The sequence below is a fragment of the Streptomyces sp. NBC_00872 genome (assembly GCF_045161915.1).
In the GTDB taxonomy this organism is placed as follows: Bacteria; Actinomycetota; Actinomycetes; order Streptomycetales; family Streptomycetaceae; genus Streptomyces.
The window spans coordinates 7,361,865-7,592,550 of the sequence record NZ_CP108806.1 but is presented as its reverse complement, the minus strand read 5'-3'; the positions used below and the strand labels follow the sequence as shown (position 1 = coordinate 7,592,550).

194 protein-coding genes, 7 tRNA genes, 3 rRNA genes, 1 pseudogene and 2 riboswitches (2 of these 207 only partly in view) are annotated in these 230,686 nt (G+C 70.8%); of the genes and pseudogenes, 59 read left to right on the top strand and 146 right to left on the bottom strand.

Features of this window, described 5'->3' with window-relative positions:
- Positions 1-1,025: the 5' portion of a glutamate--cysteine ligase gene (locus OG214_RS32495; RefSeq protein WP_382855159.1), read on the bottom strand. It extends 499 nt beyond the left edge of the window; 1,025 of the gene's 1,524 nt are visible here — the first part of the coding sequence; it begins with the start codon at positions 1,023-1,025; its stop codon lies off the left edge, out of view.
- 502 nt (positions 1,026-1,527) lie between these two features.
- Here OG214_RS32495 and OG214_RS32490 point away from each other — a divergent pair.
- Entirely contained in the window at positions 1,528-2,136 is a 609-nt protein-coding gene (locus OG214_RS32490; RefSeq protein ID WP_363081651.1) for a hypothetical protein, read from the top strand.
- A gap of 316 nt (positions 2,137-2,452) precedes the next feature.
- Positions 2,453-2,659, top strand: a complete 207-nt coding sequence (locus tag OG214_RS32485) for a DUF5999 family protein (protein ID WP_363081660.1) — start codon at positions 2,453-2,455, stop codon at positions 2,657-2,659.
- A 133-nt stretch (positions 2,660-2,792) separates the two neighbouring features.
- On the opposite strand, the gene gcvP is transcribed toward OG214_RS32485, so the two are convergent.
- Positions 2,793-5,684 (bottom strand): aminomethyl-transferring glycine dehydrogenase, encoded by a 2,892-nt coding sequence (gene gcvP / locus OG214_RS32480; protein WP_405986719.1) that lies wholly within the window; start codon positions 5,682-5,684, stop codon positions 2,793-2,795.
- 177 nt (positions 5,685-5,861) lie between these two features.
- Positions 5,862-5,959, bottom strand: a riboswitch (glycine riboswitch).
- A gap of 111 nt (positions 5,960-6,070) precedes the next feature.
- On the opposite strand from gcvP, the gene OG214_RS32475 reads away from it, so the two are divergent.
- Positions 6,071-6,475, top strand: coding sequence for a PRC-barrel domain-containing protein (locus OG214_RS32475; protein ID WP_363081653.1), 405 nt, complete (start codon positions 6,071-6,073; stop codon positions 6,473-6,475).
- Here the strand turns inward: OG214_RS32475 and OG214_RS32470 are convergent.
- From OG214_RS32470 to OG214_RS32410, 13 genes are all read right to left on the bottom strand, one after another.
- Positions 6,364-7,920: a DNA polymerase IV gene (locus OG214_RS32470; protein ID WP_405986718.1), complete on the bottom strand. Its 1,557-nt coding sequence runs from the start codon at positions 7,918-7,920 to the stop codon at positions 6,364-6,366. The two genes, OG214_RS32475 and OG214_RS32470, sit on opposite strands and share 112 nt — an antisense overlap.
- A 92-nt stretch (positions 7,921-8,012) precedes the next feature.
- Positions 8,013-8,582 carry a MerR family transcriptional regulator gene (locus tag OG214_RS32465; protein ID WP_363081655.1) on the bottom strand — a complete coding sequence of 190 codons (570 nt, stop codon included), beginning with the start codon at positions 8,580-8,582 and terminating at the stop codon, positions 8,013-8,015.
- A gap of 182 nt (positions 8,583-8,764) precedes the next feature.
- A complete protein-coding gene (locus OG214_RS32460; RefSeq protein ID WP_006123076.1) occupies positions 8,765-9,238 on the bottom strand; it encodes a bifunctional nuclease family protein in 474 nt (157 codons plus the stop codon).
- 53 nt (positions 9,239-9,291) lie between these two features.
- The gene (locus OG214_RS32455) at positions 9,292-10,032 is read right to left on the bottom strand and encodes a MerR family transcriptional regulator (protein ID WP_405986717.1); all 741 of its coding nucleotides are present in this window, start codon (positions 10,030-10,032) and stop codon (positions 9,292-9,294) included.
- Between the two features lie 16 nt (positions 10,033-10,048).
- The gene (locus OG214_RS32450; RefSeq protein ID WP_363081661.1) at positions 10,049-10,870 is read right to left on the bottom strand and encodes an FHA domain-containing protein; all 822 of its coding nucleotides are present in this window, start codon (positions 10,868-10,870) and stop codon (positions 10,049-10,051) included.
- Between the two features lie 148 nt (positions 10,871-11,018).
- The gene (locus OG214_RS32445) at positions 11,019-11,825 is read right to left on the bottom strand and encodes a DUF881 domain-containing protein (RefSeq protein ID WP_363081657.1); all 807 of its coding nucleotides are present in this window, start codon (positions 11,823-11,825) and stop codon (positions 11,019-11,021) included.
- A 5-nt stretch (positions 11,826-11,830) separates the two neighbouring features.
- Positions 11,831-12,163 (bottom strand): small basic family protein, encoded by a 333-nt coding sequence (locus tag OG214_RS32440; protein WP_023543062.1) that lies wholly within the window; start codon positions 12,161-12,163, stop codon positions 11,831-11,833.
- A complete protein-coding gene (locus OG214_RS32435) occupies positions 12,160-13,089 on the bottom strand; it encodes a DUF881 domain-containing protein (protein WP_363081658.1) in 930 nt (309 codons plus the stop codon). Before OG214_RS32435 ends, OG214_RS32440 begins: the two co-directional genes overlap by 4 nt.
- Positions 13,090-13,229: 140 nt before the next feature.
- On the bottom strand, positions 13,230-15,725 hold the full coding sequence (locus OG214_RS32430; protein ID WP_363085955.1) for a mannose-1-phosphate guanyltransferase: 2,496 nt from the start codon (positions 15,723-15,725) through the stop codon (positions 13,230-13,232).
- A gap of 110 nt (positions 15,726-15,835) precedes the next feature.
- Entirely contained in the window at positions 15,836-16,444 is a 609-nt protein-coding gene (locus tag OG214_RS32425; protein WP_066949929.1) for a CDP-alcohol phosphatidyltransferase family protein, read from the bottom strand.
- A 206-nt stretch (positions 16,445-16,650) separates the two neighbouring features.
- Positions 16,651-16,767: ribosomal RNA gene (rrf, locus tag OG214_RS32420) — 5S ribosomal RNA — on the bottom strand.
- 78 nt (positions 16,768-16,845) lie between these two features.
- A 23S ribosomal RNA gene (locus OG214_RS32415) occupies positions 16,846-19,970 on the bottom strand.
- A 300-nt stretch (positions 19,971-20,270) separates the two neighbouring features.
- A 16S ribosomal RNA gene (locus OG214_RS32410) occupies positions 20,271-21,798 on the bottom strand.
- The 16S, 23S and 5S rRNA genes sit together here, the layout of an rRNA operon.
- Positions 21,799-22,385: 587 nt before the next feature.
- Here OG214_RS32410 and OG214_RS32405 point away from each other — a divergent pair.
- Together OG214_RS32405 and ptsP are read left to right on the top strand one after the other, a co-directional pair.
- Positions 22,386-22,835: a PTS glucose transporter subunit IIA gene (locus OG214_RS32405; RefSeq protein WP_363085446.1), complete on the top strand. Its 450-nt coding sequence runs from the start codon at positions 22,386-22,388 to the stop codon at positions 22,833-22,835.
- A 90-nt stretch (positions 22,836-22,925) separates the two neighbouring features.
- On the top strand, positions 22,926-24,596 hold the full coding sequence (ptsP, locus tag OG214_RS32400) for a phosphoenolpyruvate--protein phosphotransferase (RefSeq protein ID WP_363085445.1): 1,671 nt from the start codon (positions 22,926-22,928) through the stop codon (positions 24,594-24,596).
- A 55-nt stretch (positions 24,597-24,651) separates the two neighbouring features.
- Here ptsP and OG214_RS32395 read toward each other — a convergent pair whose 3' ends face one another.
- The gene (locus tag OG214_RS32395) at positions 24,652-25,629 is read right to left on the bottom strand and encodes a hypothetical protein (protein WP_405986716.1); all 978 of its coding nucleotides are present in this window, start codon (positions 25,627-25,629) and stop codon (positions 24,652-24,654) included.
- Positions 25,630-25,714: 85 nt separating this feature from the next.
- Positions 25,715-27,748 carry an acetoacetate--CoA ligase gene (locus tag OG214_RS32390; protein ID WP_405986715.1) on the bottom strand — a complete coding sequence of 678 codons (2,034 nt, stop codon included), beginning with the start codon at positions 27,746-27,748 and terminating at the stop codon, positions 25,715-25,717.
- Positions 27,749-28,005: 257 nt separating this feature from the next.
- Here OG214_RS32390 and OG214_RS32385 point away from each other — a divergent pair, with 257 nt between their 5' ends.
- A complete protein-coding gene (locus tag OG214_RS32385; protein WP_382864057.1) occupies positions 28,006-30,354 on the top strand; it encodes a TIM-barrel domain-containing protein in 2,349 nt (782 codons plus the stop codon).
- Positions 30,355-30,482: 128 nt separating this feature from the next.
- On the opposite strand, the gene OG214_RS32380 is transcribed toward OG214_RS32385, so the two are convergent.
- On the bottom strand, positions 30,483-30,998 hold the full coding sequence (locus OG214_RS32380) for an NUDIX domain-containing protein (RefSeq protein ID WP_405986714.1): 516 nt from the start codon (positions 30,996-30,998) through the stop codon (positions 30,483-30,485).
- Between the two features lie 148 nt (positions 30,999-31,146).
- Between OG214_RS32380 and OG214_RS32375 the strand changes: the two genes are divergently transcribed.
- The 4 genes from OG214_RS32375 to glpK all read left to right on the top strand — a co-directional run bounded on the left by OG214_RS32375 (position 31,147) and on the right by glpK (position 35,117).
- Complete coding sequence (locus OG214_RS32375) at positions 31,147-31,956, top strand: M15 family metallopeptidase (RefSeq protein ID WP_363085906.1); 810 nt, start codon at positions 31,147-31,149, stop codon at positions 31,954-31,956.
- Between the two features lie 135 nt (positions 31,957-32,091).
- A complete protein-coding gene (locus OG214_RS32370; protein ID WP_363084904.1) occupies positions 32,092-32,439 on the top strand; it encodes a DUF962 domain-containing protein in 348 nt (115 codons plus the stop codon).
- Between the two features lie 289 nt (positions 32,440-32,728).
- A complete protein-coding gene (locus OG214_RS32365; protein WP_363084905.1) occupies positions 32,729-33,487 on the top strand; it encodes an MIP/aquaporin family protein in 759 nt (252 codons plus the stop codon).
- Positions 33,488-33,605: 118 nt separating this feature from the next.
- Entirely contained in the window at positions 33,606-35,117 is a 1,512-nt protein-coding gene (gene glpK / locus OG214_RS32360; protein WP_363084906.1) for a glycerol kinase GlpK, read from the top strand.
- 105 nt (positions 35,118-35,222) lie between these two features.
- Here glpK and OG214_RS32355 read toward each other — a convergent pair whose 3' ends face one another.
- From OG214_RS32355 to OG214_RS32340, 4 genes are read right to left on the bottom strand one after another with little or no spacing between them, the layout of a single operon-like run.
- A complete protein-coding gene (locus tag OG214_RS32355; RefSeq protein WP_405986713.1) occupies positions 35,223-35,831 on the bottom strand; it encodes a GTP-binding protein in 609 nt (202 codons plus the stop codon).
- Complete coding sequence (locus OG214_RS32350) at positions 35,812-36,207, bottom strand: DUF742 domain-containing protein (RefSeq protein ID WP_066955975.1); 396 nt, start codon at positions 36,205-36,207, stop codon at positions 35,812-35,814. Before OG214_RS32350 ends, OG214_RS32355 begins: the two co-directional genes overlap by 20 nt.
- Before the next feature lie 10 nt (positions 36,208-36,217).
- On the bottom strand, positions 36,218-36,661 hold the full coding sequence (locus OG214_RS32345) for a roadblock/LC7 domain-containing protein (RefSeq protein WP_363084908.1): 444 nt from the start codon (positions 36,659-36,661) through the stop codon (positions 36,218-36,220).
- Positions 36,658-39,507: a nitrate- and nitrite sensing domain-containing protein gene (locus OG214_RS32340; protein ID WP_405987679.1), complete on the bottom strand. Its 2,850-nt coding sequence runs from the start codon at positions 39,505-39,507 to the stop codon at positions 36,658-36,660. Before OG214_RS32340 ends, OG214_RS32345 begins: the two co-directional genes overlap by 4 nt.
- Before the next feature lie 418 nt (positions 39,508-39,925).
- Here OG214_RS32340 and OG214_RS32335 point away from each other — a divergent pair, with 418 nt between their 5' ends.
- A complete protein-coding gene (locus OG214_RS32335; protein ID WP_405986712.1) occupies positions 39,926-40,375 on the top strand; it encodes a hypothetical protein in 450 nt (149 codons plus the stop codon).
- A gap of 74 nt (positions 40,376-40,449) precedes the next feature.
- Here the strand turns inward: OG214_RS32335 and OG214_RS32330 are convergent, their stop codons facing one another.
- The 4 genes from OG214_RS32330 to OG214_RS32315 all read right to left on the bottom strand — a co-directional run bounded on the left by OG214_RS32330 (position 40,450) and on the right by OG214_RS32315 (position 48,792).
- Positions 40,450-45,162, bottom strand: coding sequence for a hypothetical protein (locus OG214_RS32330; protein ID WP_405986711.1), 4,713 nt, complete (start codon positions 45,160-45,162; stop codon positions 40,450-40,452).
- A 114-nt stretch (positions 45,163-45,276) separates the two neighbouring features.
- Positions 45,277-46,158, bottom strand: a complete 882-nt coding sequence (locus OG214_RS32325) for a hypothetical protein (protein WP_363085099.1) — start codon at positions 46,156-46,158, stop codon at positions 45,277-45,279.
- 294 nt (positions 46,159-46,452) lie between these two features.
- Positions 46,453-47,973, bottom strand: a complete 1,521-nt coding sequence (locus tag OG214_RS32320; protein WP_405986710.1) for a hypothetical protein — start codon at positions 47,971-47,973, stop codon at positions 46,453-46,455.
- Between the two features lie 102 nt (positions 47,974-48,075).
- Positions 48,076-48,792, bottom strand: coding sequence for a GntR family transcriptional regulator (locus OG214_RS32315; RefSeq protein ID WP_383033464.1), 717 nt, complete (start codon positions 48,790-48,792; stop codon positions 48,076-48,078).
- 148 nt (positions 48,793-48,940) lie between these two features.
- On the opposite strand from OG214_RS32315, the gene OG214_RS32310 reads away from it, so the two are divergent.
- From OG214_RS32310 to OG214_RS32285, 6 genes are all read left to right on the top strand, one after another.
- Complete coding sequence (locus OG214_RS32310; protein ID WP_363085096.1) at positions 48,941-50,218, top strand: MFS transporter; 1,278 nt, start codon at positions 48,941-48,943, stop codon at positions 50,216-50,218.
- A gap of 25 nt (positions 50,219-50,243) precedes the next feature.
- Complete coding sequence (locus OG214_RS32305) at positions 50,244-51,008, top strand: LamB/YcsF family protein (protein ID WP_405986709.1); 765 nt, start codon at positions 50,244-50,246, stop codon at positions 51,006-51,008.
- The gene (locus OG214_RS32300; RefSeq protein WP_405986708.1) at positions 51,005-51,667 is read left to right on the top strand and encodes an allophanate hydrolase subunit 1; all 663 of its coding nucleotides are present in this window, start codon (positions 51,005-51,007) and stop codon (positions 51,665-51,667) included. The genes OG214_RS32305 and OG214_RS32300 overlap by 4 nt, the downstream gene beginning before the upstream one ends.
- Entirely contained in the window at positions 51,667-52,602 is a 936-nt protein-coding gene (locus tag OG214_RS32295) for a biotin-dependent carboxyltransferase family protein (RefSeq protein ID WP_405986707.1), read from the top strand. Before OG214_RS32300 ends, OG214_RS32295 begins: the two co-directional genes overlap by 1 nt.
- Before the next feature lie 87 nt (positions 52,603-52,689).
- Positions 52,690-54,657, top strand: a complete 1,968-nt coding sequence (locus OG214_RS32290) for a hypothetical protein (protein ID WP_405986706.1) — start codon at positions 52,690-52,692, stop codon at positions 54,655-54,657.
- Between the two features lie 5 nt (positions 54,658-54,662).
- Positions 54,663-56,144, top strand: coding sequence for a branched-chain amino acid ABC transporter substrate-binding protein (locus OG214_RS32285; protein ID WP_363084496.1), 1,482 nt, complete (start codon positions 54,663-54,665; stop codon positions 56,142-56,144).
- Between the two features lies 1 nt (position 56,145).
- On the opposite strand, the gene OG214_RS32280 is transcribed toward OG214_RS32285, so the two are convergent.
- From OG214_RS32280 to OG214_RS32255, 6 genes are all read right to left on the bottom strand, one after another.
- Positions 56,146-59,859: a hydantoinase B/oxoprolinase family protein gene (locus OG214_RS32280; protein WP_405986705.1), complete on the bottom strand. Its 3,714-nt coding sequence runs from the start codon at positions 59,857-59,859 to the stop codon at positions 56,146-56,148.
- Entirely contained in the window at positions 59,856-60,737 is an 882-nt protein-coding gene (locus tag OG214_RS32275; protein WP_363084498.1) for an SGNH/GDSL hydrolase family protein, read from the bottom strand. Before OG214_RS32275 ends, OG214_RS32280 begins: the two co-directional genes overlap by 4 nt.
- A gap of 530 nt (positions 60,738-61,267) precedes the next feature.
- Entirely contained in the window at positions 61,268-62,440 is a 1,173-nt protein-coding gene (locus OG214_RS32270) for a glycosyltransferase (protein ID WP_363085487.1), read from the bottom strand.
- Entirely contained in the window at positions 62,437-63,555 is a 1,119-nt protein-coding gene (locus OG214_RS32265; RefSeq protein ID WP_405986704.1) for a glycosyltransferase family 4 protein, read from the bottom strand. The genes OG214_RS32270 and OG214_RS32265 overlap by 4 nt, the downstream gene beginning before the upstream one ends.
- A gap of 419 nt (positions 63,556-63,974) precedes the next feature.
- Positions 63,975-65,384: a HEAT repeat domain-containing protein gene (locus OG214_RS32260; RefSeq protein WP_405986703.1), complete on the bottom strand. Its 1,410-nt coding sequence runs from the start codon at positions 65,382-65,384 to the stop codon at positions 63,975-63,977.
- Positions 65,385-65,784: 400 nt separating this feature from the next.
- The gene (locus tag OG214_RS32255; RefSeq protein WP_363085484.1) at positions 65,785-66,177 is read right to left on the bottom strand and encodes an ankyrin repeat domain-containing protein; all 393 of its coding nucleotides are present in this window, start codon (positions 66,175-66,177) and stop codon (positions 65,785-65,787) included.
- 252 nt (positions 66,178-66,429) lie between these two features.
- Here OG214_RS32255 and OG214_RS32250 point away from each other — a divergent pair, with 252 nt between their 5' ends.
- Together OG214_RS32250 and OG214_RS32245 are read left to right on the top strand one after the other, a co-directional pair.
- On the top strand, positions 66,430-66,624 hold the full coding sequence (locus OG214_RS32250; RefSeq protein WP_066952367.1) for a hypothetical protein: 195 nt from the start codon (positions 66,430-66,432) through the stop codon (positions 66,622-66,624).
- Positions 66,625-66,664: 40 nt separating this feature from the next.
- Entirely contained in the window at positions 66,665-68,272 is a 1,608-nt protein-coding gene (locus OG214_RS32245; protein ID WP_405986702.1) for a hypothetical protein, read from the top strand.
- 40 nt (positions 68,273-68,312) lie between these two features.
- On the opposite strand, the gene OG214_RS32240 is transcribed toward OG214_RS32245, so the two are convergent.
- On the bottom strand, positions 68,313-69,812 hold the full coding sequence (locus OG214_RS32240; RefSeq protein ID WP_363084949.1) for a PLP-dependent aminotransferase family protein: 1,500 nt from the start codon (positions 69,810-69,812) through the stop codon (positions 68,313-68,315).
- Positions 69,813-69,846: 34 nt separating this feature from the next.
- Between OG214_RS32240 and OG214_RS32235 the strand changes: the two genes are divergently transcribed.
- The 4 genes from OG214_RS32235 (at position 69,847) to OG214_RS32220 (ending at position 73,387) form a co-directional block, all read left to right on the top strand.
- On the top strand, positions 69,847-70,590 hold the full coding sequence (locus OG214_RS32235) for a YitT family protein (RefSeq protein ID WP_405986701.1): 744 nt from the start codon (positions 69,847-69,849) through the stop codon (positions 70,588-70,590).
- A complete protein-coding gene (locus OG214_RS32230) occupies positions 70,587-71,351 on the top strand; it encodes a glycerophosphodiester phosphodiesterase family protein (RefSeq protein WP_405986700.1) in 765 nt (254 codons plus the stop codon). The genes OG214_RS32235 and OG214_RS32230 overlap by 4 nt, the downstream gene beginning before the upstream one ends.
- A 41-nt stretch (positions 71,352-71,392) precedes the next feature.
- Positions 71,393-72,757 (top strand): MFS transporter, encoded by a 1,365-nt coding sequence (locus OG214_RS32225; protein WP_363084952.1) that lies wholly within the window; start codon positions 71,393-71,395, stop codon positions 72,755-72,757.
- Positions 72,758-73,012: 255 nt separating this feature from the next.
- A complete protein-coding gene (locus tag OG214_RS32220) occupies positions 73,013-73,387 on the top strand; it encodes an RNA polymerase-binding protein RbpA (protein ID WP_003959706.1) in 375 nt (124 codons plus the stop codon).
- Positions 73,388-73,522: 135 nt separating this feature from the next.
- On the opposite strand, the gene fxsA is transcribed toward OG214_RS32220, so the two are convergent.
- The 4 genes from fxsA to OG214_RS32200 form a co-directional block, all read right to left on the bottom strand.
- On the bottom strand, positions 73,523-74,131 hold the full coding sequence (fxsA, locus tag OG214_RS32215; protein WP_363084953.1) for an FxsA family membrane protein: 609 nt from the start codon (positions 74,129-74,131) through the stop codon (positions 73,523-73,525).
- A 47-nt stretch (positions 74,132-74,178) separates the two neighbouring features.
- Positions 74,179-74,964, bottom strand: a complete 786-nt coding sequence (locus tag OG214_RS32210; RefSeq protein ID WP_383033496.1) for a polyprenol monophosphomannose synthase — start codon at positions 74,962-74,964, stop codon at positions 74,179-74,181.
- 874 nt (positions 74,965-75,838) lie between these two features.
- Positions 75,839-77,470: an amidohydrolase gene (locus OG214_RS32205; RefSeq protein ID WP_405986699.1), complete on the bottom strand. Its 1,632-nt coding sequence runs from the start codon at positions 77,468-77,470 to the stop codon at positions 75,839-75,841.
- Between the two features lie 491 nt (positions 77,471-77,961).
- A complete protein-coding gene (locus OG214_RS32200; RefSeq protein WP_066956527.1) occupies positions 77,962-78,402 on the bottom strand; it encodes an Lrp/AsnC family transcriptional regulator in 441 nt (146 codons plus the stop codon).
- A gap of 205 nt (positions 78,403-78,607) precedes the next feature.
- Between OG214_RS32200 and OG214_RS32195 the strand changes: the two genes are divergently transcribed.
- Positions 78,608-79,006, top strand: coding sequence for a hypothetical protein (locus tag OG214_RS32195; RefSeq protein WP_363085880.1), 399 nt, complete (start codon positions 78,608-78,610; stop codon positions 79,004-79,006).
- A 56-nt stretch (positions 79,007-79,062) separates the two neighbouring features.
- On the opposite strand, the gene OG214_RS32190 is transcribed toward OG214_RS32195, so the two are convergent.
- A complete protein-coding gene (locus OG214_RS32190) occupies positions 79,063-80,235 on the bottom strand; it encodes an acyl-CoA dehydrogenase family protein (protein ID WP_405986698.1) in 1,173 nt (390 codons plus the stop codon).
- A gap of 331 nt (positions 80,236-80,566) precedes the next feature.
- Here OG214_RS32190 and OG214_RS32185 point away from each other — a divergent pair, with 331 nt between their 5' ends.
- Positions 80,567-81,805 (top strand): glycoside hydrolase family 18 protein, encoded by a 1,239-nt coding sequence (locus OG214_RS32185; RefSeq protein WP_405986697.1) that lies wholly within the window; start codon positions 80,567-80,569, stop codon positions 81,803-81,805.
- Between the two features lie 228 nt (positions 81,806-82,033).
- On the opposite strand, the gene OG214_RS32180 is transcribed toward OG214_RS32185, so the two are convergent.
- Both OG214_RS32180 and OG214_RS32175 read right to left on the bottom strand, forming a co-directional pair.
- Positions 82,034-82,717 (bottom strand): TetR/AcrR family transcriptional regulator, encoded by a 684-nt coding sequence (locus OG214_RS32180; RefSeq protein ID WP_363085328.1) that lies wholly within the window; start codon positions 82,715-82,717, stop codon positions 82,034-82,036.
- A gap of 164 nt (positions 82,718-82,881) precedes the next feature.
- Positions 82,882-84,246 (bottom strand): peptidase C39 family protein, encoded by a 1,365-nt coding sequence (locus tag OG214_RS32175; RefSeq protein ID WP_405986696.1) that lies wholly within the window; start codon positions 84,244-84,246, stop codon positions 82,882-82,884.
- A 201-nt stretch (positions 84,247-84,447) separates the two neighbouring features.
- Here OG214_RS32175 and OG214_RS32170 point away from each other — a divergent pair, with 201 nt between their 5' ends.
- Both OG214_RS32170 and OG214_RS32165 read left to right on the top strand, forming a co-directional pair.
- On the top strand, positions 84,448-85,077 hold the full coding sequence (locus OG214_RS32170; RefSeq protein ID WP_405986695.1) for a uridine kinase: 630 nt from the start codon (positions 84,448-84,450) through the stop codon (positions 85,075-85,077).
- A 364-nt stretch (positions 85,078-85,441) separates the two neighbouring features.
- On the top strand, positions 85,442-87,325 hold the full coding sequence (locus OG214_RS32165; protein ID WP_383033511.1) for an AAA family ATPase: 1,884 nt from the start codon (positions 85,442-85,444) through the stop codon (positions 87,323-87,325).
- 261 nt (positions 87,326-87,586) lie between these two features.
- Here OG214_RS32165 and OG214_RS32160 read toward each other — a convergent pair whose 3' ends face one another.
- The 11 genes from OG214_RS32160 to OG214_RS32110 all read right to left on the bottom strand — a co-directional run bounded on the left by OG214_RS32160 (position 87,587) and on the right by OG214_RS32110 (position 98,448).
- On the bottom strand, positions 87,587-88,687 hold the full coding sequence (locus OG214_RS32160; protein WP_363085324.1) for a hemolysin family protein: 1,101 nt from the start codon (positions 88,685-88,687) through the stop codon (positions 87,587-87,589).
- Positions 88,684-90,138: a hemolysin family protein gene (locus OG214_RS32155; RefSeq protein WP_405986694.1), complete on the bottom strand. Its 1,455-nt coding sequence runs from the start codon at positions 90,136-90,138 to the stop codon at positions 88,684-88,686. Before OG214_RS32155 ends, OG214_RS32160 begins: the two co-directional genes overlap by 4 nt.
- A gap of 231 nt (positions 90,139-90,369) precedes the next feature.
- Positions 90,370-90,801: a PH domain-containing protein gene (locus tag OG214_RS32150; RefSeq protein ID WP_405986693.1), complete on the bottom strand. Its 432-nt coding sequence runs from the start codon at positions 90,799-90,801 to the stop codon at positions 90,370-90,372.
- Positions 90,802-90,964: 163 nt separating this feature from the next.
- Positions 90,965-91,813, bottom strand: coding sequence for an ATP phosphoribosyltransferase (hisG, locus tag OG214_RS32145; RefSeq protein WP_365900601.1), 849 nt, complete (start codon positions 91,811-91,813; stop codon positions 90,965-90,967).
- 96 nt (positions 91,814-91,909) lie between these two features.
- On the bottom strand, positions 91,910-92,182 hold the full coding sequence (locus OG214_RS32140; RefSeq protein WP_018850137.1) for a phosphoribosyl-ATP diphosphatase: 273 nt from the start codon (positions 92,180-92,182) through the stop codon (positions 91,910-91,912).
- 34 nt (positions 92,183-92,216) lie between these two features.
- Positions 92,217-92,702: a 6,7-dimethyl-8-ribityllumazine synthase gene (gene ribH / locus OG214_RS32135; protein ID WP_363083479.1), complete on the bottom strand. Its 486-nt coding sequence runs from the start codon at positions 92,700-92,702 to the stop codon at positions 92,217-92,219.
- A 114-nt stretch (positions 92,703-92,816) separates the two neighbouring features.
- Positions 92,817-94,178: a bifunctional 3,4-dihydroxy-2-butanone-4-phosphate synthase/GTP cyclohydrolase II gene (locus OG214_RS32130; protein WP_405986692.1), complete on the bottom strand. Its 1,362-nt coding sequence runs from the start codon at positions 94,176-94,178 to the stop codon at positions 92,817-92,819.
- The gene (locus OG214_RS32125) at positions 94,175-94,825 is read right to left on the bottom strand and encodes a nicotinamide riboside transporter PnuC (protein WP_405986691.1); all 651 of its coding nucleotides are present in this window, start codon (positions 94,823-94,825) and stop codon (positions 94,175-94,177) included. The genes OG214_RS32130 and OG214_RS32125 overlap by 4 nt, the downstream gene beginning before the upstream one ends.
- Complete coding sequence (locus OG214_RS32120) at positions 94,822-95,472, bottom strand: riboflavin synthase (RefSeq protein ID WP_363083476.1); 651 nt, start codon at positions 95,470-95,472, stop codon at positions 94,822-94,824. The genes OG214_RS32125 and OG214_RS32120 overlap by 4 nt, the downstream gene beginning before the upstream one ends.
- Complete coding sequence (ribD, locus tag OG214_RS32115) at positions 95,473-96,630, bottom strand: bifunctional diaminohydroxyphosphoribosylaminopyrimidine deaminase/5-amino-6-(5-phosphoribosylamino)uracil reductase RibD (RefSeq protein ID WP_405987678.1); 1,158 nt, start codon at positions 96,628-96,630, stop codon at positions 95,473-95,475.
- 182 nt (positions 96,631-96,812) lie between these two features.
- Positions 96,813-96,943, bottom strand: a riboswitch (FMN riboswitch).
- A 248-nt stretch (positions 96,944-97,191) separates the two neighbouring features.
- A complete protein-coding gene (locus tag OG214_RS32110) occupies positions 97,192-98,448 on the bottom strand; it encodes an ROK family transcriptional regulator (protein WP_405986690.1) in 1,257 nt (418 codons plus the stop codon).
- A 139-nt stretch (positions 98,449-98,587) separates the two neighbouring features.
- Here OG214_RS32110 and OG214_RS32105 point away from each other — a divergent pair, with 139 nt between their 5' ends.
- Positions 98,588-99,793, top strand: coding sequence for an MFS transporter (locus tag OG214_RS32105; protein ID WP_363083474.1), 1,206 nt, complete (start codon positions 98,588-98,590; stop codon positions 99,791-99,793).
- Positions 99,794-99,875: 82 nt separating this feature from the next.
- Here OG214_RS32105 and OG214_RS32100 read toward each other — a convergent pair whose 3' ends face one another.
- Positions 99,876-101,168 (bottom strand): alginate lyase family protein, encoded by a 1,293-nt coding sequence (locus tag OG214_RS32100; protein ID WP_405986689.1) that lies wholly within the window; start codon positions 101,166-101,168, stop codon positions 99,876-99,878.
- A 321-nt stretch (positions 101,169-101,489) separates the two neighbouring features.
- On the opposite strand from OG214_RS32100, the gene OG214_RS32095 reads away from it, so the two are divergent.
- The gene (locus tag OG214_RS32095; protein WP_405986688.1) at positions 101,490-102,419 is read left to right on the top strand and encodes an LLM class F420-dependent oxidoreductase; all 930 of its coding nucleotides are present in this window, start codon (positions 101,490-101,492) and stop codon (positions 102,417-102,419) included.
- 99 nt (positions 102,420-102,518) lie between these two features.
- Here the strand turns inward: OG214_RS32095 and OG214_RS32090 are convergent, their stop codons facing one another.
- The 9 genes from OG214_RS32090 to fmt all read right to left on the bottom strand — a co-directional run bounded on the left by OG214_RS32090 (position 102,519) and on the right by fmt (position 113,827).
- Positions 102,519-104,210, bottom strand: a complete 1,692-nt coding sequence (locus tag OG214_RS32090) for an NAD(P)/FAD-dependent oxidoreductase (protein ID WP_363083471.1) — start codon at positions 104,208-104,210, stop codon at positions 102,519-102,521.
- Positions 104,211-104,308: 98 nt separating this feature from the next.
- Positions 104,309-105,166, bottom strand: coding sequence for a carbon-nitrogen hydrolase family protein (locus OG214_RS32085; protein ID WP_405986687.1), 858 nt, complete (start codon positions 105,164-105,166; stop codon positions 104,309-104,311).
- A 244-nt stretch (positions 105,167-105,410) separates the two neighbouring features.
- Complete coding sequence (locus OG214_RS32080; protein ID WP_363083469.1) at positions 105,411-105,908, bottom strand: Lrp/AsnC family transcriptional regulator; 498 nt, start codon at positions 105,906-105,908, stop codon at positions 105,411-105,413.
- A 294-nt stretch (positions 105,909-106,202) separates the two neighbouring features.
- A complete protein-coding gene (locus OG214_RS32075; protein ID WP_383033531.1) occupies positions 106,203-107,078 on the bottom strand; it encodes an RNA polymerase sigma factor SigF in 876 nt (291 codons plus the stop codon).
- Positions 107,079-107,283: 205 nt separating this feature from the next.
- Positions 107,284-108,750, bottom strand: coding sequence for a GuaB1 family IMP dehydrogenase-related protein (locus OG214_RS32070; protein WP_363084854.1), 1,467 nt, complete (start codon positions 108,748-108,750; stop codon positions 107,284-107,286).
- Positions 108,751-109,071: 321 nt separating this feature from the next.
- The gene (locus OG214_RS32065; RefSeq protein ID WP_363084859.1) at positions 109,072-110,085 is read right to left on the bottom strand and encodes a sugar-binding domain-containing protein; all 1,014 of its coding nucleotides are present in this window, start codon (positions 110,083-110,085) and stop codon (positions 109,072-109,074) included.
- Positions 110,086-110,246: 161 nt separating this feature from the next.
- Entirely contained in the window at positions 110,247-110,930 is a 684-nt protein-coding gene (rpe, locus tag OG214_RS32060) for a ribulose-phosphate 3-epimerase (RefSeq protein ID WP_382864190.1), read from the bottom strand.
- Between the two features lie 177 nt (positions 110,931-111,107).
- Positions 111,108-112,541, bottom strand: a complete 1,434-nt coding sequence (locus tag OG214_RS32055; protein ID WP_363084856.1) for a transcription antitermination factor NusB — start codon at positions 112,539-112,541, stop codon at positions 111,108-111,110.
- Positions 112,542-112,888: 347 nt separating this feature from the next.
- A complete protein-coding gene (gene fmt, locus OG214_RS32050) occupies positions 112,889-113,827 on the bottom strand; it encodes a methionyl-tRNA formyltransferase (protein ID WP_405986686.1) in 939 nt (312 codons plus the stop codon).
- Between the two features lie 239 nt (positions 113,828-114,066).
- On the opposite strand from fmt, the gene OG214_RS32045 reads away from it, so the two are divergent.
- The gene (locus tag OG214_RS32045) at positions 114,067-114,588 is read left to right on the top strand and encodes a hypothetical protein (RefSeq protein ID WP_363084858.1); all 522 of its coding nucleotides are present in this window, start codon (positions 114,067-114,069) and stop codon (positions 114,586-114,588) included.
- A 167-nt stretch (positions 114,589-114,755) separates the two neighbouring features.
- On the opposite strand, the gene OG214_RS32040 is transcribed toward OG214_RS32045, so the two are convergent.
- The 14 genes from OG214_RS32040 to pyrR all read right to left on the bottom strand — a co-directional run bounded on the left by OG214_RS32040 (position 114,756) and on the right by pyrR (position 131,893).
- Positions 114,756-116,900, bottom strand: coding sequence for a primosomal protein N' (locus OG214_RS32040; RefSeq protein WP_405986685.1), 2,145 nt, complete (start codon positions 116,898-116,900; stop codon positions 114,756-114,758).
- A 169-nt stretch (positions 116,901-117,069) separates the two neighbouring features.
- Positions 117,070-118,278, bottom strand: a complete 1,209-nt coding sequence (gene metK, locus OG214_RS32035; protein ID WP_363082792.1) for a methionine adenosyltransferase — start codon at positions 118,276-118,278, stop codon at positions 117,070-117,072.
- 382 nt (positions 118,279-118,660) lie between these two features.
- Positions 118,661-119,914: a bifunctional phosphopantothenoylcysteine decarboxylase/phosphopantothenate--cysteine ligase CoaBC gene (gene coaBC / locus OG214_RS32030; protein WP_405986684.1), complete on the bottom strand. Its 1,254-nt coding sequence runs from the start codon at positions 119,912-119,914 to the stop codon at positions 118,661-118,663.
- A gap of 100 nt (positions 119,915-120,014) precedes the next feature.
- Positions 120,015-120,287, bottom strand: coding sequence for a DNA-directed RNA polymerase subunit omega (rpoZ, locus tag OG214_RS32025; protein ID WP_003970369.1), 273 nt, complete (start codon positions 120,285-120,287; stop codon positions 120,015-120,017).
- Positions 120,288-120,383: 96 nt separating this feature from the next.
- Entirely contained in the window at positions 120,384-120,947 is a 564-nt protein-coding gene (gene gmk / locus OG214_RS32020; protein ID WP_365900583.1) for a guanylate kinase, read from the bottom strand.
- A 38-nt stretch (positions 120,948-120,985) separates the two neighbouring features.
- Entirely contained in the window at positions 120,986-121,309 is a 324-nt protein-coding gene (locus OG214_RS32015) for an integration host factor (protein ID WP_066954827.1), read from the bottom strand.
- Positions 121,310-121,721: 412 nt separating this feature from the next.
- Entirely contained in the window at positions 121,722-122,666 is a 945-nt protein-coding gene (pyrF, locus tag OG214_RS32010) for an orotidine-5'-phosphate decarboxylase (protein ID WP_405986683.1), read from the bottom strand.
- Positions 122,663-123,772, bottom strand: coding sequence for a quinone-dependent dihydroorotate dehydrogenase (locus tag OG214_RS32005; protein ID WP_405986682.1), 1,110 nt, complete (start codon positions 123,770-123,772; stop codon positions 122,663-122,665). The genes pyrF and OG214_RS32005 overlap by 4 nt, the downstream gene beginning before the upstream one ends.
- A gap of 21 nt (positions 123,773-123,793) precedes the next feature.
- Complete coding sequence (gene carB, locus OG214_RS32000; protein WP_363082787.1) at positions 123,794-127,120, bottom strand: carbamoyl-phosphate synthase large subunit; 3,327 nt, start codon at positions 127,118-127,120, stop codon at positions 123,794-123,796.
- Positions 127,113-128,258, bottom strand: a complete 1,146-nt coding sequence (gene carA / locus OG214_RS31995) for a glutamine-hydrolyzing carbamoyl-phosphate synthase small subunit (protein ID WP_405986681.1) — start codon at positions 128,256-128,258, stop codon at positions 127,113-127,115. Before carA ends, carB begins: the two co-directional genes overlap by 8 nt.
- On the bottom strand, positions 128,255-128,896 hold the full coding sequence (locus OG214_RS31990; protein WP_363082794.1) for a hypothetical protein: 642 nt from the start codon (positions 128,894-128,896) through the stop codon (positions 128,255-128,257). The genes carA and OG214_RS31990 overlap by 4 nt, the downstream gene beginning before the upstream one ends.
- Positions 128,897-128,904: 8 nt before the next feature.
- Positions 128,905-130,191 (bottom strand): dihydroorotase, encoded by a 1,287-nt coding sequence (locus OG214_RS31985; protein ID WP_363082785.1) that lies wholly within the window; start codon positions 130,189-130,191, stop codon positions 128,905-128,907.
- Positions 130,192-130,209: 18 nt separating this feature from the next.
- Entirely contained in the window at positions 130,210-131,208 is a 999-nt protein-coding gene (locus OG214_RS31980) for an aspartate carbamoyltransferase catalytic subunit (RefSeq protein ID WP_405986680.1), read from the bottom strand.
- Between the two features lie 85 nt (positions 131,209-131,293).
- On the bottom strand, positions 131,294-131,893 hold the full coding sequence (gene pyrR / locus OG214_RS31975) for a bifunctional pyr operon transcriptional regulator/uracil phosphoribosyltransferase PyrR (protein WP_405986679.1): 600 nt from the start codon (positions 131,891-131,893) through the stop codon (positions 131,294-131,296).
- A gap of 231 nt (positions 131,894-132,124) precedes the next feature.
- Here pyrR and bldD point away from each other — a divergent pair, with 231 nt between their 5' ends.
- The gene (gene bldD, locus OG214_RS31970) at positions 132,125-132,625 is read left to right on the top strand and encodes a transcriptional regulator BldD (protein ID WP_030355502.1); all 501 of its coding nucleotides are present in this window, start codon (positions 132,125-132,127) and stop codon (positions 132,623-132,625) included.
- Between the two features lie 204 nt (positions 132,626-132,829).
- Here bldD and nusB read toward each other — a convergent pair whose 3' ends face one another.
- The 14 genes from nusB to OG214_RS31900 form a co-directional block, all read right to left on the bottom strand.
- A complete protein-coding gene (gene nusB, locus OG214_RS31965) occupies positions 132,830-133,258 on the bottom strand; it encodes a transcription antitermination factor NusB (protein WP_363086035.1) in 429 nt (142 codons plus the stop codon).
- A gap of 2 nt (positions 133,259-133,260) precedes the next feature.
- Positions 133,261-133,827, bottom strand: a complete 567-nt coding sequence (efp, locus tag OG214_RS31960; RefSeq protein WP_363086034.1) for an elongation factor P — start codon at positions 133,825-133,827, stop codon at positions 133,261-133,263.
- A 62-nt stretch (positions 133,828-133,889) separates the two neighbouring features.
- A complete protein-coding gene (locus OG214_RS31955; RefSeq protein WP_363086033.1) occupies positions 133,890-134,993 on the bottom strand; it encodes an aminopeptidase P family protein in 1,104 nt (367 codons plus the stop codon).
- Positions 134,994-135,133: 140 nt separating this feature from the next.
- Positions 135,134-136,105: an AAA family ATPase gene (locus OG214_RS31950; protein ID WP_405986678.1), complete on the bottom strand. Its 972-nt coding sequence runs from the start codon at positions 136,103-136,105 to the stop codon at positions 135,134-135,136.
- Positions 136,106-136,290: 185 nt separating this feature from the next.
- Positions 136,291-136,731, bottom strand: coding sequence for a type II 3-dehydroquinate dehydratase (locus OG214_RS31945; RefSeq protein ID WP_363085592.1), 441 nt, complete (start codon positions 136,729-136,731; stop codon positions 136,291-136,293).
- A complete protein-coding gene (gene aroB, locus OG214_RS31940) occupies positions 136,728-137,822 on the bottom strand; it encodes a 3-dehydroquinate synthase (RefSeq protein ID WP_363085591.1) in 1,095 nt (364 codons plus the stop codon). Before aroB ends, OG214_RS31945 begins: the two co-directional genes overlap by 4 nt.
- A complete protein-coding gene (locus OG214_RS31935; protein WP_382849596.1) occupies positions 137,819-138,400 on the bottom strand; it encodes a shikimate kinase in 582 nt (193 codons plus the stop codon). Before OG214_RS31935 ends, aroB begins: the two co-directional genes overlap by 4 nt.
- On the bottom strand, positions 138,397-139,581 hold the full coding sequence (gene aroC / locus OG214_RS31930) for a chorismate synthase (RefSeq protein WP_363085589.1): 1,185 nt from the start codon (positions 139,579-139,581) through the stop codon (positions 138,397-138,399). Before aroC ends, OG214_RS31935 begins: the two co-directional genes overlap by 4 nt.
- 175 nt (positions 139,582-139,756) lie before the next feature.
- Positions 139,757-140,590: a shikimate dehydrogenase gene (locus OG214_RS31925; RefSeq protein WP_405986677.1), complete on the bottom strand. Its 834-nt coding sequence runs from the start codon at positions 140,588-140,590 to the stop codon at positions 139,757-139,759.
- A complete protein-coding gene (gene mltG / locus OG214_RS31920; protein WP_405986676.1) occupies positions 140,587-142,533 on the bottom strand; it encodes an endolytic transglycosylase MltG in 1,947 nt (648 codons plus the stop codon). Before mltG ends, OG214_RS31925 begins: the two co-directional genes overlap by 4 nt.
- Before the next feature lie 121 nt (positions 142,534-142,654).
- Positions 142,655-143,119: a Holliday junction resolvase RuvX gene (gene ruvX, locus OG214_RS31915; protein ID WP_363084515.1), complete on the bottom strand. Its 465-nt coding sequence runs from the start codon at positions 143,117-143,119 to the stop codon at positions 142,655-142,657.
- 44 nt (positions 143,120-143,163) lie between these two features.
- Entirely contained in the window at positions 143,164-145,848 is a 2,685-nt protein-coding gene (gene alaS / locus OG214_RS31910) for an alanine--tRNA ligase (RefSeq protein WP_405986675.1), read from the bottom strand.
- Positions 145,848-146,183 (bottom strand): DUF6167 family protein, encoded by a 336-nt coding sequence (locus OG214_RS31905; RefSeq protein WP_405986674.1) that lies wholly within the window; start codon positions 146,181-146,183, stop codon positions 145,848-145,850. The genes alaS and OG214_RS31905 overlap by 1 nt, the downstream gene beginning before the upstream one ends.
- Positions 146,184-146,190: 7 nt before the next feature.
- Positions 146,191-146,637, bottom strand: coding sequence for a DUF948 domain-containing protein (locus tag OG214_RS31900; protein WP_405986673.1), 447 nt, complete (start codon positions 146,635-146,637; stop codon positions 146,191-146,193).
- 162 nt (positions 146,638-146,799) lie between these two features.
- Between OG214_RS31900 and OG214_RS31895 the strand changes: the two genes are divergently transcribed.
- Positions 146,800-148,020 (top strand): tetratricopeptide repeat protein, encoded by a 1,221-nt coding sequence (locus tag OG214_RS31895; RefSeq protein ID WP_405986672.1) that lies wholly within the window; start codon positions 146,800-146,802, stop codon positions 148,018-148,020.
- Between the two features lie 73 nt (positions 148,021-148,093).
- On the opposite strand, the gene rpsD is transcribed toward OG214_RS31895, so the two are convergent.
- Complete coding sequence (rpsD, locus tag OG214_RS31890) at positions 148,094-148,708, bottom strand: 30S ribosomal protein S4 (protein ID WP_161311511.1); 615 nt, start codon at positions 148,706-148,708, stop codon at positions 148,094-148,096.
- Between the two features lie 176 nt (positions 148,709-148,884).
- On the opposite strand from rpsD, the gene OG214_RS31885 reads away from it, so the two are divergent.
- Positions 148,885-149,574 carry a DUF2470 domain-containing protein gene (locus OG214_RS31885; protein WP_405986671.1) on the top strand — a complete coding sequence of 230 codons (690 nt, stop codon included), beginning with the start codon at positions 148,885-148,887 and terminating at the stop codon, positions 149,572-149,574.
- 48 nt (positions 149,575-149,622) lie between these two features.
- Here OG214_RS31885 and OG214_RS31880 read toward each other — a convergent pair whose 3' ends face one another.
- From OG214_RS31880 to OG214_RS31865, 4 genes are all read right to left on the bottom strand, one after another.
- On the bottom strand, positions 149,623-150,978 hold the full coding sequence (locus tag OG214_RS31880; protein ID WP_363084509.1) for a replication-associated recombination protein A: 1,356 nt from the start codon (positions 150,976-150,978) through the stop codon (positions 149,623-149,625).
- 78 nt (positions 150,979-151,056) lie between these two features.
- Positions 151,057-151,692, bottom strand: a complete 636-nt coding sequence (locus OG214_RS31875; protein ID WP_405986670.1) for a vitamin K epoxide reductase family protein — start codon at positions 151,690-151,692, stop codon at positions 151,057-151,059.
- 82 nt (positions 151,693-151,774) lie between these two features.
- On the bottom strand, positions 151,775-153,037 hold the full coding sequence (gene hisS, locus OG214_RS31870) for a histidine--tRNA ligase (protein WP_405986669.1): 1,263 nt from the start codon (positions 153,035-153,037) through the stop codon (positions 151,775-151,777).
- Positions 153,038-153,051: 14 nt separating this feature from the next.
- On the bottom strand, positions 153,052-153,774 hold the full coding sequence (locus OG214_RS31865) for an MBL fold metallo-hydrolase (RefSeq protein WP_363083443.1): 723 nt from the start codon (positions 153,772-153,774) through the stop codon (positions 153,052-153,054).
- A 148-nt stretch (positions 153,775-153,922) separates the two neighbouring features.
- On the opposite strand from OG214_RS31865, the gene OG214_RS31860 reads away from it, so the two are divergent.
- Positions 153,923-154,732, top strand: a complete 810-nt coding sequence (locus tag OG214_RS31860) for a peptidylprolyl isomerase (RefSeq protein WP_363083442.1) — start codon at positions 153,923-153,925, stop codon at positions 154,730-154,732.
- A gap of 147 nt (positions 154,733-154,879) precedes the next feature.
- On the top strand, positions 154,880-156,109 hold the full coding sequence (locus tag OG214_RS31855) for a DUF349 domain-containing protein (RefSeq protein ID WP_363083441.1): 1,230 nt from the start codon (positions 154,880-154,882) through the stop codon (positions 156,107-156,109).
- 231 nt (positions 156,110-156,340) lie between these two features.
- Here OG214_RS31855 and OG214_RS31850 read toward each other — a convergent pair whose 3' ends face one another.
- The 15 genes and pseudogenes from OG214_RS31850 to pgsA all read right to left on the bottom strand — a co-directional run bounded on the left by OG214_RS31850 (position 156,341) and on the right by pgsA (position 172,021).
- Positions 156,341-158,899, bottom strand: a complete 2,559-nt coding sequence (locus OG214_RS31850; protein ID WP_405986668.1) for a RelA/SpoT family protein — start codon at positions 158,897-158,899, stop codon at positions 156,341-156,343.
- 166 nt (positions 158,900-159,065) lie between these two features.
- Positions 159,066-159,611: an adenine phosphoribosyltransferase gene (locus OG214_RS31845; protein ID WP_363083440.1), complete on the bottom strand. Its 546-nt coding sequence runs from the start codon at positions 159,609-159,611 to the stop codon at positions 159,066-159,068.
- The gene (gene secF / locus OG214_RS31840; RefSeq protein WP_363083439.1) at positions 159,608-160,735 is read right to left on the bottom strand and encodes a protein translocase subunit SecF; all 1,128 of its coding nucleotides are present in this window, start codon (positions 160,733-160,735) and stop codon (positions 159,608-159,610) included. The genes OG214_RS31845 and secF overlap by 4 nt, the downstream gene beginning before the upstream one ends.
- Before the next feature lies 1 nt (position 160,736).
- Entirely contained in the window at positions 160,737-162,521 is a 1,785-nt protein-coding gene (secD, locus tag OG214_RS31835; RefSeq protein ID WP_363083438.1) for a protein translocase subunit SecD, read from the bottom strand.
- A gap of 143 nt (positions 162,522-162,664) precedes the next feature.
- Positions 162,665-163,129, bottom strand: coding sequence for a preprotein translocase subunit YajC (gene yajC, locus OG214_RS31830; RefSeq protein ID WP_363083437.1), 465 nt, complete (start codon positions 163,127-163,129; stop codon positions 162,665-162,667).
- A 187-nt stretch (positions 163,130-163,316) separates the two neighbouring features.
- Positions 163,317-164,396 (bottom strand): Holliday junction branch migration DNA helicase RuvB, encoded by a 1,080-nt coding sequence (gene ruvB / locus OG214_RS31825; protein ID WP_365900556.1) that lies wholly within the window; start codon positions 164,394-164,396, stop codon positions 163,317-163,319.
- A gap of 109 nt (positions 164,397-164,505) precedes the next feature.
- Positions 164,506-165,129: a Holliday junction branch migration protein RuvA gene (gene ruvA / locus OG214_RS31820; protein ID WP_405986667.1), complete on the bottom strand. Its 624-nt coding sequence runs from the start codon at positions 165,127-165,129 to the stop codon at positions 164,506-164,508.
- A complete protein-coding gene (gene ruvC, locus OG214_RS31815; protein ID WP_363083446.1) occupies positions 165,126-165,701 on the bottom strand; it encodes a crossover junction endodeoxyribonuclease RuvC in 576 nt (191 codons plus the stop codon). Before ruvC ends, ruvA begins: the two co-directional genes overlap by 4 nt.
- A gap of 146 nt (positions 165,702-165,847) precedes the next feature.
- Positions 165,848-166,600, bottom strand: a complete 753-nt coding sequence (locus OG214_RS31810; protein WP_363084237.1) for a YebC/PmpR family DNA-binding transcriptional regulator — start codon at positions 166,598-166,600, stop codon at positions 165,848-165,850.
- A gap of 120 nt (positions 166,601-166,720) precedes the next feature.
- A complete protein-coding gene (pdxT, locus tag OG214_RS31805) occupies positions 166,721-167,353 on the bottom strand; it encodes a pyridoxal 5'-phosphate synthase glutaminase subunit PdxT (protein ID WP_405986666.1) in 633 nt (210 codons plus the stop codon).
- A 6-nt stretch (positions 167,354-167,359) separates the two neighbouring features.
- On the bottom strand, positions 167,360-168,274 hold the full coding sequence (gene pdxS / locus OG214_RS31800; protein ID WP_363084239.1) for a pyridoxal 5'-phosphate synthase lyase subunit PdxS: 915 nt from the start codon (positions 168,272-168,274) through the stop codon (positions 167,360-167,362).
- Between the two features lie 170 nt (positions 168,275-168,444).
- A complete protein-coding gene (locus OG214_RS31795; RefSeq protein WP_363084240.1) occupies positions 168,445-168,996 on the bottom strand; it encodes a hypothetical protein in 552 nt (183 codons plus the stop codon).
- A 255-nt stretch (positions 168,997-169,251) separates the two neighbouring features.
- Positions 169,252-170,391: pseudogene (locus OG214_RS31790) on the bottom strand (glycosyltransferase family 4 protein); the annotation flags it as partial.
- Complete coding sequence (locus OG214_RS31785) at positions 170,388-171,329, bottom strand: phosphatidylinositol mannoside acyltransferase (protein WP_363084241.1); 942 nt, start codon at positions 171,327-171,329, stop codon at positions 170,388-170,390. The pseudogene OG214_RS31790 and the gene OG214_RS31785, both read right to left, overlap by 4 nt.
- Positions 171,326-172,021, bottom strand: a complete 696-nt coding sequence (gene pgsA / locus OG214_RS31780; protein WP_363084242.1) for a phosphatidylinositol phosphate synthase — start codon at positions 172,019-172,021, stop codon at positions 171,326-171,328. Before pgsA ends, OG214_RS31785 begins: the two co-directional genes overlap by 4 nt.
- Positions 172,022-172,494: 473 nt before the next feature.
- Between pgsA and OG214_RS31775 the strand changes: the two genes are divergently transcribed.
- Entirely contained in the window at positions 172,495-174,702 is a 2,208-nt protein-coding gene (locus tag OG214_RS31775; protein WP_405987677.1) for an elongation factor G-like protein EF-G2, read from the top strand.
- A 252-nt stretch (positions 174,703-174,954) separates the two neighbouring features.
- Positions 174,955-176,610 carry a hypothetical protein gene (locus OG214_RS31770; protein WP_405986665.1) on the top strand — a complete coding sequence of 552 codons (1,656 nt, stop codon included), beginning with the start codon at positions 174,955-174,957 and terminating at the stop codon, positions 176,608-176,610.
- A gap of 41 nt (positions 176,611-176,651) precedes the next feature.
- On the opposite strand, the gene OG214_RS31765 is transcribed toward OG214_RS31770, so the two are convergent.
- The 4 genes from OG214_RS31765 to OG214_RS31750 form a co-directional block, all read right to left on the bottom strand.
- A complete protein-coding gene (locus tag OG214_RS31765; RefSeq protein WP_365900548.1) occupies positions 176,652-177,230 on the bottom strand; it encodes an HIT domain-containing protein in 579 nt (192 codons plus the stop codon).
- A gap of 117 nt (positions 177,231-177,347) precedes the next feature.
- Entirely contained in the window at positions 177,348-179,324 is a 1,977-nt protein-coding gene (thrS, locus tag OG214_RS31760) for a threonine--tRNA ligase (protein ID WP_405986664.1), read from the bottom strand.
- Positions 179,325-179,542: 218 nt separating this feature from the next.
- Positions 179,543-180,799: a hypothetical protein gene (locus tag OG214_RS31755; RefSeq protein ID WP_405986663.1), complete on the bottom strand. Its 1,257-nt coding sequence runs from the start codon at positions 180,797-180,799 to the stop codon at positions 179,543-179,545.
- Positions 180,799-181,365 (bottom strand): DUF4365 domain-containing protein, encoded by a 567-nt coding sequence (locus tag OG214_RS31750; protein ID WP_365900545.1) that lies wholly within the window; start codon positions 181,363-181,365, stop codon positions 180,799-180,801. Before OG214_RS31750 ends, OG214_RS31755 begins: the two co-directional genes overlap by 1 nt.
- Before the next feature lie 188 nt (positions 181,366-181,553).
- Between OG214_RS31750 and OG214_RS31745 the strand changes: the two genes are divergently transcribed.
- Positions 181,554-182,279, top strand: a complete 726-nt coding sequence (locus OG214_RS31745; RefSeq protein ID WP_363085665.1) for a 3'-5' exonuclease — start codon at positions 181,554-181,556, stop codon at positions 182,277-182,279.
- Positions 182,280-182,375: 96 nt separating this feature from the next.
- On the opposite strand, the gene OG214_RS31740 is transcribed toward OG214_RS31745, so the two are convergent.
- Positions 182,376-182,447: transfer RNA gene (locus OG214_RS31740), tRNA-Val, on the bottom strand.
- 123 nt (positions 182,448-182,570) lie between these two features.
- On the opposite strand from OG214_RS31740, the gene OG214_RS31735 reads away from it, so the two are divergent.
- Positions 182,571-185,048 (top strand): SCO7613 C-terminal domain-containing membrane protein, encoded by a 2,478-nt coding sequence (locus tag OG214_RS31735; protein ID WP_405986662.1) that lies wholly within the window; start codon positions 182,571-182,573, stop codon positions 185,046-185,048.
- A 104-nt stretch (positions 185,049-185,152) separates the two neighbouring features.
- Here the strand turns inward: OG214_RS31735 and OG214_RS31730 are convergent.
- A tRNA-Val gene (locus OG214_RS31730) sits at positions 185,153-185,224 on the bottom strand.
- A 54-nt stretch (positions 185,225-185,278) separates the two neighbouring features.
- A complete protein-coding gene (locus tag OG214_RS31725) occupies positions 185,279-185,749 on the bottom strand; it encodes a TIGR02611 family protein (RefSeq protein WP_363086415.1) in 471 nt (156 codons plus the stop codon).
- Between the two features lie 189 nt (positions 185,750-185,938).
- Here OG214_RS31725 and OG214_RS31720 point away from each other — a divergent pair, with 189 nt between their 5' ends.
- Together OG214_RS31720 and OG214_RS31715 are read left to right on the top strand one after the other, a co-directional pair.
- Positions 185,939-186,352, top strand: a complete 414-nt coding sequence (locus OG214_RS31720; RefSeq protein WP_003959770.1) for an SsgA family sporulation/cell division regulator — start codon at positions 185,939-185,941, stop codon at positions 186,350-186,352.
- A 291-nt stretch (positions 186,353-186,643) separates the two neighbouring features.
- Positions 186,644-187,222 (top strand): CGNR zinc finger domain-containing protein, encoded by a 579-nt coding sequence (locus OG214_RS31715; protein ID WP_405986661.1) that lies wholly within the window; start codon positions 186,644-186,646, stop codon positions 187,220-187,222.
- A gap of 3 nt (positions 187,223-187,225) precedes the next feature.
- On the opposite strand, the gene OG214_RS31710 is transcribed toward OG214_RS31715, so the two are convergent.
- On the bottom strand, positions 187,226-187,378 hold the full coding sequence (locus tag OG214_RS31710; protein WP_363085343.1) for a hypothetical protein: 153 nt from the start codon (positions 187,376-187,378) through the stop codon (positions 187,226-187,228).
- A gap of 215 nt (positions 187,379-187,593) precedes the next feature.
- Positions 187,594-188,040: a hypothetical protein gene (locus OG214_RS31705; protein WP_363085349.1), complete on the bottom strand. Its 447-nt coding sequence runs from the start codon at positions 188,038-188,040 to the stop codon at positions 187,594-187,596.
- Positions 188,041-188,244: 204 nt separating this feature from the next.
- Here OG214_RS31705 and OG214_RS31700 point away from each other — a divergent pair, with 204 nt between their 5' ends.
- Positions 188,245-188,772 carry a DsbA family protein gene (locus OG214_RS31700; protein ID WP_405986660.1) on the top strand — a complete coding sequence of 176 codons (528 nt, stop codon included), beginning with the start codon at positions 188,245-188,247 and terminating at the stop codon, positions 188,770-188,772.
- 54 nt (positions 188,773-188,826) lie between these two features.
- Here the strand turns inward: OG214_RS31700 and OG214_RS31695 are convergent, their stop codons facing one another.
- The 3 genes from OG214_RS31695 to OG214_RS31685 all read right to left on the bottom strand — a co-directional run bounded on the left by OG214_RS31695 (position 188,827) and on the right by OG214_RS31685 (position 191,658).
- Complete coding sequence (locus OG214_RS31695; RefSeq protein ID WP_405986659.1) at positions 188,827-189,666, bottom strand: GNAT family N-acetyltransferase; 840 nt, start codon at positions 189,664-189,666, stop codon at positions 188,827-188,829.
- A gap of 115 nt (positions 189,667-189,781) precedes the next feature.
- Positions 189,782-190,603, bottom strand: a complete 822-nt coding sequence (locus OG214_RS31690; RefSeq protein WP_405986658.1) for an aminotransferase class IV — start codon at positions 190,601-190,603, stop codon at positions 189,782-189,784.
- Positions 190,600-191,658: a chorismate-binding protein gene (locus tag OG214_RS31685; protein ID WP_405986657.1), complete on the bottom strand. Its 1,059-nt coding sequence runs from the start codon at positions 191,656-191,658 to the stop codon at positions 190,600-190,602. The genes OG214_RS31690 and OG214_RS31685 overlap by 4 nt, the downstream gene beginning before the upstream one ends.
- A 158-nt stretch (positions 191,659-191,816) precedes the next feature.
- Here OG214_RS31685 and OG214_RS31680 point away from each other — a divergent pair.
- From OG214_RS31680 to OG214_RS31660, 5 genes are all read left to right on the top strand, one after another.
- Positions 191,817-191,889: transfer RNA gene (locus OG214_RS31680), tRNA-Gly, on the top strand.
- Positions 191,890-191,925: 36 nt separating this feature from the next.
- Positions 191,926-191,999: transfer RNA gene (locus tag OG214_RS31675), tRNA-Cys, on the top strand.
- Between the two features lies 1 nt (position 192,000).
- A tRNA-Val gene (locus OG214_RS31670) sits at positions 192,001-192,072 on the top strand.
- A 20-nt stretch (positions 192,073-192,092) separates the two neighbouring features.
- Positions 192,093-192,164: transfer RNA gene (locus tag OG214_RS31665), tRNA-Val, on the top strand.
- A 71-nt stretch (positions 192,165-192,235) separates the two neighbouring features.
- A tRNA-Val gene (locus tag OG214_RS31660) sits at positions 192,236-192,310 on the top strand.
- 56 nt (positions 192,311-192,366) lie between these two features.
- Here OG214_RS31660 and OG214_RS31655 read toward each other — a convergent pair.
- The 4 genes from OG214_RS31655 to OG214_RS31640 form a co-directional block, all read right to left on the bottom strand.
- Positions 192,367-192,648 (bottom strand): zf-TFIIB domain-containing protein, encoded by a 282-nt coding sequence (locus OG214_RS31655; protein WP_363085348.1) that lies wholly within the window; start codon positions 192,646-192,648, stop codon positions 192,367-192,369.
- Positions 192,649-192,716: 68 nt separating this feature from the next.
- On the bottom strand, positions 192,717-193,841 hold the full coding sequence (locus OG214_RS31650; RefSeq protein WP_405986656.1) for a phosphotransferase family protein: 1,125 nt from the start codon (positions 193,839-193,841) through the stop codon (positions 192,717-192,719).
- A gap of 314 nt (positions 193,842-194,155) precedes the next feature.
- Positions 194,156-194,362 (bottom strand): hypothetical protein, encoded by a 207-nt coding sequence (locus OG214_RS31645; protein ID WP_363085304.1) that lies wholly within the window; start codon positions 194,360-194,362, stop codon positions 194,156-194,158.
- Positions 194,363-194,549: 187 nt separating this feature from the next.
- Positions 194,550-194,807 (bottom strand): hypothetical protein, encoded by a 258-nt coding sequence (locus tag OG214_RS31640; protein WP_363085305.1) that lies wholly within the window; start codon positions 194,805-194,807, stop codon positions 194,550-194,552.
- A gap of 199 nt (positions 194,808-195,006) precedes the next feature.
- Between OG214_RS31640 and OG214_RS31635 the strand changes: the two genes are divergently transcribed.
- On the top strand, positions 195,007-196,344 hold the full coding sequence (locus OG214_RS31635) for a serine/threonine-protein kinase (protein ID WP_405987676.1): 1,338 nt from the start codon (positions 195,007-195,009) through the stop codon (positions 196,342-196,344).
- A gap of 41 nt (positions 196,345-196,385) precedes the next feature.
- On the opposite strand, the gene OG214_RS31630 is transcribed toward OG214_RS31635, so the two are convergent.
- The 8 genes from OG214_RS31630 to OG214_RS31595 all read right to left on the bottom strand — a co-directional run bounded on the left by OG214_RS31630 (position 196,386) and on the right by OG214_RS31595 (position 208,156).
- The gene (locus OG214_RS31630) at positions 196,386-197,204 is read right to left on the bottom strand and encodes an RNA methyltransferase (RefSeq protein ID WP_363085306.1); all 819 of its coding nucleotides are present in this window, start codon (positions 197,202-197,204) and stop codon (positions 196,386-196,388) included.
- Positions 197,205-197,312: 108 nt separating this feature from the next.
- The gene (gene cobA, locus OG214_RS31625) at positions 197,313-198,545 is read right to left on the bottom strand and encodes a uroporphyrinogen-III C-methyltransferase (protein WP_405986655.1); all 1,233 of its coding nucleotides are present in this window, start codon (positions 198,543-198,545) and stop codon (positions 197,313-197,315) included.
- Positions 198,546-199,021: 476 nt separating this feature from the next.
- Entirely contained in the window at positions 199,022-202,606 is a 3,585-nt protein-coding gene (gene cobT / locus OG214_RS31620) for a nicotinate-nucleotide--dimethylbenzimidazole phosphoribosyltransferase (protein WP_405986654.1), read from the bottom strand.
- A 345-nt stretch (positions 202,607-202,951) separates the two neighbouring features.
- The gene (gene cbiE, locus OG214_RS31615; protein WP_363085682.1) at positions 202,952-204,172 is read right to left on the bottom strand and encodes a precorrin-6y C5,15-methyltransferase (decarboxylating) subunit CbiE; all 1,221 of its coding nucleotides are present in this window, start codon (positions 204,170-204,172) and stop codon (positions 202,952-202,954) included.
- 257 nt (positions 204,173-204,429) lie between these two features.
- Complete coding sequence (locus OG214_RS31610) at positions 204,430-205,068, bottom strand: GNAT family N-acetyltransferase (RefSeq protein ID WP_363085683.1); 639 nt, start codon at positions 205,066-205,068, stop codon at positions 204,430-204,432.
- Positions 205,069-205,267: 199 nt separating this feature from the next.
- Positions 205,268-206,134, bottom strand: a complete 867-nt coding sequence (locus tag OG214_RS31605) for a MetQ/NlpA family ABC transporter substrate-binding protein (protein WP_405986653.1) — start codon at positions 206,132-206,134, stop codon at positions 205,268-205,270.
- A 190-nt stretch (positions 206,135-206,324) separates the two neighbouring features.
- A complete protein-coding gene (locus tag OG214_RS31600; RefSeq protein ID WP_363085536.1) occupies positions 206,325-206,996 on the bottom strand; it encodes a methionine ABC transporter permease in 672 nt (223 codons plus the stop codon).
- Positions 206,993-208,156, bottom strand: coding sequence for an ATP-binding cassette domain-containing protein (locus tag OG214_RS31595; protein ID WP_405986652.1), 1,164 nt, complete (start codon positions 208,154-208,156; stop codon positions 206,993-206,995). Before OG214_RS31595 ends, OG214_RS31600 begins: the two co-directional genes overlap by 4 nt.
- A 604-nt stretch (positions 208,157-208,760) precedes the next feature.
- Between OG214_RS31595 and OG214_RS31590 the strand changes: the two genes are divergently transcribed.
- Together OG214_RS31590 and OG214_RS31585 are read left to right on the top strand one after the other, a co-directional pair.
- Positions 208,761-209,120 carry a hypothetical protein gene (locus OG214_RS31590; protein WP_405986651.1) on the top strand — a complete coding sequence of 120 codons (360 nt, stop codon included), beginning with the start codon at positions 208,761-208,763 and terminating at the stop codon, positions 209,118-209,120.
- A gap of 134 nt (positions 209,121-209,254) precedes the next feature.
- A complete protein-coding gene (locus OG214_RS31585) occupies positions 209,255-209,656 on the top strand; it encodes a hypothetical protein (RefSeq protein ID WP_363085540.1) in 402 nt (133 codons plus the stop codon).
- Positions 209,657-209,677: 21 nt separating this feature from the next.
- On the opposite strand, the gene OG214_RS31580 is transcribed toward OG214_RS31585, so the two are convergent.
- From OG214_RS31580 to OG214_RS31570, 3 genes are all read right to left on the bottom strand, one after another.
- Positions 209,678-210,181 carry a GNAT family N-acetyltransferase gene (locus tag OG214_RS31580; protein ID WP_363085539.1) on the bottom strand — a complete coding sequence of 168 codons (504 nt, stop codon included), beginning with the start codon at positions 210,179-210,181 and terminating at the stop codon, positions 209,678-209,680.
- Positions 210,182-210,218: 37 nt separating this feature from the next.
- Complete coding sequence (locus tag OG214_RS31575; RefSeq protein WP_405986650.1) at positions 210,219-210,815, bottom strand: sigma-70 family RNA polymerase sigma factor; 597 nt, start codon at positions 210,813-210,815, stop codon at positions 210,219-210,221.
- A gap of 74 nt (positions 210,816-210,889) precedes the next feature.
- Positions 210,890-212,047, bottom strand: coding sequence for a glycerophosphodiester phosphodiesterase (locus OG214_RS31570; protein WP_405986649.1), 1,158 nt, complete (start codon positions 212,045-212,047; stop codon positions 210,890-210,892).
- A gap of 179 nt (positions 212,048-212,226) precedes the next feature.
- Here OG214_RS31570 and OG214_RS31565 point away from each other — a divergent pair, with 179 nt between their 5' ends.
- Together OG214_RS31565 and OG214_RS31560 are read left to right on the top strand one after the other, a co-directional pair.
- Complete coding sequence (locus OG214_RS31565) at positions 212,227-212,943, top strand: lysophospholipid acyltransferase family protein (RefSeq protein WP_363083669.1); 717 nt, start codon at positions 212,227-212,229, stop codon at positions 212,941-212,943.
- 350 nt (positions 212,944-213,293) lie between these two features.
- Entirely contained in the window at positions 213,294-214,517 is a 1,224-nt protein-coding gene (locus tag OG214_RS31560) for a GDSL-type esterase/lipase family protein (protein WP_405986648.1), read from the top strand.
- 76 nt (positions 214,518-214,593) lie between these two features.
- Here OG214_RS31560 and OG214_RS31555 read toward each other — a convergent pair whose 3' ends face one another.
- Positions 214,594-216,135 (bottom strand): MFS transporter, encoded by a 1,542-nt coding sequence (locus OG214_RS31555; RefSeq protein WP_405986647.1) that lies wholly within the window; start codon positions 216,133-216,135, stop codon positions 214,594-214,596.
- Positions 216,132-216,680, bottom strand: coding sequence for a TetR/AcrR family transcriptional regulator (locus tag OG214_RS31550; RefSeq protein ID WP_363083665.1), 549 nt, complete (start codon positions 216,678-216,680; stop codon positions 216,132-216,134). The genes OG214_RS31555 and OG214_RS31550 overlap by 4 nt, the downstream gene beginning before the upstream one ends.
- Positions 216,681-216,772: 92 nt before the next feature.
- Here OG214_RS31550 and OG214_RS31545 point away from each other — a divergent pair, with 92 nt between their 5' ends.
- Positions 216,773-217,300 carry a hypothetical protein gene (locus OG214_RS31545; protein WP_363083664.1) on the top strand — a complete coding sequence of 176 codons (528 nt, stop codon included), beginning with the start codon at positions 216,773-216,775 and terminating at the stop codon, positions 217,298-217,300.
- Between the two features lie 93 nt (positions 217,301-217,393).
- On the opposite strand, the gene argH is transcribed toward OG214_RS31545, so the two are convergent.
- The 3 genes from argH to OG214_RS31530 all read right to left on the bottom strand — a co-directional run bounded on the left by argH (position 217,394) and on the right by OG214_RS31530 (position 220,704).
- Positions 217,394-218,821 carry an argininosuccinate lyase gene (gene argH / locus OG214_RS31540; RefSeq protein ID WP_405986646.1) on the bottom strand — a complete coding sequence of 476 codons (1,428 nt, stop codon included), beginning with the start codon at positions 218,819-218,821 and terminating at the stop codon, positions 217,394-217,396.
- Positions 218,822-218,908: 87 nt separating this feature from the next.
- Positions 218,909-220,105: an argininosuccinate synthase gene (locus OG214_RS31535; RefSeq protein ID WP_363083661.1), complete on the bottom strand. Its 1,197-nt coding sequence runs from the start codon at positions 220,103-220,105 to the stop codon at positions 218,909-218,911.
- A 188-nt stretch (positions 220,106-220,293) separates the two neighbouring features.
- Positions 220,294-220,704, bottom strand: a complete 411-nt coding sequence (locus OG214_RS31530; protein ID WP_405986645.1) for a DUF488 domain-containing protein — start codon at positions 220,702-220,704, stop codon at positions 220,294-220,296.
- Between the two features lie 82 nt (positions 220,705-220,786).
- Here OG214_RS31530 and OG214_RS31525 point away from each other — a divergent pair, with 82 nt between their 5' ends.
- The 5 genes from OG214_RS31525 (at position 220,787) to OG214_RS31505 (ending at position 225,212) form a co-directional block, all read left to right on the top strand.
- Complete coding sequence (locus tag OG214_RS31525) at positions 220,787-221,368, top strand: pyridoxamine 5'-phosphate oxidase family protein (protein WP_405986644.1); 582 nt, start codon at positions 220,787-220,789, stop codon at positions 221,366-221,368.
- Between the two features lie 154 nt (positions 221,369-221,522).
- Complete coding sequence (locus OG214_RS31520) at positions 221,523-222,272, top strand: L,D-transpeptidase (RefSeq protein WP_405986643.1); 750 nt, start codon at positions 221,523-221,525, stop codon at positions 222,270-222,272.
- A gap of 219 nt (positions 222,273-222,491) precedes the next feature.
- A complete protein-coding gene (locus OG214_RS31515; protein ID WP_405987675.1) occupies positions 222,492-223,859 on the top strand; it encodes a ferric reductase-like transmembrane domain-containing protein in 1,368 nt (455 codons plus the stop codon).
- Positions 223,860-223,872: 13 nt separating this feature from the next.
- Entirely contained in the window at positions 223,873-224,424 is a 552-nt protein-coding gene (locus OG214_RS31510) for an FMN-binding protein (RefSeq protein WP_405986642.1), read from the top strand.
- The gene (locus OG214_RS31505) at positions 224,424-225,212 is read left to right on the top strand and encodes an FAD:protein FMN transferase (RefSeq protein ID WP_405986641.1); all 789 of its coding nucleotides are present in this window, start codon (positions 224,424-224,426) and stop codon (positions 225,210-225,212) included. Before OG214_RS31510 ends, OG214_RS31505 begins: the two co-directional genes overlap by 1 nt.
- Before the next feature lie 51 nt (positions 225,213-225,263).
- Here OG214_RS31505 and OG214_RS31500 read toward each other — a convergent pair whose 3' ends face one another.
- From OG214_RS31500 to argC, 5 genes are read right to left on the bottom strand one after another with little or no spacing between them, the layout of a single operon-like run.
- Positions 225,264-225,800, bottom strand: coding sequence for an arginine repressor (locus OG214_RS31500; protein ID WP_363085169.1), 537 nt, complete (start codon positions 225,798-225,800; stop codon positions 225,264-225,266).
- A 7-nt stretch (positions 225,801-225,807) separates the two neighbouring features.
- Complete coding sequence (locus OG214_RS31495; protein ID WP_363085170.1) at positions 225,808-227,007, bottom strand: acetylornithine transaminase; 1,200 nt, start codon at positions 227,005-227,007, stop codon at positions 225,808-225,810.
- The gene (gene argB / locus OG214_RS31490) at positions 227,004-227,933 is read right to left on the bottom strand and encodes an acetylglutamate kinase (protein WP_363085171.1); all 930 of its coding nucleotides are present in this window, start codon (positions 227,931-227,933) and stop codon (positions 227,004-227,006) included. The genes OG214_RS31495 and argB overlap by 4 nt, the downstream gene beginning before the upstream one ends.
- Positions 227,930-229,153 carry a bifunctional glutamate N-acetyltransferase/amino-acid acetyltransferase ArgJ gene (gene argJ, locus OG214_RS31485; RefSeq protein ID WP_405986640.1) on the bottom strand — a complete coding sequence of 408 codons (1,224 nt, stop codon included), beginning with the start codon at positions 229,151-229,153 and terminating at the stop codon, positions 227,930-227,932. The genes argB and argJ overlap by 4 nt, the downstream gene beginning before the upstream one ends.
- Positions 229,150-230,178 carry an N-acetyl-gamma-glutamyl-phosphate reductase gene (argC, locus tag OG214_RS31480; protein ID WP_405986639.1) on the bottom strand — a complete coding sequence of 343 codons (1,029 nt, stop codon included), beginning with the start codon at positions 230,176-230,178 and terminating at the stop codon, positions 229,150-229,152. Before argC ends, argJ begins: the two co-directional genes overlap by 4 nt.
- Before the next feature lie 267 nt (positions 230,179-230,445).
- On the opposite strand from argC, the gene OG214_RS31475 reads away from it, so the two are divergent.
- Positions 230,446-230,686: the 5' portion of a hypothetical protein gene (locus tag OG214_RS31475; RefSeq protein ID WP_405986638.1), read on the top strand. The gene runs 140 nt beyond the window's last position; the window shows 241 of its 381 coding nt (coding positions 1-241); its start codon is at positions 230,446-230,448; the stop codon falls past the right edge of the window.

Here is a 230,686-nt window from a genome sequence, read left to right as displayed (position 1 = left end):
GGACCGGCCGGCAGCACCCGGTTCTCCACCCGCAGATGCGGTGCGCCGTCGGCGACCTCGTACACCGGACGGTTCCAGCGGTAGACCGTGCCGTTGTGCAGTGTCAGTTCCTGAAGCTCCGGCATGCCTCCTTCGTCGAGCACCCGCAGCGGATCCACGTCGTCGCAGATCGGCAGCAGGGGCGGGAAGTAGCGCAGATTCTCCTCGAACAGGTCGTACGCGGACTCGATCCAGCGCTCCCCGAACCAGGTCCTGGGGCGCACCCCCTGCGCCTTCAGCTCCGGCGGCCGGGTGTCGGTGGCCTGCTCGAACAGCGGCGGCCTGGACTCCCGCCACAGCTCACGGCCGAACAGGAACGGCGCGTTGGCACCCAGTGCCACCTGCACGGATGCCATCGCCTGCGCCGCGTTCCACACATCGGCGAACCGGTCGGGCGTGACCTGGAGGTGCAACTGCACGGAGGTGCAGGCGGCTTCGGGAGCGATGGAGGACGAGGTGCATGTGAGCCGCTCGACGCCCTCGATGTCCAGGGTGAAATCCTCGCCCCTGGCCGCCACCATCTGATCGTTGAGCAGGGTGTAGCGGTGGACGTCCGACAGATTCGCGGAGACCACGTCATGCCGGCCTAGCGTCGGAAGAATTCCGATCATCACGATGCCCGCATCGACTTCGCTCGCTTTCCGGTGGGCATATCCAAGACCGGCGCGCAGTTCTTCCGCAAGCTGATCGAAAACTCTTCCTGAGAGCCGGTGCGGCGCTACGTTTACTTCCATGTTGAACATTCCGAGTTCGGTCTGGAAATCACCGCTGGCAATACGTGCGAGCACCTCCCCATTCATCATCCGGGGCATCCCGTCGGAGCCCGCCAGATTCAGCTCGATCTCAAGACCCATGAGATTCTTGGGCCGGTCGAACCTCTCCTCCGCCAGGAGCCGCCCCAGCACCGCCAGGCACTGCTGGAGCTTCCTGCGGTATTTCCGCCGATCGGACAGGTCGGAACCGTCCGGGTCGACCTTCTCCCCCATCGAAGCGTCCCTCCTCGAGTGGGCAGCCGCGGCGTCCGCCGCTCGCGTCACGATCGATAATGCCCAGACTGGGTGATCCGTAACGCCCCACGCGCACCCGGCGACCGGTAGAGTGCCTACAGGAGTCGCGCGGCACATTCCTATGGCATGGCGGTCAGGTTCCGTTTGCGCCGCCCGATGGGCCGCGGAAAACGGCGGCGAGTTTCGGCCGACCCCACCGGGTGAATAATCCCAGGCCAGGCGCCTGCCTTCACTGTTTATCAACAGGAAGTCCGCAGGAAGATGGACCGGAATATGTCTTGCCCGCAATATCTGTGAGAGCTAGCAGAAACATGCCGTGAACACGTGTCGTATAAACTTCGCTCACGAGGCAGAGAGCCGGTGTCCGGTCACGTCCCGACCTTGAGCCGACCTCTGACCTTGGTTGCTGACAGTGACGTCCGCACCGCCCACGCTCCACCTCACGCATCACCCTGTCTCCAGAAGTGAGAGGCAACCCACCATGCCGCTGCATGTCCCCCCGGCTCCCGCGCCCGCGCTGCGCAGCGTTCTCGCGGCACTCGGTTCCCCTACCGCCGTGCGCGATGCCCGCACCCCCGCTCTCCAGTCCGTCCAGGGACCGTTGAGCGCCGAACTGCCGCTTCCCGTCCATGTGCTCAGTCATGTCACCCCGGCAAGCCACAAGGGCACCGCCGAGGGCCGCACACCGCAGACCAGACTGGCGGGCTGGCGGTTCCTGATCCACAGCGGCGACCGCGCCGTGGCCGCCGCCGACACCATGCTCACCGCGGACGGCTGGGCCTTCTCGCGCTTCTTCGAAGGCCCGTACATCGCCGCCACGGAGCGTGCGCTCCGCCAGGCGGAGACCCTGGGGACCGCCTACCAGCCGAGGCTGCTGTCGGTCCCCGAGCTGTACATGCTCACGCTCTGGCTGCACGGCGACACGGAGGCGGACGCCTCCACCGGCGCACCCGCGCCGACCGACATCCTGGTTCCCCTCGCCCCGGCCCCGCCGGGCTTCGCCGCCCACCGTCCGCACCGGGTGACGGAGTTGCTGCCGATGATCGGACTGAGACTCGCTCCGGCTCCATTGCTGCGTACTCCGGCCTGAAGCGCTTCGGCGTTTCTTCCGTACGTTCTCGGCGTCCTGCTTATGTGCCCCGCGGCCCCTTCGGTCGCGGGGCACTCTTTTGCCCATGCGGAGTAGTCATCTCAGGTCACCCTGAACCACCCGAAAGGACAGTCCAGTTGAACTGAACCGTCCGGCTGGGTGACACGTCCTTAAGCAGAAGGAAGAGCTGCCGCGAAATCCCTGCGGATTGCCATCTGTAGGGCAACACTAGGACTGGACCAAACAGATACGGGGGGCGGCCATGACCACATCGAGCCGCAGGACACTCACCACGACACAGCGAAAGAACTCGCCCATGTGCCAGCATCAACCAGCCTGCCCGACAGCCGACTCCGCCGCCCGCGACGCCGCACGACTGATGGCACACCACCCGGAGCAGGGCTGGAGTCTGCTGTGCAACGGCGTCCTGCTCTTCGAGGACACCGGTGAACTGCTGCCGGACGGGAAGATCATCGCCCCGCACCGGCCGCTGCGGACCGAACAGGTCGTGACGGCGGCCTGATGCCGCCGGGCGGCCTCCGGGCCGCCAAGAGATGAGTGGGGCCGGCCCGGAGATCCTCCTCCGCACCGGCCCCGACGTGTGACACGGACGTACGACGCACCCGCGCCGTCCTCATCCGCCCGCGCCGCAGGCGTCAGTGTGCGTGGTCGTAGGCGTCCACCGGCGGGCAGGAGCAGACCAGATTACGGTCGCCGTACGCACCGTCGATCCGGCGGACCGGCGGCCAGTACTTGTCCGCCGCGGAGACCCCGGCCGGGAAAACCGCCTCGTCACGGCCGTACGGGTGCTCCCACGCACCACCCAGCGCCGCCGCCGTGTGCGGGGCGTTGCGCAGCGGGTTGTCGTCCCCGGGCCACTCGCCCGACGCGACCTTCTCGATCTCCCGGCGAATGGCGATCATCGCCTCGCAGAAGCGGTCGATCTCGGTCAGGTCCTCGCTCTCGGTGGGCTCGATCATCAGCGTGCCCGCCACTGGGAAGGACATCGTCGGCGCGTGGAAGCCGTAGTCGATCAGCCGCTTCGCGATGTCGTCGACGCTGACACCGGTGGCCTTGGAGAGCGGACGCAGATCGATGATGCACTCATGGGCCACCAGCCCGTTGGGACCGGTGTAGAGCACCGGGTAGTGGGGCTCCAGCCGCTTGGCGATGTAGTTGGCGGCCAGCACGGCGACCTGGGTCGCGCGCTTGAGTCCCTCGCCGCCCATCAGCCGTACGTACGCCCAGGAGATCGGCAGAATGCCGGCCGAGCCCCAGGGGGCCGCGGAGATGGGGCCGACACCCGTCGCGGGGCCCGCCGCGGGCTGGAGCGGGTGGTTGGGCAGATACGGCGCGAGATGCGCCCGTACCCCCACGGGACCGACCCCGGGGCCGCCGCCGCCGTGCGGGATGCAGAACGTCTTGTGCAGATTGAGATGCGAGACGTCGGAGCCGAACCTGCCGGGCTTGGCGAGACCCACCAGCGCGTTGAGGTTCGCGCCGTCCACGTACACCTGGCCGCCCGCGTCGTGCACGGCCGCGCAGATGTCACGGATGTGCTCCTCGAACACCCCGTGCGTGGACGGGTAGGTGACCATCAGAACGGCCAGTTCGGGTCCGTGCTGGGCGATCTTGGCGTGCAGATCCTCCACATCGACGTCGCCATCCTCACGGGTCTTGACGACGACGACCTTCATCCCGGCCATCACCGCGCTCGCGGCGTTGGTGCCGTGCGCGGAGGACGGGATGAGACAGACGGTGCGCTGTGTGTCGCCGTTGGCCCGGTGGTAGGCCCGTACGGCCAGCAGCCCCGCCAGCTCGCCCTGCGAACCGGCGTTGGGCTGGAGGGACACCGCGTCATAGCCGGTGACCTCGGCGAGCCGCTCCTCCAGCTCCCTGATCAGCGTCAGATACCCCTGGGCCTGCTCGGCCGGCGCGAAGGGGTGCAGCGCCCCGAACTCGGGCCAGGTGACCGGCTCCATCTCGGTGGTCGCGTTCAGCTTCATCGTGCAGGAGCCGAGCGGGATCATGCCGCGGTCCAGCGCGTAGTCGCGGTCGGCGAGCTTGCGCAGATAGCGCAGCATCGCCGTCTCCGAGCGGTACTGGTGGAAGACGGGGTGCGTCAGATAGTCGTCGGTGCGCAGCAGCGCCGCGGGCAGGGCGTCGTCCGTCGTCGCGTCCAGCGCGTCGAGATCACCGTCGACACCGAAGGCGGTCCACACGGCGGTCAGTTGGGCGCGGCCGGTGGTCTCGTCACAGGCGAGGGAGATGTGGTCGGCGTCGACGAGATGGAGATTGACACCGTCCTCGCGGGCGGCGGCGACCACCTCGGCGGCCCGGCCGGGGACCCGGGCGGTGAGGGTGTCGAAGTACGCGTCGTGCACGATCTCGACCCCGCCCGCGCGCAGGCCCTCGGCGAGGAGCGTCGCGTACCGGTGGGTGCGCCGGGCGATGCCCCGCAGCCCCTCCGGGCCGTGGTAGACCGCGTACATGCCCGCCATGACGGCGAGCAGCACCTGCGCGGTGCAGATATTGCTGGTGGCCTTCTCGCGGCGGATGTGCTGCTCGCGGGTCTGGAGCGCCAGCCGGTACGCCTTGTTCCCGTCGGCGTCCACCGAGACCCCGACGAGCCGGCCCGGCAGGCTGCGCGCGAACTTCTCCCGGACGGCCATGAATCCGGCGTGCGGTCCGCCGAAGCCCATCGGCACACCGAAGCGCTGGGTGGTGCCGACCGCGATGTCCGCGCCCAGTTCGCCGGGCGAGGTGAGCAGGGTCAGCGCGAGCAGATCGGCGGCGACGGTGACGATCGCGCCGAGGCCGTGCGCCTCCTCCACGACGGACCTGATGTCCCGTACGGCACCGGAGGCGCCCGGGTACTGGATCAGCACACCGAAGACACCCCGCTCGGCGGCCTCGGCCGGGATGCCCTCGCTCAGATCGGCGACCACGACCTCGACACCGGTCGGCTCGGCGCGGGTCCTGATCACGGCGACGGTCTGCGGCAGGGCGTCGGCGTCCACCAGGAAGACACCGCCCTTGACCTTGCCGACGCGGCGGGCGAGCGCCATCGCCTCGGCCGCCGCCGTGCCCTCGTCCAGCAGGGAGGCGCCCGAGGTCGGCAGACCGGTCAGCTCGGCGACGACGGTCTGGAAGTTCAGCAGCGCCTCCAGGCGCCCCTGCGAGATCTCCGGCTGATACGGCGTGTACGCGGTGTACCAGGCCGGGTTCTCCATCACATTGCGCAGGATCACCGGCGGCGTGAACGTGCCGTAGTAGCCGAGCCCGATCATCGGCGCCACCACGGCGTTGCGCGAGGCGAGCGTGCGCAGTTCGGCGAGGACCCCGGCCTCGGTGCGCGCGCCGGGGAGATTCAGCGCCTCCGCGCTCTTGATCGCGTCGGGCACCGCGGCGGTGGTCAGCTCGTCGAGCGAGCCGTAGCCGACCTGCGCCAGCATCTTCGCCTGCGCCCCGGCGTCGGGCCCTATGTGGCGCTGTTCGAAGGGGATTCCTCGCTCAAGCTGCGCGAGCGGAATGCGGTGGGCGGTCATCGGGAGGCCTCCTGGTCCGACACGACCTACGAGGGGCACCAGGACGCGGGTGCCCGGACGGCCTCCCCCTCTGTCATCTCAACCTGAGAGCTTCACCGGTCCGCCCCGCGGCGGGCCGGCTTTCACCGTCGGTGAGAGCGGATGCCGTCCGACGCCCGCCCTGCTTTCCAGAGTGACCTCGTCCGCGCGGTACGGGGGCCTGAGAGATTCCGGGGAGGATTTGCTCCTTCGGCGCCTCCGGTCGGTTCACCGGAGGACTCTCCCGCACGGGGTCAGCAGCCATCGCCAGACTACCAGCGAGGACTTCCGTACGACTGTCGAGTGGCCGACGCCCCGGTTGTGCACTTTTGTAGTGTTACGAGCATGTGCGACCAGTTGGAGGGACCGTGGAGACCGATATCGATCCGCGCAGTCTGATAGGCCGCAAGGCGTTCGACCGCGATGGCCACAGGCTCGGCACGGTGGACGAGGTGTATCTGGACGACGCCACCGGGGTACCGGAGTGGGCGGCGGTCCGTACCGGGCTCTTCAGCCGTGACGCCTTCGTCCCCCTCGCACCCAGCACGCTGGTGAACGACGCGCTCCAGGTGCCCTTCGAGCGCGCGCTGATCAAGGACGCCCCCGACTTCGGCGTCGGCCGCCATCTCTCCCCGGAGCAGGAGCTCCAGCTCTACCACCACTACGGTCTCGCGCTGCCCGAGCCGGAGCCGGAACCACCGGAGCGGCCCGCGTCGCTGTCCGAACGGGACTCCGAACGCGACTTCGGACGGCTGGCCGGCCAGGACGACTGAGACAGGGACGACCGGGGCGAGGACGACCGTCCGGACTCCGGCTGTCCGGGCCGGACCGATCCCGGCGGCTCCGGCACCAGGGGCAGCGGCTCGGAGAGCGCGAGCTCGGGATCGTCGACCCAGAACGTCTTCACCCGCCCTGGCGCGGATCCCGGCTCCTCGAACCGTACGGTCACGCGCCGCAGCCCACTGCCCTGCACCCAGCCCGCGCCGTACACGGCGTGCAGCACATCGTGTCCGGCCGGGAAGCGCCGCTCGGCCGGTGCCTCCGGCTCCTGGGCCGGGGCGCTCCCGTCCCCCTCCGGCGGTGATCCCACGGGCTCCACCGGCTCGTCCTGGGCGGCGGGAGTGGAGACGGCGGGCCGCTCGGCCGCGGCGGCCTGGGCGAAGAGATCCTCCTGCGTGAAGTCCGCGAGGCCCGTCACGCCCACCCCCAGCAGCCGTACCCCGCCGGTCGTGTCCACCGACTCCAGCAGCCGCCCCGCGGCCTCACGCACCACCCCGGGGTCGTCCGTGGGCCCGCGCAGCGTCTCCGAACGGGTCAGCGTCGAGAAGTCGTACCGCCGGACCTTGAGCACGACCGTCCGTCCCGAGTGCCCGGCCGCCCGCAGCCGCTGCACACACCGGTCCGCGAGCCGCTCCACCTCCACGCGCACCCGCACCCGGTCGTGCAGATCGACGTCGAAGGTGTCCTCGACCGACACGGACTTGGTCTCGCGCTCCGACACCACCGGCCGGTCGTCGTGCCCGAGCGCCATCCGGTACAGCGAGGCGCCGTGCGCCTTGCCCAGCAGCCGTACGAGTTCGTCCTCGCCCGCCTCGGCGAGCTCGGCGACCGTGGTCATCCCGGCCCGGCGCAGATGCTCACCCGTCGCGGGCCCCACCCCGGGCAGCGTCCGCACCGGCATCGGCCCCAGCAACTCGCGCTCCGTACCGGGCTCGATGAGAACGAGTCCATCGGGCTTGGCCTGCTCCGAGCCGATCTTCGCCAGCATCTTGGACCCGGCGAGCCCCACCGAGCCGGTCAGCCCGGTGACCGCCCTGATGTCCCCCCGCAGCCGCTCACCGGCCGCCAGCGCCGAGGCCGTGTCATGGGCCGATCCGCCGGCCTCCAGATCCACGAAGGCCTCGTCCAGACTCAGCGGCTCCACCAGCGGCGAGAGTCTCCCGAGCAGTTCCATGACCTGCTCGCTGATCGTGCGGTAGAGCGAGAACCGCGGCACCAGATACGCCGCGTTCGGCGCGAGCCGTCTCGCCTGGGCCATCGGCATCGCCGAATGCACCCCGAACCGCCGTGCCTCGTACGAGGCGGTCGAGACCACCCCGCGCGGGCCCAGACCGCCCACCACCACCGGTTTTCCGCGCAGACTCGGCTTCGCCGCCTGCTCGGCGGCGGCGAAGAAGGCATCCATGTCCAGATGCAGGATCGTCGGCGTGGATCTCACACCACCGATGCTGCCTCACACCACTGACAATCGGCCGGGAATTCCGGCCCCGGACAGTCTCCCGGCGGAAGTCGAAGCCCGGCGTCCCGCGCTCAGACGGCCCTGTCCCGGCGCCGCCGCGCCAGCTCGTCCGCGGGATTGTGACCGATCAGCGTCTCGCCGGTGTCGACGCGCTCCCCGTGGAGCTGCGACAGCGCGGCCTGGACATCCCGCCACACCACGCCCACGGCGATCCCGAAGACGCCCTGGCCGCCCTGGAGCAGCCTCACGACCTCGTCGGGCGAGGAGCACTCATGGACGGTCGCACCGTCGCTCATGAGCGTCATACGGTCCAGATCCTGGAAACCCCGGTCCCGCAGATGCTGGACGGCCGCCCTGATGTTCTGGAGCGCGACCCCGGTGTCCAGGAACCGCTTCACGATCTTGAGGACGACCACATCGCGGAAGCTGTACAGCCGCTGCGTACCCGATCCGTATGCCGGACGCACGCTGGGCTCGACCAGTCCCGTACGGGCCCAGTAGTCCAACTGGCGGTAGGTGATGCCGGCCGCCGCGCACGCGGTCGGGCCGCGGTATCCGACCGTCTCCGCACCGGGGTCGGCCGCACTGCCGTGAAGCGGATACGGACCGCCCGCCGCCGTACTGTCGCCGCTGCTTCTCACGCCGACCCCTCCGTCCTAGACCTGCCTTGTCGAAGGTAGGCAGTCACCCGGGGTGCGTCAACGATCGCCACACTCGCCACGCCGAGTGATAATCACCCTGAGAGTGGTTTCCCGTGCCCCTTTTCGGGGAAGGGCTGACCGAATGTGCTGACGGAGCCCGGCTCGGGACTCACCGGCGGCCACTACTGACTGTTGGTTCCGAAGTCCTCCGGCGAGATCTGGTCGAGGAACTCGCGGAACTTCTCCACCTCGTCCTCCTGCTCGTCCGGGATGGCGATACCGGCGTCGTCCAGCACCCCGTCACTGCCGTAGATCGGCGTACCCGTGCGCAGTGCCAGCGCTATGGCGTCGGACGGCCTGGCGCTCACCTCGACACCGCTGGCGAAGACCAGCTCCGCGTAGAAGACCCCTTCACGCAGGTCTGTGATCCTGACCTCGGTCAGCTCCTGACCCACCGCCTCAAGGACATCCTTGAAGAGATCGTGGGTCAGCGGCCGCGCCGGGGCCATGCCCTGCTGGGCGAAGGCAATGGCGGTCGCCTCCCCAGGTCCGATCCAAATGGGGAGGTACCGGTCGCCTCCCACTTCACGCAGGAGCACGATCGGTTGGTTGGAGGGCATTTCCACCCGGACACCCACAACGTCGAGCTCGTTCACACAGTAACCCTAGGACGTGCCCGGCAGGTTTGGGTAGTCGGGCTCCCCCGTGATCAGTGCTGCCGGACCCCGAGAGCCGTCCGGACAAGGGCCGCGTGGAGCCGTACCGAGAGCGCCGCCAGCTCCTTCGTGGTGGCCTCGGCATGGGCTCTGGTCTGCGGATTACGGTGCAGACGCAGCGGCGCCACCACCTGTTCGACCAGTCCCGCCTCACGCTCCGCGGCCGCCTTCATGGCCCGAAGATGCCTCGGTTCCAGGCCGAATCTCCCCAGATCCGAGACAAGTCTCGCGACCGTGACCGACTCGGCGTCGTACGCGCCGTCCGGCATCGGAGTGATGAGGCCGTAGGCCTCCCACTCGTCGAGTCTGCTCTCGCCCACCTCCACGGCGGCCAGCAGCTCCTCACGCCCGATCCTGGCCGCCGTCGGCCACTCGGGCTCCGGCTCGCCGAAGGTGTCCGCCGACGGCTGCCGCTGCGGCCCCGGAGGGCACGGCCGCGCGCCGCGGCCACGGGCGTCCAGATGCTCCCGGATGACCTTCAGCGGAAGATAGTGGTCCCGCTGCATCCGCAGGACCTGAGCCAGCCGCTCGACGTCCTCAGAACTGAACTTCCGGTAGCCGGAGGGAGTTCTGCGCGGCTCGACCAGTCCCTCCGCCTCCAGGAAACGGATCTTGGAGATGGAGACCTCGGGGAATTCCTCCCGGAGACGGCTGAGCACCACGCCGATACTCACCAGCGGGTGCCCCGTGGGGGCGGTGCCGTGTCCGGCACCGCCCGTCGGTGTTCGCAGCATGGACCTTCCCTGAGGGTCACACGCCCCGCTGGCTCGCGTAGAAGACCAGTCGGTACTTGCCGATCTGGACTTCGTCGCCGTTCGCCAGCAGGACCGAATCGATCCGCTCACGATTGACGTACGTACCGTTCAGGCTGCCCACGTCCGAGACGGTGAAGTGGCCGTCAGCACCCCTGCGGAACTCCACATGGCGGCGCGACACGGTCACGTCGTCAAGGAAGATGTCGCTCTGCGGATGACGGCCGGCCGTCGTCAGCTCACTGTCCAGCAGGAAGCGGCTGCCCGAATTCGGACCGCGACGCACCACCAGGAGCGCCGAACCCAGCGGCAGCGCGTCGACGGCCGCCTGCGCCTCCGGCGTGAGCGACGGCAGCGAGGTCTGGCCGGTGACTTCCGAGTCGTACGCCTCAAGACCCGAGATGGAGATCGTGGACGTCGTCTCCGAGGCGCGCTCGGCGGGCACCCCGCCCCGCAGCGGCGCACCGCAGTTGGAGCAGAACCGGCTCGATTCCGCGTTCTGGTGTCCGCACCTCGTACAGACCGGCAAGCCCGCCATCGTGGGATCCTCCTGCCGCGACCGCCCCGCCGGGGCAGATGATTGCCCGAAACCTATGCGGCCGGGACCTGCGGGGTCAACAGACGACGCGCCGGTGGACTCACCGCCCACCTGGTCGCGGAAGAGCGGGCGCTCACCGCTCTGCTCCTCGCTCTGACCCTGGCGCGACGCGCGATGGCGGGCCGAACCGCCGCCGTCCTCGCGTGCGCTCTTGCCGAACAACTTCCCAAACAACTTCACGGGCGATTCCCCTTGACCGAAACAGACCCGCCCGTGGGGCAGGACGAACCCTGAATGAACACACCTGCCGACCCGGACATCTTGACAACGTCCGTATCCACCGGACAGTTTCCACCACACACCACGCTGATCGTGCGCCGACCCCCCGCAAGCTCATGCCCGCGTCCGACAGCCGCCATGCACCACCGGGTCACCCCGACGACGACCGAGCGTAGTCAGGCCGCTTCGCCGGTCGCAAGGCGTCCACAACGATCTTCTCAGCCCGCGTCACCGTGGCCGTGGCCTGCTCCTTCTCCAGGGTCTGGACCACCCCGCCGGGAATGTTGAGGGCGGGCTCCAGATCCTGCGGCTTGCCGATGACCTCGAACTCGTACGGGGCCGTCACCGGCCTGCCGTCCACCTGGACGTCACCACCCGTACCCGAGAAGTATGTATCCGCGACCACGCGCACCCCGTCGACCTGGATGGCCTCCGCGCCCGCCGCCCGCAGCTCCTGGATCGCGTCGAGCAGCATGTCCGGCGCGACCGTGCCGCTCGGATCGCTGATCGTCAGCGTGATCCCGGGCCCCTGGGCCGCGGCCGTGCCGGCCAGGATGCCGAGCTGCTGCTCCTTCTCCAGCGTCTGCTTACGGGCCTCCTCGGCCTGGTCCGAGCTGTTCTCCAGCTCGGTGCGCTGGTCGTCCAGCCGCTGCTTCTCGTCCTCCAGCCGCTGGGTACGGTCGTCCAGCTCGTCCAGGATGCGCACCAGGTCCTCCTGGCGGGCGCCCCGCAGCGCGCTGTCGTCGTTGTTCGACCTGACCTGGATGGCGAGTCCGAGTCCGAGGACGAACAGCAGTACGGCGACGATGAGTTGGGCCCGGGTGACCCGCGGCGGCCACAGTCCCGCCGCCAACCGCTGCCGGCCGGTGAGCTGTTGGGGCCCGCCCTCCGGCGGGAGCCCCGTACCGGCCGTACCGGCGGCGCCGTCTTCGTTCCTGGGTGTCTCCACGCTGCTCATCGGCCTCACGCCCGGAAGACATGCCGGCGGATCGCGGCAGCGTTGGAGAAGATCCGGATACCGAACACGACCACCACGCCCGTGGACAACTGCGCACCCACGCCCAGCTTGTCGCCGAGGAAGACGATGAGCGCGGCCACCACCACGTTCGACAGGAAGGAGACCACGAACACCTTGTCCACGAAGATCCCGTCGAGCATGGCCCGCAGACCGCCGAAGACGGCGTCCAGGGCCGCGACGACGGCGATCGGCAGATAGGGCTCGACCACCGCCGGTACCTCGGGCCGGACCAACAGTCCGACCACGACTCCCACGACGAGGCCCAGTACGGCGATCACGATGTGCCCTTCCCGGTATCTGCCGTGCCCTGCCCGTCGCCCTTCCCGGCGTCGGTGGTCCCCGGCTCTGCTGTACGTACGATCAGGCTCGGCGCGGCAGGAAGACGCACCTCCTCCTGATCGGAGATGCTGGTGCGGATGTCGAAGTTCTGCTGCAACGAACGCAGATACCGCCCATCGGCACTGTCCTGGAACGCGGTGCTCAGCTTCTTCCCGTCCCCCACCGCGAGCACCGTGTACGGCGGGACCAGCGGCCTGTTGTCGACCAGTACGGCGTCACCGGCGGCCCGGATCGCGGACAGCGCCGTGAGCCGCTGGTCGTTGATGGCGATCGCTTCCGCGCCCGATTCCCACAGGCCGTTGACGACTCGCTGCATGTCCCGGTCGCGCACCCGGCCCGTGTCGGAGAAGCCGCTGCTCCCGCGCGGTCCGCCGCCGTCCGAACCCGACTCCTCGGCGTCGTCGACCACGAGCTTCACCCCGGGACCGCGCACCGGCGTCGCACCCGCCAGCAGGCCGGCCGTCCCTCCGGTGTCGCCTCCGTGCGCGCGCAGGGCGGCTCGCTGGCGCGCCCCCACCTCGGTACGGAGCTTCTCGACCGACTTCTCCAGCTCGTCGGCCGCCGCGGTCTCCGCGTCGATACGGTCGATCAGCTCTTCGCGCTCCTTGGCCACCACCGGCGCCGAGATCCGCGCCTGGGCCGCGCCCACCGTGACCACCAAAGCCGCCAGCACCAGACCCGCGGCGAGCCAGAGCTTCGCCCGGACCGTGCTCCGCGGACCGCCCTCCTCGGCGGCCCGGCGCGCCGTCGCCTCCGCGTACCCCTCGTCGAGGCTGTGGTCCATCACATTGTTCAGCAGCGACATCGACGCATCGGGGCGGGGTGGCGGAGAAGTGGTGCTCCGAATGGGGGGCGGCTGCGGCATGCCGCACATCGTCGCACGTCGCAGCCGCTACCGCCGAATGGCCCCACCGGTGTGCCGGACCGTCCCGTGGGAAAGGTCCGGCACACCGGTCTCATCCGGCAATTCGTCCCCGGAGAGATACCGAACTCCCGCGATACGCCCTAGTGACCGGCTCCGTCGACCACGGCCGACCACTCGTCGAGCAGCGCCTGGGCCGAGGCGTCGTCAGGACCCTCCGCCCACAGATGGGTGATGGCCTCGGCGGGGTCGGGCAGGACCATCACCCAGCGGCCGTCGGCCTCCACCACCCGTACACCGTCGGTCGTGTCCACCTGCCGGTCCCCGGCCGCCTCCACGACACTGCGCATCACCAGTCCCTTGACCGCCCACGGTGTGGCCAGATCACGGCGCAGCACATGGGCACGGGGGATACGGGCGTCGATCTGGCTGAGGGTGAGCTGGGTACGCGCCACCAGACCGATCAGCCGCACAAAGGCCGCCGTACCGTCGAGGACACTGCTGAACTCCGGCACGATGAAGGCACCACGTCCGTCACCGCCGAAGATCGTCGACTCCTCGCGGCCCACCCGGGTCAGATCGTCCGGCGAGGTGGTCGTCCACGCCACCTGGGTGCCGTGGTACGCGGCGACCTGCTCGGCGATGCGTGTCGTCGTCACCGGTAGCGCCACCCGCCCGCTGCGCCGCTCGGCGGCGACCAGATCGAGCAGCACCAGCAGGGCGCGGTCGTCCTCGATGATCCGCCCCCGCTCGTCGACCAGCGACAGCCGCTCGCCCACGGGGTCGAACCGCACCCCGAACGCGGCGCGCGCCGAAGCGACGATCTCACCGAGTCTGACCAGTCCGGACCGTCGGGATTCGGCCGTCTCCGTCGGCCTGGACTCGTCGAGACCCGGGTTGATGGTCAGCGCGTCGACACCGAGCCGGCCCAGCAGGCTGGGCAGAACGAGCCCCGCGCTGCCGTTGGACGCGTCGACGACGACCTTGAGGGCCGCCTCGGAGATCCCCGTCGTATCGACATTGCGCAGCAGCGAGCCCGTGTACGAGTCGAAGACGCTGGCCGGGAAGTGCAGATCGCCGATCTCACCGGGGAACGCGCGGCGGTACTCCTGGCGCGCGTACACCCGGTCCAGCTTGCGCTGGCCCGCCTGGGAGAGATCCGCGCCCCGCTCGTCGAAGAACATGATGTCCACGGAGTCCGGCACACCCGGTGAGGTACGGATCATGATGCCGCCGGCGCTGCCGCGGGCCGTCTGCTGACGGGCGACGGGCAGCGGTACGTTCTCCAGGTCCCGTACGTCGATGGCGCTGGACTGGAGCGAGGAGATCACGGCCCGCTTCAGCGCACGGGCACCACGCGAGTGGTCACGCGCCGTGGTGACGGTGGAGCCCTTCTTGAGGGTGGTGGCGTACGCGCCCGCCAGCCGCACCACGACTTCCGGTGTGATCTCGACGTTCAGGATGCCGGAGACACCGCGGGCGCCGAAGAGATGCGCCTGTCCCCGGGACTCCCAGATCACCGAGGTGTTGACAAAGGCACCGGCCTCGATGGTCTTGAACGGATAGACCCGCACATTGCCCTGGATGATCGATTCCTCGCCGACCAGGCACTCGTCACCGATGACCGCCCCGTCCTCGACCCGGGCCGCCCGCATGATGTCGGTGTTCCTGCCGACCACACAGCCGCGCAGATTGCTGTGCTGACCGATGTAGACGTTGTCGTGGACGACGGCTCTGTGCAGGAACGCACCGGTCTTGACCACCACGTTGGATCCGACGACGGTGTGCTCACGGATCTCCGCGTCGGCCTCGACCTTGGCGTAGTCACCGATGTAGAGCGGCCCTCGCAGAACGGCGTCGGGGTGGACCTCGGCGCCCTCGGCGACCCAGACGCCGGGCGAGATCTCGAAACCGTCGATGTCGACGTCGACCTTGCCTTCCAGTACATCGGCCTGGGCCTTCACATAGCTCTCATGTGTGCCGACGTCCTCCCAGTAGCCCTCGGCGATATAGCCGTAGACCTTCTTGCCCTCCTTCATGAGCTGAGGGAAGACATCTCCGGACCAGTCGACGGAGACATCGGCCTCGACGTAGTCGAAGACCTCGGGCTCCATCACATAGATACCGGTATTGACGGTGTCCGAGAAGACCTGGCCCCAGGTGGGCTTCTCCAGGAAGCGCTCGACCTTTCCTTCTTCGTCCACGATCGTGATGCCGAATTCCAGAGGATTCGGCACCCGGGTCAGACACACCGTCACCAGTGCGCCCTTCTCCTTGTGGAAGGCGATGAGGTCGGTCAGATCGAAGTCGGTGAGCGCGTCGCCGGAAATGACGAGGAAGGCATCGTCCTTCAGCGCTTCCTCGGCGTTCTTGACGCTCCCCGCGGTGCCGAGCGGCTTCTCCTCGTTGGCGTAGGTGAGCTCCATGCCGAGCTCTTCACCGTCGCCGAAATAATTCTTGACGAGGGAGGCAAGGAATTGCACGGTTACGACGGTCTCGCTGAGCCCATGGCGCTTGAGCAACCGCAGTACGTGCTCCATGATCGGCCGATTCACCACCGGCAGGAGCGGTTTGGGCATACTCGAGGTCATAGGGCGAAGGCGAGTTCCTTCGCCACCAGCCATCACGACGGCCTTCATGTCGGAAGCGTCCTCCTTGAAGAGACGGTCTCGCCGACTTCACCCGTCCGGACAGCGGCCCCAAAACGTCAGGCGTGGGCCGGCGACACTGCACGGCTCACATCGACGAGCTAATCGGCCGCGGTGTCCGCCTTGACGAGCCGGCGGACCTGGACCACATACAGGATGCCTGCCCACCAATAGAGGGTCGTACCCCATCCGGCGAACGCCCATCCGAAAACTTCGGCGAGTGACGCAAGCCAACCACTTCCGTCACTGAGGAGCAGGAGCGGGAAGGCGTACATCAAGTTGAAGGTAGCCGCCTTCCCCAGGAAGTTCACCTGGGGCGGCGGATAGCCGTGCCTGCGAAGGATGCCCACCATCACCAGCAGCATCAGCTCGCGGGCCACAAGAGCCGCGGTGAGCCACAGTGGGAGGATCTCCCGCCAGGTGAGACCGACCAGGGTGGAAAGGATGTATAGCCGGTCCGCGGCGGGGTCCAGAAGCCGGCCGAGACTGCTGATCTGGTTCCAGCGACGGGCGAGCTTGCCGTCGAGATAGTCGCTGACACCGCTCAGCATCAGCACCAGCAACGCCCAGCCGTCGCTGTTCGGTCCCCCGAACTCGGGGCGGAGAATCAGCCACAGGAAGAGGGGGACGCCGACGAGACGGGCCATGCTGAGGATGTTGGGGATGGTGAGCACCCGGTCCGTCTGAACGCGAGTCTCCTGGACCTCCACCCGGGGGCCTCCTGTGTGGAACGTGCCAATGATGCCTCCTGACCCTACCCTCAGCGCCGGCGGCCCAGCGCAAGGGGGTAGCAACCGGACATCGGAGGCACGGACACAACGGGTGCGACGGGCACGCGAACACGGTCCCGGAAAGTCCTGGAACGCAGAAGTGCCCCGTACCGGATAACCGGCACAGGGCACTTCACACAATAATTGTTCGGCGGCGTCCTACTCTCCCACAGGGTCCCCCCTGCAGTACCATCGGCGCTGTGAGGCTTAGCTTCCGGGTTCGGAATGTAACCGGGCGTTTCCCTCACGCCATGACCACCGAAACACTGTAAAACAACAACCAACCGGATAACACACAGCTGTTCATTGTCTCAGAACTAACACAGTGGACGCGAGCAACTGAGGACAAGCCCTCGGCCTATTAGTACCGGTCAACTCCACCAGTCACCTGGCTTCCATATCCGGCCTATCAACCCAGTCGTCTACTGGGAGCCTTAACCCCTCAAAGGGGGTGGGAGTCCTCATCTCGAAGCAGGCTTCCCGCTTAGATGCTTTCAGCGGTTATCCCTCCCGAACGTAGCCAACCAGCCATGCCCTTGGCAGAACAACTGGCACACCAGAGGTTCGTCCGTCCCGGTCCTCTCGTACTAGGGACAGCCCTTCTCAAGACTCCTACGCGCACAGCGGATAGGGACCGAACTGTCTCACGACGTTCTAAACCCAGCTCGCGTACCGCTTTAATGGGCGAACAGCCCAACCCTTGGGACCGACTCCAGCCCCAGGATGCGACGAGCCGACATCGAGGTGCCAAACCATCCCGTCGATATGGACTCTTGGGGAAGATCAGCCTGTTATCCCCGGGGTACCTTTTATCCGTTGAGCGACGGCGCTTCCACAAGCCACCGCCGGATCACTAGTCCCGACTTTCGTCCCTGCTCGACCCGTCGGTCTCACAGTCAAGCTCCCTTGTGCACTTACACTCAACACCTGATTACCAACCAGGCTGAGGGAACCTTTGGGCGCCTCCGTTACCCTTTAGGAGGCAACCGCCCCAGTTAAACTACCCATCAGACACTGTCCCTGATCCGGATCACGGACCCAGGTTAGACATCCAGCACGACCAGAGTGGTATTTCAACGACGACTCCACCCATACTGGCGTATGAGCTTCAAAGTCTCCCACCTATCCTACACAAGCCGAACCGAACACCAATATCAAACTGTAGTAAAGGTCCCGGGGTCTTTCCGTCCTGCTGCGCGAAACGAGCATCTTTACTCGTAATGCAATTTCACCGGGCCTATGGTTGAGACAGTCGAGAAGTCGTTACGCCATTCGTGCAGGTCGGAACTTACCCGACAAGGAATTTCGCTACCTTAGGATGGTTATAGTTACCACCGCCGTTTACTGGCGCTTAAGTTCTCAGCCTCGCCAACCCGAAGATTGACTAACCGGTCCCCTTAACGTTCCAGCACCGGGCAGGCGTCAGTCCGTATACATCGCCTTACGGCTTCGCACGGACCTGTGTTTTTAGTAAACAGTCGCTTCTCGCTGGTCTCTGCGGCCACCCCAAGCTCAAGGAGTAAATCCCATCACCCAGTGTGGCCCCCCTTCTCCCGAAGTTACGGGGGCATTTTGCCGAGTTCCTTAACCATAGTTCACCCGAACGCCTCGGTATTCTCTACCAGACCACCTGAGTCGGTTTAGGGTACGGGCCGCCATGAAACTCGCTAGAGGCTTTTCTCGACAGCATAGGATCATCCACTTCACCACAATCGGCTCGGCATCAGGTCTCAGACACATGTTGCACGGATTTACCTGCACAACGCCCTACACCCTTACCCCGGGACAACCACCGCCCGGGATGGACTACCTTCCTGCGTCACCCCATCGCTTACCTACTACCACCTCGGTTCAGCGGCTCCACCACTCCCCTCAACTCCGAAGAGATCAGGGCGGCTTCACGGCCTTAGCATTAATGGATTCGATACTGGGCGTTTCAAAGCGGGTACCGGAATATCAACCGGTTGTCCATCGACTACGCCTGTCGGCCTCGCCTTAGGTCCCGACTTACCCTGGGCAGATCAGCTTGACCCAGGAACCCTTAGTCAATCGGCGCACACGTTTCCCACGTGTGTATCGCTACTCATGCCTGCATTCTCACTCGTGAACCGTCCACCACTCGCTTACGCGGCGGCTTCACCCGGCACACGACGCTCCCCTACCCATCACAACAGGCGTTAGCCCTATATGCTGCAATGACACGACTTCGGCGGTACGCTTGAGCCCCGCTACATTGTCGGCGCGGAATCACTTGACCAGTGAGCTATTACGCACTCTTTCAAGGATGGCTGCTTCTAAGCCAACCTCCTGGTTGTCTCTGCGACTCCACATCCTTTCCCACTTAGCGTACGCTTAGGGGCCTTAGTCGATGCTCTGGGCTGTTTCCCTCTCGACCATGGAGCTTATCCCCCACAGTCTCACTGCCGCGCTCTCACTTACCGGCATTCGGAGTTTGGCTAAGGTCAGTAACCCGGTAGGGCCCATCGCCTATCCAGTGCTCTACCTCCGGCAAGAAACACACGACGCTGCACCTAAATGCATTTCGGGGAGAACCAGCTATCACGGAGTTTGATTGGCCTTTCACCCCTAACCACAGGTCATCCCCCAGGTTTTCAACCCTGGTGGGTTCGGTCCTCCACGACCTCTTACAGCCGCTTCAACCTGCCCATGGCTAGATCACTCCGCTTCGGGTCTTGAGCGCGCTACTATATCGCCCTATTCGGACTCGCTTTCGCTACGGCTACCCCACACGGGTTAACCTCGCAACACACCGCAAACTCGCAGGCTCATTCTTCAAAAGGCACGCAGTCACGACCGTATGTGCAAGCACACACGGCGACGCTCCCACGGCTTGTAGGCACACGGTTTCAGGTACTATTTCACTCCGCTCCCGCGGTACTTTTCACCATTCCCTCACGGTACTATCCGCTATCGGTCACCAGGGAATATTTAGGCTTAGCGGGTGGTCCCGCCAGATTCACACGGGATTTCTCGGGCCCCGTGCTACTTGGGTGTCGCACAAACGAGCCGTACAGATTTCAGCTACGGGGGTCTTACCCTCTACGCCGGACCTTTCGCATGTCCTTCGCCTACCCATACGGTTTCTGACTCGCCCAACAGCCGGCAGACTGCTGAAGTACGATCCCACAACCCCTGAAACGCAACCCCTGCCGGGTATCACACGTCACAGGTTTGGCCTCATCCGGTTTCGCTCGCCACTACTCCCGGAATCACGGTTGTTTTCTCTTCCTGAGGGTACTGAGATGTTTCACTTCCCCTCGTTCCCTCCACACTGCCTATGTGTTCAGCAGCGGGTGACAGCCCATGACGACTGCCGGGTTTCCCCATTCGGACACCCCCGGATCAAAGCTCGGTTGACAGCTCCCCGGGGCCTATCGCGGCCTCCCACGTCCTTCATCGGTTCCTGGTACCAAGGCATCCACCGTGCGCCCTTAAAAACTTGGCCACAGATGCTCGCGTCCACTGTGCAGTTCTCAAACAACGACCAGCCACCCGCCACCCCACTCTCACGAGCGAGTACACCGGGACCGGCACATGAAGGGCGAGCAACGCTCGCACCCTCAGACACCCAACAGCGCGCCCCACACAGTCCACCAGCAAGAATCACGTTCCACGCCGAAGCAGTACTAGCAACCCTCACCAACAGACTGTGCCGAATAGTCAACGTTCCACCCATGAGCTGACCACCGTCGGACATGCGCCGACGAAGTGGCTCTCGACCCCGAAGGGTCTAGATGCTCCTTAGAAAGGAGGTGATCCAGCCGCACCTTCCGGTACGGCTACCTTGTTACGACTTCGTCCCAATCGCCAGTCCCACCTTCGACAGCTCCCTCCCCACAAGGGGGTTGGGCCACCGGCTTCGGGTGTTACCGACTTTCGTGACGTGACGGGCGGTGTGTACAAGGCCCGGGAACGTATTCACCGCAGCAATGCTGATCTGCGATTACTAGCAACTCCGACTTCATGGGGTCGAGTTGCAGACCCCAATCCGAACTGAGACCGGCTTTTTGAGATTCGCTCCGCCTCACGGCATCGCAGCTCATTGTACCGGCCATTGTAGCACGTGTGCAGCCCAAGACATAAGGGGCATGATGACTTGACGTCGTCCCCACCTTCCTCCGAGTTGACCCTGGCAGTCTCCTGTGAGTCCCCATCACCCCGAAAGGCATGCTGGCAACACAGAACAAGGGTTGCGCTCGTTGCGGGACTTAACCCAACATCTCACGACACGAGCTGACGACAGCCATGCACCACCTGTACACCGACCACAAGGGGGCGACCATCTCTGGCCGTTTCCGGTGTATGTCAAGCCTTGGTAAGGTTCTTCGCGTTGCGTCGAATTAAGCCACATGCTCCGCTGCTTGTGCGGGCCCCCGTCAATTCCTTTGAGTTTTAGCCTTGCGGCCGTACTCCCCAGGCGGGGAACTTAATGCGTTAGCTGCGGCACCGACGACGTGGAATGTCGCCAACACCTAGTTCCCAACGTTTACGGCGTGGACTACCAGGGTATCTAATCCTGTTCGCTCCCCACGCTTTCGCTCCTCAGCGTCAGTAATGGCCCAGAGATCCGCCTTCGCCACCGGTGTTCCTCCTGATATCTGCGCATTTCACCGCTACACCAGGAATTCCGATCTCCCCTACCACACTCTAGCCTGCCCGTATCGAATGCAGACCCGGGGTTAAGCCCCGGGCTTTCACATCCGACGCGACAAGCCGCCTACGAGCTCTTTACGCCCAATAATTCCGGACAACGCTTGCGCCCTACGTATTACCGCGGCTGCTGGCACGTAGTTAGCCGGCGCTTCTTCTGCAGGTACCGTCACTCACGCTTCTTCCCTGCTGAAAGAGGTTTACAACCCGAAGGCCGTCATCCCTCACGCGGCGTCGCTGCATCAGGCTTCCGCCCATTGTGCAATATTCCCCACTGCTGCCTCCCGTAGGAGTCTGGGCCGTGTCTCAGTCCCAGTGTGGCCGGTCGCCCTCTCAGGCCGGCTACCCGTCGTCGCCTTGGTAGGCCATCACCCCACCAACAAGCTGATAGGCCGCGGGCTCATCCTTCACCGCCGGAGCTTTCAACCCTCTCCCATGCAGGAGAAAGTATTATCCGGTATTAGACCCCGTTTCCAGGGCTTGTCCCAGAGTGAAGGGCAGATTGCCCACGTGTTACTCACCCGTTCGCCACTAATCCACCCCGAAAGGCTTCATCGTTCGACTTGCATGTGTTAAGCACGCCGCCAGCGTTCGTCCTGAGCCAGGATCAAACTCTCCGTGAATGATTACCCGTAATCGGGTCAGCACCACGAGAGCGGAACCACCAGCCGGAATAAGACCAGTGATTCACAGCGTCCTCGCTGTGTTACTTCAAAGGAACCCGAACCCACCGGAACACAAGTCCCGGAAGGACGGGGTATCAACATATCTGGCGTTGACTTTTGGCACGCTGTTGAGTTCTCAAGGAACGGACGCTTCCTTTGTACTCACCCTCACGGGCTTTCCTCCGGGCTTTCCCTTCGGTCCTGCTGTCTTGCGTCTCCGACTCTATCAGTCCTTTTCCCTCTCCCTGACCACCGATTCACAGGCATACGATTCGTAGGCATGCAAATGCGATGTTCGGAGAACGATCGAGAATTGATAGCTGCCACCGGCCCCCGACTCAAAGTCTCACTGGGGCCAGGCAGGAGTACGACCCTACATGCCGTCCACCGGCACAAGCAAATCGTTTCCGGTCTCCTCCGAGGTCCGCCAACCGGCTGGTCTCCCACGGAACCGGCACTTCCTATGACTTACCCTTTCTGAACAGCACGTCGTCCCATCACAGGCGGTGACGGCGGCCCGATCCCCCACCCCCTGGGAGGCCCCCATGACCATCGTGACCGCCCCGCTGCCCGGCCGCGCCATCGGACTCGGCGCCGTACCCGATCCGGTCTTCGCCGGCGCGATGGTGGGACCCGGGATGGCCATCGATCCGGTCCGGGAACCCGGTGAGGCCGTCTCTCCCGTCGACGGTGTCGTGGTCTCGCTGCATCCGCACGCCTTTGTCGTCGTGGACTCGGACGGGCGTGGAGTACTGACGCATCTCGGGATCGACACCGTCCAGCTCAACGGTGAGGGATTCGAGCTGCTCGTCAACAAGGGGGACAACGTCACACGCGGTCAGGGGGTCGTGCGCTGGAACCCCGTCGCCGTCGAAGAGGCCGGCAAGTCGCCGGTCTGCCCCGTCGTCGCGCTCGAAGCCACGGCCGACTCGCTCTCCGACGTCCGGGAGGACGGCGAGGTGAAGACCGGCGACACACTCTTCGGCTGGCAGTGACGCCGGTGCCGTATGTCAGGGATGAGCGCGGCGCGCTTGTCGTACTTCCCTCGCGGCGACCGGCTCGCCGCATAACCGGAGACGGGTGAGATGGAGACAAGGCTGCGAGGCGTCGGGGTCAGCCACGGAGTGGCGATCGGCGAGGTCAGGCACATGGGGACCGCGGTGCTGGAGCCGCCGGCCAAGCGGATTCCGGCGGAGGAGGCGGAGCGTGAGCAGGGGCGGGCCCGCCAGGCCGTCGACGCGGTGGCGGCCGATCTGATCGCCCGCGGGAATCTGGCCGGCGGAGAGGCCCAGGGGGTCCTCGAAGCTCAGGCGATGATGGCGCAGGACCCTGAGCTGATGGCCGATGTGGACCGGCGGATCGCGGTCGGGAGCACCGCCGAGCGGGGTGTGTACGACGCGTTCGCCTCGTACCGCGCGCTGCTCGCCAATGCCGGGGAGTATCTGGCCGGGCGGGTCGCGGACCTGGACGATGTGCGGAATCGTATCGTCGCCCGGCTGCTGGGCGTTCCGATGCCGGGGGTGCCGGACAGTGACGAGCCCTATGTACTGATCGCCCGCGATCTGGCCCCCGCGGACACCGCGTTGCTCGACCCCGCTCTGGTGCTGGGTTTTGTGACCGAGGAGGGCGGGCCGACGAGTCACAGCGCGATTCTGGCGCGCGCGCTCGGGGTGCCCGCGGTGGTCGCGCTGCCGGGTGCGCAGGAGCTGGCCGAGGGCACGGTGATCGCGGTCGACGGCAGCACCGGTGACATCTTCGTCGAGCCGGGTCCGAAGAAGCGGGCCGAGCTCGAACAGGCCGCCCTCGCACGGAAGGCCACGCTGTCCTCGTCCATCGGGCCCGGTGCGACATCGGACGGTCATACGGTGCCCCTGCTGGCGAACATCGGCGGTCCCGCGGATGTGCCGGCCGCCGTCGCGGCGGGTGCCGAGGGTGTCGGGCTCTTCCGTACCGAGTTCCTGTTCCTGGACGACAGCGGGCGAGCGCCGTCGGAGGAGAAGCAGATCGAGGCGTACCGCACGGTGCTCGAAGCCTTTCCCGAGGGGCGGGTGGTCGTACGGGTGCTGGACGCCGGCGCGGACAAGCCACTGGCCTTCCTCACCCCGGCCGACGAGCCGAACCCGGCGCTGGGGGTACGCGGTCTGCGGAGTCTGCTGGACCATCCCGATGTGCTGCGGACGCAGTTGACCGCGCTGGCGAAGGCCGCCCAGGGGCTTCCCGTGCATCTGGAGGTCATGGCGCCGATGGTGGCGGACCGCACGGACGCGAAGGCGTTCGCGGACGCCTGCCGTGAGGCCGGGCTGAGCGCGAAGTTCGGTGCCATGGTGGAGATTCCGTCCGCGGCTCTGCGGTCGCGCTCCATTCTCCAGGAGGTGGAGTTCCTTTCTCTGGGGACCAATGATCTGGCGCAGTACACCTTCGCCGCCGACCGGCAGGTGGGTGCCGTGTCGCGGTTGCAGGATCCCTGGCAGCCCGCGCTGCTGGATCTGGTGGCGCTGTCGGCCGAGGGTGCCAGGGCCGAGGGCAAGAGCTGCGGGGTGTGTGGTGAGGCGGCCTCCGATCCGCTGCTCGCCTGCGTACTCACCGGACTCGGTGTGACCTCGCTGTCGATGGGCGCGGCCTCGATTCCGTACGTACGGTCGGCGCTCGCGCAGCACACGCTGGCCCAGTGTGAGCGTGCCGCCGCCGCCGCGCGGGCCGCGGACACCGCCGACGAGGCCAGGACGGCCGCGCGGGCGGTGCTGTCCGGCGAGTGATCCGGAAGGAGGGGCTTTCCCGCCGTGGTGTGCGGTGGGGAAGCCCCTTCCGTGTTCAGTGGTGGGTGCCGGTGTCGTCGAGGCGGAGGCCGAATCCCGCGCGGTACTCCACGCCGGGCTCCGGGGAGAGCGGCTCTCCGGTGTCCGCGTCCATGCAGTATGCGTTGAAGACCTCGGCCTCGGTGAGCGGGACGGGTTCGCCGCGGTCCAGTCGCCAGCCGTGCAGCCGGTCGGGGGTGCCGGTGCCCGGCCCTGTCGTACGCAGGACGATCCCGCCCGGACTCTCCAGGGCGATACCCAGGGCCAGCACGCTGACGAACTCGGCTCCTTCTGAGGAGCCGAGCAGGGCGGGCGCCCCTTCGGGACTGTCGATGTGGAGGACGGCGAGAAGCTGTTCGCCGGCGGCGGGGACGCTGGAGACGAGATGGTGTGTGCCGGGGCCCGCCGCTTCGAGAAGCCTCTCCAGGATGTGGGAGGCGCGGTCGAAGGCCGCGCGTCCGATGTCCTGGCCGCAGTCGGCGCACTCCCCGAGGCCGGCGAGGACCGTTGTCGCGTACTCCCATGTCGCTCTGCGGACAGCGGTGCTGACCAGTAGGGGCACAAGACGGTCGATGGGCCGGCCCTCATAGGCGACGGCCGCTCCGCTCCCGGGGAGCGTGGCCGTGAAGCGGCTGCGGCTGACGGCGGAGTCCGGATCGAGTCCCCTCTCCGCGCAGTACTCCGCGAACTCCTCGGGGTCGAAGAGTCCCACGGTGATGTGCACACCCCGGGACGCCAGGGATGTGAGCAGTCCGTCGATCTGCCGCAGATAGGCGGCGTGGTCTTCGAAGGTGAAGGTGCGGTAGCGGCGCATCGCCGTGAAGTCCTGTTCGTCGGCGAGCAGGCCGACGGTGCTGGGGACTTCGCGGCGCAGTGCGCGCCGTGTGCTCCTGGCCGTCCGCCGGTGTCCCGGCCGGGCGGGTCCGGGCCTCTCCGTGTCGCCGGTGCGCCGCCGCTGTCCGGTCCGGTGCTGGTCCCGCTCGGTGTGCGCCATGTCTCCCCCTGAGTGCTGTCGGTCACTGCTCACTCACCGTAACCGGAGGGTCGGACAATGGTGCTCTTCCGTGGTCCCGCGGCCGTCAGTGGCGGGTGCGGGCGAGGTCCTCGTAGAAGCGCAGCAGATCGAGATTGTCGACGGAGCCCGCGTTGACGGCCTTGTCCAGCGCCGTGCCCTGGAGGAGTCGTTTGACGGGGACCTCGATGCGCTTGCCGGTCAAGGTGTGCGGAATGCCGGGGACTTCGATGATCTCGTCAGGGACATGGCGGGGGGAGAGCCGCTCGCGGATCGTCTCCTTGACCCGTGCGCGCAGTGTGTCGTCGAGGACGGCGTCCGGCGCGAGATGGACGAAGAGCGGCATCCAGTACCCGCCGTCCGGTTCCTCCAGGCCGATGACCAGGGATTCACGGATCTCGGGGAGGCGTTCGACGGCTTCATAGATGTCGGCGGAGCCCATCCGGACCCCCTGGCGGTTCAGGGTGGAGTCGGAGCGGCCGTGGATGACGACCGAACCGCGGTCGGTAAGGGTGATCCAGTCGCCGTGCCGCCAGACGCCGGGGAACATCTCGAAGTAGCTGTCGTGGTAGCGGCTGCCGTCGGGGTCGTTCCAGAAGCGCACCGGCATGGACGGCAGCGGGTTGGTGACGACCAGTTCGCCGACCTCGTCGACGACCGGTCTGCCCTGGGGGTCCCAGGCCTGGAGGTCCGTGCCCAGGCAGGGCGCCTGGAGTTCACCGATCTGGACGGGGAGGGTGGGTACGGCTCCGGCGAAACAGCTGCATACGTCGGTGCCGCCGCTGACGGAGGCGATCCACAGGTCCTCGGCCACATCGTCGTGGAGCCAGCGGAAGCCGTCGGGAGGCAGCGGTGAGCCGGTGGTGGCGACGCATTTCAGTCGGGAGAGGTCATGGTCGCGGCCGGGGTGCGCCTCCGCCTTGCGGCAGGCCATGACATACGCGGCGGAGGTGCCGAAGACCGTGGTGCCGGTCCGCTCGGCCACGCCCCACTGGGCGTCGACGGCGGGAAAGCCGGGGCTGCCGTCGTACAGCACGATCGTGGTGCCGGTGAGCAGACCGGAGACGAGGAAGTTCCACATCATCCAGCCCGTCGAGGTGTACCAGAAGAAGCGGTCCTCGGGGCCGAGGTCGAAGTGGAGGCCGATCTGTTTGAAGTGCTCCAGCAGAATGCCGCCCTGGGACTGGACGATCGCCTTGGGCAGGCCGGTGGTGCCGGAGGAGTACAGGACCCACAGCGGGTGGTCGAAGGGGACCTGTTCGAAGACGTCTCCCTCTTCTCCCTCTTCTGACTCTTCTGCCCCGTCGGACGGCCCTGCCTCGTCGGACGGGGCGGTGCCCGCGGTGAGGGCCGCCCATTCGAGGGCGCCCTCGGGGGCCGGCGTGCCCAGGAGCGGGACATGGATGACGGCGCGCAGGGTGGGCAGCTCCCGGCGGAGTTCGGCGACCGTACCGGTACGGTCGTGTTCCTTGCCGCCGTAGCGGTAGCCGTCGACGGTGATCAGCACGACGGGCTCGACCTGCTGGAAGCGGTCCAGGACACTGCGGGCGCCGAAGTCGGGGGCGCAGGAGGTCCAGACTCCGCCGACGGCGGCGGTGGCGAGCAGCGCCACGGCCGCCTGCGGAATGTTGGGGAGATAGCCGCTCACCCGGTCGCCGGGGCGCACACCGAGGGCGCGGAGCCGCCGGGCGAGGGAGACGACCTGGCGCCGTAGCTCGAACCAGCTCAGCGAGATCTGTTCATGTGTCTCGTCCATATACAGGATGGCCGGGTCATGGGCGCGGGCCGGGTCCTCGGCCGTACGCAGGGCGTGCTCGGCGTAGTTGAGGGTGGAGCCGGGGAACCACCGGGCGCCCGGCATGGTGCGATCCCCCAGGACCTGGGTGTACGGGGTGGAGAAGCGCACCTCGAACCAGTCGGCGACGGCTTTCCAGAAAGTGTCGAGCTCCTCGACGGACCACCGGTGCAGCGCCGCGTAACCGCCCTCGGCCGGGGCTCCGTAGCGCTCGGCCGCCCAGGCCTGGAAGCGGGTGACACGCGCCGCGGCGATACGGCCGGAATCCGGCCGCCAGAGGGGGGCAGGGCTTGCTGCTGCGGTCATGGGGCGGCTCCCGGCGGGCTCGGCACCGTGTACGGCGCTGGTGTACTCGTCGCTTCGTGCTCGACGCTGGTGTGCGTCGGTCGCGCGCACGGGCGGGGTGTGCGCGTGACACGACTGACACGGACGATGCCATGTGATCGTCCTCCGCACCAGGTCTCATCACCCATGGTCGACAGCGCGGATATGTGCTCTGACCACGGGTGAACGGGAGTTGAACGATGCCCCACGCACCTGTACCGGATGGCAGGCTGAGCGGCATGGACGGTCGTGAACTGGTGCGTTCGATGAAAGTGGTCGGTTCGGTGCAGGGGCTGCGCGCCATACGCTCGGCGTGGCGCGGGCGGCGTACGGATGCCAGGGAGCTGGCACCGCGCGGCGCGGAGCGGGCCCGGGTGCCGGGGCCGGTCAGCGGCGCGGAGCCGCTGCCGGGCGGCGGGATCGTACGGTTCGCGCGTGCGCGACTGCATGTGTGTGTCTCGGTGGGCGGCGCCGTGTTCTGGGGCTGGGACGGCGCCGAGGCGCTGCCCTCGTACGCGCTCGCCGACACCCCGCCGGAGCCGGACACCCGGGCCGGACTGGAGCCGGACACGGAGGGCGGCTGGCGGGTGGTGTCGGAGCGGGTGACGGTGGCGGTCTCGCGCCACGGCGGTGTGGAGGTCCGTACACCGGGGGGTGTGGTGCTGCGCCGGGAGCTGCCGCCGCGCTGGTGGGAGCCGGTCGGGGGCGGTCCCGCACGCTGGGTGCAGCGCAGCGAGGTGGCGGCGGACGCGCGGTTCTTCGGGCTGGGCGGGCGGGCGTCGGGGCCGCGGCTGCGGGACGGTACGTACCGGCTGTGGAACACCGATCCCGGCGGTGGCTTCGGTCCCGAGGACGACCCGCTGTATGTGACGATGCCGGTTCAGCTCGTGGTGGCCGACGGCGGGACGCATCTCGCCTTCCACGACAATTCCTGGGACGGCCGGGTCACTCTCCGGGAGGGCGAGGAGGGCGCGGGCTCGGGGCACGACCGGCCCGGCACGAGCGAGCTGCGGATGGACGGCGGGCCGCTGCGCTGCTGGGTGGTGACCGGTACGCCCGCGCGGGTGCTGCACGGCTGGACGGCGCTGACCGGGGCGCCCACTCCCCCGCCGTCCTGGGCGCTCGGTCCGCAGCACGCGCGCTGGGGTTTCGGCAGCGAGCGGGAGGTACGGCGGATCGTCGCCGGCTACCGGAAGCACGAGCTGCCGCTCTCCGCGCTCCATCTCGACATCGATCACTACGACGCACATCAGGTCTTCACCGTCGACCGGGAGCGCTTCCCGGATCTGCCGGGGCTGGCGGAGGAGCTGCGCGCGGACGGGGTGCGGCTGGTGTCGATCGTCGATCCCGCCGTGAAGGCGGAGCGCGGCAACGCGGTGTACGACAGCGGTTCCGCGGCCGGGGCGTTCGTACGGGACGCGCGGGGGCGTGATGTCCAGGGGGTCGTATGGCCGGGCGAGTGCGTCTATCCGGACTTCACGGATCCGGCGGTGCGCGACTGGTGGGGCGGTCTCTACGAGGAGCGGCTGGCGCAGGGCTTCGCCGGGGTCTGGCACGACATGAACGAGCCGGTGTCCTTCGCTCCGTTCGGTGACACGACGCTGCCGCGTTCGGCCAGGCACCGGCTGGAGGGCAGGGGCGGGGACCACCGTGAGGCCCACAACGTCTACGGACTCGCCATGGCGCGGGCCGGCTTCGAGGGGCTGCGGCGGCTCCGGCCCGATGAGCGTCCCTTCCTCTTCTCGCGTTCCGGCTGGGCGGGTATGCAGCGGTACGGGGGCACCTGGTCCGGCGATGTGTCGACGGGCTGGCCGGGGCTGCGGGCCTCGCTCTCGCTGGTGCTGGGGCTGGGGCTCTGCGGGGTGCCGTACTCGGGCCCCGACGTGGGCGGTTTCGACGGCAGTCCGTCGCCCGAGCTGTATCTGCGCTGGTTCCAGCTCGGGGCGTATCTGCCGCTGTTCCGTACGCACGCGGCGATCGACGCGGGGCGCAGGGAGCCGTGGGAGTTCGGGCCGGAGGTGCTGGAACACGCGCGTGCCGCGCTCGTCGGGCGGGAACGGCTGCGGCCGTACTTCGTGACGCTCGCCCAGCTCGCCCGGCTCACCGGGGCGCCGTACGCGCGTCCGCTGTGGTGGGGCGCTCCGGAGGACCGGGCGCTGCGTGACTGCGAGGACGCGTTCCTGCTCGGGGACGCGCTGCTGGTCGCGCCGGTGCTGGAGCGCGGTACGGACCGGCGGGCGGTACGTCTGCCGCGCGGGCGGTGGTACGACACGGCGACGGAGCGGGCGTACGAAGGGCCCGGCCAGGTGCTGCTGGACGCGCCCCGTTCCCGTATCCCGGTACTGGCGCGGGCGGGTGCGGTGATTCCCGTACGGGGCGCGGACGGCGGCACGGAGCTGGAGGCATGGGCTCCGGCGGCGGGGCGCGCGGGCGGCGGTCTGGTGGTGCGGGACCCGGGCGACGGCTGGCGGAAGGCGGAGGTGGAGCGGTACGCCTCGCGCATGGTGAACGGCGAGGTCCGGGTGTCACGGGTGACGGAGAACGGACCGGTGGAGCCTGAGTGGCCGGTACGGGTCAGGGGGCGGTGAGGGGTGTGAGGGTCCGTGAGGGGGCGGGCGTGGCGCTGAGGCGCGAAGGAGGGTGAGAGGCGGGGCGGGGTGAGACGGCGGGGCCTGCCGGTGAGAGGGTGCCGGTGAGAGCGGCGGCCTGGCGCCGGTCAGACGCCTCGCCCGGTGCCGTAGCGGCCGGCGAACCAGGACCGTACGGCCTCGGTGTGCAGCGGGAACGCCAGCCGTGCAGGGGCGCGCAGGACATGCCAGCCCGATGTCTCCTCCGTGGGCGCCGAAGGCGGCAGCTCACCGGCCCGCCGCTCCGGGAGCAGACCGAACAGCAGCAGATGTCCACCGGGTGAGCTGAGCGCGTCGGCCAGCCGTACGTCCGCGCTGTCCGCCTCGATCCCGGTCTCCTCGCGCAGCTCCCGTACGACCGCGTGCCGCCAGTCCTCGGCGTGGTCGATGAAGCCGCCGGGAAGGGCGATACCGCCGTACTCGGGCTCGATGGTGCGGGGGATGACGACCAGTCCGCCGCCCTGATCGTCCGTCACCGGCACCAGGGCGATGGCGACGGGCAGCGGATTGCGGTAGGCGGTGGCTCCGCAGGCGGCGCAGGTACGGGGCCAGCCGGCCGTCGCCGGATACGCCGTACCGCAGCTTCCGCAGTGCGAGTTCGGCACGGGCCTCTTCTTCGGTGCTGACACGTTCGGTTCTGACGCGCTCGGTTCTGACGCGCTCGGTTCTGACACGTTCTCGGGCTCGGACACGCGCGGACTGTATCCGATCACCCTTTCCCTCCGTCCCTGGAACTGATAGACGAAGATGCCCATGACAAGACTTCAGTCCGTGCTCCGTGTTCTGGCCGCCTCGGCCACCGCCGCGCTGTTCGCCGTCACCGCCCCCGCGCCCGCCGCCCAGGCCGCACCGGAGCCGTCCGCACCCGAGGAGTTCGTGGCCCTGCGCTCGGTCGCGCCGACGATCATCGAGGAGATGCGCTACCTCACGCCGCACAACTTCCTGGGCGAGCCGGTGGACGGCTACCGGCAGCCGGTCTGTATCGTCACCCGCTCCACCGCCGAGGCGCTGCGACAGGCGCAGTCCCTGCTGCGGAGGCAGGGCTACTCCCTGAAGGTGTACGACTGTTACCGGCCGCAGCGGGCCGTCGATCACTTCGTACGGTGGGCGAAGGATCTCCAGGACGAGCGGATGAAGGCGGAGTTCTATCCGCGTGTCGACAAGTCGCGGCTGTTCGAGGACGGTTACATCGCGGAGAAGTCGGGACACAGCCGGGGCAGCACGGTGGATCTCACGCTGGTGAAGCTGCCGGCCCTGCCGACGCGGCCGTACGTACCGGGCGAGAAGCCGGCTCCCTGCTACGGCCCGAAGGCCGAGCGCTTCCCCGACAACTCGGTGGACATGGGGACCGGCTTCGACTGTTTCGACACGCTCAGCCACACCGACGATCCCCGGGTCCAGGGTGAGCAGCGGGCGAACCGCCAGCTTCTGAAGGCGACGCTGACCGGGGTCGGATTCACCAATCTGGCCGAGGAGTGGTGGCACTTCACGCACAAGCCGGAGACCTTCCCGGACACCTACTTCGACTTCCCGGTGGCCTGGCGCTCGGTCGTACGGAACTGACGGCAGTACGGAAAGGCGGCGGAGAGCAGGGCGACGGACGGCCGGGACCACCCCCGTGAGCCCCGGTCGCCCGTCTCCGGGACAGACGCGGGAGAACCCGTATCCGGTTCTCCCGGGAGCGGTTACGGTGCCTCCATGGCGCAGCAGGAATTTGATTCGTACGAGGAATTCTGGCCCTACTACGTCGCCATGCACTCCAAGGCGGCGACCCGCTGGGTCCATCTCACCGGCACGCTCACCGGACTCGCGATCAGTGCCTATGGCCTGGCGCGCGGGCGGAAGCGGTATGCGGCGGCCCTGCCGCTGATCGGTTACGGGACGGCCTGGCCCGCGCACTTCCTCATCGAGAAGAACAATCCCGCCACCTTCGGGCATCCGGCCTGGTCGCTCCGCGGCGATGCGCAGATGATCCGGATGATGCTGGCGGGACGTGACCACGAGCTGGCCGAGATCGCGGAGAAGTGGCTCGCCGAGCACCGCTGACCCGCCCGCCCGACCCACGGCCGGGCAGCACGCCGGGCAGCACGCCGGGCACCCCGCCGAGTACCCCGTCGGGCATCGCTCCGGTCGTCGCTCCGGTCGTCGGAACTGCGCGTTCCGTACGTCCGTGTCAAGACCGTCCCTGAACTGCGCGTGCTGTCAATGACCTTGACGCTCCCTGACGAGCCGGTGAACACTTCCTCTTCGCCGTCAGCGCCGCGGGTAGGCGCGCTCAGCACGCTCGTCATGGAGATCCGGGGCGGACGACCCCGGGCCAGGTCTAGGAGCCGCCTTGAGCAATGGGGACATATTCGTCGGTGAGTTCATCGGAACGGCCATACTCATCCTCTTCGGCGCGGGAGTCTGTGCCGCGGTCACGCTGCATCACTCCAAGGCGAAGGCCGCCGGCTGGGTGGTGATCGCCTTCGGCTGGGGCTTCGGCGTACTGGCGGGCGCGTACACCTCCGCGCCGCTGTCGGGAGGCCATCTCAACCCCGCCGTGACCGTCGGTATCGCGGTCGACACGGGCGAGTGGGACAAGGTCCCGCTCTATCTGCTCGGGCAGATGACGGGCGCGATCCTGGGCGCGGTGCTGTGCTGGCTGACGTACTACGCGCAGTTCCGGGCCAACGCCGACGCCGCGCTGGCGCAGCCGACGCTCGGTATCTTCGCGACCGCGCCGGAGCTCCGCAGCCCGGTGGCAAACGTTGTCACCGAGGTGATCGCCACGACCGCGCTGGTCCTGCCGGTCCTGGCCTTCGGGAAGAACGCGGGCATCGGTATCGGCGAACTCCCCGGCGACGCCGGGGTGTACGGGTCCGGGATCTCCGTCCTGCTGGTATCGCTGCTGGTCGTCGGGATCGGACTGTCGCTCGGCGGGCCCACGGGCTACGCCATCAATCCGGCCCGCGATCTGGGCCCCCGTATCGCGCACTCCCTGCTGCCGATACCCAACAAGGGCAGTTCCGACTGGGGTTACGCGTGGGTCCCGGTGGCCGGGCCGCTCATCGGCGGGCTGCTCGCCGGAGTCGTCTTCAACACGGCGTTCTGAGCGCGGCCCACGGAGCCGCTCCAGGAACGCAGCTCCACGGACGACGCCGCACGCACGCCACACGCACGCCGCCGCACGCACGCCGCTTTCCGACCGACCGACCGATCAAGGGGACGTCATGACGGAGAAGTTCGTCGCCGCCATCGATCAGGGCACCACATCGAGCCGCTGCATCATCTTCGACCACGACGGCGCGATCGTCGCCGTCGACCAGCGTGAGCACCGGCAGATCTTTCCCAAACCCGGCTGGGTGGAGCACGACGCCACCGAGATCTGGTCCAAGGTCCAGGCCGTGGTGGCGGGGGCGCTGGACAGGGCGGGGCTGCGAGCCGATCAGCTCAGCGCGCTGGGGATCACCAATCAGCGCGAGACCACCGTGCTGTGGGACCGCGCGACCGGCGAACCCGTGCACAACGCGATCGTCTGGCAGGACACCCGTACCTCCGCGCTCTGCCGTGAACTCGGCGGCGAGGACGGTCAGGACCGGTTCCGTGACACCACCGGGCTCCCGCTGGCCAGCTACTTCTCCGGTCCCAAGGCGGCCTGGCTGCTGGACGAGGTGCCGGGGCTGCGGCGGCGCGCGGAGCGCGGCGAGATCGCCTTCGGGACGATCGACTCCTGGCTGATCTGGAATCTGACGGGCGGCACGGACGGCGGGGTGCATGTCACGGATGTGACGAACGCGTCCCGCACGATGCTGATGGATCTGGAGACCCTCCAGTGGGATCCGTCGATCCTCTCGGCGCTGCGTGTACCCGAGGCCGTCCTGCCGGAGATCAGGTCCTCTGCCGAGGTGTACGGGACGGCCGTCGGACGGCTGGCGGGGGTGCCGGTGGCGTCCGCGCTCGGCGACCAGCAGGCGGCGGTCTTCGGCCAGGCCTGTTACGACACGGGCACCGCGAAGAACACCTATGGGACGGGCAGCTTTCTGCTGCTCAACACCGGTCGGCGGCCCGTACCGTCGAAGAGCGGGCTCATCACGACGCTCGGCTACAAGATCGGTTCGGAGGCGCCCGTCTACTGTCTGGAGGGGTCGATCGCGATCACCGGGGCCCTGGTGCAGTGGTTCCGTGACCAGCTCGGTCTCATCCGCAGTGCCGACGAGATCGAGTCGCTCGCCGCGAGTGTGGACGACAACGGCGGGGCGTATGTCGTACCGGCCTTCTCGGGGCTGTTCGCGCCGTACTGGCGCTCCGACGCGCGCGGGGTGATCACCGGTCTGACGGGCTATGTCACCAAGGCGCATCTGGCCCGAGCGGTGCTGGAGGCGACGAGCTGGCAGACACGTGAGGTGGTCGACGCGATGTACCAGGACTCGGGCGTACCGATCACCACGCTGAAGGTGGACGGCGGGATGACCGCCAACCATCTGCTGATGCAGCATCAGGCGGATGTGCTGGGGGTACCGGTGATCCGGCCGAAGGTCTCGGAGACGACCTGTCTGGGCGCGGCGTACGCGGCGGGCCTCGCGACGGGTGTCTGGTCGGATCTGGACGAGCTGAAGGCGCACTGGAAGCGTGATGCCGAGTGGTCGCCGCGGATGGAGGCGGAGGTGCGCGAGCGCGAGTACGGCAACTGGCGCAAGGCGGTGGAGCGCAGCTTCGGCTGGCACGAGGAGGAGACCCGGTAGGGGAACCGCGGCGGAGGAGCCGCGCGCCGGTGGACCGTCCGGGCCCGTACGGAGGCGTTCCGTACGGACCCGGGCGTCGGCCGGCGGGCGCGGGGCCCGGCCCGCTCAGGTGGTGGCGGCGTGTTCGCGTTGGAGCGCCGCGCGGGTCATGGCGTGCTCGACGACCGTCACCAGTACTTCCTTGACGGACTCGCGCTCGCGCGCGTCGCACATCACCAGCGGGACCTCGGGGTCCAGATCGAGTGCGGCCCGTACGGTCTCGGCCGGGAACCGGCCCGCGCCCTCGAAGCAGTTGACGGCGACGGTGAACGGGATGGCGCGCCGCTCGAAGTAGTCGACCGCCGCGAACGAGTCCGCCAGACGCCGGGTGTCGGCCAGTACGACCGCGCCCAGGGCGCCTTGGGCCAGTTCGTCCCAGAGGAACCAGAAGCGGTCCTGGCCCGGGGTGCCGAAGACGTACAGCACCAGATCCTCGCGGAGGGTGATCCGGCCGAAGTCCATGGCGACCGTGGTGGTCGTCTTGCCCTCGACGCCGTCGACATCGTCGACGGGCCGGCCCGCCTCGCTCAGCATCTCCTCGGTACGGAGCGGTCTGATCTCGCTGACCGCGCCCACCAGGGTGGTCTTGCCCACGCCGAAGCCGCCCGCGACCAGAATCTTCAGCGTCACGGGCTCGACCGGACGCTGCCGCTGGCTAGAGCGCCCGTAGACCATTGATCACCTCGCGGAGAATGTTCACGTCCGGCAGCTCGGCCGGCGGAACGGGACGGGTTACGTGCACGATCTCGCTCTCGACGAGATCGCCGACCAGTACCCTGACCACCCCGACGGGGAGGTCGAGGCTCGCCGCCAGCTCGGCGATCGACTGGGGGCTGGCGAGACAGCGTTCCACGATCTCCACATGTTCCGGGGAGAGCGTCTGGTCCCGGGCGGGATCGTCGGCCGCGGGTTCGGGGACGACGATCGCGATCAGGTCGAGCCGGTGGCGCGTCGCGCTGCTGGTGCGGCCACGCGTCATCGCGTACGGGCGTACTACCGGTCCGGCCTCGCCGTCGAACCAGTGCTGCGGATCCTGACCTGCGTCACTCATCCCAGCCCACTCACCCTCCGGCGGGCAGACCGGTCCGGGGTGATGTGCCGAGATGGACACCGACCCGCTTGACCATCAGTGTCATCTCGTAGGCGACCTGACCCACGTCGGAGTCCGCGTCGGAGAGGACGGCCAGACAGCTCCCGTCGCCCGCGGCGGTGACGAAGAGGAACGCGTCGTCCAGTTCCACGACGGTCTGCCGGACACTGCCCGCCTCGAAGTGTCTGCCCACGCCCTTGGCGAGACTGTGGAATCCGGAGGCGACGGCCGCGAGATGCTCGCCGTCCTCGCGGGTGAGGTCCTTGGACGTGCCGGTGGCGAGGCCGTCGCCGGAGAGGACCACGGCTTTGCGGATGCTGGCGACCCGCTCGACGAGTTCGTCGAGGAGCCAGTTCAGCTCTCCCGAGCCGTTGGGGTCGGTGGAGTTGCGTACTGCTGCGTTCGGTGCGGTCATCGACCGTCCCCCTCCGATGTGGTTCCTTGTGTATCGCCGGGGCCGGTGGAGTCCTCGGCATCGTTCTGCCGACGACCGCGCTGCCAGCCCCGTTGGAGCGAAGCCATACGGCTGCGTACTTCGTCCGCGTCCCGTTCGGTGTCGTGGAGCGCGGCCGACGCCCGGTCCGAGGAGCGGTCCGGGGTGATGTCCCGCAACTGGGGGGCGAGGCTGGCCTGCCGGACCCGGCGGGGCAGTCCGTCGAGCAGGGACGGGTCCTCTTCGGCGGGTCGCGGGGCACCGGAAGCGGACGGCTGTGCCGGTACGCCGGACCAACCGCGGCCCGTTCCGCCGACGGTCTGTTCCCGCTGGTCCCGCTGCTCCCGCGCGGAGGACGGGGCACGGCCCGGCTCGTCCAGGCGCCTGCCGCGGTCCACGACCAGCGTCGGGGGCTTGCGGCGGGGCAGGCTCACCGGCTCGGCGGAGCGCTGGGGCCCGGAGTCGGCGGCCTGCTGGTGCTGTTCGCGGAGTCCGCGCGGCTCCTGGGCGGCGCGGCCGTCACGCCGGTCGCGGAAGTCACGGCCGCCGTCACGTACATCGCGCATGTCCCGTGCCTCACGTCCGTCGCGCATGTCCCGGGCGTCACGCGGGTCGCGCGGGTCGCCGCCGGAGTCACGGAGATGCTCACGGGCGCGGAACAGCCCTCCGCGCTCGCTCCCGGTCTCGTCGAGTTCGCCGATACCGTCGCCTCCGCCGAGCATGCCGTCGCCGCCGAGCACCGGTCCGTTCCCGATGCCCAGGGAGCCGACCGGCGCTTCCAGTTCGACAGGACCGTCGAGGACGGACGGGCCGCCGCCGCGCCCGGTGGGGACCTGCGCCAGCGCGGTGAGCCGGCCGCCCCCGCCGTCGGCGCGGTGGCGTCCGCCGCCCGCGGCCCTCTTACGGTCGAGGCGGAAGCCGGTGCCCTCGGTCTCGGGCGCGTCGGTCAGCAACGCGACGGGCAGGAAGACGATCGCGGTGGTGCCGCCGTACGGGGAGGGCTGGAGCGAGACGCGCACGTTCTGCCGCTGGGCGAGCCGGCTGACCACGAAGAGGCCGAGCCGGTCGGTGTCGGACAGTTCGAACTCGGGGGTCTCCGCGAGCCGCAGATTCGCGTCGAGCAGCACTTCGGGCGCCATACCGAGACCGCGGTCGTGGATCTCCAGGGTGAAGCCGTTGGCGACCCGCTCGCCGTGCACCTGGACCGCGGTGTGCGGCGGCGAGAACACCGTGGCGTTCTCCAGGAGTTCGGCGATGAGATGGGTGAGGTCGGCGACCGCGGGGCCGCCGACACCGATCCGGGGGAGCCTGCGGACCTCGATGCGCTCGTAGTCCTCGACCTCGGCCACGGCGGCCCGTACCACGTCCATGAGCTGGACGGGCTTGCGCCACTGCCGTGAGGGCGCGGCTCCGGAGAGGATCACCAGGCCTTCGGCGTGCCGGCGCATACGGGTGGTGAGGTGGTCGAGCCGGAAGAGGTCGGCGAGTTCCTCGGTGTCCTCCGTACGGCGCTCCATGGTGTCCAGGAGCGTGAGCTGACGGTGGAGCAGGACCTGGTTGCGACGGGCGAGGTTGACGAACACCTCGGAGACACCGCGCCGCAGGTCGGCCTGTTTGACGGCGGCCTCGACCGCGGCGCGCTGGAGGGTGTTGAGCGCCTGGCCGACCTGGCCGACCTCGTCCCGCTCGTAGTCGAGCCGCGGCGCCTCGGTCTCCACGTCGACCTGTTCGCCTGCGGCGAGCCTGCGCATGACGCTGGGGAGCCTGACACCGGAGACCTCGTGGGCCTCCTTGCGGAGCTGGGTCAGGTCACGGATCAGATCGCGGCCGACGCGTACGGATACGAACACGGAGACGAGGAGCGCGACGAAGCCCACGGTGCCGGCCAGGATGAGCCGGATGAAGACCTCCTGGCGCACGGGGTCGATATGAGCGCGGTAGAGGGCGTCGGCCTGGGCGCTCTCGCTGGTCAGGTCCTCCAGCACGGGGGCGGTCATCTTCTGCCAGAGCGCGATGTCGACGCCCTTCGGGTCACTGGTGGGCCCGGCTTCGATGAGGTCGTCCTCGGTCTGGCGCAGCGCGAGCGTGGCGGGGGTGCGCCAGTACTGTTCGAGCGTCACCCGGTCCGTGAGCGGCAGGTCGGAGAGATTGGTCTGGTAGAGGACGGTGCGGCCGGCGACCAGATCGGAGACCGAGCGGATGTCCGCGGCGGTGAGCCGGCGCGCGATCAGCGCGGAGGCGACCACCGCGTCCTCACGGGAGAGCATCTCCTTGGCGCGGCCGAGACCGACCAGCGCGCGGCCCCAGTTGTCCCCGTCCACGTCCTCGTGGCCGTACAGGGACGCGAGGAAGGTGTGGCCGGGGTCCACGAGCTGGTTGTAGAAGTCGAGCGCCCGTTCACGGGTGACGGTGCTCTCGTCCACGGAGCGGCGCATCAGGTCGAGGCCGTCCAGGGCGCCCATGAGCACGTCGAACCGCTCGTGCGTGGTGGTGTCCATCCGGTCGCGGACCCCGAGGGTGGCGTTCTTCCTGACGAGGGCCACGGCCGTGTCGGTGTCGGCCCGGCGGGTGCGGAGTTCGTTCGTCGCGTTCGCGCCGCGCGGGTCGGAGAGATAGATGAGTGTCTGCCGGCGCTCGCTCTGGAGGACGAGGATCGCGTCCTCGACGGGGTGGCCGATCTTCTTGATGACATGACCGATGTCGAGGAGCTGATTGGCCTGGCCGCCGGTGAGGACGGAGATGAAGGCCCACATGACGCTGAGCGCGACGAGCGGCACGAGCAGCAGCGCCACGATCTTCCGGCGGATGGATTTCCCGCGAAAGCGCATGGCCTCCCCCAGCTCGATCCCCGCCCGGTGCGGGAGATACTCCGTCAGCAAACGGCGCGAGCCTACTACTGTCACACCGGCAACTCGAAGACACATCCGGATGATTTTCGGCCGCTCCATGGCACCTTGATCACGAGTTGTCCCGTTTTTCGGCGAGTTGCCTTGCACCTCGGGGAGACCGGGGGCGGAGCCGGACGGCGCGTACAGGTCTGGTCAGTTGGCCTGAATCATTCGGTCGGTCCTTCGCCGGGAATCTTCACGCGCCGCCATTCGTCCTTGTGTACGGGGATCAGGGGGAAGCGGAAAGCGCTGCGGGCGGTTCGCGTATCACATTCGGTTCCATGGCCGGCGTGAATCGCGACGAGACGGGCAGTCACCCTTGAGTCGGACAGTGGACAGCGGTTGGGGAGTGACGTCCATGGAGACGGATGAGCGGCGTGGCGCGGCGCCGGCGGGTGGGATCGCGGAGGTGTCCCGGGGGCTCTGGATCGAGGAGCCCGCGGCGCGGTATCGCATGCCGGATCCGGTGAGAACGGCGGCGGTCCGGGCGGTGATCATAGCGGCGGTGACACTGATTCAGGCCATGGTGGCCTTCCTCAGTACGCTCGCGGGCTCCTGGCTGGCGTTCCCGATGGTGCTGAGCAGTGTGGCCTCCACGGTGGTGGCGACCTGGGGCGTACTGGACGTATGGGTCACGCGCCAGGTGTGGAACCAGCGCCATGGTGTGATCTCCGCGCCCAGCAGCACGGCCCGGCGGCTCCGCAGGGAGCGGCGCAGGGCCAGGCGCGCGGCGAAGAGCGCGGCGCGCGAGGCCGCGCGAATACGGCGGCGGAGCCGGCGGCATCGGAACAGCCTGAGCGAAGCCTGAACGCGCCGTCGTGTCACCGGTTGACGCGCCTCGGTACCGGTTGACGCGCTCCGGTCACCCCACGGCGGCCCCGGTCACTCGGTCACGGGCTCCGGGGTCCGGCGGAACATCCGGGTCGCGGTGATCTCGCCGTGCACGGGCTCACCGTCCGGGTCGGGCTGGGGCAGTCCTGGGCGCAAGTGTTCCTCGACGCTGATGTATTTGAGTCCCGCGCGCAGATCGGCGTCATTGCGCAGCCGGATGACCAGGGGGAACTCCGCGAGCGCCGTCGTGTCGAAGAGACCCGTGGTGTAGAGGAGCTGTACGCCCAGGGCGTCCGAGACCGCGCGCTGGAGCTCCAGCAGATAGGTGGCGTTGGCGCGGCCGATCGGATTGTCGAGGAAGAGCGTGCCCGCGTGACGGTGTTTGTCGCGGCCCCGGTCGTTGCTGCGCAGGGCGGCCATCGTGCAGTACAGCGCGATCGCGGCGGTCAGAAGCTGACCGCCGGAGAAGACATCGCCCATCTGTCCGACCGGGACCCGCTCCGCGCGCAGTACGGCGTCGGGCTTGAGGATCTCGACGACGACCCCCTTGGGCTGGAGCGCCGCCTGAACACCGCGCAGCAGCAGGGACATTCCGTCCCTGCGGAGGTCTGAGTTCTTCTTGAGCGCGGCGCGGGTCGCCTCGTCGACGACCTCGCCGAGCCGCTCGATGAGCGCCGCCCTGTCCGGCTCCTCGAAGCGGATCCGCAGGAACTCCTGGCCCGACCACTCCCCGAGGCCCTCGGGGAGCCGGGAGAGCCGCTGTGCCGAGCGGAGCGTCGTCAGCGCGGACTCGACCAGCCCGCGCAGCCGGTCGACGATGGAGTCACGGTTGCGTTCGAGCTGTGCCAGTTCGTCCGTCAGCACACGCAGCCGGGGGGCGAATGCCTGGGCCCAGGACGCGGCGTGCTCGGGCAGCGCGGACGCGGGCAGTTCGCGGATCTGCTGGCGCGCGGGTGTGCGCACCTGTTCGTAGCGGGTCGCGTTGGCGTGCCGTACGAGCACATCACACGCTTCCCGTACGCCGGTGTCGGCGGCGGAGAGGTCGGCGGCACAGGCGCGCAGGGAGCGACGGGCCTCCGCCATGGCGAGCCGTGCCTCCGACGGGCCGCCGGGATAGGGCTCGGGCGGCTGGGACGTCTCCTCGTCCCTGTCGTCCTCGGCCACGGCGCCCCGGAGCAGATCGCGCAGAAGAGCGGCGGTCTCGTCGAAGCCGCCCGCCGCGTCCTCGGCGGCGCGATGGGCGTGGAGCAGTTCGGCGTGGGCGTCGCGCGCGGTCTCCAGCGCGTCGGTCCTGACGGCCAGTTCGGTGGTGGCGGTGCGCAGGAGGCTCTGCGCCTTCTCCGCGTCGGCGGGCACCAGTTCCTCGGGCAGCTCGGTGTGCGCTTCGCCGTCGGCCGGGGCGAGCCGCTCGGCCTCGCCCCGGAACCGGCCGAGTTGCTCGCTGGCGGCCGAGGCGCGCGACTCCAGCATCTGTACGAGCGATTCGGCGCGGGCCGCCGCCGCCTGCCGGGACGGGCCGTCGGCGCCGTCCGTCGATTCGAGCAGCTGGGCGGCCCGGTTGCGCACCTTGTTGGTGAGCCGGTCCAGCTCGGCGAGCGCGGCGCTCTCGTCGCTCTCGGCGCGGGCCTGTTCGGCCCGCAGATCGGCGCCGACGCCCACCTTCTCGTAGAGCTGGGAGGCGGCGCGATAGGCCTCGCGCAGGGCGGGCAGCGCGGTGCGGGGTGCGTCCGGCCCCCGCTCGGGTACGGTCTCGGGCGCGCCCGCGATCTCGGCGCGCTCGGCGCGCAGGGCGCGGGCGGTACGGCGGGCGTCGTCCGCGGCGCGCTGGGCGGCCCTGCGGTCCTCGTCGGCGGCGCGGGCCCGCTCCAGACACACGGCCGCCCGTGCCTCGGACTCGGCTGCCTCGTCGGCCAGTTCGCGTAGTTTCGCCTGCCAGCCGGACCGCTCACGGAGCCGGAACGCGAGCCCGGCCAGGGCGTCCGCGGCGCGGCGGGCGCGCTGGGCGGCCTCCTGCCGCTCGTCACGGACCCGCGCGGTGTCGGCGGCGGACTCGTCCGCCTCTGCCCGTACCGTACGGGCCTCGGTGAGGGCTGCCGCAGCCGTCTCCGCCGCGGCCCTGGCCACCCCGGCTGCCCCGGCCAGCTCCGTGAGCATGCCGGGCGGGCAGTCCGCGCGCCAGGAGCCGAGCCGTGCGGCGAGGGCGCGGTCACCGGCGAGCCGGGCCGTGAGCGTCCTGATCTCCTCGTCACGGGCGGACGCGCGGGTGCGCAGCGCCTGCCGCTCCTCGTCGGCGGCGTGCTCGTCGTGCATGGCGGGGTTCGGCGGTACGAGGAAGACCCCGCTGTCGCCCGTACCTTCCGCGCCGGGGCCCGGGACGGGCGCCAGCAGCGCGGCGGCGGTGCCCACGGCGACGGCGGACCTCGGCAGCAGCGCGGCGCCCGCGAGGGTTTCCCGGGCGCGGGCGTGCGAGGCCGGGTCGGTGATCACGACACCGTCGACCAGCTCGGGCCGTGCGGCGAGCACGGCGGCGTGGTCGGCCGGGTCGACGGCCTGGGCGAGATAGCGCCACCCGGGGAGGGCGGGGATGCCGTGCTCGCCCAGATACTCGACGGTGGCGAGGACATCGGGGCCGGGTGGCAGCAGCCCGCCGTCACCCAGCGCGCCCAGGATGCGGGAGTCGTCGGCGGCGGCCGTGCGCAGCTCGAAGAGCTGCCGCTCGGCGGCGGTGACGCCCTGGTCGAGCAGTTCACGCAGCTCGTCGGCGTACCGGTCCAGCTCCTCGGCGCTCAGCGGCCCGTCCGTGGAGTCCGGCCGGGCGGGCGCCGGGCGCCGGCTCCCCGACGGACCGCGCCGGCCGGTGTCATCGGCCGGCGCCGAGCCGTCACGCGGGCCGGGCACTCCGGCCCGGGTGCCGGCCGCCGGGGGCAGGCTCAGCAGCGCGGCGAGACGCTCGTCCGCGGCGATCGATTCCGCGGCACGGTGCTCCGCGTCGTACGCGTGCTCGGCGGCCAGGGCCGCGTCGGCGGCGCGTGCGGCGGCCAGTTCGGCGCGGGACTCCGTGCCGGCCGCCTCCCTGGCCAGGTCGGCGGCCGTACGCGCGGCCTCGCGCGCCATGTCCCAGCTCGCGACGGCGGACTTCTCCGCGTCGCTCGCGGCGAGCGCGGCACGGGCCGGGTCGGCGTCGGGCGCGGTGTCGTCGAGCCAGCCCGCCCGTACCGCCTCGGCCGTCTCCTGCTCGACCTCGGCGAGACGCTGGCGCAGATGCCCGGCCTCGCTGCGGGCGCGCTGCGCCTCGGTGGCGGCGGAGGTCGCGTCACGGTGGGCGGCCTCGCCCGTCTCCTGGAGGACGGCGGAGCGTTCCTCCTCCTCGTTCGCCAGCCGCTCGCCGTCCTCGGCCGCCGCGTGCAGGGCCCGTACGAGATCGGCCGCGGCGGTCGCCCGCGCGGCCAGCGCGGGCGCGGCGTCACGCTCGGCCTCACGGATCGCGACGGCGACCCGCGCGGAGCGGTCGGCGGCGGCGCGATGGCGCAGCACCGCCTCGGCGGCCTGCCAGGCGGAGTGCAGCGTACGGGCGTCGCTCAGCTCGCGGCGCTGAGCGGCGGCGCGCTTCTCGGCGGCGGTGAGGGCCAGCGACGCGTGCCGGTAGGCGAGTTCGGCGGCGATCAGCGACCCGCGCCCGCGGGACTGCTCGGCCGTGGTCACGGTGTGCGCGGCGGCGGTGACCCGGTGGGCGAGATCGGCGGCGCGTCCGCGCTCCTCGGCGGCGCGCGCCTGGAGCCGCCGTACGAGCGTACGGGCCCGGCGCTCGGCGCCCGCGTGGATGTCACGGGCCCGTGCCCGGGTCTCGGCGGCCTCGACGATCCGGCCGAGCAGATCGGCCGAACCGGCGGTGAAGTCCCGCTCGGCGGTCAGTTCGGCGCGGCGGCCCAGCTTGTTCCCGAACCCGCCGACGAGGTCGGCCAGTCCGTCCGTGTCCCGGGTGTCGGTGACGGCGCGCAGCAGCAGATCGGTGAAGTCGGAGTCCTTCTTGACCGCGAAGAGGCCCGCGGCCTCGCCCTCGTCGGCGTTCATCTCGCGCTGGTAGCGGAAGAGTTCGGGGTCGAGACCCAGTTCGCCGAGGTGTTCGTTCCAGCGGTCGTGGATCTCCTCCCAGTGGATGTCGAGATGCGGATAGAACTTGCCGGCCTCGGTGAGGGCGTCCCGGAAGCCCTTCATGGTGCGGCGTCTGCCCCGCGCGCCCGAGGCGCCCTCGACGGGCGGCCGTACGGCGGTGGACTCGGCGACCGGCAGGGAGTCCAGGCTCAGCCCGGGGCCCGGCCGGAAGGAGTACCAGCCCTCGGCGAACTTCCTGGGGTCGTTGGAGACCTGCCGGCCGCGCCACTCACTGGCCTTGCCGACCACGACGAGTTCACCGGTGAGCGTGTGCTGCCACTCCAGGGCGACATGGCCGCAGTCGTCGGCCAGCAGGAACTTGCGCAGCACTCCTGAGCTGGCGCCGCCGAGTGTGTTGCGGTGTCCCGGCAGCATCACCGAGAAGATCAGCTTGAGCAGTACGGACTTGCCGCCGCCGTTCTCCAGGAAGAGCACGCCCGCCGGGGCCGGGCGGCGCGGCGGTCCCACCGGCTCCTCCTCGAAGAACTCCGCCTGGGCGGGCGCGGGATGCGGTACGGGGGCGCCCACTCCGCGCAGATCGAGCACGGTGTCGGCGTAGCGCGCACCGGCGGGGCCGATGGAGTAGAGGCGGACCCGGGACAGCTCGTACATGGCGGCGGACTCTCGTTGTGGTGAACAGCGGTGGGGGGTGCGGTCGGGAGATGCGGTCGGTCGGGAGATGCGGTCAGGGGTTGTGGTCAGGGGCGGGGCGGTCAGGGGGTGCGGTCAGGCGTGGAAGGGCAGGCCCGCGTCGGCGGCCAGCTCCAGATCGTCGCCCTCGGGCGGCGGCAGCAGGGTCGCGGAGCCGTCGCTGACGGGCACGACGCCCAGTTCGAGCAGTTCGGCCATGGCCGCGTGGCCCGCCATGTCACGCACCTGGAGCTGATAGCGGGCCGTGGTGCGGTACGCGCCTCCCGCGTCGTCACCGGTGCGCTGGAGAAAGCCGGAGTCGGTGAGGAACGCGACCGCCTTGCCGACGATGCCGGTGGTCGATCCCGCGAGTCTGCGGGCGTCCTTGGTGGCGCCGGTGGCGCTGCGCCGTGCGTAGATCCGCCAGGCGGCCTCAAGACCGGGGGCGTCGGTCGACGGGTCGGTGTTCTCCCCCTCCGCCTCGGCGCGCTCCTCCAGCCGGCGGCAGGCCTGCCGTACGAACGCGTCGACGCCGTTGACCGTGATCCGGCCGATGTAACCGTCGTCGGCGAGATCCTCGGGGCGGGGGAACGCCATGGCCGCGACGGCGAGATGGGCGAGACCGTGCAGAAAGCGGTCGGCGGAGTCGGTGGAGGCACGGCGGGCGTAGTCGCCCATGCGCACCGCGAAGACCGAGTCCTCGCCCGCGGTCACGGCCATACCGGCGCGGGCGGAGACCTCCAGCACGACCAGGCCGAAGCCGGTGGCGACGGCGTCGGTGACGCGCGCGAAGGCGGGGTCCTCGCGGTAGCGGCGCAGGAGTTCGGTGTACTCGATGTCCCGCGCGGGCAGCAGCTTGGGCTGGAGCCCGAAGGAGACGAGACGGGCGGCGTCGGCGGCGTCCGCGGGGGTGACGGCGCTCGGGGCGGCCGGGGCGGGGTCCGCGCCGCCGCTGCTCTCGGCGGGGTGGTCACTCACGGGGTACGGCTCCTTGCGGGTGCGGTGCGCGCCTGTCGGCGCGGGGTGTGGGGTGCGACGCGGGGTGGGGTGGGGTGGGCGCGGGCGCGGGTGCCGGGACACCGCGGCGGTACGGGTCCGGACGGCGTGATGTACGCCGGGTGCGGGAGGGTGCGACCGGACCTGGCCCCGGACCCGGCCCCGGACCTGGCCTAGGCCTCGGCCTCGGCGCTGGCATCGACGCCGGCCCCAACCCGCCCCGGACCTGGCCCCAACCCGCCCCCGGACCACGGTCCCTCGCTGATAGGCCCACGCCTAGGTCCTGTCCGCGGGGAGGCGCACCGTGCCCACTATCAGGTCCGCGCCGCCGAATTCCGGGTCGTCCAGGGGCGTGCCGTCGTCGACGGCGAACAGCAGGCGCTCCTCGCCCTGGCGGTACGCCGTGCCCACCGGCGGGCTCGCCGCGTGGATGGCCAGCAGCGCGACCAGATACGGCAGTTCCGGATCGCTGCGGCGGGCCTGCGCCAGCAGACCCGACAGCCGGCGCGGGGCGTCGTACTCCAGGTCGAGCAGCTCCTTCGCGTTCGCGAGCTGCTCCTCACTGAAGCGGCTGTCGTCCGGGGTCGCGATCAGATCGGGCTCGGGCATCTCCGCGCCCAGATGCTCACGCTCCACCGGGGGTGTCAGCAGCAGGTCGATCAGATCCCCGACCCGGACGGACGCGGGTGTCCGCAGACCTGTGCCCCGGGCGAAGAACGCGTCCGTCACGCGCGTCGCCCGCTCGACCGGCAGTGGCAGCAGCGGGACGACGAGCTGTCCGTAGAGATCCAGGCCCGTATGGGCCGTGGGCCGGGCGAAGGCCTGTCTGTCCTGCTCGGCGCGGAACAGCGGGCCCGCCTCCAGCAGCCGGGACTGGAGCTGGGTGTGCCGGCGGATGCAGTCCTTGACGATGTCGACCAGCTCGGCGGCGCGCCGCTTGTGCTCCGCCGTCCTGGGGTCGGCGCCGGTCTCGGCCTCGTCGCGCGCCTTGCGGATATTGGTCAGGATCGCGTTCTCGTGGCGGTAGCGGTCGGCCACGTGGTCGAGCGCCTCATCGATCATGTCGGGAACGGAGTTGAGCCAGTCGACGGCCCGTACATCGCGGCGGGTCGCCTCCAGCGTCCTGCGCAGCGTCTCCGCGTACTGCACGGTGCGGTAGCGGGCCTGTTCGGCGGCGAGCTGGGCGTCGGCGAGCCTGCCTCGGTTGATCAGCACCTCCAGCTTGACCTCGGCGGCGATCTGCGCGCTGGTGACATCCGTGTCGAGCGCGCCGACCAGGACATTGACCGCTTCGTCCGTCGTACGGAGATAGACGCTGCCGCCGTGTCCCGGGACCTCCTCGATGAGCTTGAAGTCGTAATCCCTGCGGGTGTAGACCCCGTCGGTGCCGAAAGTGCCGTAGACCGCGCGGAAGCCCCGGTCCACGCTGCCGACATTGATCAGATTCTCCAGCACCCAGCGGGCGACCCGCTCGTGCTCGGCGGCCGGGCGGCCCGGTGCCTGGGCGGCGACGCGCGGAAGCAGCCGGCCCACTATCTGCTCATGGTCTGCGCCGGTGTCGAAGTCCATGTTGAGTGTGACCAGATCGATGGCGGCGAGCGCGACCTCCGCCATTCCGTAGACGGCGTACTCCCCCGCGAGATTGGCCTTGCGGATGTCCAGGTCGTGCAGCGGCGCGGTGCACGCGAGCGCGCGCAGCCGGCGCGCCAGCCCTTCGTCGGCGGCCGGGCCCTGCGCGGGCCGCGGCCCCGCGCTGAGCTGGGGCGGAACGGAGTCCGTCGAGGCAGGCGAAGTCACGGTGCACAGATTAGGTCCTCGCACCGACATCGGTCGAAACGGTGCGGAAGCGACCGGCGCGGAACCGGCCGGGAAACGGCCGGGAAAACCGCCGCGAAGGCTCTACCGGGGCGGCGCCTCGTCCTCCGCCACGGCTCCCGCGTACACCTCGACGAGCCGCTCGCGGGAGTCGTCCAGATACTCCGCGAGCATCCGCTCCGTCCCGTCCCTGTCCCCCGACTTGAGCGACTCCAGCAGTTGGCGGTTCCGTACGAGATACGGCTCGTGCAGCCCGCGCGGATCGTCCACCACATGGAAGGCGAGGCGCAGTTCGGCCAGGACTCCGCGCATCAGTTCATCGGTGCGGGCGCTGCCGGCCAGCGCGACCAGTTCCCGGTGGAAGTGGATGTTCGCCGTCGAGACGCCCTTCCAGATTCCCTCCTCGGCGGCGCGTTCGCCCCGCGAGACCGCCTTCTCCAGTCCGTCCACCGGGAACGGCGGCCCGTCGAGCCCTCTGACGACGGCGCATTCGATCAGCCGGCGGGTGCGGTAGATGTCCTCGACGTCCTCGACCGCGAGCACCCGTACGAACACCCCGCGGTTGAGCTCATGGACGAGCAGCCGCTCGTGCGTGAGCAGCCGGAACGCCTCGCGCAGCGTATTGCGCGAGACGGCGAGCGCCTTGCCGATGGTGTCCTCCGAGAGCCGCTCGCCCGGCTGGAAGTACCCCTCCGCGATACGGGTGCGCAGGATGTCCGCCACCCGCTCCGCCGTGCTGGTGCGGCCCAGCAGCGGCCGGTCGTCCGCCAGTTCGCCGAGTTCGGCCCCGTTCGTGCCCACAGCAGCCTCTCCCTGATGTCCGTTCGTCTGCACGACTCATCGTAGAAGCAAGAACGAAACAACATGACTCTTGTCGGATCGTTGAACAATCCCCTACGGTGATATCGGCTCACGGTCCCAGCACACTCACCCCTCCTGCGAGGTGCAGATGAGCACGACCCAAGCACGTCTGACCAAGGACGGACTCCCCGAGGACACCGGCGCGTTGGCATGGCTGCGGGCCCTGGGGCCGCAGGGGCGCCGCGCGTTCGCGGGCGCGTTCGGCGGCTACGGCCTGGACTCCTACGACTTCTTCACCCTGCCGCTGAGCATGGTGGCGATCGCCGCCTACTTCGGTCTCGACAGCGGCCAGACCGGACTTCTCACCACCGTCACCCTGGTCGTCTCCGCCGTGGGCGGGGCGATTGCGGGGGTACTCGCCGACCGTATCGGCCGGGTGAGGGCACTGATGATCACCGTCATCACCTACGCGGTCTTCACGGTGCTCTGCGGATTCGCGCCCAACTACGAGACCCTGCTGGTCTTCCGCGCCCTTCAGGGCCTGGGCTTCGGCGGTGAGTGGGCCGTCGGCGCGATCCTGGTCGCGGAGTACGCCTCCGGCAAGCACCGCGGCCGTACGCTCGGCGCCGTACAGAGCGCGTGGGCGGCCGGCTGGGCGCTCGCCGTCATCGTCTACACACTGGTCTTCCAGTTCCTCGACGCGGACACCGCCTGGCGCGTGATGTTCTGGACGGGCGCGCTGCCCGCCCTGCTGATCGTGTACGTACGACGGAACGTCAGCGACGCGCCGGCGGCGGCCGAACAGCGCAGGACCAGCGCGGAGAAGGGTTCGTTCACCGCCATCTTCCGCGGGGACCTGCTCCGTACGACGTTCTTCGCGACGCTGCTGTCCACGGGCGTCCAGGGCGGTTACTACACGCTGGCCACCTGGGTCCCGACCTATCTGAAGTCCGACCGGGGCCTGACCGTCGTCGGTACCGGCGGCTATCTCACCTTTCTGATCTCGGGCGCCTTCATCGGCTATCTGACCGGCGGTCATCTCACCGACCGGCTCGGCAGGAAGAAGAATGTCGCGATCTTCGCGGTGCTCTCCGCGTTCGCGATCCTCGCCTATGTCAATATCCCGGACACGGCCGACTGGCTGCTGCTCCTCCTCGGATTCCCGCTCGGCTTCTGCATGTCGGCCATTTTCAGCGGCTTCGGCTCGTTCCTCAGTGAGCTGTATCCGACGGCGGTACGCGGTACGGGACAGGGGTTCACGTACAACACCGGCCGTGCCGTCGGCGCGGTCTTCCCCACCCTGGTGGGTTTTCTGGCCACGAGCTGGGGGGTCGGGGGCGCGCTGGTCTTCGGCGCCGTCGGCTACGGTCTCGCGGTACTCGCGCTGCTCGGGCTGCCCGAGACCCGCGGCCGCGAACTGATCTGACCCGATCCGATCGGAAGGTGACTCCATGACCTGGGCGTCCATCGATCTCAACGCCGACCTTGGCGAAGGCTTCGGCCGCTGGCGGCTGACGGAGGACGAGCAGTTGCTCTCCGTCGTCACCAGCGCCAATGTGGCCTGCGGGTTCCACGCCGGGGACGCGGCCACCATGCGGCGGGTCTGCGCGTGGGCCGCCGAGCGCGGGGTACGGATCGGCGCCCAGGTCTCGTACCGCGATCTGGCGGGGTTCGGCCGGCGCTCCATGGATGTGCCGCCGGACGAACTGGCCGCCGAGATCGCCTACCAGATCGGCGCGCTGGAGGTGTTCGCCAAGGCGGCGGGCGCCCGGGTCGCCTATGTCAAACCGCATGGCGCGCTCTACAACCGGGTGGTCCGCGACGAGGAGCAGGCGGAGGCCGTCGTGGAGGGCGTCCTGCTGACCGGCGAGCGGCTGCCGCTGCTCGGGCTGCCGGGCTCCCGGCTGCACCAGCACGCGGAGAAGGCCGGACTGCCCGTCATCACCGAGGCGTTCGCGGACCGCGCGTACACCCCGGAGGGCACGCTGGTGCCGCGCGGCGAGGACGGCGCGGTGATCACGGACCCCGCGACCGTGGTGGAACGGTCCGTCTCCATGGCCCGGTTCGGTGTGCTGACCTCCCGGTGCGGACAGTCCGTCGCCGTCCGCGCGCGCTCGCTCTGTGTGCACGGCGACACCCCGGGCGCCGTCGGTCTCGCCCGTCGCGTCCGCGACCGGCTCGAAGCCGCCGGCGTGCGGGTGGAGGCCTTCGTATGAGAACGCTGCCGGTCGGCGACCGGGCACTGCTGGTCGAACTGGCCGACGGCGAGGAGACGGCGGCGCTCCACGCCGAGCTGCTGCGCCGCCGCGCCGAGGGTGCCCTGCCGCCGGTCGGGGAGATCGTGCCCGCGGCGCGGACCATACTGCTGGACGGGCTGGACGATCCGGCCGGTTTCGCCGCGGGGCTGGCCGGCTGGAAGATCCCCGCGGCGCGCGCCCGGGTGACGGACACCGTCGAGCTGCCGGTCCGCTACGACGGACCCGATCTGGCCGATGTGGCGGCGCTGTGGGGGGTGCCTGAGGAGGAGGCCGTACGGATCCACTCCACGGCCGAGTTCCGGGTCGCCTTCTGCGGGTTCGCGCCCGGTTTCGGTTATCTGACCGGGCTCGGGGAGCGGTACGCCGTACCGCGCAGAGCCACTCCGCGTACGGCGGTGCCCGCGGGGGCCGTCGCGCTCGCCGGCCCGTACACCGGCGTGTATCCGCGCTCCTCCCCCGGTGGCTGGCAGCTCATCGGAACGACGGACGCCGTCCTGTGGGACCCGGCGCGCGCCCCCGCCGCGCTGCTCACGCCGGGCGCACGCGTACGGTTCAGGGCGGTCGACGGGAACGCCGGAGGCGATGAGCACACCAAGAGCGACGAAGGCGCGGTTTGATGACGGACCGGGCTTTCGCGGTCGTCCGCGCGGGCGCGCTGACCACGGTGCAGGACCTGGGCCGGTACGGGCACGCCCATCTGGGGGTGCCGCGCTCCGGGGCCCTCGATCCGCCCGCGCTGCGGCTGGTCAACCGGCTGGTGGGGAATCCGGCGGGCGCGGCGGCGCTGGAGACGACGCTGGGCGGCTGCGCGGTACGGCCACGCTGCCCGGTCGTCGTGGCGGTGACGGGAGCGCCGTGCGCCGTGTCCGTCGACGGACGGCCCGTGGCCTGGGGCGCGGCGGTACGGGTCCCGGCGGGCGCGGTCCTCGACATCGGCCCCGCGGTCCGCGGGGTCCGCGCCTATGTGGGGTTCGGCGGCGGGATCGCGGTGGAGCCGGTGCTCGGCAGCCGGTCCACCGATCTGCTCTCGGGCCTCGGCCCGGCCCCGCTGCGCGACGGCGAGGTCGTGCCGCTGGGTCCCCCGGCGGGTCGGCCCGCGCCGGTGGACTGGACTCCCGCCCCGGCCCCGCCGGCCGAACTGGTGCTGCGGATACGGCTCGGCCCGCGCGACGACTGGTTCACCCCCGCCGCGCTCCGCACCCTGGTCACCCGCGTCTACCGGGTGTCGTCCGCGAGCAACCGCATCGGGCTGCGTACGGAGGGCCCGCCCCTGGAGCGTGCCGTACGGGACGAACTGCCCAGCGAGGGCGTGGTGACGGGAGCGGTGCAGGTGCCCCCTGACGGCCGTCCCGTGGTGTTCCTCTCCGACCATCCGACCACCGGTGGCTATCCGGTGGCCGCGGTGGTCATGGAGCGGGATCTCCCGGCGGCGGCGCAGTCGGCGCCGGGCACCCCCGTACGGTTCGTGCCGGTACGGCACCAGGGCACGCGAGCCCAGCAAGATCCAAACGAGAGACCCTTGCCGCTCACCCGGTCAACCACCGTAAAATGAGCGGCCATTGTCGTGCCCTCCGCTAGACTTGACAGCACCGCCCCGCTGATGCCGGTCGGGTGGCTGAGGCTCGGGGGGGCTGACGGCATGAGTACGAGCATGAGTCTGAGGGGCCGTAACGGAATCATCTCCCTCGTCGACGAGTGCCTGAGAGAGCCTCCCACCGCGGAACGCCCTGTGACGATGCTCCTCGGCCCGCGCGGCAGCGGCGCGAGCGAGGCCCACAGCGCGCTGATGGAACGGTTCGGCCCCGAGCATCCCTTCGCCTATGTCGACCTCGGTGTCGAACAAGCGCTGCTGCCGCGCTACGGGCTGGCCCTTCTCGCCCGCCAGCTCGAACGCACACTGCCGAGATACCGCCGCTCCCACTTCCCCCGTCTCACCCTCGGGCTGCTCGCCTCCGACCACGATCTGCGGATGACCACCCTGGCCGAGGGGCGGCGCACCATCCGCCGGGAGCTGGACGCCTTCCAGGAACGGGCCGAGGCCCGTCACGGCGACTATCTGGCCGCCTTCCTGGAGGCCGTGGGCGGGACCCTGGGTGCACCCGACGGGGCGTCGACCGCCGCGGTCGCACTGCTGCGGGACGCCTCACGGCGCGGCCGTCGCCGGCTGCCCGGCCGCAAGTTCACCGGCAGCGCCGCGTGGTACGGCGGCCACCGGCTCATCCAGAGCCAGGACCCGTGGGACGCGCTGGTCGAGCTGAACGTCTGGCGGCACGACGGCGGCACGGAGGAGGGCGAGAAACTGGACCAGGTGCTGTTCTCGGCGTTCCTGGCGGACCTCCGGGACAATGTGACCCACTCGTTCATGCCCCGCTCGTATCTGCTCCTGCTCGACAACGCGCACTCGGAGTACGGCCGCCGCTTTCTCGATCTGCTGATACAGGCACGGCACAAGGACACCGTGGTGGCGGGCGCCGCCTGCGACCCGCTGACCATCGTCGCCAGCTCCAACCGCTGGCTGCCCCGCTGGGGCCCGGCCACCGGCGACCAGTGGCCCTGGCTGCTGCGCGGCCCGGACCGGGCCTCCCTCGGGGACTGGCGCGAGCACCGGCCGCCCCGGGACAGCGACGACACCTGGTGGTACCCGCTGCGGCTGCGCGACCTCAACCTCGACGAGGTGCGCATCCGGATCGAACTGGAGGTGCGCAGCCACCCCGGTCTCGCGCCCTTCACCCGCCTCGCCCCGTTCGTGTACCGGCTGACCCGGGGCCTGCCCAGGGCGGTGCACCAGGTACTCGACGTCCTGCGGCACTCCGGCGTACCGGCGCAGGACGGTCCGGCGCAGGACCGCTGGCTGCGCACGCTGCCCGACCGGACGCTGCGCGACGGCGCGGAGACACTCGTGGACGCCGCGCTCGGCCATCTCTTCAAGGACCTCGACGAGCCGGTGGTCGATGTGCTCGCCGAGTGCGCCGCCGCACGCGATCTGTCCGTCGGGACCCGGGTGCTCAGCGCGGGGGACGCGCTGTTCGGTGAGATCCGCGAACGCTGGCTGCTGGTCGGTCCCGAGTCGCTGACACCGGCCCTGCACCCCTGGCCCAGACGTCTGCTGCTGTGGCGTCTCGCCCGGCGGCCGGACGACTGGGACACCGTGCACGAACTGCTCGCCGAGCACTTCGGCGCCGGGGGCCGTCCCGTCCAGGAGATGTACCACCGGCTGGCGCGGGGCCAGATCGACGAGGTGACCGGGCATCTGGCCGCGCGCTTCCCCGTGGTGCCCGCGGCGCAGTGGATCAGCGAGTTCAACGCGATCACGGCCGCGCCCAACCGGCTCGGGTCCGCGGGCGGACCGCTCGACCTGCTCGCCGGACTCGGCCCCGGCGAGCCCGGCGAGGCCGTCACCACCACATCGGTGATCCGGGAACTGCTCACCGCACGCTGGGTGTGGAGCGATCCGCTCGCGGATCCCGGGATGCGGCTGAACGACTTGATCGCCGACGGGTTCGGCCAGCTCTCACGACTGCGCGGGAACGATGTCGTGGTCCTGTTCAACGAGGCGGAACGCTACCGCCACTGGCGCCATCCACTGACGTCCACGAGCGAGGGGTGAGCAGGATGCGCAGACTCGAATGGCCGCTGCACGTCGTGCGGCGGGTGGTCGTCGCGGTGGTCGTCGTCGCCGTCCTGGCGGTCGCCGTCCCGCTGACTCTGAACTGGATCGGCGATGTCCGGGAGCGCTGCGCCGACGGCGTCGTGAAACGGGGCGCCGGTGAGTGTGTGGGGGTCACCGACGGCTCCTGGGTCTTCTCCGGCCATCTCGCCGAGGTCGAGAAGAAGATCAAGGAGGAGAACGAGCTGGTCCTCAAGGACGCCGCGAAGGAGCCGTATGTCAGCGTCGCGTACATGACGTCGTTCACCCTCACCAACGACGACAGCAACTCGGAGGACTCGGTCCGGCACGAGCTGGAGGGCGCCTATCTCGCGCAGTTCCGGCACAACCGCGGCGATCTCTCCGCCTCGCCCAAGATCCGTCTGCTGATCGCCAACACCGGCAGCAGTTCGGCGCACTGGGAACACACCGTGGACGAACTGATCGACCGGAAGGACTCCGAGGAGAAGCTGGTGGCCGTCACCGGTCTCGGCCCCAGCACCGCCCGGAATCTGGACGCGCTCAGAAAGCTCTCCGCGAACGGCCTCGCCACGGTCGCGAGCACCATGACGGCCACGAACATCCATGACATACCCGGTTTCGTACGGGTGTCCCCTACCAACATCGACGAGGCGTACGCGGGCGCCGCCTATCTGAAGCGGTCCAGGAAGTCACTCACGGCGATGGTCGTCCAGGACGCCGCCAAGAGCAATCTGTACGCCGCCACCCTGGGCAACGCCTTCACCGAGGCGTTCCCCGACAAGGCGGGCGACTACACGCTGGTCGCGGAACGGATGACGTACAACTCCTCGGTGCCCGGCGCCTGGAAGAACTCGCTGCGCTACATCACCGTGCAGCTCTGCGACACAAAGCCGCAGGTCATCTATTTCGCGGGCCGGGGGCAGCACCTCACCAACTTCCTCGACTACCTGGCGAGCCGCACCTGTACGGACCACACGTTCACGGTCCTCGCCGGCGACGACACCTCGAACCTGGACCGGGAACAGATCACCCGCGCCGTCGAGAACGACGTGGAGGTGCTCTTCACGGGGCTGGCCCACCGCGACATGCTGCGGGCCGATCCCGGCAAGGTGTCCAAGGTCTCGGCCGGCTACTTCCAGGAGGACGGCCGGCTCAACGAGTGGTTCCCGAACGACGACCGCTACGACGGGCAGGACATCATGGCCCATGACGCCGTGCTGGCCGCCGCCCACGGCATCGAACTGGCGGCGGGCAACTCGGGCCCGGTGACCGGGGCCACGGTGGGGGAGATGTTCCGCCAGATGCACGGACGGCAGCGGCTGGCGGGGGCGAGCGGATTCATCTCCTTCCAGAACAACGGCAATCCGGACAACAAGGCCGTCCCGATCCTCAGACTCAACTCCGAGGGCCGGACGGAACTCGTGGAGGTCTCGGCCGCCCACGGGAAGCCGCCGGAGGGCCAGTGACCTACCGCGAGGGTGGGGGCGAGGACGAGGACGAGGGCGCCGTCCCGTAGCCGCCGCCCCCCGGCGTCCGCATGACCAGCACGTCGCCGGGGCCCATCTCCACCGAGTCGACGCCCCGCAGCGGCGTGACCGTACCGTCCGCGCGCTCCACCTCGTTGCGGCCGAGCGCGCCCGGCAGGCCGCCCGCCATGCCGTACGGCGGGACCCTGCGGTGCCCGGTGAGCAGGGTCACCGTCATCGGCTCCAGGAAGCGGAGGCGCCGGACCACACCGTCGCCGCCGTGCCAGCGCCCCGCGCCGCCGCTGCCGTCCCGTACGGCGAAGGCGTCGACCCGGACGGGAAAGCGCCACTCCAGCACCTCGGGGTCGGTGAGCCGGGAGTTGGTCATATGGGTCTGGACGGCGTCGGCGCCGTCGAAGCCGTCACCGGCGCCGGAGCCGCTGGCCACCGTCTCGTAGTACTGCACCCGGTCATTGCCGAAGGTGAGGTTGTTCATGGTGCCCGAACCCTCGGCCTGGACGCGGAGCGCCGCGTAGAGCGCGCCGGTGACCGCCTGCGAGGTCTCCACATTGCCCGCGACGGTGGCCGCGGGATGGACGGGGGCGAGCATCGAGCCTTCCGGTACCCGGATCTCCAGCGGTTCCAGACAGCCGCTGTTGAGCGGGATGTCGTCGGCCACGAGCGTGCGGAAGACGTAGAGCACGGCGGCCGTCACCACCGATCTGGGCGCGTTGAAATTGCCCGGGAGCTGGGGCGAGCTGCCGCTGAAGTCCAGCACCGCGCCGCGCGCCGCCCGGTCCACCCGCAGCGCCACCTCGATCACCGCGCCGCCGTCGGTCTCGTAGCGGTACGAGCCGTCGTGCAGCCCGGCGACGATCCGGCGCACGGACTCCTCGGCGTTCCGCCGCACATGCCCCATATAGGCCTGTACGACATCGAGGGAGAACTCGTCGACCATACGGGCGAGTTCGGCGATGCCCTTCTCGTTCGCCGCGATCTGGGCCCGCAGATCGGCGAGATTGGTGCCGGGGTCGCGGGAGGGATGGCGCGCGGTGGTGAGCAGTTCCCTGGTCTCCGCCTCGCGGAACCGGCCGTCCCTGACGAGCAGCCAGTTGTCGAAGAGCACGCCCTCGTCGTGCACGGTCCTGCTGAAGGCGGGCATGGAGCCCGGGGTGATGCCGCCGATCTCGGCGTGGTGGCCGCGCGAGGCCACCAGGAACCGCACCCGCCCGCGCGCGACGCCCGACTCATCCGACTCGCCCACCCCGTTCGCCTCATGCGCCCCGTCCGCCCCGTCCGCCCTGTCCGCCCCGTCCGCCTCGTCGAAGACGGGGGTCACCACGGTCACATCGGGCAGATGGGTGCCGCCGTGGTAGGGATCGTTGATGGCGTACACATCGCCGGGCCGCAGGCTGCCCTTGTTGCGCCGCAGCACCTCCTTGATGGATTCGCCCATCGATCCGAGATGGACGGGGATGTGCGGCGCGTTGGCGATCAGATTGCCCTCGGCGTCGAAGAGCGCGCAGGAGAAGTCGAGCCGCTCCTTGATGTTGACGGAGTGGGCCGTGTTCTCCAGCCGCACCCCCATCTGCTCAGCGATCGCCATGAAGAGGTTGTTGAACACCTCAAGCAGCACGGGATCGACTTCCGTACCGACCGCGACCCGCGAGGGGCGTGGCCGCACGCGCGTGAGCAGCAGATGCCCCAGCTCGGCCGCGCCCGCCCGCCAGCCCGGTTCGACCACGGTCGTGGCGTCGGCCTCGGCGATCACGGCGGGCCCGGTCACGGTCTCGCCGGGAGACAGCTCCTCGCGGCGGTACAGCGGGGTGTCATGGAGGCTGCCTTCGCTGAACATCCTTACGGAGGCGTACGGTTCCGCCCCGCCGGGCCGGCTCTCCGAGGGCCGGGGCGCGTACGGGGTGTGCTCGCCGGAGGCGCCCACGGCCTCGACCGAGACCGCCTCCACCACCAAGGGCTTGTCCATGGTGAAGGCGTAGCGCGAACGGTGCTCGCCCTCGAAGGCCGCCGTCATGGCCGCGACACCGTCCAGGGCGACCGGCAGACCGGCGTCCGTACCGGCGTACCGGAGCAGCACACGCGCGCGCGTGCTGATCGCGGAGTCCGGTACGGAGTCGGCGCGCAGCTCGGCGCGGGTGCGCCCGGCGAGGGAGTCGCACAGCTCACGCACCCGCCCCAGGGTCCGCTCGGTCAGCTCGGCCTCGACGGACTGCTCGCGCATGGCGGTGGCGTCGGCGAGTCCGATGCCGTACGCGGACAGGACCCCGGCGAGCGGCGGCACGATCACGGTGTCGACCCCGAGGGCGTCGGCGACCGCGCAGGCGTGCTGTCCGCCGGCCCCGCCGAAGCTGGTGAGCGCGTAGCGGGTGATGTCGTGTCCGCGCTGTACGGAGATCTTCTTGACGGCGTTCGCCATATTGAGCACGGCGATCTCCAGATAGCCGGCCGCGACCTCCTCGGGGGTGCGGCTGACGCCGGTGGCCTTCCGTACCTCCTCGGCGCGTTCCTCGAAGCGCCGCCGTACCACCTCGGCGTCCAGCGGCTGATCACCGTCCGGGCCGAACACCGCGGGGAAATGGGCGGGCTGGACGCGGCCGAGCATCACATTGGCGTCGGTCACGGTGAGCGGGCCGCCACGCCGATAGCAGGCGGGGCCCGGCACGGCGCCCGCCGAGTCGGGGCCCACCCGGTAGCGCTGACCGTCGAAGTGGAGGACGGAGCCGCCGCCCGCAGCGACGGTGTGGATGTTCATCATGGGCGCGCGCATCCGGACCCCGGCCACCTGGGTGCCGAGTTCCCGCTCGAACTCGCCCGCGTAGTGGGAGACATCGGTGGAGGTGCCGCCCATGTCGAAGCCGACGACCCGGTCGAAGCCGGCCTGCCGCGCCGTACGGGCCATGCCGACGACTCCCCCGGCCGGTCCCGAGAGCACGGCGTCCTTGCCGCGGAAGTGGGCCGCCTCCCGCAGCCCGCCGTTGGACTGCATGAACATCAGCCGGATACCGCGCAGTTCCCGGGCGACCTCGTCGACATAGCGGCGCAGGATCGGGGAGAGATAGGCGTCCACGACGGTGGTGTCGCCGCGCGGCACCAGCTTGATCAGCGGACTGACCTCGTGCGAGCAGCTCACCTGGGTGAACCCCGCCTCGCGTGCGGCGCCGGCGACGGCGCTCTCGTGCGCGCTGTGGCGGTATCCGTGCATGAGGACGACGGCGGCGCTGCGGAAGCCGTCGCGGTGGGCCGCGCGCAGCCGCCCGGTGACGGTGTCCAGATCGAGCGGCCGTACGGTCACGCCGTGTGCGTCGACCCGCTCGGGGACCTCGATGACACGTTCGTACACCGCCTCGGGGAGCACGATCCCGCGGTCGAAGAGCCGGGGCCGGTTCTGGTACGCGATCCGCAGGGCGTCCCGGAAACCCTCGGTGATGAGGAGGACGGTCGGCTCACCACGTCTCTCAAGGAGCGCGTTCGTGGCGACGGTCGTCCCCATCTTCACGACGGCGATCCGGTCGGCCGGGACCGGATCGTGCGGACCGAGCCCGAGCAGCAGCCGGATTCCGGCGACCGCCGCGTCCCGGTACCGCTCGGGGTGGTGCGAGAGCAGCTTCCTGGTGACCAGCTCTCCGTCGGGGCGCCTGCCCACCACATCGGTGAAGGTGCCGCCCCGGTCGATCCAGAATTCCCAGCGCCCGGTCATTCCCCCATTCTCGCGCGGGGAGCGCCCGGGGAGAGGGTGGCGAGCGCGCGGGAGAGGGCCTGATCGGCGTGGACGTCGAGACGGCCGCTGGTGCCACGGGCCCAGTGCCGTACCTCGTCCCCCGCGAGGCGCAGCAGCTCGGGCAGCAGGTCCCGGCAGCGGCGGGCCACCCAGGCCGCCCCCTTGGTCGCGAGCCACCCCAGCACGGCGGCGCGGGTGGGCGGGAGCTGATCGACCTCCAGGGAGGGCGGCGGTCCGATGGCCAGCCCCCGGGCGGCGAGCGGCGCGTGGAAGCGCGCGGCGATCATCCGGTGGCCCCGCTCCCCGGGGTGCAGCCGGTCGGCGCTCCACAGGGACCGGTCGTTGACCCAGGCGGCTTCGGCCATATGGAGATGGACGGTGTCGTACCGCGCGGCCAGGGCGTGTACGACGGCGTTCAGCGCACGCTGCCTGCGTGCGAGCGGCCTGGCGAGCGGCAGGGGCAGCCCGAGCATGGTCCCCGGGTCGGGCAGACAGGTGGTCAGCAGGACGGCCCCGCGCGCGGCGAGAACGGCACAGACGCGGTCGAGTCGCTGGGCGATGTCCTGGATGTCGAAGGCGCAGCGGAGCGTGTCATTGACGCCGACGACGACGGACGCGATGTCCGGCCCGAAGTCGAGGACGTCCGGGACCTGCTGCTCCTCTACGTCCCGGGTCAGCGCGCCGCTGACGGCGAAGTTGTGGAACCGTACGCCGCTCTCGCCTTCGGCACCGGCCGGGCGTGCGGGCCCGAGGGCCCCGCCGAGCAGGGCGGCCCAGCCGCGCCACCCGCCGTCCACGGGGTCACCGATCCCGGCGGTCAGCGAGTCCCCGAGCGCGGCGAACCGCAACGCCCGCACGGACGGAACGACGCCCTCCTTACGGAGGCCGACGGGAACGGGAGCGCCTGCCGGCCCGGCGCCGGACGATCCGGACCCGGACGGCCCGGACCCGGACGTGGCCGGGGCCGCTGCCCCGTCGGCCCCGTCGGCGCCGACGGCCCCGATGCCGCGGACGGTGCCGACGGAACCGTCCCGTGATTCCGTCGAGGTCACCTCGGCCGCCGGACCGGCGGAGCCGTCGGCAGGCCGGGAGTCCTGTACGACGTGCGGGAGCGGCCGGCCGGCTGCCGGCGCGGCGGCTGTCCCGGACTCCGCGGGCGTCCGGCCGGCGGGCGCCGGTCCCAGGGACGCCTGCCCGGAGAGCGTCCGGCCCACGGACGCCTCACCGGCGGGCGCCTGCCCCGGGGCCGTCCGCCCCGCGTGCGCGTCCGTCTCCACCGGGGCCACGGGCTGTTCCCCTCCTCGTACGACGATGCGCGGCGCCGCGTCCGAGCCGTCGCCGGTGCGTTCTCCGCCCGGCGCCGACTCCGCGATCTCCGCGCCCGTGGTCATCTCTGCGCTCCGTCCGGGCGGCGGATCTGCGACGGCACCTTGTTGAGCAGCGGGGCGTCGTGTGCGGCCAGGAACCCGGCCACCGCGTTGTCCCAGCTGAAGAGTTCCGCGCGGGCACGGGCCGCGGCGCGGCGGTCGTCCTCCGGGCGCGTCAGCAGCTCCTGGATCGCGTCGGCGAAGGACACGGCGCTGTCCACGGCGGCCACCCCCGCGTCCCCGATGACCTCGGGCAGCGCCGACGACGCGCTCGGGACGACCGGGGTACCGCAGGCGAGCGCCTCCAGGGCCGACAGCCCGAAGGTCTCGGCCGGTCCCGGCGCCAGACAGATGTCCGCGGCGGCCTGGAGATCGGCCATCTCCTCGCGGTCGGCCACATGTCCGAGGAAGAGCGCGGGCAGCCGCTGGGCACGGGCCCTGCGGACCAGTCCGGCCCGCAGCGGACCCTCGCCCGCGACGACCAGCACGGCCCGTACACCCCGGTCCCGCAGTTCGGCGAGCGCGTCCAGCGCGGCGCCCGGCCGCTTCTCCACCGAGAGCCGGGATCCGAGCACCAGCAGTACGTCCGCACCGCGCGCGTACCGGGCGCGCAGGGCCTCGCTGCGCCGCTGCGGCCTGCACCGGGTCAGATCGACCCCGAGCGGCGCGCGCACCACGTTGCGGGCGCCGATACGGAGGAACTCGCGCTCCGCCCACTCGGTGGTGCACACGATCCGCGAGTACGCCCACGCGCTGCGCGTGTTGAGCCGGTCCGCGGTCCGTCCCGCGGCGACCCCGGGTACGCCCCAGGTGCGCAGCACCCCGTCCGCCGTCTCGTGGGAGACCATCACCGAGGGGACCCGGTGGCGCCGTGCCCACTCCCCCGTCCACCGCAGCGTGGTCCGGTCGGAGACTTCGAGCCGGTCGGGCCCGAGCGATTCGAGCACCTCCCGCAGCCGCCGCCGGGCGGTCAGCACCCGGTAGCCGCCGGTGCCGGGGATGACGGGACCCGGCAGGGTGATCACCCGCCCCTGCACGGTGTCCTCGTCGGTCTCCCGCTCGCCGGGCACGATGAGCACCGGCTCGTGCCCGGCCGCGAGATAGCCGCTGCCGAGCTCCTGGAGCGCGGTACGCAGCCCGCCCGAGGCGGGGGTCACGAAGTTCGCCAGCCGTACGATCCGCAAGCCGCTCACGCGACCACCGCCGTGCGCGCGCCGAGGACCTCGTCGTAGTGGCCGAGAAGCTGGTCGCCGACGACGGCCCAGGTCCTGCCCTCCACGGTGGTGCGTGCCGCCCGCCCGTACGCCTCACGGAGCGCCGGGGCGTTGGCGAGGTCCCGCACCGCCTCGGTGACGGCGTCGGCGTCGTGCGGTGTCACCAGCGTGCCGGTGTACCCGTGGGCGACGAGATCGAGCGGTCCGCCCGCGGCGGGCGCGATCACCGGTACCCCGCTGGCCATGGCCTCCTGCACGGTCTGGCAGAAGGTCTCGTACGGTCCGGTGTGCGCGAACACGTCGAACGAGGCGAACGTACGCGCGAGCGCGTCGCCGGTCGTACGGCCCAGGAAGACCGCGCCGGGCAGCGCGCCCCGCAGCGTGGTCTCGCTGGGACCGTCCCCGACGATCACGACCCGGACGCCCGGCAGCTCGCAGACACCCGCGAGGAGTTCGACATGCTTCTCGGGCGCCAGCCGGCCGACGTATCCGACGATCAGCTCCCCGTTGGGCGCGAGCCGCCGGCGCAGCTCCTCGTCCCGCAGCTCGGGCCGGAACCGTACGGTGTCCACCCCTCGCGGCCAGAGCCGCACCCGCGGAATGCCGTGCTCGGCGAGGTCGCGTACGGCCGCGCTGGACGGTGCCAGAGTGCGGTCGGCCGCGGTGTGCACGGTACGGATCCGGCGCCAGGCAGCCGCCTCGCCCGCGCCCACATAGGTGCGGGCGTAGCCGGCGAGATCGGTCTGGTACACGGCGACGGCGGGGACCCCGAGCCGTGAGGCGGCCGTCATGCCGCGCACCCCGAGCACGAACGGGCCCGCCAGATGGACCAGTTCGGCGCGGTGCGCGGCGATGGTCGCCGCGACCCGCCGGCTGGGCAGCGCCACCCGTACCTGGGGATAGCCGGGCAGCGGCACGGAGGGCACGCGCACCACGGGGCACGGTGCGTCGATCTCGGCATCACCGGCGACGGCCGGGGCGATGACGAGCGGGTCATGACCGCGCGCGGCGAGGTGCCGGGCGGTCTGGAGGGCGCAGTGGGCTACGCCGTTGACATCCGGTGGGAAGGACTCGGTAACTATGACGACACGCATGTTCGTGTTGTCGTCCTACCGAGCGTGTCCCTGCCAACGTGGATCTTTCCGCGTGGGGAACGTCCCGTGAGCATTGGACGCGGGTCGCCTGCGGCGGGCGGGGGTGGTGGACGGAGGGTGCCGATGCGGTCACGGCGCGTGCGCCTGGCGGCGGGGGCGGTTCGCGCCTGGCGGCGCGGGGGCGGTGCGTGGGTGGTGCGGGTGCCGGGGCCTCCGGAGGTACATGTCCGGACGGCATGATTTACGCCGCGTGCGGACCGGTTCGGTAGGTGCGGGTCTCGTATGCGGCACAAATCACGCTTTAGTGTCCGGACACGCACCTCCTCCGACCACGACCCCCTCCCGCCGGGGTCCGGCTGCGGGCCCACACCAAGCCCGTCCGGCGATTGAGGACGAACCGGTCGGCCGGAACCGAGCGCTCAAAAAGACAGCGGCCCGATTCTGCTGCGTACCGCCGTTTGTACCTCGGCCTCCTCCGCCGGGTCCGCGGCCAGTCGACGTAGCCGCTCCGCCACCCGTACATCGCCGGTCTCGGCGTGCAGCGCGGCGACCTCTCGGGTGCTCTCCTCGCAGTCCCACAGGCATTCGACGGCGAATCCGGTGGCGTAGGAGGGATCGGTGGCGGCGAGCGCGCGTGCCGTGCGGCCGCGCAGGTGCGAGGAGGTGGTCTCGCGGTAGACATGGCGCAGGACGGGGGCCGCGCAGACGATGCCGAGGCGTCCGGCGCCGTCGACGAGGGTCCACAGTCCCGGTGCGTCGGGTCCGTCGGCCCGTACGGTCTCGCGCAGCGCGCCCAGCACCAGTTGGGTGTCGCGGGTGCCGCCACGACTGGCGAGTACACCGGCGGCGGAGGCTCCGAGGGCGTCGGGCCTGTGCACCCAGCCGCGGGCCCGGTCGACGGCCGCCTCGCCGCACATCCGCTCGAAGGCGGAGACCGCGGCGTCGGCGACGGTACGGTCCGCGCCGACGGCCGCTTCGATCAGATCGAGGACGACGGGGTCGGCCGCCTCGGCGAGATAGTGGAGTGCCGCGCACCTGGCCCCGTCGGGTCCGCCGCGGGCGGCCTCGATGATCATCGCCCGGTCCTCGGGCCCGGCGACCGCGCTCAGACAGCGCGCGGCGGGCACATGGAGCACGGAGCCGCGCTCCAGGGCCTGCTGAGCCCAGTCGAAGACGGCCTGTACGCTCCAGCCGGGCCGGGGACCGCTGGGCCGGAGCTGGCGCTGCCAGCGGTCGAACGAGCCCTGTTCACCGGCGGCCCTGATCCGGGCGCCGATCTCCTGCCGGGGATCGTCGGCCCAGAGCCGCCAGGGCCGGGGCTCGAAGGCGTCGCGTACGGCGGTCGCCAGTTCGGTGTCGCCCTCGGGCGTGGCCGGGAATCTGGCGAGGACGGGCAGCGCCAGCGAGCGCAGACCGGTGTCGTCGTCGCGCAGCGCCAGCTCGTCCAGGGCCCAGGCCCAGTTGGAGCCGGCCGCCGCGTAGCGCCGGAGCAGTTCCAGTGCGTCGCGCCTGCCGTACGAGGCGAGATGGCCCAGCACGGCGAGCGCGAGCCCGGTCCGTGACTCCTCGGTGTCGAAGTGGTCCTCGGCGAGGAAGAGGTGGTGCTCGATGGCGTCGAGACCGCCGTGGAGATCCAGATACAGGCGCGCGTAGTACAGCGACCGGTTCTCGACCTGCCAGTCGTGCCGGGGGTCGTTCAGTACGCAGTGGTTGAGGGCGGCGAGCGCCTCCGCGCGGGGCGCCGCGAGCGCGTGCAGCGTGCCGTCGCCGCGGCCCCTCTGCAACAGGCCGAGCAGAGTGCCGCTCGGCGCTATGACTGGATCGAACATCGGAAAAGCCTCACATCAAGCTGTTGACGCAACCGGGGTGTGATGCGGCACCGGGACCGGTGCCGACCCTTCTGGGTCTAGGGCTTGTCTGACACATAGCGCCGTCCGCCCCTTGGGCGGGGCTCGCGGCGTCTGGTGCGTGCGATCGCAAGGCGGAGGATCGCCCGTGTACTGGACGTACTCGGGCGACTCCGACAACGCGGCGAGCGTGCGTGCCAGGCGTCGCGAACCAGGCGGGATGTGTCAGACAGGCCCTAGGCCGTGCGACAACATGTTCGGCCGCCCGTCGTCTCCCGCTCAACGCAGACCATCTTCCCTGCCTCTCGTCGGTGGCCCCCTGCGGGCCCGACGTCATGATGACCCAGCCATTTCGCCACCGCGACCACATTTACGACGTCTCTCACCTGGCTCCGAACAGCTCCAGGAGGTCCGTCTTCCCAAACATCCGCGCGGTATCCACGGCGGAGGGACTCCCCTGCGCCGGATCCGCGCCGCCGGCGAGCAGTGTCCTGATGACCTCGTCCTCGCCCTTGAAGACCGCGCCGGCGAGCGGTGTCTGGCCGCGGTCGTTGGGCCGGCTCCCGTCGGCGCCGCGCTCCAGCAGGGCCGCCACCGCCGAGGCGTGGCCGTGGTAGGCGGCGAGCATCAGCAGGGAGTCACCCCTGTCGTTGGTGAGATTCGCGGGCACACCGGCGTCGATGTACGCGGCGAGCGCCTCGGTCTCTCCGCGCCGTGCCAGATCGAAGATCCTCGTAGCCAGCTCCACCACCTCGGGATCCGGGGTTTCGCTCATCGGTGGACCGCCTTTCACGCCGTTGACCTGGTACGTACGGCACATTGACGCCGTACGAGTGAACCGACAGGGTACTGCGCGCGGCGCTTGCCCAGGACGGGACGTGCGACGTCCCGGCCGCGCGGCGGCATGTCATGGACCAGTGCAGTGAAATACCCGATATTTCACTCACTTGCACCTTTTGTCGCATAGATACTTGCGGTGATTCTGGAAGAACTCATGGTGACTGTCCCCTCTACCAGGAGAACCCTCATGATTCTTTCCATGTCGGGCGTGGTGCTGCTCGGAATCATCGTCTTCCTTTTCTTCCGGAAGGACGGACTCAAGGCCTCGCACGCGATGGTGTGCTCGCTGTTCGGTTTCTATCTCGCGGGCACCGCCATCGCCCCGAGCATCACAGCCGGCGGCGCCAGCCTCGCCGGCCTTCTGGGCGGGATCAAATTCTGACCCCCGTCCATCCCCTTTCCGCATCCAACAGGAGACTGACGTGGCCCGGCGACCACTCCCCCGCATTCTGAGCAGCGGCAGCGACCGGATCGCGCGCGGGCGCGATCTGGCCCGTACGGCCGCCGACAGCGCCACCGACGTTCTCCACCCGCTGATCACGATCACCCGTGGTCTGCGGCTGCTGGCCGCCGCAGGGCGCCAGAAGTGGGCCGGTACGCCCAAGGACCGGCGCGGTCCCGCGCTGTTCCTGGTCGCGGCCTGCGTCCTGGTGACCGCGCTCATCCCGTACGGGCCGATGCTGGCCCTGATCACGGTGATGGCCGTGGCCGCCTGGAAGGGACGCGACCGAACGCCGCCGGCGCGGACCGGGCCCGACGAAGCGGAGGTGAAACGACTCCAGTCCCTCTACGAGGCGCTGGTGCCGTATCTCTCCGTTCCCGAGGACCCGAGTCCGCTCTTCGCCCACGGCGGCGAGTGGAGCAAGGCCTTCGAGGAGCACGCGTTCGACGGCGAGGGGCGGCTCATCCGGCTCCAGCTCAGCTATCCCCCGTACTTCACCGACGGCGAGCCCGACGCGCGGGCCCGGATCGAGCAACTGCTGTACGCCAAGTCCGGACGCGGCCGGGAATATCACTTCGACTGGCAGGAAGAGGCCAACCAACTGGTGATGACCGTCCTGCCCGCCCTCTCCACCGCCATCGCCGCCCAGCGTTTCATCACCGCCCCGGGCGAGACGGTCCTCGGCTTCACCGACGACGGAGCGGTGCCGCGCACCGTGCCGGTCGTCACGGGCGGCGGAAGCCGGCACGCGCCCCCGGTGCTCTGGCGGACCGGACCGCGCTCGACTGAGCCCCATCTGCTGGTCGCGGGGACCCCGGGCAGCGGCACCACGACCCTGCTGCGCTCCATCGCCCTCCAGGCCCTCGCGGACGGGGACGTACTGATCGTGGAGGGCAGCGGCACCGGCGAGTTCGGCTGTCTGACCGGACGCACCGGTGTGCTCGCCGTGGAGTGCGGCCTGGCCGGCGCGCTCTCCACCCTCGAATGGGCGGCGAACGAGACCGAGCGGCGGCTCATCGCCGCCAACAACGCCCGCCAGTCGGGCCGGCCCGTGCCCGAGGACGCCAGAAGGCCGCTGTGGATCCTGGTGGACCGGCCGAGCGTCTTCGGGCATCTCGCGGCGGCCGACGGACGCACCGATCCGCGGGAACTGCTCCATGTACCGCTGCGCCACGGCAGGGCCGCCCACATCACCGTGGTGGTGGCCGATCACCTCGACGGCCTGGACACGCTCGACGAGACCGTACGGGCCCACACCCACGCCCGGGTGATCCTCGGACCGGTCGCGGCACCGCAGGTGGAAGCGGTGCTCGGGGCGCCGCCGCACACCACGCCCACGCCGGACGTCCCACCCGGCAGGGGCTACGCGCGGCTCGGGGCGGGCCCGGTGCTCAGACTCCAGGTCCCGGCGACGCCCGACCCGTACGACGACGGGGCGAGCGACGCCCACCGTCGTGCCGTCCTGGAGATCCTGCCGGAACCCCTCGGTCGCGAGCGGGTGCCCGAGCAGGAGCAGACGCCGCACCGTACGGTCGAGCCGCCCCAGCCGTCGGGCCCGATCCGCCGTCAGATGGCGGCCGAGGGCTGAGGACCGGACGGCGGTCGAGGAGCATCCGCTCTCCCCGGCGTCAGGCGACAAAGGTGCGTGGCGCGTCCGTTCCGGTGCTCGCGCCCGTCTCCACCAGCCGGGCCGCCGCCGCCAGCCGGGCCGCCGCCTCGACGGCGACCGGGCCGCCCACGGTGAACGGAAGCCGTACGTATCCCTCGAACGCGCCGTCGACCCCGAAGCGGGGCCCCGACGGCACCCGTACACCGACCCGTTCGCCCACCTCGGCCAGCCGGGAACCGGAGAGTCCGCCCGTACGCACCCAAAGGGTCAGCCCGCCGCGCGGCACCTCGAACTCCCAGCGCGGCAGCCGTTCGCGCACCGCCGCCACCAGCGCGTCGCGGTTCTCGCGCGCCTGGGCCCGGCGCAGGGCGACCGCGTCCTCCCAGCCGCCCGTGCGCATCAGCCAGTTGATGGCGAGCTGCTCCAGCACCGGGGTGCCGAGATCCGCGTACGCGCGTGCCGCGACCAGGGACCGGATCACATCCGGCGCCGCGCGCACCCAGCCGATCCGCATCCCCGCCCAGAAGGCCTTGCTGGCCGAGCCGACCGTGAGAACCGTGCTGCCCGCCGGGTCGAAGGCACAGACCCGCCTCGGCATGTCGACATCCGCGTCGAGATACAGCTCGGACATGGTCTCGTCGACGACCAGCACCGTGCCCGCCGACCGGGCCGCGTCGACGAGCCGGCGCCGCTGGTCCTCGTCGGCCAGCGCGCCGGTCGGATTGTGGAAGTCGGCCACCACATAGGCGAGCCGGGGCGCGGCCTCCCGCAGCACCTGGCGCCAGCGCCCCAGGTCCCAGCCGGTCAGCCCCTCCGCCATGGCGACCGGCACCAGGCGGGCGCCCGCCTCCCGCATGAGCTGGAGGATGTTCGCGTACGAGGGCGACTCCACCGCGATCCGCTCGCCCCGGCCCGCGAAGAGATGGCAGATCGCGTCGATCGCGCCCATCGCGCCCGTGGTGACCATGATCTGCTCGGGCATGGTCGGGATGCCGCGCTCGGTGTACCGGTCGGCGAGCATCCGCCGCAGCGCGGGCAGCCCGGCCGGATAGTCGCCGTGGGTGTGCGCGTACGGCGGCAGTTCCTCCAGCGCGCCCCGCACGGCCCGGGTGAGCCAGGGCTCGGGGGCGGGCAGGGCCGCGGTGCCGAGATCGATCATCGAGCCCAGCGACTCCGGCGGCAGCGGTTCGAGTCCGCGCGCGGGCAGCGGATTGCCCGCCGGCACGGCGGTCCAGCTCCCGGCGCCTCTGCGGGATTCCAGGAAGCCCTCGGCGCGCAGCGCCTCGTACGCGGCGGCCACGGTCGTACGGCTCACGGAGAGGGAGAGCGCGAGTTCGCGCTCCGCGGGCAGCCGGGCGGCGACGGGGACCCGGCCTTCGAGGACGAGCAGCCGGATGCCGTCGGCGAGGGCCCGGTAGGCCGGCGGTCTGCGGGTACCGGGGCCCGTGGCCGTGGGCTGCTGGGTGGTGAGCTGCCGGGCGAGCTGAGCCGCGCCGACTGCCGAGGTCCACTCCGCCATGGAAATCAGTCCACCTTCCGTGAATTGGCCATGGATGGCGTCTACCGGCCAGCCACAGAGTGACACGCACCAGTCCACCATCGCACCAAGGGGCCGCTTCGTGTCCGATCTCCCTCGTCCCGCCAGGCCTCCCGCCCGCCGCCTCACCCGCAGGGTGACGCAGCTCTCCGTCGGTCTCGCGCTGTACGGGGCGAGCGCGGCGCTGCTGGTGCGCGGCGGGCTCGGGCTGGAGCCCTGGGGTGTACTGCACCAGGGGCTCGCCGAGCTGACCGGGCTGACCATGGGGGTCGTCTCGATCGCCGTGGGCGCGGTCGTGCTGCTGCTCTGGATCCCGATCCGGCAGCGCCCGGGACCGGGCACGGTCGCCAATGTCTTCGCGGTCGGTATCGCGATGGACGCCACCCTGGCGCTCGTTCCCGACGGTCACGGTCCGGCCGCCCGTATCGCGCTGCTGATCGCCGGCATCGTCCTCAACGGGGTGGCCACCGGGCTCTACATAGCGGCCCGGTTCGGTCCGGGGCCGCGCGACGGTCTGATGACGGGGCTGCACCGGCTGACCGGCCGCTCGGTGCGGCTGGTCCGTACGGCGATCGAGGTCGCCGTCGTCGCCACCGGTTTCGCGCTCGGCGGCTCGGTGGGGATCGGCACGGTCGCCTATGCCCTGGCCATCGGACCGCTCGCCCAGCTCTTCCTGCGCGTCTTCGCCATCCCCGCGGCGGGCACCGGCAGTACGGCCGTCGCCGCCGGGACACCGGCACGGGCCATACTGCGGCGGTGACTCGCGTACCCCACCCCTATCTCGACCGGCCGACACCGATCCCGTTCGCCCATCGCGGCGGCGCGGCGGACGGTCTGGAGAACACCGCGGCCGCCTTCCGGCGCGCGGCCGGACTCGGCTACCGCCACTTCGAGACCGATGTGCACGCCACGGCGGACGGCCGGCTCGTCGCCTTCCACGACGCGACCCTGGACCGGGTGACCGACAGCCACGGCCGGATCGTGGATCTGCCGTGGGCGGAGGTGCGCCGGGCGCGGGTGGCGGGCAGCGAGCCGCTGCCGCTCTTCGAGGAACTGCTCGAAGAGTTTCCCGAGGCGTGCTGGAACGTGGACATCAAGGCCGCCCCCGCACTCGTCCCGCTGGTCGAGCTGCTCGGCAGGACCAAGAGCTGGGACCGGGTGTGCGTCGGCTCGTTCTCCGAGGCCAGGGTGGCCCGCGCGGCCCGGCTCGCGGGCCCCCGGCTGGCCACGTCATACGGGGTACGGGGCGTGCTGGGCCTGCGGCTGCGCTCGTACGGGATCCCCGCCCCCGTCCGCCCCGGCGCCGTGTGCGCGCAGGTCCCCGAGACACAGAGCGGCATCCGGGTGGTGGACGAGCGCTTCGTACGCACGGCGCACGCGCGCGGCCTTCAGGTCCATGTCTGGACGGTCAATGAACCGGATCGGATGGAGGCGCTGCTCGATCTCGGCGTGGATGGCATCATGACGGATCAACTGGAAGCGCTGCGAACGGTGTTGACCGCGCGAGGAGCCTGGCATTGACCGGGCGGGGCGTCGGCACGGAAGGAACGAGGACACCCGGGGTGACCGCTGAGACCGCCGTGGACCTGGCCGACGGGGCGGCGGACCGCAGACGCGAGCAACGCGGCTGGTATTTCTACGACTTCGCGTGCTCCGTCTACTCGACGAGTGTGCTGACGGTCTTCCTCGGCCCCTATCTCACCTCGGTGGCGAAGGCGGCGGCCGACGCCGACGGCTTCGTCCGGCCACTGGGCATACCCGTGCGCGCGGGATCGGTCTTCGCGTACGCGGTCTCCGTCTCGGTGGTGGTGGCGGTGCTGGTGATGCCGCTGGTGGGCGCGGTGGCCGACCGTACGGGGCGCAAGAAGCCGCTGCTGGCCGCCGCCGCGTATCTGGGAGCGACCGCCACGGCGTGCATGTTCTTCCTGGACGGCGACCGCTATCTGCTGGGCGCGCTGCTGCTGATCGTGGCGAACGCCTCGATCTCGGTCTCGATGGTGCTCTACAACGCCTATCTGCCGCAGATCGCCGGACCCGAGGAGCGCGACGCGGTCTCCTCGCGCGGCTGGGCCTTCGGCTACACCTCGGGCGCGCTGGTCCTCGTACTCAATCTGGTGCTCTACACCGGCCATGACTCCTTCGGTGTCTCCGAGTCGACGGCGGTACGGATCTGTCTGGCCTCGGCCGGGGTCTGGTGGGGCGCCTTCACGATCGTGCCGCTGCGCCGGCTGCGCGACCGCGCGGTGGCGCGGGACGGCGGGGACGCCGTCGGTGAGGGCGCGGTGGGAGCGGGCTGGCGTCAACTGAGGGCGACGCTGCGGGACATGCGGCGCCATCCGCTGACGCTCTCGTTCCTGCTCGCCTATCTCGTCTACAACGACGGTATCCAGACGGTGATCTCCCAGGCCTCGATCTACGGCTCGGAGGAACTGGGCCTGGACCAGACGACACTGATCGTCGCCGTGCTGCTGGTGCAGATCCTGGCGGTCGGCGGTGCGCTCGGCATGGGCCGGATGGCCAGGGCCTACGGCGCCAAACGCACGATCCTGGGCTCGCTGGCCGTCTGGACGCTGATCCTCGCGGCCGGTTACTTCCTGCCCGCCGGGGCACCGGTCGCGTTCTACGCGCTGGCCTCGGCGATCGGTCTGGTGCTGGGCGGCAGCCAGGCACTGTCCCGGTCGCTCTTCTCCCATCTCGTACCGCACGGCAAGGAGGCCGAGTACTTCTCCGCGTACGAGATGAGCGACCGGGGGCTGAGCTGGCTGGGGCCACTGGTGTTCGGGCTCGCGTATCAGCTCACGGGCAGCTACCGGGATGCGATCATCTCGCTGGTGGTCTTCTTCGTGCTCGGATTCGGCCTGCTGGCGAGGGTTCCGGTCGGCCGGGCGATCACGGCCGCGGGAAACCCCGTACCGGAACGGATTTAGACGTTGAAGTGAAAGGGCGGTAGTGTACGCGTTTGGCCTGCGAGGCGGACCGTTACTGCGTATGCGGGAATCGGAATCGCTGGGTGACATCTCCTGTTAGATGTGACAAACCGGGCGCCGGTGGGTACAACAAGGGCGGCACGACGGGCGACGCATGACTCGGAACGGGGAATCTTTACCGCCGACCGGACGTTGACCGGATGACGACGACAGCGACACCTGTCCTGTGGGCGACAAGCCCGGGAGGCACGATTCATGAGTGAGCGAGCTCTCCGCGGCACGCGACTCGTGGTTACCAGCTACGAGACGGACCGCGGCATCGATCTGGCCCCGCGCCAGGCGGTGGAGTACGCATGCCAGAACGGCCATCGATTTGAGATGCCGTTCTCGGTAGAGGCGGAAATTCCGCCGGAGTGGGAGTGCAAGGCGTGTGGCGCCCAGGCACTCCTGGTGGACGGGGATGGCCCCGAAGAGAAGAAGGGCAAGCCTGCGCGTACGCACTGGGACATGCTCATGGAGCGGCGCACACGCGAGGAGCTCGAGGAGGTGCTGGCCGAGAGGCTGGCCGTCCTGCGCTCCGGCGCCATGAACATCGCCGTGCACCCGCGGGACAGCCGGAAGTCCGCCTGACCGCGTAACCACCACCGCATACGACAAGCGAGACAACAGCACAGAGCCGCGGGCCGCGTCACATGCATATGTGCCGCGGCCTGCGGCTTTTTCCGTACGGCTTTTCTCGTACGGTGTCAGGGCGCTCGTACGGTGTCAGGGTGTCAGCGGCGGACGCGGGCCCTTCCCGCTGTCGTCGCCGGAGCCCGGGTTCCGCTCGTCGTGCTTGATGACCTCGCCCTGGACGACCTTGCCGTCCGGCCTACGCATACGGGCCTGCTGGAAGGCGTCACCGAGACTGCCCGGCGGGGAGGCCTCGGCCATCCGCCGCTCCAGCGACCGCTCCGCGTACCGGCTGAGCCTCGTCCGCAGCGGCGGCACGAGCAGCAGCAGTCCCGCCGCGTCGGTGATCAGTCCCGGCAGCATGATCAGCAGGCCGCCGAGCATCAGAAACCCGTTGCCGCCACCGCCGTTGGCGGGCTCCGGTACGAGAGGTTCGCCGGGGTGCTCCGCCTGCTGCCTCTGGGCCCGCTGCACGGTCTCGGTCAGATTGCGGAAGGCACGGCGGCCGGCGCGCTTGATGACCACGGCGCCGAGCAGGAGCGCGCCCAGCAGGAGCAACAGCACGGTCAGGCCGCCCGCCGCGTCGGCCACGACGATCAGCAGCCAGATCTCCAGCACCAGCCAGGCGGCGATGCCCAGCGGAAGGAAAGTGCGGGCTCTGGAGCGCTTGGGAACGGTCCGGGGCGAGTGCGCGGTCGTCATACCACCAGTGTGCCTGGGCGCGGCCCGTGACGGCGTACGGGGGCGGATCAGGAAGGCCGGTTCTGTACGTCGGGAGCACGGCCGAGCAGACGGCTGGCACGCGCCCCGACCCCCCACGCGGTGACCCGCCAGAGCGCCTCGATCACGATGTCGCGGCTCATCTTGGAGTCGCCCAGTTCACGCTCGACGAAGGTGATGGGCACCTCCACCACATGACAGCCCGCCTCGACCGCGCGCCGGGCCAGATCGACCTGGAAGCAGTAGCCCTGCGAGGCGACGGCGTCGAGGCCGATCCGCTCCAGGGTCTCCCGGCGGAACGCCCGGTAGCCACCGGTGACATCGCGGATCGGGACCCCCAGCAGGACCCGTGAGTAGGTACTGCCGCCGCGCGAGAGCACCTTCCGGGTCGTGGGCCAGTTGACGACGCGTCCGCCCGGCACCCAGCGCGACCCGAGGACGAGATCGGCGCTCTTGAGGGCGGTCAGCAGCCGGGGCAGTTCTTCGGGCTGATGGGAGCCGTCGGCGTCCATCTCCACGAGAACGCCGTAGCCGCGCTCCATCCCCCACCGGAAGCCGGCCAGATAGGCGGCACCGAGACCTTCCTTGCCCCTGCGGTGCAGGATCTTGACCTGGCCGTCCTCGGCGGCCAGATCATCGGCGATCTTGCCGGTGCCGTCGGGGCTGTTGTCGTCGGCGACGAGGATGTCGGCCTCCGGCACCGCGGCGCGGACCCGGGAGACGATCGACCTGATGTTCTCCGCCTCGTTGAAGGTCGGGATGATCACCAAGGCCGTGCCGAGCGGGCCGTACCGCCTCTGACCGCCGTCGTTCACTACTGCCCCTTAATTGCCGTACGCAGGGGCACCACCATAGCGAGCGGGTGGGCGGCCCCCGTCACACCCTCTTTTTTTGAGGGCTCGGTTCGCCTCCGGGGCGCTTTTTGTCGGCGCCGACAGTCGATCGTGCTCGGCCGCTCGTTCCTCACGGCCTGCGCGCGTTCTCCTTTTCGGCACCGACGCGCCCCTTCGGCTCACTCGCCGGCGGGCGACAGCGGCCGGAACATGTCCGCACCCCGAAACGGCCGAGGTGACCGGGACCCGGGTCGGCCAGCCCCGGCCGCCCCTGGGGTGCGGAGACGTTCCGGCCCCGCACGGCCGCCGGCGAGTGAGCCGAAGGGCGCGCCGCTGTCGAAAGGGAGAGCGCGCGCAGGTCCGTGAGGAACGAGCGGACCGAGCACGGTCGACCGTCGACAGTGGCAGAAAGCGCCCGGAGGCGAACCGAGCCCCAAAAAGACAAGACAAGACAAGAAGGGGGCGCCCCGGCGTCCTTCGGGCCGACCTGGAACCCGCTGGCTGCGGGTCGACCGAAAGCCGTTGTCTACTGAACGCCGGGGCCCCACCCTGTCGCACCCGCCGGCCGGCCGAAACCCTCCCTGGCCCCCGAGACGCGGGTGCTGGACCTGGCTCCCAGTGGCGGTGCACCGGTGCGGCACACCGCCCCATGACCCAGCGGCGTTCGACGACTGCGCGGAGATTGCCGGACGGACGTCCTGTGGTGGACTCGGCCGAACCTACCCGCCGGTGGATGCTTACTGTCAACAGCCGTTTGACCTGCGACGTTGGCCGAAATCACCAGGTCAGTAGGGAAGATCCGCAGGTCGCGACCGAGAGCGGGAAGCACTGGTCGGCGGTACGAAATGTCCCCATGTCACTCGTTCGGTCGCACAAACACGGTTTGTCCGGCGACAACGGTCCGCAGACATACGGGCAGCGAGCGGCCCGGGGTCAGATCCGGCAGGCCCGGCGTCCCCGAACGCGGGTCGGTGGACCAGCGGGCCACCCGGTCGTCGGGGGCCTGGACGACCAGTTCCTCGGTGCGCCAGACGGCGTAGTCGGCCGGGGCGCCCGGCACGAGCGTACCCGCGTCGTCGCGGCCGACGGCGCGCCAGCCGCCGCGGGTATGGGCGGTGAACCCCGCCCGTACGGAGATGCGGTGCTCGGGGGTCTGATGGAAGGCGGCGGCCCTCACGGTGCCCCAGGGGTCCAGCGGGGTGACCGGACTGTCGGAGCCGAAGGCCAGCGGGACACCGGCGCGCAGCAGCGCGGCGTACGGATTGAGCGTACGGGCGCGCCCGACGCCGAGGCGCCGTGCGTACATACCGCCGTCGCCGCCCCAGGCCTCGTCGAAGGCGGGCTGGACGGAGGCGGTGAGTCCCAGCTCCGCGAAGGCGGCGATGGTCTCGGGGGTCAGCATCTCGGCGTGTTCGACACGATGCCTGGCGGCCCGGACCCGGGCGAGGCCCAGCCGCTCGGCGGCGGCCCGTACCCCGTCGACGACCGTGCCGACCGCGGCGTCGCCGATGGCGTGGAACCCGGCCTGGAGTCCGGCCTCGGTGCAGACGGTGACATGGGCGGCGACCGCGGCGGCGTCGAGATGGGCGGTACCGGTGTGCGGGGCGTCGTCGTACGGGTCGCGCAGCGCGGCGGTGTGCGAGCCGAGGGAGCCGTCGACGAAGAGATCACCGGCGGCGCCCGCCGCGCCCAGTTCGCGGATGCGCCGGGCGCCCTTCTCGTCGGTGACCGGCTCGGCCCAGTAGCCGTGGATCCGGGGGCCGGGCTCCTCGTCCGCCAGTCTCAGCAGCGCGACGAAGTCCTCCTCGTCGGAGATGTCGGGTCCCGCGCACTCGTGCAGGGTGCCGATACCGAGCGAAGCGGCACGATGGCGGGCCGCGCGCTGCGCCTCCGTGCGCTGGCGCGCGCTGACGGCCCCGTGCGCGGCGGCGCGTACGGCGTGGTGCGCGGCGCCGGTCAGCGGCGCGTCCGGGTGGTAGCCCACGAGGTCGGTGACGCCGGGGACGAGATCGAGCAGCGCGGTGGTCACGACGGCCGAGTGCACATCGACACGCGGCAGATAGAGCGGCCGGCCGCCCGCGGCCTCGTCGAGTTCGGCGCGGGACGGGGGGCGCTGCTCGGGCCAGCGCGCGGAGTCCCAGCCGTGGCCGAGCAGAACGCGGCTGTCGGGGTGCGCGGTGCGGTGCGCCCGTACGAGCGCGAGCGCCTCGGTGAGGGTGCGCGCGGAGGACAGATCGAGTCCGCTGAGGGCGAGTCCGGTGGCGGTGGTGTGGACGTGCGCGTCGGTGAACGCGGGGGTGACGAGCGCGCCTTCGAGGTCGACGACCTCGTCCACGCCGGGGGCGAAGGCGTCGGCGGCGCCTTCGGAGCCGACCCAGGCGACATGGCCGCGTTCTACGACCATGGCGGTGGCGAAGGGGTCGGCGGGGCTGTGGACTTCTCCACCACGGAGGAGAAGGGTGCGGTGGGGGTCGGTGCGCTTGGTCATGCGACCAGTGTCGCGCGGAGCGGTGCGCGTCCGGGCGGGGGGTCGGGGGCGGTGCGCCTGACGGCGCGGGGTGCGGTGCGCGCCTGGCGGCGCGGGTGCCGGTGGGTGGTGCGGGTGCCGGGGCCTCCGGAGGTACATGTCCGGACGGCATGATTTACGCCGCGTGCGGGCCGGTTCGGTAGGTGCGGGTCTCGTATGCGGCACAAATCACGCTTCAGTGTCCGAACACGCACCTCCTGCGACCCCGACCCCCTCCCGCCGGGGTCCGGCTGCGGGCCCGCATCAAGCCCGTCCGGCGATTGAGGACGAACCGGCCAGCCGGACGGGACCCGGCTGCGGAGACGTTCCGGCCCCGCACGGCCGCCGGCGAGTGAGCCGAAGGGCGCGCCGCTGTCGAAAGGGAGAGCGCGCGCAGGTCCGTGAGGAACGAGCGGACCGAGCACGGTCGACCGTCGACAGTGGCAGAAAGCGCCCGGAGGCGAACCGAGCCCCTAAAAAGAAGGCGGTCTGGATTCGTAGGGCGTTGACAGGACCACCGTGGTGCGCGTCGAGACTCCCGCCAAGGAGCGGATACGGGTGAGGAGGTGTTCCAGTTCCAGTGGGGTCGGCACCCGGACCTTGAGGATGTAGTTCTCGTCCCCCGCCACGCTGTGGCACGCCTCGATCTCGGGGATCCCCGCGAGCCGTTCCGCGATGTCGTCGGGGGCGCTCGGGTCGAACGGCTTCACCGAGATGAACGCGGTGAGCGGCAGGCCGACCGCCTCCGGGTCGACGACCGCGGCATAGCCGCGGATGACTCCGCGCTGCTCCAGCCTGCGTACGCGCTGATGCACGGCCGAGGTGGACAGGCCGGTGGCCTTGCCCAGGTCTGTGTAGCTCATCCGGCCGTCGTTGACGAGCAACTCCACGATCTGACGATCCAGCTCCTCCATACGGATCAACCTATTGCCCCAGGTCACTTCAGGCACAGTCGGCAAATGAGCCGAAGGGGCACCTGCGGGCGGCATGTGACGAAGACCACAGGTCTCTGACGCGGTCCTTCGAGACCTCGCGGTTACCTGGCTCGCGCGACGGGAATTGCTTGCTGTGGTCGAGACCACAAGTGCCTGGTCGGCCCACCCGAGGGGGAATGTCTCCATGCAGAGCCTGAAGCGCGCCGGACGTACCGAACCGGAGCCCGTTGATCTCGTCGACGCCGACGACATCGACTTCGACGACACCTTCGAGATGTACCGGGTCGTCTGCCCGGACTGTGCGCAGCCGATCGCGCTGCTGGCGGACGAGGACGTCCTGCCGGAGCACGCTCTGTGCCCCACTCCGTGGAACCCGTTCGTGCTCTCCGTCTGTGCCGGTACGGGCCGTTCGGCGTCGGACGCCCGTCCCGCCGACGAGACGTCCGAGGTCCAGGAGCAGGACACCGCGCTGCTTCTGACGCTTCCTCAGGGGCTCAACTGGCGTACACAGCCGTTCTCGCATGTCGGCGGACCGGGCTCGCGCCCGTTCAAGGTGCCGGCCGTTCAGCGGCACGCCGCCTGAGAGGACCCCCGGCGCGACCGCCGACCGTATGTCGGAGAGCGCGCCGGGGAACCGGATCAGCGTGTTTCCGGGCCCGCGAGATGACGGGCGATCACCATGCGCTGGATCTGGTTGGTGCCTTCGACGATCTGGAGCACCTTCGCCTCGCGCATGAAGCGCTCCACCGGGAAGTCCACGGTGTAGCCGTAGCCGCCGAGGACCTGTACGGCGTCGACGGTGACCTGCATCGCGGCGTCCGTGCAGAACAGCTTGGCCATGGCGGCCTGTTGGGAGAACGGCCGGCCCGCGTCGCGGAGCCGGGCGGCGGCGAGATAGAGCGAGCGTCCCGCCTCGATCCGTGTGGCCATGTCGGCGAGCAGGAAGCGCAGTCCCTGGAAGTCCGCGATGGGCCTGCCGAACTGCCGTCGCCCGGTGGCGTATTCGACGGCTTCGTCCAGGGCCGCCTGGGCGAGTCCGACGGCGCAGGCGGCGATGCCGAGACGGCCGGAGTCGAGCGCCGACAGGGCGATCGCGAAGCCCTGTCCCTCCTCCCCGATACGGCGACTGTCCGCCACCCGTACGCCGTCGAAGTGGAGTTGGGCGGTGGGCGAGCCCTTCATGCCCATCTTCTTCTCGGGAGGGGCCGCGTTCAGACCGGGGGCGTCGCCCGGTACGAGCAACGCCGTGATGCCCCGGGCGCCCTCCTCACCGGTGCGGGCGAGCACGGTGTAGAAGTCCGCGATTCCGCCGTGGGTGATCCAGGCCTTGGTGCCGGTGATCACCCAGTCGTCGCCGTCCCGTACCGCCTTCGTACGGAGCGAGGCGGCGTCCGAGCCGGAGGCGGGCTCGGAGAGGCAGTAGGCCCCCAGGAGGCCGCCGCCGAGCATGGCGGGGAGGTATTCGGTCTGCTGGTCCTTGGTGCCGTAGCCGGCGAGGGCGTGGCAGGCCAGGGAGTGCACGCTGACGCCGAGGCCGACGGTGAGCCGGGCCGCGGCCAGTTCTTCGAGTACCTGGAGGTAGACCTCGTACGGCTGGTCCCCGCCGCCGTGGGCGGAGTCGTAGGGGAGGCCGAGCAGGCCGGAGCCGGAGAGCAGGGTGAAGAGTTCGCGCGGGAAGTGTCCCGCTTCCTCCTCCTCGGCCGCCCAGGGGGTGATCTCCCGCTCGATGATGTCGCGTACGAGGGCGACGAGGTCCTTGGACTCCTCGGTGGGCAGTTGCCTGTCCACCTGTCGCGGGGCGCGGTCGGGCATGGCGGCGCTCTCCTCCCTGTCGGGCGCTACGGCGGTCGCACGCGCAGGGTGTGGCGGCGGCGCCGGCTGGGGTCCGGGGGTGCCCCCGGACGGCAGTTCTGCCGAACCGATGCTGCCCTCCCGGATCGCGGAAGCTGCTGACCAGCGGTTGCGGCGCGTCGAGTATGCCCGATCAGCGGCGTCCCGTCACCGGTCGGCGGAACCCTCGCCGGTACGGGCCGAACCTGGTCCGAACCATTGACCCACTGGTCTAGTCCTTCTAACGTTCCCTCTCAACGCGTTCATGTCACACTCCCCCCACTCGCTTCTTCCTCCCCCACGAGGAGACTCCATGCTCAGGCTCCACCGCTCCCGGTTTCGGGCGCTGATCACCGCCGCCTGTACCGCCGCGCTCGGCGTGACCCTGCTCTCCGGGGCCGGCAGCGCCTCGGCCGGTGAGACCACCGTTTCCGCCGCCCCCACAGCGGCAGGCGACAAGGTCGTCGGTTACTTCACCAACTGGGGCGTCTACGACCGCAATTACCACGTCAAGAACATCGAGACCTCCGGCTCGGCCGGGAAGCTCACCCACATCAACTACGCCTTCGGCAATGTGACCGGCGGAAAGTGCGTGATCGGCGACTCGTACGCCGACTACGAGAAGGCGTACACCGCCGACCAGAGCGTCGACGGTGTCGCGGACACCTGGGACCAGCCGCTGCGCGGCAACTTCAACCAGCTCCGCAAGCTCAAGGCGCTCCACCCCGGTCTCAAGGTCATCTGGTCGTTCGGCGGCTGGTCCTGGTCCGGTGGCTTCGGCCAGGCGGCGCAGAACCCGGCCGCCTTCGCGCAGTCCTGCCACGATCTGGTCGAGGACCCGCGCTGGGCCGATGTCTTCGACGGTATCGACATCGACTGGGAGTACCCCAACGCCTGCGGTCTGACCTGCGACACCAGTGGCCGTGACGCGTTCGGGAACCTCGCGTCCGCGCTGCGGACCGAGTTCGGGTCCGACGCCCTGGTGACGGCGGCCATCACGGCCGACGGCTCCGACGGCGGGAAGATCGACGCCGCCGACTACGCGGGCGCCGCGCCGTACCTCGACTGGTACAACCCGATGACCTACGACTTCTTCGGTGCCTTCGCGGCGCAGGGCCCCACCGCGCCGCACTCGCCGCTGACGTCCTACCCGGGGATTCCGACCGAGGGCTTCACCTCCGACGCGGCGGTCAGCAAGCTCAAGGGGCTCGGTATCCCGTCGGAGAAGCTGCTGCTCGGTATCGGCTTCTACGGACGCGGCTGGTCCGGGGTGACACAGAAGGAGCCGGGCGGTACGGCGACGGGCGCGGCCCCGGGCACCTACGAGGCCGGTATCGAGGACTACAAGGTCCTCAAGAACTCCTGCCCGGCCAACGGAACGGTCGCGGGCACGGCGTACGCCTTCTGCGGCAACCAGTGGTGGAGCTACGACACGCCCTCGACCATCGCCGGAAAGATGGCGTACAAGAACGAACAGGGCCTGGGCGGCACCTTCTTCTGGGAGCTGAGCGGCGACACCACCGACGGTGAACTGATCAAGTCGATCGACTAGGGTCTTTCGTTTGGATCTGGCTGGATCAGGGAGCGGGGTCTGGCGCCGTGGATCGCAAGGCGGAGGAGGGAGCCCACGCGGAGCGTAGGCGACCGACGACAACGCGGCGAGGCGCGGTGCCAGGGCACGCGAGCCCAGCAAGATCCAAACGAGAGGCCCTAGGCCCTGTCTCAGCAGGGGCGCATGACTCGCCGGGGGCGGGGTGGCTGCCGGCCCCCGTCCCCGGCGTCATATCCCCGGCGGGTCCGGCCGTTCCTCGCGGCCGGTGAACGGGCGCCAGGTGAGGTCCGGCGGCGGCGCGGGGCACTCCGGTGCGAACTCCTCGATCGTGTTGAGGGTGTGGCGCAGCATCCGGACCAGCAGATCGCGCGGGATCTCCAGCGTCAGTTCCTGGTGGCCCAGCCACTCCAGCGTCAGCCACTCGACACTGCTGAGCCAGCCGAGCAGCGCGAGCCGGGCGATCGGCGGGAGGTCGCGGCTGCCGTAGGCGCCTTCGGCGAGTGTGGCGACCAGGCCCGTGCGTACGGCGTCGCGGATGGCCTGCACCTGGGTGTCGAAGCCGACGCCGCCGGTGATGATGGTGCGGTACGCGGCCTCGTTCTGCTGGGCGAAGCGTAGGTAGGCCTCGACCGTGCGCTGGATCCGTTCCGTACGCGGCACTTCGGCGCTGCCCGCGGCGGCGAGGGTGACCAGTTCGGCGACCGAGTCCTCGACGATGGCGAGGTAGTAGCCGCGCTTGTTCTTGAAGTAGTAGTAGATCAGGCCCTTGGCGACCCCGGCGTGCTGGGCGATGTCGTCCATCGACAGCGCGTCGTACGAGGTGTTGGCGAAGAGCTTCCGACCGGTCGCGATGAGTTCGGAGCGCCGCACCTGCGATCGCGCGGAGGTGCCACGCTGTTGACTACGGTTCACATTCGCGTCCTGGTCTCCGGCTGCCACGGGATTCCCGCAAGATGTCCCGCAGTATCGCAGAGAGAGCACACTGGCTCACGAAGCGACCGCGGTGGCCCGGTGCCGGGGTCCGGGGGCGAGGCGGAATGTCCCCGCCCCCGGTCGCGGCCGTCCAAGAGCCCTGATCAGAGCAGGCCGACCGCCCGCAGGGCACGCCGCTGGACCGTGGACGGCGCGGCGGGCCAGTAGACGTAACAGACACCGCCGGTGCCGGAGGCCACAGCGCCGGAGGCGTTGTACCGCTTGGTCCGCTGCCAGATCGTCTCCCATTCCGCACGGCGGTAGATCCGGCGTACGGCGGGGTTGTCCGGCGAGGCGGGGTCGTTGGCGATCACATCGCCGTCGGCCGTGAAGCCGATCACGGTCATGAGATGGCCCGAGGTGCCGTAGCCGGCTCCCGTCAGCTCCTCCTTGAGGAAGGACTGGGAGGTGATCACGGGAATGCCCGCGCGGATCAGGGTCTCCACCTCGGTCAGCGAGCCCAGCCGGGTGACGGCCGAACTCATGTCCTGGTAGGTGGCCGCGTAGGCGGCGTTGAAGGGCCAGTTGCCGCAGCCCTCGTACTGGTAGTCGTAGGTGAACCGGGCCGCGTGGCAGACCTGCGGGTCGGCGTACTCCGGGTTCACCCAGGCGAGATCCTCGGGGGCGGGCTCGCGCCCCCAGTACTCGATGATCATCTGCGAGGAGGTGGGGCTGCACCAGGCCTCGCCGCCGTTGTCGTACTCGGGGTACTGCCCGGAGTGGATGTTCTGCGAGTAGCGCGGCACGGGCAGCTCACGGGCGATCCCCGGTACGGAGACCGGGACGGTGAAGCGGTCCGGGATGTCCGAGGCCATCGCCCCGGCCCGGTGGACGGCGGGGGTGAGCCGGCTCCCGGGGACGCGGTAGAGCGTGAGCCGCAGCCGGTACGAGTCCAGCCGCAGCCCGCTCGCCGCGTCGTCCACCGAGAAGGTGTCGGTCCAGATGGTGCTGCGCCCGTCGGTCTGGTCGTCGACGGAGGTGCGCCGGATGTCGTCCGCACCGTCCCCGGCGGTCCAGCGGCCCATGACGTACCAGGGGGTGTCGGTGCCGTCGGAGTACCGGCCGCGCAGTTCGATCTGGAGCCAGGTGCCGGCGGGGGTCGTGGCGTTCCAGGAGGCGATCACCTCGGTGGCGGGAACCTTCGAGCGGTGTACGGGCGAGGTCCAGGTCGCGTACTCCCAGGCGGTGGTCCGCCCGGTGTGCGGATCGGCATAGTCGGTACGGCCGGCCGGGGCGCCGATCACCAGCGCGGGCCGGCCGCCGGACACGGCCCGGGTGCCCTGGTGCCGACCGGAGCGCCAGTCGGCGTACGAGGCCCAGAAGGCGTTGTCCACGAGAGGCCTGGCGCGGTCGGGGGCGGCCGGGGCCGGGGAGCCCGCGGCCGCCGCCGGGACGGCGGAGACCGCCCCGGCACCGGCGGCGGCGAGAGCGGCGGCGAGCACGGATCGGCGCGAGGTGGAGCTGGTCACAGGACCTCCGGTCGACGGCGGAGAGAGCGGAGAGATACGGAGATATGAGGAACGATACGAAGGGCCGGGGAGAGCCGGCGGCTGCCCGGCATCGCCACTATCCCGGTTCGTGACGGCCTTCTGCCAGCGATTCACCTCGCGTCGCCTGATCAATATTGGTCTCGACCAGTGGCGTGACCTGGGACCTCGTAGGGTGGGCGGATGACCGACCTGACCGGGGCCGCCGCCGGCCTGCGCGCCCTGCCGCCCTCCTGCGGGCCCGTCCGGCTGATCGCCGTCGACGGCCACGCGGGCTCCGGCAAGAGCACCTTCGCGGGGCGCCTCGCGGCGGCGCTCGACGGCGCGCCCGTGCTGCGTCTGGACGATCTGGCCTCGCACGAGGAACTGTTCGCGTGGACGGAGCGGCTGATGCAGCGGATCATCGAGCCGCTCGCGCGGGGCGCGACGGCGCACTACGAGGCGTACGACTGGACGCTGCGGCGCTTCACCGAGCCGCGCGAGCTGCCCGCCGCTCCCGTCGTACTGATCGAGGGCGTGGGAGCCGGGCGCCGGGCGCTGCGGCCGTATCTCGCCCGGCTGCACTGGATGGACCGGGGCGCCGAGGAGTCCTGGGAGCGGGGCCGGCGGCGGGACGGTCCCGGTCTGTCCACTTTCTGGGACGGCTGGACAACGGCGGAGACTCGCCATTTCTCCGCGGACCCGTCCCGGCCCTTCGCCGATGCGCTGGTGAGGGAGTTGCTGGAGGGGTACGTGATGCTCCCGGGGCCCGTTTCGACCGCGATGCACGACCAGACCATCACCCACGGTGATCAGTTTCGGCCGCCATACTGAGCAGTCGGAAATCGACCCCGGACGAGTACCCAACTCCGCTTGACCGAGGGGCCGGACAGGTCTTACGTTCTCAATGTGCGGCTTTTCGGAGCCGCCGCAGACGCGAAGCCCCCGGTTGTTCCCCCGTGATCGGGGGCTTCGTTCTGCCCTCTTCGCCGGTTTCCGGCTGTCGCGCGCCTCCGCCCGCTCACCCTCGGTCACTGCCGTGGCCTCTGAGTGGTGCCCTTAGCCGCACACCCTCTGCGCAGGTACGATGCCATTCGGTAGGGTCAATTCCCGTCCGCCAGAGGGTGGTTCAGCACACTGCCGACGGGCGCCCGCCCGGCGGGACAATCCGGGGGCACGGTTTGTTGTGGGGGGCCTGATGGACATCGGCACGCAGGGCGGCACCGCCGCCCCAGCCGACCTCGCCTGGGCGCGAGGTGTGGACGCGTACACGATGGGGGCCTACCCCCAGGCGGAGGAGGAGTTCAGGACCGCCGTACGGCTCGATCCCGGAATGGCCGACGGCTGGCTCGGGCTGCACGCGCTGCGCGTCGACACCACCACCGCGCTGCTGCACATGTACCGCCACCGCGACCGCTTCGGCGAACAGCGCGCCCGCCACCGCCGTACCCTCAACTCCTGGTACTGGCTGGGCTGGTGGGTGCAGCCGGTGCTGGAGAACGGGCGCGATCTGCTGCTCGCCCACGCCTCGCACTGGCTGGACGGCCGGCACGTGCCGGAGCTGGACCGGGCGCTGGCGGGGCTGCCGCCCGTGGACGCCGATCCGCAGGTGCGGTTCCTGCACGCCTGCCGCGCCTATCTGGTCAAGGACTGGGACCAGCTGGTGCGCCACACCGAGCCGCTCGTCAACGATCCGCTGCTGGGCATCGAGGCGGGCCTCTTCGGCGGGATGGCCCGGGTCCGGCTGGAGATGTACGGGCAGGCCCTGCCGCTGCTGTCCACCGCGCTGATGCGCTGCCGCAGCGAACAGCCCCAGCGCAAGGAGCTGCGGTACTGGCTGGCGCGCGCCCATGAGGGCACCGGGCGCAGCGCCGCCGCCTTACCCCTCTACCGGGCCGTGCACCGGCTCGACCCCGCGTTCATGGACACGGCGGCCCGGCTGGCCGCGATCACCGACTTCGACGGCTACGAGGGGCCGGATGATCCGGTGGGGCTGGCCTCGGTGGCGCTGACCGGCTTCGGCCAGGACACGGCGGACGCGCAGGGCGAGAGCGAGGAGCCCACCGGCTCCGACGTACTGCTCGGGCGTGAGACCCCGCCCCCGATGGGCGGCGCGGTCCCGGCACCGGCGCGCGACGACGTACGGGAGAAGGTGCCGCCGCCCACGCAGCCGGCCCAGCCCAGATTCCCGGAGGGCCCGACCGATCCGGCGCTGCTCGCGGAGGCGCTGGCCGAGCTGGAGCGGATGGTCGGTCTCGATCCGGTGAAACGCCAGGTCAAGGCGATCTCCGCGCAGCTCAACATGGCCCGCCTCCGGGCCGGTCAGGGACTGCCCGTCCAGCCGCCGAAACGTCACTTTGTCTTCTCCGGCCCCTCCGGTACCGGCAAGACCACCGTGGCGCGCATCCTCGGACGGATCTTCTACGCCCTCGGACTGCTCGGCGGCGACCACCTGGTCGAGGCCCAGCGGGCGGATCTGGTGGGCGAGTTCCTGGGGCAGACCGCGGTCAAGGCGAACGAGCTGATCGACTCCGCGATCGGCGGGGTGCTCTTCGTCGACGAGGCGTACAGCCTCTCCAACTCCGGATACACCAAGGGCGACGCGTACGGCGACGAGGCCCTCCAGGTGCTGCTGAAGCGCGCGGAGGACAACCGCGACCATCTCGTGGTCATCCTCGCCGGCTACCCGGAGGGCATGGACCGGCTGCTCGCCACCAACCCAGGCCTCTCCTCCCGCTTCACCAGCCGGGTCGACTTCCCCAGCTACCGCCCGCTGGAGCTGACCGCCATCGGCCGTGTGCTGGCCGCGGAGAACGGCGACCTCTGGGACGAGGAGTCCGTGGACGAGCTGCTGTCGATCAGCGGGCATGTGGTGGACCAGGGGTGGATCGACGAGCTGGGCAACGGGCGCTTCGTCCGCACGCTGTACGAGAAGAGCTGCGCGTACCGCGACCTGCGGCTCTCCGGCTACAGCGGCACGCCCACCCGCGACGACCTGGCGACACTGCGCCTGCCGGACCTGATGCAGGCGTACGGCGAGGTGCTCTCAGGCCGAGGCACGCCCCCGCCTCCTCCCGGCTAGGGGCCGTGGTGCGGGTCCGTCCTCAATCGCCGGACGGGCTTGAATTGCGGCCCGCAGCCGGACCACCGGCGGGAGGGGGGCGGGGTCGCAGGAGGTGCGTGTCCGGACACTGAAGCGTGATTTGTGCCGCACACCGGGCCGCACCCGACAGCGAGACCCGCACGCGGCGTAAATCATGCCGTCCGGACATGCACCTCCGGAGTGCCCCGACACCCGCACCACCCACCCACCCGCCCCCGCGCCGCCAGGCGCGAATGGCGATCAGTGCGCCAAAACCTGCGCCGCCTTGTCCGCGCGCTGGCCGCCGACCACCGCTCCCTTCGGTACGCGTTCGCGGTGCGACGGGTCCCGGACCTCGCCGACCAGTTTCTCCAGGACATCCTCCAGCGCCACCAGCCCCAGCACCCGCCCCGACGCGTCCGCCACCTGGGCGAGATGGGTGGCCGCGCGGCGCATCACGGTGAGCGCGTCGTCCAGGGGCAGCTCCGCCCGCAGCGTCGCCATCGGCCGCCACACATGCTGCGGCACGGCCCGCTCCCCCGCCTCCAGATCGAGGACGTCCTTCACATGCAGATAGCCCATGAAGACGCCGCCGCTCTCCGCGCAGACCGGGAAGCGCGAGTAGCCGGTGCGTACGGTCAGCTCCTCGATCTGGCGCGGGGTGACCGCGGGGGGCACCGTCACCAGTGAGGCGTGCGGGAGCAGCACATCGGTGACCGGGCGGCTGCCCAGTTCCAGCGCGTCCTCCAGCCGCTCCTGCGCCTCGGGTTCCAGCAGTCCCGCCTGGCCCGAGTCCTCGACCAGCCGGTTGAGCTGCTCGCTGGTGAAGACGGCCTCCACCTCGTCCTTGGGCTCGACGTGGAAGGCCCGCAGCACCAGCCGGGCGCACGCGCCGAGACCGGCGGTCACCGGACGGCAGAGCCGGGCGAAGCCGACCAGGCCGGGGCTGAACCAGAGCGCGGCCTTCTCCGGGGCGGCCATGGCGAGGTTCTTCGGGACCATCTCGCCGATGACGAGATGCAGCGAGACGACAAGCGCCAGGGCGATCACATAGCCCAGCGGATGGATCAGGCCCTCGGGCACATGGACCGTGTGGAAGACGGGTTCCAGCAGACGTGCCACGGTCGGTTCCGCGACCGCGCCGAGGGTCAGGGAGCAGACGGTGATGCCGAACTGCGCGGCGGCCATCATCTGCGGCAGGTTCTCCAGACCGTGCAGCACCTGTCTGGCGCGTGCGGAGCCGCGCGCGGCGTGCGGTTCGATCTGGCTGCGGCGTACGGAGACGAGGGCGAACTCCGCGCCGACGAAGAAGCCGTTCGCCAGGACCAGTACCACGGCGAAGACGAGTTGCAGGGCGCTCATCGGGCGCCCTCCGCCATCGCGGGGGCGCCGGCCGGTATGTCGGCGGCGGTCACGGGCGGACCGTCCGCCGCGGCCGCGGTCGCGGGCAGGACGTCCGCGGCGGTCATGGGCGGGGCCTCCGCCGCGGTGCCCGGCGGGGCGTCGGCGGTGCGTACCAGCCGGACCCGCTCGGCGCGGTAGCGGTCCACCTGGCGCACGGACAGCCGCCAGCCGGGCAGCTCCGCCTTGTCGCCGGGGGCCGGGATCCGTCCCAGCAGATCGGCGACCAGACCGGCCAGGGTCTCGTAGGGGCCGTCCGGTACGTCGAGCCCGATCCGCCGCAGGGTGGGGACCCGGGCGCTGCCGTCCGCGTCCCAGGCCGGGCGGCCGTCCTCGGAGGCGACAGGGGCCAGTTCCGGCCGTCCGTCGCCCTCGGCGTCGTGCTCGTCGCGCACCTCGCCGACCAGCTCCTCGATGATGTCCTCCAGGGTGACGACCCCGGCCGTACCGCCGTACTCGTCGACCACGACGGCTATCGGCTGCTCGTTGCGCAGCCGCTCCAGGAGCTGCTGTACGGGCAGGGTCTCGGGCACCAGCAGGGCCGGTACGGCGATCTCCCCGGCCGGGGTGCGCAGCCGGTCCGCCACGGGCACGGCGAGGGCGTCCTTGAGATGCACCATGCCGACGATCTCGTCGATGCGCTCCCGGTAGACGGGGAACCGGGAGAGACCGGTGGCACGGGTGAGATTGAGGACGTCCGCCGCGGTGGCGTCGCTCTGGAGGGCGCTCACCTTCACCCGGGGGGTCATCACGTGCTGCGCGGTGAGCCGCCCCAGCGAGAGCGTCCGTACGAACAGATCCGCGGTGTCCTGTTCGAGGGTGCCCGCGCGGGCGGAGTGACGGGCCAGGGAGACGAGTTCGCCGGGGGTGCGGGCCGAGGCGAGTTCCTCGGTCGGCTCCACGCCCAGCACCCGCACCAGCCGGTTGGCGACGGTGTTGAGCAGGGAGATCACCGGCCTGAACACGGTGGCGAAGAGATACTGCGGGCCCGCCACGAACCGGGCGACCTGGAGCGGCCTGGAGACCGCCCAGTTCTTCGGTACGAGTTCGCCGATCACCATCTGGACGGCGGAGGCGAGCAGCATCCCGATCACCACCGCGACACCGGAGACGGCCCCTTCGGGCAGTCCGGTCGCGGAGAGCGGCCCGTCGAGCAGCCCGGCGAGCGCGGGCTCGGCGAGCATGCCGACGACCAGCGAGGTGATGGTGATACCGAGCTGGGTGCCGGAGAGCTGGAAGGACAGCTCCCGCAGGGATCGGACGACGGCGCGGGCGCGGCGGTCGCCGCCGGCGGCGGCGCGCTCGGCGTCCGGGCGGTCCACCGTGACCAGGCCGAACTCGGCGGCCACGAAGAAGCCGTTGGCGAGAATCAGAAGGAACGCTGCGGCGAGCAGCAGAAGGGGGATGGTCATGCCGCCGCCTCGTCGAAGGGGGCGGCGCAGGTACTACCGGACGATCCGTCCATTGCTGGAGGGAGTCACTCCTCGGGTCGCAGGTGCCCCGCGGGCCGTCACGGCCGTCTGATGCGGGGCGGGGGCGCACTCGGCGCCTCCGCCACCAGAGTAATCAAGAGAGGGCGTGAGAGGGCAGTGGCGTACGCCCCTGTGGCGCGGCCGTGGACGGCCGGGCTCCGCTCCGCGGGGTCAGTTCTTCTCCGTACCGGTGCCGTGCGTTTCGGCCAGCGCGCGCAGGGCGCGCGCGTCACGGATAGCGTGCGCCTTGGCCACACCGGGCTGAATACCCAGCACGGGCAGGCTGCTGCCGTCGCTCAGATCGAGGAAGACCCAGGGATCTCCGGACCGCAGATTGACCCGGAGGATCTCGGCCCACTCCAGTCGGCGCGTACGGGTGAGATTGACCACGGTGACCCCGGTGGCGTCCGCGACGACCTTGGGGCGGCTGAGCAGCGTCAGTATGCCGAGGAAGACCAGGGCCGTGAGGATGAAGCTCGCCCGCTCCCCCGCGCCCAGGTTCTCCAGCAGCAGGGCGACGGCCGTGATGACGGTGAACATGAACGCCCCCACGGTCAGCAGGACGATCCGGGTCCTGGTCGGCCGGAAGGTGACCGGAAGCACGGGCTCCACGGCTTCGGACGGACCGGGCCGCGGCGGACCGGACTGCGGGCGAATCGATTCCGGCGTATCGGATGAATCCGACGGGTCGGACTGGGGCGCGGGAGCGGACATCGGTTCCTGGTCTTCCCGGGGTGGCATCGGAGTGGCGTAGGGCAGGCTCGCGTCAGAGACGGCAGGCGTGGATCGCCGTGGTCAGAATGGCACGGGCGCCCAGTTCGTACAGATCGTCCATGATCCGCTGCGCCTCCTTGGCCGGGACCATCGCGCGGACGGCGACCCAGCCCTCGTTGTGCAGCGGGGAGATGGTCGGCGACTCCAGGCCCGGGGTGAGGGCGACGGCCCGCTCCAGGTGCTCGGCGCGGCAGTCGTAGTCCATCATCACGTACGTACGGGCCACCAGGACGCCCTGGAGCCTGCGCAGGAACTGCTGGACCTTGGGCTCGTTCGCACTCCCGCCGGTGCGCCGGATGACGACGGCCTCGGAGGTCATGATCGGCTCGCCGACCACTTCGAGACCCGCGTTCCGCAGCGAGGTGCCGGTCTCCACCACATCGGCGATGACCTGGGCGACACCCAGCTCGATGGCGGTCTCGACCGCGCCGTCGAGGTGGACGACGGAGGCGTCGACGCCGTTGTCCGCGAGGTGCTTGGCGACGATGCCCTCGTAGGAGGTGGCGACGGTCATACCGCCGAACTCCTCGACACCGCCGGCGGTGCCCGGCTTGGTGGCGTACCGGAAGGTGGAACGCGCGAAGCCGAGCGGAAGGATCTCCTCCGCGTTGGCGCCGGAGTCCAGCAGCAGATCACGGCCGGTGATACCGATGTCGAGCCGGCCGGAGCTCACATAGATCGCGATGTCCCGGGGACGGAGGTAGAAGAACTCCACCTCGTTGTCCGGGTCGACCAGGACGAGTTCCTTGGACTCCTTGCGCTGCTGGTATCCGGCCTCATGGAGCATCGCCGACGCAGGTCCGGACAGTGAACCCTTGTTGGGGACGGCGATGCGCAGCATGGGGCGGATTCCTTTGTGCGAAGGGGTGGTTGTACGGAGACCTGGCCGGTACGGAACCGGCCGGGCCGGTGCCCGCGGGCACCGGCCCGGAGCCGGTCAGAGATGGGCGTACACGTCGTCGAGGGAGATTCCGCGCGCGACCATCATCACCTGGACGTGGTAGAGGAGCTGCGAGATCTCCTCCGCGGCGGCTTCCTTGCCCTCGTACTCGGCGGCCATCCACACCTCGGCCGCCTCCTCGACGACCTTCTTGCCGATGGCATGAACGCCCTTGTCCACGAGCTCGGCGGTACGGGAGGTCGCGGGGTCGCCGTTGGCGGCCTTCTGCTGAAGCTCGGCGAAGAGCTCCTCGAACGTCTTCTTGGACATGGTGGAAGTCACTTTACGCGGCCCGTGGAGGGGGTCAGCGCCAGGGTTCCGCGACGGTGCGCAGGGTGGCCGCGGTGGCGACGGCCGCGGTGACCGCCTCATGGCCCTTGTCCTCGTGCGAGCCCTCCAGCCCGGCCCTGTCGAGAGCCTGTTCCTCGGTGTCGCAGGTCAGTACGCCGAAGCCGACGGGCACCCCGGTGTCGACGGAGACCTGGGTGAGGCCCTGGGTGACGCCCTGGCACACGTACTCGAAGTGGGGGGTGCCGCCCCGGATGACGACACCGAGGGCGACGACCGCGTCGTAGCCGCGCCCGGCGAGCACCTTGGCCACGACGGGCAGTTCGAAGCTGCCCGGGACACGCAGCAGGGTCGGCTCGTCGATACCGAGTTCCGTGAGGGCGCGCAGGGCGCCGTCGACGAGGCCGTCCATGATCTTCTCGTGCCACAGTGCCGCGATCACGGCGACCCGGAGGTCTCCGCAGTTCTTCACACTCAGTTCGGGTGCGCCCTTGCCGCTCACGTCTCTCCTTGTAGCTGTGCTGTTCGCAGAAGTTGTTCTTGCCGGAGCCGTTGGATCGGAGCCGTCGGTGCCGGAGCCGTCGCCGCCGAGCGGTGCTCGCGCGTGCTCCGGGCCCTACTGGTTGCCGCAGGCGGACGCGCCGACGGCGGCGTCGAGCCAGGGCAGGTCGTGCCCCATCCGGTCGCGCTTGGTGCGCAGATAGCGGAGGTTGTGCTCGCCCGCCTGGACGGGCATCGGCTCACGTCCGGTGATCCGGAGCCCGTACCGCACCAGCGCGGCGGTCTTGTCGGGGTTGTTGGTCATCAGCCGCAGACTGCGCACACCGAGGTCGTCGAGGATCCGCGCGCCCGCCGCGTAGTCACGGGCGTCGGCGGGCAGGCCGAGCTCCAGATTGGCGTCGAGGGTGTCGCGGCCGCGCTCCTGGAGTTCGTACGCGCGCAGCTTGGAGAGCAGCCCGATGCCCCGGCCCTCGTGACCGCGCAGATAGACGACGATGCCGCGCCCCGCCTCGGTGACACGCTCCATCGAGGCCTGGAGCTGGGGGCCGCAGTCGCAGCGCAGCGAGGCGAAGATATCGCCGGTGAGGCACTCGGAGTGGACGCGTACGAGCACGTCCTCGCCGTCACCGATGTCCCCGTGGACGAGGGCGACATGCTCGACGCCGTCGACGGTGGAGCGGTAGCCGTACGCCGTGAAGTCGCCGAAGGCGGTGGGCAGCCGGACCTCGGCGGCGCGCTGGACGGACGGCTCCGAGGTGCGGCGGTAGGCGATCAGATCCTCGATGGAGATGATCGTCAGACCGTGCTTGCGCGCGAACGGGATCAGTTCGGGCAGCCGCAGCATCACCCCGTCCTCACCGGCGATCTCCACGATCGCGCCGGCCGGACGCAGCCCCGCGAGCCGGGCCAGATCGACGGCCGCCTCCGTGTGCCCGTTCCGTACGAGCACACCGCCGGGCTTGGCGCGGAGCGGGAAGACATGGCCGGGCCTGACGAAGTCGCCGGGCTCGGCGTCGCCCGCGGCGAGCAGCCGGAGCGTGGTGGCCCGGTCGGCGGCGGAGATCCCGGTGGTGACGCCGTGGACGGGCGCCGCGTCCACGGAGACCGTGAAGGCGGTGCGCATCGACTCCGTGTTGTGGTCGACCATCTGCGGGAGTTCGAGCCGGTCCAGCTCCGGGCCCTCCATCGGGGCGCAGATCAGTCCGCGGCACTCGCTCATCATGAAGGCGACGATCTCGGGGGTGGCCTTCTCGGCGGCGATGACGAGGTCGCCCTCGTTCTCGCGGTCCTCGTCGTCCACGACGACGACCGGCCGGCCGGCCGCGATGTCGCGGATGGCCTGCTCCACCGGGTCGAGGGAGAGATCCTCGGCGTTGTCCGTGGAGTACCAGGTGACGGGCGGCGGGACGGTGTGCGGTGCCTCGTCGAGGGCGGTGACGGCTGACGGGCGGGCTGTCGCTGACGGGCGGGATGTCATGCTGCTGCTCCTTCCAGGGACGGGGCGCCGGCGCGGGAGCGCAGCCACCAGTCACGCATTCCCCACAGAACGAGGACGAGGTAGATCACATAGACGAAGCCGGAGAAGGCGAGTCCGCTGCTGAACGCGAGCGGTACGCCGACGATGTCGACGAGCAGCCAGGCGAACCAGAACTCGACGAGCCCGCGTGCCTGGGCGACCATCGCGGCGAGCGTGCCGACGAAGATGTACGCGTCGGGCCAGGGGTTCCAGGACAGTTCGGGGACGGCGACGAACAGGCCGCCGACGGCGAGGGTGCCCAGCGCCGTGCCGCCGAGGAGCACACCGCGCTCGCGCCAGGTCGCGAACCGGACGGCGATGGAGCCGTCCTGGGCCTGCCGCGTACCGCGCTGCCACTGGCGCCAGCCCCACAGCGCGACCCCGATGACCAGAAGCTGCTTGCCGACGCCACCGCTGAGCTGGGCCGAGGCATAGGCGCCGACGAGGATGACCCCGGAGAGCAGCTGGGCGGGCCAGGTCCAGATCGAGCGCCGCCAGCCGAGCGCGAGCGCGGCCAGTCCGATGGTGTTGCCGATCATGTCGGACCACAGGATGTGCTGGTCGAAGGCCGTGAAGGCCTCACCGTTCAGCCAGGAAAGGGCGCTCACCGGACGGACTCCCCGCCCGCGGCGCGGACGGACTCCACGGCCGCGGCGCCGATGCCCGCTCCGGCGCCGAGCAGCCGCTCGACGTACTTCGCGATGACGTCGACTTCGAGGTTGACCGGGTCGCCGGGTGCCTTGATGCCGAGGGTGGTCAGCGCGAGGGTGGTGGGGATGAGGCTGATGGTGAAGTAGTCCGGCCCGGCGTCCACGACCGTGAGACTGACACCGTCGACGGTGATCGAGCCCTTCTCGACGACATAGCGCGTCAGCGCGGCGGGCAGCGAGATCTTGACGATCTCCCAGTGCTCGGACGGCTTGCGCTCGACGATGGTGCCGGTGCCGTCCACATGTCCCTGGACGATATGGCCGCCGAGCCGGCCGCCGAGCGCCATGGGGCGCTCCAGATTGACCCGGGAGCCGGTCTCCAGGGCTCCGAGACTGGAACGGTCGAGGGTCTCGGCCATCACATCCGCGGTGAACTCGCCGTCGCCGAAGTCCACGACCGTGAGACAGACTCCGTTGACGGCGATCGAGTCGCCGTGCTTGGCGTTCTCGGTGACGACGGGGCCGCGGAGGCGGAAGCGTGAGGAGTCGCCGAGGTTCTCGACGGCAGTGACCTCACCCAGTTCTTCGACGATTCCGGTGAACACTCAACGCTCCTTCGTGGTGGTGGTGCCCGGGACAGCGGGTGCGGTTGTCACGGCGGTCACAGCGGCGGGCCCGCGCGCGGCCACGGCGGGCGCGGCCGGTCCCGCGGGTTCCGGGATCGCGGTGATCCGCAGATCGGGGCCGATCCGTACGCTCTCCGTCATCCGGAGTCGCAACGCCTCGGCGATGGTGGTGATTCCGGCGTCGGCGAGGGCGGCGGGACCCGCGCCGAGCAGGACGGGGGCGAGATAGCCGATGACCTTGTCGACCGCTCCGGCGGCGACGAAGGAACCGGCGAGGGCCGGACCGCCTTCGAGCAGTACGGAGCGCACGCCGCGTTCGTACAGGGCCCTGAGCAGGGCGGGGATGTCCAGACCGCGGGCACCGCGCGGCAGCCGTACGACATCGGGGAGATGGGCGGAGTCCGTGGGAGCGGCGTCCTCGGCGACGGCGATCAGGGTGGGCGCGGCACCGTCCAGGATCCGGGCGCCGGGCCGTACGGCGGTGGCCTCCGTGTCGACCACGACGCGCAGCGGCTGTACGGCGCCCTCGATCCCCCGTACCGCGAGATGCGGATCGTCGGTGCGTGCGGTGCCCGAGCCGACCACGACCGCGTCGGCCTCGGCGCGCAGCCGGTGCACATCGGCGCGGGCCTCGGCGGAGGTGATCCAGCGGCTGGTGGAGTCGGCGGCGGCGATCCGGCCGTCGAGGGTGGCCGCGTACTTCCAGGTGACATGGGGGCGGCCGAGCCGTACGGAGGTGAGCCAGGCGATATTGCCCGCCTCGGCCTCCTCGGCGAGCAGCCCCTGCTCGACGGTGATCCCGGCCGCGCGCAGGGTCTCTCCCCCGCCGGTCGCCCGGGGATTCGGATCGGCCACCGCGTAACTGACCCGGGCGACACCGGCCTCGACGAGCGCCTGTGAGCAGGGGCCGGTGCGGCCGGTGTGATCGCAGGGTTCGAGCGTGACGTACGCCGTGCCGCCGCGGGCCCGTTCACCGGCCGCGCGCAGGGCGTGGATCTCGGCGTGCGGCCCGCCCGCGCGCCGGTGGAAGCCCTCGCCGACGGGACGTCCCGAGGCATCGAGGATCAGGCATCCGACGACGGGATTGGGGCTGGTGGAACCGAGCCCGCTCGCGGCCAGCGCGATGGCCCGACGCATGGCGTCGGCGTCTGTCACGGCCTCGGCTTCGGTGGCCACCGGGTCCTCCTGCCTCTTCGGGCACGGACTCCGGGGCCTGTCGATGACGACAGAGAAGCGGGAACGCACACGGGGACGCCGAGGCCGGCGATCCGGATCGTCCGAGGACGACCCGCCGACGGCGGCGTACCGATGACGGCCCGCCGCGCACTGCCTCCCATCCGGACTTTCACCGTCGGTCCAGGAATCTCACCTGGTCAACCGGCCGCTGGCTGCGGACGGGTCGCGGACTGTAACCGCCGGTTCGGAATTGCACCGACCCCGGAGTGCGCTGCTTCTGGTACGCGACCAGTGTGCCACGCCCGCTCGTCGGCCATCCGGGGGATATCTGTGGGCTGTCTCACAGGAGCGGGAGCTGTCTCATATTCCGGTATCCCGGGGCGTTTCCGGCCAACTGTCGCGGAATCCCGGGTGTGTCCGGGCGACCTGGGTGGCCCGCGCGAGGGCTGACCGGCGCGGGGGTGGCCCGCGCGGAGGGGGCGCGGGGTGGGCGCGCCGGACCGGACTGCTCGGTTCGGCCGGTCAGTTCGGGTCCGGGGCGAACAGGTCGTCCTGGGCCGCGTCGCGTGCCGTCAGCAGGGCGCCCCGCAGGACGGCCGTGCCGCCCAGGGTCCCGGCTCTGACCTCCGTGCGCAGCGGGGACATCGCGGCCAGCCGGGCCTCCACCCGGGCGGCCAGTGCCGCGCCGCCCGCGTGGCCGACCTCGCCCGCCAGGACGATCCGGCCCGGGTCGAGCACCGCGCTGACCGCCGCCGCGCCGATGGCCAGCCGGTCGGCGAGCACCCCGAGGAACGCGTCGACGGCCTTGTCCTTCGGCGTGGGCGCGGCCTTCTCCCCCGCCGTGCCCCCCGCCGTGCCCCCCGCCGCACCCCTCGCCGCGCTCTCCGCCTCGACGGCCGCGCGTACGAGGGCCGCGGCGGGCGGTTCCTGTGCCGCGGCCACCGCCGAGATGCCGTACTCCTCGGCGAGTTCGCCGATGCCGGCCGAGCTCACCAGGGTGTGGAAGCCGCCGTCGCAGCCCAGCGCGGACGGCAGCCGCGAGGTGCCGGGCACGGGCAGGAAGCCGATCTCGCCCGCACCGCCCGAGGCGCCCCGGCGCAGCTTGCCGTCGAGCACGACAGCCGCGCCCACGCCGTGCCCCAGCCAGAGCAGTACGAAGGTGTCCTGGCCCCGGGCCGCGCCGAGACGCTGTTCCGCGAGCGCGGCGAGGTTGGTCTCGTTCTCCACCAGGACGGTCGCCGGCAGCCGCTCGTGGAGCGCGGCGACAAGCCTCCGGTGCCAGGCGGGCAGTCCGGTGGTGTCACGGAGCTCGCCGGTGCCCGGGGCGACAAGGCCGGGCGCGCCGATGCCCACGCTGTGCAGCCGTACCGCACCGGCCTCCTCGGCCGTGCGTTCCAGCAGCGCCGCCGCCCGTTCGACGGCGGCCTCCGTGGCCGTGTCGCTGCCGATGGGCAGGACGGCCTCGGCGAGGGTCGCACCGAGCAGATCCGCGACGACGACGGAGACGCTGTGCGTCCGTACGTCGAGGGCCGCGAGATGGGCCAGATCGGCGACGATCCCGTACAGCCGCGCGTTGGGGCCGCGGCGCCGGTCGCCGGTCTCTCCGACGACCCGGACCAGCCCCGAGTCCTGGAGCCGTTCCACCAGGTCGGCGACGGTGGGACGGGAGAGTCCGGTCAGCGTCTTGAGCTGTCCTGCCGTCAACGGGCCTTCCTGCTGGAGCAGTCGCAGGGCGAGCCGGTCGTTGATGGCCCGTGCGGTGCTCGGGGATGCGGCCATGCCGGAATCCTTCCAGATCGCGGAGACCCTAAATTCTCTATTTATCAGGCAGGGTTCCTGATAGTTTACTGCGGCACCACGCACGGGTGCGTCCGCGGTGCGTCGGAGGACGGCACCTCGCAGGAGAGGGCAGGACAGGATGTCGGCTGAAGTGGTCTACGACAAACGGAGTTTGCGGCGCGCGCGGTTCGCCGTCGCCGCCGTCTTCTGTGTGCACGGGGCGGTCACCGGCAGCTTCGCCACCCGTATCCCCTGGATCCAGGATCACGCGGGGGTCAGCGCGGGGCAGCTCGGTCTCGCGCTCGCCTTTCCCGCGATCGGCGCCTCGGTCGCGATGCCCCTGGCCGGTACGGTCAGCCATCGCTTCGGGGCGCGCACCGCGCTGCGCGGACTGCTCGCGCTGTGGACCCTGGCGCTGACCCTGCCGGCGCTCGCGCCCAATCTGGTCACCCTGTGCGCCACGCTGTTCCTCTTCGGCGCGACGGCGGGCATGTCGGACGTGGCGATGAACGCGCTCGGGGTGGAGATCGAGAACCGTCTCGACAAGTCGATCATGTCCGGTCTGCACGGGATGTGGAGCGCGGGCGCCCTGATCGGCTCGGCCGCCGGCACCCTCGCCGCGCATCTCGGCACCGACGCGCGGCTCCACCATCTCCTCGCCGCGGGCGTGCTCACCGTACTGGGCCTGGTCTTCTGCCAGGGCGTACTGGATCTGCGCAGCGCACCCGACGACGAGCCGCCGCCGCGGTTCGCGCTGCCGCCGAAGTCCGCGGTGGTCATCGGGGCGGTGGGGTTCTGCGCGGTCTTCGCGGAGGGCGCGAGCATGGACTGGTCGGCGGTCTATCTGCGCGACGTACTGGACACCTCGCCCGGTCTCGCGGCGGCCTCGACCACGGCGTTCGCCCTGACCATGGCCATCGCGCGGCTCGCGGGCGACAAGGTGATCGACCGGTTCGGCGCCGTGCGGACGGTGCGGACGGGCGGGGTGCTGGCCGCGGCGGGCGGTCTGCTGGTCGTCGTCGCGCCCCATCCGGCGCTCGCCATGGGCGGCTTCGGGCTGCTCGGGCTGGGTGTGGCGGTGGTCGTACCGCTCGCCTTCGCGGCGGCGGGGCGTGCGGGGCCGAATCCGAGCCAGGCCATCGCGGGGGTCGCGACCATCACCTACACCTCGGGGCTGATCGCGCCCTCGGCGATCGGCGCGGTCGCCGACGCGACATCGCTGGTGGTGTCGTTCGGGCTGGTGACGCTGCTGGCGTGCGGGCTGATGGTGGGGGCGGGGGTGCTGCGTACGGGAGACCGGGTCGGAGCGGAGGCCACGGCGCGACCGGTGGCGCCTCCGGGATAGGCGCCTCCCGGCCGGGGGCGGAGGCCGGCTGCGGGCCGAAACCCAGCCCGTCCGGCGATCGAGGACACGAACCGCCCGGTGGTCAGCCGGCGATGGAGTCGAGTTGTTCCGCGGCCGGACGCAGGGCCCAGAGGTCGCCGCCCGGCGGGGTCTCAAGGCGCGGCACCGCCGCACGGGCCCTCGCGTCGCCCGCGTCCGCCGCCGCGTGGACGACATCGCTCGCCGCGTAACGGTAGAACTCCAGCTCGGGGTGGGGCCAGGGAGCCGCCCCGGTCGCCGCGGGCAGAAGGTAGTCCACGGCCTTGAACAGGCTCTGCCCCTGCGGCCCTTGGTACGCCCAGAGGTTCACCCCGACCTGTCGGCCGATGGCGGCGAGACGGGTGTAGGCGACCAGGTCGAAGGTCGAGTAGTGCCAGCTCCGGGTGCGGGCGAGTTCCTGGGGCTGGCTGCCGTCGGCCGCGATCTGGGGATCGACGCGCTTCGTACGGGAGTCGAGGACGAGCGTACGGGCGAGATCGCGGTCCCCGGTCGCGAGCGCGAGACCGGCGACCAGCATGTCCATGAAGGTGCCGTGGTTGTTCCGGGCCGCGGACTCCTCCTTGCCGAAGGGGGAGTCGACCAGCCAGTCGAGGAACTCCTCGTTCCACGCGCGCATTCCCTCGCGGTCGCTCCTGGTCCACCCCGGGGCGCCGGTGCCGAGGATCGCCAGCGCGTCCAGAACACTGGTGTACTGCTGGCTGAAATCAATAACGCCGATCGCCCTGCCGTCGTATTTACAGGGGATGAACTGACCGTGGTTCAGATTCGGGTTCATCCTGGTCGCGGGCGTCACGAACCAGGTGCGCAGAATCTCGGCGGCGTGCTCCGCGTACTTCTTCTCGCCGGTGTAGTACCAGGCCAGGCTGAGAGTGGTGGTGGAGTTGAAGACCTTGCCGATGTCGGGGCGGTCGGTCCCGGTGTCGACCTCGGGGTTGCGCTCGCCGTCACGCTGGACGTACGGGCAGCCCCAGGGGTTGTCGGCGGTCTTCGGCTGCGAGGGCCACCAGTACGGGGCCTGGCTCAGATAGTCGTGCGGGTCGCCGCTGGGCGCGGGCCTGGGTTTGTCGGTGACGGTCCAGGGGCCCTGCCCCAGCCAGGAATCCGCCCGCTGGGTCAGGGACTTGACCGCCGTACGGAGCGCGGGGTCGCCGCGGTCCAGACTGATCCGCGCCTGCCGCATCCGCTTGCCGTCGATCACCACGGTCGCGGGCGTCGCGGGGGTCGCGGGCGTCGCCCGGTCCCGGCCGTGAGAGGACACGGTCGGGACGAGCACGGCGGCGAGAGTGACCGCGGCGGCGATCAGCGCGCCCAGACGCCGTCGGGGGGTTCCGCTCATCGAGCGCTCCCATCAAGTATGTGAACATGATTCATGAACGAGACCGTGCGAGCGTATGGTCGGTCAGCAGTCCTGACAATGACCCGCACAGGATTCATGGATGAGAACCCTCCGCCCGTACGGCGATGAGGTCGCGCGGATACGGCCGCACACCGGATTCCAGCCGCTCGCGCCGTTTCAGCCGTTCCGTAGAATGGCCATATACGTACATTCTCCGCGCGTGGCGCGAATGTAGTACGCAGGGCGTCAAAGGTTGAGCCATCAACGAGCTTGTGCCATACGGTGGTTGGAACCTCACCGTCCGCACAAAGGAGTGCACCCATGCCGGTCAAACTCGGTCTCGGACTTCCGCAGATGAAGCAGTACGACCTGGGTCCCGATGTGGCCACCGTGGCACGCGCCGCGGAGCAGGCGGGATACGAGAGTCTGTGGGTCTTCGAGCGCATCCTCTTCCCCGAGCCCGCCACCCAGGGGCTGTACAACATCCCGGGGCTGCCCTGGCCCGACCAGTACCGAAGTGTCGCCGATCCGCTGGTGACGCTCACCCTGGCCGCCGCGGCCAGCGAGCGGGCCCGGCTCGGCACCAGTGTGCTGGTCGCACCGCTGCACATCCCGTTCCAGCTCGCCCGTTCGCTCGCCTCGCTGGACGCCGCGAGCGGCGGCCGGGTGGTCGCGGGCCTCGGCACGGGCTGGTCGCTCGACGAGTACGCCGCGGCCTCCGTCGCCCCGTTCGAGAAGCGCGGCGCGGTCCTGGACGAGCTGCTCGACGTGTGCGCGGCCGTCTGGGGTCCCGACCCCGTCTCGTACGAGGGCGAGCTGACCACCATCGCCCCGTCCGAGGTCGGCCCCAAGCCGGCCCGGCCCATCCCGGTCTACCTCCCCGCGAACAGCGGGCGTGCCACGCGGCGGCTCGTGGAGCGGGCGGACGGCTGGATACCCGTCGCGATGGGCGCGGAGCAGCTCGCCGATCAGTGGCGGAAGGTGCGGGACGCGGCGGCCGAGAGCGGTCGCGAACGCCCGATCGACGTCTGCGCGCGCGTCAACGCGCAGTACAGTCCGAAGCCGTACGAGGGCGACGACCGCCGCGCCTTCCAGGGCAGTGTGGCGCAGATCGTCGAGGACCTGGCGGCGCACGCGGAGACGGGTGTGCCGGAGTTCCTGCTGGATCTCCAGAGCACGACGCGGGACGCGGCGGAGCTGATGGATGTGGCGACCGAGGTGTACGAGGCGGCGCGCGCCGCGGGCATCTGACCGTTCGTACGGACGCCGCGGGCGTCTGACCGTTCGTACGGTGTCCCGGACAGGCTGCGTACGGTGTCCCGGACCGGGTGCCGCGCGCCGCCTGTCCCGTCAGTCCTCCGGCAGTTCGACCGGCGCGATGTCGTCGTACACATCGCCCGGCCCGGGATTGGTCGCGTCCGTCGCGCCCCCGAAGTGGTGCATCACTCCCCACACCGCGTTGAGCGCCGTCTGCACGGCGCCCTCGGCCCATCCCGCCGTCCATGAGATGTCGTCCCCCGCCAGGAAGACGCCCCGCTTGTCCTCGGGCAGCCGGTCCTGCATGAAGTGCGTGAACAGCCGTCGCTGATAGCGGTAGTGACCGGGCAGATTGGCCTTGAACGCGCCCATGAAGTACGGCTCGTTCTCCCAGGACACCGTCACCGGACTGCCGATGATGTGCCGGCGGATGTCGACCCCCGGATAGATCTCCCGCAGCGAGTTGAGCATGACCTCCATCCGCTCACCGGCGGAGAGCGGGAGCCATTTGAGGCTGTCGTCGCACCAGGTGTACGAGAGACAGATGACGGCGGGCCGGTCCGGGCCGTTGTCCAGCAGATAGGTGCCCCGGGTCATCCGGTCGGTGAGCGTCATCGACATGACGTCACGCCCCGTCCGCGCGTCCTTGTCCAGCCAGAACGGCCGGTCCACCGGCACGAACAGCTTGGACGACTCCATGTAGTGGGTGCGCTCCATCGCCGTCCAGTGGTCGATCGGGAACAGCGACTCGTCACAGGCGATCTTGGAGAGCAGCAGCCACGACTGGGCGGTGAAGATCGCGGCGCGGTACGTACGGATCCCGCCCGAGGCGTCCGTGACGGTGATCCGGTCGCCGGCCGTACGGTGCAGCCGTACCACCGCGGGCAGCGGCGCACCGCCGTGCAGCGAGGAGAGCGAGGTCCCGGCCCGCCAGTGCGTGATCTTCACCGGCTCGCGCTCCCAGAGCCGCAGCGGCAACTGCTGGCTGCCTCCCACGATCGAACGGTGGTGGTCGTCGGCCTCCGTGTAGACGACCCGGAGGATCTCCAGGATGGAGTTGGGGAAGTCGGTGTCCCAGCCGCCGGTCCCGAATCCGACCTGGCCGAAGATCTCCCGGTGGCGGAAGGACTTGAAGGCCGGGGAGTCGCAGAGGAAGCCGTAGAAGGTCTGGTTGTCGAGTTTCTCGACGAGCCGTGACCAGATCTCGCGGATGCGCGGGACGTCGCGCTCGCGCAGGGCGCGGTTCATACCGGAGAAGTCCGCGCCCTCCTCCAAGCAGGTGTTCCAGGCGTCCATCACCTCGCGGTACACCCCCGGCAGATCGTCGACGGTTCTCGCGTAGTGGGACTCGCCCTTGAGATCGACGACGGTCGACGGGGTCCCGGGGGCCAGCGGGTTGGGGAACGGGCGGGTCTCCAGACCCACCAGATCGATGTAGTGCTGGAGCGCGGTGGAGGAGGGCGGGAAGCGCATCGCGCCCATCTCAGCGGTCAGTCCGGGGTCGCATCCCTCGAAGCCGACCGTACGCAGCCGTCCGCCGATCCGGTCGGCCTCGTACACGACGGGCTTGAGGCCCATCTTCATCAGCTCGTACGCGGCGACGATGCCGGAGAGCCCGCCGCCGATGACGGCGACCTCGGTGCCGTGCTCGGCCGCGGGTATCTGGCCGAGTCCGGCGGGATGCGCCAGGAAGTCGTCGTACGCGTACGGGAAGTCCGGCCCGAACATGGTGATCGGCGGCCGCGCCTCGGCGTGCTGGACGGCGGTGGGCACCGTGGACGTCATGGGGTACGGGCTCCTTGCGGTACGTACGGCGGAACGGGACGGCGGCGGAACGGGACGGGCGTGAAGCCTGGGCCCGAGGGTCGGACTGGGGCCGGGAGTCAGGCTGGGCCCGGGGGTCGGACCGGGCCCGGGGGTCGGACCAGTGAGGCGTACAGACCGGGGCGGCGGTCGCGCAGATACGGATTGGCCTCGCGCGAGGCACTCAGAAGCTCCTGGTCGACCTCGCCGACGAGCAGTTCCTCACCCCGTCCGGCACGCGCCCGGGTCGCACCGTCGGGACCGGCGAGACAGCTCAGCCCGATGAACTCGAACTCGCCTTCCTCACCGGTCCTGTTCACATACGCGACAAACATCTGGTTCTCGAAGGCGCGGACCGGCACGAGGGATTCGGCGACGAACTGGAACGGGTGCATCACGGCGGTCGGTACCAGCAGCAGATCGGTGCCCGCGAGCGCGTGCGCCCGGACGTTCTCCGGGAACTCGACGTCGTAGCAGATCAGGACACCGAGCCGCAGTCCGGCCAACTCCGCCTGGACGACGGGTTGTTCTCCGGGCGTGAACCACTTCCGCTCGAAGTCACCGAAGAGATGGGTCTTGCGGTAGTTCGCGAGCCGCGCTCCGTCGGGGCCGATGAGCTGCGCGGCGTTGAAGATCCGCCCACTGTCCTCGGTCCCTTCCGGGGCCTCGTCCCGCTCGGGGTAGCCGTACAGCACCGCGAGCCCATGGCGCCCGGCGATCTCCGCGACGGCCAGGGCCCCCGGGCCGTCGGCGGGCTCGGCCAGCCGGGGCACCGCGTCACCGATCGCATAGCCGGTCAGAAACATCTCGGGACAGACCAGCAGCCCGGCACCGGCCTCCGCGGCACGGCCCGCGGCCTCGTCCAGCACCGCGAGATTCCCGGCGACGGAGCCCGGCCGGCCGGCGGTCTGGAGCAGGGCGGTACGCAGCGACGGCATGGGTGACCTCGGACGGTACGAAGGGGTTTCCCCGGATCGCGGGGGACGCAATGACCGTACGGTCCGGCCGTCGGCCCGGACAAGACACGACCGTTGCGCGCCGACCACCGATCCGTTGCGCGATCTCCCGCCCCTCCGGCGATTCGTTGCGCCGGGTTTCCGGGGCGCGACCCCGGCATGTTTTCGCGATGTCCGGCCAGGTCCCGGGGCGATGCCCGGCCGGCGGGAGCCGGGGCGGAGACTCTCAGGCCCCGGCCGGTCCGCTCCGGCCGGGTGCCGCTCCGGTCCGTGCGGGCGAGCCCGAGGAGTAGCGCCTCAGCAGCGGGGACAGCACGAGCACCGACTTCGTGCGCTCGACATACGGCTCACCCGCGATCCGTTCGAGCACCTGCTCGAAGTGGCGCATATCGGCCGCGAAGACCTGGGCGATCGCGTCCGCGTCACCGGTGACCGTGGACGCCGAGACCACCTCGGGCAGCCGCTCCAGACCCCGATGGATCGCGTCGGGCGAGGTGTTGCGCCGGCAGTAGATCTCGATGAAGCCCTCGGTCCGCCACCCCAGCGCCGCCGGGTCCACCCGTACCGTGAACCCGGTGATCGCTCCCCCGGCCCGCAGCCGGTCGACCCGGCGCTTCACGGCGGGGGCGGACAGACCGACGAGCGAGCCGATGTCGGCGTAGGAGCGGCGGGCGTCCTCCGCGAGGGCGTGGACGATGCGTTCGTCGAGATCATTGAGTCGCACGGCTGGTGGTTCACTTCTCTGCGATGACCGGTCGGGGAGGGCGGAGTCCGCCGGGGCGGAGCCGTACCGGAAGTAGAACACGGGCCCGGCCGTCCACGGACCGGATGTCATCGGGCCCGGTCCGGCTCGTACGGACGGCGGAGGGGGCGTACCGCGATCGCGGTACGCCCCCTCCGTGTTCCATCCCACTCCCCGCGGTCACCGGACCACCGGTCACCCCCGGCCGCCGGACGACCGGTCACCACGCCGGCCACGCCGTGCCACGGGCCGGTGCTCCTGGAGCCCCCGCGCGGATCACTCCACCGCCAGCAGCCCCGCCCTGAGCCGCCCCGTGATCCGCGACAGCAGACGGGACACATGCATCTGGGAGACGCCCAGCTCCGCGCCGATCTCCGACTGGGTCATCTCGTCGCCGAAGCGCATCTGGAGGATCCGCCGCTCCCGCTCGTCCAGCTCCGCCAGGAGCGGCTTGAGCGCCTGGACGTTCTCCGCCGTCTCCAGCCCGGTGTCGGGCGCGCCGAGCCGGTCGGAGAGCGGCACCGACGCCCCGCCCGCGTCGTCCGTCGGCATGTCGATCGAGCCCGCCGTGTAGCCGTTGCCGGCGACCACGCCCTCGATGACCTCTTCCTCGTCCAGACCGAGATGTCCGGCCAGTTCGGCCGTGGTCGGCGCGTGGTCGAGCCGCTGGGAGAGCTCGTCGGTCGCCTTGGCCAGGTCGATCCGCAGCTCCTGGAGCCGGCGCGGGACATGCACGGCCCAGCTCGTGTCCCGGAAGAAGCGCTTGATCTCGCCGACGATGTACGGGACGGCGAACGTCGCGAACTCCACCTCACGGCTCAGCTCGAACCGGTCGATCGCCTTGATCAGGCCGATGGTGCCGACCTGGACGATGTCCTCCATCTGGTCCGAGCGGTTCCGGAACCGGGTGGCCGCGTACCGTACCAGCGCGAGGTTCAGCTCGATCAGGGTGTTGCGCACGTACTGGTACTCGTGCGTGCCTTCCTCCACCTCGGTGAGCCGGGCGAAGAAGAGCCTTGAGATCTCCCGGGCGTCCTTGGGTGCGACGTCCGCCGGGCACTCCACGTAAGGAAGGTCCAGCTCCGCCGCGTCCGCGTGTTGCCGGTTCACATACTGCGTGCTGTCGGTCGGGACCGTGCTCGCCGTGGACACATCGTCCTCCCCTGCTCCGTGGTCAGTGCGTAGCGCGTGTACCCGGTGCCCACACACTCATGCGTACCGATGCGGAATAAACGCGATCGGATGTGAACCGCCACCGGCCGCCGGCCGGTTCACCCCGGCCCGCGCGGCCGGGGTCTCCCGCTCCGATCCCGCTCCGATCCCGCTCGGATCCCGCTGGGATCGCCTGGTCCGAGCCCTAATTCCAACTGGCGTGCAGCGGCTTGCCCTCGGCGTATCCGGCGGCGCTCTGGACGCCGACGATCGCCTTCTCCGCGAACTCCTCCAGGGAGTTGGCCCCGGCGTAGGTGCAGGACGAGCGGACCCCCGCGATGATCGAGTCGATCAGGTCCTCGACACCGGGCCGCGACGGGTCGAGGAACATCCGGGAGGTGGAGATGCCCTCCTCGAAGAGTCCCTTGCGGGCCCGGTCGTACGCCGACTCCTCGCTCGTACGGTTCCGTACGGCGCGGGCCGAGGCCATACCGAAGGACTCCTTGTACAGCCGTCCGTCGGCGGCCTGCTGGAGATCGCCGGGGGACTCGTACGTACCGGCGAACCAGGAGCCGATCATGACGTTGGAGGCGCCGGCGGCGAGCGCCATGGCGACATCGCGCGGGTGCCGGACCCCGCCGTCGGCCCATACGTGCCTGCCGGACTTCCTCGCCTCCGCCGCGCACTCCCTGACGGCCGAGAACTGTGGCCGGCCGACCCCGGTCATCATGCGCGTGGTGCACATCGCGCCGGGGCCCACACCGACCTTGACGATGTCCGCGCCGGCCTCGATCAGATCGCGTACGCCTTCGGCGGCGACGACGTTGCCCGCGACGACCGGCACCGCCGGACCGAGCGCGCGGACCGCCCTGACGGCCGCGATCATCGACTCCTGGTGCCCGTGCGCGGTGTCGACGACGAGGGTGTCCACACCCGCGTCGAGCAGCTGGGCCGCCTTGCCCGCGACATCCCCGTTGATACCGACGGCGGCGGCGATCCGCAGTCTGTCCCCGGCATCGGTGGCCGGCGTGTAGAGGGTCGCGCGGAGAGCGCCCTTGCGGGTCAGGATGCCGACCAGTCCGCCTTCGGCGTCGACGGCCGGGGCGAGCTTGCGATTGGCGTTGTCGAGCGTGGTGAACGCCTCGCGCGGATCCATGTCCGCGGAGATCAGCAGCAGATCCTTCGACATGGCCTCGGAGAGCTGGGTGAAACGGTCGACCCCGGTCAGATCGTGCTCGGTGACGATCCCGACGGGCCGGTGGTCACCGTCGACCACGACACCCGCGCCATGGGCCCGCTTGGGCAGCAGGGACAGCGCGTCGCCGACGGTCTGGGTGGGGGCCAGCACGATCGGGGTGTCGAGTACGAGATGGCGGGTCTTGACCCAGGAGATGACCTCGGTGACGACCTCGATCGGGATGTCCTGGGGAATGACGACCAGCCCGCCGCGCCGGGCGACGGTCTCGGCCATCCGACGGCCCGCGATGGCCGTCATATTGGCGACGACCAGCGGGATGGTGGTGCCCGTACCGTCCTGGGCGGAGAGGTCCACGTCCTGACGGGAGCCGACGGCCGAGCGGCTCGGCACCATGAAGACATCGTCGTAGGTCAGATCGTAGGGAACCGGAGCACTCTCCACATGGCGACCGGTACCCGGTTCGAGGAAACGCATAGCTCTCACATTTTCCGTGGAAGACGGCGCAGGTCGTCTCCACGAAGGCGCAGCAAAAGGCCCCCGCGTTCGTCTGCTCCTCCAGGAGGATTCCTCCGGGAGGATCCTTCGGGAAGGTACCGAAGAGGTACGGGGGCTCCGAGGCCAGGAAGTGGTACCTGCCTTACCCCAGGAGCTTACCGTGCGCCCCGCACCCGGCACGGCCCGGCCGGTCGCCGGGGGCCCGGGGCCCGTCGCCGGCCCGGGGAGTCGGCCCTACGCGGCCGGTCCGTACGCGGCCGGTCGCCACCGGTGCGCCGTCCGTGACGAGCCGTCCGCCGGTCACTCGTCCGGGTCGCACCGCTCCAGCGCGGGACGCGGCGCCGGTTCGAACTCGGTCAGCAGGAAGTCCGCCGCCGCGGTGTCGGTCACCAGGCTCGTGACCAGCCCGGATCTGAGAACCGCGCCGATCGCCTCGCCCTTGCGCAGCCCGCCCGCGATCGCCACGACCTCCGGGATACGGCGCAGCCGCTCGGCCTCGACCGTGATGCACCGCTCGCCCAGATCGCGGCCGACCCGGCGGCCCTCCGCGTCGAAGAGATGCGCGGACATCTCGGCGGCGACACCGAGCGAGGCGTAGTGGGAGCGCTCCTCGTCGGTGAGCATGTCGTGCACCGCGGAGATGCCCGGCTCCCACGAGCCGATGGAGACGGCGGCGACGGTGACCTTGTCGAAGTACTCGAAGGCGCGCGCGATACCGGTCTGGCTGCGCAGCGCGGCGGCGGTCGCCGGGTCGGGCAGCAGCATCGGGGCGTAGATGGGGTGGGCCTCGCCGCCGGACACCTGGGCCGCGCGCCGTACCGCCTCGACCGAGCCGCGCTCGGCGGTGCCCGCGTCGTACACCCCGGTGAGCTGGACGACCGTACAGGGCGGCAGCCGGTCGAGCGCCGCCGCCATATGGATGGTGGACCGGCCCCAGGCCAGCCCGAGCACATCGCCCTCGACCACCAGTTCGCCGAGCAGATCGGCCGCGACCTCGCCGAGGTTCTCCGGGTCGGGCGACTCGTCCCCGCCGTCCGCCGGCGACTCGACGACCACCGCGTGCCGCAGTCCGTACCGCGCGCGCAGCGCGTCGGAACGCTCCGCGTCCAGCTCGGCGGGGACGCGGATCTCGATCCTCACGAGATCGCGCTCCAGCGCCGTCTCCAGGACCCGGGCCACCTTGAAGCGGCTGACGCCGAACTCCTCGGCGATCTGGATCTTGGACTTTCCCTCGAGGTAGAAGCGACGGGCCATGGCCGCCGCCTGCACCAGCTCCGCGGGTCCCATCCGCAGGGCGGACCGACCCGCCGACATTGCAGACACCGCGATCTCCTCACTGCTGTGCGCACTCTGGACTCGCTGTTCATCCTGTCAGATCCAGCGATCCTTGATCGGCCCGAATGGGCCCCGTTCATTTTCCCGTGGCTCAGTGGTCGGCTGGGACGCCGGCCGTTGTCCCCGGCTCCGCGGCCGGCTCAGTGGCCGCACGCCCAGGAGGCCGCGGAGATGGTCTTGGCGGCCTGGTCGCGCAGGGCCCGTACCGCCGCGGCCGGGTCGTCGGCTCCGTACACGGCGGAACCCGCCACGAAGACATCGGCGCCGGCCTCGGCGCATCGCTCGATGGTGCTCGCCGAGACCCCGCCGTCGACCTGGAGCCAGAGCTCCAGTCCGTGCTTGGAGATCAGCTCCCGGGTACGGCGGATCTTGGGCAGCATGATGTCCAGGAAGGCCTGACCGCCGAAGCCCGGCTCCACGGTCATGATCAGCAGCATGTCCAGCTCGGGGAGCAGATCCTCGTACGGCTCGACGGGCGTCGCGGGCTTCAGCGCCATGGACGCCCGCGCCCCCTTGGCCCGGATCTCACGCGCCAGCCGTACGGGAGCCGCCGCGGCCTCCACATGGAAGGTCACGGAGCCCGCGCCCGCCTCGACGTACTGGGGTGCCCAGCGGTCGGGGTCCTCGATCATGAGATGGCAGTCCAGCGGGGTGTCCGTCGCCCGGCCGAGCGCTTCGACCACCGGTACACCCAGGGTCAGATTGGGCACGAAGTGGTTGTCCATGACATCGACATGGAGCCAGTCGGCGCCGTCGACCGCCGCCGCCTCCTCGGCGAGACGGGCGAAGTCGGCGGACAGGATGCTGGGGTTGATCTGGGCCATGTGCCAAGCCTGCCATGCTCCGGACCACTTCCTGACCGCCCGGCGTACCTCTGTGCGAATCAATGTCGAAGGGGAGCGACACAGTCCGCCCAAAGCGGCGGATTCGGTGCCGCTCAGCAGGCCGGAAGCGGAGGTCAGGAGACCGGTACGGGCGCTCAGGCCGTGCGGTACGGGTGCTCAGGCCGTGCGGCGCAGCAGGGCCAGATACATCGCGTCCGTCCCGTGCAGATGCGGCCAGAGCTGGACGTCGGGGCCGTCACCGAGCGCCGGTACGCCCGGCATCAGCGCTCTGGCGTCGATCCATTCGGCCCGCACCGCCGGACCGCCGCGCCCCCTGAGGACGTCCTCGACGACGGCCTTGGTCTCCGCGGGATGCGGGGAGCAGGTCACGTACCCGACGACTCCGCCGACCCGTACGGCGTCGAAGGCTCCCCGCAGCAGTCCGCGCTGGAGCGGCGCGAAGCCCTCCAGGTCCTCCGGACGACGGCGCCAGCGCGCCTCCGGCCTGCGCCGCAGCGCGCCGAGGCCCGAGCAGGGGACATCGACCAGGACCCGGTCGAAGGAGCCGGGGACCCAGGGCGGGCGGGTGCCGTCCGCGGTGACGACCTGGTACGGGCCGGGGTTCCCGGCGAGCGCGCGTCCCACGAGCCTGGCCCGGTGCGGCTGCTTCTCGGCGGCGACCAGAGTCGCGCCGCGTTCGGCTGCCAGCGCCGCCATCAGCGCCGCCTTGCCGCCGGGTCCCGCGCAGCCGTCGAGCCAGCGCGCGTCGGGGCCCTCCAGCGGTGCGTTGGCGACGGCGACCGCGACGAGCTGGCTGCCCTCGTCCTGGACACCGGCCCGGCCTTCCCGCACGGCGTCGAGCGCGCCCGGTTCGCCGCCCTCGCTGAGCCGTACGGCATACGGCGACCAGCGGCCGGGGAGCGCGCCGTCCTCGCCCAGCGCGGTCAGCAGTTCCTCGGTGGAGGCGCGGCCGGGCCGGGCGACCAGTGTGACCTCGGGCCGCTCGTTGTCGGCTTCGAGCAGGTCCTCGATCCCCGCGCGACCGCCGCCGAGCGCGTCCCAGAGCGCCGAGACCACCCAGCGGGGGTGCGAGTGGACGACCGCGAGATGGTCCTCCGCGTCCTCGTCGTACGGCGGGGCGACCCGCTCCAGCCAGGTGTCCAGATCGTCCTGCGCGATCTTCCGCAGCACCGCGTTGACGAACCGCGCGCGTCCGTCGCCGAGCACCACCCGGGCCAGTTCCACGCTCGCGGAGACCGCGGCGTGGGTCGGGATCCGCGTACCGAGAAGCTGGTGCGCGCCGAGCGCGAGCACATCGAGCACCGGTGGGTCGACCTCACGCAGCGGGCGGTCGACACAGGCCGAGATGATCGCGTCGTAAGTGCCCTGGCGGCGCAGAGTCCCGTACACCAGCTCGGTGGCGAGCGCGGCGTCCCGTGGCTCGAAGCCGCTGTTCTCGCGGGCCTTCTTCAGCAGCGGGGGCAGTACGAGATTGGCGTACGCGTCCCGTTCGTCGACGGCCCTGAGCGCCTCGAAGGCGAGGATCCGGACGGGATCCTTCTTGGGGCGGCGGTAGGGCTTGGCGGGACGGTGAGGGGCCTGCGCGTTCAAAGGTGCTCCGCGGTGAGAGATGGTGATCGCCACCAGCCTAAGCGCTGCCCGGTGGCCGGAAAGAACCGTATGCCCGCCGCTCGGCACACCCGGCAGCCCGGCGGGCCGTGACGAGGGGCGCGGCGACCGAGCGGGCACCCGTCAGGGGCCGCGACGAGGGCGCGACGCCCGAGAGGGACGCCCGAGAGGGACGCCCGCCGCCGGGCCGCACCTCACAGCGCCGCACCTGAGCGGGCCACGCGTCAGGGGCCCGCGCCTCAGCGGGCCGCACCCCATCGCGCCGCCCCTCAGCGGGCCGCACCCTCGTGCGCCGCCCCTCAGTGGCCCGCGCTTCACCGCCCTGCCCCTCAGTGGCCCGCGCCGAGCCGTTCGCCCGGGGCGATCCGTACCCCGCGTGCCCAGTCGGCCGCGCGCATCGGCTTCTTGCCCTGCGGCTGGACCCAGAGCAGCTCGACATCGTGCGAACCGGTGCCGACGTACACATTGTTCTTGCCTGCGGCGAGGGTCCCGGGCGCCAGTTCCGTACGGTCGGGCAGCAGCGCGAGCTGGATCAGCTTGAGCCGCTCCCCGCGGAAGACGGTCCAGGCGCCGGGCGCGGGGGTGCAGCCGCGGACGACACGGTCGACCCGGAGGGCGGGCGCGGTCCACTCCACCTGGGCGTCCTCGACGCTGATCTTGGGCGCGAGCGAGATGCCCTCGGCGGGCTGCGGTACGGGCTTGAGCGTGCCGTCCTCGATGCCGTCCATGGTCGCGACGAGCAGTCCCGCGCCGGCGAAGGCCAGTCTGGTCAGCAGATCGCCGCTGGTGTCGGTGGGCCGTACATGCTCGGTGAGCACGCCGTACACCGGTCCCGAGTCCAGACCCTCCTCGATCAGGAAGGTGGCCGCGCCGGTCATCTCGTCGCCCGCCATGACCGCGTGCTGCACGGGCGCGGCACCGCGCCAGGCGGGCAGCAGCGAGAAGTGCAGGTTCACCCAGCCGTGGGCGGGCACATCGAGGGCGACCCTCGGCAGCAGGGCGCCGTACGCGACGACGGGACAGCAGTCGGGACCGATCTCGCGCAGCCGCGCGAGGAAGTCCTCGTCCCGTGGCCTGGCGGGCCTGAGCACCTCGATGCCCGACTCCTCCGCGCGCTGGGCGACGGGGCTGGCGACCAGCCTGCGCCCGCGGCCCGCGGGCGCGTCGGGCCGGGTCACGACGGCGGCGACCTCATGCCGGTCGGAGGCGATGAGTGCGTCCAGGGCGGGTACGGCGACCTCGGGGGTGCCGGCGAAGACGAGCTTCATCGGTGGCTGACTGCCTCTCGGGCTGATACGTACGGTGACGAGCGACGCACCAGTCTATGGGGCCCGACGGCGGGGGGCCGCAGGGGGCGTACGTCGGTGTGCGCGCCCCGCGCATATGCGCACACGCCCCCGCAGCGTGACCACATCGCCGGGTGGCGCGTTGTCAAGAGAGATTGACCAACGCGGGCCGCACCGGTGCGGCCCGGATCCTTTTCAACGCCGGTTCGAGAGGCTTGTTCATGGCCGACCACGCAACCCACGACGCACAAGCCCGTGCAAGTCTCCACCTGTTGGTGCGGGACATCGAGCGGGTCCGGCGGCAGGTGGACGCGCTGCGCACCCTCACCGCCCAGTTGGGCAATGTCTACCGCCCGCGCCGTTCGGGCCCGTCCACGGGCTTCGTCGTCTACGGCAGGGCCCCCGCCCCGACCGTCCGTCTGGCACAGGAGCTGAGGGACAGCGTCGAGACGCTGGTGACCGCGGCCGTGGACTTCGACCGCTCGCTGGGGTTCTCGTGGGACGCGGTGGGCTCAGCGCTGGGGGTCACGAAGCAGGCGGTGCACCGCCGTTACGGCACGCGCCGGGCCGCACAGCAGCCGGGCGCGGGCGACGCGGACCGCGCGCAGGAGACGGCCACGGTGCCGAGCACCGTCCCGGCGGTCCCGGCCGCCCGCTCGATGCCACCGCAGCCCACGGCGACGACGCAGTCCCTCCGCGAGGATCCCCGTCCACCGGCTTTCCCGGGCCCCCGCGGCGGCTGATCCGCCGACAAGGACCCGGGGCCGGCCGACGGGGTATACACCGACGGGGTATCCAAGGCGGACGACCCGTGCCGTCCCTTCCGTCGCGGGACGGGTTCGGGACCGGATGCCGGGTGCCGGGTCCCGGGTGCTGGGAAGCGCCCGGCCGGGTCCGGGTCAGATCCGGGTCAGCCGATGTCCGGGGGGTCGATCCTTACGCGTACGGGATCGCCGCCGCCCCGGGCCAGACGGGCCGCCTGCGCCGACTTCAGGGCTCCTGCCAGGGCCGCGCCGCTGCCCGGTGGCACCCGTAGCAGCGCTCGCTCCCAGTGCTCCCCCGGCGGCGGATCGCCCTGCCTGCGCGGTCTGCCCGGGTCCGTGGGCGGCAGCGGTACGGGGCCGAGCACCTCGGCGTCGCGCGGCAGCCCGGCCGCGGCCAGGAACGTGCTCACCGCCTCCGCCCGGCCCGTCACCGCCGCCATCCGCGACACCGGCGGGAACCCCAGCTCGGCCCGCTCCGCCAGCTCACGCTGCGCGTGCCCCACCGGATCCCAGCGCACCAGCGCCTGCACCGGCCGCAGGGTGGGCTCGGCGACCACCACGACCGTGCCGCCCTCGCTCTGTCCGCGCACCAGGGCGGCGGCCTGTATCCAGCGGCGCAGGGCCTCCTCGCCCGCCCGCAGGTCCGGCCGTCCGAGCATCGCCCAGCCGTCGAGCAGCAGCGCCGCCGCGTAACCGCCCTCGGCCACCGGCTCGGCGCCCGGCGTGCTGACCACGAGCGCGGGGCGGCCCGGTACGGAGTCGAGGACATGGTCCCGGCCCGACGTACGGACGGGGACGGCGGGAAACGCCCGGCCCAGCTCCTCCGCCGTCCGCCGCGCCCCCACGATCTGCGCGCGCAGCCGCGTACTGCCGCACTCCGCGCAGTGCCAGCCCGGTTCGTCACGGCCGCACCAGGCGCACCGCAGCTCCCGCTCCCGGGGTGCCTCCAGCGGTCCGGCGCAGTGGCGGCACCGGGCGGGCGTACGGCAGCGCTCGCACGCCAGCCTGGGTACATAGCCGCGTCGGGGCACCTGCACCAGCACCGGGCCGCTCTTCAGCCCGTCCCTGACCGCCTGCCAGGCGAGGCTGGGCAACCGGGCCGCGCGGGCCGCCTCGTCCCGCGCCAGTTCGCCGTCGCCGACGGTACGGACGAGGGGCGCGGCGATACGTACCCGCTCCCGGGGGGCCGTCAGCGGCAGCGCCCAGCCCGTACCGACCAGCTGCGCCGCCTCGACGGTGCATCCCGTACCGCCCAGCAGGAAGCCGCACTTGTCGTGCGCGGCGCGCAGCAGCAGGACTTCGCGGGCGTGCGGCTGGGGCGCGTGCTGCTCGCTGTGACTGCCGTCACCGTCGTCCCAGATGGCCACCAGCCCGAGATCCCGGACCGGCGCGAACATCGCGGCACGGGTCCCGACGACCGCGCGCACGGCGCCGCGCCGTACCGCGAGCCACTCGCGGTAGCGCTTCTCGGGGCCCGCTTCGGCGGTGAGCAGCGCGTGCCGGCCGGTGCCCAGCAGTGCCGTGAGCGCGGCGTCGACCCGTGCGGCGACCCGCCCGTCCGGTACGACGACAAGCGCGCCCCGCCCGGAGGCGAGCGTCGCCGCCACCGCGCGTGCCAGTTCGTCCGCCCAGTACGGTCCGGGCAGCGCGGTCCATACGGCACGCGGCGCACCGCCGCCGGCGAGCGCGTCGAGGAACACCGCCCCGTTGTCGTACCGCTCCCACGTCCCCGGCTCGGGCGCGGCCGGCGGCGGCAGCGGCTCGGGGGACGGCTTCGACTCGGCCCGCGCGTTCCTCGGCGGGATCGCGAGCTGGAGGACATCCGCGAGACTTCCCGCGTACCGGTCCGCCACGGCCCGAGCGAGCCCGAGCAGCTCGGCGCTGAGCACCGGCTCGGGCGAGACCACATCGGCCAGCGCGGCCAGCGGCCCCGTGTAGTCGGTGTCGGCCCGCCGCTCGACGACGAACCCGTCGATCAGACGCCCGCCCTCGCGCCGCCCGCCCCGCACCTGATGCGCCCCGGCCCCGAACCGCACCCGCACCCGCACCCCCGGCCGCGCCACCTCGTCCAGCTCCTCCGGCACGGCGTAGTCGAAGAACTGGTCGAGATGCAGCACCCCCTTGTTCACCACCACCCGCGCCACCGGCAACTCACCGGCCAGCGCGGCCCCCCGCCACGTCCGCGGCTTGGCCCGTGGCACCTTCGCCTTCCGCACACTCTCCCGAATGAGCGCAAGCTGCTCAGGCCCACCACCGGCGGGATCCCGAGACCGCCTGTCATCGCTGCTCACAGCTCCATACCTACCAGACCCCACCGACAGCCCCACCTTCTGTGGCCGTCCCGCCCCACGCGCACGGAGCCGTGCCCCACGCGACGGAGCCGTGCCGCAGCGCACAGGGAACGGCCCCGGACCGTCCTGCGGTCCGGGGCCGTCGAAAGCCGGTGCGGGGCTCGGTGGGTCAGAGGCCCGCGGCCTCGCGGAGGGCGTCCACCCGGTCCGTGGTCTCCCAGGTGAACTCGGGGAGCTCGCGGCCGAAGTGGCCGTACGCCGCCGTCTGGGAGTAGATCGGGCGGAGCAGGTCGAGGTCGCGGATGATCGCGGCCGGGCGGAGGTCGAAGACCTGGCCGATGGCCTGCTCGATCTTCTCGGTCTCGACCGTGGCGGTGCCGAAGGTCTCGACGAAGAGACCGACCGGCTCGGCCTTGCCGATCGCGTAGGCGACCTGGACCTCGCAGCGTGAGGCCAGGCCCGCCGCCACGACGTTCTTCGCGACCCAGCGCATCGCGTACGCCGCGGAGCGGTCGACCTTCGACGGGTCCTTGCCGGAGAAGGCGCCGCCGCCGTGCCGGGCCATGCCGCCGTAGGTGTCGATGATGATCTTGCGGCCGGTCAGACCGGCGTCGCCCATCGGGCCGCCGATCTCGAAGCGTCCGGTCGGGTTGACCAGCAGGCGGTAGCCCTCGGTCTCCAGCTTGATGCCGTCGTCGACCAGCTCCTGGAGGACGTGCTCGACGACGAACTCACGCACGTCGGGCGCGAGCAGCGAGTCCAGGTCGATGTCGGAGGCGTGCTGCGAGGAGACGACGACGGTGTCGAGCCGGACGGCCTTGTCGCCGTCGTACTCGATGGTGACCTGGGTCTTGCCGTCGGGGCGCAGATACGGGATGGTCCCGTTCTTGCGGACCTCGGAGAGACGGCGCGAGAGCCGGTGCGCGAGGTGGATCGGGAGCGGCATCAGCTCGGGCGTCTCGTCGCAGGCGTAGCCGAACATCAGGCCCTGGTCGCCGGCGCCCTGCTTGTCCAGCTCGTCCTCGTCACCTTCGACACGCTTCTCGTACGCCGTGTCGACGCCCTGGGCGATGTCGGGCGACTGCGCGCCGATGGACACCGAGACACCGCAGGAGGCGCCGTCGAAGCCCTTCTTCGAGGAGTCGTAGCCGATCTCCAGGATCTTGTCCCGGACGAGCTGGGCGATCGGCGCGTAGGCCTTGGTCGTGACCTCGCCGGCCACATGGACCTGACCGGTGGTGATCAAGGTCTCCACGGCGACGCGGGAGGACGGGTCCTCCCGCAGGAGCGCGTCAAGAATGGTGTCGCTGATCTGGTCAGCGATCTTGTCGGGGTGACCTTCGGTCACGGACTCCGAGGTGAACAGACGGCGGGACACATCGCTCCCTGAGGTTGCAGCGGCTGCTGGCTGATCATTGGCGGACCGGCGGGGGGCTGCAGCCCCGCGACGGACCACGACCACTTTATCGGTCGTATGACACCACGGGGCGAAGTGTCTCGTTCTGTGGGAGTCCCGTCGCCCGCGGCACTGCATTATGCGATACGGCGATCGCCCCTGGCCAGGGCCCGCTGCGCCGGATTAGAGCGGTTCTCTAGTGCCGGGAACGGCTGCTCCGGAAGCGCTTCCGGAAAAGGGGCCGACCGAAGGACACGCAACACAGAATTCACGCGAGCCCCGGAATGTGTCACAACCGCACCCGTTCACTCCCCATTTCTCCCGTTCTCTGCACCGCCCGCTCGCCGCCGCCCGGTCATCCTCGCTACCGCGGTTCGCCCTCCGGCTCCCGATCCGGCCCCGGACCACCGGGACCGCGCCCCAGCCTGGGCACCACCAGATCCCAGACGACGTCCGCGAGGGCCTCCTTCGGCCCGTAGGGCACCGGGGTCTCCCCGCCGTCCGCGGCCAGCACGACCGCTTCGTTCTCCTCCGTGCCGAAGGTCTTCCGCTCCCCCACCTCATTGACGACCAGCAGGTCGCACCCCTTGCGCAGCAGCTTGCGCCGGCCGTTCGCGAGCACGTCGTCCGTCTCCGCGGCGAAACCGACGATCACCTGGTCCCCGTGCGCGCGCTCGGCCGAGATCTCGGCGAGGATGTCCGGGTTGCGCACCAGCGCGACCGGAGCGGGCTCCTCGCCGTCCTTCTTCTTGATCTTCCCCTCGGCGTACACGGCCGGTCGGAAGTCGGCGACGGCAGCCGCCATGACCACCGCGTCCGCCTCCGCCGCGGCCTTCAGCACCGCCTCCCTGAGCTGCACGGCCGTCCCGACATGGACCACATCGACACCCGCCGGGTCCGTCATCCCCGTATTGGCCTCGATCAGAGTGACCCTGGCTCCCCGGGCGGCCGCCGTACGGGCCAGCGCGAATCCCTGCTTGCCCGAGGAGCGGTTCCCCAGATAGCGCACGGGGTCGAGCGGCTCGCGCGTGCCGCCCGCGCTGACCACGACATGGCGGCCCGCCAGATCCGGTTCCGGGACTCCGCGCGCCAGGATCCGGCGGCAGAGCTCGAAGATCTCGCCCGGATCGGGCAGTCGGCCCTTGCCGGTGTCGACACCGGTGAGCCGGCCGACCGCGGGCTCGATGACCACGGCCCCGCGGCGGCGCAGCGTCGCGACATTCTCCTGGGTGGCGGGGTGCTCCCACATCTCCGTGTGCATGGCCGGGGCGAAGACGACCGGACAGCGGGCGGTGAGGAGCGTATTGGTGAGCAGATCGTCGGCGAGTCCGTGCGCCGCCTTGGCGAGCAGATCCGCGGTGGCCGGGGCGACGACCACCAGATCGGCGGACTGCCCGATCCGTACGTGCGGCACCTCATGGACATCGGCCCAGACCTCGGTGGAGACGGGATGGCCGGAGAGCGCCGACCAGGTCGCGGCCCCGACGAAACGCAACGCGGAAGCGGTCGGCACGACCCGTACGTCATGGCCGGACTCGGTGAGTCCGCGCAGCAGCTCGCATGCCTTGTACGCGGCGATCCCGCCCGCGACCCCCAGAACGACCTTCGGCTTCTCCACCGTGTCTCCCCTCGATCTCTCGTAAGGACATGACACACCACAGGCCCGGCAGCGCGCTGCCGGGCCTGTGGATAAACGAGAGAAAGTGCGAATGTATGAACTACTGAGCCGGGCCCTCGATGGCCTCGGAGGTCAGCAGACCCGCGTTGATCTCGCGCAGGGCGATGGAGAGCGGCTTCTCGTGGACGTGGGTGTCCACCAGCGGACCGACGTACTCGAGCAGGCCTTCGCCGAGCTGCGAGTAGTACGCGTTGATCTGGCGCGCGCGCTTCGCCGCGTAGATCACGAGGCTGTACTTCGAGTCCGTGGCCTCGAGCAGCTCATCGATCGGCGGGTTGATGATGCCCTCGGGCGTGGTGATGGAAGAGGACACTCTCTAGCCTTCCGAAGAAAATTCAGGGAGATATCGGCGGCCCGGACCGGCGCCGCCGACGGTGGGATTCCCGAATCGGGAAAAGCCCACAAAAGATCATGCAACTGCCATCAAGGCTAGCAGCTCACGCGCGACGTCCTCGACCGAGGTGTTGACCAGGGTCGTATCGAACTCCGACTCGGCGGCCAGTTCCACTTTGGCGGCCGCCAGTCGGCGCTCGATCACCTCGGGCGACTCGGTACCCCGGCCGGTGAGCCGGCGCACCAGCTCGTCCCAGCTCGGCGGGGCCAGAAAGATCAGCCGGGAATCGGACATCGATTCCTTGACCTGCCGGGCGCCCTGGAGATCGATCTCCAGGAGTACGGGCTCACCCGCGCCCAGCCGGTCGAGGACCGCCTGCCGCGGAGTGCCGTAGCGGTGGCCCGCGAACTCCGCCCATTCCAGCAATTCACCATTGGCGACCAGTTTGTCGAACTCCTCGTCGGTGACAAAGAAGTACTGGACGCCGTGGCGTTCGCCGGGGCGCGGCTTTCTGGTGGTGGCCGACACCGAGAGCCATACCTCGGGGTGGACCTTGCGCATATGGGCGACGACCGTGCTCTTACCGACCCCGGAGGGGCCGGAGAGCACGGTCAGCCGCGGTCGTGCCTCTGCTGCCATGCAGCGATTATCCAGGTTCCCGGGAGTCTCCGGGAACGTCAGGCGCCGCTGCCGCCGAACTCGCGCTCAAGGGAGGCGATCTGGTTGGAGCCGAGACCCCGGACACGCCGGCTCTCGGAGATGCCGAGCCGCTCCATGATCTGCTTGGCGCGGACCTTGCCCACGCCGGGCAGGGACTCGAGCAGTGCGGAGACCTTCATCTTCCCGATGACGTCATTCTCCTGGCCCTGCTTGATGACGTCATGGAGAGAGGCGCCGGAGTGCTTGAGTCGATTCTTGACCTCGGCCCGCTCCCGGCGAGCCGCGGCGGCCTTTTCGAGCGCGGCTGCGCGCTGTTCAGGGGTAAGGGGCGGAAGAGCCACGCCTACGTCACCTCGGATGTCGAACTGTCGGATACGGACCGGTGAGGAACCTGTTCGCCCCACACCAGGCGAGCAACGGGCAACGTACTGCACGTTGGCTCTCGACGGAGACTAGCGGCCAAGGCCGCTGGAGTCAGCGAGAACAGACGAAAAGTCCTGGTCAGCATCGATCGGGGGTGACATTTTGGTCATTTTGCCCAACTTTTTGGTCAGCGGACCTGACGAGAACCCCGCGATCGGCGTCCGCGTGTACGGGGCACGCTCCCGCCGGGCGGGTACGTCCCGCCTCCCGCCGTCCGCCCGCGGGGCGGGTTCCGCGGCGCCGGGCGCGTGCGGACGCGTGGCGGAGGGGCGTCCCGTACCGGTCACACTCGGATGATCCAGGCAAGGCGGCAGTCATAAGGACCGGGTGTCACGAAGCGGACACGGCGGTCCGCACCTCGTCCGCGAACCGCCGCGCGGCCTCCCGAAGGGCACTGATGTCCGGACCGTGGCGCAGCACGCCCCGGCTGACACTGGGCACCACATTGCCCACCTCGGCGCCGAACAGGCCGGGCAGATCGGCGGGGGTCGCGCCCTGCGCGCCGATGCCGGGGGCGAGCAGCGGACCGTTGACCGCGAGATCCACGCCCGCGCGCGCGAGGGTCGCCCCGACGACAGCGCCGACCGATCCGAGCGGCTCCACGCCCGCGTTCTCCGCGGCCATGTGGTCGAGCATGAGCTGCGCCACCGACCGCCCGTCGGAAGCGGTGGCGCGCTGCACCTCACCGCCCTCCGGGTTGGAGGTGAGCGCCAGCACGAACACTCCGGCGCCCGAGACGGCCGCCGCGTCCAGCGCCGGCCGCAGGGATCCGAAGCCCAGGTACGGCGAGACCGTGACCGCGTCCGAGAAGAGCGGCGAGTCCTTGTCCAGGTACGTCGCCGCGTACGCGGCCATCGTCGAGCCGATGTCACCGCGCTTGGCGTCCATCAGGACCAGCGCCCCGGCCGCCCGAGCCTCCTCGACGGCCTTCTCCAGTACGGCGATACCGCGCGACCCGAAGCGCTCGAAGAACGCCGACTGCGGTTTCAGTACGGCCACCCGGTCGGCCAGGGCCTCCACCGTCGTACGGGTGAAACGCTCCAGACCGGCGACATCGTCGCTCAGACCCCAGGCCGTGAGCAGCGAGCCGTGCGGGTCGATGCCGACGCAGAGCTGTCCCCTGGTGTCCATGGCCTGCCGCAGCCGGGCACCGAAGGGCGCCTGCCCGTCCTGCCCGTCCTGGTTGCCCTGTTCACCCCGGCCGTCCTGCTGGCCCTGCCGGCCCTGACGGTTCCCGTGCCCCTCCGGACCGGTGCCGGACAGTTCCTCGGTCATGCGGTCACCTTCCGGGTGTCTGCGCCGACGGCCTCGGCGAGCGTGCTGTACGGACTGACCCTGAGCCGGGCCGCGAGCCCCTTGTGGACGGAGCGGCTCCAGAACGGGCCCTCGTAGATGAAGGCGCTGTACCCCTGGACCAGCGTGGCACCGGCCAGGATGCGCTGCCAGGCGTCCTCGGCGTCCTCGATCCCGCCGACCCCGACCAGCGTGATCCGGTCGCCCACCCGCGCGTACAGCCGGCGCAGCACCTCCAGCGAGCGTGCCTTGAGGGGCGCGCCCGACAGTCCGCCGGTCTCCGCGATCAGCCCGGGGTCCGAGCGCAGCCCGAGCCCCTCGCGGGCGATGGTGGTGTTGGTGGCGATGATCCCGTCCAGACCGAGTTCGACGGCGAGGTCGGCCACGGCGTCGACGTCCTCGTCCGCGAGATCGGGCGCGATCTTGACCAGCAGCGGGACCCGGCGGCCTGTGACGGTACGGTCGGCGGCCTCCCGTACGGCGCTCAGCAGCGGCCGGAGCAGATCGACGGCCTGGAGGCTGCGCAGTCCGGGGGTGTTGGGCGAACTGACATTGACCACGAGATAGTCGGCGTGGCCCGCCAGCCGCTCCGTCGAGAGAACGTAGTCCGCGATCGCCTCACTCTCGGGGACGACCTTGGTCTTGCCGATGTTGACGCCGACCGTCGTCCTGAAGACCGCCCTGCGGGCCCCCAGCCGGGCCGCCACGGCGGCCGAGCCCTCGTTGTTGAAGCCCATCCGGTTGACCAGGGCGCGGTCGGCCACGAGCCGGAAGAGCCGCTTCCTGGGGTTGCCCGGCTGCGGCTCGCCCGTGACCGTACCGATCTCGATGTGGTCGAAGCCGAGCATGGACATGCCGTCGATGGCCAGGGCGTTCTTGTCGAAGCCCGCGGCGAGTCCGAAGGGGCCGTGCATCCGCAGTCCGAACGCCTCGGTACGCAGCTCCCCGAAGCGCGGCGCGAGGGCCGCCGCGACGAACGTACGCAGCACGGGAACACGGGCCACGAACCGGATCCAGCCGACGGCGAGATGGTGGGCACGCTCCGTGTCCATCCGCCGGAAGACCAGCCTGAAGAAAATTCTGTACATGAAGTGGCTCTTCCCCCGGGCCTAGTCCTCGCGCGCCGCGGTCAGCCGCTCCGCGTGCTCCTGGAGCGAGCGGACACCGACCTCGCCGTGGTTGAGGGCGTCGATGCCCTGGACGGCGGCGGCCAGCGCCTGGACCGTCGTCAGACAGGGCACGGACCGCGCCACGGCGGCCGTACGGATCTCGTAGCCGTCGAGGCGGCCCCCGGTCCCGTACGGGGTGTTGACGATGAGATCCACCTCGCCGTCGTGGATGAGCTGGACGATGGTCTTCTCGCCGTCCGGGCCCTCGCCCTCGCTCTGCTTGCGCACCACGACCGCGTGGATGCCGTTGCGCCTGAGGACCTCGGCGGTGCCGGAGGTGGCGAGCAGTTCGAAGCCGTGGGCGACCAGTTCACGCGCCGGGAAGATCATCGAGCGCTTGTCGCGGTTGGCGACGGAGATGAAGGCGCGGCCCTTGGTGGGCAGCGGGCCGTACGCCCCGGCCTGCGACTTGGCGTACGCCGTGCCGAAGGCCGAGTCGATGCCCATGACCTCGCCGGTGGAGCGCATCTCCGGGCCGAGGACGGTGTCCACCCCGCGCCCGTGGATGTCGCGGAAGCGCGACCACGGCATCACCGCCTCCTTGACCGAGATCGGCGCGTCGAGCGGCAGCGTGCCTCCGTCGCCATGGGCCGGCAGCAGGCCCTCAGCGCGCAGTTCGGCGACGGTGGCGCCCAGCGAGATCCGGGCGGCGGCCTTGGCGAGCGGTACGGCGGTCGCCTTGGACGTGAAGGGGACCGTACGGGAGGCGCGCGGGTTGGCCTCCAGGACGTACAGGATGTCCCCGGCCAGCGCGAACTGGATATTGATCAGTCCGCGGACCCCGACGCCCTTGGCGATGGCCTCCGTCGAGGCGCGCAGCCGCTTGATGTCGAAGCCGCCCAGGGTGATGGGCGGCAGGGCGCACGCCGAGTCGCCGGAGTGGATCCCGGCCTCCTCGATGTGCTCCATGACCCCGCCGAGATACAGCTCCGTGCCGTCGTAGAGCGCGTCCACGTCGATCTCGATGGCGTCATCGAGGAAGCGGTCCACGAGGACCGGCCGGGTGGGGCTGATCTCGGTGGACTCGGCGATGTACGAGGAGAGCCTGGTCTCGTCGTACACGATCTCCATGCCGCGTCCGCCGAGGACGTACGAGGGCCGCACCAGGACGGGGTAGCCGATCTCGTCGGCGATGGCCTTGGCCTCGGCGAAGGTGGTGGCGGTGCCGTGCTTGGGCGCGGGCAGTCCCGCCTCGGCGAGGACCCGGCCGAAGGCCCCGCGGTCCTCGGCGGCGTGGATCGCCTCGGGCGGCGTGCCGACGACCGGTACGCCGTTGTCCTTGAGCGCCTGGGCGAGACCGAGCGGGGTCTGGCCGCCGAGCTGGACGATGACACCCGCGATCGGGCCGGCCTGGGACTCGGCGTGCACGATCTCCAGGACGTCCTCCAGGGTGAGCGGCTCGAAGTAGAGCCGGTCGGAGGTGTCGTAGTCGGTGGAGACGGTCTCCGGGTTGCAGTTGACCATCACGGTCTCGTATCCGGCCTCGCTCAGCGCGAAGGAGGCGTGGACACAGGAGTAGTCGAACTCGATGCCCTGGCCGATCCGGTTGGGTCCCGAACCGAGGATGATCACGGCGGGCTTCTCGCGCGGGGCGACCTCGCTCTCCTCGTCGTACGAGGAGTAGAAGTACGGGGTCTTCGCGGCGAACTCGGCGGCGCAGGTGTCCACCGTCTTGTAGACCGGGCGCACCCCGAGGGCGTGCCTGACCTCGCGGACCACATCCTCGCGCAGACCGCGGATCCCGGCGATCTGCTGGTCGGAGAAACCGTGCCGCTTGGCCTCGGCGAGCAGTTCGGGCGAGAGCCGCTCGGCGCCGGCCAGCTCGTCGGCGTACTCCTTGATCAGGAAGAGCTGGTCGACGAACCACGGGTCGATCTTCGTCGCCTCGAAGACCTCTTCCTGGGTGGCGCCCGCACGGATGGCCCGCATGACGGTGTTGATCCGCCCGTCGGTGGGCACCTTGGCGGTCTCCAGGAGCGCGTCCTTGGCGCCCGGCCCCACGATGCCGGGGTCGTCGCCGAAGGAGAACTGGCTGCCCGCCTTCTCCAGCGAGCGCAGTGCCTTCTGGAGCGCCTCGGTGAAGTTGCGGCCGATGGCCATGGCCTCGCCGACCGACTTCATGGTGGTGGTGAGGCTGGCGTCGGCGGCCGGGAACTTCTCGAAGGCGAAGCGGGGCACCTTGACGACGACATAGTCGAGCGTCGGCTCGAAGGACGCCGGCGTCTTCTCGGTGATGTCGTTGGGGATCTCGTCCAGCGTGTAGCCGACGGCAAGCCGGGCGGCGATCTTCGCGATCGGGAATCCGGTGGCCTTGGAGGCGAGCGCGGAGGAACGGGAGACGCGCGGGTTCATCTCGATGACGATGACCCGGCCGTCCTCGGGGTTGACCGCGAACTGGATGTTGCAGCCGCCGGTGTCGACACCGACCTCGCGGATCACGGCGATGCCGATGTCCCGCAGGATCTGGTACTCGCGGTCGGTGAGCGTCATCGCGGGCGCGACGGTGATCGAGTCGCCCGTGTGCACACCCATCGGGTCGAAGTTCTCGATGGAGCAGACGACCACGACATTGTCGTTCTTGTCGCGCATCAGCTCCAGCTCGTACTCCTTCCAGCCGAGGATGGACTCCTCCAGGAGCACCTCGGTGGTCGGGGAGAGCATCAGGCCCTGTCCGGCGATCCGGCGCAGTTCCGCCTCGTCGTGCGCGAAGCCGGAGCCCGCGCCGCCCATGGTGAAGGAGGGGCGGACGACGACGGGATAGCCGCCGAGCGTCCCGACCCCGGCCAGGACCTCGTCCATGGAGTGGCAGATGACCGAGCGCGCGGACTCGCCGTGCCCGATCTTCGCGCGGACGGCCTCGACGACCTCCTTGAAGAGATCGCGGTCCTCGCCCTTGTTGATCGCCTCGACGTTGGCGCCGATCAGCTCGACGCCGTACTTGTCGAGGGTGCCCGCGTCATGGAGGGAGATCGCGGTGTTGAGCGCGGTCTGACCGCCCAGGGTGGGCAGCAGCGCGTCGGGGCGCTCCTTGGCGATGATCTTCTCGACGAAGTCCGGGGTGATCGGTTCGACATAGGTGGCGTCGGCGATCTCCGGGTCCGTCATGATCGTGGCGGGGTTGGAGTTGACCAGGATGACGCGCAGGCCCTCGGCCTTGAGGACGCGGCAGGCCTGGGTGCCGGAGTAGTCGAACTCGGCGGCCTGTCCGATGACGATCGGTCCTGAACCGATGACCAGGACGGACTGGATATCGGTGCGCTTAGGCACGCTGGTCCTCCATCAGGGATACGAAGCGGTCGAAGAGGTACGCGGCGTCGTGCGGGCCCGCGGCCGCCTCGGGGTGGTACTGGACGCTGAAGACCGGCCGGTCGAGCAGCCGGAGCCCCTCGACCACGTTGTCGTTGAGGCAGACGTGGGAGACCTCGGCACGGCCGTAGGGGGTCTCGGAGACCTGGTCGAGTGGGGCGTCCACGGCGAATCCGTGGTTGTGCGCGGTCACCTCGACCTTGCCCGTCGTCCGGTCCTGCACCGGCTGGTTGATGCCGCGGTGGCCGTACTTCAGCTTGTACGTGCCGAAGCCGAGCGCGCGGCCGAGGAGCTGGTTGCCGAAGCAGATGCCGAAGAGCGGGGTGCCGCGCTCCAGGACGCCCTTGACGACGGTGAGATCGGCGGTCGCCGGGTCGCCGGGGCCGTTGGAGAGGAAGACCCCGTCGGGGGCGGTCGCGTACACCTCGTCGAGCGTGGCGGTGGCGGGCAGGACATGCACCTCGATACCGCGCTCGGCCATCCGGTGCGGGGTCATGCCCTTGATGCCCAGGTCCAGCGCGGCGACGGTGAAGCGCTTCCGGCCTATGGCGGGCACGACGTAGGAACGCTCCGTGGCGACCTCGGCGGAGAGATCGGCGCCGGACATCTCCGGGACCGCCTGGACGCGCGCGAGCAGTGCGGCCTCGTCGGCGAGCGCCTCGCCGGAGAAGATCCCGACGCGCATCGCGCCGCGCTCGCGCAGATGGCGGGTGAGGGCGCGGGTGTCGATACCGCTGATGCCGACGACGCCCTGGGCGACGAGTTCGTCGTCGAGCGAGCGCCGTGAGCGCCAGTTGGACGGCGTGCGCGCGGGGTCGCGTACGACATAGCCGGCGACCCAGATCCGCCGGGACTCCGGGTCCTCGTCGTTGACACCGGTGTTGCCGACGTGCGGGGCGGTCATCACGACCACCTGGCGGTGGTACGACGGGTCGGTGAGGGTCTCCTGGTAGCCAGTCATCCCGGTGGAGAACACCGCCTCGCCGAAGGTCTCCCCCACGGCCCCGTAGGCACGGCCGCGGAAGCTGCGGCCGTCCTCCAGGACGAGTACGGCGGGAGACGCCTGGGCGCGGGCGGTTCCCCGGGTGGAGGTGGTCATCGTGCGGGGCCTTCCGTCGTGACGGGTGTGACTTTCATGGTGTCCGTGGCGTTCCCGGCCGCATGGGGCGCGGCATGGGGCAGGGAGTTGACGGCCTCGACCCAGGCGGTGTGCTCGGCGGAGCGGTCGGAGCGGAAGCCCGAGTCGATCAGCATGCCGCCGTGCTCCCAGGTGATGATCAGCAGTCCGCCCTCGGCGAGGACCTTGCCCGCGATGCCCTTGTCGAGCCGGGCCTCACGGAGCTGTGCGGCGGGGATGAAGAAGTCGTTCGCGCCGGGGCGTACGACCTCCACTCCCGCGTCGGTGAGCGTCAGCTCCACCCGGCTGCGGGCGCCCAGGCCATGGGCCACGATGCGGTCGAGCCACTGTCCCGCGGTGGTGGAGCCGTGGTAGCGGCCGGTCAGGGCCAGGGTGGCCGTACCCGCCGTACGGTCCGTACCCGCCGTGGCGGGCGCGGTGGGCAGCTCGGGCAGCCCGGACTGGAGACTGCCGCGCCACTTCCAGCCCTGGCGCATCAGCCAGTACACGAGCGCGATGAAGAGCAGCAGACCGACGACCCAGCCGGTCCGGGCGGCCCAGTCGGTCACCTCCGCCGACTTCTGCTCGGCGGCCAGGGGGACCGGAGGGAGATGAACCATCGCACTTGTCACGCCAGATTCCCGTCGACGACCGTGGCGCGGCCCCGGAGGAAGGTGTGGGTGACGCGTCCTGGCAGCTCACGGCCCTGGTAGGGGGTGTTGCGGCTGCGGGAGGCGAAGCCCGCCGGGTCCACGGGACCACGGTATGCCGGATCGACCAGGGTGAGGTTGGCGGGCTCGCCCACCGAGACGGGACGCCCGTGGCCCGTGAGACGGCCGATACGGGCCGGCCGGAACGACATCCGGTCGGCCACCCCCGCCCAGTCCAGCAGCCCGGTCTCCACCATGGTCTCCTGGACGACCGACAGCGCCGTCTCCAGACCGACCATGCCCATGGCGGCGGCGGCCCACTCGCAGTCCTTGTCCTCGTGCGGATGCGGGGCGTGGTCGGTGGCGACGCAGTCGATCGTGCCGTCCGCGAGCGCCGCGCGCAGCGCCTGTACGTCCGCCTCCGTCCGCAGCGGCGGGTTCACCTTGTAGACGGGGTCGTAGGAGCGGACCAGTTCGTCGGTGAGAAGGAGATGGTGCGGGGTGACCTCGGCCGTGACATTCCAGCCCTTGGACTTCGCCCAGCGCACCAGCTCCACGGATCCGGCCGTCGACAGATGGCAGATGTGCACCCGGGAGCCGACATGGGCGGCGAGCAGCACATCGCGGGCGATGACCGACTCCTCGGCGACGGCCGGCCAGCCGCCGAGCCCCAGCTCGGCGGAGACGACGCCCTCGTTCATCTGCGCGCCCTCGGTCAGCCGCGGCTCCTGGGCGTGCTGCGCGATCACCCCGTCGAACGCCTTCACGTACTCCAGCGCCCGCCGCATGATCACGGCGTCGTCCACGCACTTGCCGTCGTCCGAGAAGACCCGCACCTGGGCGGCGGAGTCGTGCATGGCGCCCAGTTCCGCGAGGTGCTTGCCCTCCAGCCCGACGGTCACCGCGCCGACCGGCTGGACGTCGCAGTAGCCGTACTCCCGGCCCAGCCGCCAGACCTGCTCCACCACACCGGCCGTATCGGCCACGGGGAAGGTGTTGGCCATGGCGTGGACGGCGGTGAAGCCTCCGACGGCGGCGGCGCGGGTGCCCGTCAGGACGGTCTCCGAGTCCTCACGGCCGGGCTCGCGCAGATGGGTGTGCAGATCGACCAGACCGGGCAGCAGAACGCGCCCTTCGGCCGCCACGACCGTGGCGTCGCCGGCGTCCAGTCCCGTGCCCGTCGCCGCGATGGTCTCACCGTCGATCAGTACGTCCCGCGGCTCGCCGCCGAGCACCCGCGCGCCCCTGATAAGGATCTTGCTCATGGTTACCTGTTCTCCTCGTTACGCGCGGGAATGAGTGACGGCGGACTCGTTGCCGCCCAGCAGCAGATAGAGCACGGCCATCCGGATCGAGACACCGTTGGCGACCTGCTCGACGGCCGTGCAGCGGTCGGAGTCGGCGACCTCGGCGGTGATCTCCATACCGCGGTTCATCGGACCCGGGTGCATCACGACGGAGTCCCCGGGCATCCGGCTCATCCGGTCGCCGTCCAGCCCGTAGCGGCGGGAGTACTCGCGCTCGGTCGGGAAGAACGCGGCGTTCATCCGCTCCCGCTGCACCCGCAGCATCATCACGGCGTCGGACGTGGGCAGCACCCGGTCCAGGTCGTACGAGACCTCGCACGGCCAGCCCTCGACGCCGATCGGTACGAGTGTGGGCGGGGCGACCACCGTGACCTGGGCGCCGAGCGTGTGCAGCAGCAGGATGTTCGAGCGGGCGACCCGGCTGTGCAGCACATCGCCGACGATGGTGACCCGCCGCCCGTCGAGACCGCGCCCCGTGCCCTGGTCGGCGCCGACCAGCCGGCGGCGCAGGGTGAAGGCGTCCAGCAGCGCCTGGGTGGGGTGTTCATGGGTGCCGTCGCCCGCGTTGACGACCGCGCCGTCGATCCAGCCGGAGGTGGCGAGCCGGTAGGGGGCACCGGACGCGGGGTGCCGGATGACGACGGCGTCGGCGCCCATCGCCTCCAGGGTCAGCGCGGTGTCCTTGAGCGACTCGCCCTTGGAGACGGACGAGCCCTTGGCGGAGAAGTTGATGACATCGGCCGACAGACGCTTGGCCGCGGCCTCGAAGGAGATCCGGGTGCGGGTGGAGTCCTCGAAGAAGAGATTCACGACCGTACGGCCGCGCAGGGTCGGCAGCTTCTTGATGGGCCGGTCGGCGACCCGGGCCATCTCCTCGGCGGTGTCGAGGATCAGCACGGCGTCGTCACGGCTGAGATCGCCCGCCGAGATGAGATGGCCGGGTGTGCGGGGGTTTGCCCCTGGGAGGCGCAGCATCGGGAGAGTGCTCCGGTGTCTGGGTGTGCGGGCATGCGGGCGCCCGGAGGCGTCCGTACGGGGATCGGGGCGTACGGAAGCGGCCCTACCGCTCGCCGGACGCGAGGGGCCGCTGGAGACCGAGCAGCACGGTGTCCCGGCCGTCCTCCTCGGCGAGCTGGACCCTGACCGTCTCCCGCAGCGAGGTGGGGATGTTCTTGCCGACGTAGTCGGCGCGGATCGGCAGCTCGCGGTGGCCGCGGTCGACGAGGACGGCGAGCTGGACGGCCCGGGGCCGGCCGATGTCGCCGAGGGCGTCGAGGGCGGCGCGGATGGTCCGGCCGGAGAAGAGCACATCGTCGACGAGGACCACGAGACGTCCGTCGACCCCGTCGGCGGGAATGTCGGTACGGGCCAGCGCACGGGCGGGACGCAGCCGCAGATCGTCGCGGTACATGGTGATGTCGAGGGAGCCGACCGGGATCGACGAGCGTCCCGTGATCTCCGCGAGCTTGTCGGCCAGCCGGCGGGCCAGAAAGACCCCGCGGGTCGGAATGCCGAGCAGCACCACGTCGTCGGCGCCCTTGGCGCGTTCGACGATCTCGTGGGCGATACGGGTCAGGACCCGTGCGATGTCGGGGGCCTCCAGCACGGGGCGCGCGGCGCCGGAGCTGTCGGCCGAGGAGTCAGGCGTGTCTGTGTCCATACGAAACGGACCTCCTTCTCCGCCTCACGGGACGGACTTTAAAGGACGTCGAAATTACGCCACCCAGGCTAGCAGGGCGTCCGTCGAACACCTGGTGGCACCCCCTCGGAAGGCAGTCAGGAAGCGGCGGGAGGCCCCTCGGGGAGCCGGTCGCGGATCCCTCGGCTTGACGCATCCAAGTAACGCTGCGTAACCTCACAGTGAGTTACCAGACTTCGTCCGGGGAGCTATATGTCCAGCGAATACGCAAAGCAGCTCGGGGCCAAACTCCGCGCCATCCGCACCCAGCAGGGCCTCTCGCTCCATGGCGTGGAGGAGAAGTCCCAGGGCCGCTGGAAGGCCGTGGTGGTCGGTTCGTACGAGCGTGGCGACCGTGCCGTGACGGTGCAGCGCCTCGCCGAGCTGGCGGATTTCTACGGGGTCCCCGTGCAGGAACTGCTTCCTGGCACGACGCCCGGCGGAGCCGCCGAGCCGCCGCCGAAGCTCGTCCTCGACCTGGAGCGGCTCGCCCATGTGCCGCAGGAGAAGGCGGGCCCGCTCCAGCGGTACGCGGCGACGATCCAGAGCCAGCGCGGCGACTACAACGGCAAGGTGCTGTCGATCCGCCAGGACGATCTGCGCACGCTGGCCGTGATCTATGACCAGTCGCCTTCGGTCCTGACCGAGCAGCTGATCAGCTGGGGCGTTCTCGACGCGGACGCCCGCCGCGCGGTGGCCCACGAAGAGGGCTGACCAACCCGCCATATATCAGCAGAAACGTCACCTCCGGGGGGACGGTCCCGCACTGCTCGCGGGGCCGTCCCCCGGCGCGTCCGGCCCGCCCGTACCCTCAAGCGCCGGACGGGCCGCTGAGCCCGTCCGGCGCTTGAGGAGACAGCACGGCACCCGTCCGGCGCCCGGGGACAGGCATCTCACCCGTCCGCCCCGTCCCGTGCCTCAAGCGCGGCGCAGACTCGGTTTGAGGTCCTTGAAGCGGCCGAGCAGACCGTTCACGAAGGACGGCGAGTCATCGGTGGAGAACTCCTTGGCGAGCTGGACCGCCTCGTCGATCACGACCGCGTCCGGGGTGCCGTCCACCCACACCAGCTCATAGGCGCCGAGCCGCACGATGTTCCGGTCGACGACCGGCATCCGGTCCAGCGTCCAGCCCACCGAGTAGGTGGAGATGAGGTCGTCGATACGGTCCGCGTGCTCCGCGTACCCCTCGACGAGCTCCATGGTGTACTCACCGACCGGCGGCTGGCGGTCGTCGGTCCGGGCATGCCGTATCCAGTCGGCGAGAACCGTCCGCACGGACGCCCCGCGCTGGTCGGCCTCGAAAAGGATCTGGAAGGCGCGCTTGCGGGCATTGCTCCGGGCAGCCACGGTTAGCTGTTCACCCGGCCGAGGTACTCGCCCGAGCGGGTGTCGACCTTGATCTTCTCACCCGTGGTGATGAAGAGCGGGACGCCGATCTCATAACCGGTCTCCAGCGTGGCCGGCTTGGTGCCGCCGGTGGAGCGGTCGCCCTGGACGCCCGGGTCGGTGTGCTGGATGGTCAGCTCGACGGCGGCGGGCAGCTCGACATAGAGCACCTCGCCCTCGTGCGTGGCGACGCTGGCGGTGAAGCCCTCCAGCAGGAAGTTGGCGGCGGCGCCGACGGCCTTGCGGTCGACCATGAGCTGGTCGTAGGTCTCCATGTCCATGAAGACGAAGTACTCGCCGTCCATGTACGAGAACTGCATGTCGCGGCGGTCAACGGTGGCCGTCTCGACCTTCACGCCGGCGTTGAAGGTCTTGTCGACGACCTTGCCGGAGAGCACGTTCTTCAGCTTGGTGCGCACAAAGGCCGGGCCCTTGCCGGGCTTGACGTGCTGGAACTCGACGACGGACCAGAGCTGGCCCCCGTCGAGCTTGAGCACCAGGCCGTTCTTGAGGTCGTTCGTGGAAGCCACGGTTGCGGAATCTCCTGGACTGAAGCTGGTGGACGACCGAGGGTGTGCGCGGTGCCTGGGCACTAGAGCGCGAGCAGTTCCTTGGTCGTGATGGTGAGTAGCTCGGGTCCGCCGTCCGCCTCGGGGCGGACGACGAGCGTGTCATCGATCCGGACACCGCCCCGGCCCGGGAGGTGGACCCCCGGTCCGACGGTGACCGGCACACAAGCGTCCAGTTTACCCATGGCAGCGGGGGCGAGCTGCGGGTCCTCGTCGATTTCGAGTCCGACGCCATGTCCCGTACGGGGTGCGAGCCGCTCGCCGTGCCCCGCGGCCTCCAGCGGCTGCCGGGTCGCGCGGTCCACATCGCGGTAGCCCGCGCTCGGCACGAGAGCCTCCCGACCTGCCCGTTGTGCCGAGAAGACCAGCTCGTACAGCTCGATCTGCCAGTCGGCGGGAGAAGTTCCGATGACAAACGTACGGCCGATCAGACACCGGTAGCCGCGGTAGTCGGCACCGAGACCGACGGAGAGGAAATCGCCCTCCTCGACCCTTCGGTCCGAGGGATGGTGGCCGCCGCGGCCGGAGTTGGGCCCGGTGGCCACGACGGTCGGGAACGCGGGGCCGTCGGCGCCGTGGTCGACGAGCCGCCGCTCCAGCTCCAGCGCGAGATGCCGTTCGGTACGGCCGACCAGGATCGATTCCAGCAGTTCGCCCAGCGCCTGGTCGGCGATCTCGGCCGCGATCCGCAGACAGGCGATCTCGGCCTCGTCCTTGACGATCCGCAACTGCTCGACGGCGCAGCCCAGATCCGCGAGACGCAGCCGGGGCGCGACGGAGCCGATGGCCCGGTGTCTGGCGACGGTGAGGTGGTGCTCCTCGACGGCGAGCGAGGTGACGGCGGACGGTGTGAGCACTCCCGCGGCGGCGACCACGGGGTCACCCGCGGTGGACAGGACGGTGAGCCCGAGCTGGTCGTCGAGCCGCGCCTCGACGTGCTCACCGGCGTGGGTACGGGCGCAGAGCAGCGTGTCCTCGTCGGGCCCGAGCAGCAGTACGGCGCCGGGCGGGGCGCCGCCCGCGAGATAGCGCACGTTCGCGGGGCGCGAGATCAGCGCGGCCGCGTTGCCCGCCGCGGAGCACCGGTCACGCAACCGATCGCGGCGGACCGCGAACACGTCTGACATGACCCGAGCGTATGAGCGGGGGCGTGACCCGGCCGGTTCAGCGCGTCCGACCGGGGGGCGCGGGCCAGGGGCGCGGGCGGGAGCGCGGGCGGGGGGCGTGTGCGGGGGCGCCCTGAGCGGCGGTCACGCGCTCGCCGCGCTCACCAGCTCGGCGGGCTCGCGAGGGCGCGGGCCAGGACGTCGTCGAGTATCCGGGCGGTGGTCTCCACGTCGTACTTGGAGTTGTCGATGATGGGCAGCCCCGAGCCGTACCAGCCGGCCATCCGGCCGTGGATGCCCGCCACCTCCTCGTCGGAGAGCCTGCGGTTGCCGGTGCGCTCGGCGTTGCGCTCCAGCACGATCTCCAGTCCCGGCAGCAGGACGACCGGCAGCAGTCCCGGACCTACATGGCGCTTCCAGCCGCCGAGCCCGACGACCGGGCGGTCGGGGAAGACCGCGTCGTCGAGGATGCAGGAGATGCCGTTGGCCAGGAAGTTGCGCGCGGCGAAGCCGCAGGTGCGGCGGGCCAGCCGGTACTGCGCCTCGGAGTGGTCGTTCCATCCGCTCTGCGGGTCGGCGAAGCCCGAGCAGACCCACTCACGGACATCGTCGAGGCTGATGTGCGCGGTGGGCACACGGCGGTTCATCGCCCAGTGCCGGGCGACGGTCGTCTTGCCCGCGCCCGCCGGGCCGATGAGCAGCACGGCGAGGGTGGCCGTGCCCGTACCGCCGCCGAGGGCGGGCGGCGGGGCGGGGACGGGCACCGGACCGCCGGGCGGCAGCCGGATGTGTCCGGTGGAGTCCGGGGGCGGCGGCGGACCTGCCGGGGGTACGGACGGCGGTACGGGCGCCTGCTGCTGGGGCGCACCGCGGGGACGCGGCACAGGAGGGGGTCCGGGAGCGTGCCCCGGACCCGGTGCCTGGTGCTGTCCCGGTGCCTGATGCTGTCCCGGCGGCTGGTGCTGTCCCGGCGTGTGCTGGGGTCCCGGCGTGTGCTGCGGTCCGGGGACCTGATGGGGTCCTGTCCAGCCCGGGACGGGCGGCTGCCCCTGCCGGGGCGGCCGCGGGGCCCCGGACCCCGTCGGCGGGCCGGGAGGAGGAGCCTGGTGCGCCCATCCGCCTGCGTGCTGCATCCGGTGCCACTCCGTCTCGTACGACTGACGCTCTGGGCGGCCCCGCGGGCCAACGCGTTACCGAACGGTACCGCCCCCGGCCGTCGCACGGGCAACGACCGGGGTCCGTATCCGGGGCCCGGCTACCGGAAACCGCCACCCGCCCGAATCCCGGCGAGGCGTTCGCCAGGGGTCGCGGGGATCCGTCAGCCGGTCAGTTCCTCCGCGAGCGCCCGCAGCGCGAGACGGTACGAGCCGATCCCGAAGCCCGCGACCGTACCGCTGGCGACGGCCGCGACCACCGAGGTGTGCCGGAACTCCTCGCGGCTGTACGGGTTGGAGATATGCACCTCGATCAGCGGGGCGGTGCGCTGCGCCGCCGCGTCCCGCATGCCGTACGAATAGTGCGTGAAGGCGCCCGGGTTGAGAACGACCGGGATCGAACCGTCCGCGGCCTCGTGCAGCCATCGGATCAGCTCGCCCTCGTCGTTCGTCTCCCGTACGTCGACGTCGAAGCCCAGCTCCTTGCCGAGCGTCCGGCAGACATCGACCAGTCCGGCGTACGAGGTCGCCCCGTACACGTCCGGCTCGCGCGAGCCGAGCCGGCCGAGGTTGGGCCCGTTGAGCACGAAGACCCGTCGGGTCACGCCGACACCTCCCCGTAGGCGGCGAGCAGCACCGCCGGGTCGGGGCTCTCCAGCACGGTGGGCTTGGCGAGTCCGTCCAGCACGATGAAGCGCAGCAGATCGCCGCGGGACTTCTTGTCGACCTTCATCGTCTCCAGCAGCTTGGGCCACTGGTCGCCCCGGTAGGTCAGCGGCAGCCCGACGGACTCCAGTACGGAGCGGTGCCGGTCGGCGGTCGCGTCGTCGAGGCGCCCGGCCAGCCGGCCCAGTTCCGCCGCGAAGACCATGCCGATCGAGACGGCCGCGCCGTGCCGCCACTTGTACCGCTCGTTCTTCTCGATGGCGTGCGCCAGGGTGTGGCCGTAGTTGAGGATCTCGCGCAGAGCGGACTCCTTGAGGTCGTTGGAGACGACCTCGGCCTTGACCCGGATCGAGCGCTCGATCAGCTCGGCGGTGTGCGCGCCGGACGGGGTGCGGGCGCCCTCGGGGTCGGCCTCGATCAGATCGAGGATGGCCGGGTCCGCGATGAAACCCGCCTTGATGATCTCGGCCAGCCCGCTGACGTAGTCGTTCACGCCCAGCGAGTCCAGCGCGGCGAGATCGCAGAGGACCCCCGCGGGCGGGTGGAAGGCGCCGACGAGGTTCTTGCCCTCGGCGGTGTTGATACCGGTCTTGCCGCCCACCGCGGCGTCGACCATGGCGAGCACCGTGGTCGGCACGGCGACCCAGCGCACCCCGCGCAGCCAGGACGCCGCCACGAACCCGGCCAGATCGGTGGTGGCTCCGCCGCCGACACCGACGATCACATCGGTCCGGGTGAAACCGGTCTGTCCGAGCGCCTTCCAGCAGTACGCCGCGACCTCGACGGTCTTGGCCTCCTCGGCGTTGGGCACCTGGATGGCCACGGCCTCGTACCCCTGGTCGGCGAGATCCTGGCGCAGCGCCTCCCCCGTCCCGGCGAGCGCCTCGGGATGTACGACCGCGACCCGCCGGGCCTTCTGGCCGATGAGCGTGGGCAGCTCCCCCAGCAGCTGCCGGCCGACCAGCACCTCGTACGGGTCGTGCCCCGCCGTGCCGCCGACCTGGATACGGGTGACCGTCTGGTCCGTCATACCTGCTTCTCCTTGCCGGGGGCCCGGGACTCTTCTCCGGGGTGCTGCTTCAGCCCGAGTGCGTCGAGGACCGCGTCCGCGACCTCCTCGGGGGTCCGGTCGTCGGTCGCGACCACCACGCGTGCCACATCCGTGTAGTGGTGGCGGCGGGCGTCCATCAGCTCTTTCCACTGCTTGCGGGGGTTGATCACCAGCAGCGGGCGCGCGGTGTTCAGTCCGACGCGCTTGACCGCCTCGCCGACCTCGACCGACAGGAAGACGACGGGCAGACCGCTGAGCAGCTCACGGGTGGAGGCGTCGAGGACCGCGCCACCGCCGAGCGCCAGGACGCCCCGGTGCTCGGCGACCGCCGTCCGCACCGCCGCCCGCTCCAGTTCCCGGAAGTGCTCCTCGCCGCCCTCGATGAAGATGTCCGAGATCGGCATGGCCTGGGCGGCGACGATATCGGCGTCGCTGTCGCGGAAGTCCGTACCGAGCCGTTCCGCGAGCAGCTCGCCCACGGTGGTCTTGCCGACGCCCATCGGGCCGACCAGGACGACGACCGGTCCTGGTTCACCCACCGGGTCCTGCGCGCTCATCGGATCTGGAGGTTGTCGAGGTACGAGCGGACATTGCGGCGCGTCTCGGGGACGCTGTCGCCGCCGAACTTCTCGGCGACCGCGTCCGCGAGGGTCAGCGCCACCATGGCCTCGGCGACGATGCCCGCGGCGGGCACGGCGCACACGTCGGAGCGCTGGTGATGGGCCTTCGCGGCCTCGCCCGTGACCACGTCGACGGTGGCGAGCGCCTTGGGCACGGTCGCGATGGGCTTCATCGCGGCCCGTACGCGCAGCAGTTCACCCGTCGTCAGACCGCCCTCGGTACCGCCGGAGCGGCCGGACGCGCGCCGGATACCGTCATCGGTCGCCACGATCTCGTCGTGGGCCTGCGATCCGGGGACCCGCGCCAGACCGAAGCCGTCTCCGATCTCGACGCCCTTGATGGCCTGGATGCCCATCAGCGCGGCGGCGAGCCGCGCGTCCAGCCTGCGGTCCCAGTGGACGTGCGAGCCCAGACCGACCGGCACGCCGTAGGCCAGGACCTCCACGACCCCGCCGAGGGTGTCGCCGTCCTTGTGGGCCTGGTCGATCTCGGCGACCATCGCCTTGCTCGCGTCCGCGTCCAGGCAGCGCACCGGGTCGGCGTCCAGCCTCTCCACATCGGCCGGGGTCGGGTAGACACCGTACGGAGCCCTGGCCGCCGCCAGCTCCACGACATGGGACACGACCTCGATCCCTGCGGTCTCCTTGAGATACGACCGGGCCACGGCACCGAGCGCGACCCGCGCCGCGGTCTCCCGGGCGCTGGCCCGCTCCAGGACCGGCCGTGCCTCGTCGAAGCCGTACTTCTGCATCCCCGCGAGATCGGCGTGACCGGGCCTGGGCCGGGTCAGCGGCTCGTTGCGGGCGAGCCCGGCGAGCACATCGGGGTCGACCGGATCGGCCGCCATGACCTGCTCCCACTTGGGCCACTCGGTGTTGCCCACCATGACCGCGACGGGCGATCCCATGGTCAGACCGTGGCGTACGCCGCCGAGGAAGGTGACCTCGTCGCGCTCGAACTTCATGCGCGCGCCACGTCCGTAGCCGAGGCGCCTGCGGGCGAGATGGTCCGCCACCATGTCCGTGGTGATCGGCACACCGGCGGGAAGACCCTCCAGCGTCGCCACGAGTGCGGGTCCGTGCGACTCCCCCGCGGTCAGCCAGCGCAACCTGCTCAACGGTGCTCCTCATGCTCGCGCACTCGACTGGTGGTGGCGCGGCCGGTGCGCGGCCCTGGCCCGCCACCTCCGATCCTCCCACGGCCCACGGGGCACACCGCCCTCACGTCCAGCGAGCGGACACAACCGGACGAGGATCCGGCCGCGATCCGGACAGAGCTTCCACCGGGGGCCCCTAGCGGCTCTCCAGGGCCTGTTCCCCCGCCTTGCGCATCAGGGCGAGCGGTGCGGGCGAGCGGCCCGTCATCTGCTCGACCTGGAGAACGGCCTGGTGGACGAGCAGATCGAGGCCGGAGACGACCGGGCCGCCGCGGGCCGACCAGGCGGCGGCGAGTGCGGTGGGCCATGGCTCGTAGAGCACGTCGAAGAGCGTGCCCGGCCGCTCGGGGACCAGAGGCGCCAGCGCGTCGGTGGTGCCCGCCGGGGTGGTCGCGATCACCAGGGGTGCCTCGAAGGCCTCGGCCGCGTCCGCCCACGCCGCCGTGCGGATCTCCACACCGGTCCGCTCGCCCCAGCCCCGCATCTCGGCCGCGCGGGCCTCGCTGCGTACATACGCCGTGACCGGCCCCGTACAGATCCGGGAGAGGGCGGCGAGGGCGGACGAGGCGGTGGCGCCCGCGCCCAGGACCGCCGCGGAGGCGACCGTACGGACACCCCGCTCGCCCAGCGCGGCGATCATGCCGGGGACATCGGTGTTGTCCCCCGTCCGCCGGCCGTCCTCACCGATGACGAGCGTGTTGACCGCCTCCACCGAGGCCGCCGTGGCCGTGATGCCGTCCAGCAGCGGGATGACGGCGCGTTTGAGCGGCATGGTCAGCGAGAACCCGGCCCACGAGCCGTCGCCGCGCAGCCCTTCGAGAAAGCCGGGCAGCCCGGCCTCGTCCACCTCGAACCGGTCGTAGGACCAGCCCGTGAGGCCGAGGCCGGCGTAGGCCGCCCGGTGCAGCACCGGCGAGAGCGAGTGTGCGATGGGCGACCCGAGAACCGCCGCCCGCCTGCGTGGACTCACCGCTTCGCGCTCTCCTTCTTGCTCTGCTTCTCGTACTCGGCGCGGTTGCGCTCGTGCTCCTCGTTGGTCTCGGCGAAGAGCGTCTTGTCCTCGGTGACCGAGACGAAGTAGTACCAAGGACCGGGCGTCGGGTCGAGCGCCGACTGAAGGGCTTCGGCTCCCGGGTTCCCGATGGGACCGGGCGGGAGACCCTTGATGTCGTACGTGTTGTACGGGTCCTTGAGCTTGCGCAGATTGTCGACCGCACCGAGGTCGAGCCTGCTCTGGGCCTTGATGTAGTTGACCGTGGAGTCGAATTCGAGGCGGCCGACGGTCTCGGTGTTGTCCGGTTCCAGACGGTTGTAGACGACGCGGGCGACCTTGTCGAAGTCGTGCTTGTACTTGCCCTCCGCCTGGACGAGGCTCGCGACGGTGATCACCTGGAGCGGCGACTTGAGACCCAGCTTGTCGGCCTCGGCCTCCAGATCCACCTTGCTGTACTCGGCGGCGGCGCGGGCGACCATCTTCTTGAGGATCGCCTCCGGCTTCATGCCCTTGGCGACCGGGTAGCTCGCCGGGAACAGGAAGCCCTCCAGCGGGTCCTTGATGTCCTTGGAGCCCTTCGCCCAGGCCGGCAGACCGAGATTGTTGGCCTGTGCCTTGGCGACCGCCGCGGTCGACCCCTTCTTGAGTTCGAGCCGCTTGTCCATCTGCTCGTAGACCCAGACATTGCGCTTGCCCTCGGGGATGATCAGCGCGTTGTGGCTGGTGGGGCTGAGCATCGTCTTCACGGCCTGGGCCGCGGACATGCCCTTGCTGAGTGTGTAGACGCCCGCCTGGATCGAGTTGCCCTTGGGGTTCTGCCGCTGCGCCGCGACGAACGCGCCCTGGCTCTTGACGACACCGCTCTTGACCAGGATCGAGGCGATCTCGTAGCCGCCGGCCCCCTGGGGGATCTCCACCTGGACCGAACCGGAACCCTCGCCCACGAAGTCGGGCGGGGCGCCGAACTTGGACTGCAGGAACTGGAAGCCGACATAGCCGACACCGCCGACACCGCCGACCAGCACCACGCTCATGAACAGACAGGCGAAGCCGTTGTGGCTCTTCTTCTTGGTCCTGCCACGGCGCTCGCGCCCGTTGCCGCCCCGGCGGTCGGAGCCCGGCTCGTCGCGCTCGCCTTCGGCGCCGTCGTCGTCGCCCGTGAAGAAGGGGTGGCTCTCGTCCTCCTGGCCTTCCTCCCACTCACTGCCGGGCTCGGGCTCGGCCTTCCGCTGCGCGGGGGGCTGCGGCGGGGGGTACGCGTCGGGGGTGCCGTAGTAGTCCTGGTTCGAGCCGTAGCCGACGTCCTGGCCGCCGTCGTAGGGCCCGGCGGGATTCCCGGCGTACGGCATGGTGGCCTGCTGGCCGGTGTCCCACGCGCCGTTGTACTGCGGGTCGTTGTACTGAGGCTGCTGATGTTGCTGCTGCTGTTGTTGTTGCTGGTGCTGCTGTTGCTGTTGCTGCTGCTGCTGAGGATGGGGATGGTGCTGCTGGGGATGCTGCGGCTGCTGGGGGTGGTGCGCCTGCGGGTGCTGCTGCGGACCGCCGTACTGCTGGGCGGCGTACTGGGGCTGCCCGGCCTGCTGCCCCAGGTGCGGCTGCTGCTGCGGCTGCCCACCCTGGTGCTGACCTACGTGCTGCTGGCCCACATGTGGCTGTCCACCCTGTTGCTGGCCCACGTGTGGCTGCGCGGCCTGCTGCTGGCCGTACTGCTGGGGGTGGTACTGCTGCTGGTACGGGTCCTGCCCGTCCCCGTACTGCGTCTGAGGCTGCACATGCTGCTGCGGATACTGCTGCTGCGGCTGCCCGCCGTAAGGAGCCTGGCCGTCACCGGCCTGCTGTGCTCCCCACCCCGGGTCCCCGTAAAGGGGGTCCTCGGGGTGCCACGGTTCGGAGCCGGGGCCCCGGCCATAGTCAGTCATCGATCCCCTAGAGCCGCGAGGCGGCGGTGGCTGAGCGGTGGCACGGCATCCGTTTCGCCTCTTTGTTGTGCGGTGGCTGTTCGAACACCATCGCATCGCGCGGAACGTTACCGTATCGCGATCAGATGACCACTTCGACGCCCTCACCCGGGGGCTCACCAGAGCCCCTTTCGGCCTCCAGCGCGCTCTGAAGGATGACAACCGCCGCCACTTGGTCGATAACGGACCGGCCCTTCTTGGACTTCACGCCCGAAGCGCGCAGTCCCTGGCCGGCCGTCACCGTACTCATCCGCTCGTCGACCAGTCGTACCGGCAGCGGCGCGACGCCTCTGGCCAGCTCCTGTGCGAACACACGTACCTTCGCGGCGGCCGGTCCTTCGCCCCCGCTGAGGGACCGGGGCAGCCCGATCACCACCTCGACCGGCTCGTACTCCTCGACGAGCTGCCGCAGCCGCCGGTGGGCGGCCGGGACATCACGTCCCGGCACGGTCTCCACCGGCGTGGCGAGGATCCCGTCGGGGTCGCACGAGGCGACCCCGATCCGGGCGTCCCCGACATCGATCGCGAGCCGGCGTCCCCGTCTCATCCGCGATCAGATCCCTTCCGGAGCGTGCGCCGCGTGTGTGCCGCTCACGAGGTCTCGGCGACGAGTCGCTCGACCGCGGCCACGGCGTCCCCGATGGCGTCGGGGTTCTGGCCGCCGCCCTGGGCCACGTCCGGCTTGCCGCCACCGCCACCGCCGAGGGTCTTGGCGGCGGTACGGACCAGATCACCGGCCTTGAGACCGCGCCGACGAGCGGCGTCGTTGGTGGCGATGACCGTCAGCGGACGCCCGTTGGCCGTGGTGAACAGGGCCACGACGGCCGGCCGGTCGGCGGCTCCCGACTGCTGGTCCAGCCGGCCGCGGACATCGAGGACCAGCTTGCGCAGATCGTCGGCCGAGGTGCCGTCCGGGACCTGTCCGGTGACCAGCGCCGTGCCCCGTACGTCGATGGCGCTCCCGGCGAGCCCGGCGGCGGCGGCGAGGACCTTCTCGGCGCGGAACTTCTCGATCTCCTTCTCGGCGTCCTTCAGCTTGGCGAGCATGCCGGCGATCTTCTCGGGCAGCTCCTCCGAGCGGCCCTTGACCAGCTCCTGGAGCTGGGCGACGACGGTGTGCTCCCTGGCCAGGAAGTTGTACGCGTCGACACCGACCAGGGCCTCGATACGCCGCACGCCCGAGCCGATCGAGGATTCGCCGAGCAGTTTCACCAGACCGAGCTGGGCCGTGTTGCGGACATGCGTACCGCCGCAGAGTTCCTTGGAGAAGTCGCCGATGGTGACCACCCGGACCCGCTCGCCGTACTTCTCGCCGAACTCGGCGATGGCGCCCTGCTTCCTGGCCTCGTCGATGCCCATCACCTCGGCGTGGACATCCAGCTCGCGGGTGAGGACCTCGTTGATCTTCTGCTCGACATCGAGGAGGACCGTGCCGGGTACGGCGGCGGGCGAGCCGAAGTCGAAGCGGAAACGGCCGGGCGAGTTCTCGGAACCGGCCTGGGCGGCCGTCGGGCCGAGGGCGTCGCGCAGCGCCTGGTGCGTGAGGTGGGTGGCGCTGTGGGCTCGGGCGATGGCGCGGCGGCGGCCGAGATCGATGGCGGCATAGGCGGAGGCACCCACCGTCACCTCGCCGACCTGCACGGACCCCTTGTGCACGGAGACACCAGGGACCGGCTGCTGGACATCGCGCACCTGCACGACCGCGCCGCTGTCGAGCCTGATCCGGCCCTGGTCGGCGAGCTGGCCGCCGCCCTCGGCGTAGAACGGGGTGCGGTCGAGCACGATCTCGACCTCGTCGCCCTCGGTGGCGGCGGGCGAGGGCACACCGTCGACGAGCAGTCCGACGATCGTGGACTCACCCTCGGTGGCGGTGTAGCCGGTGAACTCGGTCGTGCCGCTGTTGTCGGCGACCGAGCGGTAGGCGGAGAGATCGGCGTGGCCGGACTTCTTGGCCTTGGCGTCGGCCTTGGCCCGGTCGCGCTGCTCCTTCATCAGCCGGCGGAAGCCGTCCTCGTCCACGGACAGGCCCTGCTCGGCGGCCATCTCCAGGGTGAGGTCGATCGGGAAGCCCCAGGTGTCATGGAGCAGGAAGGCCTTGTCGCCGGAGAGGACCTGGCCACCGCCGGCCCTGGTCTCGGTCACGGCCGTGTCGAGGATGTTCGTACCGCCCTTGAGGGCCTTGAGGAAGGCGGCCTCCTCGGCGACGGCCACGGTCTCGATACGCCGGCGGTCGGTCTCCAGCTCCGGGTACTGCTGTCCCATCGTCTTGATCACGACATCGGCGAGATCGGCGACGACCGGTTCCGTGGCACCGAGCAGACGCATGTTGCGGATGGCGCGGCGCATGATGCGGCGCAGCACATAGCCGCGTCCCTCGTTGCCGGGGGTGACCCCGTCACCGATCAGCATCACGGAGGTACGGATATGGTCGGCCACCACACGCAGCGAGACATCGGTGGTGTGGTCGGCGCCGTACCGCACCCCGGTGAGCTCGGTGGCCTTGTCCATGACCACCCGCAGGGTGTCGGTCTCGTACATGTTCTGTACGTCCTGGAGGATCATGGCGAGACGTTCGAGGCCGAGACCGGTGTCGATGTTCTTCGACGGCAGGTCCCCGAGGATCTCGAAGTCCTCCTTCGAGGTGCCCTCGCCACGCTCGTACTGCATGAAGACCAGGTTCCAGATCTCCACGTACCGCTCGTCGTTGACGGCGGGACCGCCCTCGACGCCGAACTCGGGACCGCGGTCGTAGTTGATCTCGGAGCAGGGGCCGCAGGGTCCGGGGACGCCCATCGACCAGAAATTGTCCTTCTTGCCCAGCCGCTGGATGCGCTCGGCCGGTACGCCGATCTTCTCCCGCCAGATCCGCTCGGCCTCGTCGTCGTCGAGATAGACGGTGATCCACAGCCGCTCGGGGTCGAGCCCGAACCCGCCGTCGGCCAGGGAGCTGGTCAGCAGCTCCCAGGCGTAGGCGATGGCGCCTTCCTTGAAGTAGTCGCCGAAGGAGAAGTTGCCGCACATCTGGAAGAAGGTGCCGTGCCGGGTGGTCTTGCCGACCTCTTCGATGTCCGGCGTACGGACGCACTTCTGGACGCTGGTGGCGCGCGGGGCGGGCGGCTTGACCTCGCCGAGGAAATACGGCTTGAACGGCACCATGCCCGCCGGGACCAGCAGCAGAGTCGGGTCGTCCGCGATGAGCGACGCCGAAGGCACGACGGTGTGCCCGCGCTCCTCGAAGAAGCTCAGCCAGCGGCGGCGGATTTCAGCCGACTCCATCAGTGGTCCTCATTCCGGTTGTGCGGGTTGTAGGAGTACGTGGTTCCGGGACGTTCGGTGCGCTCGACGGCGGCCAGCCGCCGGGGCGCTGGGAGCGCGCGGTCGGCCGGTGCCTCCAGGCCCAGTGCCTCGCCCAGCTCCGCCTCGCGGCGCGCCATGCCCGCCCTTATGTCAACGGCGAATTCCCTCACCTTGTGCCCGGCGTCGATCGCCTTGTTCGCCGCCTGGGCGGCGAGGCTCTCCGGGGTGAGCTGCCGGAGCTTGCGGTGGACCTTGGTGGTGGCCCAGACGCCGGCGGCGGCGCCCGCGGTGAACCAGAACGTACGGCGGAGCATCGCTGCGTCAGCCCTTCTTGTTCCTGCGCCGGGCGGACGGGAGCGTACGGCCGACGACCACCCTGCGGCGGTTCGCCGGCTCCTCGGCCGCGTCCGGCGCGGCGGCCGTTCCTCTGCGTCCCATGGCCTGGCGTACGCCGTAGCCGAACGCCGCGACCTTGACGAGGGGTCCGCCGAAGGTCGAGGCGACCGTCGTGGAGAGCGCCGAGGCGTTGGAGGTGACTTCCTGGACGTCCGTCGCGATGGCGTCGACGCGGTCGAGCTGGGTCTGTGCCGAGCGGACCGTCGCGGAAGCGTCCGCCAGCAGCGGCACCGCCTGCTCGGTCACCTCGGCCACGAGCCGGGTGGTCGCCCTGAGCGTCTGGGCCAGCCGTACCAGCACCACGGCCAGGAAGGAGACCAGGATGGCCCAGAACACGGCCACCAGGATCCCGGCAACCTCTCCACCGGTCACGACGCACCGCTCCCTGATCGTCGACGGTCTTCTGGAAGGCGACTGGAAAGTCGTCATCCGACCCTATCGCGCCGGAGGTCGCGCCCCGTACCGCATTACGGGGTCACGGGACGGGAGTTGCGGCGGAGGATTGTACGGAGTGCTGCCGGGTGAGTACTCTGCGTGTCCCATGCGACGGCCCTTCCGCTCCGGTCCTGCCACCGACGCGCGGCCGAGTGGCTGGCGGCCCTGGAGGACACCGTACGGATGCGCCGCCGGCACCGTGACTGGTACATGGGGCTCGCGACCTGGTACGAGCTGGACTGGTTCGGCCCGCGCCAGGCCGAGGTCGCGGCCGGCGCGGAGAGCGCGCTGCCCAATCTGCGGGCCGCGCTGGAGCTCTGTCTGGAGACACCCGGCGAGGCGCGTCTCGGCCGGCATCTCGCGGGCACGCTCTGGTTCTACTGGGTGGGCTGCGGACGGCTCTCGGAGGGGCGGCACTGGCTGGGCCGGGCGCTCGCCGTGGACTCCCCGTACGACGAGTCACGGCTCAAGGCGCTGTGGGTACTGGGGTATGTGGCCGTCCTCCAGGGCGACAGCACGGCGGCGACGGGCGCTCTGCACGAGTGCCGGGAGGAGGCGGACCGTACGGGCAACGCGCTGGCGGGCGCGTACGCCGTGCACCGGCTGGGCTGTCAGGCGCTGCTGTCGGACGACATGCCACGGGCCGAGCGGCTGCTGCGCTCGGCGCTCGCCGCCTATCGGGAGCTGGGCGAGCTGAACAGCAATGTGCTGATGTGCCGGACCGAGCTGGCCATGTCACTGGTCTTCCAGGGGGATCTGGACGCGGCCGTCGCCCTGTGCGCGGAGGTCCGCGAGATCTGCGAGGACAGCGGCGAGCGCTGGTCCCGGGCGTACGCGCTGTATGTGCTGGCCTACGCGCACTGGACCCGGGGCGAGCACACCGAGGCACGCGCACTGGTCACGGAGTCCGTCACCGTCCACCATCTCTTCCACGATCTGGTGGGGCTGGTGCTCTCGGTCGAGCTGCTGGCCCTGGTGACGGCGAGCGAGGGCGATCCGGCGGAGGCGGCGGTGCTCCAGGGCGCCGCGTCCACGCTGTGGGGGTCGATCGGCCCGCCGCTGTTCGGATCGCGGTACTTCGGCGGGCCGCGGACGCTCTGCGAGCGGCGGGCGATCGAGTTGCTGGGGGCGGCACGGTACGCGGGGTACGAGAGCGAGGGGCGCGGGCTCCCGCTGGAGGCGGCCGTGCGCCGGGCGCTGGCCGGACGTCCCGGCCGGACGACGGTGCCGCGCCAGTCGCCGGGAACGCGCAGACCGTCCCGTCACACGCGAAAGCCCGCCGGCTCCCCCACCGGTAAGGGCGGGGAAGCGGCGGGCTGAGGCGCCGGCACACGAAGTGCGGCGGAACGCGAAGTGCCGTGGAGTCAGGCGCTGTCGAGCGACCGGATCCGCGTCAGCGGGCGTAGTACTCGACGACGAGCTGCTCGTCGCAGATGACCGGGATCTCCTTGCGCTGCGGGTCACGGTCCAGGCGGAACGCCAGGGCCTTCAGATTGACCTGGAGGTAGCGCGGGGTCTCGCCGTCGGTGTCGTAGCCACCCTCGCGCGCGACCTGGAAGGGGACCTTTTCGCGGCTGCGCTCGCGGACCATCACCACGTCGTCGGGACGGACGCGGAAGGACGGCTTGTCGACCTTGCCGCCGTTGACCTCGATGTGGCCGTGGACGACCATCTGGCGGGCCTGGTAGATGGTGCGGGCGATACCCGAACGCAGCACCAGCGCGTCGAGACGGCGCTCCAGCTCGACGACCAGGGCCTCGCCCGTCTTGCCCTCGGCCTTCTTGGCGCGGTCGTAGGCGCGGGCCATCTGGCGCTCGCTGATGTCGTACTGGGCACGCAGACGCTGCTTCTCCAGCAGACGGACCTTGTAGTCACTGTTCTGCTTGCGTCCACGACCGTGCTCACCCGGCGGGTAGGGACGGGCCTCGAAGTACTTGACGGCCTTCGGCGTCAGCGCGATACCGAGCGCACGGGACTTCTTGACCTTGGGACGCGACTGGTTAGGCACGTTCTCCAGACCTCCGTTGTAGGTTAGGTTAGGCTCACCTTACTTAAGGAGATCGCATGTCTCGCTCCGGGAACACCACGCGCATCACAGACAGCCTCGACGCGCAGGGCACCGATTCGACGGAGGTCCGATCAGCTCATGGTCAGCCGCGTCCCAGCGGGCTTGAAATCGATCGGATGCCGTCAGCAGCCGAACGCACACGAACTCTCGTACAGAGTACATGCTCGGCAGTGCTGCTCCTCCCGGGCCCGGACGGGGCGGAGCCCTGCCAGTTCATGCCCGAGAGCCGGACCGTCGGGCCGGACGGCGAGGTGCTGCTGGTCTTCCCCGCCGGCTCCCCCGCCGTACGGGCCGCCATCCGCGCGCCGGAGGACGGGCCGCACTCGGTGGTGGAGCTGACGGACGTCGCACCGGTCTCCGTACCCCACCGTATCCGGGGGCGGGCCTGGCTCTCCGGTCCGCTCACCGTGGAGGCGGGCCCGGCGGAAGCGGAGCGTACGACCCTGCGGCTGACGGTGGGCGAGGCGTATGTGGACGATCTCTGGGGCGCGGACGAGGTGGCACCCGAGGACTTCGCGGCGGCCGTGCCCGACCCGCTGGCGGAGCACGAGGCGGAGCTGCTCCAGCATCTCCACTCCGCGCACAGCGCCGAGGTACAGACGCTGCGCGGACTGATCGGCGAGCGTTCGGGGCCGTCTGCGGCGGGGACCGCGGCCGTACCGGTCGGGCTGGACCGCTTCGGACTGCGGGTGCGTTTCACCGGCGTCCAGTGCTTCGACGCGCGCTTCGACTTCCCCGAGCCGGTGCGGGACATCAGCGAGCTGCGCCGGGCCATGCACACACTCTTCGACGCGGCCTCACGCTGACACCGCCGCGCCGCCGGGCGGTGCGGCGGCCGGCGCGGCCCGGCCCGTTCAGCCGCCGTCGCCGCGCAGCCGTTCGCGGACCTTGTCCACCACATCCGCGTACCGCGCCTCCGCTCCGTACCGCGTGGGCTCGTAGTAACGCCTGCCGCGCACGCCGTCCGGGGCGTACTGCTGGGCGGCGATACCGCCGGGCACATCGTGCGGATAGACATAGCCCTGGGCATGGCCGAGCTGGGCCGCCCCCTTGTAGTGGCCGTCACGGAGATGGGACGGCACCGGTCCCGCGAGGCCCTTGCGCACATCCTCCAGCGCCGCCGAGATCGCGGTGGTGGCCGCGTTCGACTTCGGGGCGAGCGCCAGCGCGATGGTGGCGTGGCTGAGGGTGAGAGCGGCCTCGGGGAAGCCGATCATGGCCACGGCCTGGGCGGCGGCGACCGCGACCGGCAGCGCGGTGGGATCGGCGAGACCGATGTCCTCGCTCGCCGAGATCATCAGCCGCCGGGCGATGAACCGGGGGTCCTCGCCCGCGTCGATCATCCGGGCCAGATAGTGCAGCGCCGCGTCCACGTCGGAGCCGCGGATCGACTTGATGAGCGCGCTCGCGACGTCGTAGTGCTGGTCGCCCTGGCGGTCGTAGTTCACCGCCGCGCGGTCGACGGTCTCCTCCACGGTCTTGAGGGCGATCTCCGCCTCGCCCTTGTCGAGCGCGGCACCGGCCGCCGCCTCCAGCGCGGTCAGCGCACGGCGGGCGTCACCGCCCGCGATCCGCAGCAGATGCGCCTCGGCGTCCCCGGGGAGGGTGAGCGCGCCGCCGAGACCGCGCTCCTCGGTGAGCGCCCGGCGGAGCAGAGCGCTCAGATCACCGTCCGTGAGCGGCTCCAGTGTGAGCAGCAGGGAGCGGGAGAGCAGCGGGGAGATCACCGAGAAGTAGGGATTCTCGGTGGTGGCGGCGATGAGCGTCACCCAGCGGTTCTCCACGGCGGGCAGCAGGGAGTCCTGCTGGGCCTTGCTGAAGCGGTGGATCTCGTCGAGGAAGAGGACGGTCTCCTTGCCGAAGCCGCCGGAGGCCCGGCGGGCCCCGTCGATGACGGCCCGTACCTCCTTGACGCCCGCGGTGATCGCGGACAGCTCCACGAAGCGTTTGTTCGTCGCCTTGGAGACGACATACGCGAGGGTCGTCTTACCGGTGCCCGGCGGACCCCAGAGAATCACGGACGAGGGTCCCGCGGGGCCGCCGCCGCCTTCCCCCACCAGCCGGCGCAGGGGCGATCCCGGCTTGAGCAGATGCGCCTGGCCGACGACTTCGTCGAGGACGCGCGGGCGCATCCGGACGGCCAGGGGGCTGCTGGACGGATCCTTCTCCTGGCGTTCTTCGGCCGCTGCGGTAAAGAGGTCGGGCTCCACGCGTCGAAGCCTATGCCAGGTCACTGACACCGCGGGTCCGCGCGGCCCGCCACCGTGGGGCCACGCGGTCCCGTCCGCTCAGCTCGTCCAGAAGTCCCACCACCGGGTCAGGATGAGCATCCCGATGATCCCGATGTGCAGCGCGGGCAGTACCCAGGTGAACTCGCCGAGGAAGCCGCGCAGCGCAGCGGGCGCGGGCAGTGTCCCGTTGCGGACGTTATGTGACGTCACGTACCAGAACATGACGATCGTGGCGACCCAGGCGAGACAGCACCACAGGCAGAGCGAGTTGATGTTGTAGAGCGACTGGTACTGGAGCCAGGTGCAGAAGCCGACGCCGAAGAGCGTGCCCGCGTTCAACCCGAGCCAGAACCAGCGCCGGTAGCGCGCCCCGGCCAGCAGCCCCACGCCGATGGCGATCACCACGGCGTAGGCCACCAGCCCCAGCATCGGATTCGGGAAGCCGAAGGCGGAGGCCTGCTCGCTCTTCATGATGTTGCCGCACGAGACCACCGGGTTCAGGCTGCACCCCGGCACGAAGTCGGGGTCTTCGAGCAGCTTGAACTTGTCGAGCGTGATCACCCACGCCGCCAGCAGCCCGGCGGCGCCGGTGATCACCAGCAGCAGCGCGAACGCCCGGCCCGCGCCGACCGTGCCGACGGCGCTCCCTTCCTCCCGCTCGGAGGAGATGTCGTCCACTGCCGCACTCGTCATATCGCCGTTCCATCACTCTGGGCCCAGGGGTGCCGCCGCTCGCCTCTCCGCGGCCACCGTTCGACCGTACCGGTACGTGTCCTCAGCCGAGCCGCCGCGTCAGCTCCGTCACCAGGGCGTCGAGCGCGACCGGCGCCTGCTCCCCGCTCTCCATGTCCTTGAGCTGGGCCACGCCCTCGGCGAGATCGCGCTCGCCCGCGACGATCGTGTAGCGGGCACCGGACCTGTTGGCGTTCTTCATGGCGCCCTTGAGGCCCTTGCCGCCGTACGCGAAGTCGGCGGCGATCCCGGCCCTGCGCAGCTCGGTGACCACGGCGAAGAGCCGCCGCCTCGCCTCCTCGCCCAGCGGGACCGCGAAGACACTGGTGGTGCCAGGAAGGTCGAGCCGGATGCCCTCGGCCTCCAGCGCCAGCACCGTACGGTCCACACCGAGTGCCCAGCCGACGGACGGCAGCGCGGGGCCGCCGATCATCTCGGAGAGACCGTCGTACCGGCCGCCGCCGCCCACCGCGGACTGCGCGCCCAGACCGTCGTGGACGAACTCGAAGGTCGTGCGGGTGTAGTAGTCGAGACCGCGTACGAGCCTCTCGTCGTCCTCGTACACCACTCCCGCGGAGGTCAGCAGCTCCCTGACCTCCTCGTGGTACGCCTTGCACGCGTCGCACAGATAGTCGCGGAACAGCGGCGCCCCGACGAGCTGCTTCTGTACGTCGGCGCGCTTGTCGTCGAGGACCCGCAGCGGGTTGATCTCGATCCGGCGGCGGGTGTCCTCGTCCAGGTCGAGACCGCGCAGAAAGGCCTGGAGTGCCTCTCGGTAGACGGGCCTGCACTCCTTGTCACCCAGCGAGTTGAGCAGGATGCGGAAGTTCCGCAGACCGAGCGAGCGGTATGCCTGGTCGGCCAGAATGATCAACTCCGCGTCCAGCGCGGGGTCCTCCGCGCCGATCGCCTCGGCGCCGACCTGCGAGAAGTGCCGGTAGCGGCCCTTCTGCGGGCGCTCGTAGCGGTAGTACGAGCCGGAGTACCAGAGTTTGACCGGCAGATTCCCGGCCTTGTGCAGATTGGCCTCCAGCGCGGCGCGCAGGACGGAGGCGGTGCCTTCGGGGCGCAGCGCCAGCTTGTCGCCGCCCTTGGTCTCGAAGGCGTACATCTCCTTGGAGACGATGTCGGTGGACTCGCCGACACCACGCGCGAACAGCTCGACGTTCTCGAAGCCGGGCGTCTCGACATAGCCGTAGCCGGAGTTCTTCAGCGGCGCGGAGATGGCCTCGCGCACCGCGAGGAAGACCGCGGAGCCGGGCGGGATCAGATCGTAGGTGCCCTTGGGGGCCTGGAAAGTACTCATGGGGATCCGGTGCGTCACATTCCTCGTCGCGGAGCGGCGCCGGGGCCGCTTCCGTAGCCGGCGGCCGCTTCCCTGAGATACGGGTTGGCGGCGCGCTCGCGGCCGATGGTCGTCTGGGGGCCGTGGCCGGACAGCACCACGGTCGAGTCGTCGAGCGGCAGGCACACGCGGGCCAGCGACTCGATCATCTCGGCGTGGTCGCCGCCGGGCAGATCGGTGCGTCCGATGGAGCCGGCGAAGAGCAGATCGCCCGAGAAGAGGACCGGGGGGACATCCGCCCCGCCGGCCGCCTCGGGCGTTCCGAACGTCACCGACCCCTTGGTATGGCCGGGCGCGTGCGCGACGGTGAACTCCAGCCCCGCCAGAGCCAGTCGCGCGCCGTCGGTCAGCTCCTGGACGTCGTCGGGCTCCCCCACGGTCAGCTCGCCCATCAGCGGCATGCCGATCGAGCGGCCGAGCGCCTTCTCCGGGTCGCTCATCATGTACCGGTCCGCGGGATGGATCCACGCCGGTACGTCATGGGCTCCGCACAGCGGGACGACCGAGGCGACATGATCGATGTGCCCGTGGGAGAGGATGACGGCGACGGGCTTGAGGCGGTGCTTCCTCACCGTGTCCTCGACGCCCTGGGTGGCCTGGTGGCCGGGGTCGATGATCACGCACTCCTCACCCGCGGCGGGGGCGACCAGATAGCAGTTGGTCCCCCAGGCCCCGGCGGGGAACCCGGCAATGAGCACGATCGTCCTTATATGTCGTCCGGCGGAGGAATGCAGCAGATCAGAGCCTACCGGCGCTGCTCATTCCACAGCCAACCCAGATACCGTACGGGGCCAGGCCCGTTCGGCCGGACCGACAGGATCACTTACACAACGAGGAGTAGACCCGGTGGTCAACAACGATCAGCGGCGGCGGCAGCTCGCCCGGGAGAAGTTCGAGCGGCAGCAGCAGCGCCGGGCGGAGGCCAGGAAGAAGGCGAAGCGCCGTAACACGGTCATCGCCGCCGTACTGGCCGTCGTGGTCGTCGGAGGTGCCGCCGCGTGGGCCTCCGGCGGGCTGACCGGCGGAGACAGCGCGGACAAGGCCTCCGCGCCGGAGGCGACAGCGTCCGCCGAGCCGACCCCGCCGCCGTCGCCGTCGGCGAGCGAGAGCAGTGTGCCCGCGCCGAAGGTGACGATCGACAAGTCGGCGAAGTACACGTTCTCCCTGAAGACGAACCAGGGCGACATCGGGATCACGATGGACGCCAAGAAGACACCGGAGACGGTGAACTCGTTCAAGGCCCTCGCGGACAAGGGCTACTTCGACAGCACGAAGTGCCACCGGCTGACCACCGAGGGCATCTTCGTCCTCCAGTGCGGCGATCCGAAGGGCGACGGGACCGGCGGCCCCGGCTACACGATCCCCGACGAGAATCTGACCGCCCTCGGCAAGCCGGCGGCGGACGGTGCCGTCACGTACCCCGCGGGGAGCGTGGCGATGGCCAATACCGGCCAGCCGCACACCGGCGGGAGCCAGTTCTTCCTGGTCTACAAGGACACCAAACTCCCGCCCAGCTACACGCCGTTCGGGACCATGGACGAGGCCGGGCTCAAGACCGTGAAAGCCGTGGCCGAGGCCGGTGTGGACGGCGGCGCCGGCGACGGCGCGCCCAAGAAGGCCGTCACCGTGGAGAAGGGCACGGTCGACAAGGCGTGACCCTCTGAATTTCGGCCGTGCTGAGTGCGGACAGCCGGGCGGCCGGTCGCCTAGATTGGCGTTGTGCAGGGCGGGCGCAGCCCGCCCCAGGAAACTGTGGATGATGCCGGGGGCATTGCCCTGGTGGCATCAGGTGGAGGAGGCGCTGTGAGCAGCGACCCGTGGGGCCGCGTCGACGAGACGGGCACCGTGTACGTGCGGACGGCCGAGGGCGAGCAGGTCGTCGGATCGTGGCAGGCAGGCTCTCCGGAGGAGGCTCTGGCCTATTTCGAGCGCAAGTACGAGGGCTTGGTCGTCGAGATCGACCTCCTCGAACGGCGGGTGAAGACCACCGATCTGTCCGCGAAGGACGCGGCGACGGCCATCGACCATCTGCGCGGACAGATCGATGAACACCACGCCGTGGGTGATCTCGACGCACTGCGCAAACGGCTCGACGGACTGGTCGCGACGGTCGACTCACGCCGTGAGGAGCGCAAGGCGCAGCGGGCGAAGCAGACCGACGAGGCGCGGCACGCCAAGGAAGCTCTGGTCACCGAGGCGGAACAGCTCGCCCAGAGCGACCAGTGGCGCTCGGCGGGTGAGCGGCTCAGGGCGCTGGTGGACACCTGGAAGGGCCTGCCGAGGCTGGACCGGAAGTCCGACGACGAGCTGTGGCACCGTTTCTCGCACGCGCGCTCGGCGTTCTCCAAGCGCCGCAAGGCTCATTTCGCGGCGCTCGACGCACAGCGCGAGGATGCCCGTAAGACCAAGGAGAAGCTGGTCGCGGAGGCGGAGTCGCTCTCCAGCTCCACCGACTGGGGCGCCACGGCGGCCCGTTACCGCGAGCTGATGACGGACTGGAAGGCGGCGGGCCGCGCCCAGCGCGAGTCCGAGGACGATCTGTGGAACCGCTTCCGCGGCGCCCAGGACGTCTTCTTCGCGGCGCGTGGCGAGGTCTTCGCCGAGCGTGACGCCGAGCAGACCGAGAATCTGAAGCTCAAGGAGGAGCTGGCGGTCGAGGCCGAGCGGCTGCTGCCGGTCACCGATCTCAAGGCGGCCAGGGCGGCCTTCCGGACCCTCAACGAGCGCTGGGAGGCGATCGGGCATGTGCCGCGCGACGCCAGGCCCAAGGTCGAGGGCCGGATGCAGACGGTGGAGCGGGCGCTTCAGGAGTCCGAGGAGAACGAGTGGCGCCGTACGAACCCGGAGGCACGCGCCCGTGCCGCGGGTCTGACGGGTCAGCTCCAGGCGGCCGTCGACAAGCTGCGTACGCAGATCGACGCGGCGCGCGCGACGGGCAACAACGCCAAGGCGGACAAGCTCGCCAAGGAGCTGGAGGGCCGCCAGGCCCTGCTGGACCAGGCGCTGAAGGGCCTCCAGGAGTTCGGCGGCTGAGACGGCGGCTGTGCCGACGGCCGGGAAGCCGCAGGCAGCGGTACCCGTGATATGTGGAAGGGCCCCGTACAGCGCGTGTACGGGGCCCTTCCACGTGTGTGAGCGGGGTGAGCGGGCGGGTGGAGCGGGCGGGCCGGCGTGTGCGGGCCGGCGTGTGCGGGCCGGTGTGTGCCTTGATCGCCTTGTGGCCGCCCTGGGTCCCGCGATCGGACAGGGCCTGGGACCGCCGTCCTACGGTCTGCGCGCCGAGGTGACCCGGTAGACGTCGTAGACGCCCTCCACGCCCCGCACCGCCTTCAGCACATGCCCCAGGTGCTTCGGATCGCCCATCTCGAAGGTGAACCGGGAGGTGGCCACCCGGTCGCGCGAGGTCTGCACGGCCGCCGACAGGATGTTCACATGCTGATCGGACAGCACACGGGTGACGTCCGACAGCAGCCGGGACCGGTCCAGCGCCTCGACCTGGATGGCGACCAGGAAGACGGAGGACTGGGTGGGTGCCCACTCGACCCCCTGGATCCGTTCGGGCTGCTGGGAGAGCGAGTCGACGTTGACGCAGTCGGCGCGGTGCACCGAGACACCGCTGCCCCGGGTGACGAAGCCGATGATCGGGTCACCGGGGACCGGCGTACAGCAGCGGGCGAGCTTCACCCAGACGTCGTCGACGCCCTTGACGACCACACCCGGATCGGCGTTGGAGCGGCGCTTGGTGCGCCCGCGCGAGGGCGGCGCGCTCTCGGCGATGTCCTCGTTGGCCGCCTCCTCGCCGCCGAGGGCCTGCACCAGCTTCTGTACGACCCCCTGCGCGGCCACATGGCCTTCGCCGATCGCCGCGTACAGCGACGAGATATCGGGGTAGCGCATCTCGTGCGCCAGCGTGACCAGCGAGTCTCCGGTCAGGATGCGCTGGATCGGCAGATTCTGCTTGCGCATCGCGCGCGCGATGGCGTCCTTGCCGTGCTCGATCGCCTCGTCGCGGCGCTCCTTGGAGAACCACGCGCGGATCTTGTTCCTGGCCCTCGGCGATTTGACGAAGCCCAGCCAGTCCCGTGAGGGTCCGGCTCCGGAGGCCTTGGATGTGAAGACCTCGACCAGATCGCCGTTGTCGAGGGTCGATTCGAGCGGTACGAGCCGCCCGTTGACCCGCGCTCCTATGGTGCGGTGGCCGACCTCCGTGTGCACGGCGTACGCGAAGTCGACGGGGGTGGCGCCGGCCGGCAGCGCTATGACATCGCCCTTGGGCGTGAAGACGAAGACCTCGTTGCGTGACAGGTCGAAGCGGAGCGACTCCAGGAACTCGCTGGGGTCCTCGGTCTCCTTCTGCCAGTCCAGCAGCTGGCGCAGCCACGCCATGTCGTTGACGGTGTCCTGGCCCGCGCCCTTGCCCGCGTTCCTCGGTACGTCCGTGCGGACCTTGGAGGCGCCGGCGACGGCCTCCTGCTTGTACTTCCAGTGCGCGGCGATGCCGTACTCGGCACGGCGGTGCATGTCGAACGTACGGATCTGGAGCTCGACCGGCTTGCCGTTGGGCCCGATGACCGTCGTGTGCAGCGACTGGTACATGTTGAACTTGGGCATCGCGATGTAGTCCTTGAACCGTCCGGGCACCGGATTCCACCGGGCGTGGACGGTGCCGAGCGCCGCGTAGCAGTCACGGACGGTGTCGACGAGGACCCGGATGCCCACCAGGTCGTAGATCTCCGCGAAGTCCCGGCCGCGGACGATCATCTTCTGGTAGACGCTGTAGTAGTGCTTCGGCCGGCCGGTGACGGTGGCCTTGATCCGGGCCGCGCGCAGATCGGACTGGACCTCGTCGGTCACTATGGCCAGGTACTCGTCACGCTTGGGGGCGCGCTCGGCGACCAGCCGGACGATCTCGTCGTACATCTTGGGGTAGAGGATCGCGAAGGCGAGGTCCTCCAGCTCCCACTTGATGGTGTTCATGCCCAGCCGGTGGGCCAGGGGCGCGTAGATCTCCAGCGTCTCGCGGGCCTTCTTCTCCTGCTTCTCCCGCTTGAGATAGCGCATGGTGCGCATGTTGTGCAGCCGGTCGGCGAGCTTGATGACCAGGACGCGCGGGTCCTTGGCCATGGCGACGACCATCTTCCGCACGGTCTCGGCCTGCGCGGCCTCGCCGAACTTGACCTTGTCCAGCTTGGTGACACCGTCGACGAGCAGCGCGACCTGGTCGCCGAAGTCACGGCGCAGGGTGTCCAGGCCGTACTCGGTGTCCTCCACGGTGTCGTGCAGCAGACCCGCCATCAGAGTGGCCGGGTCCATGCCCAGCTCGGCGAGGATCGTCGTCACCGCGAGGGGGTGGGTGATGTACGGATCGCCGCTCTTGCGCTTCTGACCGCGGTGCCAGCGCTCGGCGACCTGGTAGGCGCTCTCGATCTGGCGCAGTGTCGCGGTCTCGATCTTGGGGTCGTTGCCCCGCACGGTCCGCAGCAGCGGCTCCAGGACGGGGTTGTACGGCGAGGAGCGCTGCACCCCGAGACGGGCGAGCCGGGCCCGTACGCGGTTGGAGGAGCCACCGGAGCGGGGCGCGGCCGTGGCACCCGGCTTGGGGGCGCTGACGGGCATCGAGGGCCGTTCCGGGGCGGGCCTGGCGGCCGGGGCGGGATCCACGGGCTCGGTGGGCCGGGCGTGGGAGATCTCCGCGGGGTTCCGCGCGGCCTTCGCGTCGGCGGCGGTCGCGGCGTTGTCCCGTGGCACGGCTCGCGCCGCCGCGGTCTGCTCCGTGTGGTGATCGGGCGTCGCGGCGGCCAGTGGCTGGACCTCTTCTGGCAAGAGCGCTCCTCGTGGGATCCAGGTCCCCGGTCAGGCCCGGACTTCCATGGTATCGACCTCGGGCGTCCCTCTCGCCCCAGCGTCCGGGACTCCACCGAACGCGGGACGGGCACCCGGTTGTTCCCGGATGCCCGTCCTGTGGGTCGTCAATCCACTCAGCGCGTGGTCAGAGGCTGATCAGAGCGTCCAGCGGGACCCCTCGCAGCTCCTGCTCCAGCCGGGTCCTGCCGCCCAGGAATGACAGTTCCATCAGGACCGCGACGCCCACCACCTCGGCGCCGGCCCGTCGGACGAGCTGGACCGAGGCCCCGGCCGTGCCGCCGGTGGCGAGTACGTCGTCGATGACGATGACGCGGTCCGCCGCGTCCAGGTCCTCGGCGTGGATCTCCAGCTCGGCGGAGCCGTACTCCAGGTCGTACGCCTGGGCGAGGGTCGCGCCGGGGAGCTTGCCCGCCTTGCGTACGGGGATGAACCCGAGGCCCGCCCGGACCGCCACAGGGGCGGCCAGGATGAAGCCCCGTGCCTCCAGACCGACGACCTTCGTCGCGCCGTGCCGTGAGCACAGCTCGGCGAGCGCGTCGGTCAGCGCCGTGAAGGCCTTCGGGTCGGCCAGCAGCGGGGTGATGTCCTTGAACACCACCCCCGGCTTGGGATGGTCGGCGACATCACGGATACGGCTGAGCAGCAGTTCCCGTGTGGTGTCGTCCGTCATCTGCGTCTCCCGGACGGGCGGCCACGGCCGCCGCGCCCACCGCGCGGACCGGCGACCGCGGCGGCCGGTGCCACCTCGCCGTCAGCGGGTCCGGTGTCCTCCGGATCGTCCTCGGCGTCCGCGTCGGCCGGTCCCTCGGGCGTCTCGCCCTTGGCCGCGGCCGTGGCCCGCTTGTTGAGCACCCGCTTCTTCAGCGCCTTGATCTGCGAGTCGCGTTCCTTCAGGTCGGCGACGAGCGGGGTGGCGATGAAGATCGAGGAGTACGCACCGGCGGCGAGGCCGACGAAGAGCGAGAGCGAGATGTCGTTCAGCATGCCGGCGCCGAGGAAGCCGCCGCCGATGAAGAGCAGACCGGCCACCGGCAGCAGCGCGACCACGGTGGTGTTGATCGAACGCACCAGGGTGCCGTTGATCGACCGGTTGGCGACCTCGCTGTACGTCCAGCGGGTCTGCTTGGTGATGTCCTTCGACCCCTCCTTGAGGCTGTCGAAGACGACCACCGTGTCGTAGAGGGAGTAACCGAGGATGGTGAGCAGACCGATCACCGTACCCGGGGTGACCTCGAAGCCCACCAGCGCGTACACCCCGACGGTGATGGTGAGGTCATGGATCAGGGCGATCAGCGCCGCGACCGCCATTCTCCATTCGAAGGCGATCGCGAGATAGATCACCACCAGGATCATGAAGATCCCGAGACCCGTCCACGCCTTGTTGGCGATCGTCTCGCCCCAGCTCGGTCCGACCAGGTCGGCGTTGATCTTCGCCTCGTCGACGTTCAGATCCTTGGCGAGCTGGGTCTTCACCGCGTCGGCCTGCTTGGTGTCCAGTTCGGTGACCTGGATCCGCAGTCCGCCGTTGCCGAGCTTCTGGACGATCGCGTCGTGCCCGGAGGCCTCTTCGGTGTCCGACTGGGCCTGGGACACCGAGACGCTGGTGCTCGGGACGGTGAAGACGGCACCGCCCTTGAACTCGATACCCATGTTGAGGCCGCGCACGGCCAGTCCGACGATGGCCGTGATGGTGATCAGGATCGAGATCCCGTACCAGATCTTCCGCTTCCCGACGAAGTCGTAGCCGACCTCGCCGCGGTAGAGCCGGGCGCCGAGTGCGCCGAGTCGCGACATCTCACGCCTCCTTCGGTTGGGTGGGGGCGGCGGCACGGGAGCGGCGCAGCGGCGGCTTGGCGCCGAGCCTCTTCGGGTCCAGTCCGGACCAGGGGTGACCGCTGGCGAAGAACTTCTTGCGGGCGAGGAGCGTCATCACCGGCTTGGTGAAGAAGAACACCACGACCACGTCGAGGACGGTGGTCAGGCCGAGAGTGAACGCGAAGCCCTGGACCTTGCCCACGGTGACGAGGAAGAGCACCGCGGCGGCGAGGAACGACACGAAGTCGGAGACCAGGATCGTGCGCCGGGCGCGCGGCCAGGCACGCTCGACGGCCGGCCGGAGCGTACGGCCCTCGCGGATCTCGTCCCGGATCCGTTCGAAGTAGACGATGAACGAGTCCGCGGTGATACCGATGGCGACGATGGCGCCGCAGACCGCGGGCAGGTTCAGCGCGAAGCCGATACCCGGGCCGAGCAGGGCCATGATCGTGTACGTCATGATCGCCGAGGCCGCGAGGCTGAGGATGGCGATCAGCGACAGTCCCCGGTAGTAGGTCACCAGGTAGATGATCACCAGGGCGAGACCGATCGCACCGGCGATCAGACCGGCGTGGAGCTGCTCACCGCCGAGCGCCGCGGTGACCGTGGTGACGCTCTGCTCCTCGAAGGTCAGGGGCAGCGCGCCGTACGACAGGATGTTGGCCAGGTCCTGGGCGGACTGCTGGGTGAAGCTGCCGGAGATCTCGGCGCTGCCGCCGAGCGTCTGGCTCACCGAGGGCGCCGAGACGACATTGCCGTCGAGCACGATGGCGAACTGGTTCATCGGCGGCTGCTGCTGGGAGAGCTTGCCGGTGATGGACTGGAACTTCTTGGTGCCGCCACCGGTGAAGTCCATCGTGACGATCCACATGCCGCGCTGCGGGTCGAGCACGCCCTTGGCGTCGTCGACGTCCGTGCCCTCCAGCTCGGCGGGGCCGAGGACGTACTTCTCCCAGGCGTCCGCGGAGTTCTGGCCGCAGGCCACGATCGTGTCCTTGGGTGCCGCTCCCTGGTTGGCCTTGGTGCGCTGGGCCTCCTTGGTGCAGTCCAGGTCCGTGAACTTCTTCTCCAGCGCCGCGGTGGCCGGGTCGGCGGGCGGCGTGGCGGCGGGGTCAGGGGTCGCCGGGGGGGTGGGCTCGTCCGAGGCCGCGCCGCTCGCCGGAGCGCTCGGAGTGGGCGTCTCGTCCTTCGTCAGGGCTCCTGTGACGGCCCGGCCCTGGGTGGTGGCGCTCGACGAGGGGGCCGCCGGGGGAGAGGAGTCACCGGCCGTCGCCTCGTCGGGCGAAGCGCTCGACGAGGGGCTGGGAGAGCCGCTCGGGGAACCGCTGGGCGCGGGCGGCGGAGCGGTCTGCCCGCCGTCGGCGACGGTCAGCACCGGCCGGAAGTAGAGCTGGGCGGTCGTGCCGACCTGCTCCCTGGCCTGCTTCTCGTTCGTCCCCTTGGGGATGTTGACGATGATGTTCTCGTCGCCCTGGGTCTGGACCTCGGCCTCCGAGACACCAAGACCGTTGACACGCCGCTCGATGATGCTGACGGCGGTGTCCATGTTGGTCTTGTTGATCGCGTTCGGCTTGCCCGGTGTGTTCTTCGCCTGGAGCGTGATGCTCGTGCCGCCGGCGAGGTCGATCCCCAGACGTGGCGTGACATGACCGGACCAGAACATCCCGCCCGTGAGGGCGACCATGGCAATCAGGAACAGTGCCAGGGTGCGGCCCGGCCTGCCTGGGGACCCCGCTTGCCTTCGGCCCTTATTAGGTGCTGCCACCTTCTCGTTTCTCCCTGTCCAACCGCCCCACGCCGGGTGTGCGCCGGAGCGGCCACGAAGTGTTGTGGGGACCTGCCCCCGCAGAAATCAGCACGGACCGTGAGCCGCGACGGACCGCGGTACGGACCGCCGTGACGACATGACTACTTCGCGCCGGTCCCGCCGTCGGCCTTGCCGTCCTTGGACTCGGGTCCGTCCTTGGGCTCGGCTCCGTCGGCCTCGGTCTCCTTGACCAGGTCGACCTTGGCGTCGTCCGGGGCGGCGGTGGCGTCGGCCTCGATCAGCGAGGAGGCGTCGTCCGGCACGACCGTACCGTCGGTCGTGTCGTCGCCGTGCACGATGCGGTTGTACTCGTCGTCGTCCAGGACGGCGCCGATGGCGTTCTTGGCGTATACGGCGTGGACGCCGGGAGCGACCTCCAGGAGAACCGTGTCGTCGTGCACCTCCTTGACGGTGGCGTACATGCCCCCGATGGTGCGGACGCCGGTGCCTGGCTGCATGTCGTTGCGCATCTGCGCAGCGGCCTGCTGCTTCTTCTTGGCCGACCGGGTCATCAGGAACATGGCCCCGATGAGCACGATGAAGGGGAGGAGGGTCACGAGACTCACGGGAGGGAACTTCCTTCGCACGACCGCGCTGTCGAGCGGCCTGGTATACGGGGGTGGGTACGCCGACCTGTAGGGGCGGCATCGGCGGAGTCTAAGCGAGTCCACGTCGTTGGAACAACGCCCAGCGTCGCATGCGGGTTCCTGACCGGACCCGCGTCTTCGCCGTTACACCGCCGTCGCATCGCCGTCACGTCCCGAACAGACCCTGTTGTCCGCCCGCGCCGGGAGCCTGCGGGGGCGGTGCGAGTCCGAGGTGGGCCCAGGCGGCGGGGGTGGCGACCCGGCCGCGCGGGGTGCGCGCGAGTAGTCCCTCCCGTACGAGAAAGGGCTCCGCGACCTCCTCCACCGTCTCGCGCTCCTCCCCCACGGCCACCGCCAGGGTCGACAGGCCCACGGGTCCGCCGCCGAAGAGCTTGAGCAGGGCCTGGAGCACGGCCCGGTCGAGCCGGTCGAGACCGCGCGCGTCGACCTCGTACACCGCGAGGGCGACGGCGGCGACCTCGCGGTTGATATATCCGTCGGCCTTGACCTGGGCGTAGTCCCGTACGCGCCGCAGCAGCCGGTTGGCGATCCTGGGCGTGCCGCGGGAGCGGCCCGCGATCTCCGCGGCGCCCTCGGTGTCGATCTCCAGGTCGAGAAGCTGGGCCGAGCGGTGGATGACCCGCTCCAGTTCGGCGCTCTCGTAGAACTCCATATGACCGGTGAAACCGAACCGGTCGCGCAGCGGGGGCGGCAGCAGTCCGGCCCGGGTCGTGGCGCCGACCAGGGTGAAGGGCGGCAGCTCCAGCGGGATGGCGGTGGCGCCGGGGCCCTTGCCGACGATCACATCGACACGGAAGTCCTCCATCGCCATGTAGAGCATCTCCTCGGCGGGCCTGGACATCCGGTGGATCTCGTCCAGGAAGAGGACCTCGCCCTCCTGGAGGGACGAGAGGATCGCGGCGAGATCGCCCGCGTGCTGGATGGCGGGGCCCGAGGTGATACGGATCGGGGCGTTCATCTCCGCCGCGATGATCATGGAAAGGGTGGTCTTGCCCAGCCCCGGCGCGCCGGAGAGCAGCACATGGTCGGCGGTGGCACCGCGCGCCAGGGCCGCCTTCAGCACCAGGTCGAGCTGCTCGCGGACGCGCTCCTGGCCCACGAACTCGTCCAGCGACTTGGGGCGCAGCGCCGCCTCGACGGCCTGGTCCTCGCCGTCCGCGGACGCGCCGACGAGCCGCTCCGGCGCGTCGGCGGGCGTCTCACCGCTGGTGTCGTCCCAGTTCACTCTGTGTCTCACCTCGGGGATAGGGCCTCGGGCGGGCCTCGGTGTGTCGCGTGCTCCGGCCGGCCGGAGCTGTCGTGGCGCCCTGCCGGCGGGACTTTCGGAACACGTCCTAGCGCGTTCTGTTCAGACTCTGGAGCGCGGCGCGCAGAAGTCGCGGTACGGGAGGCTGGGCGCCCTGGGCCACGGCGGCCTCCGCCTGCGGTGTCACCAGGGCGACCGCCTCGTCCGCCTCGCGGGGGGCGTAGCCGAGGCCGATCAGCGCGGCATGGAGCTGATCGCTCCAGGAGGCGGGGGCGACGGCGATGCCCTGACGGCCGATGACCGCGCCGACCTGCTCGCCGAGCCGGTCCTTCAGCTCCAGCAGCAGCTTCTGGGCGCCCTTCTTGCCGATGCCCGGGACGGCGGTCAGCGCCTTCTCGTCCCCGGTGGAGACGGCGACGCGCAGCGCGTCGGGGCTGTGTACGGCGAGCATCGCCTGCGCCAGCCGGGGTCCGACCCCGCTGGCGGTCTGCAACAGCTCGAACACCTGGCGTTCGTCGTCGTCCGCGAAGCCGTAGAGGGTCAGTGAGTCCTCCCGTACGACCAGGGAGGTGGCGAGCTTCGTCTGCTGGCCGACGCGGAGAGCGGCGAGTGTGGCCGGGGTGCACTGGACGGCCATCCCGACACCGCCGACCTCGATCACGGCCGTGGTCGGGGCGAGGGCGGCGACCGGGCCGCTGACGAAGGCGATCATCGCGTGACCTTCCGTACGGATGTGGTGCTGGGGACACGGGAGGCGCGCGCCGCTGTCTGTGCCTGCTGGGCCGCCTGCGCCTGCTGAAGACGGTTCATGGCGGGGGCACGCCAGATATGGCAGATGGCGAGGGCGAGTGCGTCGGCGGCGTCGGCCGGCTTCGGCGGTGCGTCGAGCCGCAGCAGCCGGGTCACCATCGCGCCGACCTGGGCCTTGTCCGCCCGGCCGCTGCCGGTGACGGCGGCCTTGACCTCGCTGGGGGTGTGCAGCGCGACGGGGATGCCGCGGCGCGAGGCACAGAGCATGGCGACCGCGCTGGCCTGGGCGGTGCCCATGACCGTACGCACATTGTGCTGGGCGAACACCCGCTCCACCGCGACGAGTTCGGGCCGGTGCGCGTCGAGCCAGGACTCTATGCCCCGCTCGATGGCGACCAGTCGCTCGCCGGTCTCCGCGTCGGTGGGCGTACGGACCACACCCACACCGAGCATCGTCAACGGCCGGCCCGCGACGCCCTCGACGACTCCGACACCGCACCGGGTCAGTCCGGGGTCAATGCCCAGCACCCGCATCGCGCCCTCCCCCTCGCTCAGTTGTTCGCGCTGATCAGCACAGTATCGGTAGGCACCGACAACGCGACGGGCCGACGGAGGTGTGTCCCCCGTCGGCCCGTCGGCTGAAGTCCTGTCAGGTACCGGCCTCGTCGGACCCCGGCCCGTCAGGCGTCGACCTTCTCCATGACCTCGTCCGAGACATCGAAGTTGGCGAAGACGTTCTGCACGTCGTCGCTGTCCTCCAGCGCGTCGATCAGCTTGAAGATCTTGCGCGCGCCCTCCTCGTCCAGCTCGACCTGCATGGTCGGGACGAAGTTGGCCTCGGCGGAGTCGTAGTCGATCCCGGCCTCCTGGAGCGAGGTGCGGACGGCGACCAGGTCGGTGGCCTCGCTGAGCACCTCGAAGGACTCACCGATGTCGTTGACCTCCTCGGCGCCCGCGTCCAGCACGGCGCCCAGCACATCGTCCTCGCCCAGTTCGCCCTTGGGGACGATCACGACGCCCTTGCGGTTGAAGAGGTACGAGACGGAGCCGGGGTCGGCCATCGAACCGCCGTTGCGGGTCATGGCCACGCGCACGTCGGAGGCCGCGCGGTTGCGGTTGTCGGTGAGGCACTCGATCAGCACGGCGACACCGTTGGGACCGTAGCCCTCGTACATGATCGTCTCGTAGTCGGCGCCTCCGGCCTCAAGACCGGCGCCGCGCTTGACGGCCGAGTCGATGTTCTTGTTCGGCACGGAGCTCTTCTTGGCCTTCTGGATGGCGTCGAAGAGGGTCGGGTTGCCGTCGATGTCGGCGCCGCCGGTACGGGCCGCCACCTCGATGTTCTTGATCAGCTTCGCGAAGAGCTTGCCGCGCTTGGCGTCGATCACGGCCTTCTTGTGCTTCGTCGTAGCCCATTTAGAGTGGCCGGACATCTGCCTGTCTCCTTCGCGTAACCGGTTCTGCCTCTGCTCGGCAGAGATCCTACCGGGACGAGCGCGCCCGTCGTCCCTGCCACCGTCCCCCGGGGAACGCGGGCCGTCCCTCCCCGTCCCTCAGGGGGCGCCGGTCCGGGCGCCCCGGGAACCGTCCCGTACCAGCTCGGTGAAGAAGCGGTGGAGCCGGTGGTCACCCGTGAGTTCCGGGTGGAACGACGTCGCGAGCGCGTTGCCCTGCCGTACGGCGACGACATGGCCGCCGTACTCGGCGAGCACCTCGACCTCGGCGCCCACCGACTCGACCCAGGGCGCGCGGATGAAGACACCCTCGACGGGGCCGCCCTCGACTCCGGCGACCTCGACGGCCGCCTCGAAGGACTCGTTCTGGCGGCCGAAGGCGTTGCGGCGGACGATCATGTCGATACCGCCGATGGTCTCCTGGCCGGAGCGGGGGTCGAGGATCTTGTCGGCAAGCATGATCATTCCGGCGCAGGTGCCGTACACCGGCATTCCGGCCCGTACGCGCGCCCGCAGCGGCTCCAGCATCCCGAAGAGCGCGGCCAGCTTCGACATCGTGGTGGACTCGCCGCCCGGGATCACCAGCCCGTCGACCTCGGCGAGCTCCTCCGGGCGCCGGACGGTCCTGGGCACGGCGTCCGCCGCGGCCAGGGCACCGAGATGCTCCCGGACATCACCCTGGAGTGCGAGGACGCCGATCACCGGGGTGCCGCCGGTCACAGGGATGGTCATGGGGCGTTACCAGCCGCGCTTGGCGTAGTGCTCGGACTCGGGGAGGGTGTCGATATTGATACCGACCATGGCCTCGCCCAGGTTCCGGGACGCGTCCGCGATGATCTTCGGGTCGTCGTAGAAGGTGGTGGCCTTCACGATGGCGGCGGCGCGCTTGGCGGGGTCGCCGGACTTGAAGATGCCGGATCCGACGAAGACGCCCTCGGCACCGAGCTGGCGCATCAGCGCGGCGTCGGCGGGGGTGGCGACACCGCCGGCGGAGAAGAGCACCACGGGCAGCTTGCCGAGCGCGGCGACCTCCTTGACGATCTCGTACGGCGCGCGCAGTTCCTTGGCGGCGGCGTACAGCTCGTTGTTGTCGAAGCCGCGGAGCCTCGCGATCTCGTTCTTGATCTGACGGAGATGGCGCACCGCCTCGACGACATTGCCGGTGCCGGCCTCGCCCTTGGAGCGGATCATGGCCGCGCCCTCGGCGATCCGGCGCAGGGCCTCGCCCAGATTGGTGGCGCCGCAGACGAAGGGGGTGGTGAACGCCCACTTGTCGGAGTGGTTGACCTCGTCGGCGGGGGTCAGCACCTCGGACTCGTCGATGTAGTCCACCCCGAGGGACTGGAGCACCTGCGCCTCGACGAAGTGGCCGATCCGCGACTTGGCCATGACCGGGATCGAGACGGCTTCGATGATGCCCTCGATCATGTCCGGGTCGGACATCCGGGCGACGCCGCCGTCCTTACGGATGTCGGCGGGGACGCGCTCCAGCGCCATGACGGCGACCGCGCCGGCGTCCTCGGCGATCTTCGCCTGGTCCGGTGTGACGACATCCATGATCACGCCGCCCTTGAGCTGCTCGGCCATACCGCGCTTGACGCGCGCGGTGCCGGTCTCGGCGGACTGAGGGGTGGTGGGGAGCGTGGTGGACACGAATCGACCTCACTGGCTGGCTGACGGTGGCTGGCTGGCTGGCTGAAAACGATGGAGAAACCGCACGCACAGGTAACGCCCGGGGAGCAGTCCACAGCAAGGGCCAATGAACAGGCGGTGGATCGTTCTCGCGTTCTCGCGCGTCGCCGGGGGCCGGCCGGGGCCGGGCCTCAGGTCGAGGAACCCGGCCGGTCCGCCAGCGCGACGGGCGGCTCGTCGTCCATCTCGAAGGCGAGCGGGAACGGAGCGTGCCCGGCGAGCCTGAACCAGCGGACCTTACGGTGCCGGCGCAGCGCGCGGGCGGCGCGTACGGCGTCGTTGTGGAACCGCCGAGCCATGGGAACGCGCCGTACCGACGCGGCGAGTTCGCCGGCGGCCTCGTCACCGCCGGGAGCCGCCCGTACGGCCTCGACCTGCGCGGTCTCCCCGAACACCGCCCGCAGCGCCTGGCTCAGCTCGCTCTCCGCGACCTCCCGCTGCTCCTCCTCGGCCTGCCGGGCCGCGTGCGCGGCCTGGTAGAGCACGATGGACGCGGCGGGGTCGAGCACACCGGAGGTCGCCAGCTCCTGGGTGACCGAGGCACGCCGGAGCAACTGCGCGTCGAGGGCCGCGCGCGCGGCGTCGATACGGGTGTGCAGCCGGTCGAGCCGGCCGGCGGTCCAGCTCAGATAGAGCGCGCAGACGACGACGGCGACGACGATCCAGATGAGAGTTTCGGTCACGCGGGGCAGGCTATCGGGACGCACCCGGTAACCGGCCTGCCCGGCCCCTGCCCGGCCCCTCCCCGAAGCCCGGGGCAGAACCCGGCACCGCCTCCTCCTACGGAGGACGGCCTACGGAGGACGGCGCCGGACACGAGCCGGACGCCCGGTACGTCAGCCGGTCGCCGGTTCGGGGCGGATGTCCGGGGGCGTACGGGACCGGGACTGGGCCTCGATACCGCCACCCGGGGCGTCGCCGTCCGCGCGGCGGCGGAGGCGGGCGCGCAGACCTGTGCGTTCGTCCGCCGCCACCGACGCCGCGCCGTCCGTCACCGTCTCGTACACCGCGAGGATGTCCGCTCCGACCGTCGCCCAGTCGAACCGCCGCACATGCGCGCTCCCCCGCTCGCGCAGCGCCTCGCGCCGTTCCGCGTCGCCCAGCAGCCGTACCGCCGCGCCCGCCAGCGCGTCCGCGTCCTCGTTGGTGAAGAGCTCGCCCGCCGACCCCTGGTCCAGCACCTGCGCGAACGCGTCCAGGTCGCTCGCCAGCACCGCCGCGCCCGCCGACAGCGCCTCGACGAGGATGATGCCGAAGCTCTCGCCGCCCGTGTTGGGCGCGATGTACAGATCGATACTGCGCAGCAGCCGCGCCTTGTCCTCGTCGCTCACCATCCCGAGGAACTCGACCCGCGACCGCATCTCCTTGGGAAGCGACTCCACGGCCTCCTTCTCGTCCCCGCGCCCCGCCACCAGCAGCCGGGTCTCCGGATAGACGGCGAGGATCTTCGGCAGGGCCTTCATCAGCACCGGGAGCCCCTTGCGCGGCTCGTCGATCCGTCCGATGAAGCCGATCGTGCGGCCCTGCCAGGCCGGATTGATCTCGGCCTTGGCGAAGAAGTCGACATCGACACCGTTCGGGATCACCACCGCGTCACCGCCGAGATGCTCCACCAGCGTCCGGCGCGCGTACTCGCTCACGGCGATCCGCGCGCTGATCTTCTCCAGCGCGGGCTGGAGGATCGGATACGCCGCGATCATCGCCCGCGACCGCGGATTCGACGTGTGGAACGTGGCGACGATCGGCCCCTGCGCCGCCCAGCAGGCCAGCAGACCCAGCGACGGCGAGGTCGGCTCATGGATATGGATCACGTCGAACGTGCCGTCGTGCAGCCACCGCCGTACCCGCGCCGCCGACAGGAAACCGAAGTTCAGCCGGGCGACCGAGCCGTTGTACGGCACGGGAACGGCCCGTCCCGCCGAGACGACATACGGCGGCAGGGGCGTCTCGTCGTCCGCGGGCGCCAGTACGGACACCTCGTGACCCAGCCTGATCAGATGCTCGGCCAGGTCCCTGATGTGGAACTGGACGCCGCCGGGCACGTCCCACGAGTACGGACAGACGATGCCGATCCTCACCGGGGACTCCCCCCGGAACCGGTCTGCCCGGAGCCGGTCCGCCCGGGTTCGAGATCCGTGAGCCACAGCCGTTGCAGCATGTGCCAGTCCTCCGGGTGCTCGGCGATTCCGGTGGCGAAGACGTCGGCCACCGCCTGTGTCATCACAGACGTCTTCTCGGCGCGCGTACCTGTCTCCGGGACCTCGACCGCGGGATGCACCTGTCCCCGCATCACCGGTGAGTCGTCGTACCAGAGTGTCGCCGGCAGCAGCAGCGCCCCGGTCTGCTGGGCCAGCAGCGCGGGCCCCGCGGGCATCCGGGCCTTCTCCCCGAAGAAGTCGACCTCGACACCGGAGGACGACAGATCACGGTCGGCGACCAGACAGACCAGACCGCCGCTCCGCAGCCGCCGCGCGAGCGCGCCGAACGCGGAGCCGCCGGTGTGCGGCAGCACCTCCATGCCCAGGCTCTCGCGGTAGGCCACGAACCGGTCGAAGAGGGATTCCGGCTTGAGCCGCTCGGCGACCGTCGTGAACGGCACCCCCTGCCCCCGGGTGAGCCAGGCTCCCGCCAGGTCCCAGTTGGCGAGGTGCGGCAGCGCGAGCACCACGCCCCGCCCGGCCGCGAGCCCCTCCGTCAGACAGTGGATGTCCTTGATCTCGACGCCGCCGCTCACCCGCTCCTTGCTCCAGGCGGGCAGCCGGAAGGACTCCATCCAGTACCGCATGTACGAGCGCATCCCGGCCCGGGACAGCTCCGCGAGCCGTTCGGGACCCGCGTCCGGCACCACGCGCGCCAGATTGGACTCCAGCCGCAGCACGCTCGCGCCGCGCCGCTTCCACACGGTGTCCGCGACGGTCCTGCCAAGCGCGTCGGCCACGGGCTCGGGGAGCTTCTTGACGGTGCTCCAGCCGAGTCCGTACAGGGAGTCGGTCAGCCGCTCGCCCACGCCGCTCATGATGTGCTCCCGCTCCCCCGCGGGGTGCTCCCGGTGTTCCCCGGCCCGGCGCCGGCCGCCGCGGCGTCGGCCTCGGCTGATTCCCGCCGTACGGTCACGACCCGCTGGCCGAGCGTCACCACGCTGCCGGCCGCCACGATCCACAGCGCGATGGGCAGCAGGATGTCGATCCCCGGCACACCGAAGCCGTGCAGCCCCGCCAGACCGGCCGCGACCAGCGAGATGACCAGCCGCTCCGCCCGCTCGACCAGCCCGTTGACGGCCACGGGCAGCCCGATGGACTCGCCACGGGCCTTGGTGTACGAGACGACCTGGCCGCTCGCCAGACAGAAGATCGCGACGGCGCACAGGACGTTGTTGTCGCCCTCACCCGCGTACCAGAGCGCGAACCCGGCGAAGATCGCGCCGTCGGCGACCCGGTCGAGCGTCGAGTCGAGGAAGGCGCCCCAGCGACTGGAGATCCCCGCCTGCCTGGCCATGTTCCCGTCGACGAGATCGGAGAAGACGAAGACGGTGATGACGATCGTGCCCCAGAAGAACTCCCCCCGGGGGAAGAAGACCAGCGCACCCGCCATCACCCCGGCCGTACCGATCAGCGTGACCGCATCCGGACTCACTCCGCGCCGGAGCAGAAACGCGGCGAACGGTGTGAGGACACGCGTGAAGAATGCACGCGCGTACTTGTTCAGCATGGCCTTCCCGAGGTTCGGTGGGCCGAGCGGCCCCGACGGCCACCGGCTAGGCCCTGTCCGGCCGCTCTTCGCGGACTCGCGACGCCGCGGTGACATGAACCGCTGCCTCGGCGGACGGCACCTCGCCGCGTTGCCGGAGACGTCGGATTCGTCCAGTACCTTCCAGTACGTGCACGATCCTCCGCCTCGCGATGCCCCCGCAGCCTTACGGGCAACGGGAGGTACCCCCTCCACCAGGCGCCACGGCTGACCACGAGGACCGGCCGGACAGGACCGGGCCCATCGTAGCCACGACCCCCACACCGTACCGCCGGGCACCCGGACCGTGCCGTCGCGTACGACGTATGGACGCACCATGGCCGGAGTGCGAAGCTCGAAGGACCACCGCGGGCATCGCCGGAGCTGCCGCGGCGGCTCCCACGGCCCGTGCCTCTCTCCATCTCCTCACCGCGATCGACCGGGAGGCAGGAATCATGGGCGACAAGGCGCGTACACACCCCGGAGCCGCCGGCAGGGCAATGGCGGCCGACCGGCCCGCGTCCGTACGGAACGTGGTGCTGGTCGGCCACAGCGGATCGGGCAAGACCACACTCGTCGAGGCTCTCGCGCTCACCGCGGGGGCGGTGAACCGCGCGGGCAGAGTCGAGGACGGCGGCACGGTCTCCGACTACGACGAGATCGAGCACCGCCAGCAGCGCTCCGTACAGCTCTCCCTCGTCCCCCTGGAATGGGGCGGGTACAAGATCAATCTGCTGGACACCCCCGGCTACGCCGATTTCGTCGGGGAACTGAGGGCCGGTCTGCGGGCGGCGGACGCGGCCCTTTTCATTGTGTCGGCCGCCCAGGAGGCGGAGGCCATGGCCGGCGCCACCCGTACCGTCTGGGAGGAGTGCGCCGCGGTCGGTATGCCGCGCGCGATCGTCGTCACGCATCTCGACACGGCGCGCACCGGCTTCGACGAGATGACCCGGCTCTGCGGGCTGATGTTCGGCGGGGACGACCCCGACGCGGTGCTGCCGCTGTATCTGCCGGTGCACGGCCAGGAGGGGCCGGACGGACACGCGCCGGCCACCGGGCTCGTCGGACTGCTCTCGCGACGGATCTTCGACTACTCCTCCGGGGAGCGCCGGGAGAATCCGCCCGCCCCCGGCGAGCTCCCGCGGATCGAGGAGGCACGGAACCGGCTGATCGAGGGGATCATCGCCGAGAGCGAGGACGAGACGCTCATGGACCACTATCTGAGCGGCGGCGAGATCGACCTGAGGACACTGATCGGGGATCTGGAGAAGGCGGTGGCGCGCGGCATCTTCCACCCGGTGCTCGCGGCGGCCCCCGCTCCGCCGGGCGGCCGACAGGGTCTGGGCACCGTCGAGCTGCTCGATCTGATCGCCACCGGTTTCCCGAGCCCCCTGGAGCGCCCGGTCCCCGAGGTCACCACCCCGCGGGGCGCACCGCGTCCGGGAATCGGCTGTGATCCCCGGGGCCCGCTCGTCGCCGAGGTGGTGAAGACCGCCTCCGACCCCTACGTGGGCAGGATCTCTCTCGTACGGGTCTTCTCGGGCACGCTGCGGCCGGACGAGCTGGTGCATGTGTCGGGCCACGGTCTCACCGACCGCGGTCACGAGGACCACGACGTCGAGGAACGGACCGGGGCGCTCTCCTCCCCGTTCGGCAAACAGCAGCGTGTGACGGGCCACTGCGTCGCCGGAGACCTGGCCTGTGTCGGGAAACTCGCCGACGCGGAGACCGGGGACACCCTCTCCGCCCAGGACGATCCGCTGCTGATGGAGCCCTGGACCATGCCCGATCCGCTGCTGCCGCTGGCCGTCGAGGCCCACAGCAAGGCGGACGAGGACAAGCTGTCCCAAGGGCTCGCCCGGCTGGTGGCCGAGGATCCGACAATGCGTCTTGAGCAGAATCCGGAGACCCGTCAGGTGGTGCTCTGGTGCCTGGGCGAGGCCCATATGGATGTCGCGCTGGAGCGGTTGCGCACCCGGTACGGCGTCCGGGTCGACGCCGTGCCGTTCAGGGTCGCGCTCCGGGAGACCTTCGGCGGGAGCTCGGCGGGGCGCGGCCGGCATGTGAAACAGTCCGGTGGCCACGGCCAGTTCGCGATCTGCGAGATCGAGGTGGATCCCCTGCCGCCCGGCTCCGGGGTCGAGTTCGTCGACAAGGTGGTGGGCGGCGCGGTGCCCCGGCAGTTCATCCCGTCCGTCGAGAAGGGCATACGGACCCAGGCCGCGCACGGAGTCGCGGCGGGCCGTCCGCTCGTCGACATCCGGGTCACCCTGCTCGACGGGAAGGCCCACTCGGTGGACTCCTCCGACGCCGCGTTCCAGACGGCTGGCGCGCTGGCGCTGCGCGAGGCGGCCGTCGAGGCGTCGATCCATCTGCTGGAACCGGTCGCCGAGGTACGGGTCCTCGTCCCCGACGAGTACGTGGGACCGGTGATGAGCGATCTCTCGGGACGGCGCGGCCGGGTCGTCGGCACCGAACAGGCCGGTCCTGGAAGGACCTTGGTGATGGCCGAGGTGCCGGAGCTGGAAATCGGACGGTACGCGGTGGACCTGCGGTCGGTCACCCATGGCACCGGCCGCTTCAGCCGCTCGTACACTCGCCATGAGCCGATGCCCCCGGCGGTCGCGGACCGGCTTCGCGAACAGGAGGGCAGTCTCGTCTGAGCGGGTCTGCCCGGTGGGCCAACCGGGCCCGTACAGGCGGGCCTTGGAGTTCCCGGCGACGCCGGTGGGGCGCGGGTGGCCGGTACTGTGCGGCCGGTGGCCGATCCGATATACGCCGGTGGCTGAAGAGAGCCACTCCCCTGACGCGAACGCCCTCACCCGGTTACGCTGTGGTGCCCAGCTCAGCACGTGTGCGGGGCGCGCGGGCCGGGTAAAGGCCGCGACAGCGGATCTTGCGGCGAGGGGGCGGCAGTGGCGGACAACGGATTCGACTTCAGCCCGGGGGCACAGATCCCGCTCCAGGGGGGGGCCGGGCAGAACCCCGCGACGAACGCCCTCGCGTCGGCGTCCTATCGGGACACCCCGATGGAGGAGATCCTCAAGGCCGACAACGATGTGCACAAGTCCAGTGTGTCCAAGGGCAGGTTCTCGCTCTTCGAGCCCAATCTGGGCGAGGCGTTCGCGCGGGCCCTCCACCTCCGTACGCTCGGCGGCGGCCGGAAAGCGCTCATCCAGTCCTTCGGGATGGAGCCGCAGACGGTGGTGCTGCACGCCCTCGCCGCGAACCGCATCCGCAAGGACCGCGATATCAAACTCACCGCCGTGACCGCGCTGTTCGGGCTGGTCTTCCTGCCCGGACTGCTGGTCTGGCTGGGAGTCTTCCAGCTGCGGCGTACGCTCGCGGGCTCCAAGGACCGGCGCTCGGGCCTGATGGGGACGGCGCTGCTGCTGGGCGTGGGTCTGCTGGCCGTGATCCTGCTGCTGCGGCTGCCGTTCGACGGTGTCCTCGGCTGGTATGTGCGCGGCATGATCGTCGCCCCGGTCATCGGCTGGCTGCTGGCCAGGCGGATCTGTGAGTCCACCGCCAAGGATCTGCGCGCCCGCTGGTCCGATCTGCTCGCGGGCGGCGGCCTCGGCGCCAAGGTTCCCGAAGCCGTCCCCGGAAACCCCGGGGACGCGACACGGGAGGCGGTGCGCCAGGGCATAGAGAAGCTCACGGCCGAGCAGAATTCCAACGTCGTCTTCTACGCCGGTCCCAAGGGCATACTCGGCATGGGTACCCGCTGGGGGAGCTGGCAGCTCGCCGAGGCCCTGGTGCCCAAGGACCCGGCCAAGGAGATCCACCAGTTCCGCAGTTATGACGTGGTACGGGCCATCCACGACCAGCTCAAGCTGCTGGAGCGCGGGCCGATCAACTCCGGTGGATTCCCGCCGCCTTCGGTCAAGCACTGGATCGTCGCGCCCGTCGGTGAGGGCGCCGACTCGGTGTCCAGGCCCGACGGCCAGGACGTGGAGGCGTATCAGGTCAAGTCCCACGAGATACAGCGGATCTGCAACCACCAGCAGTTCGGCGCCGGCAGCCGCCACTATCTCGGGGTGCAGTTCGTCCTCTGGGACGGCCAGCTCGTGATCACCATGATGATCAATGTGACCGTGCTCCACGAGACCCTGCGGATCGAGGTCTCCGGTCATGCCCTGGGACCGATCCACGGGCTCTTCGGCTCGGGACCGTCCGCCAAGACCGTGAGCCGGCCCAAGACCGTCCGGTTCTGGGAGACCACCTCGCGGACGCTGCCCCTGGTCGAGCCGAAGGAAGCAGTCCGGCTGGCGGTGCGCGCCCCCTTCACCTGGTATCCGCCGATCCTGGACTTCCTCGGCGGCAAGCTCTCGCTGCCCGAGCCGTTCGGTCTGCGGCACGCCTGGGCCGATCAGCCGTGGAAGCACCGCTTCATGGCCGATGACGCGATGCGTGCCGCCACGCCCGTCCTGCGTGTGGCGCACAAGGCGGCGCTGCGTGTGCTGGACGAGCACGGGGTGGACACCTCGGGCTTCAGCAGCCGGGCGGCCTCGCTCTTCGGCGCGGTGCAGGACCCGTCACCGAAGCGCGTCGACGCTTACGACGCGTAGAAGGCCCGCGCGGCGGTGGTCCGCGCGGGCTCGCACACGGGCTACGGCTCTATGGGCGCGGGCGGTACGGGCCAGGCGTCCGCGAGCATCGCGCGCGTATCGGCGAGCAGCTGCGGAAGCACCCTCGTGTGTCCCACGATCGGCATGAAGTTGGTGTCACCGCCCCAGCGGGGCACCACATGCTGATGGAGATGCGCGGCGATACCCGCCCCGGCCGCGACGCCCTGGTTCATCCCGATGTTGAACCCGTGCGCCCCCGAGGCGGTACGGAGCGCGGTCATCGCGTGCTTGGTGAAGAGAGCGAGCTCGGCGGTCTCCGCGTCGTCCAGGTCGGTGTAGTCGGCCACATGACGGTAGGGGACGATCATGGAGTGGCCGCCGTTGTACGGGTAGAGGTTCAGCACCGCGTACACCCGCTCGCCGCGCGCCACGATCAGCCCGTCCTCGTCGGACTTGGACGGGATGGAGCAGAAGGGACAGCCGTCCTCGGCACCCGGCCCGGTGGGCTTGTTCTCGCCCTGGATATAGGCCATCCGATGGGGCGTCCACAGGCGCTGGAACGCGTCCTGGGTCCCCACTCCGATCTGCTGCTCCGGCTCACTCGTCATGCTGTGCAGCATAGAACTTCGCCCCTGTGAAACGTGCCGCCGGGCCCCGGCCCGACGGCCCCCGGGAGCCCGATGCCTCCCGGGGGCCGTCACCGTACCCGTGCCCGCACGCCGTACGCGGTACGGGCCTCAGACCTGGACGCGGCGCTCCACCACATCGACCAGCTTCGCCAGCGCCTGGTCACGCGGGACGCCGTTCTCCTGGGAACCGTCGCGGTAGCGGAAGGACACCGTGCCCGCGTGCATGTCCTCGTCACCGACGATGATCATGAAGGGCACCTTCTGCCGCTGCTGGTTCCTGATCTTCTTCTGCATACGGTCCGAGGACGCGTCCACCTCGACGCGCAGCCCCTTGCGCTTCGCCTCCGCCGCGAACTCCTGGAGATACGGCACATGCGCGTCGCCGACCGGGATGCCCACCGCCTGCACCGGCGCCAGCCAGGCCGGGAACGCGCCCGCGTAGTGCTCAAGCAGCACCGCGAAGAACCGCTCGATCGAGCCGAACAGCGCGCGGTGGATCATCACAGGGCGCTGCTTGGAGCCGTCCGGCGAGGTGTATTCGAGATCGAAGCGGTCCGGCAGATTGAAGTCGAGCTGGATGGTGGACATCTGCCAGGTTCGGCCGATGGCGTCCCGCGCCTGCACCGAGATCTTGGGGCCGTAGAACGCGGCACCGCCCGGGTCGGGGGTCAGCGGCAGGCCCTGCTTCTCGGCCACCTTGCGCAGTACCTCGGTGGCCTCGTCCCACGCCTCGTCCGAGCCGACGAACTTGGTCTCGTCCTTGGTCGACAGCTCCAGATAGAAGTCGGTCAGACCGTAGTCACGGAGCAGGTTCAGCACGAACGTCAGCGTCGAGTCCAGCTCGTCCGCCATCTGTTCGCGGGTGCAGTAGATGTGCGCGTCGTCCTGGGTGAAACCGCGCGCGCGGGTCAGACCGTGCACCACGCCCGACTTCTCGTAGCGGTACACCGTTCCGAACTCGAAGAGACGCAGGGGCAGTTCACGGTAGGACCGGCCCCGGGCGTCGAAGATCAGGTTGTGCATCGGGCAGTTCATGGGCTTGAGGTAGTAGTCCACGCCCTCGTCGAGCTGCATGGGCGGGTACATACCGTCGGCGTACCAGTCGAGATGCCCGGACTTCTCGAACAGGGCGCCCTTGGTGGCATGGGGGGTGTAGACGAACTCGTACCCCTCCTCCTCGTGCCGCCGCCGCGAGTAGTCCTCCATGGCCCGGCGGACGACACCGCCCTTGGGGTGGAAGACCGCGAGACCGGAGCCGATCTCCTCCGGGATGGAGAAGAGGTCCAGTTCGCTGCCGAGCTTGCGGTGGTCGCGCTTCTCGGCCTCGGCGAGGAACTCCAGATGCGCCTTCAGCTCCTCCTTCGACGGCCACGCGGTGCCGTAGATGCGCTGGAGCTGCTTGTTCTTCTCGCTGCCCCGCCAGTACGCCGACGCGTTCCGCATGAGCTTGAACGCCGGGATGCTGCGGGTGGTGGGCAGATGCGGGCCGCGGCACAGATCCCGCCAGCACAGCTCGCCGGTCTTGGCGTCCAGGTTGTCGTAGATGGTCAGCTCGCCGCCGCCCACCTCGACATCCGCGCCGTCCTCGGTCGAGGCGGACCCCTTGAGCCCGATCAGCTCCAGCTTGTACGGCTCGTCGGCGAGCTCCTCGCGGGCGGCCTCGTCGGTGACGACGCGCCGCGAGAACCGCTGGCCGCGCTTCTGGATCTCCTGCATCTTCTTCTCGATGGCCTTGAGGTCATCGGGGTGGAAGGGGGCCGCCACGTCGAAGTCGTAGTAGAAGCCGTCCCTGACCGGCGGGCCGATACCCAGCTTGGCCTCGGGGAACAGCTCCTGCACGGCCTGCGCCATGACATGCGCGGTGGAGTGGCGCAGGATGCCGAGGCCGTCCTCGGAGGAGATCTCGACGGGCTCGACGATCTCGCCCTCGCCCGGTACGTACGCGAGGTCCTTCAGCTCGCCGCCGACGCGCGCGGCGATCACGGTGCGCTCTCCGGGGAACAGCTCGGCCGCCGTAGTGCCCGTCGTCACCACGCGCTCTTCCCGCTCGGAATCGCGTTGGATGATCACACGGACGTCTGACACCGGTCTCTCCTGACTCTGGGGCGCGACAGCGGACACTGCGCGTCTGAATCGTACCGAGCCCGGGGGGCCGGTCGCGAAACGGTTTGCCGAGCGGTGACCGAGGGTGCGACCGCCACCACCGCGGGCTGTCCCTCCCCGCGGCGTCCGCGGCCCGCCGCCGGCCGCTCCGCCGTCAGCCGCGCCCGGCGCGGGTCCCCGCGGCCGTCGATCCGCCGGCGTCAGTCACCGCCGCCGCACGCCTCCTCGAAGTAGTCCAGGTTCTCCTGGAGCGACTTCATCAGCCGGTCCCGCTCGGCGTCGTCGACCTGGACGGGCACCACACCGCTGGCGTCGGTGAGCCTGCGGAACCCGCCACGGCTCTCCAGTCTGCCCACCACCCGGATCGGCAGACCGACGAGATGCGCGTGTCCCGCGACGCGGTACGACTCCTCGTCGAGCGCCACCCGTACATGCGGGATCGCCGCCCCGGCGAGGACACGCAGCCGTACGGACCCCTCGCCGCCGGTGCCGGCCCGGCGCATGCGGATCACCGCGCCGGTGATCCGCACCGGTACGGAGGGCTCGTCGCGCAGATAGCGTCTGCCCGCCTCGCGCAGCGCGGGCAGATCACCGGGCGAGAACTCCACCGGCTCGGGACGGGCGGCGCACCCCTCGGGCACCCCCGCGCCCGGCGCCCAGGCCAGGGCGACCCGGGCGCCTTCCGTCCCCCGTACGAGCGCCACCAGCGCCTCGGTCAGCTCCCGGCTCACCCCGGCCTCCACCGCGGAGTCGAACGCCTCCATGCCCCCGGTGGCCCGCTGGTAGTCGGCGGCCTCACGGGCCGCGGAGAGCGAGTGATGGAGCTGTACGGCGACGGACCGGCCGCTCGTCACCGGCAGGAAGGCGGTCAGTTCGCGTCCGCCCGGCGCCGGTCCGACCAGCACCCCTCCCAGCGAGTCCTGGGCCTGCCGGCGATGGCGCGCCCCGTAATACCCGGCCCTGCCCCGGACGGCGAGCGCCCCGGCGAGCAGAAGCTGTCTGGCCGCCGTGCGGAGCTGTTCCTGCACGGTCCACTCCGCGGCGCCGGAGGGGCCGGGCGGTACATCGCGCCACCAGCGGATCTCGTCGCTGGGCACGGCGAGACCGACGAGCACCTCACGCGCGGAGGGAGCCGCGCTGCGGGCGAGCGCCGTGAGGGCCTCGGCGAGCAGGTCCTCGCAGTCGGGGAAGGCACGGCTCTCGGGGACGAGCAGGCTCGTACCGCGCGCGCCCGGCCCCGGTGGTGTCCAGCGGGCATAGCGCCCGGGGGCGCCGCCGCGCCGCCGCCAGCCGTGCCGGGCGAGCAGGGCGCCGAGGACGGCGGGGTCGGTCCTGGTGGGGTCCGGGTCCGAAGCCGTTCCCCCGTTCCAGGAGTGGCCCCCGGCCAAGGACTCCGGCTCCGGCGTCCCGGTCGGCGACGAGTGGGAACGTACTGGCTCGTCGGACGGCCAACGCATCACGGTCTCCCTCCCGACCCGACACGGGTCATGATCTCGCAGAGCGCCCGGTCGTCGAAGATCCGCGCGGTGGGCACACGCACCGTGGTGCGGTACCGGCCGGTCACCGGGTGGCCGGCCAGATTGATCCAGTAGCAGCAGTGTCTGAGGTCGAGCCGGTCATGGCTGGCGCGCAGCCATTCGTCCTGGGTCCTGGGCACGAGCATCACGACCAGGATCTTGTGCACGGAGACCGGGGTGCGGGCGAGCTTCACGAGATGGGCGTTGTCGAGGGTGAAGGAGAAGGCGGGCCCCGCCGGGTGCGGGGCGATCTGGTAGGTGCACTTGAGCTGGACCTTGATGGTGACCTCGTCGTCGACGAGATGTCCTGGCGCGCTGTGGCTCACGTGCCAGTCGATGCCGTTGTCGGGAAAGGGCTGGCTGAGTGAGCAGCCCGCCGCGGCGGCGACCGCGTGGAGGTAGCCCACCTGGAGTGTCTCCATGCAGGCGGTGGTGGCGAGCGCTCCGCGCAGCGGTGCCATCCGCTCGGGCAGCAGCCCACCCGGTTCGGGCTTGGCGAGCGCCATGGCTCAGGGTGCCTTCCGGGCCGTACCGGTCAGTTGGAGCGACGGGACGTCAACTCACGTGCCCGACACCTGTGTTGTCACCGAACGGAGCCCCCCGTAAACGGCGCGTACCGAACGACCTGTCCGGGTATCACCGATTCGGGCAGTGGCTGGACGCCATCTGCCGCTCAGGCGCGAGGAGTTCGGGGATGACGCGTTGGTATGAGGGACCGTTGGCAGCGTTCGACACCGAGACGACGGGGGTCGATGTCGAGGAGGACCGTATCGTTTCGGCCGCTCTCGTCGTCCAGGACCTGGCGGGCGGCAGGCCGCGGGTGACCCGCTGGCTGATAGATCCGGGTGTGCCGGTGCCCCCGGCGGCCACCGCGGTGCACGGTCTGACGGACGACTTCCTGCACCGCAACGGCCGCTGGCCGGCGCCGGCGATCGAGGAGATGGGCAGGGCGCTGGCCGAGCAGTGCGCGGCGGGCCGTCCGCTGGTGGTGATGAACGCGCCGTTCGATCTGACCCTGCTGGACCGTGAGTTGAGGCGTCACCGGGCGTCGTCCCTGGCGCGCTGTCTGGAGAACGTCCCGCTCTGTGTGCTGGATCCACGTGTCCTGGACAAACATCTGGACCGTTACCGCAAGGGCCGGCGCACCCTGACCGATCTCTGTGCCCACTACGAGGTGGAGCTGGAGGGGGCCCATGACGCGGCCGTCGACGCGGTGGCGGCGCTGGAGGTGGTCCGGGCGGTCGGCCGCCGGTTCGCGGCGCGGATGGAGCGGCTGAGCGCGGCGGAGCTGCATACGCTCCAGGCGGTCTGGCACGCGGCGCAGGCGCGGGGTCTCCAGGCGTGGTTCTCCCGTAACGGTACGGAGGAGTCGGTGGATCCGGCCTGGCCGCTGCGGCCCGAACTGCCCGCCGCCGCTTGATCACCGGCGCTCGTCCTGATCACCGGCGCGCCCGGAACACGGTGCGTCCGGAACGCGCGAAGGCCGGTCCGTCACTGACGGACCGGCCTCTCCCGGTGGGCGATACTGGGTTCGAACCAGTGACCTCTTCGGTGTGAACGAAGCGCTCTCCCACTGAGCTAATCGCCCGGGAACGCACTGAACCATACAGGTCCCCTCGGGTCTCCTTCAAACCGAATGCCGGGTACTCACCCCCGTATCTGAGTACGGGAGCCCATGGCACGGTGTGTGGCGCGGACCACACTCGCCGGTATGACGAATGTGCCGCCGCCCGCACAGGAGCTGGCGATCATCGACCAGGAGCTGGTCCGACTCGACGCGCGCAGAGGCCAGTTGCTCACGCGCAAGGCGTATCTGCTGAACCTGCGCGCGCAGCCGGCGCCGCCCTGGGCTCAACCCGTCGCGCGGTCCTTCGCGCCTCCGGCCGGGACCTCCTCGCCCGGTGCGCAGAATGTGCTGCTCATGCTCGGCGGACTGCTGCTGGCGGTCGCGGCGATCGCCTTCACCCTGGTGAGCTGGGGCCATCTGGGGATCGGCGGCCGTGCGGCGGTACTGACCGGGGTGACCGTCCTGACGCTCGCGGTGCCCGTGCCGCTGCTGCGCCGGGGCCTGCGCTCGACCGCGGAGGCGGTGGCCGCGCTGGGTCTGGTGCTGACGGTCCTCGACGCGTACGCGCTGTACCGGGTGGCGCTGCCGGGGGCGGACGGTCTCGGTTGCACGGCGGCGGCCACCGCCGTGCTCGCCGTGCTCTGGGCCGGGTACGGGACGGCTCTGGGCGGTCTGCGCGGTCCGCTGCCCGCGGCCGTACTGACGGCCCAGCTCCCCCTGACGCTCTGGGCGCTGGCCACCGGCTCCACCCCTCTGACGGTGTCCTGGGCACTGCTGGTGACGGCGGCGCTGGACACCGCGCTCGCGTCGCGTACGGGATCCCGTACGGTACGGGGCTTCGCGGGCGTCGCCGCCGGGGTGACGGCGGCCGGGGCGCTGCTGGTGGCCGGGGCGCTGTCCGTGTCGGCGGTGACCCCTCCGGCGGCGCTGCGGCCGGGGGCGCTGCTGCTCGCGGCGGCGGCTCTGGGTCTCCTCGCGGCCCGCCGCGCGGGCGCGCTCGCTCCTGTCTGCGCGGCGGTGGCGGGACTGGCGGGGATCGCCGCGGTCGGCGCGGTGGTGCGTACGGCCGTACCGGGCGGCTGGACCGCTCCGGGGTATCTGCTCTGCGCCGTCGCGCTGTCGACGGTGGTACGGACCCGGCTGCCAGGGCCGGTCGTCCGAGGACTCGCGGGGGCCGCGGGGCTGGTGGCCGCCCTGTCGGTGCTGTGGGCACTGCCGGCGGTCGCCGTCGCGCTGCTGGGCGGCGTGGCCGCGATCCCGGAGATCTGGACGGGCGTGCCCGCCGTGCCATGGCCGGGCCGGCCGACGGCGCCGGTGGTCCTGCTGACGGCGGCCGGGGCACTCGCGGTATCGGCCTACGGCCCATACCCAGGCGCACGGGACACCGGAGCCGGAGTCGGAGCCCGAGGCGGAGACGGAGCCGGAGCCCGAGGCGGAGTCAGCGCGGTCGCGCGTACGCTCGCGCTCTGCGGGTCCCTGGCGCTCGGCTGGGCAGGCGTCCTGGTGCTGCCGCTCGCCCTGGACGCGGCCTACCCGGTCAGGGTGGCGGTGCCGGCGCTGCTGACGGCAGGGGCGCTCGCGGTGGTCGTGGGCCCGCGTGTCCCCGGGGGCTCGCCGGTGCGGGTCACCGCGCTGGTCTGCGCCCTGGCGGGCTCGGCCGGCGGCTCGCTCATGTCGCTCGGCGGTCGGGCCGCGACGGTGACCACGCTCGCCGTGCTGTCGGCGCTGTTCGCGGGGGCCGCCATGGCCCGAATGACCGCCCATGCCGCGGAAACCGCGGGGACCACGGAGGCCACGGAGACCGTCCGTATCCGCGCGGTCCTGGCCTGTACGGCCGTCGGGTACACGACCGCGCTGGTGGCAGCGGCGTGCGCGGCGGCCGGACTGTCCGTCGAGACCACGGCCGTGGCCGTTCTCGTGGTTCCCGCGGCCGTGGCTCTGCTCGCCGCCCTGCCGTCCACGCGCCCGCTCGCGGCCCCGATCGAGATCACCGCCGCCGGCGCCGGTCTCCTCGCGGTCGCGCTGGCCTCGGGCCGGGCGTCCGTACTGGCGCTGGTACTCGCGCTGTGCGGGGTGATCGCGGCGGGCACCGCGGTCCGCGCCGAGCGCAGAACGGTGGCCGGGTACACCGCCACGGCGCTGTTCGTCCTGGCCACCTGGGTCCGGCTGGCCGCCTCCGACGTGCCGGTGCCCGAGGCGTACACGCTGCCCGTGACGCTCCCCGCGCTCGCCGTGGGGCTGCTGCGGCGCCGCCGCGATCCGGAGGCCTCGTCCTGGACGGCGTACGGTCCGGGGCTCGCGGTGACACTGCTGCCGAGCCTGCTGGCGGCATGGGGCGACACCCACTGGTCCCGGCCGCTGCTGCTGGGAGTCGCGGCCCTGGCCATCACGCTCTCGGGCGCCCGGCTGGGCCTCCAGGCGCCGCTGGTCCTGGGCGGTACGGTCCTCGGCCTGGTCGCGCTGCACGAGCTGGCCCCCTATGTCGTGCAGGCCGTGGGCGCGCTGCCGCGCTGGCTGCCGCCGGCCCTCGCGGGAGTGCTGCTGCTCGCGGTGGGCGCCACGTACGAGCGGCGTCTGAAGGACGCCCGCAGGGTGCGCCGGAGCCTGGGCCGCATGCGCTGAACGGCAGGGCGAGAACGGGCGACACCAGGGGCGGCCGGAGGAAACGACCGGGGGAAACAGCGAGGCCCCGGAGACCTGTCGGTCTCCGGGGCCTCGATTCCGGGTGGGCGATACTGGGTTCGAACCAGTGACCTCTTCGGTGTGAACGAAGCGCTCTCCCACTGAGCTAATCGCCCCGGCGCACCGCACACATTACCCCATGTCAGCGGTGCCCCACGACGCGTACCGGATCACTCGTCGATCTTCCAGGGCATGACGATCCCGAACCTCCAGACATAGATCCCGACCAGCACGGCGATGATCACCAGACCGATGGTCGTCAGGATCACGTTCCGCCGCCGGACCTTGGGATCGAGCGCCTTCTGGGCCGCCTCCGTCACCTTGCGCCGGGTCCAGCGCAGCACCAGCTGGGCCCAGACGAACTCGGTCGCCCAGATCGCCATCCCGCCGAAGATCACCAGCCAGCCGGGACCCGGCAGCACGAGCATGGCGGCGCCCGCCCCGACCACCGCGAGACCGACCACGAAGACGCCGACCTGCCAGCTCAGATGAAGCGTCCGCGACGCCCGGATGAAGCCCGGCGCGCGCGAGCCGAGCTCACGCTCCGGCGCGGCCCCAAGGCCTTCCGTCACATCCCCCGCGGCGGGCTCCGGGGTCGCCGGAACGACGACCTGCCCCCGCTCGTCACTCTCCGCATGCATGGGCCCAACGTACCCGAATCGCTCACGTCACCGGAATGGCCGTATGACCCGAAGTCACACACCGCTGTACGAGGTACCTGAAGGCGCACAAAAGAGACAGAGGGGTTTACAACGGCACCATAGGTGGCATGTCGAATTCGCCGACGTGCGAATCCCCGAGCGCACACTGAGCGAAAGGCCCTGGCGCTTATGAACACCACGGTCAGCTGCGAGCTGCACCTGCGCCTCGTTGTATCGAGCGAGTCCTCACTGCCTGTACCTGCGGGCCTGCGGTATGACACGGCCGATCCTTATGCCGTGCACGCCACCTTCCACACCGGAGCCGAGGAGACGGTCGAGTGGGTTTTCGCCCGCGACCTTCTCGCCGAGGGGCTGCACAGGCCCACCGGCACGGGCGACGTCCGGGTCTGGCCGTCCCGCAGTCACGGTCAGGGCGTCGTCTGCATCGCTCTGAGCTCCCCGGAGGGAGAAGCGTTGCTCGAGGCCCCGGCGCGGGCCCTGGAGTCGTTCCTCAAAAGGACCGACGCCGCGGTGCCGCCGGGCACCGAGCATCGTCACTTCGACCTCGATACGGAGCTCTCACACATCCTGGCCGAGAGCTGAGCCAGGCAGAGGGCTGCTCGGCGCCGTCCGACTCGGGGAGACGGCGCCGTGCGGACAATCGCATACAGGGAGGACATCGGCGCCGACGCCGCGGAACCCACCGCGACGCCGGCGCCGGTGCGTTCCCGACGGACAGGGCCCAGGCGCGTTCCCGCCGTCGAGGTGTTCCCCGCCGGCTTCCGTCGCAGGCGTGTTCCACCGCCGCCGCGTTCCCGCCCGGCCGCTCCGGGCAGCGGCTAAAGTCAGCGGGATTCGGCGGGCACCGGCCCGCGGCAGGCCAGGGAGCGGATCGTGCTGATTCCCCACGACACCCGGATCGCCCTCGACACCGTGGTCGATCTGGTGAACACCGCGCCGGAGGACGGTACGGGCGGCACTCGGAACGGCACACCCGACGGTCTCGCGGACATCGAGGCCCTGTACGGCTTCGTACAGAGCCACAGCCTCAGTGGTGTGGGTGACCTCGGCCGGCGCGATCTGCGGGCCGTGCTGGAGGTGCGGGCGCGTTTCGCGGAGGTGTTCGCGGCACCGGACGCGCGCGCCGCGGCCGATCTGATCAACCGGCTGGTCGCCGCCGCGGGGACGACGCCGCAGCTCACCGATCACGACGGCTATGACTGGCATGTGCATTACTTCGCGCCGGGGGCCTCGGTCGCCGATCATCTCGCCGCCGACTGCGGGATGGCGCTGGCGTTCATGGTCGTGGCCGGTGAGCAGGAACGGCTGCGCCGCTGCGAGGCCCCGGACTGCGGGCACGCGTTCGTCGACCTGTCGCGGAACCGTTCGCGCCGCTACTGCGACAGCCGCACCTGCGGCAACCGGCTGCATGTCGCCGCGTACCGGGCTCGCCGCAAGGAAGCGGCCGGCTGAGTCTCACAGCAGGAACAGATCGTGCACCGCTGCCATCAGCAGCAGCGAGCCGATCACCGTCAGAAAGATCATCAACGGTGGCTGGGACAGCGCGAAAAGGCAACCGCGCTGCTCATCGGTGGGTACGGGGGTTTCACCCCGGGAGGTATCGAGCATCTCGGGGCGATCATGACGTACCCCGGAGCACGCCAATGACCAACACGCGTTTTCAGCGCGGGAGTTCATCATATTCCGTGGACAAATCACTGGAACCGCCGCCGGAACGGCGCTCACCTGCGATCCTGCCGCGAATACCCCGGGGACGAGGGGCCGGGACCCGGGCCCTGCTCACCCGCCGTCCGCCCGCCTTCCGCCCTTCCTCCGCCCTGTCGTCAGATGCCGTGCTTCTTGAGGATGGCCTCGATGTCGCTGAAGTCGTCACCCGGCTGTGCGGCGCGCTCCTTGGCCTTGGGCTGCGCGGCCGGTCCGCTTCCCGGACCGAGCGAGGGCACGGACGCGGCGGGTTCCACCGCTCCCCGTCGTGCCGCCTTGGCGGCCTCCCTGCGCTGCTTACGGGTCCGGCCGCCGCGCCGCTCCACCGCGCGTGTCGTCAGGAAGAGCAGCCACGCCACCGCGAGCACGCCGAAGCCCAGCCAGGCCGTCGGGCTGAAGGCGGTGTTGGCGGCCCACTTCACGATGCCCGTCATCACCAGGGCCACCGGGACCAGCGCGTACGCCAGGATCCGGGCCGCGGCGAGGAACCGCTTGCGGTAGGCCGTGATCGCGGCGATGCCCACGCCCGCCGCTGACAACGCAGAGCAAATGGTCTCGGCAATCATCAGGTCCTCCAGGCAGAGCGCGTCAGGGCAGAACACCTTCCCGCACTCCATCCTGCACCTGACCGCCCGCTCGGGGCCACGGTAGGGAAGGGCGTCCTGCGGATCTCGGGGAGAACTGGGGGACGTCATCCTCCCCAGGTCCCGGTCGCGGCTCCCACCGGACCCGGTTTGGGCCGGGGCGCCATCTCCGGGAGACTGGCCCCCATGAGCGACTTCACCTCCGCCGGGCCCAGCGCACCCGTCGTCCTCGACGTCTGGTTCGATCTCCAGTGCCCGGACTGCCACACCGCCCTGGCGGACCTGAGCGCGCTGCGCGCCCGCTACGGCGACCGGCTGGAGGCGCGGCTGCGGCACTTCCCCCTGGAGCGGCACAAGCACGCGTACGCCGCCGCCCAGGCCGCGGAGGAGGCCGCCGAGCAGGGCAAGGGGTGGCCTTACGCGGAAGCCCTTCTCGCCAGGACGGCGGAGCTGGCCGCCGGGGGCGAGCCCGTACTGCTGGAGATCGCCCGGGAGCTGGGTCTGGACGCCGAGGAGTTCGACACCGCTCTGATCGACGGCCGGCATCTGCTGGCCGTCGACGCCGACCAGGCCGAGGGCAAGGCGATCGGGGTGACCGGCACGCCGACGTATGTCATCGGCGAGGAGCGCCTCGACGGCGGCGGGAGCCAGGAGGGTCTGCGCGTCCGGATCGAGGAGATCGCCGACCGGCTGCTCGCGCGGGAGAGCGTCTGACCGGGCCGCGGCCCGGTCAGGGCTCGGCGGAGGCGGACCTCGAAGCGGCGGCCCTCAGAGGAGCGGCTTGAAGAAGTTGTGGTGCGTCGCCTCGTATCCGAGCGATTCGTACAGCCGGATCGCCGGGGTGTTGCCCGCGAAGACATGGAGCCCGAGCAGTTCGGAACCGGCTGCCAGGGCGATCCCCTCGGCGTGCAGCATCAGCGCCCTGCCGTACCCCTTGCCGCGCAGGCCCTCCGTCACGGCCACGTCGTACACATACGATCCGGGCCTGCCCGGCCGTACCTCGCGGGGCGCGACCCAGACATGGCCGACGACGCTTCCGTCGTGGACCAGGACATGCAGTGCGGCGCCTGGGGTGGCGAGCCCGTCGGGCAGCAGTTCCCGGTGGCTGGACTCCGCCTTGGCGCGGGCCTGCTCGGGCGGGGTGCCGCGGTCGATCCAGTTCCGCGCGTAGTTCTCGACGGCCAGCGCCTCCCAGGCCTGGTACTCCGGCCCGTTCATGGGACGGCCCGCCACATCCCGAGGCAGGGCGGGTGGATCCGGCGGAAGTTCCTTGTCCATGTTGCGGCTGCGTTCGACATAGCCGAGGGACTCCAGCATGCGCAGCGCGGCCAGGGCGTCGGCCGGTACGGACGCCGTCACCTGGCCGCAGCCCCAGCCGCGCAGCACCTCTTCGGCCGCGAGCGCGGCGACGGTGGCACGGCCGCGCCGGCGGTCGGGCTCGTCGATGCGGAGCGCGCGGACGGTCCCGGCCGTATGGCCGAAGCCGGGATCCGTGGCGATCTCGATCGTCCCGACGGGGCGGCTGTTCACGCAGACCTCGTAGGAGCGTGACTTTCCGCCGTCGTCGGTCTGCCGGAGCGGCCCGGTCGGCCGCAGGGTGGTGGTCATCAGGGGAGTTGTACCCGTCGCGCGCGGTGGAGTCATCCGGTTTACGGACCGGAATCGCCGGTGGCCGGCCATCGCCTTCCCACCGGGCCGAGGCCGGTCCGGGTCCGCTCCGGGCTCAGGGGTCCAGGTCCGCTCCGGCACGCTCCTCGAAGAGGCGCATCGCCTTGCTGGTCACCGGGCCCGGGGCGGTGGGGAGTTGACGGTCGTCGACACGGTGGACGGCCTGTACGTCACGCAGGGTCGAGGTCAGGAAGATCTCGTCCGCGCGCTCCAGGACGTCCAGCGGGAGATCGGTCTCACGGGCGCCCGCCCACTCGGCGGTCAGGGCGCGGGTGATACCGGCGAGACAGCCGGAGGCGAGGGGCGGGGTGTGCAGCTCGCCGTCGAGTACGACGAAGACATTGGAGCCCGTGCCCTCGCAGAGCGCCCCGACGGTGTTGGCGAAGAGCGCCTCGGAGGCGCCTCGTTCGTGCGCGCGGGCGAGCGCGACGACGTTCTCGGCGTACGAGGTGGTCTTGAGCCCGGTCACCGCGCCGCGTTCGTTCCGTGTCCAGGGGACGGTGATGACGGCGGTGGTGTCGGGACGGCGCTTCGCCGCGCTCGCCGCGACGACCAGGGTGGGCCCCTCGTCACCCCGGTCGGAGCCGAGCGGGGCGAGTCCGCCGGTGTAGGTGATCCTGAGCCGGCCCAGTTCCATGGGGTTGGCGTCGAGAACGGCCGTACAGGCGTGACGTACCTCGTCCGGATCGGGCTCGGCCAGCCCGAGACCACGGGCCGAGCGGGCCAGCCGGTCGAGATGGCGGGCGAGGGCGAAGGGCCGCCCCTGGACGGCCTTGACCGTCTCGAAGACTCCGTCGCCCACCGTCAGCCCATGATCGAACACGGACACCCTGGCGGCTTCGGCCCTCAGCAGTCCGCCGTTGACCCAGATCCTCATGACGCGGTCCTTCCGGTCGCCTCGTACGCGCCCGACGCTATCGCGAGCAGTCTGGACGCCTTCAGTTCGGTCTCCTCCCACTCCCCCTCGGGGTCCGAGCCCCAGGTGATCCCGGCGCCCGCGCCGAAGCGCAGCACGGGTCCCTGTGCGGTGGCGCGGTCGATCCAGAACGTACGTATCCCCACGGCCAGGGCGCCGGTGCCGCGGTCCGCGTCGACCCAGCCGATACCCCCGCAGTAGGGACCGCGCGGTGCCGTCTCCAGCTCCTCGATGATCTTCAGGGCGCTGGACTTGGGGGCGCCGGTGACCGAGCCGGGAGGGAAGGTGGCGGTCAGCAGATCCGGCCAGCCGGCCTTCTCCGCGAGTTCGCCGCTCACGGTCGAGACGAGATGGACCAGTCCGGGGTGGGGCTCCACCGCGCAGAGGGCCGGGACGGTGACGGAGCCGGTGGCGCAGACACGGCCGAGGTCGTTGCGGACGAGGTCCACGATCATCACGTTCTCGGCGTAGTCCTTCTCCAGCAGATCGGCGGCGGTGCGGCCGGTGCCCTTGATCGGGCCCGACTCGACGGTGCCGCCGTCGCGGCGCAGAAACAGCTCCGGCGAGGCGGTGGCGATCTCCACGCCATGGGCGGGCAGCCGGATCGTCCCGGCGTACGGGGCCGGGTTGTCGCGCGCGAGCAGCGACGTCAGCGCGTCGACATCGGAGGCCTCCGGGTCGGGCAGCGGCGCGGAGAGAACACGGCAGAGGTTGACCTGATAGACGTCACCGGCCGCGATGTACTCGCGGATACGCCGCACACCCCGGGTGTACGCGGTGTGATCGAGGGAGGACGTCCAGTCACCGGGGCGGGGTCCCAGCCATCGGCCCGGTACGGGGACGGGCACCGGTTCGGCCCGTACATCAGCGAATCTGGCACAGGTGAGCCGGCCCTCGAAGTCCGCGGCGACGGCCCAGAAACCGGCGGATTCGAGCGCCTCCGGATCATGGGTGACATCCCGCAGACCAGTGGCGACGAGGGCGCCGAAGCGGGCCAAAGGGGCGAGGTCGTGCACGGTTGCGAGTCTAGAACAGCCTCCGTTGGGCCGCTCCGGCCTGAACGCACGGCGAACGCACCGCAGCACGCTGCGGAAACGCGTTTTTGTGCTGGCCCCGGAATCCGCTAGAGTTCAACACGTCGCCGGGCCGTGCAGAGGGGCCCGGGAAACGACAGGCGGACGTGGCTCAGTTGGTAGAGCATCACCTTGCCAAGGTGAGGGTCGCGAGTTCGAATCTCGTCGTCCGCTCGATATGGGGGATTTACCCTTAGTCCCCATGCTCCTGGTGGAGTGGCCGAGAGGCGAGGCAACGGCCTGCAAAGCCGTCTACACGGGTTCAAATCCCGTCTCCACCTCCAAGGACGATTAGCTCAGCGGGAGAGCGCTTCCCTGACACGGAAGAGGTCACTGGTTCAATCCCAGTATCGTCCACTGGATCCTTTTGGATTCCCGCGCGATTAGCTCAGCGGGAGAGCGCTTCCCTGACACGGAAGAGGTCACTGGTTCAATCCCAGTATCGCGCACGCAGTTCGCACACGGCGGGATCGCATGATCGCGGCAGTGCGGCTGAGATGCAGGAAACGCAGGTTGACCTGCGCGATTAGCTCAGCGGGAGAGCGCTTCCCTGACACGGAAGAGGTCACTGGTTCAATCCCAGTATCGCGCACCACCCAGAGCCCCCGGTCGTCTTGACGACCGGGGGCTCTGTCATGGCGCCTCCGGGTCTCAGGAGGAGAAGAGCATCCGTCCGAAGCTCTTCTGGCGGTGGTGCCCGCCATGGTGACCGCCGTGGTGCGGGGCGCCCCAGGCGGGCGCGGGGGCGGCCGGATAGGCCTGCGGGGCCGGCGGCACGGGCGGGGCGGGCTGGGTCCACTGGGACTCCAGACGGGTCAGGGACTCCAGCTCGCCGTAGTCGAGGAAGATCCCCCGGCAGCCGCTGCACTGCTCTATCTGAACACCGTTGCGGTTGTAGGTATGCATCGCTGCATGGCACTTGGGACACTGCATCGTCGGCTCAGCTCCTCGCCGTTCGTCCGGCATCGCCGGAACACATGCCCGGCGACGGTCGGTTCAGCCTACGACGAGCGCGGGGGCTCCAACTGGGGAGGGAGCGAAGCGATCCGGCCACAGGCGTCGATCATCAGATGCTCGACCTCGTCGAGATCCCGGTCCTCCGCCACGGACTTGGCGATCGCGAGGGCGGCGGTCTGGACGGTGAGGGCGCGGGCGGGGACATCGAGCCGGGGCCATGGATCGGGGTACTCGGCGGGGTCCGGACCGGGATCCGGGCCGGTCGTGGTGGGTACGGCTGCCGTGGTGGGTACGGCGGGGCCGCGCGCGGCGCGGTAGGCGCCGAGGAAGCGCTGCCAGATCTCCGGCGGCAGCAGCCCGGCGGCATACCACGCGGCGGGGCGGGCCAAGTCCCAGGCAGGGTCGCCGATTCCGAGATCATCCACGTCGATGAGGAGCCAGGGCCCGTCGGGTGCGGGGTGGCGTACGAGCTGGCCGAGATGCAGATCGCCGTGGCAGAGGGTGCCGGGCCCCGGCGAGGGCGCCTTGTCGCGCGCCCAGGCGGGGAGCCGCTCCCAGGCGCGCAGGACGGGACCGGCGGCGGGGTGCGGTCCCGCGGCCCGCAGCCGCGCGACGGCGCGGGCGGCCTTGGCGGGCCCGCGCATGGGCGGCAGCCCGCCCGTCGTCCGGACGGCCGCCCTGATGGTCTCCAGCGGTACGGAGTGCAGCCGGGCGACAAGACCGCCCGCCTGCTCCCAGGGCGCGGCGTCGGGGTCGGCCGGATCGACCGGGCTTCCGTAGGGCCACGCGGTGACGGGACGCCCCCGTACCGCCCCGGCATCCGCGGGGACCGGGGGCAACGGGGGCAGCAGGATCCCGGTGAGCCGTGGGTGCGCGGCGACGGCGAGTCTGACGCGGTGGTCCGCGGGGTCCGTACCGTCCGCGTGCGCCTTGGCGACGGCTTTTCCGTGCCGTACGACGACCCCTTCGCCACGCTCGGCGAGCACGGCCTCCGTATGCCCGCAGGCGCGGCAGCGCGAGGGGTCCGACGCGGGACCCGCCACCGCGCCCGCCGCCGGATCCACCGCCGGATCGGCCGTCGGATCGGCCGTCGGATCCACCGTGGGATCCGCCGCGTGGGCGGCCCGGCGGGCGACGAGCCCGAGCGCTCGGACGACGGATACGGTCATGGTCCCCCTATGCGATGAATTCCCCCGATGCGACGAATTCCCGCGAGAACCTTACGATCCGCGCCCGCCCGCCGAAAATGCCCCCGGGCTGCGGGCGGACTGTCTCGGGGCGCCTGCGCGGGTACCGGGAAGGGGCCGTGCGGGAAGGGCTGACGCGGCACGCGTGGTGGGCGTACCGTAGCCCGGACAGCGCGATGGCCGGTCAGCTCCCCAGCTGACCGGCCAAACGCTGCCGTCCGCCGCACCCCCGTCCCCACGGGGTTGTTGGCCGGATGTCCCCGACCCGGGCCGCTCTCCCGGGTCCGGGGCGCCGCTCAGCGCCCCAGCATCACGCCCACGGACGACGCTTGTGCGACCACCGCGTCCCAGCCGCCGAAGACGACCACGAGCAGTGTCGCCAGAGGAAGGACCATGGCCGTCGCCACCAGGGGGTGGCGCGGGCCGGACCGGCTTCCGCCGAACGCGGCGAACGCCCTGCGTCCCTGCGTGCGGATCATTGCCCGCGGTGCCGTGCCCGCCATGGTCCCTCTCCTGTCTGTTCCGACAGCGGCGGGTGGCGACCTCGGGGGACGAGTGCCGCACCCACCGCTTGATCTCAACAGTAGGGAAGCGTCAGGCCCGGGTCGTCATGCCCGCGTACCCATTGACGGGCCTCCCGGAGGATGAGCCTCCTGCCGCTGGAGTACTCCCCTGGGTGGAGAGGAAGCCTCAGGACTGGGGGTCTTCCCGGAGAGCGCGCTCCGAGGAGTCCTGCCGCGGCACCGGCTGCTCGACCAGCGCGAGCACACGCGTGGCCATGAAACGGGCCGTCCGTACCACCGACCCGTTCCGGGTGACTTCGCTCACTTCCACCACGCCCCGGCGCACCGCCGTCTCCACCCGACGGCCCGCCCTGCTCGCCACCACTTCATACGTACGAGTCGTGTCGCCCGCGTCCACGACTATCTCCACCCGGTCACCCTTCACGATCCAATCCCCCTTCTGCGACGGACCTTTGAGATCTCGCACGGGTCAGGAGGACTTGGGATCCGCCGTCCCCTGACCACTTCTCAAGTTTCCCACCCCGCACTGACAATCGGTCGGTCCACGAGGGCGCGGCCTATGAGCGCGCCGGGGCGCGGGTACGTAAGCTGTGCCACGTCACACGGACGACCGGGCAGCGGGGATGGACATGGCGATGATGCGGCTCCGGCGCGAGGACCCGCGTGTCGTCGGTTCGTTCCGGCTCCACCGGCGGCTGGGCGCCGGCGGGATGGGCGTCGTCTATCTGGGTTCCGACCGGCGCGGCCAGCGGGTCGCGCTGAAGGTGATCCGGCCGGACCTGGCGGAGGATCAGGAGTTCCGGTCGCGGTTCGCCCGCGAGGTCTCCGCGGCACGCCGGATCCGCAGCGGCTGTACGGCCCGGCTGGTGGCCGCGGACCTGGAGGCGGAACGGCCCTGGTTCGCCACCCAGTATGTGCCGGGCCCCTCGCTGCACGACAAGGTCGCCGAGGAGGGTCCGCTGCCGGCCGCCGAGGTGGCCTCCGTCGGCGCCGCCCTCTCCGAGGGCCTGGTGGCCGTGCACGAGGCCGGGGTCGTCCACCGTGACCTCAAGCCCTCGAACATCCTGCTCTCGCCCAAGGGCCCCCGCATCATCGACTTCGGTATCGCCTGGGCCACCGGCGCGAGCACGCTGACGCATGTCGGTACGGCGGTGGGTTCGCCCGGGTTCCTCGCGCCGGAGCAGGTGCGGGGCGCCACGGTGACCCCGGCGACGGACGTGTTCTCGCTGGGGGCGACTCTCGCGTACGCCTCGACCGCCGACTCGCCCTTCGGACACGGCAGTTCCGAGGTCATGCTCTACCGGGTGGTCCATGAGGAGGCGCATCTCCACGGGGTGCCCGACGCGCTCGCGCCGCTGCTGCGCGCCTGTCTCGCCAAGGACCCGGACGAGCGTCCCAGCACGCTCCAACTGTCGATGCGGCTCAAGGAGATCGCGGCCAGGGAGGCCCAGGGGCTCTCGGACAGCCGGCCGCCCGTCCAGCGGGTGCGTGAGCGCGAGGCGCAGGAGCTGCCGACGGGGCGGCTGACCGAGCGGTACACGGAGCGTCTGGTCGAACGGGGCTCCATGGGCGAACGCGGCTCCCAGAGCCGTACGGCGGGTGGCTCCGGTTCAGGCTCCGGCTCGTCCGTGTCCCGTTCCGGATCCCCGAGATCCACGGGCTCGTCACCGCGTACGGGGGGCTCCACGGGAGGCTCGTCGCCGCGTTCCGGAGGCCCTTCGGCCCGTAACGGCGGTTCCTCGTCACGTACCGGGGGCTCTTCGCCGCGTACGGGGGGCTCGCGCCCGCCGCAGCCGCGTGGCACCGGGCGTACGGGCGGCGGCCGTCAGCCGGCCGGCGGGCGCACCACCTCGGCCGGGCGGCGGCCCGCCAACCCGCGTCTGCTGCGGCAGCGGCTGATCGTCTTCGTCGTCGTGACGCTGATCGTCGCCCTCGGGATCGCGGCGGCCCAGCAGCTCTGATCCAGGTCGGGTCCGGGCTCGGGCGCGCGCCCTCTGTCCGGTCAGTTCCCCGGCCGGCCCGAGGTCACCGCGTAGAACGCGACCGCCGCGGCGGCTCCGACGTTCAGCGAGTCCACACCGTGCGCCATCGGGATACGGACCCACTCGTCGGCGGTGTCGAGCGCCCGCGCGGAGAGCCCCTCGCCCTCCGCGCCGAGCAGCAGCGCGACGCGCTCCAGCCGGTGCGGCGCGGCCTCGTCCATCGCGGACGCCCGCTCGTCGGGGGTGAGCGCCAGCACTCTGAAGCCCGCTTCCCGTACGGTGTCCAGCGACCTGGGCCAGCCGTCGAGCCGGGCGTACGGTACGGAGAACACCGCCCCCATGGAGACCTTCACCGAGCGCCGGTAGAGCGGATCGGCGCAGTCCGGGGAGAGCAGTACGGCATCCATGCCGAGGGCCGCGGCGCTGCGGAAGATCGCGCCGATGTTGGTGTGGTCGTTGACCGCCTCCATGACGGCGACACGGCGGGCCGTACGGAGGACCTCGGCCACGGCGGGCAGCGGCTTGCGCGCCATGGAGGCGAGGGCGCCGCGGTGCACGTGGTAGCCGGTGACGCGCTCGGCGAGGCCGGGGCTCACCGTGTACACCGGGGCCGTGGCCCGGTCGATGACATCCCGCATGGTGTCGAGCCACTTGGCCGACAGCAGCATCGACCGCATCGTGTATCCGGCCTGCCCGGCCCGGCGGATGACCTTCTCGCCCTCGGCGATGAAGAGACCTTCGGCGGGCTCGCGTCTGCGGCGCAGTTCGACATCGGTCAGATCCGTGTAGTCGCGCAGGCGCGGGTCGTCGGGATCGTCGATGGTGATGGGTTCAGCCACGGGGTGACACTGCCTTGTCCGATCGGGTTCGGGCGGGGGTGGCGGGGTGCCGGGGCGCCGGAGGCGGTCGGCGATCCGCCGGGGGCGCGGGCCGGGTGGAAGCGGCCGTCAGCGGCCGTCGCCGAGGGCCACGACCTCGCCGATGACGATGACGGCGGGAGGCCGTACCTCCTCGGTCCGTACGGTGTCCGCCACGGTCGCGAGCGTCGCGTCGACCCGTCGCTGGGACGCCGTGGTGCCCTCCTGGATCAGGGCGACGGGGGTGTCGGGTGCCTTGCCGTACGCGACGAGCGCCTCGGCGATGGCGCCGATCTTGTCGACGGCCATCAGCAGTACGAGCGTGCCGTGGAGCCGGGCGAGCGCGGCCCAGTCGACCAGTGAGCGGCCGTCGTCGGGGGCGACATGGCCGCTGACGACGGTGAACTCATGGGCGACACCCCGATGGGTGACGGGGATGCCCACGGCGCCCGGCACGCTGATGGAGCTGGAGATCCCCGGCACGACCGTGCAGGCGATGCCCGCCTCGGCGAGCGCCTGGACCTCCTCCATGCCGCGGCCGAAGACGAACGGGTCGCCGCCCTTGAGCCGGACCACGGCCTTGCCCGCCTTGGCGTGCTCGATCAGCGCGTCGTTGATGGCCTCCTGGGCCATGGCACGGCCGTACGGGATCTTCGCCGCGTCTATCACCTCGACGTGCGGGGGGAGTTCGTTCAGCAGGTCGCGGGGGCCGAGGCGGTCGGCGATGACGACGTCCGCCTCGGCGAGCAGCCTGCGACCGCGCACGGTGATCAGATCGGGGTCCCCCGGGCCGCCGCCGACGAGGGAGACACCCGGGGTACGGGTGCGGTGGTGCGGGGCGGCGAGGGTGCCGTCACGCAGGCCCTCGACGATGGCGTCCCGTACGGCGGCGGAACGGCGCGGGTCCCGTCCGGTCAGCACGGCGACGGTGACGCCCTCGCTGCGGCCGGTGGCGGGGGTCCAGGCGGTGGCGGCCTCGGCGTCGTCGCTGCGCACGCACCAGACGCGATTGCGTTCGGCCTCGGCGGACGCGGTGCGGTTGGCGACGGGGTCGCTGGAGGCGATGAGGGCGTACCAGGCGTCGGTGAGGTCGCCCTCCTCGTAGCGGCGGCGCTCCCAGCGGATCTCGCCGGCCTCCGCCATGGCCTCGACCGACGCCTTGGCGGAGGGCGAGACGAGCACGATGTCGGCGCCGGCCGCGATGAGCGCGGGCAGCCTGCGCTGCGCGACCTGTCCCCCGCCGACGACAACGACGCGCCGCCCGGACAGGCGGAGTCCGACGGGGTAGGCGGGGTGCTCGGCATGCGGCGCGTGCTCGGCCATGTCGGTAGGGACTCCTCGGGGCGGGCGGGGCGGTGCGGTACTGCCACGGTGGCGGTGAAGCGGCTGGTGGGACGGGGTGCGGTCCCGGCGACCACCTTACGGGGAGGGGGCGTGGGGGTCACGGTCGGAGCGGGGTCCGTGGCCGGGACCCTGTCTCCCGGCCCGCTTTCCGGAGCGCGGGGCGGCACCGGATCCCGGGAGGCGGGGTGCGGGATGCGGTGCGGGCGGCTCGGGCCGAACGGCTGGGGCGCCCGTAAGGCTCGTACGGGCCGTACGGACTTTGCGGGATATACCGGCGGATGTCTCCGCCATGGCGCCGGAACGTGCGGCTCCGGAGCCCGGTCGGGGCTGCCGGAGCCCGGTCGGAGCCGCCGGTCGGGACCGACTGCACCGTGCTGCCGACCTTCCGGACACCCGGAAGGTCGGTACGGGCCGCGGTACGGGCGCGCGGTACGAAAATCCCGCGCGCCCCGGTCCTACTTCTCCGTCACTCCCGCCGAGTCAAACGTCGCCACCTCGTGCATCGCCCGGGCCGCGCTCTGTACCACCGGGAGCGCCAGAAGGGCGCCCGTGCCCTCGCCGAGGCGCAGGTCCAGGTCGACCAGGGGACGCAGGCCCAGTTTGTTGAGGGCCGCCACATGGCCCGGTTCGGCGCTGCGGTGGCCGGCGATGCAGGCGGCCAGGGCCTCCGGGGCGATCGCCCGAGCGACGAGGGCCGCCGCGCCCGCGCTGACACCGTCGAGGATCACCGGGGTGCGCAAGGACGCGCCGCCGAGAAGGAACCCGACCAGGGCCGCGTGCTCCAGACCGCCCACGGCGGCGAGGACGCCGACCGGGTCGGCCGGGTCCGGCCGGTGGAGTTCGAGGCCCCGGCGGACGACATCGACCTTGCGGGCGTGCATCTCGTCGTTGATGCCCGTGCCCCGCCCGGTGACCTCCATCGGGTCCTGGCCGGTGTAGACGCAGATCAGCGCGGCGGACACCGTCGTATTGGCGATGCCCATCTCTCCGGTGAGCAGCCCCTTGTTGCCCGCGGCCACCAGATCACGCGCCGTCTCGATGCCGACCTCGATCGCGGCGAGCACATCCTCACGGCTCAGCGCGGGACCCGTCGTGAAGTCCGCCGTACCGGCCCGGACCTTGCGGGGCAACAGCCCCGGCGTCGCAGGGAGTTCGCCCGCGACGCCCACGTCGATCACACACACCTCCGCGCCCACCTGGTTGGCGAACGCGTTGCACACCGCTCCCCCGCCCAGGAAGTTGGCCACCATCTGGCCGGTGACCTCCTGGGGCCAGGGGGTCACGCCCTGCGCGTGCACTCCGTGGTCCCCCGCGAAGATCGCCACCGCGGCCGGCTCCGGAATCGGCGGCGGGCACAGCCGCGACAGACCGCTGAGCTGTGCCGAGATGATCTCCAGCATGCCGAGCGCGCCTGCGGGCTTCGTCATCCGCTTCTGCCGCTCCCACGCCTCCCCCAGCGCCTTGGCGTCCAGCGGGCGGATGCTCGCGATGGTCTCCTGGAGAAGATCGTGCGGCTCCTCGCCGGGCAGCGCCCTGCGGCCGTAGGTCTCCTCGTGGACGACCCATGACAGCGGCCGGCGCTTGGACCAGCCCGCCTGCATCAGCTCGGGCTCCTCGGGAAACTCGTCGACGTATCCCACGCAGAGGTACGCCACGACTTCGAGATGCTCGGGCAGACCCAGCGCGCGGACCATCTCGCGCTCGTCGAAGAAGCTGACCCAGCCGACGCCGAGCCCTTCCGCGCGGGCGGCGAGCCACAGGTTCTCGACGGCGAGGGCCGAGGAGTACGGGGCCATCTGCGGCTGGGTGTGCCGGCCGAGGGTGTGCCGGCCGCCGCGCGTCGGGTCGGCGGTGACGACGATGTTCACCGGGGTGTCGAGGATGGCCTCGATCTTCAGTTCCTTGAACTGCTTCGCCCGGCCCTTGGGCAGCGACTTGGCGTACGCGTCACGCTGACGCTGCGCCAGTTCGTGCATGGAGCGCCGGGTCTCGGCGGAGCGGATGACGACGAAGTCCCAGGGCTGCGAGTGGCCCACGCTGGGCGCGGTGTGCGCGGCTTCCAGGACGCGGAGCAGCACCTCGTGCGGGACGGGGTCGGAGCGGAAGCCGTTCCTGATGTCGCGCCGTTCGCGCATCACCCGGAGCACGGCCTCGCGCTCGGCGTCGTCGAAGCCGGAGGCGGCGGCGGTGCCCTCCTGCGGGACGGGAACGGCTTCGGGCACGGCCTCGGCCTCGGGCACCGGCTCGACCTCGGCCTCCGGCGCCGCCTCGACTTCGGGCACGGGAGCGGGAGCGGGCACGACGGGCGCGGACGCGGGTACAGCGACGACCGGTACGGGTGCGGGCGCGGCTTCAGCCTCTGGCGCGTATACGACCTCGGGCACGGGCACGGGCACGGGCTCCGGCTGGGGCTCGGGCTCGGGCTGGGGGTTCACCTCGGTCTCGGCCTCGGAGGCCTGTACGAACTCGGCCTCGGGCTCCGGTGCGGTCTCGGGTACGGCCACGGGCTCCACGGCGGCCAGCGGCTCTTCCGGTGCCTCAACCGTCTGCTGGACATGGACCGGCTCGTCGGCCGTCTGCGGTTCCGCCATCACCGGCACCGGCTCCGGCTCGGGCACGGCAGCGGGCTCCGGTGCCGGCTCGGCGGCGACAGCCTCGGCCCCGGCCTCAATCTGAACCTCGGCTTCGGCCTCGGCCGTGGCCGGCTCAGGCTCCGGCGCGGACTGCGGCTCCATCATCTGTTCCGCCACGGGCTCCGGTTCCGGTCGCGCCGGGGCCTCCGGCACGACCGTTTCTGCTCGCACCTCGGGTGCCGCCGGTACCGCCGCCGGTTCAGGACCCCACGGCGCCCCGGGCTGCGGCGGAATCTCGCCGAGCTGGGGCCCCGGCAGTACGGCCGGCTCCTCGCGCGGTACGTCCAGATACTCCGGACCCGTGGTGGGCGGTCCCTGGGTCTGGGCACGGACGCGGACGGACTGGGTGGGCGTACCCGCCGGGCCCCGGTCCGCGAGCGAGCGCACCACACCGCCCGTCGGGTCGGGCACGGGCGGGCCCATGTGCAACGGACGGCGCGGCGGGGTCGGGGCCGCCACGGGCGGGGCGGTCGCCATGGGCGGCGGAATCCGTACCCCGCTGAGGTCCACCGAACCGGAATCCCGGCCACCGGCCTCATGCGCGCCCGGCTGGTGCAGATTCCGTCCCCGCCCGATGGAACCCTGCTGCGGCTCCTGTGCCGACTCCTGCTGTGCCGGCTCCTGCTCCGCTGCCCGGGGCGCCGACTGCGCCACGGCGACCGCCTCCGGCTCGGCGGGAAGGGCGGCGGGGACCTCCTGGACCGGCATGACGAACTCACCCGACGCCGAGGACGAGACAGTGGACGGAACAGAGGCGGCGGCAGCGGCGGCGGCAGCGGCATCAGCGGGAGTCTCGGCCACCGTGACCGGGCCCTGCGGCTGGTACGCGTCCGGCGCCCGCACAGCCTGCTCTGCGGGCTCCGCCGGCGCCTCCGTCCGCATCTGGGCCTGCGTCTGCGTCTGCACCTGAACCTGTGCCTCCGTCTGGACCGGGGGCTGTGCCGGAACCCCGGCCTGGACCTGTGACACCGGCTCCGCCATCGGTGCCGGCTGTTCTATGGGAGGCGCCTGCTGCTGGACCGGCATCGGCTCGGGAGCGGCATACCCCTCCGGACCGGCGAACTGCTCCCGGGCGAATCCCTCGGACATCGCGGGCACCGCGGGCACGGCGAATCCCGGGTGCCCGGGGTACCCCTCGTGCCCGGCGAACCCCTCAGGTCCGGGATATCCCATGGGCGCGGCGTACCCGTCCGGCGCGGCATAGACGGCGGGCGCCTCCGCCGGTACCACCTGGGGATCGCTCCACCCCCCCTGCGCGCTCGGCATCAGCAGCAGATCCTCGTCCTCGGTGACGGGCTCGGAGGGGTCCAGGTAGGTGTACGCGCCGGGAGCGGGGATGCCCGGCTGCTCCACCATGCCTGCGTTCTCCGGCAGTCCCTCGCCCAGGACCTGGCCGGTGTCAGTCATGCGTACCCCTCGCCCATAGGTTGTGCTCCTTCGGCCCTGCACCCGGGGCGCCCGATCCGCGGCGCTTCCGGCGCCCGTCAGGAACAACGAGCGTGAGCGCCGCGCGGCACGAACGGCGCGCGGTCACCCCGAAGTCTCGCGGCTTCGCGCGGCCTTTCGCGGCCGTGGCGGTGGATCCGCCCCGGCCCGCTGTGGACAGCGCCACGTCGCGCGTCCCCCCAGTGTCGCTGTACCACATGAGGGTCCAAAACGGGCCCCTTTTCCGGACATTGACTAACGAAGTGACGAACGCCCGGCTGCGGTACAACGATCGGCCAGCTTACCGCGCGCGGCGCCGGAACAGGGTCAGGGGGCGCTGTCCGGACGCTGTCCGGAGACCAGGAAAACCACGGAGCGCTCCCGCTCCGTCCACGCGCCCGTGTCGAGGTCGACGGACTGGAGCAGCACGCATTCGACCTCATATCCGCCCCCCGCGAGGGCAGTTCCCACGGCCTCGGCCTCGTCGCGGGTGGCCGCGTGGGTGACGATGCGCTCGGGCCTGCGGTCGGCGCACGCGGTGACCACATCGATACCGCCGCCGCCGATCCGTACGACATCGGGTTCCGGCAGCCGTTCGAGCACCTGGGGCGCCCGGCCCTGGACGACCTGCATCTGAACGCCCGCGCGACGGGCCGCCGCCGCCGTACTGGCGCAGGCTCCCGGCTCGTCGTCGACGGCGATCACGGCCGCACCGAAGCGGGCGGCCTCGGCGGCGAGCGCTCCGCTGCCGGAGCCGATGTCCCAGATCAGATCGCCGGTACGGGCGCCCAGCCGGGCCAGTTGGGCGGCGCGCAGCCAGGTCGACTCGCCTTCGTCCAGTTCGATGCCGTACTCCGCGGTGGGCAGGGCCCAGCCGCGGCCGGCCGGCGGATAGCCGGGGTCGCGTCCGGCGATCCAGCCGCCGGTCGGCGAGACCGCGGTGCCGACCCCGCCGATGACGATCACCACATTGGGGTCGCGCCAGACATGGTCGGCGGCCTTGTCCGAGGTGAGCACGCTCACCTGCTCCCGGTCGGTGCCCAGTTCCTCGCAGATGACGAAGGTGCGGTGGACGCCGTCGAGGAGCAGGGCCAGTTCGGCCGGCCCCGCGCCCGGGGAGGTGAGGACGGCGACCTTGGTGTGCGCGCGGCAGACATTGACGGCGCGGCGGAGCGTACGGCGGTGGGCGACGACGATCTGGGCGTCGTCCCAGGCCATCCCGGCGCGTGCGAAGGCACCGGCCACGGAGGAGACCGCGGGGACGACTTCGACCTCCAGACCGTGTTCGGGCGCGCGGAGCGTCCGTACGACACCGAAGAAGCCCGGATCCCCGTCGGCGAGGACCACGGCGCTGCCGCGGTGCCCGGCGATCCTGCGGGCCGCGAGATCTATGGAGCCGAGCCGGATGCGTTCGGCGTCCGGCGGCACCTCGGGGAGAGCGAGATGGTGGGCGGCTCCGGCCACCAGTGTGGCGGCCGAGAGGGCGGCCCCGGCAGCAGCGGTGAGCGGTGAGCCGTCCCAGCCGATCACCGTGACGCGGTCGGCCATCGTCGTCAGTCTCCCCGGAGTCGTCGCTTGGTCGAGTGGTCGCGTGGTCGTGCGTGGAGCGGATGGACCGATACGGGCACTTCGGCCGCCCGTGGCCATGGGCACCACGAGGCACGGTGAGAGTACCTGGCCAGGACGGAAGACCGTCGGGCGGTGGGCCGGGACAACCGGGTTGGCTGGGCGCCGCCGTGGGTCCCCGCCGCCCCTCCAAGTCCCTGCCCCTGCAAGTCCCCGTCGCTGTGAGTCCCCCGCCGCCGTCAGTTCCAGTCGGTGAAGGAGGCGTAGCCGCCCGCGTCGGCCATCTGCTCGGCCACGCCTTCGAGATCCTCGGGCAGCAGACCCCAGACGATCAGATCGGTACGGATATCGGTCCAGCCGCCGTCCTCGGTCTGGGTACGCGCTATCCAGGCATTGCGCAGCACACCCTCGCTGATGCAGCCGATCTTCTGCGCGACCTGCTGCGAGGCGGTGTTGTCGGCGGGGGTCCGCACCTCGATGCGCTCGAACTTCTGGTCCCGGAAGAGCCACTGCGCGACCGCGAGCGCCGATTCCGTGGCGTATCCCTCACCGCGTGCCCAGGGGGCGGTCACATAGGCCATCTCGGTGGAGAGCGCGTGCCAATTGGTTCTGCGCAGCCGCACGATGCCGACGAGCCGCTGCGTGAGGAACTCGGTGACGGCGAAGGCGATTCCGCGCCCCGCCACGCGTTCGGCGGGGGCGATACTGGCGACCCACTGGTCGGCGTCCTCGCGCGTATACGGATGAGGCACGGGCGTCCACGCCGTGATCAGTTCGTCGTTCATCATTTCGATGTGTGCCGGGATGTCCGCCGCCTCGAAGGCGCGCAGCACCAACCGCTCCGTGCTGATGGAAACGTCCGGAAAGGTGGTAGTCATGCGCAGCTCCATGCCTCAGTCCGTCGTAAATGCACAGCATGCAGCATCGGATGGGGATGCGCATGGCCGGGTCCGGGTGGATGCGTGGGCCCCGCGTACGGAAGGCGTACGCGGGGCCCACACCGAAGGACTCGGAGACAAGAACGTTACTGCTCCGGCCACTTGGGCGACACACTGACCGCCCGGAAGCCGCCGGGGACTACTGGACGGCGCCGAAGGCGGGCACGACCGAGCCGTCGTAGGTGTCCTCGATGAACTGCTTGACCTCGGGCGTGTTCAGGAGCTCCGCGAGCTTCTGCACCCGGGGGTCCTTCTCGTTGCCGCGCTTGACGGCGAGGAAGTTGGCGTACGGGTTGCCCTCGGACTTCTCCAGGGCGAGCGCGTCCTGAGCGGGCTTGAGGTCGGCCTCAAGGGCGTAGTTGCCGTTGATGACGGCGGCGTCGACATCATTGAGGGCGCGGGGCAGGGTGGCGGCCTCCAGTTCCTTGAACTCGATGCCCTTGGCGTCCTTGATGTCCGAGAGATTGGCGTCGATTCCCGCGCCGTCCTTGAGCGTGATCACACCGTTGTCCGCGAGCAGCTTCAGCGAGCGGCCCTCATTGGTGGTGTCATTCGGAATGGCGATGCTCTGACCGGACTTGATGCCCTTGAGATCGTCGATCTTGTTGGAGTAGAGACCGAGCGGTTCCAGATGGACATTGACGACGGGCACGATGTCGGTGCCGTTCTTCTTGTTGAAGTCGTCCAGATAGGGCTTGTGCTGGAAGAAGTTGGCGTCGACCTCGCCGCTCTGGGTCGCGGTGTTCGGCAGGACGTAGTCCGTGAACTCCTTGACCTCCAGCTTGAGACCCGCCTTCGCCGCCAGATTGTCCTTGATGAAGTTCAGGATGTCGGCGTGCGGTACGGGGGACGCGGCGACGAGCAGCGCCTTGGACGTGTCGGCCGAGGCACCGGAGCCGGCCTTGTCCGAGGAGCCCGGGTCGGAGGATGTGCCGCAGGCGCTGAGGCCCAGGGCGAGGACGGCGGTGACGGCGGCTGCCGTGGTGAACTTGGCGGTGGTACGCACGAAGAGTGCCTCTTTCCGTGATACGGGTGTCGGTGTCGGGGCCCGGACAAGGAGTACGGGCCGTGAGCGGTCGCTCCGGGAAAAAACTCAGGGGCTCGGGTCGGACTTCGGGCCCGAGCACGGGTACGGGGTGCGGGTGCGGGTGTGGGGCGCGGGCGCGGGTGCGGGTGCGGGTGCGGGGCGCGGCGGCTCAGGAGGCCGTACGGCCCCGGCGCGCCAGCAGCCGTACGACGCCGTCGCCGAGGAGCTGTACGAGGGTCACGATCACGATCAGGACCACGACCGTGGCCACCATGAAGCCGTTCTCGAAGCGCTGGAATCCATAGGTGACGGCCTTGGATCCCAGGCCCTCGCCACCGACCGCGCCGGCCATGGCCGAGTAGCCGATGAGGGCGATGACGGTGGTGGTGACGCCGGCGACCAGCGAGGGCAGGGCCTGCGGCAGCAGCACCTTGCGGACGATGGTCGGCACGGAGCCGCCCATCGCCTGGACGGCCTCGACCAGTCCGTGGTCGACCTCACGGATGGCGGTCTCCACGAGGCGCGCGAAGAACGGGATGGCACCGATCGCGAGCGGCACGATCATCGCGGTGGGCCCGATGAAGGTGCCGACGACCAGCGTGGTGAACGGGATCAGCGCGATCAGCAGGATGATGAACGGCAGTGAGCGGCCTATGTTCACGATCACGCCGACGGTCTTGTTCACCGGGGCGTTCTGGAGCAGTCCCCCCTTGTCGGTGAGGACCAGCAGAACACCGAGGGGCAGTCCGCCGACGATGGTGACGAGCGCGGACCAGAGCACCATGTAGAGGGTGTCGAGGGTCCCCTGGGCCAGCAGCGGCTGCATCTCCGACCAGGTCACTTGACATCTTCCTTCACCAGTGCGGGCGCCTCGCCCTCGGGAGACTGTTCGTCGGGGGTCTGTTCGCCGGGGGTCTGTTCGCCGGCCGGGCGTGCTTCGGCCGGCCGCTCGGCGGCGGGACCTTCCGGTGGCCCTTCGGCGGCGGGCTCGTCGTCCACCACCTCGGCCTGGAGCCCCTGCTCCCGCAGAAAGCCGATCGGCACGACGTTCTCCTCGTAACCGCCGGGCAGTTCGATCCGCATCCGGCCGATCTGCCGGCCCGCGACGGTGTCCATCGCGGCGCCCAGGATCGAGATGTCGATGTTGTACGTACGGGAGAGCTGCGAGATCACCGGCCGGGCGGCGGCCTCGCCCTGGAAGGTGACGTCGATGACCGTACGGCCGGGGCCCGACGGCGCTCCGGCCACCGGGAACAGCTCCCGCGCGAGCTGCGAGCCGGGGGTGGCCAGCAGCTCGCCGACCGTGCCCGACTCCACGATCCTCCCCCTCTGCATCAGTGCGGCCGAGTCGCAGATCGTCTTGACGACCCCCATCTCATGCGTGATGAGCAGCACGGTCAGTCCGAGCTGCTGATTGAGATCGCGCAGCAACTGGAGGATCGAGCGGGTGGTCTCGGGGTCGAGGGCGCTGGTCGCCTCGTCGGAGAGCAGCACCTTGGGGTCGCCGGCCAGGGCGCGGGCGATACCGACGCGCTGCTTCTGGCCGCCGGAGAGCTGGGCGGGGTACGAGGCGGCCTTGTCGCCCAGTCCCACCAGGTCCAGCAGTTCCAGGGCGCGGCGGGCGCGCTCCTGGCGGGTGACGCCGAGGATCTCCAGCGGCAGCTCGACATTGTCCTTGACCGTGCGCGAGGACAGCAGATTGAAGTGCTGGAACACCATGCCGATCGAACTGCGGGCCCGCCGCAGCTCCTTGCCCGCCCGCCGGCCGCGGCCCGCGAGCGCGGTGAGGTCCTGGCCGTCGACGATCACCCGGCCCGCGGTGGGGCGTTCGAGGAGATTGACACAGCGGATGAGCGAGGACTTGCCGGCGCCGCTCTGTCCGACGACGCCGAAGACCTCGCCCTCGCGGACATGGAGGTCCACTTGGTCGAGAGCGGTGACTTCGCGGCCTCGTGACGTGGCGGACCGGTAGATCTTCGTCAGGCCCGTAGTAGTGATCACAGGGGTATCCATCACTGTCGAGTGCGCGGCGAGGTGGCCGCCGGCACGGGGCATTCGTCATTCGGACGCTTCACGCCGAGACGGTGGGTGAACCGGGAGCAGGCGCGTGCGGAACAGACCTACCCGCTCACCGGCGGTCCGGACCATGGCGCGTGTGGCGCGCACGGCGTACGGAACCGGCGTGGCGGCGCGGCTGTCCGGTCTCGCTTCGGGGCGCGAGACTCAGGCAGGGGCCCTCAGTTGGCGCACATTCGACACAGACAACGAGCACCGGGCGTCGTGATCGCCTCGGTCGCGGGTACGCGGTAGCTCATCGTGGTCATGCGATAAGTAAAGCAGACATCAAGACGGCTCCCGGGGGCTCGTCCGTATATCGGACGTCTCCGTCTCACCGTTCACACGAGGCGACGAATCACCCCGCTCCCCGCCCCGACCTGCCCGGATATCGGTGAGCGCCGCAGGGCGAGCGCGTCCCCGGCCGGCCGGAACGGGTCAGACGCTGTGGCCAAGGCCACGGTCTCCCCAGCTCCTCGCGGGCACAGCGCTGCCACGGGGGTGCGGGGGCGCTCGCGGGGTGCCTTTTGGGCCGTAATACGCTCGGTCCATGCTCGTCGTCCTGACGGTCGCGCTCTCCGTGGCCGCGCTCGCTCTCGCCGCCTGGTGCGGTTTCGCCGCCTTTCGCGACCAGCCCACCAAGGACTGGCACTTCATCGGCATGGGTGTGGTGGCCGCGCTGGCGCTCGTCCAGCTCGTGATCGGGATCACGCAGCTCGCCCGCGGGGAGAAGGCCGACCAGGGCTCGGTGATCTTCGTGTCGTATCTGATCGGCGCGCTGCTGGCGGTGCCGGCGGCCGGCTTCCTGTCGCTGGCCGAGCGGACGCGATGGGGTTCGACGACGGTGGCCGCGGGAGCGGTCGTCCTGGCCGTACTGGAAGTGCGGCTCCATGACATCTGGGGAGGCTGACGATGGGCGAGCCCACCACCGGCGCGAAGACGGGGCAGCGGACGACGGGCCGGAGAACGGCCGGCGGGCAAGCCGGGCAGCGGACCGGGGAGAACCCAGCCGAGAGAGCGGACCGGGCGAGCGGGCCGGAGCCGGTGGGCGGGGAGTCCGCGACCCGGCTGGTGCGCGGGCCCGGCCTGCTGCTGGTCTGGCTGTACGGAGTGATGTCCGTCGGCGCGGTCTCCCGGTCCGTCTACCAGATCGCGACCGAGTTCGAGCACGCGCCGCTCGCCTACACGCTCTCCGCCGTGGCCGCCGTGGTCTACGCGTTCATCACCTACACGCTCGTACGCGGCGGGGAGACGGCGCGGAAGGCGGCGCTGGTGTGCTGCGCCGCCGAGCTCGCGGGGGTACTGACCGTCGGGACCTGGACGCTGGCCGACCCCTCGGCCTTCCCGGACGCCACGGTCTGGTCGGACTACGGCATGGGCTATCTCTTCATTCCGGTACTGCTGCCGGTCACCGGCATCCTGTGGCTGCGGAAGGCCCGCCGCTGATCGCGGCGGACGGGGTCCGCGTCAGGCACTGGCCGCGTAGGCGGCGGCGCCGGCCGGCTTCTCCAGTGTGACGAGCGTCAGACGGGGGCCTATCTGTTCCGTCGACACCGGCGCGTAGCCCCGGCTGCGGTAGAGCCGCAGATTGCCCTCGCTGCGGTGGCCGGTGAAGAGCTGGAAGCGCTTGGCCGCCGGCTCCGCCGTGAAGTGGTTCTCTATGGCGTCGAGCAGCCGTCCGCCGAGGCCGTGGTGGCGCAGCCGGGGATGGACGATGAGCTTGGCGATCCGGGCGGTGCCCGTCTCCTCGACACTTCCTCTTACGGACGCGACCACTTCGTCACCGAGACGCGCTACCAGGCAGTGTCCGCGGTCGAGTTCGGCCCTGAGATCGTCGAGCGTCTGGGTCAGCGGCTCGATGGTGTAGTCGCCGTACAGCTCGGCCTCGTTCTGGTAACACAAGTACTGCAGCTTCAGAATGTGCTCCGCGTCCTGCGCACTCGCCGCTGAGATGGTCACGCTCATGCCCATGTGTGCATGCCTCCCGCTCACCTGATCCGCCGGTTGTTTACCGCTCCCTTCCCCGCGGTTCAGGAGCGGCAACCTCCGTAACGAGCATTCTGCGCAGGCATCCCAGACATCTCGACCGCAAGGGGCCCAAACTTCCCTGTGACATACCCAACTCGCCCGCGATTTCACGGTAGGTGGGGTCGTTCGGCGACAGCATCGCGGTCAGCAGCCGGGGACAGTGCCCCGGGGTACGGCCGACGGCCGCGCGGAGCGTACGCCTCCGGTCGGTGCGCAGCGCGGCACGCTCGGGATCGGATTCGGGACCGGTGGGCGGTTCGTCCCGGGACGGGTAGGCGGCGACGGCGGTACGGCGGGCGCGGTGCGCTTCCTCCCGTACGGCGTCCCGTACCCAGTGCGCGAGGTCCGCGGGCGGGCCTTCGCCGTCGAGCCGCTCCAGCAGCCGTACCCAGATGCTCTGTTCGAGGTCGCCCGCGTCGAGGCCGGTCCCCGGTGCCTCGGCGGCGGCCTCCGCGCTCACCAGCGGGAGCAGCGCGCGGACGAGGTCCGGCGCGGCAGGCGGGGACGGGCGGCGGGGGGTGACGGCGGGACGGAGTGAGGTGCCGGGGCCGGGTGCGCCGGCTCGCGGGGGCGTCATGCCCGGCATGACGCCCCCGCGATGAGGGACGGTTGCTCCCCGGCCGGACGGTCACCCGACCGGGGAACGCGCGGTCAGCGGCTGACGAAGTCCGTCCGGGCCAGCAGGCCGGTGTCGGGGTTGTCGGTGAAGATCCCGTCGATCCCGGTCGCGAAGTAGGCCCGGAAGGCGCCGAAGGCGTCGCCGTACGCGTTGGGGTCCGTGCCACGGCGGAACTCGGCGGGCAGGAAGGAGTTCTCGTTGCGCATCGTGTACGGGTGGAGGACGAGCCCCTTGGCGTGCGCGTCCCGTACCAGCGTGGTGGGCTTGGTGAGCCGGCCCGCGGAGTCCTTCGGGATGATCAGGTCGAGCGTCGGCCCGAGGCCCTGCGCGAAGGACGCGATCCACTTCAGGCCCTCGGGCTTGACCAGGTCGTCGACCTTGCGCGGGTCGCCCGTCACCTCGAAGTCCCACGGGCGGGTGCCGGCGCCGGAGAGCAGGACCACACGCGGTGAGTCGACCAGCTTGGCCAGCCGCTGCATGCTGGTGGGCTCGAAGGACTGGAGGAAGATCGCGGAGTCCTTGCGGTCACGCCCGTAGCGGCGGAGCAGCTTCGCCAGGCGCTCCTCCAGGCCGAGGCCGATGCCGCGGAAGTAGGTGGGGTGCTTGGTCTCGGTGTAGAGCCAGATCCGGCGGCCGAGCTTGCGGCCCTGCTCGTCCGCCCAGCGGAGCACCTCTTCGAAGGTGGGGATCTCCCAGCGGCCGTCGTAGACGGTGCTGTGCTGGCGGGTGCCCGGGATGCGCTCCTTGGCGCGCAGGGTCTTCAGCTCGGCGAGCGTGAAGTCCTCGGTGAACCAGCCCGTGAGGCTGACGCCGTCGACCGACTTGGTGGTCTTGCGGCTCGCGAACTCCGGGTGGTCCGCGACATCCGTGGTGCCGGTGATGTCGTTCTCGTGACGGCACACGAGGTGTCCGTCCTTGGTGGGCACCAGGTCCTGCTCGATCACATGGGCGCCGAGGTCCAGCGCGTGCTGGTAGGAACCGAGGGTGTGCTCGGGGCGGTAGCCGCTGGCCCCGCGGTGACCGACGATCGTGGGCACGGGCAGCTCGGGGCGGGACGGGTGGTGGCCGCCGCCCCGTCCGCGCTCGGTGGCCTGCGCCGCGGCGGGCAGTGCCATGGCGGCGGCCGAGCCGAGCACCGCCGCTCCCAGTACGGTCCGCCGGCCTGGCGTGTTGCGCGCACCCTGTGTCATGAACGCTCCTTGATGTGGTGTTCTGTGCCTGTCAAGCGAGGCCGAGCGTAGGCGGCGCCGTCTTCCCCGTGGGGGACCTTGGACGAACGTGACGGAAACACACGTCAACACTGGGTATCCAGCCCGTGAACCCGATGTGCGAACCCCGTGAGCCGCGAGTAACGTGCTCACCTGCGGAGATGTTCGCCTCCGTCCACCACCGTCCCTCGCCACCGGAGGAACCGTTGTCCCGCTTCGCGCTCATCAAGGCAGCGCTCGGACCGATCATGCGCCTGATGTTCCGCATCCGTGTGGAGGGCGCCGAGAACATTCCGGGGAGCGGGCCGGTGATCCTCGCCGGCAACCATCTCACCTTCATCGACTCGATGATCCTGCCGCTGGTCTGCGACCGTCAGGTCTTCTTCATCGGCAAGGACGAGTACGTCACGGGCAAGGGGCTCAAGGGCCGGATGATGGCCTGGTTCTTCACCGGTGTGGGCATGATCCCGGTGGACCGCGACGGTGGCCGCGGTGGTGTGGCGGCGCTGATGACGGGCCGTCGGGTGCTGGAGGAGGGCAATGTCTTCGGTATCTACCCGGAGGGCACCCGCTCCCCCGACGGCAGGCTCTACCGGGGCCGTACGGGCATCGCGCGGCTCACGCTGATGACGGGCGCGCCGGTGGTGCCCTTCGCGATGATCGGTACGGACAAGCTCCAGCCGAACGGTACGGGCATGCCGCGTACGGGCAAGGTGACGGTGCGCTTCGGCGAGCCGATGGAGTTCTCGCGCTACGAGGGCATGGACCGCGACCGCTATGTGCTGCGGGCGGTGACGGACTCGGTGATGACCGAGGTCATGGAGCTGTCAGGGCAGGAGTACGTGGACATGTACGCCACAAAGGCGAAGGCGGCGTAGCGGCTGGCGGCCTGGGGGCCACGCGGCACAGGAGCACGGAGCGGCGCGGTGCCCTCGGTCGTGGCCGAGATTGCCGTGCCTCGACCGGTGCCGACGTGGACCACGACCGGGCCGACCGGGCCGCCGGCGGCCGGCTGCGTATGCCGGTCAGCGTGCTCCAGCAGGACTGGGGCGCCGCCATCGGGTTCGACGCCGCGGCGCGCTGCGCGAATGGGCCACCGAGCCGCCCACCCGCCTCCGGCCTCCGGCCTCCGGGGGATTCTTTCCGCCTGCGGGGCGCGGAGGACTCTCCCGGGAGGGGGGCGGAAAATCACTGGGCGAACCGGGTGTCCACGCCGCAGGATGACCCCATGAACGACCGGCACGACGACGTCCCCGGCGCCCCCGCGGCGGACCGGGCGGCGGACTGGATCACCATTCCCCTCACCGCGGACCTCTTGCGCGGCGCGCTCGATCTGGAGCGCACCGAGCACGGGATACTGCCGCACCGGCTGCCCGCCCTGGCCCGTGCGCAGTGTGCCGACGGACAGCTCGCGATGGCGGAGGCCCAGCCATCGGGCGTACGGCTCGCCTTCCGCACGCGGGCCACCGCCGTAGAGCTGGACACGCTCCCGACCAAGATGGTCTATCAGGGCGCCCCGCCGCGCCCCGACGGCGTGTACGACCTGCTCGTCGACGGCCGTGCGGCCGGGCAGACCACGGTGACCGGCGGCGATGTCCTGACCGTGGACATGACCACGGGCTCCGCCGAGACCCGGCCGGGACCGGTCGGCACCGCCCGGTTCCCGGGCCTCCCGGACCGCGTCAAGGATGTCGAGATCTGGCTGCCGCACAACGAGATCACCCAGCTGGTCGCCCTGCGTGCCGACGCCCCTGTCGAGCCCGTACCGGCCGGCGGCCGCAAGGTGTGGCTGCACCACGGCAGTTCGATCAGCCAGGGCTCCAACGCCGCGAGCCCCAGCACGACCTGGCCCGCGCTGGCCGCCTCCCTCGGCGGTGTGGAACTGATCAACCTGGGTCTGGGCGGCAGCGCCCTGCTCGATCCCTTCACGGCCCGCGCTCTGCGCGACACCCCTGCCGATATGATCAGCGTCAAGATCGGCATCAATCTGGTCAACACCGATCTGATGCGTCTGCGCGCCTTCGGCCCCGCCGTGCACGGCTTCCTCGACACCATCCGCGAAGGCCACCCCACCGCTCCGCTGCTCGTCGTCTCACCCGTCCTGTGCCCCATCCACGAGGACACCCCGGGCCCCAGCGCCCCGGACTTCAGCGACCTCGGCGAGGGACAGCTGCGCTTCCGGGCCGCGGGCGACCCCGCGGAACGGGCCGCCGGGAAGCTGACGCTCAATGTCATCCGGGACGAACTGGCCCGCCTCGTGAGCCGGCGGGCGGCCGACGACCCGAACCTGCACTACCTCGACGGCCGCGACCTCTACGGTGAGGCGGACTCCGCCGAGCTGCCGCTGCCCGACCGGCTCCACCCGGACGCCGCCACTCACCGCCGCATCGGAGAACGCTTCGCCGCCCTGGCCTTCGCCGCCGACGGACCGTTCACCGCCGAGCGCGCCTGAGGCGCCCGCTCCCCGGCGGCGGGTCCGGTCAGCCCCCAGCGGCGGGACCGGTTCAGTGTCCGGTGGCGGGTCCGGTTCAGTGTCCGGAGGACTCCTCCAGCTTCTGGCCGCGCAGCAGGAACCAGGCCGCCGCCGCGGTCGCCAGCAGGACCGCCGCGCCCACGCCCGCCGCGAGACGGAAACCGTCGACGAACGCGTCCTGCGCCACGGTGACCAGGGCCTGGCCCGAGCTGCCCGGCAGACCCGCCGCCGCCTCCACCGCGCCGCCCAGTGACTCATGGGCGGCCGAGACCGCGTCCGCGGGGACCCCGGCGGGAGCGGGGAAGCCTCGGTACACACCGGTGACGACGGACCCCAGCAGCGCGATACCGAGCGCCGCGCCCAGCTCGTACGCCGTCTCCGAGACCGCGGAGGCCGAACCGGCCTGCTCCTTCGGGACACTGGAGAGGATCACATCGGCCGTGACGGTGAACGAGAACCCCGCGCCGATCCCGACGATCAGCAGCACCGCGCCCAGCAGCGGATAGCCGGTCGACCGGCTGAGCACGGTGAGCACGGCCAGCGCCAGCCCGATGGCGCCCAGACCGCCCGCCACCACCGCCCGTACGGAGTACCGGCGCGCGACCGTCCCCGCGATCAGCCCCGCCGTCACCGCGCCGACCGCCGCGGGCAGTTCTGCGAGACCCGCCTCCAGGGGTCCGCGCCCCTGGACCAGCTGGAGGAACTGCGACAGGAAGAAGACCAGTCCCGACAGACCGAGGATGGTCAGCAGATCGGCCAGCACCGCGCCGGAGAAGCCCCGGTGGTGGAAGAGCCGCATGTCCAGCAGCGGCGCGGGCAGGGTGAGCTGACGCCGTACGAACCGGTGGAGCGCCAGCGCGCCGGCCGCTCCCGCCGCCAGGACGTCCCAGCCGGGCCCGTGCGCCGCCGCCTCCTTCACGGCGTACACGACACCGACGACACCGACGAGGGACAGCAGCACGCTGGTCATGTCCCACGGCCCCGGCGCCGGGTCCCTCGACTCGGGCAGCGTCCTCACGCCGACGAGCACCAGCACCGCCATCACGGGCAGATTGATCAGGAAGACCGAGCCCCACCAGAAGTGCTCCAGCAGGAAGCCGCCGACGACAGGGCCGACCGCCGCGCCCGCCGAGGCCATCGCTCCCCAGATACCGATGGCGAGGCTGCGCTCCTTGGGGTCGTGGAAGATATTGCGGATCAGGGCGAGCGTGGCGGGCATCAGGGTGGCGCCCGCGACCCCGAGCAGCGCCCTGGCCAGGATCATCATCCCGGGACTTGACGCGTAGGCGTTCAGTACGGAGACCGCGCCGAACGCGACCGCGCCCGACAGCAGCAGCCTCTTGCGTCCGATACGGTCACCGAGGCTGCCCATGGAGACCAGCAGCCCGGCGATGACGAAGGAGTAGATGTCGCCGATCCAGAGGAGCTGGGTACCGGTCGGCCTGAGGTCCTCGCTGAGGAACGGGGTGGCAAGACCGAGTACGGTCGCGTCGACGGCCACCAGCAGTACGGCCAGGACGAGCACGGCGAGCGCCAGCCACCGCCCCGGACGGGGTACGGGCCTCGTCTCCGTCGCCGTCCCGTGGATGGTGGTCATGTCCTCACGCTCCGTTGTGCGCCGCCGAGCAGCAACTCGACGATCATGTACTGGAAGTCCTTGGTGGCGACCCGGCCGTCCTGGGTGACCCAGGCGCCGGCGCTGAGCAGTCCGTAGAGCGCCTCGGTCAGCCAGACATGGCTGAGGTCGATCCGGAACTCGCCCTGCTCCTGGCCGCGCCGGAAGAGCGCCGAGCAGCGGGCGTCGATCCGTGCCCAGCCGTCGGAGACCTCGCCCTCGAAGAGCTGGTTCTCGGTGAGCAGGAAGGCGAGGAGTCCGGCCGAGGGTTCGATACGGGCGACAAGTCTGCGCAGCGCGTCGGCCGCCGTGCCCTCGTCCAGCCGGGCGGCGTCGAGCGCCGTCTCCATCTCCTGGATTCCGAGCTGCTCCAGCGCCTTGACCAGCGCGTCACGCCCGGCGAAGTGCCGGTGAAGGGTCGCGCGCCCGATCCCCGAGGCCCTGGCGACCTCGTCCATGGTGGCGGTCGCCTTACGGGTGAGAAGGGCGGCGGCGGTGCGCAGCACCTGGTCACGATCGACTGTCATGAGTCAAACATAACCCACATGAGACATGAACGTCTCATTCAATACATGGCCGCATCGAATCACGCCCACCCAGGGCGGGAAGGAACACCTGTATGAATCCCTCGCGGAAGCCGCTCCTGCTGATCGACGTCGACGGTCCGCTCAATCCGTATGGCGCCCTGGCGGCGCCCGGGACTCCGGACGGATACGAGAGACACCTGATGCGGCCCTCGCTCTGGGCACGGACGCGGCCGGGCCCGCTTCCCGTGCTGCTCAACCCCGGACACGGCGCGGAGCTGCTGGCGCTCACCGGGCTCTACGAGCTGGTCTGGGCCACCACCTGGGAGGACGACGCCAACGAGTGGATAGGACCGCTGCTCGGGCTGCCGGAGCTGCCGTACATCGCATGGCCCGAGACACACGGATGGGCCCCTCGCGGGACCCTGTGGAAGACGCGGTACGTGCTGGAGTACGCGGCCGGGCGGCCGTTCGCCTGGGTCGACGACGAGATCACGTCGTACGACCGCGCGTGGGTGGACCGGGAGCACCTCGCCGCCGCCCTGCTGCTGTACGTCGATCCCGGGACCGGACTGACCCGGCGGGACTTCGACGCGCTCGCGGAGTGGGCGGCGGCGCTGTGACGACGGCGCTGTGACGGCGGCCGCCCGCTGTGACGGCGGCCGTTTCCGCCGCTTCTTCTGCTTCTTCTGCTTCTTCTACTTCTTCTACTTCTTCTACTTCTTCGCGGAGGCCCAGGCGTGCTGTATCACCAGATCGGCCTTGACCTCGGAGAGCTGGACCGCCACGGCGGACGGAGCCGTACCGCCCCTGCCGTTACGGGACGCCAGCGCGCCCGGCACATTGAGCACCGAGCGCACCTCGGGGGTGAGATGCGGGGAGATCTTCGCGAACTGCTCGTCCGTCAGCCCGTCCAGCTCGATGCCCAGCGCCTCGCACTCCTTGACGCACTCCCCCGCGACCTCGTGCGCCACCCGGAACGGCACCCCCTGCCGGACCAGCCACTCGGCGATGTCCGTGGCGAGCGAGAAGCCGGCCGGGGCCAGTTCCTCCATCCGTGCGCGGTTGACGGTCAGCGTCGCCATCATCCCGGTGAAGGCCGGCAGCAGGACCTCCAACTGGTCGCAGGAGTCGAAGACGGGCTCCTTGTCCTCCTGGAGATCGCGGTTGTACGCGAGCGGCAGGGCCTTCAGCGTGGCCAGCAGACCAGTGAGATTGCCGATGAGCCGGCCCGACTTCCCGCGCGCCAGCTCCGCGATGTCCGGGTTCTTCTTCTGCGGCATGATCGACGAACCGGTGGAGAAGGCGTCGTGCAGGGTGACGAAGGAGAACTCCTTCGTGTTCCAGAGGATGACCTCCTCGGCGATCCGCGACAGATTGACACCGGTCATCGCGGTGATGAAGGCGAACTCGGCGACGAAGTCGCGCGAGGCCGTGCCGTCGATGGAGTTGCCGACGGAACCGCGCTCGAAGCCGAGGTCCGCGGCGACCGCCTCGGGGTCGAGCCCGAGCGAGGATCCGGCCAGGGCGCCCGAGCCGTACGGTGAGACAGCCGTGCGCTTGTCCCACTGCCGCAGCCGCTCCGCGTCCCGGGACAGCGACTGCACATGGGCCAGCACATGATGGGCGAAGAGCACGGGCTGGGCGTGCTGGAGGTGCGTACGGCCCGGCATCGCGACGGCGGGGTGCGCCTCGGCCAGTCCGATCAGCGCGTCCTGGAGATCGGCGATCAGCCCGCCGATGATCCGGGCGTGGTCGCGGAGGTACATCCGGAAGAGCGTGGCGACCTGGTCGTTGCGGGACCGTCCGGCGCGCAGCTTGCCGCCGAGATCGGGGCCGAGTCGCTCCAGCAACCCGCGCTCCAGGGCGGTGTGGACGTCCTCGTCGGCGATGGTGCCGGTGAACGAGCCGTCGGCGACATCGGCTTCGAGCCGGTCGAGTCCGTCGAGCATCCGGGTCAGTTCGTCAGCGGTGAGCAGCCCGGCCTTGTGGAGGACACGGGCATGGGCACGGGAGCCGGCGATGTCGTACGGCGCGAGCCGCCAGTCGAAGTGGACCGACGCGGAGAGCTTGGCCAGGGCCTCGGCGGGTCCGTCGGCGAAACGGCCGCCCCAGAGCCGGACATCACCGTTGTTGCTGCTCACTGCTGCTCCTTGGAGGGATCGGGAAGTACGACCGCCTCCCCGCCGCGGAGGAACGGGGAGGCGGATGGTCGGGCGGGACGGAGCGGGTTACGCCTGGAGGTCGCGCCGCGCGGCGATCTTCGACGAGAGGCCGAAGATCTCGATGAAGCCCTGCGCCTTGGACTGGTCGAAGGTGTCGCCCGAGTCGTAGGTGGCGAGGTTGAAGTCGTACAGCGACTCCTCCGACCTGCGCCCGGTCACGACGGCCCGGCCGCCGTGCAGGGTCATCCGGACATCGCCGGTCACATGCTGGTTCGCCTCGTTGATGAAACCGTCCAGGGCGCGCTTGAGCGGGGAGAACCACAGGCCGTCGTAGACCAGCTCGCCCCAGCGCTGCTCGACCTGCCGCTTGTAACGGGCCAGCTCGCGCTCGACGGTGACACTCTCCAGCTCCTGGTGCGCGGTGATCAGCGCGATCGCGCCGGGGGCCTCGTACACCTCACGGGACTTGATGCCCACGAGCCGGTCCTCGACCATGTCGATCCGGCCGATGCCCTGGGCGCCGGCCCGCTCGTTGAGCTGCTGGATCGCCTGGAGGACGGTGACGGGCCTGCCGTCGACGGCGACCGGCACACCCTCCTTGAAGGAGATGGTGACCTCGTCGGCCTCGCGGGCGACGGCGGGGTTCTGGGTGTACTCGTAGATGTCCTCGATCGGCGCGTTCCAGATGTCCTCCAGGAAGCCCGTCTCGACGGCCCGTCCGAAGACGTTCTGGTCGATGGAGTACGGCGACTTCTTGGTGGTCGCGATCGGGAGGTCCTTCTCCTCGCAGAAGGCGATCGCCTTGTCCCGGGTCATCGCGTAGTCACGGACCGGGGCGATGCACTTCAGATCGGGGCCGAGAGCGGTGATGCCCGCCTCGAAGCGCACCTGGTCGTTGCCCTTGCCGGTGCAGCCGTGGGCGACCGTGCCGGCGCCGTGCTTCTGCGCGGCGGCGACGAGGTGCTTGACGATCGTCGGCCGGGAGAGGGCGGAGACGAGGGGGTAGCGGTCCATGTAGAGGGCGTTGGCCTTGATCGCCGGGAGGCAGTACTCCTCGGCGAACTCGTCCTTGGCGTCCGCGACCTCGGCCTCGACGGCACCGCAGGCGAGCGCGCGCTTGCGGATGACATCCATGTCCTCGCCGCCCTGGCCGACGTCCACGGCGACGGCGATGACCTCGGCGCCCGTCTCCTCGGCGATCCATCCGATGGCGACGGAGGTGTCCAGGCCGCCCGAGTAGGCGAGTACGACGCGCTCGGTCACGGGTATCTCCTTACGGTGCATTCACTGATGGGTATAACTATGCGCTGCACCGTATTGTTTTGTCAACGCGCTCCCCGGCCGCCCCAGCGGTGTCCTCCCCCGCCCCGGGTGCCTGTCACCGGGGTGCCCGTTTCCTGGGGTGCCCGTTTCCTGGGGTGGCCGTTCCCGGGTGTCCCCGGGTGTCTCCTTCAGTGACCCTCAGCGGTGTGCTCCTCCCGCCGTACCTCCGCCGCCAGCAGCGGAGCGTGGCTGTACCGCAGGTCCTTGGTGGCGGTGAGCAGGGTGAGGGTGTCCTCGGCGGCCAGCTCGCGGAGCCGGCCGAGCGCCTCCGCGTGGTCCGGTGCGGCCAGCTCCGCGCCGTACCGCCCGGCGAACTCCTCGAACCGCCCGGGATCGTGCCCGTACCAGGTGCGCAGTTCCGCCGAGGGCGCGGCGGCCTTCAGCCACTCGTCCAGCACGGCGGCCTCCTTCGCCAGGCCGCGCGGCCAGAGCCGGTCGACCAGGACGCGGGTCCCGTCCGCCGGTTCCGGTGCCTCGTAGACCCTGCGGACCCGGACCTCGTGGTCCCGCTTCACGTCGTGTTCCCGCTTCTTCGTCATCGCTCCATGGTCGGTCCGGCGCGGCCGTCCCACGAGCCGAAACCCCCTCCCCATCCGAGTGCGGGGGCGGATAATCGACGGCATGGGAAAGCGCTACGAACGGATCGACGGCCGGATACGCACTTTCATCGAGGAACAGCCCGTCTTCTTCACCGCCACCGCGCCCCTGGCGGACGACGGCCATGTCAATCTCTCGCCCAAGGGGCGGGCCGGCACCCTCGTCGTGATCGACGAGCTGACGCTGGCGTATCTCGACTTCGGCGGCAGCGGCGCCGAGACCATCGCGCATCTCCGGGAGAACGGGCGCATCACGCTGATGTGGTGCGCGTTCACCGGACCGCCCAAGGTGCTGCGGGTGCACGGCCGGGGCGAGCCGGTCTTCCGTGACGACCCGCGCTGGGCCGAGTACATCCCGTATTTCAAGGAAGCCGACGGGCCCGCCACGCGCGCGATCATCGTGATCCATGCCGTACGCATCGGTGACGCGTGCGGTTTCGCGGTGCCTTTCATGGACTACCGGGAGGAGCGGACGCAGCACGCCGAGCACTTCGGCCGGAAGTCCGACGAGGAGTTCGCCGCGTACTGCGCGAAGAAGGACCATGTCGCGGTGAGCCTGGACGGGCTGCCCGCGCTGCCGCTGCCCCTGCCCGCGCGGACGGACTGAGGCCGCGTCGCGGCACCGCCGTACGGAGTGACACCGCCGTACGGAGTGACACCGCCGTACGGCGGATGCGGCCGTACGGGGGACACGGCTGTACGGAGTAACACGGCGGCGGCCCGGGAGGCCGTGCCACGACGGGCGGCATACGGTCCGAACCATGCGTACCGCTCTTGTGCCCGCCGCCGCACTGCTCGCCGCCGTCGCCTCCGCCCCCGCCACCGCTCCGGCCTCCGCGTCCGTTCCCGGCTCCGCCCCCGCCTCGTACGCCGCCGGGCTGACGCTCCCCGAACGGATGACGGACACCGGCGGCGGCAGCCAGCTCATCACCGCGCAGGCTCCCCGTACCGGAGCGACCGAGGGCCGGGTGACCTGGTGGGACCGGCGTCATGGGCGCTGGGTGAAGGCCGGGTCAGCCGCCGCGCGCTTCGGGGCCGGCGGTCTGGTGGACGGCGCCAAGCGGAAACAGGGGACGTCGACCACCCCGACCGGGCTGTACGACCTGCCGTACGCGTTCGGGACCGCCCCGGCACCCGGGGGGACGAGGACCGGGTACCGCCGGGTGACCAGCGCCTCCTGGTGGTGCCAGGACAATGACTCGCGTGCGTACAACCGCTGGGTGGAGGGCCTGCCCTCGGACTGCCGGGCGGACGAGTCCGAGCGGATGGCCTCCTATCGCAAGCAGTACGGCCACGGCCTGGTGATCGGTTACAACTACGACCGGCCGGTGCGCGGCCGGGGCGCCGGGATCTTCCTCCACGTCAACGGCAAGGGCCCGACGGCGGGCTGTGTGTCCGTACCGTCCGGGGCGATGAGGCGCATCCTGGTCTGGGCGGATCCGCGCCGCGCGCCGCATATCGCGATCGGCACCCCGTCCGGCCCGACCGCCATCACCGCCGTGACCTCGTGACCTCGTGACCTCGTAGCCCGCAGCCCGTGGCCCGTGGCCCGTAGGTCCTCGTAACCCGTAGATCCTCCGTGCGGCCATGGGCCCTTTGGACCCGTAGGTCCGGTCCGGCCGAAGGCCCACGACCGAACTCGCCACCGTCTCACGCCACTTCGTTGAACCCTCCGTCGCTCAAATCCGTATCGGCGGGCACAACGGTAGGTGAGGAGCAGTCCCGTGGCGATGATGCACAACGGCCGGGCCGCCAGACGGCAGACCATGCGGGCGATACGCCTGCGGCGGTCGGGCGCGCTGCCGCTGCTCGTGCTGTGCTGGGCGGGCGCGGCGGCGGTCATGGCGCTGTGGTGGCAGAACACCCCGGTCGTCCATATGGACCTGGCCGAGTGGCTGCTCGGGGCGGGGCGGCTGACCGGGCTGCTCGGCGGTTACGCGATCGCGCTCGTGGTGGTGCTGATGGCGCGGGTTCCCGCGCTGGAGCGGCGGGTGGGATCCGACCGGGTGACCCGCTGGCACTCGATGGGCGGACGGTACGCGGTCGGTCTGGTGATCGCCCATGTCCCGCTGACCGTTTGGGGCTACGCGGTCCAGGCGAACTCCGGACCGGTGGCCCAGGCGGTCACGATCGTCGCCGAGTTCCCCCGGATGATCGAGGCGACCGCGGGCACCGTGCTTCTCCTGGTGATCGGCTTCGTCTCGGCCGGGGCGGTGCGGCGCAGAACGCGGTACGAGACCTGGTACTACCTGCATCTGCTCACCTACCTCGCGGTCTATCTCTCCTTCTGGCATCAACTCGCCACCGGCGCCGAGTTCGTCGGCAACGCGGCGGCCCGCACCGCCTGGTACACGCTGTACGGCGCGGCCGGCGCCCTGCTCCTCCGCTACCGCGTACTGGACCCGATCCTGCTCAACAGGCGCCACCGGATGCGGGTCGAGAGGACCGTGTACGAGGCGCCCGGTGTCGTCTCCGTACTGATCACCGGGCGGCGGCTGCACCGGCTGGGCGCCCAGCCCGGCCAGTTCTTCCGCTGGCGGTTCCTCACCGACGGGCTGCGCTGGAGCTCCAATCCGTACTCGCTGTCCGCCCCGCCGCGGCCGGATCTGCTGCGTATCACCGTGAAGGCGAACGGCGAGCACAGCGAGGCCCTCGCCCGGCTGGAACCGGGCACCCGGGTCTGGGCGGAGGGTCCGTACGGCGCGCTGACAGCGGCCCGGCGCAGCCAGGAGAAGGTGCTGATGATCGCCGGTGGCGCCGGGATCACACCGATGCGGGCCCTGTTCGAGACGCTGCCCGGCGGGCCGGGCGATCTGACCCTGCTCTACCGGGCGAGCAAGACCGAGGATCTGGCGCTCTGGGCGGAGTTGCGGGCGATCGCGTCGGCGCGCGGAGCCCGGCTGCTGTACGCGGTCAACGGTCCGGACGGTGTCCGGCCCGAGATCACCCCGCGGCGGCTGCGGGAGCTGCTTCCCGACATCGACGACCACGATGTCTTTGTCTGCGGACCGGCCGGGCTGGCCCGTCAGTCGTACGAGGCACTGCGCGAGGCGGGCGTCCCCACCCGTCGTATCCATCACGAGTCCTTCGAAATGTGAGGCGAGGCAGCCGGTGAAGAGGAAACATCCGCTCCGGCGGATCATGATCGGTGTCGCGGCGACCGCGTCGGGCGTCGTTCTGCTGCTCGCGCTGAAACAGCCGGGCGGCTCGTCGGTGGCGGGTACGACGGCCCCTGTCAGGGCCGGGGGTGGCGTGTCCGCCTCGGCGGGAGCGGACGCCGGCGCGGCGGCGCAGGCGCCATCGGGGACGGGGGCGGATGCCGGTGGCGGCACCGGGCCGGACACGGGAACGGGCACGGATTCCGGTACGGGAGCTGGTACGGGATCGGGCGCGGGCGCGGCGGTGCGGACCGTGCTCGGGGACGCCGTGGACACCCAGTACGGCCCGGTCCAGGTACAGATCACCCTCAGCGGCGGCAGAATCACCAAGGCCGAGGCGGTCCAGAGCCCCGGTGGGTCCATTTCCGCGAACGCCGTTCCCCGCCTCAACGAAGCCGCCGTCACCGCGCGGAACGCGCGGATCGACGCCGTGTCCGGGGCCAGTTACACCAGCAAGGGGTACCAGGACTCGCTTCAGAGCGCCCTCGACAAGGCGGGTGTCTGATGCGGTCGGAGGGCAGACGGCTGCGCCATGTCGAGGAGTCGATGGGCACGGTCTTCTCGTTCGACATCCGCGGGGTGCGGGGCGGGGACGAGGAAGCCGTCCGTGCCGGGCTGCGGGCGGCCGTGGCCTCGCTCCACCGCGTCGACGAGATCTTCTCGACATTCCGCGCGGACAGCCAGATCAGCCGGCTCGGCCGTGGGGAGCTGGCGCTGTCCGAGTGCGCGAGCGAGGTCCGCGAGGTGCTGGAGCTGTGCGCGCAGGCGGAGCGGGAGAGCGAGGGGTGGTTCACGGCCCGGTACGCGGGCGGTCTCGATCCCACGGGTCTGGTGAAGGGCTGGGCGGTGGAGCGCGCGGCCCGGATGCTCGTCTCGGCCGGCGCCTCCGCCGTATGTCTCAACGGCGGCGGCGACATCCAGTTGGTCGGCGGCCCCTGGCGGCTGGGGATCACCGACCCGCTGCGGCCCGGCGGACTGGCCACGGTGATCGAGTGCCGGGGCACCCTGGGTGTGGCCACCTCGGGACCGGCGGAGCGCGGCTGCCATGTGCTCGATCCCCGTACGGGCCGGCCACCGGTGCACGGACCCGCCTCGATCACCGTGGTCTGCCCCGGGGGACTGACCGTGGCCGACAGCCGGGCGACGGCCGCGTACGCCATGGGCAGACGGGCGCGGGACTGGCTGGAGGAGCTGGCCAACACCGAGGGCTTCGGTGTCACGGCCGACGGCGGCCGGTGGATGACCAGCGGCTTCCACCGCTACATCGACTCGGCCGCCGAGGTGAACGCCTGACCCGGTGCGGGCCGGGGCCGCCCCGGCTTCCTGATCCGAACTGCTCCGCCCTCAGCGGTCGTTCTGGGCCAGCTTGAGCAGATGGTCCGCCAGTGCCTGGCCCCCCGCCGGATCGCGGCTGATCAGCATCAGGGTGTCGTCGCCCGCGATGGTGCCGAGGATGTCGCTCAACTCGGCCTGGTCGATGGCCGAGGCCAGGAACTGGGCCGCGCCCGGAGGTGTGCGCAGGACGACGAGATTGGCCGAGGCCTCGGCGGAGATGAGGAGTTCACCGGCGAGCCGGCGCATCCGCTCCTCCTTCGCCGACTCGCCGAGCGGGGCGTGCGGGGTGCGGAAGCCGCCCTCGCTGGGGACCGCGTAGATCAGTTCGCCACCGGTGTTCCGGATCTTCACGGCGCCCAGTTCGTCCAGGTCGCGGGAGAGCGTCGCCTGTGTGACGCTCAGCCCGTCGTCCCCGAGCAGTTTCGCCAACTGGCTCTGGGAGCGCACCGGCTGCCGGTTCAGGATGTCAATGATCCGGCGGTGGCGGGCGGTTCTGGTCTGCGGCACGGACTGCCCGCCGTGCTCGGTCCCCTGGGCCTCGGTCATCGTCGTCTCATTCTCCGGATCGTCCGTCCCCGTGAGCGCTGTCGAGGATGCCGGGCAGCGCCCGCAGGAACGTGTCCACCTCGGCGTCGCCGATGATCAGCGGAGGCATCAGCCGCACGACGTCGGGGGCGGGCACGTTCACCAGGAATCCGGCATCCTGAGCCGCCTGCTGCGCCCGGGGCGCGTACGGCTCGGTGAGCACGATACCCAGGAGCAGTCCGGAGCCACGGACGTGGGAGACCAGCGGATGGCCGAGCGACTCGATTCCGTTGCGCAGCTTCTCGCCCAGCCGCTTCACCTGGTCAAGGAGACCGTCGGCCGCGAGTGTGTCCAGCACGGCGAGTCCGGCGGCGCAGGCGACCGGATTGCCGCCGAACGTCGTGCCGTGGTGGCCCGGCTTGAGCAGATCGGCCGCGGCGCCGAAGGCGATCGTCGCGCCGAGCGGCAGACCTCCGCCGAGTCCCTTGGCGAGGGTGACGACATCGGGTTCGACGCCCTGGTGGGCCTGGTACTCGAACCAGTGGCCCGTCCGGCCCACACCCGTCTGCACCTCGTCCAGGACGAGCAGTGTGCCGGTGGCGCGGGTGATCTCGCGGGCCGCTTCCAGATAGCCCTTGGGCGGGACGACCACACCGTTCTCGCCCTGGATCGGCTCGATGATCACGAACGCCGTCTCCTCGGTGACCGCGGCGCGGAGCGCGTCGACGTCTCCGTAGGGAACATGTGTCACCTCACCGGGCAGCGGCAGGAAGGGCTGCCGCTTGGGGGGCTGACCGGTGAGGGCCAGCGCGCCCATGGTGCGGCCGTGGAAGCCGCCGTCGGTGGCGACCATGTGCTGACGGCCCGTCAGCCGGCCGATCTTGAAGGCCGCTTCGTTCGCCTCGGCGCCGGAGTTGCAGAAGAACACCCGGCCGGGGCGGCCGAAGAGCTGGACCAGCCGCTCGGCGAGGGCCACGGGCTGCTCGGCGACGAAGAGGTTGGAGACATGGCCGAGGGAGGCGATCTGACGGGAGACGGCCTCGACGACGGCGGGATGCGCGTGGCCCAGCGCGTTGACGGCGATACCGCCGACGAAGTCGGTGTACTCGGTGCCGTCGGCGTCCCAGACGCGGGCCCCCTCACCTCGTACGAGAGACAGCTTCGGCGTGCCGTAGTTGTCCGCCATGACGTTCTGCCAGCGCTGTGAAAGCTCCTGGTTGCCGGTCACTTCGCTCCCTCTTGGCTTCCGTTGACTGCGCTTCCGTCGGGTGCGTCGGGCACGACCATCGTGCCGATGCCCGAGTCGGTGAAGATCTCCAGCAGGATCGAGTGCGGGACCCGGCCGTCGAGCACCCGCGCGGTCCTGACACCGTTGCGTACGGCGTACAGACAGCCCTCCATCTTCGGCACCATGCCGCTGGACAGCTCGGGCAGCAGCTTCTCCAGCTCGGTGGCGGTGAGCCGGCTGATCACGTCGTCGCTGTTGGGCCAGTCCTCGTACAGTCCCTCGACATCGGTGAGGACCATCAGTGTCTCGGCGCCCAGTGCGGCCGCGAGCGCGGCGGCGGCGGTGTCGGCGTTGACGTTGTAGACATGTCCGTCGTCGGCGCTGCGCGCGATGGAGGAGATGACCGGGATCCGGCCGTCGCCGAGCAGCGCCTCGATGGCTCCGGTGTCGATCGCGGTGATCTCGCCGACGCGGCCGATGTCGACCAGTTCGCCGTCGATCCGCGGCCGGTGGCGGGTCGCGGAGATGGTGTGCGCGTCCTCGCCGGTCATACCGACGGCGAGCGGGCCGTGCTGGTTGAGCAGTCCGACCAGCTCGCGCTGGACCTGTCCGGCCAGCACCATCCGTACGACGTCCATCGCCTCCGGTGTGGTGACCCGCAGACCGGCCTTGAACTCGCTGACCAGGCCGTGCCGGTCGAGCTGTGCGTTGATCTGGGGGCCGCCGCCGTGCACGACGACGGGCTTGAGGCCGGCCTGCCGCAGGAAGACGACGTCCTGGGCGAAGGCGGCCTTGAGATCCTCGTCGACCATGGCGTTTCCGCCGAACTTGATGACGACGGTCCTGCCGTTGTGGCGGGTGAGCCAGGGCAGCGCCTCGATGAGGATCTGTGCCTTGGGCAGCGCGGTGTGCTTACGGGCGGTCACGAGCTGTACGCGCTGTTCTCGTGGACGTACTCGGCGGTGAGGTCGTTGGCCCAGATGACCGCGGAGTCCGTGCCGGCGGCGAGATCGGCGGTGATCCGTACCTCGCGGTAGCGCATGTCGACCAGATCGCGGTCCTGGCCGACGGCGCCGTTGCGGCAGACCCATACACCGTTGATGGCGACATTGAGCTCGTCGGGCTCGAAGGCGGCGGCGGTGGTGCCGATGGCGGAGAGCACCCGGCCCCAGTTGGGGTCCTCGCCGTGGATGGCGCACTTGAGGAGGTTGTTACGGGCGATGGAGCGGCCCACCTCGACGGCGTCGTCCTCGGTCGCGGCGTTGATGACCTCGATCCGGATGTCCTTGGAGGCGCCCTCGGCGTCCCCGATGAGCTGACGGGCCAGATCGGCGCAGACCGTACGGACGGCCTCGGCGAACTCCTCGTACGCGGGGGTCACGGCGGAGGCGCCCGAGGCGAGCAGCAGCACGGTGTCGTTGGTGGACATGCAGCCGTCGGAGTCGACGCGGTCGAAGGTGGTGCGGGTGGCCGCGCGCAGGGCGGTGTCCAGGGCGGGTGCCTCGACATCGGCGTCGGTGGTGAGGACGACGAGCATGGTGGCGAGACCGGGTGCGAGCATGCCCGCGCCCTTGGCCATGCCGCCCACGGTCCAGCCGTCGCCGCCCACGACGGCGGTCTTGTGGATGGTGTCGGTGGTCTTGATGGCGATGGCGGCCTTCTCGCCGCCGTGCTCGGACAGCTCGGCGGCGGCCTTCTCGATCCCGGGCAGCAGCTTGTCCATGGGGAGCGGCAGACCGATGAGACCGGTGGAGGCGACGGCGATCTCTCCGGCGCTGTGGTCCCCGTGATCCCCGTGGTCGGCACGGTCGCTTCCGCCCGGCGTACCCGACGCACCGAACTCACCGATGCCGTTGAGGACCTCGGCGGCCTTCTCCGCGGTGGCGTGGGTGTCCTGGAAGCCCTTCGGTCCCGTACAGGCGTTGGCGCCGCCGGAGTTGAGGACGACGGCGCCGACCTCGCCGCCCTTGAGGACCTGCTCCGACCAGAGGACGGGGGCGGCCTTGACGCGGTTGGAGGTGAAGACACCCGCGGCGGCGCGGCGCGGACCGTTGTTGACCACGAGGGCCAGGTCCGGATTGCCGTTCTCCTTGATCCCGGCGGCGATGCCCGCCGCCGTGAATCCCTTCGCTGCGGTGACGCTCAAGGTGCCACTCCGATCGTGGAAAGTCCGGTGTCCTCGGGGAGTCCGAGGGCGATGTTCATGCTCTGCACCGCGCCACCGGCGGTGCCCTTGGTGAGGTTGTCGATGGCGCTGATCGCGATGATGCGGCCCGCGGACTCGTCGTGGGCGACCTGGATCTGTACGGCGTTGGAACCGTAGACGGACGCCGTGGCGGGCCACTGCCCCTCGGGGAGCAGATGGACGAAGAGCTCGTCGGCGAAGGCCTTCTCGTACGCGTCCCGTACGTCCTGGGGCGTCGTGCCCGGCTTCGCCTTGACGGAGCAGGTGGCGAGGATGCCGCGGGGCATCGGGGCGAGGGTGGGTGTGAAGGAGACGGTGACCCGCTCCCCGGCGGCCTCGCTGAGGTTCTGGATCATCTCGGGGGTGTGCCGGTGCCCGCCGCCGACGCCGTACGGGCTCATGGAGCCCATCACCTCGGAGCCGATCAGATGGGGCTTGGCCGTACGGCCGGCGCCGGAGGTGCCGGAGGCGGCGGTGATCACGGCCTCGGGCTCGGCCAGCCCCGCCGTATACGCGGGGAAGAGCGCGAGCGAGACGGCGGTGGGATAGCAGCCGGGCACCGCGACACGCTTGGACCCCTCCAGCGCGGCGCGGGCGCCCGGCAGTTCGGGAAGCCCGTAGGGCCAGGTCCCGGCGTGGGCGGAACCGTAGAACCGCTCCCAGTCGGCGGCGTCCTTCAACCGGAAGTCGGCGCCCATGTCGATGACGAGGACCTCTTCACCGAGCTGCTCGGCGACAGCGGCCGACTGCCCGTGCGGCAGCGCGAGAAACACGACGTCGTGCCCGGCGAGCACCTCGGCGGAGGTCGCCTCCAGCATCCGGTCCCCGAGCGGCACCAGATGCGGCTGAAGCCCCCCGAGCCGCTGCCCGGCGTTGGAGTTCCCGGTGAGGGCCCCGATCTCCACCCCGGGGTGACCGAGCAGCAGCCGCAGCAGTTCCCCGCCCGCGTATCCACTCGCTCCCGCCACTGCCGCGCGTACAGCCATCGAAAATCCTCCTCAGCGATGGCATGACTATACGTTCCTCCGCAGCCTTATGCAATGAGGTGTGCTCCGCGACCGCTCAGTTGATGTGACCGAGATTTTTAGGTGGCGGACGAGCGCAGTACTTGGCGGATCTTGCTTCCGTAACGCTGTGTTGTTGTCATTGTTCGAGATAGGAGTCATCTGGTCGCACCCTCTGTCACCGCCCCTTCGCTGAAGGGCGGAGGAGGTGGAGCCTGCTGGAGCAGAAGCGTCTGGCAGCATGAGCCCGTGACCATCGTCGACGACTCGAGTGCCCCCCTCCGGCTGCTTCTGGGTCGGGAGGTAAGCGCCGTCTGCTTCGTGTGCGACTACGTCGAGCTGCACTTCGACGGACCGGTCTTGCGGGCACTGAGCAACCCCTTCGGCCTGTATGGCTGCCGCGGATGGCACTTTCCTGCGCAGGGATCTCCGGAGCTCATGCGCTCCTTCATCGGCAAGACCGTCGACGACTACGAGCTGCTTCCGGACC

Excerpts from the sequence above, each read along its gene's own strand:
- OG214_RS32490 (WP_363081651.1), top strand. The coding sequence starts at position 1,528 with ATGCCGCTGCATGTCCCCCCGGCTCCCGCGCCCGCGCTGCGCAGCGTT.
- OG214_RS32485 (WP_363081660.1), top strand. The coding sequence starts at position 2,453 with ATGTGCCAGCATCAACCAGCCTGCCCGACAGCCGACTCCGCCGCCCGC.
- gcvP (WP_405986719.1), bottom strand. The coding sequence starts at position 5,684 with ATGACCGCCCACCGCATTCCGCTCGCGCAGCTTGAGCGAGGAATCCCC.
- OG214_RS32455 (WP_405986717.1), bottom strand. The coding sequence starts at position 10,032 with ATGCTGCGAACACCGACGGGCGGTGCCGGACACGGCACCGCCCCCACG.
- OG214_RS32445 (WP_363081657.1), bottom strand. The coding sequence starts at position 11,825 with ATGAGCAGCGTGGAGACACCCAGGAACGAAGACGGCGCCGCCGGTACG.
- OG214_RS32435 (WP_363081658.1), bottom strand. The coding sequence starts at position 13,089 with ATGCCGCAGCCGCCCCCCATTCGGAGCACCACTTCTCCGCCACCCCGC.
- OG214_RS32430 (WP_363085955.1), bottom strand. The coding sequence starts at position 15,725 with ATGAAGGCCGTCGTGATGGCTGGTGGCGAAGGAACTCGCCTTCGCCCT.
- OG214_RS32405 (WP_363085446.1), top strand. The coding sequence starts at position 22,386 with ATGACCATCGTGACCGCCCCGCTGCCCGGCCGCGCCATCGGACTCGGC.
- ptsP (WP_363085445.1), top strand. The coding sequence starts at position 22,926 with ATGGAGACAAGGCTGCGAGGCGTCGGGGTCAGCCACGGAGTGGCGATC.
- OG214_RS32395 (WP_405986716.1), bottom strand. The coding sequence starts at position 25,629 with ATGGCGCACACCGAGCGGGACCAGCACCGGACCGGACAGCGGCGGCGC.
- OG214_RS32390 (WP_405986715.1), bottom strand. The coding sequence starts at position 27,748 with ATGACCGCAGCAGCAAGCCCTGCCCCCCTCTGGCGGCCGGATTCCGGC.
- OG214_RS32385 (WP_382864057.1), top strand. The coding sequence starts at position 28,006 with ATGGACGGTCGTGAACTGGTGCGTTCGATGAAAGTGGTCGGTTCGGTG.
- OG214_RS32375 (WP_363085906.1), top strand. The coding sequence starts at position 31,147 with ATGACAAGACTTCAGTCCGTGCTCCGTGTTCTGGCCGCCTCGGCCACC.
- OG214_RS32370 (WP_363084904.1), top strand. The coding sequence starts at position 32,092 with ATGGCGCAGCAGGAATTTGATTCGTACGAGGAATTCTGGCCCTACTAC.
- glpK (WP_363084906.1), top strand. The coding sequence starts at position 33,606 with ATGACGGAGAAGTTCGTCGCCGCCATCGATCAGGGCACCACATCGAGC.
- OG214_RS32355 (WP_405986713.1), bottom strand. The coding sequence starts at position 35,831 with ATGGTCTACGGGCGCTCTAGCCAGCGGCAGCGTCCGGTCGAGCCCGTG.
- OG214_RS32350 (WP_066955975.1), bottom strand. The coding sequence starts at position 36,207 with ATGAGTGACGCAGGTCAGGATCCGCAGCACTGGTTCGACGGCGAGGCC.
- OG214_RS32345 (WP_363084908.1), bottom strand. The coding sequence starts at position 36,661 with ATGACCGCACCGAACGCAGCAGTACGCAACTCCACCGACCCCAACGGC.
- OG214_RS32340 (WP_405987679.1), bottom strand. The coding sequence starts at position 39,507 with ATGCGCTTTCGCGGGAAATCCATCCGCCGGAAGATCGTGGCGCTGCTG.
- OG214_RS32335 (WP_405986712.1), top strand. The coding sequence starts at position 39,926 with ATGGAGACGGATGAGCGGCGTGGCGCGGCGCCGGCGGGTGGGATCGCG.
- OG214_RS32330 (WP_405986711.1), bottom strand. The coding sequence starts at position 45,162 with ATGTACGAGCTGTCCCGGGTCCGCCTCTACTCCATCGGCCCCGCCGGT.
- OG214_RS32310 (WP_363085096.1), top strand. The coding sequence starts at position 48,941 with ATGAGCACGACCCAAGCACGTCTGACCAAGGACGGACTCCCCGAGGAC.
- OG214_RS32305 (WP_405986709.1), top strand. The coding sequence starts at position 50,244 with ATGACCTGGGCGTCCATCGATCTCAACGCCGACCTTGGCGAAGGCTTC.
- OG214_RS32300 (WP_405986708.1), top strand. The coding sequence starts at position 51,005 with ATGAGAACGCTGCCGGTCGGCGACCGGGCACTGCTGGTCGAACTGGCC.
- OG214_RS32295 (WP_405986707.1), top strand. The coding sequence starts at position 51,667 with ATGACGGACCGGGCTTTCGCGGTCGTCCGCGCGGGCGCGCTGACCACG.
- OG214_RS32290 (WP_405986706.1), top strand. The coding sequence starts at position 52,690 with ATGAGTACGAGCATGAGTCTGAGGGGCCGTAACGGAATCATCTCCCTC.
- OG214_RS32285 (WP_363084496.1), top strand. The coding sequence starts at position 54,663 with ATGCGCAGACTCGAATGGCCGCTGCACGTCGTGCGGCGGGTGGTCGTC.
- OG214_RS32280 (WP_405986705.1), bottom strand. The coding sequence starts at position 59,859 with ATGACCGGGCGCTGGGAATTCTGGATCGACCGGGGCGGCACCTTCACC.
- OG214_RS32265 (WP_405986704.1), bottom strand. The coding sequence starts at position 63,555 with ATGCGTGTCGTCATAGTTACCGAGTCCTTCCCACCGGATGTCAACGGC.
- OG214_RS32260 (WP_405986703.1), bottom strand. The coding sequence starts at position 65,384 with ATGTTCGATCCAGTCATAGCGCCGAGCGGCACTCTGCTCGGCCTGTTG.
- OG214_RS32255 (WP_363085484.1), bottom strand. The coding sequence starts at position 66,177 with ATGAGCGAAACCCCGGATCCCGAGGTGGTGGAGCTGGCTACGAGGATC.
- OG214_RS32250 (WP_066952367.1), top strand. The coding sequence starts at position 66,430 with ATGATTCTTTCCATGTCGGGCGTGGTGCTGCTCGGAATCATCGTCTTC.
- OG214_RS32240 (WP_363084949.1), bottom strand. The coding sequence starts at position 69,812 with ATGGCGGAGTGGACCTCGGCAGTCGGCGCGGCTCAGCTCGCCCGGCAG.
- OG214_RS32235 (WP_405986701.1), top strand. The coding sequence starts at position 69,847 with ATGGCGTCTACCGGCCAGCCACAGAGTGACACGCACCAGTCCACCATC.
- OG214_RS32220 (WP_003959706.1), top strand. The coding sequence starts at position 73,013 with ATGAGTGAGCGAGCTCTCCGCGGCACGCGACTCGTGGTTACCAGCTAC.
- fxsA (WP_363084953.1), bottom strand. The coding sequence starts at position 74,131 with ATGACGACCGCGCACTCGCCCCGGACCGTTCCCAAGCGCTCCAGAGCC.
- OG214_RS32205 (WP_405986699.1), bottom strand. The coding sequence starts at position 77,470 with ATGACCAAGCGCACCGACCCCCACCGCACCCTTCTCCTCCGTGGTGGA.
- OG214_RS32200 (WP_066956527.1), bottom strand. The coding sequence starts at position 78,402 with ATGGAGGAGCTGGATCGTCAGATCGTGGAGTTGCTCGTCAACGACGGC.
- OG214_RS32195 (WP_363085880.1), top strand. The coding sequence starts at position 78,608 with ATGCAGAGCCTGAAGCGCGCCGGACGTACCGAACCGGAGCCCGTTGAT.
- OG214_RS32190 (WP_405986698.1), bottom strand. The coding sequence starts at position 80,235 with ATGCCCGACCGCGCCCCGCGACAGGTGGACAGGCAACTGCCCACCGAG.
- OG214_RS32185 (WP_405986697.1), top strand. The coding sequence starts at position 80,567 with ATGCTCAGGCTCCACCGCTCCCGGTTTCGGGCGCTGATCACCGCCGCC.
- OG214_RS32170 (WP_405986695.1), top strand. The coding sequence starts at position 84,448 with ATGACCGACCTGACCGGGGCCGCCGCCGGCCTGCGCGCCCTGCCGCCC.
- OG214_RS32165 (WP_383033511.1), top strand. The coding sequence starts at position 85,442 with ATGGACATCGGCACGCAGGGCGGCACCGCCGCCCCAGCCGACCTCGCC.
- OG214_RS32160 (WP_363085324.1), bottom strand. The coding sequence starts at position 88,687 with ATGAGCGCCCTGCAACTCGTCTTCGCCGTGGTACTGGTCCTGGCGAAC.
- OG214_RS32155 (WP_405986694.1), bottom strand. The coding sequence starts at position 90,138 with ATGACCATCCCCCTTCTGCTGCTCGCCGCAGCGTTCCTTCTGATTCTC.
- hisG (WP_365900601.1), bottom strand. The coding sequence starts at position 91,813 with ATGCTGCGCATCGCCGTCCCCAACAAGGGTTCACTGTCCGGACCTGCG.
- OG214_RS32140 (WP_018850137.1), bottom strand. The coding sequence starts at position 92,182 with ATGTCCAAGAAGACGTTCGAGGAGCTCTTCGCCGAGCTTCAGCAGAAG.
- OG214_RS32130 (WP_405986692.1), bottom strand. The coding sequence starts at position 94,178 with ATGACATCCCGCCCGTCAGCGACAGCCCGCCCGTCAGCCGTCACCGCC.
- ribD (WP_405987678.1), bottom strand. The coding sequence starts at position 96,630 with ATGCGTCGGGCCATCGCGCTGGCCGCGAGCGGGCTCGGTTCCACCAGC.
- OG214_RS32110 (WP_405986690.1), bottom strand. The coding sequence starts at position 98,448 with ATGGCCGCATCCCCGAGCACCGCACGGGCCATCAACGACCGGCTCGCC.
- OG214_RS32105 (WP_363083474.1), top strand. The coding sequence starts at position 98,588 with ATGTCGGCTGAAGTGGTCTACGACAAACGGAGTTTGCGGCGCGCGCGG.
- OG214_RS32100 (WP_405986689.1), bottom strand. The coding sequence starts at position 101,168 with ATGAGCGGAACCCCCCGACGGCGTCTGGGCGCGCTGATCGCCGCCGCG.
- OG214_RS32095 (WP_405986688.1), top strand. The coding sequence starts at position 101,490 with ATGCCGGTCAAACTCGGTCTCGGACTTCCGCAGATGAAGCAGTACGAC.
- OG214_RS32090 (WP_363083471.1), bottom strand. The coding sequence starts at position 104,210 with ATGACGTCCACGGTGCCCACCGCCGTCCAGCACGCCGAGGCGCGGCCG.
- OG214_RS32085 (WP_405986687.1), bottom strand. The coding sequence starts at position 105,166 with ATGCCGTCGCTGCGTACCGCCCTGCTCCAGACCGCCGGCCGGCCGGGC.
- OG214_RS32070 (WP_363084854.1), bottom strand. The coding sequence starts at position 108,750 with ATGCGTTTCCTCGAACCGGGTACCGGTCGCCATGTGGAGAGTGCTCCG.
- OG214_RS32065 (WP_363084859.1), bottom strand. The coding sequence starts at position 110,085 with ATGTCGGCGGGTCGGTCCGCCCTGCGGATGGGACCCGCGGAGCTGGTG.
- rpe (WP_382864190.1), bottom strand. The coding sequence starts at position 110,930 with ATGGCCCAGATCAACCCCAGCATCCTGTCCGCCGACTTCGCCCGTCTC.
- fmt (WP_405986686.1), bottom strand. The coding sequence starts at position 113,827 with ATGAAGCTCGTCTTCGCCGGCACCCCCGAGGTCGCCGTACCCGCCCTG.
- OG214_RS32045 (WP_363084858.1), top strand. The coding sequence starts at position 114,067 with ATGGCCGACCACGCAACCCACGACGCACAAGCCCGTGCAAGTCTCCAC.
- gmk (WP_365900583.1), bottom strand. The coding sequence starts at position 120,947 with ATGGCAGCAGAGGCACGACCGCGGCTGACCGTGCTCTCCGGCCCCTCC.
- pyrF (WP_405986683.1), bottom strand. The coding sequence starts at position 122,666 with ATGACCGAGGAACTGTCCGGCACCGGTCCGGAGGGGCACGGGAACCGT.
- OG214_RS32005 (WP_405986682.1), bottom strand. The coding sequence starts at position 123,772 with ATGTACAGAATTTTCTTCAGGCTGGTCTTCCGGCGGATGGACACGGAG.
- carA (WP_405986681.1), bottom strand. The coding sequence starts at position 128,258 with ATGACCACCTCCACCCGGGGAACCGCCCGCGCCCAGGCGTCTCCCGCC.
- OG214_RS31990 (WP_363082794.1), bottom strand. The coding sequence starts at position 128,896 with ATGGTTCATCTCCCTCCGGTCCCCCTGGCCGCCGAGCAGAAGTCGGCG.
- OG214_RS31985 (WP_363082785.1), bottom strand. The coding sequence starts at position 130,191 with ATGAGCAAGATCCTTATCAGGGGCGCGCGGGTGCTCGGCGGCGAGCCG.
- OG214_RS31980 (WP_405986680.1), bottom strand. The coding sequence starts at position 131,208 with ATGCTGCGCCTCCCAGGGGCAAACCCCCGCACACCCGGCCATCTCATC.
- pyrR (WP_405986679.1), bottom strand. The coding sequence starts at position 131,893 with ATGGACACAGACACGCCTGACTCCTCGGCCGACAGCTCCGGCGCCGCG.
- bldD (WP_030355502.1), top strand. The coding sequence starts at position 132,125 with ATGTCCAGCGAATACGCAAAGCAGCTCGGGGCCAAACTCCGCGCCATC.
- OG214_RS31955 (WP_363086033.1), bottom strand. The coding sequence starts at position 134,993 with ATGTCAGACGTGTTCGCGGTCCGCCGCGATCGGTTGCGTGACCGGTGC.
- OG214_RS31950 (WP_405986678.1), bottom strand. The coding sequence starts at position 136,105 with ATGCAGCACGCAGGCGGATGGGCGCACCAGGCTCCTCCTCCCGGCCCG.
- aroB (WP_363085591.1), bottom strand. The coding sequence starts at position 137,822 with ATGACGGACCAGACGGTCACCCGTATCCAGGTCGGCGGCACGGCGGGG.
- OG214_RS31935 (WP_382849596.1), bottom strand. The coding sequence starts at position 138,400 with ATGAGCGCGCAGGACCCGGTGGGTGAACCAGGACCGGTCGTCGTCCTG.
- mltG (WP_405986676.1), bottom strand. The coding sequence starts at position 142,533 with ATGACTGACTATGGCCGGGGCCCCGGCTCCGAACCGTGGCACCCCGAG.
- ruvX (WP_363084515.1), bottom strand. The coding sequence starts at position 143,119 with ATGAGACGGGGACGCCGGCTCGCGATCGATGTCGGGGACGCCCGGATC.
- alaS (WP_405986675.1), bottom strand. The coding sequence starts at position 145,848 with ATGGAGTCGGCTGAAATCCGCCGCCGCTGGCTGAGCTTCTTCGAGGAG.
- OG214_RS31905 (WP_405986674.1), bottom strand. The coding sequence starts at position 146,183 with ATGCTCCGCCGTACGTTCTGGTTCACCGCGGGCGCCGCCGCCGGCGTC.
- OG214_RS31885 (WP_405986671.1), top strand. The coding sequence starts at position 148,885 with ATGCCGTCAGCAGCCGAACGCACACGAACTCTCGTACAGAGTACATGC.
- OG214_RS31875 (WP_405986670.1), bottom strand. The coding sequence starts at position 151,692 with ATGACGAGTGCGGCAGTGGACGACATCTCCTCCGAGCGGGAGGAAGGG.
- hisS (WP_405986669.1), bottom strand. The coding sequence starts at position 153,037 with ATGAGTACTTTCCAGGCCCCCAAGGGCACCTACGATCTGATCCCGCCC.
- OG214_RS31845 (WP_363083440.1), bottom strand. The coding sequence starts at position 159,611 with ATGACGGACGACACCACACGGGAACTGCTGCTCAGCCGTATCCGTGAT.
- secF (WP_363083439.1), bottom strand. The coding sequence starts at position 160,735 with ATGTCGCGACTCGGCGCACTCGGCGCCCGGCTCTACCGCGGCGAGGTC.
- ruvA (WP_405986667.1), bottom strand. The coding sequence starts at position 165,129 with ATGATCGCCTTCGTCAGCGGCCCGGTCGCCGCCCTCGCCCCGACCACG.
- ruvC (WP_363083446.1), bottom strand. The coding sequence starts at position 165,701 with ATGCGGGTGCTGGGCATTGACCCCGGACTGACCCGGTGCGGTGTCGGA.
- OG214_RS31810 (WP_363084237.1), bottom strand. The coding sequence starts at position 166,600 with ATGTCCGGCCACTCTAAATGGGCTACGACGAAGCACAAGAAGGCCGTG.
- pdxT (WP_405986666.1), bottom strand. The coding sequence starts at position 167,353 with ATGACCATCCCTGTGACCGGCGGCACCCCGGTGATCGGCGTCCTCGCA.
- OG214_RS31785 (WP_363084241.1), bottom strand. The coding sequence starts at position 171,329 with ATGAGCGGCGTGGGCGAGCGGCTGACCGACTCCCTGTACGGACTCGGC.
- pgsA (WP_363084242.1), bottom strand. The coding sequence starts at position 172,021 with ATGCTGAACAAGTACGCGCGTGCATTCTTCACGCGTGTCCTCACACCG.
- OG214_RS31775 (WP_405987677.1), top strand. The coding sequence starts at position 172,495 with ATGGGCGACAAGGCGCGTACACACCCCGGAGCCGCCGGCAGGGCAATG.
- OG214_RS31765 (WP_365900548.1), bottom strand. The coding sequence starts at position 177,230 with ATGCTGCACAGCATGACGAGTGAGCCGGAGCAGCAGATCGGAGTGGGG.
- OG214_RS31755 (WP_405986663.1), bottom strand. The coding sequence starts at position 180,799 with ATGCGTTGGCCGTCCGACGAGCCAGTACGTTCCCACTCGTCGCCGACC.
- OG214_RS31750 (WP_365900545.1), bottom strand. The coding sequence starts at position 181,365 with ATGGCGCTCGCCAAGCCCGAACCGGGTGGGCTGCTGCCCGAGCGGATG.
- OG214_RS31745 (WP_363085665.1), top strand. The coding sequence starts at position 181,554 with ATGACGCGTTGGTATGAGGGACCGTTGGCAGCGTTCGACACCGAGACG.
- OG214_RS31735 (WP_405986662.1), top strand. The coding sequence starts at position 182,571 with ATGACGAATGTGCCGCCGCCCGCACAGGAGCTGGCGATCATCGACCAG.
- OG214_RS31725 (WP_363086415.1), bottom strand. The coding sequence starts at position 185,749 with ATGCATGCGGAGAGTGACGAGCGGGGGCAGGTCGTCGTTCCGGCGACC.
- OG214_RS31720 (WP_003959770.1), top strand. The coding sequence starts at position 185,939 with ATGAACACCACGGTCAGCTGCGAGCTGCACCTGCGCCTCGTTGTATCG.
- OG214_RS31710 (WP_363085343.1), bottom strand. The coding sequence starts at position 187,378 with ATGCTCGATACCTCCCGGGGTGAAACCCCCGTACCCACCGATGAGCAG.
- OG214_RS31705 (WP_363085349.1), bottom strand. The coding sequence starts at position 188,040 with ATGATTGCCGAGACCATTTGCTCTGCGTTGTCAGCGGCGGGCGTGGGC.
- OG214_RS31700 (WP_405986660.1), top strand. The coding sequence starts at position 188,245 with ATGAGCGACTTCACCTCCGCCGGGCCCAGCGCACCCGTCGTCCTCGAC.
- OG214_RS31695 (WP_405986659.1), bottom strand. The coding sequence starts at position 189,666 with ATGACCACCACCCTGCGGCCGACCGGGCCGCTCCGGCAGACCGACGAC.
- OG214_RS31690 (WP_405986658.1), bottom strand. The coding sequence starts at position 190,603 with ATGAGGATCTGGGTCAACGGCGGACTGCTGAGGGCCGAAGCCGCCAGG.
- OG214_RS31655 (WP_363085348.1), bottom strand. The coding sequence starts at position 192,648 with ATGCAGTGTCCCAAGTGCCATGCAGCGATGCATACCTACAACCGCAAC.
- OG214_RS31650 (WP_405986656.1), bottom strand. The coding sequence starts at position 193,841 with ATGACCGTATCCGTCGTCCGAGCGCTCGGGCTCGTCGCCCGCCGGGCC.
- OG214_RS31645 (WP_363085304.1), bottom strand. The coding sequence starts at position 194,362 with ATGGCGGGCACGGCACCGCGGGCAATGATCCGCACGCAGGGACGCAGG.
- OG214_RS31635 (WP_405987676.1), top strand. The coding sequence starts at position 195,007 with ATGGACATGGCGATGATGCGGCTCCGGCGCGAGGACCCGCGTGTCGTC.
- cobA (WP_405986655.1), bottom strand. The coding sequence starts at position 198,545 with ATGGCCGAGCACGCGCCGCATGCCGAGCACCCCGCCTACCCCGTCGGA.
- cobT (WP_405986654.1), bottom strand. The coding sequence starts at position 202,606 with ATGACTGACACCGGCCAGGTCCTGGGCGAGGGACTGCCGGAGAACGCA.
- cbiE (WP_363085682.1), bottom strand. The coding sequence starts at position 204,172 with ATGGCCGACCGCGTCACGGTGATCGGCTGGGACGGCTCACCGCTCACC.
- OG214_RS31610 (WP_363085683.1), bottom strand. The coding sequence starts at position 205,068 with ATGACTACCACCTTTCCGGACGTTTCCATCAGCACGGAGCGGTTGGTG.
- OG214_RS31590 (WP_405986651.1), top strand. The coding sequence starts at position 208,761 with ATGCTCGTCGTCCTGACGGTCGCGCTCTCCGTGGCCGCGCTCGCTCTC.
- OG214_RS31580 (WP_363085539.1), bottom strand. The coding sequence starts at position 210,181 with ATGGGCATGAGCGTGACCATCTCAGCGGCGAGTGCGCAGGACGCGGAG.
- OG214_RS31575 (WP_405986650.1), bottom strand. The coding sequence starts at position 210,815 with ATGACGCCCCCGCGAGCCGGCGCACCCGGCCCCGGCACCTCACTCCGT.
- OG214_RS31570 (WP_405986649.1), bottom strand. The coding sequence starts at position 212,047 with ATGACACAGGGTGCGCGCAACACGCCAGGCCGGCGGACCGTACTGGGA.
- OG214_RS31565 (WP_363083669.1), top strand. The coding sequence starts at position 212,227 with ATGTTCGCCTCCGTCCACCACCGTCCCTCGCCACCGGAGGAACCGTTG.
- OG214_RS31560 (WP_405986648.1), top strand. The coding sequence starts at position 213,294 with ATGAACGACCGGCACGACGACGTCCCCGGCGCCCCCGCGGCGGACCGG.
- OG214_RS31555 (WP_405986647.1), bottom strand. The coding sequence starts at position 216,135 with ATGACCACCATCCACGGGACGGCGACGGAGACGAGGCCCGTACCCCGT.
- OG214_RS31550 (WP_363083665.1), bottom strand. The coding sequence starts at position 216,680 with ATGACAGTCGATCGTGACCAGGTGCTGCGCACCGCCGCCGCCCTTCTC.
- OG214_RS31545 (WP_363083664.1), top strand. The coding sequence starts at position 216,773 with ATGAATCCCTCGCGGAAGCCGCTCCTGCTGATCGACGTCGACGGTCCG.
- OG214_RS31530 (WP_405986645.1), bottom strand. The coding sequence starts at position 220,704 with ATGACGAAGAAGCGGGAACACGACGTGAAGCGGGACCACGAGGTCCGG.
- OG214_RS31525 (WP_405986644.1), top strand. The coding sequence starts at position 220,787 with ATGGGAAAGCGCTACGAACGGATCGACGGCCGGATACGCACTTTCATC.
- OG214_RS31520 (WP_405986643.1), top strand. The coding sequence starts at position 221,523 with ATGCGTACCGCTCTTGTGCCCGCCGCCGCACTGCTCGCCGCCGTCGCC.
- OG214_RS31515 (WP_405987675.1), top strand. The coding sequence starts at position 222,492 with ATGATGCACAACGGCCGGGCCGCCAGACGGCAGACCATGCGGGCGATA.
- OG214_RS31505 (WP_405986641.1), top strand. The coding sequence starts at position 224,424 with ATGCGGTCGGAGGGCAGACGGCTGCGCCATGTCGAGGAGTCGATGGGC.
- OG214_RS31500 (WP_363085169.1), bottom strand. The coding sequence starts at position 225,800 with ATGACCGAGGCCCAGGGGACCGAGCACGGCGGGCAGTCCGTGCCGCAG.
- argC (WP_405986639.1), bottom strand. The coding sequence starts at position 230,178 with ATGGCTGTACGCGCGGCAGTGGCGGGAGCGAGTGGATACGCGGGCGGG.